The sequence below is a fragment of the Arthrobacter sp. TJ-266 genome (genome assembly GCF_058269115.1).
The window spans coordinates 1-229,561 of sequence record NZ_JBZCNC010000003.1 but is presented as its reverse complement, the minus strand read 5'-3'; the positions used below and the strand labels follow the sequence as shown (position 1 = coordinate 229,561).

Here is a 229,561-nt window from a genome sequence, read left to right as displayed (position 1 = left end):
TCGTGTTCTCGTCGTTCGTGCCGACCAGGCGGTCGCCGGGCTGGATGTAGTGCGTGTAGTTCCGCACGGTGTTGTACTTCGTGTTCGTGTAGATGGGGCACGTCTCGAGGGTGTCCGCGCTGGTGCAGTCGAACGGCATCTGGATGCTGCCCCAGTTGGCTCCGGCTGCACTCTCGCCGCCGGGCGCCATGTTGTCGTAGTCCTCGACGGGCTGCCAGAACACCCACGCGGTGGGCTCGAGCTCGCGGAGATCGTCGGTGATGCGCTTGGCCATGCCGAGGCCGGGCTCCATGCTGGTGAAGCTCTGGCCGTCACCCCAGGAGCCCTCGACCTCGCTCATCCACAGCGGCTTCTCCTCCGCCTTCGCGATGTCCCTCACCGTGGTGCGCTGGTTGGTGCCGTACGTGTGGACGTTGAGCTGGTCCACGAGGGCACGGATGTCCTCGGGGTAGGTGTTCCAGTTGGTGGCGAAGAGGCCGGGGTTGGTCTCGTCCATCGCCGAGATGGTGGCGTCCGAGCTGGAGGTCTCGAGCTTCGTCGCGAGGTCGCGGAGCACCGTCTGCTGGAGCTGCGGACCGATGTGCGCGCCCTCCTGGCGGCCGCCGGTCGGGTTGCCATCAGCTCCGAGGCGCGTGCCCCAGTAGTTGGTGTTCGGCTCGTTGAACGGGTCGAGCGTGTCCACCTCGATGCCGTGCGCCTTCTCGAGCTCCTCGGTCACCCGTACCAGGTAGGCGTTGAAGTCGGAGATGCTCTCGGTGCGCAGCTGGTCCTGGTTGGAGTCGAAGCCACCGGAGACGTAGCCGCTCACGGTCTGGAAGTAGGGAGGCGAATTGCTGAAGGTCTCCCAGTGCGTGACGTCGTTCTTCACCCGGTCGATCCACCAGCGCTGCGTGGCGTCGGCCTGGAGGTTCCAGTCGTTCTCGTCCTCGGGGTCCCACCAGTCCTTGTCGGCACGCGTGGTGCCCTCGGGGGCGTTCCACCAGCCTTCGACGGCACCGCCCGGGCGCAGGTAGTCCGGCACGTCCGGGGCGTTGCCGCCGCCGATGTTGTAGCGGGCGATGTTGAGGTTCAGGCCCTCGGGCCCGAACACCATGTCGGCCAGCTGGTTGCGGATCTCGTCCGGGTAGCCGCCGGTGGCGTTGGCGAACCAGACGAGGCTGGTGCCCCAGCCCTCGAACTCGTCGCCCTGGTAGGAGGGATCCGGTGTAAGGGTCAGGGCGTTCGCGGGGAGCTCCGGGGCGGCCGGGGGAGCGGCCTGTGCCGAGGCCGCTCCTCCGATCAGGGAGGCGGCTGCCAGGACGGCGGCCACTCCTGTAGCGGCGGCTTTCTGGGCGCGCCGGGGTCGATTCATCATTGAATATGTGCTCCTTGATCAGTGGTGCTGGTTCCGTGAGGGGGCGTTACTGAGTGGTGCATTACCAGGTGGTGCGGAGGACCTTCCGGACGGCGACCGAACGAGGAGCCAGTTTGGACTCCTCGCCCGAGAGCGTGGTGCCGTCCACCCCGGTGATGTCCACCGGCGCATCGGTGCGGTTGATGAGGAAGGCGTAGTCGGCGTCGTCGCCGGTGCGCAGGACGTGCTCGACGGCGCCGCGGAGTTCCGCGGGTAGCGCGCTGACCACGCCGGCGCGGGCGGCGAGGTCCGTGAGGACGGTCTCGAGGCCTTGCGCGCCGAGGCGCGCTCCCACGTAGGAGGCACTGCCGGAGCCGACGACGCGGCGTGTCACGGCGGCGTCGCCCGCGTGGTCGTGGGTGGTGTAGCGGGAGAGCACTTCCACGCCGTCGACGCGCGGGTGCACGCGGTCCGCCCAGAGGGTGGCGGTGCTGCCGTTGTCCAAGGAGACGCACTCGCCGTCGAGCAGCGGGCCGAACTCGTCGATCCGCACGCCGAGCAGGTCCGCGAGGGCGCCGGGGTAGCCGCCGAGCCAGATGTGGTCGTTCTCGTCGGTGATGCCGCTGAAGTAGCTCGCCACGAGGTGGCCGCCGCCGTGCACGTAGGCCTCGAGGCGCTCCTTCAGTGCGGCGGGGACGGTGTGGAGGACGGGCGCGACGACGAGCCCGTAGCCGGTGAGGTTCGCGGCGGAGGGGACGACGTCGGCGCGGATCCCGAGGGCGAGGAACGCCGAGTACCAGTCCAGGGCCTCCTGCTTGTAGCGCAGGCGGTCGGTCGGGTGGGAATCCTGCTCGGAGGCCCACCAGGAGTCCCAGTCGAACACGATCGCGGCCGGCGCAGCCGAGCGGCGGGTACCGACGACGTCGGACAGGGCGGCGAGTTCGTGGCCGAGGTCCACGACGCCCCGGAAGATGGGGCTGTCCTCACCGGCGTGGGGCACCATCGCGGAGTGGAACTTCTCGGCGCCGGCCTTGGACTGCCGCCATTGGAAGAAGCAGACGGCGTCCGCGCCGTGAGCCACGTGCGTGAGGGAGTCCCGGCGCAACGCACCGGGCTTCTTCGGGGTGTTGATGGGCTGCCAGTTCACGGCGCTCGTGGAGTGCTCCATGAGGAACCAGGGCTTGCCGCCGGCGATGTTGCCGGTCAGGTTCGCGGAGAAGGAGAGCTCGTCCTGGGCCTGCGGTCCGGGCACGAAGTAGTGGTCGTTCGCGACGAAGTCGAGTTCGGCGGCCCAGTCGGCGTAGTCCATGCCCTTGGTCTCACCCATGACCATGAAGTTGGTGGTGATGGGGATGTCCGGCGTGATGCGCTGCAGGATGTCCCGCTCCTCGCGGAGGTACCCCTTGAGGGCGTCCGAGGAGAAGCGCTTGAAGTCGAGCTGCTGCGTGGGGTTCGGGTGCGAGGCGGCTTGGCGCGGGGGCAGGATCTGCTCGAACCGCGTGTAGCGCTGGGACCAGAAGTCGGTACCCCACGCCTCGTTGAGGTCGTCGATGCTGCCGTAGCGGTCGGTGAGCCACACGCGGAAGGCGCGGGCGGCGTCGTCGGAGTAGTCGTAGATGTTGTGGCAACCGAGCTCGTTGGAGATGTGCCAGGCGCAGACGGCCGGGTGGTCCTTGTACCGCTCGGCCATGGCCGTCACGAGGTTCAGGGCGTGCTCGCGGAACACGGGGCTGGTGGGGCGCCAGTGCTGGCGCGCGCCGGGGGAGAGGATGCTGCCGTCGGCGGTGACGGGGAGGATCTCCGGGTGCTCGGTGGCCAGCCACGGCGGCGGGGAGGCGGTGGCGGTCGCGAGGTCCACGGCGATGCCGTTGGCATGGAGGAGGTCGATGACCTCGTCGAGCCAGGCGAAGTTCCACTGGTCGCGCTCGGGCTGCAGGCGGGCCCACGAGAAGATGGCGAGGGAGACCACGTTGACGCCGGCCTCACGCATGAGGCGCACGTCCTCGTCCCAGGTCTCGCGGGGCCACTGCTCCGGGTTGTAGTCGGCGCCGAAGGCCATGCGCTTGCGGTTCGGTTCGGTGGGCCAGCGGAGCCAGCGGTGAGTGGTGGGGGTAGGCACGGTACGGCTCCTCGAGGCGAGTTCACACAGGTGGTACAGACAGATGATCGAGCCGCTGCCGCCGTCATTCCCCGGTAAGAACGCGGGGAACGACGGCGATGCAGCGAGTGGTGCAGGTACTACTCGGAGACGGTGAAGCCCTGCTCCGAGCCGTACTGGATGCTGGCGTCCTGCCAGGCCTTCAGGCCCTCGGTCAGCGGGGCATCCGAGACGTAGGACTGGCCCACGGTGTCGTTGAAGATGCTGTTCGCGTACACCTGGAAGGGCAGGTAGGACCAGCCCTCGGGGACGTTCGCCGCGGACTCGGCGAAGATCTCGTTGGCCTTCTGGCCGCCGAAGTACTCGAACTCGGTGGCGAGGAACTCCTCGGACTCCAGCTGCGCCGCCGTCGCCGGGAAGGCGCCGCCGTCGATCCTGGTCTGCACGCCGTCGCCCACGTTGGCGTAGTCGAGGAAGGCGTACGCGAGTGCGCCCTGCTCACTGGCCGCGGGGATGGTCAGCGAGCTGCCGCCGTTCTCGGCGCTCGCGGTGCCGCCCTCTTCCCACTGGGGCAGCGGTGCTGCGCGCCACTTGCCGGAGGCCTGGGGCACGCCCGAGGTGAAGTTGCCGGGCATCCAGGCGCCGGTGGCGAGCGTGGCGATGGTGCCGCTGCCGAGGCCCTGGTACCACTCGTCGCTCCAGGAGCTGACGGGTGCCAGGAGGTCCTCGTCGATGAGCGTCTGCCAGGTCTCCGCGAACTTGGTGGAGCCCTCGTCGGAGAAGTTCACGGTGACGTCCGTGCCGTTGACCTTGTAGGGCTGGCCGCCGGCCTGCCAGATGAGGCTGGTGGTGAAGCCGGCGTCGCCCGTGTCATTGGCGATGTAGACGTCCGGGTTCGCGGCCTGCAGCGCACGCGCCGCCTCGACGTACTCGTCCCACGTGGTGGGCACCTCGACGCCGTACTGGTCGAACACCTCGGTGTTGTAGAACAGGGCCATGGGCCCGGAGTCCATCGGGAGGCCGTAGATGCCCTCGTTGGCCTGGACGGAGCTCCACGGGCCGGGGCTGAAGGTCTCCTCGAGGTCGCCGGCACCGTAGCCGGTGAGGTCCTTGACGGAGTCCGCCAGCGCGAACTGCGGCAGCGCGAAGTACTCGATCTGCGCCACGTCGGGAACACCGTCGCCCGCTGCGATGGCGTTCTGCAGCGCTGTGTACTGATCGTTGCCGGTACCGGCGTTGACGAGCTCGATGTTGACGTTCGGGTACTCGGCCTCGAAGTCCTCGACCACGGCTTCCAGGGTGGGCTCCCAGGCCCAGACCAGGAGGTCGCCGCCCTCCTCGAGGGCTGCCTGGACGTCGTCGGCGCTGACCTCTTCGGGGGCCGCACCGGCGTCATTGCCACCGCCGCCACCGCAGGCGGTGAGCGCGAGGGCCGCGGCGAGGGCGAGTGCCGAACCGCGCAGCACTGCCGGGGAGATTCTGCTCTTCATGGGTTTCCTTTTCACTTCATCGTTTCGGAAGGGGTATGGGACGGGGAACTACTCTTTGACCGCGCCTGCACTCAGGCCGGACTGCCAGTAGCGCTGCAGCAGCAGGAAGGCCGCGATCAGCGGAATGATGGTCAGGAGGGAGCCGGTGATCACGAGGTTGAAGATGGCGTCGCCACCGGCTGTGGCTGCCTGGTTGTTCCAGGCATTCAGGCCCACGGTCAGCGGGTACCAGTCGGGGTCGCGCAGCATGATCAGGGGCAGGAAGTAGTTGTTCCAGGTGGCCACCATGGTGAACAGCAGCACCGTGACGATGCCCGGGCCCAGCAGTGGCAGGCAGATCTGGAAGAACGTGCGGAACTCGCCGGCGCCGTCCATGCGGGCGGATTCGAGGAGCTCGGTGGGGATGGCCTCGGTGGCGAACGTCCACATCAGGTACAGGCCGAACGGCGAGATCAGCGACGGGATGATCACCGACCACGGGGTGTTGGTGATGCCCATCTGGCTGAACATGAGGAACGTGGGCACCGCCAGGGCGGTGCCGGGAACGGCCACCGCGCCGATGACGACGGCGAACACCGCCTTCTTGCCCGGGAAGGTGAACTTCGCCAGCGCGTACCCGCCGAGGACGGCGAGGAACGTGGCACCGCCCGCGCCGAGGGCCACGTAGAGCACCGTGTTGATGAACCAGCGGCCGAAGATGCCGTCGTCGTACGTGAGGGTGTCGCTGATGTTGGTGAACAGGGAGAAGTCCCCGCTGAACCAGAGGCCGAAGGAGCTGAACAGGTTCTCCTGCGTCTTCGAGGAGTTGATGACCAGCCACACCAGCGGGATGAGGCTGTAGACCAGCACGATTCCCGTGAGGAGCGTCAGGAGGACGCTGCGCTTGGGCTTGTCCACGCTGTGGCGGTTGCTGCGCATGCGGATGTTCGCGGGCTTGGGCCTCGCGCCCTGGGCACGTGCGGGTTCAACGGCGACGGCCATGTCAGGCCTCCTTCCGCATGCCGCGCAGCTGCACGGCGTAGGCGATGATCATGGTCAGGATCCCCATGACGATCGCGACGGTTGCGGAGTAGTTGTACTGCTGGCCGGAGAAGCTCAGCGAGTAGGCGTAGTAGTTGGGCGTGAAGAACGTGGAGATGGCGTTCGGCGCGAGGCTCTGGAGGATCGCGGGCTCGTTGAACAGCTGGAAGCTCCCGATGATCGAGAAGATGGTCGCCACCACGATCGCCCCGCGGATGGCGGGCAGCTTGATGGCCGTGATGAGTCGGAACTGGTTGGCGCCGTCGATCTCCGCGGCCTCGTACAGCGACTTCGGGATCACGCTGAGGGCCGAGTAAAAGATCAGCATGTTGTAGCCGATGAACTCCCACGTGACGATGTTGCCGATCGAGGCGAGGATCAGCTCCGGGTTCAGCGGATTGGGGATGTTGGTGCCGAGCGCGTCATTGATGTTGCCCACCAGGCCGAAGCGCGTGCCGTACATGAATCCCCACATGAGGCTCGCCACCACGGCGGGCACGGCGTAGGGCAGGAAGATCGAGATGCGGAAGAAGGACTTCCCGTAGAGCCGGCCGCTGTCGATCGCGAGGGCCACGAGCATGGCGATCAGGAGCATCACCGGCACCTGCACCGCGAGGAAGAGCACCACGCGGATCAGGGAGGACCAGAACTTGTCATCCTGCAGCACCTGCGCGTAGTTGGCGAGGCCCACGAAGCCGTTGCCGCCCACCAGCTGGTTGCGGAAGAAGCTGAGGTAGATCGAGTAGGCGATCGGCGCCAGGAACACGAGCGCGAACACCGCCATGAAGGGGCCGATGAAGAGCCAGCCGGACCACGAGCGCTTCTGGGCCCGTGCCTGGGACCGCTTCGCGGGCTTCGGTTGCGTGCCGAGCGTGGCCGGAGGGGGTGACGCCGTCGTCATGAGTGATCCTTCTGGGTCTTCGGCAATGTTTGCGCAAACACCTTGCGGCTCGCGCATCCGATGTTTACGTAAACATCATTGTTACGATGGTCACATGGAGCCCTCCGCGCGTCAACACCTCGTTCGTGAGGAACGCCGGGTCTCCATGACGGACGTGGCCCGGCTGGCCGGCGTCTCGGCCCAGACCGTCTCCCGCGTGACCAACGGCAGTCCCGGGGTCGTGGAGGCCACGCGGCAGCAGGTCATCCGCGCCATGAACGAGCTGGGCTACCGGCCCAACAGTGCGGCGCGTGCGCTGAAGCGGGGGAGCTTCAGGACCATCGGCGTCATCCTGTTCACGCTCTCCACCACCGGGAACGTCCGTACCCTCGAGGCCATCGCGGCCCGGGCCGCCGAGGAGGACTACGCCATCACGCTGATCCCCGTGGCCGCGCCCACCCAGGCCGGCGTGCGCGGGGCGTTCTCGCGGCTGAACGAGCTGGCAGTGGACGCCATCATCGTGATCATGGAGGTCCACCTGCTCGACGCCGCCACGGTGTCCCTGCCGCCGGGCGTCCACGCGGTGGTGGTGGACTCCAACGCGAGTGACGGCTACAGCGTGATCGACACGGACCAGGCCGACGGCGCGCAGAAGGCCGTGGAGCACCTGTTGGACTTGGGCCACGAGACCGTGTGGCACGTCGCAGGTCCGGAGGAGAGCTTCGCGTCGGAGCGGCGGGTGAACGCGTGGCGGTCCACGCTCGCTGCCCGGGGGTGCCCGGAGCCTCGGCTGCTGCGGGGCGACTGGTCGGCGGACTCGGGGTACCTCGCGGGGCTCTCGCTCGCATCCACTGATTGCACGGCGGTGTTCGTCGCGAACGACCAGATGGCGCTGGGAGTGCAGCGGGCGTTCCACGAGAAGGGCATCCGCGTGCCGCAGGACGTCTCGATGGTGGGCTTCGACGACATCCCGGACAGCACCTCCTTCAGCCCGCCCCTCACCACGGTGCACCAGGACTTCGCGGAAGTGGGCCGGCGCTGCGTGGACAAGGTGCTGAAGCAGATGCGGGAGAACTCGACGGAGCCGGGCCTGGACCTCGTGCCGACGCGCCTCGTGGTGCGGGCGAGCACCGCGGCGCGCTGACCTCGCGGCAGCAGGGTCATGCACGCAGCATCAAGTGCTTGGTGCATGGGATGCCCGTCATCTTGGAACCCGACCTCGAGTCGACCCAGCGCAGCATCAGTAACGAGGCAGGGTGGCGCGACCCTTCGAGTCTCTTGCTGTGCGACGGCCTACACATGCTCCCCGAACAACATGCAACCCGCGTGGGCGACACGTAACGCTCGGTCGACTAAGACTGGGATCGCGCCCTCCAGCAGAAGAGATGGACTAGAACTGGGAGGTCGAGTTGATGATGGGCTAATCGATACACACCGAAACAATCCGCCTGGCCCGGATCGAAAAATTCCATTCCTGCTCGTATAGGGTTGTGGCAACGTAGCAACAACCGGGAGAGCACTTGACGAGTCTCAGCATTGGAACCAGCCGCATTGAAGCCCTCGCAGAGAAGGCTCGCGAACGAGGGGCGCTTGGAGGTTTCAACCTCGGTTCAGCCCGCAATGAGTTGACGCAGTTACTATCCGCCATTGGAAATACTGCGGAGTTCTCGACTTATACAAAACACGACATCACGCACGTCGATTCACTCTTGGAAACTGCGGACTGGTTGATTCCGAAGGATACTTGGGCCGTTTTGACCGTGGCGGATGCCCTAATTATCACGCTCTCGATCTACGTTCACGATTTAGGGATGCTTGTCACCAAGGATGAGTTCGATGCTCGCAGCCAAAGTGGTTTTCCGTCCTTCCGTGAAGGGATGCTGGCCGACGAATCAGCGCGCGGCGTAGACTTGAGAGATCGCTTGAGCGCACTCAAGGAGGAAGATCAGGAGCATTTTTTCTACGAGGAGTTTGTGCGAACTCACCACGCCGAGCGCATAGAATCGTGGATAAATAACGCAGGGTATGAACGATTTGGTATTGCAGACGCCGCGGTTGCCCTCGTGCAAAGGATTTTCACCAATCTCGATCCAATTGTCAAAAGCGACATTGCCTTAGTTGCTCGAAGCCATCACCTTGACGACCTCGATGACCGGACGAAGTATCGAGTCGGGCGTTCCTATGGGAACGACCGCCAGGACGAGGCAAATTTGCACTACGCTTCGCTAATTCTTCGGACGGCCGATTTGATTCATATGACTCGTGATCGTACGCCCACTATTCAATACTTGCTTGCGAGCCCCCGTGATCCGATAGGACAGCGTGAATGGCGGAAGCAACGAGCAGTACGTGCCGTAAAGCCAAAGCCTGAAGCTTCTGATCAGTCAACCTCAATAGAGGTGCACGCACGCTTCGATGAGCCTGATGGCTACTTTGCTTTGATGGAGTACCTGGACTATTGCGATCTACAACTCAAAAAAACGCAACAATGGTCTCTGGATGCAAATCTTCACGAAGAAAGGTCCAAAGAATATAAGTTTCCTTGGGCCGATGTTGATCGTGATCAAATCGAAACGATGAACTTTATTCGTAAGCACTTTTCATTCACTTTTGACCAAGCAAAAGTACTTGAACTTCTGACGGGTCATACGCTCTACAATGATGCGAGCGTTGCAATTCGTGAGATCACGCAGAATGCTATCGACGCGGTCCGACTACAGAAGGAGATTGAGCCGGACGGCTCTCCTTCAGGTCCGGATGTCACTGTTGAGTACGACCCTGCTTCACGGCTGTTACGAGTACGTGATACTGGCGTCGGGATGACGCAGGATCGATTACTGAATCATTTCCTTAAGGTGGGCTCTTCAAGCTATCAGTCAGACGAGTTCCGCGAAAAACACCCGAGCTTCGCTTCTATCTCGCGCTTTGGCATAGGCGTGCTTTCCGCATTCATGATCGCCGACGAGATTCGAGTCGCCACAGTAGCGTCCGGGGAACAAGTTGGCAGGGAACTAGTGCTGAAGTCGGTTCATGGCCGGTACTTGATTCGTGACCTAGTGCCTAATTCTGAGGTGGCACGCCGCCTTGAAGGGAGAGGGACTGAAATAGAGCTGACACTCAGGGCAAGTTCAGAGTTCGAAGGTTCCATTTTGAAGTTGCTGCAGAGGTGGATCGTATTACCTCGTTGCCGGGTGGTTTGTCGTCTTCCGGAGCGCGAAGAGATCATCATCGGGTGGGAATCACCACGAGCGGCTCTAGAGGGGATGCTGCCTACGTCTTTGACGGGCACGAAGAAGACGCGCGTCGTGGAAAAAGCCGTCGACGGTGTGAATGTAGCGATTGCTCAAGTGTGGAATTCGTTCTATAAGGAATGGGAGGTCCTGCGTTCCGGTCGGTCGCGACGCTATGATTCATTTACTGAGGCCGAGATCACTCGCACCGCAACCGAGGAATCAGTACCGATCGCTGGGGTTAGTATTCAAGGGATTCGTGTAACGGAAGCACTTCCAGGGTGGTCTGATTCACCTTTAGCCTTTGCGGATGTGAGTGGAGCACAAGCACCTCGTACAAACGTTGCTCGCACAGACCTGGAAGCAGGAGCGCAACTCGATCAAATCATCGAAACGCTGTATGGCTGTTTGGTAGAGACAATTGAGGACCAAATCCCCGAAGTATCCGCTCGTGTTTCTCAACGCTTAGCTCTGAAGGAGGCGAGGCATCTGTTTTCGCAGCTAACCGGCAGCGAGGGAGGGCGTGGTTACACCCGACCTCGCTCTATGCAGAAGGTTCTCTGGCGAGCGCCAGTACACCCCGTTGAACAGGCTTCCATCCTTCAAGCACGCTCTGCCGAACAATTGCAGCGGACCGGCTTCAGCGTACTGGTCGGGCCGGCGGCAGACGATGCGGCGCGATTCATGGATTGGTTGCCTCAACCGAAAGGCATGATGGCATTGCTTCGCGATGGCGGTCTGTTGGCAGATGTCGAGGAAAACCCCCTACCGTTACTAGGCGGGCAAGACGCCTTGTTTGGATTTGACCAACTACTTTGGAACGGATTCGAGCCCATGACCATAAGGTCACTTGAACATGGGCGTAGCGTTCTTCTAGATTTTCGTCCTTCTTCAGGGTCATGGAAAAGTGAGCCCTATAGTCAAGAATTCGCATCTACAGCAAACGACTTGCTGGCAACGATAGAACGTCAGAGGCGTGGTGGAAGAGATCACTACGCAAACAGGTACTGTATCGATGAGGACATACGGATTGCAGACCTTCCTCAGGATGCTGAAATTCTGTTCATCGGTCAACAGCGCTTATTTGGTCCCAGCTCTGTGTTTTCCGCTCTTTACCGCAAGATTGATCAGGCCGAAGGTTCCCAGATCGAAAAAGCGAAAGCGTTCGCCGCTTTGTACCTAATCGCTTCCCAAGTGCAGCCTTCAAAGGTTGGTCGACGGGAGGGGGAATCTGAGGAATTCACTACCGCTGTAGATGCTTGGTTGTCGGCGCCCGATCAGCTAAATGTGACCGAGCAGGGAGCACTTCGCCGGTTACTAACGATTGTCGACGAGTTGCCAGTATGGTCAGCTACAACGGCCTGGCAGCGCCGCGGGGATGGGTGATGCAGTTCAGAGGCGCAGCCCAAAAGGATTGATTGACGATGTCATTAGTCGAGGGCGACGCAGGGTCGTATTCGCTGTAGGTGGCCCGAGGGCAATCGGCTGGTCCGTGCTGCTGAATTTTCCAGGCCCACCAGCGGGCCAATCCTGCACTCGGGCAATGTGGTGGTTGTGCCGACGAAAAATTGCTTGGCGCATGAAGTTCAGCAGTGCTCCCCGTTAAATTCATGCTCTCATTCATTGCAGTGGCTATTGTCCTCACAATCCTGGGTCAACCTTCTGAAGAGCCGGGTATAGGGCGCCAAGTAGGAGTGCGATTAAGTCCAGATTGAACCCGTCCCCATCGCCAACACCGATGGTGGGTCCGCATTTAGGCGGACCTGATTTATCGAGAGTTTCCCGGGCCGCGTGCTCTATCTGGTCAAGATTCTTTTTATCACGGTCCTGGGTCCACAGAAGTAGATCATCCCCGTTTTGCTGGTCGCCTAATGCCGCTGGTGAGGTGTCAGAAGAGGGGCCAAGGTACTGCCGACGAGTGACCCTGAGGGCCCGGCGCCCGCTTGGTCGCGCGCAAGGCTGAGCAGCGGCCCGTCAACGCGGAGATCTCCTCGGCGGTGAGCAGGCCTGCCAGGTCTCCGCCCAGCGTCTCCTTCAGGCCGCCACGGACGCGGTCGATGCCCTCGAGTTCCTCCGCGGTCAGTTCCTCGCCGACCCAGCCCCACAGCACCGTTCGCAGCTTGTGCTCGCTATGGAAGGTCAGGCCGTGGTCCACGCCGTAGCGGTGGCCGTCCTTCATGGCGAGGATGTGGTCGCCCTTGCGGTCCGCGTTGTTGACGATCACGTCGAACACCGCCATCCGGCGGAGTGCTTCGGTGTCCTCGTGAACCAGCGCGACGATCTGGCCGGCGTCGTCCTGCCCCTCGAGCACGTGCTTCCAGCCGGTCTCCGGCACCTCGTCCGCCGGCATGAGGTCCACGGCGTCCTGCTCGGGGTCCGGCTCCTGCCAGAGCTGCACCATGCCCTCGCCCAGCGGTCCGTCGCGGAGCCAGGTCTTCGGCACGATGTTCCAGCCCATCGCCTCGGACACCAGGTAGGCCGCCACCTCGCGGTGCGCCAGGCAGCCGTCGGGGAAGTCCCACAGGGGTTTCTCGCCGCGGATCGGCTTGTACACGACCGTCTGGTCGCCGATGCTGCCGACGAACGTGGCGTTGGACGCCGTCCTGATGCGGCCGGTGAGCGTCAACTCGTCGGTCATCAGGTCGGTGCCGGCCATCAGGCCTCGGGGAGGGTGCAGGTGTGGCCGTCGGCGTCGATCGGCTGGCCGCAGATCACGCAGATGGGACGGCCTGCGCCCACCACCTCGCGGGTGCGCTTCGAGAAGGCGCGGGCGGTGCCCACCGGCATCCGCACCACGAGCATCTCGGCCGCCTCGGCGTCGTCGTCATCCGCTGCGAGCAGGGCGTTGATGTCGTCGGTGTCCACCTCGGTGATGGGATAGGCCTCCACCACGATCTGCGCCGTCGTCGGATCCCAGCCCAGGCTCATGGCGCCGGTGCGGAACTGCTCCTCCACAGGGTCGAGCTGGTCGTTGTCGACGAGCTCGATCGGCGTGCTGCTCGGCACGTGGAAGGGGTTGCCGTCGAGGGCGATGAGCTGGTCGAGGATCTCGTCGATCTTCTCGGCGAGCTGCGCGGACTGCTGCTTCTCGAGGGCGATGCTCACGATCTGCTTCCCCGTACGCACCTGCAGGTAGAAGGTCCGCTCTCCCGGGACGCCGATGGTGCCGATGATTACCCGATCCGGCCAGGCGAACTCGTGAACAGTTGTAGGCATGCTTCTATTTTAGGCTCAAGCGGGCGGAGGCGCTTCATGCCCTGCGCCACCACCCACGGCGGCATCACCGGTGGGTGCGCTCTTCACCAGCCAGGACAGGTCACCGGCGTCCGTGTTGGTCGCGAAGACCGTGGGCCGCGCCCTGCCGTAGTTGATGATCGAGACCGACGCCGGGCCCACGTTGATGCGCTGGAACAGGTCCAGGTGCGTGCCGAGGGCGTCCGCGAGGATCGACTTGATGATGTCGCCGTGGCTCACCGCAGCCCACACGGCGCCCGGCCCGTACTCGGCCTCGAAGAAGGCGTCGCGGCTTCGGATCGCCGCCACGGCGCGCGCCTGCATCGCCGCCATCGACTCGCCACCGGGGAAGGTGACGGCGGACGGCTGCGACTGCACCGTGGACCACAGGGGCTCGGTGGCCAGCTCGGTGAGGGTGCGGTTCTGCCACTGGCCGTAGTCGCACTCGGTGATGCCGTCGTCGACCGGGATCTCAGGCTTGCCCGCCTGGCGGTCGAGGATGAACTGCGAGGTCTGCCGGCACCGCTCCAGCGGGCTGGACACCACACCGACGAGCGGCACGACAGCGAGACGCTCGCCGGTCGCCGTCGCCTGGGCCCGCCCGACGTCGTCGAGGCTGACGCCGGGGGTCCGCCCGGCCAGCAGGCCGGAGGCATTCGCTGTGGTGCGGCCGTGCCGCACGAGGATCACTGTGGCCATGCGCCCAGCCTAGCCACCAGCACGACGGCGCCAGTCACCCGTGGGTGCGGGGGAGGGGCGGCGGGCGCGCGGGGCGACCGCCGTCGTCGTTCGTGTGACGCCGCGGGAACACGCACGCCGATTCATGCGTTAGCATCGATGTATCAAGGGGAGTACTCCCATCAGCGATCGGCTCGTCACTACGGATGCAGTGAAGCATCCCGGGCCATCGGCACCGGATCCATCCGGGCGGAAGAGACCTTGGCGCCAGTATCCGACGCCTACCCCTTGGAGTACCCCTTTGGACGTTTCGCCCATCATTTGGCTTGTCACCATCGCGGTGACCATCGCCTTCTTCGTCTACGAATTCTTCGCGCACGTGCGCACCCCCCACGAACCGACCATCGGTGAATCCGCCCGCTGGTCCGCGTTCTACATCGGCCTGGCCCTGCTCTTCGGCGTGATGATCGGCCAGGTGTGGGGCTGGGACTTCGGCGGTGAGTACTACGCCGGGTACCTGACCGAGAAGGCCCTCTCGGTCGACAACCTGTTCGTGTTCCTGATCGTCATCACGGGCTTCGCGGTTCCGAAGAAGTACCAGCAGAAGGTGCTGATGGTCGGCATCATCATCGCGCTGATCCTCCGTGGCGGGTTCATCGCCATCGGCGCCGGACTGATCTCCAACTTCTCCTGGATCTTCTACATCTTCGGCGCGCTGCTCCTCTTCCTCGCCTACAAGCAGGCCTTCGGCAGCCACGACTCCAACCCGGCTGACGGCAAGTTCATGCAGCTGGTCCGCCGCGTGCTCCCCGTCACGGACGAGTACCACGAGGACAAGCTCACCGTGAAGAAGGGCGGCAAGCGCTTCGTCACGCCGATGCTGCTCACCATCATCGCGATCGGCTTCGTGGACCTGATCTTCGCCGTCGACTCCATCCCCGCAATCTACGGCCTCACCGAGCAGGCGTACATCGTGTTCACGGCCAACGCCTTCGCGCTCATGGGCCTCCGCCAGCTGTACTTCCTCATCGGCGGCCTGCTCGAGCGCCTCGTCTACCTGGCGCAGGGCCTCGCGGTGATCCTCGCGTTCATCGGCGTGAAGCTCGTGTTCCACGCCCTGCACGTCAACGAGCTGCCCTTCATCAACGGCGGCGAACCGCTCCTCTGGGTACCCGAGATCCCCATCTCGGTCTCGCTGCTCTTCATCCTGGCGACCATCACCGTGGCCACCATCGCGAGCCTCATCAAGACCCGGGGCGACGCCGCGAAGAAGGACCGCAGCGAGGTGGAGGGCCAGCCGGTCATCGCAGCGGATCCGGACGGCGAGGGCGCGGACGTCGAGTCCGGGCTCGACGACGACAAGAGCACCGCGACCAGCCGGAAGTAGCCCGCTGCACCACGAACGTCCCGGCCACCTGCTGCAGGTAGCCAGGACGTTCTGCGTGCGTCGGACGGAATTCCTGATACCGGCCCTTGGTTCTGGAGGGGTGCGCCGTCCCCGGCGGCACCCACCACGAGATCCTGGAGTTGATGCGCCATCAAAGCAATCGGAGTCACCGAATTCGGCGGACCGGACGCCCTGACCGTCCACGATCTTCCCGATCCGCACCCGAGCGAGAAGGAGGTCCGTATCCGCGTCAAAGCGGCCGCGGTCAGCCCGACGGACACGAATGTGCGGACGGGCGCCTATGACATGAGCCAGTCCACGCCGCCCTATCTGCCCGGCATGGATGCCGCCGGCGTCATCGACGAAGTAGGGGCCGGCAGTGCGTGGACGGTCGGCGACGAGGTCATGGCCATCGCCCTGCCGCTCGGGGAGCACGGTGGTGCGTACGCCGAGTACCTCGTGGCCTCCGATGACTCTGTTGCGCGCATCCCCGCCAGGACCACCCTCGAGGAGGCATCCACCCTCCCCATGAACGGCCTCACCGCGGTGCAGATCCTCGAGTTCGCCGCTCTGGAGCCCGGTGAGGTCATCGCCGTCACCGGTGGCGCCGGGACACTCGGCAACTACATGATCCAGCTCGCCAAGCAGCAGGGCCTGACGGTCATCGCGGACGCTGCACCGAAGGATCGCGAGCTGGTGCAGAAGCTCGGCGCCGATCACGTGATCGATCGCGGCGAGGGCCTCGCCGGTCGCATCAGGGAGGTCTTCCCGGACGGCGTCGACGCGATCGCTGACACGGCGCTGCTCCACGAGGACGTGGTCCCGGCCCTGCGTGACGGTGGGGTCTTCATCTCTGTCCGCGGCTGGAAGGGTGAGCCGACCCGCGACATCCGCTTCGAGGCTGCGTGGGTGTTCGACGAGTACCACTCGCAGGCCAAGCTCGATTCCCTGCGCCAGGCCGTCGAGGACGGCGTGCTCACCCCGAGCATGGCCGGGACCCTTCCCGCGGAGGGGGCACCCGAGGCGCACCGCCGGCTGGAGGCAGGCGGCCTCCGCGGCCGGTTGGTGCTGACGTTCTAACTGCTCCGCGTGCAGGCGCGTCGGCCTGAGAGTTCCGTGCTTCGTGCGGGAGCGCCCCGCAGGGTGGCTCCCGCACCGGCGCCGGCTCTACAGGGCGCCCGGACGCCCGGACTGACTCAGCAGGGACGCCAGGTCTTCCCGCCGGGTGCGTAGCACCGGGGGCCGTTGTAGCCCGGGAAGGGGTCAGTGGCAGGGGGAGCCGGTGGTGCCGGGGCGGGTGGAATGTACGGCGCGGGAGCGGGCGGAAGATTGGCGATCCTCTCCCGCTCCGCGGCCTCGGCGGCCCGGCGATCGGAATCTGCTCGTGCCGTCGCTTCGGCGGCGATCCGTTGCGCCTCGGCCTGTGCCGCTGCCTCCGCCGCCACGCGCTCGGCCTCGACGCGCGCAGCCTCGGCGGCGCGTGCGGCCTCGGCTTCGGCGGCGGCCCGTGCCGCAGCGTCTGCCTCTGCCCTCTCGCGCTGGGCGGCCGCTTCGGCCTGTCGTAGTGCCTCGGCTTTGCCGGTGGTCGCCGTCAGGGTCTGCTCGCCCTCGGCGATCCTCCGGTCGAGGTCGGCCATCAACGAGGCGCTGCCTGCGGTTCCCACTGCCAGGACCCGCACCGTGTCCTTCCCCGCCTCGATCCCCTCGCGGACGATCTTCGCCGCCGCAAGAGCCGCGACGATTCCGGCTGCAGCGGCCGAGGCGGAGGACTCCGTCTCACCCACCGGTGCCGCCGTCGCCGCGGCCAGGGTCTGCAGGGCGTCGTCGACCTCGGCGGGAAGGGTGCAGCCGGCCGCCGGATCCAGCAGCCCGACGCCCTGCGCCGTGGCTTCGGCGTACGCAGCCTGGACTTCGTCGTAGTATTTCCGGTTCGGCTCGATCAGGACCGGCACGCCGAGCCCAACCCGCGCGAGCTCCGCATTGACCAAAGTCCGGTCCTCGATGAACACCGCGGCGAGGATGCGGTCGTACCTGTCCATACGCTCGACGTCGAAGTCCAGGCCGACCTTCGTGCCGGGCGGCGTCAGGGACTCGAGCTCCTGGGTCGCCTCCGCGCCGAGGCATTCGACGGGCTTGTCCGGGTGCTTGGTCTCAGGAGTGTCGACGTTCAGCAGGCGGACCGTCTGGTCCTGGCCGTCGAACGCGATCACGAGCGTGTCGCCGTCGATCACCCGGACGACGGTCCCCGGCGTATAGGACGTCGAGGTCGCGGCCGTGTCGGGGGACGGGGTGCAGGCGGTCAGCGCGGAGCCGGCGATCGCCGCGGTCAGGAGGGCGGCCGGGAGGGCAGCGCGGAGGCGAGGAGATGTCATGGATCATTTCTGGCAGGACGGAGGGACCGCACGAGCGTATCGCCCGGCACCACGGTTCCCGGGCAGGTTCTGCGCCACTTTGTCGAAGGACTTCCCATCAGCTGGGCTGTGCCCTCGTGTGGGACTTTCTCGAGCAGCGCGCAGCCCGCTGAGACGCAGGGAGGGCCCCGGAACACATGGTTTCGGGGCCCTCCTGTTCAGTTGTGTCGAGTGCGTCAGGCGACGCAGCCGCCGAGCGCGATCTGCCCGTCGATGGCCTTGATCTGGCCCTGGACGGCGCCGAGCTTGTCCTCGAGTACGTTGACCGCCGCCTTCTGGGTGGTGATGGCTGCCTTGTTCGCCTTCTTCTGTGCCTCGAGGTTGCGGAGCACGGTCTGGGCGTCCGTCACCTGCTTGTCGAGGGTGGTGAGCTGGCCCTGGAGGGACGTCAGCTTGGCCTCGGTCGCGCTGATCTCACCGTTGAGCTTGTCCAGCTGCGCGAGGAGCGGTGCCACGCGGCCCTGCAGTGCGAGGACGTCCGCTTCCTTGCCCGCGATACCCGCGTTCAGCGCGGTCAAGGCGCTGACCAGGCGGTCCATCTCGGCATTGAGGGTGACGATCTCCGTCTGCTTGTCCGTCACTGCCTTCGCGGTGCTCTCGGCCGCGGCCTGGAGGGTGGGCAGGCGGTCCTCCAGTGCGGTGAGTTCCGCCGACTTGGTGGCGACGGCGCCCGTGGCTGACGCCAGTCGGGCGTCCGCGTCGGAGAGTTCCGTGCGCAGGCCGCTCAGGGCGTCCTTCTGCGTGGTGATGGCGGCCTCGGCCGCCGCGACACCCTCGGTCAGCTCGGGCAGTTCGGCGACGAGGTCGGCCACCACCTTCTCCTGGGTTGCCACAGCGCTACGGGCGGTGTCAGCAGCCGTGACGAGGGCCGGCAGCTGACCCTGCAGGGCCGTCACGGTTCCCTGCTGGGTGGCGACGGCGGCCTTGGCCTCGGCCAGCGCAGTCTGCAGGGCGGGCAGCTGGGACTTCAGGGAGGCGACATCCGCTTCCTTCGTCACGACCGCGGTGTTCGTGGCGGTGAGCGTGGCCTGCAGGGGAGCGGCCTCGCGCTGCAGGGCGCTGCTCTCGCCCTGCTTCGCCAGGAGCTGCGCGTTCAGGGTGTCCACCTGGGTCTTGAGCCCGGTGAGGTTGCCCTGCAGACCCAGGATCTGAGCGTTGGCGTCAGTGATCGACGTCTCAACGCGGCTGAGCTCAGTCTGCTTGGCGGTGCGCTGGTCCATCAGGGACTTCCTGAGGTCCTGATTGTTTCCCTTGACCTCGCTGATCTTGACCGTAAGGTTCGCGATCTCCGCTTCGATTGTCGACTTCCGCACTTCCAGCGCCGGCAGTTGATTCTGCGCCGTCGTCAGCGCGGCCTGCTTTGCCGTGACCTCAGCGTTCTTTGCCGTGATGTTGTTCTCCAGCACCATGATCTGTGCGGCAACGGTGCTCTGGAATGCCGTGTTCGCGGCGACTGCGTCGGCAGCCTTCGTCGCGGCGGCGCGCAGCGGCACGAGTGCGGCCTCGGCGGCCGTGACAGCGGTGGTCTGCGCGGTGACTGCGTCCGCAGCGCGGGTGGCGGTCGTCTGCCGTGCAGACAGTTCGGTCTGCGCGGCCGTGATGGCGGCGTTCTTCGCCGCGACGGCCGCAGTAGCGGTCGTGGCGTCGACCTCGCGTGCAGTCAGTGTCTCCCCGGCCGCGACGATGTCGCTCCGGAGGGCGTCGAGCTCGCCCTGGGCCGTGGTGCCGGCGGCGACGAGCTCTTCGAGGAGGTCCTCGCCGTCGGTGACGGCCCGCGTGGCAATGGTGACGGCGTCGGCTGCTTCCTGCGCCTTCGTGGTGAGCCCTGCCAGTTCACCCTTCGCCGTCGTGACGGCGTCATTCTGGCGAGTGACATCGCCGGCAGCCTGCGCCGCGGCGGCTTCGAAGCCCACCAGGGCGCCGTTTGCGACACGCACGACCTCGCGCTGATCGTCGACCAGCGTGGTCGCTGCGGCAGCCTGCTTCCGGAGGTCGGCTTCAGTGGCTTCGGCCTCGGCCAGCTGCGCCTGCACCGGCGCGAGGGCTGCGACGACGGCGGTCTGCTGCGACTGGAGGGCGGTCAGCTGACCGTTGGTCGTGGCGATGGTCTGAGTCAGGGAGGCCTGTTCCGCGGTCACGGCTGCTGCGCTGGCCTGGGCTGCGGTGAGCGTCGCGTCGAGGCGCGCCTCCTCGGCTACGAGAGCCGCAAGCGCCTTGTTCGCGTCGGCGATCTGTGTCGTCAGGGTGGTGGCGCTCGCCTGCAGTGCCGTGCGGTCAGCCTGCAGCTTGGTGATGATGTCGGCGTTCTTCTTCGCTGCGGCCTTGAGGAGGTTCTCCTGCACCGTGCCACGGTGCGCCAGCTGGTTCACCACACCGTTGCAGATGCCCGACGTCGGCCCGGTGGTGGCCGATGCCTGCGGGGCGAGGAACAGCGCACCGCCGAGGAGCCCCGGCAGCAGGACTGCGGTGGCGAGGCGGCGGGTGAGGGGGCTGGCGGTGAGACGAGTGCGCACGGTGCTCCTGAGTGAGAGAGGGCAGCTGCGTCGCCGCCTCCCCAAAGGTAGGGAGCCTTCCCGGATCGGGACACAGTGCTGTGTACGCGACTGGCGGATACCACCACTCGCTTCTGCGCTCCCAGTTACCTGCCAGGAATCACCAAGCTGACTTACAGGAAGGAATCGGGGTGCTTCGCGTTGGCGAAGTGAAGCGCCGACCTCGCAGCAGGCCCGATCATGCCGACATCAGTTCTGCACGCGGGCGCTGATTCGAGCAACCGATTCTGCTGACAGATGCCGCCCCTAGGCGCCGTCCCGGTGAGCAGCCGTGGTGCTCCGCTCCGTCAGGGAGGTCGCCAGCTCGACGTGCGGTGACGATGGGCCGCGGCCCTCGGACATGGTCAGGATGGTCTGGACGGCCATGGCACCCATGCCGTCCAGATTCTGGTGGACGGTCGTCAGCGGGGGTGTGGTCCAGGCGGCCTGGGGCGTGTCGTCGAAGCCGGTCACGCTCAGTGCCTGCGGCACATGGATGCCGAGTTCGTGCGCGACGGTGAGCACCCCGACGGCGATCTCGTCGTTCGCGGCCATGATGGCCGTCGGCGGGTGCAGGGAGGTGAGGAGGGCGCGTGCGTTCTCGATGCCGTTCACGACCGCGAAGGGGCCTGAACGGATCAGGGAGGGATCAGGAGCGACGCCGGCGGAATCGAGCGCAGCCTGGTATCCGAGCCGCCGGTCGCGGGCGGCGTCCGACGCCTCGGGGCCACCGATCCAGGCGATGCGCCGATGGCCCAGGCCGATGAGGTGCTCGGCTGCGGTCCGGGCGCCCGTCCAGTTGCTGGACCCGACGCTCACCATGCGGTCATGCCGCGTGTCGACAGGGTCGACCATGATGAACGGCAGGTTCGCGTCGCTCGCCGCCTCGATGAGTCCGTCGGGCGCCGACAGCGTGAGCCCGATTATGCCGACAACGCCCGATGCCCGCTGCGCGGCGACCCAGTCCCGCGCGACCGACCGGTGCATGCGCGAGGTGCGTTCAGGAGCGAGGCGGGTCAGAAGGTCGACCTGTGAGTCGGTGGCTTCCGTCAGGGCGCCCTGCAGAACACCCATGATGTATGGCGAGGCCGGGAGGTCGAACACGACGGCGACGACCCGGCGGGACGGAACCGGCGGCGGAAGCGTCGTCGCACGGTAGTCGAGCTCCGACACGGCAGCGAGGACCCGCTCACGGGTCAGGGGCGAGATGTCGTTTCGGCCGTTGAGGGCCTTGGACACCGTCGCCTTGGAGACACCCACGGCAGTCGCTACGTCGTCCAGAGTGGCGCGTCGCCCCGAAATCTCTGAAGCCATAACACCCTCTCTTCGAAACTGTTTCGACCCGATCCTGACGAGAGACGCACGTCAGGTCGCTTCAAACATGACCATTGACACAGCTGGGGACGAAACTTACGATGAACCAACGATACACACTGCGAAACAGTTTCGCCAACGATTCGGCCCCGCCGTTCGTGACCAAAGGAGGTCCCATGTCCGTCGAGCCCCCGGCAAGCCTATCGGTCGACGGACTCCCTCCCGCTGGTGATGTGCTCCCCCACATCTGGAGCCATTGCGTCGGCGCGGGCCGTGCGAATGAGGCCCTACGCGCCGACTGGCAGCGCCACTTCACCGAAGCCGTGGACGTCCTTGGCGTGCGCTACGTACGGTTCCACGGCGTCTTCCACGACGACATGTTCGTGTACCGCGCCTCGAACGGCGGCGGGTTCGGTCCGCCGTCGCCCCTGGCCGAGCCCACCTACACCTTCGCCTACGTGGACAAGGTGTTCGACGCCATCCTCGACACGGGAGCCCGCCCGTTCGTGGAGCTCGGCTTCATGCCGCGGGAGCTCGCGACCGAGACCGAGACCCTTTTCTGGTGGAAGGCGCACTGCAGCCCCCCGAAGGACATGCATGCCTGGGTAGCGCTCGTCACCGCGACGATCGAGCACTGGATCGGCCGGTACGGCATCGACGAGGTGCGCACCTGGCCGTTCGAGGTCTGGAACGAACCGAACCTCGTGCCGCACTTCTGGACCGGCACACGCACGGAGTACTTCCAACTCTACGAGGCGACCGCGAAGGCCATCAAGGTGATCGACGCGGGGCTGCGGGTCGGCGGGCCGTCGTCATCGGTGTTCGTACCGGATGCCCGCTACGACGGCGAGTACCACGACAGGTCGGTGGAGGCAGCCACGGCGGAGGCCCCCGATCCCGAGCTGCTCACCTGGAAGCCGGTGTGGATCCACGAGTTCATCGCCTACTGCGCCGAGCGGGACGTACCCATCGACTTCCTCTCCACCCACCTGTACCCGACCGATTTCGCGTTCGACACGCAGGGTATCGGCCGGCCCATCAGCCGTGACCGTGACGCGACGTGGAACGACCTCAAGGTGATGCGCCAGGTCATCGCCGCGTCCCCCTACCCCGACGCCGAACTGCACATCACCGAATGGAGCACGTCGCCGTCGAGCCGGGACCGCATGCATGACACCGTCTTCGCCGCCACGTACATCGCGCGCGTCTTCCTCCAGTGCCACGATCTCGCCGACTCCATCTCCTACTGGACGTTCACGGACGTCTTCGAGGAGGGCGGCGGCGGGATTGGCCCCTTCCACGGCGGGTTCGGGTTCGTCAACGAACAGGGCATCCACAAGCCGACCTTCCACGCCATGGCCATGCTCAACCGGCTGGGCCACCGGGTGGCGCTGCAGACCGAGCACGGCGTCATCACCCGCACCGCGGAGGACGCCGTGGCCGCCCTGTTCTTCAACTACCCCGACAGCATGGGCACCAGGTCGGTGGGTGCCGCCGATTCCTACACCCAGACACGCCGGCTCGCCCAGGAGGGGCCCGCGCGGCGGATCCACCACACCGTCACGGGGCTTCACCCGGGCCATGAGTACCGGATGGAGATCCTCGACCAGGACCACGGCGACGTGGTCAGCGCCTGGCACCGCATGGGGGAGCCCCTGAACCTCTCCCGCAAGGATGTCGCCGACCTCACGAGGATCGCCGATGGCCTGGACCGCAGGACGCTCACCGTCGACACGGACGGTGTGCTCACGATCGACGTCGAGCTCCCACCCTGGGCCGTGATGTCGCTCTTCCCAGCAACACCCTGACGCTGCTGCACCCGCATACGACGAAGTATCGAAAGGACACGCACCATGAGATTCACGAGACGTTCCCTACGGGCCGGTGCCATCTCGGCGCTGGCGGCCCTCGCCCTCACCGCCTGCTCCGGAGGAGGGGGAGGAGGTGCAGGAGGCGGCGCCGAGGAAGCCACCGAGGACAACAAGCCCGAACAGCTGACCGTGGCCGCCTGGATGGACTTCCCGCCCGAGCTGCTCGCCTCCTTCGAGGAGGAACACGGCATCGAGGTAGCCGTGGAATCCTTCCCCGACGGCGCCTCGGCGCAGACCGTGCTCCGCAACGGGCTCTCCTCCGACGGCGCAGGCCTGTCGGACGTCCACCTGATCGAGCTGGACTGGTGGAGCGAGATGATGGCCGTCCCGGAGGACTGGGTGGAACTCCCCGAGATCCCCGATCGCTGGGTCGACTGGAAGGTGGAGCAGGGGAGCGTCGACGGCGCCCTCACCGGGTACGGCACGGACATCGGGCCGCTCGGCGTCGCCTTCAACCAGGACATGACCTCCGCGGCGGGCGTGGCCTCGGACCCCGAGGCCTTCGGTGAGTACATCGGAGGTGACTCCGCCTCCTGGGAGTCCTTCCTCGACGCTGGCCGCGAGTACGTCGCCGTCTCCGACAACTACTTCATCGACTCGCTCTCGAGCGCGTTCCAGGCGGCTATCAACCTGCTGCCCTCCGCCTTCGAGGACCCGGAGTCCGGCAACCCCTACAACCTCGCGGACAACACCGAGGTGAAGGACCTCTTCATGACGTTCGCCACCGCCGCCGAGGACGGCGTCTCGGCCGGCATCCCGATCGGCAACGCGGACTGGGGCGCGGGCTTCCAGAACCAGGAGTGGGCCACCGTGGTCACCCCGGCCTGGATGACCGGGATCATCGCGGAGAACGCCGACGGCATCGAGGGGTGGCGCGCATCGAGCACCTTCCCCGAAGGCGGCGGCAACTGGGGCGGCTCCTTCTTCTCGGTCCCGGCAGCGGGAGAGAACACCGCATGGGCGGTCAAGCTCGCCGACCACCTCACCTCACCCGAGGCCGCGGTGCAGTGGTTCGAGACCACCGGGCAGTTCCCCTCGCAGCTCGAGGCCATCGAGAACCCGGACATCGCCGAGACCGAGAACGCCTTCTTCGGCGACCAGCGCCTGGGCCAGATCTACGGAGAGCTCGCGGCGTCCGCTGGTGACTCGGCTGCCGGTGGCTACCGCGGCGAGAACTTCGCAGGCATCCAGACGCTCGTCACGAACGGCATCTCCCTGGTGGAGTCCGGCAGCGCCACACCCGAGGAGGCCTGGGAATCGACCGTCAGCGAGTTCGAGGCCCTCGGCTTCGAGACCGCCGACTAGAGCCCTCTCCTGCGATCCGGTCCGCCCAGGGCCGGATCGCAGGACGGCAGGTCACCACACCGCATCCAGGAAAGGCTCGAGCCATGGCTACAGACACATCGGTTGCAGCGGCGCCACCGCGTCCTGCACGCCGCGTCGGGTGGGGGCAGCGGCTCTCGCGCTGGGACATCAAGGTCTCGCCCTACCTCTACATATCGCCGTTCTTCATCATCTTCGCGATCTTCGGCGCCTTCCCGCTCGCCTTCAACGTGGTGGTCGCGCTGCACGACTGGCACCGCCGCAGCGGCATGGGCGACTTCGTGGGGGTCGACAACTTCACCTGGGTCCTGAGCCAGCCGCTGTTCTGGCGCGCTCTCCAGAACACGTTCTCGATCTTCCTCTGGGGCGGGATCCCTCAGATCGTCCTGGCGCTGCTGATCGCGGCCATCCTCGACCAGAACATCCGGGCGCGAACCTTCTGGCGCATGAGTGTGCTCCTGCCGTTCGTGGTGATGCCGGTGGCCACCGCGATGATCTTCGGGCAGGTCTTCGGGCAGTTCGGTCTCCTCGTCCCGAACCTGCAGGAACTCGGCATCTGGACCGAGTACAGCTCCCCCTTCTTCCAGGATCGGGTGCTCTCCCACATGGCCATCGGCTCCATGGTGGTGTTCCGCTGGACCGGCTACAACGCGCTGATCTTCCTCGCCGCGATGCAGGCCGTGCCGCGTGAGTACTACGAGGCCGCGACCGTGGACGGTGCGGGGCGTCTCCGGCAATTCTTCTCGGTGACCATCCCCAGCATTCGGCCCACTCTCGTCTTCGTGGTCCTCACCATGACCATCGGAGGACTCGAGATCTTTGACGAGGCCCGCATGTTCGACGGCGGCGGCACCGGTGGTGGCGTCGGCGGGTCCGACAGCCAGTGGACCACCGTGGTGCTGTACCTCTACAACCTCGGCTTCGGCCAGTGGCAGGACCGCCTGGGCCAGGCAGCCGCCGTCGGCTGGATCTTCGCCCTGATCATCCTGGTGCTCTCGCTGCTGAACATCGCCCTGACCGGCAGGGTGGCATCGTCGAACGCGAAGGCGAGCCGCCTGCCCAGGTTCATGCGTCCGTCCACCGCACGCCGGGCGCGCACGACCGAGCAGAACCGACCAGTCGAAGGAGACCCACGGTGAACACGGCACTCGTCGAGAACACAGCCGGCCGAGGGGCCGCGCGCTACGCGAGCAAGAGGAAGGCCAGGGGGCGGTCCGAGCCGACGCGGTCGTCGACGCGGAGACCGGGGTGGGTGACCTACGCCCTCCTCACAGTGGCCTTCGTCCTGTCGGCCTTCCCCCTCTATGCGGCGGCGATGTACGGATCGTCGAGCACCACGGACATCGCGAGGTCGGTCGGCACGCTCCCGACGTGGCTGCCGACGCTGACGCTCTTCGAGAACTTCGCGCAGGTCTTCTCGACCGAGCAGTTCAACATCTGGGTAGCCTTCGGCAACTCCCTGCTCGTGTCCGTCTCCGTGAGCGCCTCCACGGTGTTCTTCGCGACCCTCGCAGGGTTCACCTTCTCCAAGCTCCGGTTCCGCGGACGGCGCGCGCTCTACCTCGCCGTGATCGGCACCATGGTGATCCCGGCACAGATCGGCACCATCCCCATGTTCGTCATGATGAACGAGTTCGGCTGGGTGGACTCGCTCCTCGCGCTCACCGTGCCCGGCCTGATCGGCGCCTTCGGCGTCTTCTGGATGACGCAGTACCTCCAGGAAGCCCTGCCCTTCGAGCTGATCGAGGCGGCGAGGGTGGACGGGGCGTCGATGTTCCGGATCTTCTGGTCCATCGCCCTCCCCGCAGCGCGTCCCGGCGCGGCGACGCTGGCCCTCTTCACCTTCATCGGCTCGTGGAACAGCTTCTTCTGGCCGTCGGTCGTCATGCGGTCCCAGTTGACCATGCCCCTCGTGGTGCCCCAGCTGCGGGGTGCCTTTACCTCGGACACGGGACTGGTGATGGCAGGCGTCTTCCTCGTCGCCATCCCGCTCCTTCTCGTGCTGATCCTCGCGGGCAAGCAACTGGTCTCGGGCGTCATGGAGGGTGCGGTCAAGGGCTGAGCGCACACGATGTGGCGGAGGGGCAAGGGTGCTGGGCTCCGACGTCAGGCAGCGGGCGGCGCGGTCGACGAACGGACAATGAGGTGCGTGGCGAGCTCGACGCGCGTCGAATCCGGCTTACCGCCCTCCATCTCCCGCAGCACTGCTCGGACTGCGGTACGCCCCATCTCCCGCAAGGGCTGCGCCACAGTGGTGAGCTCCGGGGAGGACTGCTCGCTGCTCAGGGTGCCGTCGAAACCGACCACGCTGAGGTCCTTCGGGACAGACACGCCCTGCGCGTGGGCCTCCGCAAGGACGCCGAGGGCGATGCTGTCCGATGCGGCGAAGATGGCCGTCGGTGGGTTCTCGAGTCCCAGGAGGTGCAGGAGACTACTCCGGCCTGTGGCGGGAGCGAAGTCGCCGGCGGACACGTATTCCTCAGGAATGGGGATGCCGCGTTCCAGCAGGGCCGCCGTGTAGCCATGCTCACGGTCCTGGCTGCATTCCGCGCTCGGGGGGCCACCGATGAACGCGACCCTCGTATGGCCGAGCTCCAGGAGGTGCTCGGTCGCGGCCTTGCCGCCTGCCCAATTGGTGGCTCCCACGCTCGCCACACCAGGGCCTGGCGGGTTGATGGGATCGATCACGACGACGGCGATGCCTCGCTTCTTGACCTCCCGGATCTCGCGGGGAGACCAGCGGGATGTCACGAGCAGCAACCCGCGGCGGCCCTGCGCCTGCATCTTTTCGGCACGTTCGCCGGCCGGTAGTTGGGTGTGGCCGGTCTTGGACAGGACGACCTCCGCGCCGGTGTCCGCAGCACTCTCGAGGATCCCGTCCATCACTTCTGCGTAGTACGCCGTCGTCACGCTGTCCACCGCGACGTCGATCAGCGTCGTTGCCGGAGGGGCCAGCGCGTGGCGCTGACCCGGCGGCTGGTATTCGGACTCACGCAGTGCTTCGAGGACGCGCTTTCGCGTGGCGGGGGCGACGTCCTCCCTCCCGTTGATGACCTTCGAGACCGTGGGGATGGAGACTCCGGCCAAGGTTGCGACTGATCCGAGCGTTGCCCTCGATTGTGTCCGAATGTCCGACAATGTTTCGAAATCCCTTCTCCCCGCAGATTTCCGAGGCTGGTGTGCTGTGGCTTCTTCCCCTGTGAGGATCAGTGGAGGACCGCGACTATCAGGCATTGACCACACGATGTGATGCAGGTTACCTTGCTCTTATAAGTTTGTTCTTATCGAAAACCTTTCGGTTTTCCTTCCGCAGCGTGGCGGTCAACGGCCGCACCCGCCGCGGAGATGACCTGTCCATGACCGCCAGCCATCTCGCCCCGGCCGAGGCGACGCAACGGAAGAACTGAAGATCATGTGGAACGCACCACGCCTGATCCCCGCCGCTTCTGCCGACACCTTGGCGCCCAGCCTAGCCGCCTGCGGTCGTAGTGGACCGGCCGATCATGCAGTGGGCCCCTCGCGGGTCATCACGGGGCGGACGACCAGGAGCGCGAGCATCCTGTGCTCGTCCGCCGAACCTCGGAACGAGCGGAGCGGCATCCCGTCTCCGCTGATCCTGACGTAGGTTCCGGTGCATCCGCCGACCCGTTGGCCGACCCACTGTGAACTGCGCCAAACAGACCGAAAGGAAGACCCAGCCTCATGACCTCTCCGTCACAACCGGCCTTGCGCATCGGGATGGTGGGCTACGCCTTCATGGGCGCCATGCACTCCCATGCCTGGCGCACCGCTCCGCGCTTCTTCGACCTGCCGCTCCGGCCGGATCTCGCCGTCCTCGCCGGACGCGACGGGACCGCTGTCCGGGCGGCGGCTGACGCCATGGGCTGGCGCGACACAGAGACCGACTGGCGGGCCCTCGTGGAGCGCGACGACGTCGACCTGATCGACATCTGCACCCCCGGTGACACGCACGCGGACATCGCGATCGCCGCCCTCGAGGCGGGGAAGCACGTGCTCTGCGAGAAGCCGCTCGCCAACTCCGTGGAGGAGGCCGAGCGCATGACCGCGGCTGCGCAGGCCGCCGAGGAAAAGGGGGTGTTCGCGATGTGCGGCTTCTCCTACCGCCGCACCCCGGCCATCACCCTGGCGCGGCGCCTCGTGGAGCAGGGGCGCCTGGGGACCATCCGGCACGTGCGCGCCCAGTACCTCCAGGACTGGCTCTCCGACGAGACCTCGCCGATGACGTGGCGGCTCGACCGGGAGAAGTCGGGCTCCGGCGCACTCGGTGACATCGGCGCGCACAGCATCGACGCCGCCCAGTACGTGACCGGGCTGGGGATCACCGGGGTGTCCGGCTCGCTCACCACGTTCGTCCACGAGCGCCCGCTCAGCGGGGAGCGGGCGGGCCTCGGCGGTTCCGGCTCCACGGACGGCGGGATGGGGACGGTGACGGTGGACGACGCCGCGATCTTCAGCGCGCGGTTCGACGGCGGCGCGATCGGCGTCTTCGAGGCCACGCGCTTCGCCCTCGGCCGGAAGAACTCCATGCGCCTGGAGGTCAACGGCACGCTCGGCTCCCTCGCCTTCGACTTCGAGCACATGAACTCGCTCGAGTTCTACGACGGCACGCAGCCGCAGGAGATCGCGGGCTTCAGCACCATCAACGTGACCGAACCGGTGCATCCCTACACCGGGAACTGGTGGCCCGCGGGGCACGGCCTCGGCTACGAGCACGGGTTCACGCACCAGGTGGTGGACCTCGTCCAGGCGATCGCCGACGCGCGGACGCCGTCGCCCTCCTTCGCCGACGCGCTGCAGGTGCAGAGGGTCCTGCGCGCCGTGGAGCAGAGCGACGCGCAGGACGCGGGGTGGCAGCATGTCTGAGCACGCACCCCGGTCCGTCACGCTCTTCACCGAGCTCGCCACCATCGCTCCTCCCGCCGCATCCTTCGACGCGGCCTTCTCCTCCGCAGTCACCACCGACGACTCCCTCAGGAAAGAGACACCATGACCAACAACGAAGCACTCGTCGTCCGGGGCGGGTGGGAAGGACACCAGCCCATCGAGGCGACGGACCGTTTCATCCCGTTCCTCCGCGACCACGGCTACACCGTGCGGATCGAGGAGTCCCCGAAGATCTACGCGGACGCCGACTACATGCGCACGGTGGACCTGATCCTCCAGTGCAACACCATGAACACCATCGAGAAGGACGAGTTCGCGGGCCTCCGCTCGGCCGTCGAGGCCGGGACCGGACTGGCCGGGTGGCACGGCGGGATCGCGGACTCCTACCGCAACGAGTCCGACTACCTCCACCTGATCGGCGGGCAGTTCGCCTGCCACCCGGGCAAGCACCCGGACGAGAGAATCGGCGAGCAGTCCGACAACTACGTGCCGTACCGCGTGACCATGCTGCCCGCCGCCGCGGAGCACCCGATCACGCAGGGCATCGGCGACTTCGATCTCGTGACCGAGCAGTACTGGGTACTCGCGGACGACTACATCGACGTGCTCGCGACCACCACCCAGGCCGTCCGTGAGTGGGATCCGTGGAACCGCCCGGTGACCTCACCTGCGATCTGGACGCGGCAGTGGGGTGAGGGGCGGATCTTCGTCTCGACCCCCGGCCACCGCGTCGAGATCCTCGACGACCCGAACGTACGCACCATCATCGAGAGGGGTTTGCTGTGGGCGAGCCGCTGAACGTCGGCATCATCGGCTGCGGAGCGATCGTGGCCCAGTACCTGAAGACCCTGCCGCACCTGCCATCCGTGACCCTCCGCGCTGTGGCGGATCTCGACGTCGGCCGCGCGCAGTCCGTCGCCGCCTCCCAGGAGGGCGTGCGGGCGCTCACCGTGGACGAGCTGCTGGCCGATCCGGAGGTGGACACGGTCCTGAACCTGACCATCCCGGCGGCCCACGCGGAGATCGCCCTGCGGGCCATCGCGGCGGGGAAGCACGTGTACGGGGAGAAGCCCCTGGCCCTGACCACCGCTGAGGCCCGTGCGGTCCTCGACGCGGCGGAGAAGGCGGGCGTGCGGGTGGGTTGCGCGCCGGACACGGTCCTCGGCACGGGTATCCAGACGGCGCGTCAGGCGATCGACGACGGACTGATCGGACGGCCCATCTCGGCGAGTGCCACCATGGTGACGCCCGGGCACGAGCGGTGGCACCCCAACCCCGACTTCTACTACGTGCCGGGCGGGGGGCCGCTCCTGGACATGGGCCCGTACTACGTCACCGCGCTCGTCACGCTGCTCGGTCCGGTGGCCTCCGTCATCGGCGCCGCCAGCCACACACGCACCGAACGGACGATCGGCAGCGGCCCGCGCGAGGGCGAGCAGATCCCCGTCTCGATCGACTCCCACGTCACGGGAGTGCTGGTGCACGAGTCCGGTGCGCTGTCCACGCTCGTCATGAGCTTCGACGCCGTGCAGACGAGGTCCTCCAACATCGAGATCCACGGCGAGCGGGCGAGCCTCTCCGTCCCCGACCCGAACCACTTCGACGGCGAGGTGTCCATCTGCACCCTCGGCGCTCGCGAGGAGGGCTGGGACACGCTCCCCACCAGCGCCGGCTACATCGACGCGGGCAGGGGATTCGGGCTGGCGGACATGGCGATGACCGCGCCGGGCGAGGAGTACCGGGCCAACGGGCACCTCGCGTTCCACGTGCTCGACGTCATGGAATCGCTGCTGGCCTCCGCTGCGCAGGGCGCCTCGATCACGGTGCGGAGCAGGGCCGCGCGGCCGGCCGCCGTGCCGCTGCGTTCCCTGGTGGAGTCCGTCGCCGGCGTGCAGGGCTAGTCCTCTGCCATCCCAGGGCTCCCGGCCGGCGCGTGCGCGGCCGGGAGTTCCAGGGCGGCGGGGGTGCCGACAGCCGTCCTCGTTCGTGCACGGCGAAGGCCGTGTCTCGATGATCCTGCCCATGGCGCGAACGCGCGGACCTGTCCTGCGAAACGGGTCCTCACCGCGAACGGTCGTGGCCCGTGTTCTTCTCGTCGTCGGTGATCCTGCTAGGAGCTGACATCGATCGAGGGGTGGCCGAGCTTCGTTCTCCGCGTCCTGCGCCCCATGATCATGGCCACCACCCTCACGGCGCCGGCCGATTGCGGCGCCGGTCGGGGATCGGTGACGGGCGTTGTTCCTCCGCAGGGTTGTGCCATCCGGTGCCGCTGCATACCGTGAAAGCTCACCTAAGCTCGAAACCTGACGGCACGACCACAGGAGTGATCATGAGCGAAGAAGTGAACCGTACCTTCCTGACCCTGTTCATCGGATTGATCGTCTCCGGGGCCGCGCTCGTTCTCGCACTTCCGGCGATCTTCGGTCCGCACGAACCGAGCCAGGCCGTGCTCACCATGGTTCTCGGCGGCGTGACCGCGATCTTCGCCGTCGGCGTCGTCCTGATGCGGCCACCGCGGCGCACGCCGGCTGACTGACTGACTGACGCCCAGCAGGCGTAAACGACGAGGGCTCCGCGCTGACAGCGCGGAGCCCTCGTGCGTGCGTGCTTGTAGTCAGCCCTTGACGGCGCCCTGCGTCACGCCTTCCATGACCCACCGCTGCGTGAAGACGAACACGAGGATGGCGGGGGCCATGGCCATGAGGTAGGACGCGAAGGACACGTTGTAGTTGTTGCTGAACTGGGTCTGGAAGATGTTCTGCAGCACGGGCAGCGTCTGGAGCGACGGGTCCGAGATGATCAGGGATGGCATCATGAAGTCGTTCCAGGAGGCGAGGAAGGCGAAGATGCCGACCGTCGCGCTCATGGGGGCCAACAGCGGGAAGATCAGCTGCCAGAAGGTCTGCCAGGTGCTGGCGCCGTCGATCCTCGCGCTCTCCTCCAGTTCCGCCGGGATGGAGCGCAGGAACGCCGTGAACAGCAGGATGCTGAAGCTCAGCTGGAACATGATGTGCAGGATCGTGACGCCGAGCGGGCTGTCGAGGCCGAGGAGACCGGTGAGCTGGATCTGGGGGAGCGCGACGACGGGGAACGGGATGAACATGGCGCCCAGCAGGTAGTAGAAGGACCAGCGGAACAGCTTGCGGTCCCAGTTCCTCGAGATGGCGAAGGAGGCCAGCGCGCCGAGGAGGATGGTGCCCACCACGGTGCCCGCCGTGATGAGGATGGAGACCGTGAAGGCCCGTGGGTAGTCGGTGAGGGTCCACGCGGTGGTGAACCCCTCCACGCTGAACGGTGCGGGCAGGGAGAACGCGTTGCCGTCCACCGCCTGCGACTGGGTCTTGAAGGCCATCGAGACGGTGACGTACAGCGGCACGATCACCGTGATCGCGGACAGGAGCAGCAGGATGGTCAGTGACCAGCTGGAGCGTCCGCTCCGCCCCGAGGGCTCGCGCTTCGACCGGCGTCGACCGCTCTTCTCCTCGAGGGTGACGGCGGCGTCGACATCTCTGGCGATGAGTGTGGGTTGAACGGACATCAGCGGGCGTTCCTTCCACGCGTGAGGCGGAGCTGGATGAGGGAGATGACGACCACGATGATGAAGAACATGGTGGCGTTGGCCATCTGGTAGGCGTAGTCGCCGCCCGTGAATCCGGTGACGATGGTCATCGGGATGCTGCGGGTGGCCGTGCCGGGCCCGCCGTCGGTGAGGCCCACGATCACGTCGTAGGCGTTGAGGAAGTTCTTGAAGCCGAGGATCACGTTGATGACGATGTACCCGGCGACGAGCGGCACCGTGATGCGCAGCAACTGCTGCAGCTTGCCGGCGCCGTCGAGGTCCGCCGCCTCGTACACATCGCCCGGGATGGCGAGCAGCCCGGCGATGTAGATGAGGAGCGTGCCGGGGATGGCCTGCCAGGCGGTCACGATCACGATGCTCACCCAGGCGAGATCCGGATTGGCGAGGATGCTCTCACTCAGCACGTCGATGCCGAGGGCCTGACCCACCGCGGGGAGCGAGTTGGAGAACAGGAAGTTGAAGACGAACGCGATGATGATGCCGGACACCACCATGGGGATCACGAACACCGTCCGAAGCCCCGTCTTCAGCTTGATCCGCGCCGTCAGCCCGACGGCCAGCAGGAACGCGATGACGTTCACGACGATCACCGTGCAGATCGCGAATCCGAGGGTGAACAGGTAGCTCTGCAGGATCGCGGGGTCGGAGAACAAGGCGATGTAGTTGGTGAAGCCGATGAAGTCCCAGTCCCCGAAGCCGATGGAGTTCGTGAGGCTGAAGAAGATACCGACGACGGCGGGCAGGGTGATCGCGAGCGTGAAGATCACGAGGCTCGGGAGGAGGAAGGCGTAGTAGATGCCCTCGACGCCCCGCCGCTTCCTCGCGGGGGCCGCGGGTGCTGCGGTAGCCCCCGCAGCCGGAGTGGCCTGCGGCGGAGGTGCCGCCGTCGTCTTCGTCATGCTCGGCTCCTTGGATCGGACTGCTGCAGGTCGGAATGCTGCTGGGAGGGGAGGTGCGGGTGGCGCGTCACTGGCGGAACGCCAATCGCGCCCAGTCGCCGTCGAGCGTGGTCAGGGTTCCCTCGACGTCGCTGCCGAGTGCGAGGCCCTGCGCGTAGTTGTCGATCGGGATGGTGATCGGGATGGCCTTGGAGGGGCCCTGGTAGAAGTCCGCGGCGTCGTAGTACTCCTTCATGCCGAGGATCCGGGGATCGGTGACCGGGGCGGCATCCACCGTGGTGCCGTAGCCGAGTTGCGCGGCGTTGTACTCGTCCATGACGTCCTGGCGGAAGAGGTAGCTGAGGAAGGCACGTGCGCCCTCCTTGTTCTCCGATGCCTCGGGGATCCAGGCGGCGAGGTCGATGTTCACGCGGACCTCGAGATCCTCGGGGTCGTCCGTCATGGGCAGGGGGAAGGTGCCGAGATTGAGATCGGGATTCGTCTTCGCGATCTCGCCGAACGCCCAGGGCCCCTGCAGGTACATGGCCGCCTGCCCCTGCGCGAAGGCGAGGTTGCCGTCGCCGTACGTACGGGATGCGGCGTCCTGGTTCGTGTAGTTCTCGATCAGATCCTTCATGGAGCCGAGCGGCTCGGCGAAGTCCTTCTCGAAGGAGACCGGGCTCTCGGGGCCCACCTCGGTGCCGAGGGAGTTCATCTCGTCGTAGAAGCCTGCGACGTCGACGTCCCCGCCCACGGTGTAGTCGAACCAGCCCTGCGCCACGGTCCAGGGATCCGCGAAGGTGCCGTAGATCGGTGTGACCCCCGCAGCCTTCAACTGCTCGCAGACGGCGATGAGCTCCTCGTAGGTCTCCGGGACCTCGAGCCCCTGCGCCGCGAAGATGTCCTTGTTGTAGATGACGGAGGCCGCCATCACGGAGTACGGCAGCACGCTGGTGCGCCCGGGGTAGGTGGCGTACTGGTCCACGAGGTCCTGGACCTCGGGGAGGATCCGCTCGGCCTCCGGCATGTCGGAGAGGTCGCTCAGGGCGCCGCGCTCCATGAAGCGCGCCATCTCCATGTTGTAGTTCAGCAGACCGAGATCCGGCGGGTTGCCGCGGAGGAAGCCGGCCTGGAGGTTCGACGACGAGTCGAGCACCACCTCGACGTCGTCCTGGCTCGCGTTGTACTCGCCGATCAGCTCGTTGAAGTAGGGGATGGCCTCCGGCTTGCTGAGGTGGAAGCGGACCGTCTCGGGGCCTCCGGTGCCGGCGCACCCGGCGAGGGCCGAGGTGGTCAGCGCGAGGCCGAGGGATGCGGCCAGCAGGCGGGGTGTGCGGCGGGAGGGTGTGGGCACGTCGTTGTCCTTTGCCGTTCTCTTCGTCGAGGGGAAATACTCTGGCCATTTGATCTAGCGACTAGATCAAGTCTCCTGCGATCATGGTCCAACACGATCACGAGAGGGTCAAGTACTTGTCGATGACGCCCCACCTGACCAGCGCGCCTCCACGGGCGAGCCTCGACGCCCTCCTGGCCTTCGCCTGGGACGCCGGTGTCTTCGTCAGCGCGGACGCCATGGCGGCCACCGGACTGACCCGGACGACGGCGATCGACGGGCTCGACGAGCTCATCTCCCTGGGCCTCCTGCGGGAACTTCCCAATGCGCGAGCCGTGGGGGAGTACAGCAAGGGACGGCCCTCGCGCCGCTTCGAGTTGCGGTCCGACGCCGCCGTGGTGGTCGGGATGGACGCCGGACGCTCCCACCTGACCACCACCGTGGCGGATCTCCGTGGGCGGACGATCGCCACCGAGACGCGCGAGCTCGACGCGACCGACGCGGACCCGACCGCGCGGCGTCGGGCGGTGCTCGACGCCATCGACTCCGCGCTGGATGCGGCCGGACACGCACGGGACGACGTCCTCGCGGTGTGCGTCGGCGTGCCCGCGCCGGTGGACGCCGACGGCAGGTCACCGAGCCACCGTGAGCACTTCTGGCAGCTCATGAACCCGGACCTGCAGGCGATGCTGGAGGAGTGGGTGCGGATCGTCCGCCTCGAGAACGACGCCTCCTTGGCGGCCATCGCCGAGGGAACGGTGGGCGCGGCGCGCGGGTGCCGCAACTACGTGGTGCTCCTCGCCGGGGACCGCTTCGGCGCCGGAGTGGTGCTCGACGGCCGCCTGCTGCGCGGTGCGCACGGCGGAGCCGGCGAGATGGTGGCGCTCGACCACGTGCTCGGGGTGGGGAGCGCCGCGGGCATGGGCCTGAGGCTCACCGAGTGGGTGCGGGACGCCGCGGCCGCCGGGGAGTTCCCGGCGGGTCATCCGCTGGCGGACCTGCCGCCCGACCAGCTCACCGGACGCGCCGCGCTCGACCTGGCGCGGGCGGGTGACGCATGGTCGCAGCGCATCGTGGAGCGCGGCGGGGAACTGCTGGCCCGCATCACCGCGGTGTTCGGCAGCCTCTACGACCCCTCACGCGTGATCGTGGCGGGGGCGGTGGCGGAGAACCTCGATCAGGTGGCCGAGGTGTCACGCCGCCTGTTGCCGGGCGAGGTGGACCTCGCGGTGCCGGAGCTGGTGCTCTCCTCGCTCGGGGCGGGCTCCGTGGCCACCGGGGCCGTGTGCGCGGCGGTCGAGGCGGCGAAGGCCGGCGTGCTGCACCTCGGTGGAGCGGGGCCGAGGCTGCACGGGGTCGACGGCGTTCGCTGATGGCTGATGAGCGCGAGAAGGGCGGGGTGCTGTCGCACTCCCGCCCTTGCCGCGACCTCCAGCCGCTACGGCCGGTACACCTGTAGCACGTCGAGTTCGGCGAAGGACGTGCCTTTCGTGAACCAGACGCTGTTGCTGCCGGCGTTGAGGTAGGCGGTCATCTGCGCCCACTGGTAGCGGCCCCAGTTGACCGTCGCCGGGTACGAGAGGGCGGTTGAGGTGCCGTTGTTCACCCGGACGTTGTGCGTGCTCGATGCCCCGGTGCCGTTGGCGTACCGCACGTTGAACGTGTAGGTGCCCGCTGTTGGCGCGTTGACGGTGAAGGTCACGGAGCTGCCGGGGTTGTTGATGTTGCCGACCTTCGAACCGTTGGAGGTGTCCGGGTCGGGCACCACGATCGCGTCCTGGCGGACGGCGGACTCCGCCTCGTAGGAGGTGGCGTTGAGCGGGATGGAGCCCACGCGGACGTCGTTGTACGTGGTGCGAAGGTTCTCGACGTTCGTGGCCTGGTACAGGGTGCGGCCGTCGGGGCTGACGTCGAAGCCCTGGGCGAATCCTGTGAACGTTCCGCCCTCGGTGTCCGGTCCGTCGTAGGTGACCGCGTAGGGCATGCGCTGCCACGGGCCCTCGCCGAGGTTGTAGTTGACGTAGAAGTTCTGTCCGCCGTCGATGGTCCCGCTCGGATCGAGCGACCACTTGGAGGCGACGATGACCGTGCCCTTCGGCCCGCCGGTCGGCACCCATTTCACGAAGGGTGAGGAACCGATGCCGCGGCCGTCGGCGAGCCGGATCGGTGTCCCGATGCTCGTCTCGGGGGACCAGTTCAGGCCGTCCGGCGAGATCTTGTAGTAGGCCGGCGCGGTGTTCTTGCTCTGACTCGGCCGGTTCACCACTTCGAAGGTCGCCATGTAGCGGCCGTCCTGCATCTTCGTCACGGTGATCATGCCCGGGCGGTCACTGCGATTGGTGGGCGCGGAGACGTTCACGAGCGGACCCCAGGTGAGGCCGCCGTCCAGCGAGCGACGGTAGGAGATGGCTTGCAGGACTCCTCGGGCCTTCTGGCGTTCGTCCGAGAAGTAGGCGACGAGGCCGCCACCGCCGTCGACGGCGAGGGACGGTTCCCACACGGTGGTGGTGGTCGATGTGGGGCTCGGATCGTACGTGGCCGGCCCGCCCTGATCGATGGTGCTGTGGAAGGACCAGGTGACGCCCTTGTCGAGGCTCTTGTAGACCACGAGCCTGCTGCTGGAGCGGTCCTGGGGCATGATCATGCCCGTCAGCAGGACCGTGCCTGCGGGCAGGTTGCCGACCTGCTGCGGAAGCTCGTACAGATACGGCTGCGAGGTGCGGGTCAAATTCGGGAAGTTGGCCGAAGGTCGGATCTCGGACACCTTCGACCACGAGGTGCCGTTGTTGGTGCTCCGGTAGATGGGGTAGACCTGCACCCCGTTGACGAGGACCAGCTGATCGAACGTCACGAGCTGGGTGCCATTGGACGTGCCGCTGTTCTTGAGCGAGACGATCTTCGCGTAGGTGGTGCCGGCGGCCCGGCCCCCTTCGGGGTTGAACGATGAGCCGGCGGGTGGCGAGTAGACGAGGGCCCCGTTGCCGGTGGTGACCGCCTCCGTGGGCGGGGCCGCGGGCACCTGGGTGGCGAGCAGGGCGGTGCCGAGTATCAGGGCCGCTATCGAGCGCAGCAGCCGTTGGCGTCGTGTGTGGGGTCGGGCATGAGTGGGCAGAGCGTCTTGAGGGTGCACGTTTTCTCCGTTGAAGGTGTGACAGAAGAGGGCGCTCGGAAACGAGCGCGAAGACGCTGGAGTGGCAGCAGGACGTGAGACGGGTCGATGAAGTACAACGTTGAACTGCAACGATGTACATACCGTAGGGTCGGCACAGGAGCGGGTCAAGAGCTCCTGTGAAAGCGGCATCGACGGACGCAGGGGAGTCGCCATGACAGGCGGGGCGGATCGCCGGGCCGCCTAGACTCGTGAGCGACCGGCCCGACGTCGAGTCCGGCGTCGGTGCCCGTGCCAGAGAGAGGACTCCCATGACCGTGACGATCCGCGACGTCGCGAAGGTCAGCGGGGTCTCCATCAAGACCGTCTCCAACGTGGTGCACGGTCAGGCCCGCATGCGGCCCGAGACGCGTGCGCGCGTGCTGCAGGTCATCGAGGAGCTCGGCTATCGGCCCAACCTCTCCGCCCGCCAGTTGCGCTCCGGCCGCTCCGGCATGATCGGCCTGATCGTCCCCGATCTCCGCAACGCCTACTTCGCCGAACTCGCCGACTCCGTGATGCGCGCCGCGGCAGCGAAGGGCCTCGCCGTGGTGATCCAGCCCGTGGGCGGCGGCCGCGAACAGGAACTCGCCACGCTGCGCAGCCCCCACAAGCACATGGTGGACGGCATCATCTACAGCGCGCTCAACGTCGGCGAGGGCGACGTCGAGGTTCTGCGCGAGGCGGACACGCCCGTCGTCGTGCTCGGGGACACGCCTTTCGCGGGGAGGGTGGACCGCATCACCATCGCCAACGTGGAGGGCGGCCAGGCCGCCACGGCACACCTCCTCGCCGGCGACCGACGCCGGATCCTCGCCCTCGGCGCGAACGACGGCGACAGCGTGGCCACCGCGGACCTCCGCCTCGAGGGGTACCGGGCTGCGCTCGCGGCCCACGGCGTGGCGTACGACGACGGCCTGGTGCGCTTCGCCGCCACCTGGACGCGCGCCGGGGGAGCGGAGGAGATGGCCGCGTGCCTCACCGACGGCGTCGCGTTCGACGCCGTGTTCGCCCTGAACGACGCCCTGGCACTCGGCGCGATGCGCGTGCTGCAGCAGGCCGGCCGGTCCATCCCCGAGGACGTCGCGATCATCGGCTTCGACGACATCGAGGAGGCCCGCTTCTCCCTGCCGAGCCTCACCTCGGTGAACCCGGGCCGGGACCAGGTGGCCGAGGCCGCCGTGGAGCGGCTGATGCTCCGGATCGACGGGTCCCACGAGGACCTCGCTGCCGAGGAGATCCGCGCGGGGCTGACGCTCGTGGAGCGGGAATCGACGCGCCGGAGAAGCTGACCGCCTCGCCCCCTTGCGTGATCCGAACGCGCGGTGCATGCTTTGGTACAACGTTTACCTACAACGTTTACCGCGCACAGGATCCCGCCGTCGGGCACTGCGCGATCAGCGCCTAACCCACGACGACGTGGGAGAAGAAAGGACCGACATGAAGAAGTCGATCACCCTCCTGGCCGTGCTCTCCCTCGCAACGCTCTCCCTGACCTCGTGCTCGCAGGGCGGGGACCAGGCCGCGAGCGAAGGCCCCACCGAACTGACCTTCTGGCACGGCTACACCGAAGCGGACGGCGACGTGATGAACGCGATCGTCGAGGACTTCAACGCCTCTCAGGAGGACGTCACGATCACTGTGCAGACCAACCCGTGGTCCGTCATCGACGACACCCTGCTGCCTGCGCTCTCCTCGGGCGAGGGCCCCGACATCGTGGCGATGCCCGCCGAGCGCCTCCCGGTCTACGCCGACCGCGGCGCCTTCGTGGCCCTCGACGACTTCTACACGCAGGAGGGCTCGAACACCGATCAGCTCATCCCGGCCACCGTGGACATGGAGACCGTGGACGGCGTGAAGTACGGCGTCCCCACGGGCTTCGTGCCGCTGGCCATGTTCTACAACAAGGCGCTCTTCGCCGAGGCCGGCATCACCGAGCCGCCCACCACGTGGGACGAGTGGCTCGAGGCCGCGAAGACGCTCACCAAGGACACCAACGGTGACGGCGAGCCGGAGCAGTTCGGCGTCGCGATGCCGGACCACGCCACGGTGGCCAACGGCGTGTGGCCCACCCTGTTCTACGGCAACGGGGGAGGGGTGGTGGAGGACGGCCAGGCCGTCATCGACTCCGAGGAGAACGCCGAGACCCTGCGGACGTGGGTGGACGCCATCGCGACCGGCAAGATCTCCCCCACGGGCCTCGACGGGATCGCCGGCGACGGCCTCTTCACGAGCGGCAAGGCCGCCATGTACCTCGGCGGGCCGTGGATGGCAGGGCTCTCCACCGAGAACAACATCGACTACGGCATAGCGCCCGTCCCCGCGGGGCCCGAAGAGCAGGCGGCATCGGCCATCGGCATCTCGATGGGCATCACTGACCAGGGCGACGACGCAACCACCGAGGCGGCGCAGCAGTTCTTCAGCTACTTCCTCCAGAAGGAGCAGGCCACCGCATGGTCCCTCGGCTCCGGCTGGCCGCCCCTGCGCTCGGACATCCCGGTGAGCGACGTCGCCGAGAACGCGGTGGTCGCCGCGCTCACCGAGCAGGCCGCGTTCGGCCGCCCACTACTGCCGGGTGTGGTCAACAGCACCGACGTGCTCACCGCCGTGGACGAGCTGACGCAGCGCGCCGTGGCCGGCGAGGACATCGACGCCCTGCTCAGCGAGGCGCAGACCACCATCCAGGGCGTCCTCGACGCGCAGTAGCGCGCCGACCCGGCACCTGCCCGAAAGGCACCCAGCATGAGCACCACCCTCGACCGGGAGTCCACGGCGCGTCCGCGCTACCGTGCTCCCGCACAGCTCGGCGGACGCCCCGGAGGCGCACGACGACGACGCCGCAGCACCGTCCAGGCGGCGGGGTTCCTCCTCCCCGCCGCCGTGATCCTCGGGGCGTTCACGTTCTGGCCCATGATCTCCGCGCTCCGGCTCTCCTTCACCGACGCCAGCGGCTTCGGTCGCGAACGCTTCGTGGGGCTCGAGAACTACGCGCGGATCTTCACGGACCCGGAGATCCTCAACGCCGTGCTCAACACCGGCCTCTACGCGGTGCTCTTCACGCCGGTGGCCGTGGGGTTCGCCCTCGCGCTGGCCCTGCTGCTGAACGATCCGCGGCTGCCGTTCCGGGGCTTCTTCCGCACGGCCCTGTTCCTGCCGTTCATCGTGAGCCTCGCCGTCGCGGCGCTCGCCTGGACATATTTGATCGACCCGCAGGTGGGGCTGCTCAACCACTGGCTGGCGTCCTCGGGCATCCGCCTCGGCAACGTGCTGCAGGATCCGGTGCTGGCGATGCCCGCCGTCGCGCTCGTGGCGGTGTGGAAGAGCTTCGGCTTCTACATGGTGATCTTCCTGGCCGGGCTGCAGGAGATTCCCGGATCACTGTACGAGGCCGCGCGCATGGACGGCGCGGGGGCGTGGGCGCGGTTCCGCCTCATCACGCTGCCCATGCTCTCCAACACCACGGCCTTCGTGCTGATCTTCGCGCTCATCGCGGCGCTCCAGGCCTTCGACCAGATCTACGTGATGACCGGCGGCGGCCCCTACGGCAACACCGAGACGGTGGTCATGCAGATCTACACGGCGGGCTTCCGGAACCTCGAGCTCGGGTTCGCGTCCGCGCTCTCCTACGTGCTGCTCGCGGCCACGCTGATCCTGAGCCTCGTGCAGTTCATCTTCTTCGGCAAGCGCGAGCAGGAGGGGGAGGGATGAGCGCCGTCGCGCCCCAGCGGGGCACAGCAGGAACGACGACGACACCCGCGCCCGTGCCCGCGTCGCACCCACCGACGACCCCGCCGTCGTCGTCCGCCGCACGCACGCGCCGTGCGCGGAACGCGGCGATCAAGCGGTGGTCCGCCGCAGCGGTGCTGGCGCTCGCGAGCGCGGTGATCCTGCTGCCCATCGCGATCATCGTGCTCACGGCGTTCAAGCCCGCGGCCGAGGTGAACGCCTTTCCGCCCACGCTCTTCCCGAGCCAGTGGACGCTGGAGAACTTCACACGGATCTTCCAGGACCTGCCGTTCACGCGGCTGATCCTCAACAGCTTCGTGTTCGCCGGAGGGGTGACGCTCTGCGCGCTGGTGTTCGACTCGCTGGCCGCCTACGCGCTGGCGCGGATCGACTTCACGGGCCGGAAGCCGCTGCTCATCCTCATCATCGCGAGCCTCATGATCCCGTTCCAGGCCACGCTGATCCCGGTGTACCAACTGGCCAGCGACCTCGGCTGGATCAATAGCTTCGCAGCGCTGATCGTGCCGCGCGCGGCGGACGCCTTCGGCATCTTCTTCCTGCGCCAGTTCTTCCTGGCGCTGCCGAAGGACCTGGACAACGCCGCGCGGATCGACGGCGCCTCCGAGTTCCGCGTCTACCTGAGCGTGGTGCTGCCCAACGCGGTGCCGGCACTCATGACGCTCGGGGTGTTCGTGTTCGTCAACAACTGGAACGACCTCCTGTGGCCGCTGATCTTCACCACGCAGCAGGAGATGGGCACGCTCACGTCCGGGCTCACGCTGTTGACCGGTCCGGGCGGGATAGTTCCCTACGGCGTCATGATGGCGGGCTCGCTGGTTGCGCTCCTGCCGCTCGTCGTCGTCTTCATGTTTGTCCAGCGCCGCTTCATCGAGAGCGTCGCCACCACCGGATTGAAGTGAGGTACACATGCAGTGGTTCGAGGACGGGAAGCTCCACTTCGCCCTGGGCATCGAGGACACCTTCGTGCCGCAGGAGCGGCCGGGGGAGCGTGCACTCGACGAGTACGAGCTGACGCAGCACTACCGCTTCTGGCGCGAGGACTTCGGGCTGGCGAAGAGCGCGGGCGCCGAGTTCCTGCGCTGGGGGATTCCCTGGTACCGGATCAATCCCGAGCCGGGCGTGTGGAAGTGGAGCTGGCTGGACGAGGTGATGGACCACTTCGACCAGCTCGGGCTCACGCCCATCGTGGACCTCATGCACTACGGGACCCCCACGTGGCTGGACAACCAGTTCCTCAACGCGAGCTACCCGGACCTCGTGGCGGACTACTCCGTGCGCGTGGCCGAGCGCTACGCCTCCACGGTGGTGGACTACACCCCCGTCAACGAGCCCATGATCCACACGCTGTTCTCGGGTAAGTTCGGCCACTGGCCGCCCTACCTCACGGGCGACGACGGCCTGGTGGCCCTGGTGCGGAACATGGCGCGCGGCTTCACGCTGGCGCAGCAGGGCATGACGGCGGTGCTCGGCGATCGCGGTGTCTTCACCCATGTGGACGCCGGCTTCCGCTTCGTCAGCGACTCCGCCACCGGCGCGCACGACCGCGAGTTGCGGCACCTCCGCGACCGCGCGCTGATCGTCGAGGACCTCGTGACCGGGCTCGTCAGCCCAGACCACCGCCTCGCCGGCTGGCTCGCGCAGCACGGCATGAGCGACGCCGACCTCGGCTGGCACCTCGACAACCCGGTGCAGCCGGACGTCATGGGCGTCAACTACTATCCGCTGCACTCCACCGAGCTGCTCGAGGTGGGCAAGCCACGCCGCGGGGACATCGCTGACCCCCGTGCGCTCCGCAACGACTGGACCGACGGGCTGGAGGACGTGATCCGCCTCTACGGTTCGCGGTACGGCGCGCCGGTCATGGTCACCGAGACCTGCCTCACCGGATCGGTGGAGGACAGGATCCGCTGGATGGACGCCTCGGTGGGCCTGGTGCGGCGTCTCCACGCCGAGGGGCTCGACGTCGTCGGGTACACCTGGTGGCCCGTGACGGACATGTACGAGTGGACGTACCGCTACGGGCAGGAGCCGCTGGAGCACTATCGGCTGACCATGGGGCTGTGGGATCTGGTGCCGGACGAGATCGGCACGCTCAACCGGGTGGAGAACCCCGTGGCGGACCGGTTCCGGCACCACGCGCTGGCGCCGTCGACGACGTCGTCGCACTCGTCGTCTTCGTCTTCGTCTTCGTTGTCATCCTCGGAGGCGACGGAGGCAGCCGACACGCGTGCAGCCGACCGTGCGGGCCGCCTCGATCCGGGGATGGACCGCGTGCTGGATCCGGCCGCGCTGCGCTGACGGGTCACACGCGGTCGGGTGCCCGGCCGGCCCGCGTGGCCGCGTCCTGTGCTGCATCCCCCGTCCGACGGGCGGTCAGGGGCCGGATGACCGCCATCACCGCGTAGACGCCGATGCCGAGGACGGTGATGGTGGCTCCGGGTGAGAGCGCGTGGAAGTACGTGATCGAGAGCCCAACCACGCAGACGACGGCGCCGAAGGCCATGGCCACGTGCATGGTGCCCCGGAAGGACGCCGTCACGAGCTGCGCGACGGCGACCGGGACGATCATGAGCGCGGACACCAGCAGCACGCCGACCACCCGCATGGACACCGCGACCGTCAGAGCCGCGGTGACCGCCACCAGGAGGTTGAGGGCCCTCGCAGGAATACCGCTCGCCCGCGCGAACTCCTCGTCGTGGCACAGGGCGAAGAGGGCCGGCCGGAGACCGATCCCCACGACGACGATCAGCACGGCGAGCCCGACCGTGAGCCAGACGTCCAGGACGTCGACGGTGGAGATGGATCCGAACAAGTATCCGGTGAGGTTCGCCGCGGTGCCTCCGGCCAGGCCGATCAGCAGGACGCCGCCCGCGATGCCGCCGTAGAACAGGAGGGCGAGGGCGGTGTCCGCGCTCGTCCGCCCGCGCTCGCGGACCGCCTCGATCAGGAGGGCGCCCGCGATCGAGGCAACGACGGCGCCCGGCACGGCGAGGGCATCCGCCTCGAGGCTCCCGGCGGCCGAGGCCGCCAGCCACCCCATCGCGACGCCGGTGAGGGCCACGTGCCCGATCCCGTCGCCCAGGAGGGCCAGCCGCCGCTGGACGAGGTAGGTACCCATCACCGGGGCCGTCGCACCCACGAGTGCGGCGATGATGAGCGCGCGTTGCATGAGTGGGCTGGCGATCATGGCGGAGAGGGTCTCCAGGAGGCTGGGCGTCATGACCGCCATCCCTGCATCAGCGCGGACGCGGAGCGCCGGTGCGCGTCCACGGACGCGCACTCCTCACCGTCACGCACCCGGAATGCGGGGACGTCCCTCCCGCCGCCCGCATCCGGCACCGACGGGGCGCCGTCGAACACCACCGAACCGTGGTCGAGGACCACGGCGCGTTCGAGGAGCGGCGCGAGGACGCCGAGGTCGTGGAGGACCACCACGATCGTGGTGCCCTTCAGCTGCAGGGTGCGCAGCGTGACGGCGAGCGCCTCCTGTGACCGGAGGTCGATACCCGACAGGGGCTCGTCGACGACGAGGAGATCCGGCGCGCGGACGAGCGCGCGTGCCAGGAGGACCCGCTGGTGCTGGCCTCCCGAGAGGGCTCCCACGCTTTCCTGCGCGCGATCGGCGAGACCGACCTCCTCCAGGGCATCGAGGACGAGGTTGCGATGACGGTGGGCCGGGACGAGCCGGCGCTCGGTGAGCAGCCCGGACGCGACCACCTCCGCTGCCGTCACCGCCAGGGGAGCAGCTGCGCCGACCCGCTGCGGCACGTACCCGATGCGCGACCACGGGACCCGTCGCCGGTGCGCGACGTCCGCCCCGTACACGGTGATGCGGCCGGTCTCGAGGGGGATGAGACCCAGCAGGGCCTTGACCAGCGTTGTCTTCCCCGAACCATTGGCGCCGAGGAGGGCGAGGGTCTGTCCGTCCGCGACGTCGAGGTCGATCCCCGCGAGGATCCGGTGTGCCCCGAGGCGGACCCGTGCGCCCTCGACGCGCACAGCAGGCGTGCGGCCGGAGACGTCAGGCACAGCCGAGCGCTTCCCGCAGCGCTCCGAGGTTCCGGCGCATGACCTCGACGTAGTCGCCGCCCGTCGCAGGGTGGGCCTCGAGGGGATCGAGGAGTGCGGTGGTCACCCCGAGATCGCCCGCCAGGGTCTCGGCGACCTTCGGATTGACGAGCGACTCGGTGAAGATGGTGGTGATGTCCTGGCCTTCGATGACCCGGCGGATCTTCGCGATCCGGGCCGGTGCCGGTTCCGCCTCGGGGTCGATCCCCGAGACGCCGGACTGCTCGAGGTCGTAGCGGTTCGCCAGGTAGCCGTACGCCTCGTGGGAGACGACGATCGTGCGGCGCTCGCACGTCGCGAGGCCCGCGGTGAAGTCGCCGTCGAGCGTGGCCAACTCCTCGTTCAGCTGCTCGGCGTTCGCCCGGTAGGCCTCCGCGTTCTTCGGGTCCGCGACGCCGAAGCGCTCCGCCACGAGCGTGGCGACGTCGGCGAGGCGGCCGGGGTCGAGCCAGAAGTGCGGGTCCACCGCGCCGTCGGTGGACGAGATGGCCGCAGCGCCCGCCACGTCGACGGCGTGCTCGGGTGCCGTCTGCTCGACGGCCTCGTCCACCGATGGCTGGAACCCGGAGGCGTAGACGACCGCCGAGGCGTCGGCGAGCTCGGCGACTTTCGCGGGAGACAGTTCGAGGTTGTGAGGCTCCGCGCCGGGCGGCGTGATGGACCCGACCTCCACCAGGTCACCGCCGACCCGCTCCGCCACGAACTCGAGCGGGTAGAAGGAGGCCAGCACGCGGAGGGAGCCGCTCTCGTCCGAGGCGTCGGAGGCCGGCGCACAGGCGGACAGTGCGACGGCGGCGGCCAGGGACAGGACGAGTGCTGGGGGCGCAGCGGCGTGCATGGGCTTTCCTTCGGAAACGATGGGGTGCTGAGGGGGCAGAGCGAGGGAGCCGCGGCGGCGGCAGGAGGGCCGCCGCGGCTCGATGGACGGTGCGGGCCTAGCCCTCCCCGTCCGTGTGCTCCTCGCCCTCCGCGTGCTCGTGGCCCGGCGTCTCGCCCTCACCGGTGACGATCGCGAGTTCGGTCGGCGTCTCCGGCAGGTCGAAGCTGTCCAGCAGCGTGCCCTCCGCGACGTCGATGACGTGCAGCTTCTTGGCCGCGGGCTCCGTGACGTAGGCGAAGCCGTCCGCCCCGACCTTCACCGCAGGCGCGGGGGACTGCCACTCGGCGGGCTCCTCCCACGGTGCAACCACCGGCACCTCGTGGATCACGGCGCCGGTCCCCTCGTCCAGGATCGCGAGATCGCCGTCGTAGGTCAGCACCAGAGCTTCGCCGTCGGCGCCCCGTGCGAGCGAGCGGAACCAGTACGCGGATCCGACGTCGACAGTCGTCATGGTGGCGTCCCGCGTGTCGATCAGCCCGACGCGCGTGGGACGCTCCTGCTCGGCATCCGGGTCGGTCTTGTAGTCGGCGAGCACGATCGGCGACACGTGGCTGCCGAACTGGTTGCCGGACCTCTGGTAGGACTCCTCGACAGGCACTTTGTGGAACGCGCCGTCGCGGTACACCACGGGCCCGTTCTCGCAGCCCAGCGAGACGACGTCCCCGGCCGGGGTGGGCATGGCCGCTGCTTCTCCGTGCACGCCCGGGCAGTCCGTCGTCTCGGCGAGGACCTGGCCCGTGGGCGAGACCACCTGGACCGTGCTGCGGGAATCCTCCGTGCCCTGCGTGAGGACCAGGTCGCCGCCGGTCAGGGGGACGGCCACGCCGTGGTGGGGAGCGTCGGTCGCGTACTCCTCGACCTCGCTCTCGCTCACCTCGCCGTCGGTGAAGGCGGCGGTGTCCATCACGGTGATCGCTCCGCTGCCGTCGGCGAACAGCGCGGTCTTCCCTTCGTGCGCGACGACGTGCCCGGCCTCAGGGGCCTCGATGGACGAACCTGTGAGGCCCGGCGCCTGCTCGTAGTAGTGGTCGTGGTCGCCGTGGCCTTCCACGATCAGACCGGAGTCGAACACGCGGAACTCCTTCCCGGCGCTGACGAGGACGTGCCTGCCGTCACCGGCGTTGTTGAGGCGGAGGAAGCCTTCGGACTCGGTGGTGGCGATGACCTCACCGGTCTCGGTGTCGACGGTCATGAGGCCGCCGTCGTAGGTGAGGACGGCGCGCGGGGCGAGGGCGTCGACCTCGAGACGCTCGGAGGGCTCATCCGTTCCGGTGGACGCGGTGGTGGGAGCGGAACCGTCGGACGAGGGCGCGGCGTCCGGCGTCTGGGAGCCGGCGGTGGAGCACGAGGTCAGGAGGAGGGCGGCGAGAACCGCCGAGGACAGGGTCAGGTGGCGTGGGGACATCATCATGATTGGAGACTAATTGAGAACGCTTCTCATTCTCAAGTTGCAGCGTCCGCTCGCCGACCGTGCGATCCCGGACGGAAGGTGCACTGTGCTCACCCCGCAGGCGTCCGCGCACGGCGCTGATGGAGGCCGGCTACCGAAACCTTGGTTGATCCTGCGCAATAACGACATCCGAAGCAGGATGACCACGAGGTTGTATAGGGGGTGGGTCCCGATCGGTCGTCGTGGAGGACCCAACCACCAGCGGACCGAGGGACAGGAAGGCACGCTCATGACAGCGATCATGCTGGAGAAACCGCAGCTCGAGGTCCCGGCGCTCCCCACCCGCGCTGCGCGCGAGTTCGAGCGGCTCCGGGCCCGTGCGGTCGAGCGGAGCGGGCTGCTGGGTACCGCGAGCGAGGAACGCTTCGACCGCCTGACGCGCGAGGCCTGTGGACGCCTCGGTATGCCGCTCGCAACGCTGACACTCATCGCCGGCGATCGTCAGTTCGTCAAGTCGATGGTGGGCCCGTTCCCCCGTGAGGGCCTCCGGAGTGCAGCCTTCTGCAACGTCACCATCCAGTCCGAGGACGGGCTGGTCATCCCCGACACCCTCGGGCACCCGATCTTCAGCACGAGCACCTACGTGACCGGCGCGCCCCACCTGCGGTTCTACGCCGGCGCCCCGCTGCGCGGCCCGGGCGGCTGGTTCGTGGGTAGTTTGTGCGTCCTGGACACTCGGCCGCACGCGTTCCCGGCGTCGGACCGCGCGGTGCTGCGCCGCCTGGCCGAAGCTGCGGAACTGGAACTCAACCGCGCTGCCTGACGCCGTCGCCCGCACGAGCGCTCGGTGACGAGCTTCACGCCGCCGCCGGCGGGTATCTCCAGCCAACGGTGGTGTACTGGTCGGGAGTCCGTGCAGTTCCCGCCGCGCCGCGTGTGCCGCCGTCCCGACGCCGACGCCGGAACGGAAGACGCGGGGGTCCGCCCGGCACCGACGACTGCGCGCTGACGCGCGGATCGAGGAGGCAACGTGGCTGCTGCTGGACCAGGCTTGGAGTACGACACGATCGTCCTCGGGGCGGGCTGCGCCGGGCTGAGCCTCTGCCACTACCTCCTCGACCTCGGCTACTCGGGGAGCATCCTCGTCCTCGACCGGCGGGCCACCCACGAGGACGACCGCACGTGGTCCTTCTGGGACGTGGAGCCCACCGACTTCTCCCACCTGGCCACCGCGCGCTGGGACCGCTGGAGGATCACTGCCGGTAGCCGGACGAGCGTGGGCGAGGACGCCTCCCGCCCCTACATCAGCCTGCGGGCCGCCGACTTCTACGCGGACTGCCTCACCCGCCTGCACGCCGCACCGCGGGTGGAGATGGGACTCGGCGAAGCCGTGGTGCGGTACGCCGACGTCGGGACCGCCGTGGAGGTGGTCACGGACAAGGCCACGTACACCGCCGGCCGGGTCTTCGACGCGCGGGGGCTCCGTGCGGATTCGCCCGAGTTCGAGCTGCTCCGCACCACGTCCGTGTGGGTGCCCCAGCACTTCCTCGGCCAACGGATCACGGCGTCACGGCCCGTGTTCGACTCCGCGGCCTGCACCCTCATGGACTTCGGCGTGGACCAGGGCCGCGGGACGCACTTCATGTACGTGCTGCCCACCACCGACCGCGAGGCGCTGGTGGAGAACGTCTACTTCTCCTTCGCCCGCGTGGACCCCGCGGCGCACCGCGATGAGATCGCCGAGTACCTCGGCCGGCAGTACGGGCTGCGCGCCGACGAGTTCGAGGTGGTGCACGAGGAGCGGGGCGTCATCCCGATGTCGGACTTCTCCTTCCCGCGCGCGGACCTGGGGCGGATCACGCCCGTCGGGACCCTCGCGGGGGCCACGCGCGCCAGCACGGGTTACGCGTTCCTGCGCATCCAGCGCGAGTGCAGGGAGGTCGCCGCCGCCGTCGTGCTGCACGAGCGGCCTGCGCGCCAGCCAGGACGACGACGGCGGGAACTGCTCGACTCCGTGTTCCTCCGCTTCATGATCAGCCGGCCCCTGGACCTGCCGGCGGTCTACCTCAGGATGTTCGAGCGGGTCCCCTCGGCCCCCCTCATCCGTTTCATGACGGAGCGCAACTCGCTCGCCGACGATCTCCGGCTCATCCTCGCGCTGCCGAAACCGCCGTTCATCAGGATCGTGCTGCAGATGATGGTGCAGGAGGTGGCCGACCGTGTGCGCTCCGCACGCGACCACCACGCCTCCCCGCCTCCACGGACCGTCGACCCGGTGCCCCGAGCAGATGCCGCGACCCCTGCAGACGCTGCGCCCGGAGAGGATGCCGCGCGACCTGCCGACGCCGCCTCCCGCACCGCGCGACGCCTCCGACCCGTTCGCGCCGCGCGACCGGCCCGACCCGCCCGTGCATCCCGCCGTGGATGAAGCCACCCGATCAGGGGTGCAGCGACGCCTCCTGACCCCGGTCAGCCTGGCCCTCGCAGCGATCACCGCTGCCCTCGCCTTTGCCCCGGAGCTCCCACCGTGGGCGCAATACGCCCCCTTCCTCGTGAGCCTCGTGGTCCTCGGACTCCCGCACGGGGCGCTGGACCACCTCGTCCCCGCGAGGATGACCCCCGGGCGGACCGTCGCCGGTTCCGTCACGCGCGTGGGTGTTCTCTACCTGGCCCTCGGCCTGGTGGTCCTCGCGTCGTGGATCCTCTTCCCGCTCGGTGCCTTCCTCTTCTTCATCGGCCTCACCTGGTACCACTGGGGGCAGGGCGATCTCTGGGCCCTGGTGCACCTGACCGGTGCCACGCACCTGCGCACTGTCCTCACCAGGGCGCTCACCGTCGTCGTGCGCGGAGCGCTGCCCATGCTCGTGCCGCTGCTCGCGTTTCCCGGTGTCTACCTCGGGGTCGTGGCAGCGACGGCCTCCCTCTTCGGCGACGGCGTTCCCGTGGCTCCTGCCACGTTGGACGGCATCCGGCTTGCCGTCCTGCTCGGACTGGGTGCCACGGTGCTCCTGCAGTTCACGCTCACGGCCTGGACCGGCACCGGCTTCCGGCCCACGCGCAGCTGGGCTGTCGACGCCGGTGAGGTGCTGCTGCTCGCCGTCTACTTCTCGGTGGTCCCGCCGATCTTCGCCGTGGGGATGTACTTCTGCTTCTGGCACTCCCTCCGGCACATCGTCCGCCTGCAGCTCATCGACCCGCGGGCCGCTGCAGCCCTGCGCGCGGGGGCGGTGGCCCGCTCGCTGAGGATCTTCGCGCGGGACGCCGCACCCACCACGGCCATCGCGCTCCTGGTGCTCGTCGTCGCGTCCCTCGTGTCGGGCTCCACCGGCGACCTCGAGCCGGCCCGCCTGCTCGGCGTGTACCTGGTGCTGCTGTCCGCGCTGACCCTGCCGCACGTGGTCGTGGTGACCTTCATGGACCGGCACGAGCGGCTCTGGAGCCCCTGACCGGGGCCTTGCTGACGGGCGCAGGCGATGCCCCGACTCCTCCGTGCGGAGAAGGGTCAGGTGCCGCAGTACGTGGTGTAGGCGCCGAAGTCGTCCGGCGCACCCGCGGCGTACCGCTCGAAGCCGGGCCGCTCGTCGAAGGGGGACCGGACGGCGTCCACCAGCGCCTCGAACGGACCGAGGTCACCGTTCGTCGCGGCCGTCAGCGCCTCCTCCACGAGATGGTTCCGCGGGATGTACACGGGGTTCACGCGGTCCATCGTGTCGGCGTCCGGGCCGAGGGCCAGCCATCGCTCCGCCCAGGCATCGAACGCGGCGACGTCGAGCACCTTGTCCCGCGCGGGCCGCGTATCGCCGCGCACCACGGACGCGAGGCCGCGGAAGAAGGACGTGTAGTCCACGTGGTTGTCCTGCAGGAGCGCCAACACGTCGGTGGCGAGCGGGGAGAGATCCTCGTCCGGGACGTCGTCGGGCAGTCCGAGCTTGGCCCTCATGCCGGGCAGCCAGGCCGCGCTGTACCGGGGGCGGAAAGTGTCGAGGGCGCCGACGGCGAGGGCGATCGCCTTCTCCTGGTCCTCGTCGAGGAGCGGGAGCAGCGCCTCCGCGAGGCGGGCGAGGTTCCACTCGCCGATCAGCGGCTGGTTGGCGTACGCGTAGCGGCCGTCGCGGTCGATCGAGCTGAACAGTGCCGAGAAGTCGAAGACGTCCATGAACGCGCACGGCCCGTAGTCGATGGTCTCTCCGGAGATGGTCATGTTGTCGGTGTTCATGACGCCGTGCACGAACCCGGCGAGCATCCACCGGGCGATCAGCCCGGCCTGCGCGTCGACGACGGCGTCGAACAGGGCGAGGTACGGGTTCTCGGCGTCCGCCGCGGACGGGTGATGACGGCTGATCGCGTGGTCGGCGAGGCGCCTGAGGAGGTCGCGGTCACCCGACGCGCTCGCGAACTGGAAGCTGCCCACGCGGAGGTGGCTGCTCGCCACGCGCGCCAGGACGGCGCCGGGCAGCATGGTCTCGCGCCGCACGTCGCGGCCGGTGGCGACGACGGCGAGCGAGCGCGTGGTCGGTATGCCGAGGGCGTGCATCGCCTCGCTGATGACGTACTCGCGCAGCAGCGGCCCGACGACGGCGAGGCCGTCGCCCCCGCGAGCGAAGGGCGTACGTCCGGAACCCTTGAGGTGCAGGTCGGTGAGGCGACCATCGACGCCGGTGAGTTCGCCGAGCAGCAGGGCGCGGCCGTCACCGAGGCGCGGGTTGAAGCCGCCGAACTGGTGGCCGGAGTAGGCCTGGGCCACCGGCGTCGCGCCCTCGGGGACGGCCGTGCCCGTCAGGAACCGGAGGCCCTCGGGGGAGCGGAGCTGCGCGGGATCCATGCCGAGGGTCTCCGCGAGCGCGGTGTTCAGGGCGAGCAGCCGGGGCTCCGGGGCGTCGTCGGCCTCCCAGGCGACCGCCATCTCGGGCAGTTCACGGGCGAAGCGGCCCTGGAGGGCCAGGGCGTGGGTCGAGGCGCTCATTCCTCCACGGTACGCCCGGCGTATGCGTGTCCATGGGCGGACATCCTGCCTTGACGGGCGCCCGGGATCCGACGGCGGACCAGCCCGCGCGGCATCGTAGGCTCGAACCATGATGCTCTTCCGCCGTTCCCTGCTGCCCGTGTGCCCCGAGGCGTGCCGCCCTTCCGCGCGCCGCCCCGTCGTCGTACGCCTGCCGTGACCCCACCCGAAGCACATGCCAACGGGGCCGACTGGTGGCGGGACGCCGTCGTCTACCAGGTGTACCCGCGGTCCTTCGCGGACGCGGACGGCGACGGCGTGGGGGACCTCCCCGGCATCACCGCCCGGTTGCCCTACATCGCCGAACTCGGCGTGGATGCCCTGTGGATCACGCCCTTCCAGCCCAGCCCGCACGTGGACCAGGGCTACGACGTCAGCGACTACTGCGGCGTGGACCCTCTCTTCGGCACGCTGTCCGACGTCGAGGAGCTCCTGAAGGCAGCGCACGGTCTGGGGCTGCGGGTCCTGATGGACGTCGCGCCCAACCACTGCTCCTCGGAGCACCCCCGCTTCCGGGAGGCGCTCGCCGCGGCGCCCGGCTCACCCGAGCGCGCGTTCTTCCACTTCGCGGACGGGCCCGACGCCGACACACCCCCGAACAACTGGGTGTCCTCCTTCGGTGACCGGTCCTGGACGCGCGCACACCCGGGATCGGGCACGGACCACCAGTGGTACCTGCACATCTTCTCCTCGGCGCAACCCGACTGGAACTGGCGCAATCCCGCCGTGGGCGACTTCTTCGAGGACGTGCTCCGCTTCTGGTTCGACCTCGGCATCGACGGACTCCGCGTGGACGTGGCGCACGGGCTCTACAAGACGCCCGGGTTGCCGGACGCCGAGGATCCCGCGGCCGTGGCACGCGGCCTCCGCTTCAACCCGCATCTCACGGACCAGGACGAGATCCACGACGTGTGGCGGCGCTGGCGGCGCGTGGCCGACGAGTACGCGCCCGGCCGGGTGCTGGTGGGCGAGGTCAACCTCGACCCGGACCGCGCCGCGCGGCTGGTCCGCCCCGACGAGCTCCACCAGGCGTTCGCCTACCCCTTCGTCAAGCTGCCCTGGGACGCCGCGACCTGGGCCGCGAAGGCGGGCGAGCTGATCGAGGCACACGGCGCGTACGGGACGGCGCCTGCGTGGTGCATCGAGAACCACGACGTGGTCCGCTCGGTCACGCGCTACGGCGGCGGCGACGTGGGAGCCGCGAGGGCACGGGCCGCACTGCTGACGATGCTCGCGTTCCCCGGCGGCGCCTACCTGTACCAGGGCCAGGAACTGGGCCTGCCCGAGGTGGACGTACCGCTCGAGGCGCGCGTGGACCCCATGTGGGCCCGCGGGGGAGTGTCCCGCGACGGCGCGCGCATTCCGCTGCCCTGGACGGCGACGGCGGCGGGTACCTTCGGTTTCTCACCCGCGGGGGCGGCAGCACCCTGGCTGCCCGCGCCGTCGTCCTGGGGTGTGCACTCCGTCGAGGGGCAGCGCACCGAGCCGGGGTCGATGCTGCAGTACGTGACGCGGGCGCTCGCGCTGCGCAGGGAACTCACCTCGGCGGGCACGCTTGCGGCCGACGTCCCCACGCGGTGCAGCGTGGTGGAGGGCGACGCGCTCGTGTGTCAGCGGGGCGACACCTTCGCCGTCCTGATGGCGATGGGGCGCGAGCCCGCGCGGCTTCCGCTGGGCGAGGTCCTGGTGTCCTCGGCGCCGTTGACGCCGGACGGCCTGCTGCCGCCGGACGCCGCAGCATGGGTGCGGCTGACCACCCGCGCCGCCGCCTGACGCCCTACAGCACGAAGCGGAATCCGGGCAAGCGGAGCGCGGGTGTCCGAGCCGCCGCCTACACTCGCCACTAGATGGCGATTCGCCTCACAGGCTGGGACAGCAGTGCACGTCGGGATGCGGCGATGCGCGTGAGACGAGGATCCATGCCGCCTGGTCGGCTCGTCGCGGTCGCGGTGGGGCTCGCCCGGCACTCCGCCCATGGCGGCACGCACCTCCGGACACCGGGAGTGCGTGCTTCCTTCCAGCAGCAGAACAGGACTCTCGATGCGACTTCGCACACACCTCCGCACCGGCGTCACCGCCCTGGTCATCGCAAGCACCCTCGCCGGTGTGACCGCATGCGGCGCCGGTTCCCGTACCGGAGCCGCCGACGCCACCGCCGTCGAATGCGACTACACGATGCCCGAGGGTGAGACGACGGTCAACGTCCTCGCCTACAACTCCTCGGCGATCGATCCCTTCACGAACACGATGGTGAAGAGCTGCACGCGTGAGAACGTCACCCTCAAGCACGATCCCATCGACTTCAGCGGACAGGTCACGAAGACCACCGCGACCCTCTCCGGCGAGACCGGCAGCTACGACATCCTCGAGACCTACGGTTTCGCGGTCCCGGAGATCGCATCGGCCGGCAGCATCGTTCCGCTCGACGACTTCGTGGCCGAGTACGGGGAGAAGTACGAGCTGGACGCACTGAACGAGGGAATGCGCTCCGCGCTGTCCTACGACGGGAAGCTCTACGCGCTCCCCATGCAGGCGCAGATGTACGTCATGGCGTACCGCCAGGACATCTTCGACGAGCTGGGCCTCGCCGCCCCCGAGACCTTCGAGGACATGATCGCGGCGGCTGAGGCCATCCGCGAGCAGGGCGACATCGAGTACCCGATCGCCCTGCCCATGAGCGCCACCGCGGACATCTCCACGATCTACCAGGCCGCCATGAACTCCACCGGGACGGATTTCCTCGACGCCGGGGAGCCCCAGTTCACCTCGGACGGCTCGCGCGAGGCGCTGGAGGGCCTGAAGTCCCTCCTGCCGTACATGGACCCTGAGGTCACCACCTTCGACCAGCCGTCGGTCCAGCAGCAGATGTTCAACGGGAACGCGGCCATGGCCATCATGTTCTCCGGCCGCATGAACGACCTCACGCTGGAGGCGAACTCGCCGAACTTCGACAAGATCGGCTTCGCCGCTCCGCCGTCGCTCGACGCCGACGCGCCGTACCTCTTCAGCCGCCTGTCCGTGGACGGCTGGGCGATCCCCGAGAACACGCAGCTCGACAAGGACATGCTGTTCCAGATGATCGCCTCCTCCGTCAGCGAGGACGCCTCGAACGCGTCCGTCCCGGCCGCCTACCCGGCGCGTGAGGGGATCGTCACCGAGGAGAGCTCGCCGTACGCGGTGGCCGCCAATGACACGATCGCGGCGACCATGCCCGCCCCGAACGATCCCTTCAGCGCACCCGTGACGAACGCGATCCGCCCGGTGCTGGTCCAGATCCTCCTGGGTCAGATCGAGGTGGAGGAGGGCATGCAGGAGATGCAGCGCCTCGCCGAGGAGACCGTCTCGGGAAGCTGACACCTGCAGGGAGCGGGCGCCACTGAGGCGCCCGTTCCTCTCCCTCGTCCGTCCCACGTCGTCCGTCCCACGTCAGGAGCGCCCCGTGCGTCGTCGTGAATTCGCCAGCTTCATCGGCCCCAGCCTGCTCGTCATGGTGGCCCTGCTCGTCCTCCCGCTCATCCGGACCATCCAGTGGAGTTTCCAGGAGGTCAGCTACGGGCAGGCGGGAACTTTCATCGGCCTGTCCAACTACAGCCAGGCCCTCACCGATCCGCGCTTCGGCCGGGCCGTGTTCTTCACCCTGCTGCTCACCGCCATCGTCACCGCGCTCATCCTCTCCGTCGGCTACCTCGTGGCCATCGGCGTGAACGGCCTCGGGAAGCTCCGCCCCTACATCCTCGGCTCGATGCTCGTGGCGTACGTGCTGCCCGGTGTGGTGGGGGCGGTGTCCTTCTCCTGGCTCTTCAACTCGAACTTCGGCGGGGTGCTGAACCTTCTGATCGAGCGGCTGACCGGCCAGGAGTTCCTGTGGTTCACCGACACCTGGCCGAACCGCGTGATGATCATCGCGCACACCGTCTGGCACCTGCTGCCCTTCTCGGTGCTCATGATCCTCGCCGGGCTGCAGGGCGTACCCAAGGAGTTGAGGGAGGCCGCGAGGATCGACGGCGCCAACTCCCTGAAGATGCATCTCTGGGTCATCATCCCGACCATGCGCGGCATCATCGGCTTCGTCTGCCTCATCACGATCATGGACGTGCTCCGCACCTTCGACAGCCTGATCCCGCTCTCACCCCAGGCCGACGCGATCGGCAACGAGTCCGTCATGTACTACGTCTTCGACAACGCGTTCCGGGACGGCTCGCAGCAGCTGGGGCTCGGCAGCGCCGTCAACGTGCTCTCGATCCTCCTCATCCTGATCTGCCTCTTCCCCTTCATCCGGGACCTCCTCAAGGAAGCGAAGGCCAAAGCATGATGCCCAGTACCGCGACCAGTCCTGCGGCGACGCCGGCCCCGAAGGTCCTCGCGCCGCTCCCCGCGCGCCGCCGCCGTCGGGCGAACCCGACCGCCGCCATCCTGCTGATCCTCCTGGCCCTCCTGATGCTGGCGCCCTTCATCTGGACGGCGCTGTCCGTCACCAAGCCCACCGACGTCGCTTTCGCGAACCCTCCGGTGCTCTCCGGCTACACGCCCACCCTCGAGGCGTTCAAGAACCTGTGGGAGACCACCTACTTCGCCGAGTACCTCGTCAACACGGCCGTGGTGGCGCTCATCTCCACCGTCGTCGCCCTCGTGCTCGGGATTCCCGCGGCCTACGCGCTGTCCCGCTTCCCCGGGTACGTCTCGGCGATCCTGCTGCTCCTCGCGCTGGTGTTCCGCTCGCTGCCGAGGTTCTCGGTGGTACTGCCCATGTACGACATCAGCCGGGCACTCGGCATCTACGACACCAACTTCGCCCTGGCCGCCGCGCTCGTGGCGATCAACCAGCCGTTCAGCATCTGGCTGCTGCGCAACTTCTTCGCCGAGATCCCGAAGGAACTCGACGAGGCAGCGATGATCGACGGCTGCACCCGGTGGGGGACGCTGCGCCGGATCATGATCCCGCTGATGCGGCCGGGGATCCTCACCGCAGGTGTGTTCGTGTTCCTCTTCGCGTTCCAGGAGTACCTGACCGCCCTGGTGCTCACGGATACCGCCTCCAAGACGGTGCCGGTCTTCATCACCACGCAGCTCGGCCAGACCCTGCCCATGCTCCAGCAGGCGGGAGCCGCAGCCATGCTGCTGACGCTCCCCGTCATCGCCATCTCCTTCATCGCCCAGAAGTACCTCGTGGCGGGGCTGAGCGACGGCTCGGTCAAGGGCTAGGGGCGTGGCCGCCGAGCAGGACGCCCTTCTGTCCGGGGCCGGCTCGTCGCCCGCGCCGGAGATCATGGTGGCCGCGCCCACCGCGGAGGGGGCGCGCCGGGCCGGTCTCGCCGCGGCGGCCGCGCCGGTGCACGCCATGCTGCGGGGGCTCCACGAGGTGGACCTAGGCGAGACCCCGCCGGCGTGCTCCTTCGACCCCTCCTGGGACGGACCGGCGTGACCGAACTGTGCGACCTCTCCCTGAGTGAGGCATCGGCGCTGATCGCGGCGCGCAGCATCACGCCGCTCGAGCTGACGGAGTCCGCCCTCGCGCGCATCGACTCGGCCGAGGGCCGCATCGGAGCCTTCGTGACCGTCACAGCCGACGCCGCGCGGGCGGCAGCTGCCACGGCGACGGCGGAGATCGCCGGCGGTTCCCTGCGCGGACCGCTGCACGGCATCCCGGTGGCACTCAAGGACCTCATCGACCTCGCGGGCGTGGCCACCACCGCGAGCTCCGCGGTGCGGGAGCATCACGTCCCGACCGCCGACGCCGCGGTGGTCGAAGCGCTGCGTCGCGCCGGCGCCGTCATGGTCGGCAAGACGCACACGCACGAGTTCGCGTACGGCGGTGTCACCCCCACCACACGCAACCCCTGGGACACCACTCGGATGGTCGGGGGCTCCAGCGGAGGGTCAGCGGCCGTGGTCGGCTACGGCGGTGTGGCAGCGGCGCTCGGCACCGACACGGCAGGCTCCATCAGGATCCCGGCCTCGCTCTGCGGGGTCGTGGGGCTCAAGCCCACCTTCGGGCGCGTCTCGCGGGTGGGGGTGGCGTCGCTCGCCTGGTCCCTCGACCACGTGGGTCCGCTGACGCGCACGGTCCGGGACGCGGCGCTCGTCCTCACGGCGATCGCCGGTCACGACCCACGGGATCCGGGGTCCTCGCGGACACCCGTCCCCGACTTCACCGAGGGGCTCGACGACGGCGTCGAGGGCCTCCGCGTCGGCGTGCCCGAGAACTACCTCACGGAGCGGATCGACCCGGAGACCGAGCACGCCGTGCAGGCAGCGGTGCGGCGCCTCGAGGGGCTCGGGGCCGTCGTCGTGCCGGTCCGGGTACCGCACGCCGAGCGGTACGGCGCGGTGATCACGGGCATCATGATGCCCGAGGCGAGCTCCTACCACCGCCGGATGCTGCGCGAGACGCCCGAGCTCTACACCGAGGAGGTGCGGAGCCTGCTCGAGGTGGGCGGCACCATTCTGGCCACCGACTACATCGACTCCCTGCGGTTACGGCAGCTCATGACGGCTGCGTGGAGGGATGCGATGCAGGCGGTGGACGTCGTCGTCGCGCCGACGGTCTTCGCCACTGCGCTCCCCGCCGACGACCCCGTGTACCGGTGGCCGGACGGTCGCGTGGAGACGGCCTCGGTGGGCTACGGGCGGCTGGCGATCCCGGCCAACCTGTTCGGCCTGCCGACCGTCCAGGTGCCCTGCGGGTTCTCGGAGAGCGGCCTGCCGATCGGGCTGCAGATCATGGGCAGGCCCTTCGACGAACGGACCGTGCTGACCGTCGGGCGCAGCGTGGAGCAGTCGAGCGATGCAGCCGGGCGGATCGCGCCGGTCTGACCCCGGCAGGTCGGGGACTCTTCCGGCGGGTGGATGGACGTCGCGGCCGTCGGGTGACGGGGTCGAGAAGCGCGCGGGTCAGGCGGGGGTATTGAGGGAGAGCCAGGCCTCGGCCTCGTCGCCCGTACCCGTGGGCAGGCTGATCCTGTCGAGACGCTTGCGGTAGCTCTCGGTGATCTCGCGCTGCAGCCAGAGCCGTGTCTCGTCGCCGGGTTCGGCATGACCCGCCGCCACGCGGTCCGCGATGCCGATGAGCTCGGCCTGGGATGCAGCGATGGCGGTGACCAGGAGATCGAGGTCCCTGGTGCGGACGGGGCGAGGACCGGTGGAGGGCCGCATGGAGCGGCGGATCCTGGTGAAGATGTTCATGCTGCCCCTGCTCTCCTCGGCCGGATCACGGTGTGCGGCTCTGCGGGTTCTACTGCAACCGTTCTTCGACAGTACCCGGAGCACTCGTGACCCATCTCACTGTGCACGGGCAGCGTTGGCGCAGTTTTCCCCGAGGCGATCGGAGCCGGGACAGCGTTTCCGCACCGACGTTCTTCCGGTCGGCACCGTCAGCCGGGGGATAGCGTGGACCCATGACCAGCGCCGCGGCACAGCAGGATGCCGACCTCCTCGACACCTACTCCGCCGCGTTCTCCGAAGCGGAGGGCTATCTGAACTTCGCCTCGTACGGACCGCCGTCGAGCCGGGTCACCGAGCGGATCGCGCACCTCGCGGCGATCGCCGCAGCCGGTGGCCCGGACGCGATGGGTCTCCTCGCAGCGGAGGAACTCCGTGCGCGGCGTTCGCTCGCCCGGCTTCTCGGCTTCCCCGTGGACCAGGTGGGCCTGACCAGCAGTACGTCGCTGGGGCTCTTCCAGGTGGCCTTCGGACTCACCGGCGGCACGGTGCTCGTCGGTGCGGGCGAGTTCCCGTCCAACCTGTACCCGTGGCTCCGCACCACGGACCTCGGCCGTGCACGCCTCGAGTCCATGGGCACTCCCGGCGAGCCCGTGACGCCCGACGTCGTCGCGCGTGCCCTGACTCCGGACACCGTGGCCGTGAGCGTCAGCGCCGTGGACTTCCGCACCGGCTTCCGCGCGGACCTCGTGGGTATCCGCGACGTCATGGGCCCCGACCGCCTGCTGGTGGTGGACGGCATCCAGGCGCTCGGCGTCGCCGACGTGCCGTGGACGGTCGCGGACGTGGTGCTCGCAGGCGCGCAGAAGTGGGTGCGCGGCAGCTGGGGCGTGGCGGGGATCGCCTTGTCCGAGCAGGGCGTGGAGCGCATCGAGCCCCTGCTCACGGGCTGGACGGGCGTCACCGATGCGAGGACGTACGACGGCGAGGAGCACGCGCCGCTGCCCGGTGCGCCCCGCTTCTCCATCGCGAACCTCTCGCCCTACTCCACCGGCGCGTTCGCCGAGGCGCTCGAGCTCATCGATCTGGTCGGGATCGGGGCGATCGACGGGATCGTCTCGACGCACGCCGCGGCGCTCATCGAGGCGCTCGACGCCGCCGGGGTACCCGTCGTCTCCCCGCGCGAGCGGGGGGACCGCGCCGGGATCGTCGTCGCGCACCTCCCGGGCCGGGCGGCGGAGGCACACTCCGCGCTCGACGCCGCGGACATCACCGCGACCGTGCACGGCGAGGACCGCATCCGCCTGTCGGTCCACGCGACCACGCGCTCCGAGGTCTTCGCGGAGGCGGCACGGGTGCTGGCCGACTTCATCTGAGGCGACGTCGATCGCCCGTCCGGCTAAAGTAGTAAGCCACCTGATGTTCCGGGTGCAGAGGCGGAGTCGAGGGAGACCAGCATGGGTATCAGCAACATGATCAAGAACGCGGCCGGACGCTACATCGGACGCACCGGCACAGGTGCCGGCACCGGTGCTCCGAGGACGGGCGCACCCGGCACCGGAGCGGCAGGTCGTGGCACACCCCTGCCCGCAGGGAAGGCCGGAGGCATCCTCCGGAAGCTGCTCAACCGCCGCTAGGCAGCTGCCGGCCCTGCCCCGATCCCCGGGGTGGGGCCGTCGCTCTGTCCCAGCTCGTCAGGAGCGCTTCCCTGCCCGCGCCATGGTCCTGAGCTCCTCCTGCACCCGCAGCAGCTCGAGGGAGCGCCGGAACACCTGGTCCACGGTCTGCCGGGTGTCCGGGGTGCTTGTCAGGTCTCGGTCCCGGTCCCGGTCCTCGGTGTCGAGCGGGTCGTGGAACAGGTCATCGCCGGTCATGGGGCTCCTTCTCGCGGGAAACGGATGCCGCGACTCTAGTGGCGACGTGTTTCCGGCTCTTTTCCGTCAGTGGTGGTTGAGCGCCACCGTCCTGCAGGTGACGTCAGCCGGTGAACGTGTAGATGCCGCCGGTGAGTGGTGAGCGCGCGGGCGTCGTGACGTAGGTGCCGCGGGTCGCCGGCGCCGAGAGGGAACCGGTGCCGGTGTAGGAGCCCTCGACGGACGGCCGTCCTGCCGCGCCGGACACGTAGCGGCCCCCGAGGGGGCTCCGGAGTGCGGGATCGGCGGGCGACGTGGCGATCGTGGCGCGGTGACGTGCTGTGGGGCGGTCGATGATCGTGGTCATGGTGGATCCTTCGGTCGTGCGCCGCGGACGCGGCGACAGGGTTTCGGGCATGGGGTCGCGGTACGTGCCCCGCTGGGGACACGGTGATGCGGGGTGGTCAGTCGGGGGAGTCCGACGGATCGGTGGGAGTGCTGGTGCGGCACGGGCCGCACAGACCGTTGAAGGTCACCTCGGCGGCGAAGACGGCGAAGCCGGACGTGTCCGACGGCGTGAGGCAGGGGGCTTCCCCGATCACACAATCGACGTCCTTGATGTCCCCGCACCGCGCGCACACGAGGTGGTGGTGGTTGTCACCCACCCGACACTCGAAGAGGGCCGGGGAGCCCGCCGGGTCGAAGCGCCGCACGAGCCCCGCGCCGGTGAAGGCTGCGAGGATCCCGTAGACCGCCTGGCTCGAGGTGCCCTCCAGGACGGACCGCACCCGGTCGGTGACCTGCTCGGCACTCGAATGAGGGTGATCCTGGAGCGACTCGAGAACGGCGAGGCGCGGAGCGGTGACCCTGAGCCCCGAAGCGCGGATGGAGTGCCGCAGGGCATCCGTCCGGGCGGCGTGATCCGTGGTGGTGGTCATGACCCCAGCCTAGGTCTTCTTTTGAGTAGATCAAAAGAAGAAGGGCGTCGGCTTCGTCACAGTCCAGTAAGGCTGCTCCGCGTGTCGATAGTAAGCATGCTTGTTATTGGCGTCCCACAGACCTACTGTGGGGTCCTCCGCCGAGGGCGGCCGACGACGACGACAGGACCTCCACATGCTCACCATGGACGATCTCACTCCTCTGCTCCGCCGCCGCAGCACGGTGGTCACCGGCCAGGGCGAGAAGGTGGGGACCCTGGGGGTGGTGTACCTGGACGACGCCGATGAGCGGCCCACCTGGGTCACGGTGCACACGGGTCTGTTCGGCACGCGCGAATCCTTCGTCCCGCTCGACGGCGCCGTCGTGCAGGGCCGTGACCTCGTGATCCGTCACGAGCGCGACCTCGTGACCCATGCTCCGTCCGTGGATCGCGACGGTCAGTTGAGCCCGGAGGAGGAGGCCGCGCTGTATCAGCACTACGGGATGCGGGCGACGGCTCCGCCGGCTGCGTCGATGCCGGTTGCGTCGATACCGGCTGCGTCCTCGTCAGCGGAGGATCCGACTGCATCGGCGCCAGCGGCGCAGTCCGTTCCGTCCCTGCCTGCCGAGGTGTCGACGCCGTCGTCGCCCGCGGCGGTCACGGTGCCGTCGTCGCCCACGACGGCGCCGGACGTCGAGCGGTCGGATGTTCCGGACGCACCGACGGAGGGTGACGAGATGGCGCCCGACGGGATGCAGCGCGACGCCGGCGGTACGCCGTGGGTGGTGCGGTCGGAGGAGAAGCTCCTCGTCGGCACCGAGCGTTACGAGGCGGGGCGGGCCCGCCTCAGGAAGTACGTGGTCACCGAGGAGGCGAGCGTCACCGTCCCTTTGGTGGCGGAGACGGTGCGGATCGACGTCGAACCGATCACGTCGTCGGCCCCTCCGGAGTCGGGGACGCCGTTCCAGGAGGAATCAGTGGAGCTCACCGCGAGGGAGGAGATCGCCGTCGTCGGGACCGAGACGGTGGCCGTCGAGCGGGTGCGGATGAGGCGGGTCGAGGTGAGCGGGCGGTCGACCGCGCGGGCCGAGGTGCGGAAGGAGCGCGTCGCTGTCACGATCGACGGCGAGGAAGCCGGGGGTGGGATCGAGGCCGGTACTCGCAGCGCAGGCCGCCGTCCCAGGAAGGCGCGTCCATCCGCACAAGGGCCTGCCGCCGCGGGCGCCGGGACTCCTGATGCGTCCTCGATCCCGACGAAGGGAACGAACGCCCTCCTGAAGGGCGGGAAGAAGCGGCGCTGAGTGGTGCTCAGTGGGTGCGGCGGGGCCTCCGGGGCTGAGCCACCACGGCGATCGCGAGGGCCAGGACCACGGCGACGATGCTCAGCACCCCCGCCGCGACATAGCGCGCCGAGGGTTCCATCGAGGCCACTTGCGTGCCCGAGCCCGAATCCTCCGCGACGGGCGGCGCAGCGGGTGTGGTGGTACCCGCGCCCGGAGGCGTCGTCGTGGTGAGGGAGCGCGTCGTTGCCGGCGCCGGCGAGGGCACGGGGTTACGTCGCGTGTCGGGGACGACGCCGGCAGGAGCGCCCCCGGACCCGGATCCGGCACCGCCGGGGGCGACGGCGAACTCCATGGCGGGATCCTCGGTGGGATCCTCCACGGAGCCCTCTGCGGGCGGAGTCGTGATCGGCGCACCCTCGCTCGGCGCGGGCGCGGGCGCCTCGACCGGTTGATCCGGAGTGGGGGCGGGCATCGTCGTCGGTGAGACGGGCGACGGCGCGACGACGGGCGACGGCGCGACGACGGGCGGGAGGGGCGCGGCGGTCGCAGGTGGTGTCCCGGGCTCGGTCACGGGCGGGACCGGCGGTGGGTCACCGGGATCGACCGGCGGGCCGGGCACCTCCGGCCCGCCCACCCCCGGGCCGCCCGGCGGCAGGATGCTCCCGTTGCCGCCTCCGGGTGGGTTGGGATCAGGTGGGCCGGGATCGGGTGCAACCGGGCCGTTGCCCGGCGGCGCGTCGAGGGCGTACGCCTCGCCGGCTCCCGGGGCGAGCAGGAGGGCGGCGCTGAGCGCTAGGGCTGTGGTGACGCTGGGAACACGCATGGCGCAATCTTTTTCGAGGGACGGCTCGGTGACAGGTATAGCAAGCATGCTGATCGTCGCTCCCCATGGTACGCGGGACGGTGGGCGCTGCCCATGCCTTGACGGGACGCCGGGCATGGTTTTCGCGTCCTGGACCCCGCGGTCCGCACGGGCCCGCAGCGGCTGGTTCACTCCGCCGCGAGCGAGGCGACGTCGGCCGGGACGAAGGGGAACCGGACCTCGAACGTGGCACCCCAGCCGTCCCGGTCCACGAGGCGGGCCTCACCCTGGTGGGCCGCGGCGATCGCCGACACGATGGACAGACCGAGGCCCGCGCCGGGCTGCTGCGTGCGGGCGTCCGCGGACCCGCGGGCGAAGCGCGTGAAGATCCGCCCGCGGTCCGACTCCGGCACCGAAGGGCCCGCGTTCGAGACCCACAGCCTCACCGAGTCGTCCTCGAGCCGGGCTCCCACCTCGATCGCATCGCCGTCCTTCGTGAACTTCACGGCGTTGTCCGCGAGCTGCAGCATGGCCTGTGTCAGCCGGTCACGGTCCGCGATCAGCCACGCCGGTGCCGGTTCCGTGCAGCGCCAGTCGCGGTCGGCGAGCGCCTGCATCTTCCGGTGCACCGTGAGTACGAGGTCGGTCAGTTCCAGGGGCTCCGGCACCAGGAAATCGGCGCGCTCGGCGCGGGCCAGGAGGAAGAGGTCGGAGACGATGCGTTCCATGCGATCCGTCTCGTCGATGATCATCAGCACCGTGCGCGAGCGCTCCTCGGGCGTCTCGTCGAGCTCGAGCAGTTCGAGGCTGCCGCGGATGATGGTCAGCGGCGTGCGCAGTTCATGGCTGGTGTCGTCGAGGAACTGCCGCTGCGTGACGAAGGACTGCTCGAGGCGGCCCAGCATGTCGTTGAACGCCAGGGCTATCTGGGAGGCCTCGTCCTCGCCCGTCACCGGGATGCGGCGGCTGAGGTCCGTCTCGGAGATCCGGCGTGCCGTCCGCGCGAGGTGCTTCAGCGGGCGCAGCACCCGCCCGGCGAGCGCCAGCCCCAGCAGCGAGGCCACGAGGGTGGTGCCGAGTTGCACCAGCACCTGCGTCTGCAGGGCGTCGGTGATCTCGCTGCGCTCGTTCGCCGGGAAGTTCGCGACCACGAACAGGGCATCGGCCTCGCCGTCGCCGAGGGGCACCGCCACGTACTGCGCCCGGCCGCCGTCGGTCTCGACGGCACCCTTCGTGGGTTGCTCGAGCGCCAGCCACTCGTCGAAGGTGGTGCCGATCTCGGTGGCGTCCGGCACCTGCGTGGCGCGGCTCGACTCGTAGAGCTCGCCGTCCACGAACGCCAGCAGTGTCTCGCCCTCGTCCGCCACCTCGCGGGAGAAGTAGACGTCGAAGATCGCCTCGACGTCGTTCCCGAAGGGCCGGCCGGAGCGGGGGTCGGTGCCGGCGGCGAGGAGCTGGAACTCCTCCGCCTCGCGGTCGAGGCTCTCGGTGATCTCGTCACCGAGCCGTTCGAAGAGCACCAGGCGCAGCAGGAGCACGGAACCGATGGAGGAGAGCAACAGCAGGACGACGACGACGGCGACGATCCGCACCCGCATGCTCGCGGTCCACGGTGGTGACGCGTCTCTGGCCATGGGCGTCAGAGTACGGGACCGGCGTGAGGGCGCAGGGGGTGCCGGTGGGGGGATCGCGCGGCGCGGGGACCGGCCGGGGTGCGCATCAGACGGAACGCACCCAGTCGAGAGCGAGCTCCTGCCAGCGCGGCCGGAACGCGTACACGCACGCGAGGCGCAGGCGGGTGGACTGCGCGTAGGCGGCGAGCCGGTCGAGGGGCACGGCGAGCTGTTCCGCGACGGCCAGGATGGCCTCCTCGCCGACTCCGCGCGACGACGCCCCGAGGAGTCCCTGCGCCTCCCGGAACTCCAGGTGCACCAGCAGGTTCGCGAGGTCGAGGGCCGGTTCGGCGAGAGCCAGGGTGTCGCAGTCGATCAACCCCACGGCGCTCGGCGAACCCGCCTGCGCGCGCCGCACGAACAGCTGCTTGTCGTGGAGATCGCGATGGGCGAGCCCGGCGCGCTGCGGTGTTCCGCCGAGGAGGGCGGCCCGCGCGCGAGCGGCCGCCGTTTCCAGCAGGGAGGGCTCGACGGGCAGGGCTGCGAACGTCAGGCACCGGGTGACCCACGCGTCCAGGGTGCGCGCCTCGTCCCCCGGCCCGTAGGAGGGGACGGCGGCGGTGCCCTCGGCGACGGCCCGGTCCGACGCCCTGACGAAGGCGGGCCAGCGGTCCGCCCAGGAATCCCATGCCTCCTCGACGGCGCCGCAGTGGTGGGCGGAGCCGGCGGGGTCCGCGGGGTCGGCGGGGCCTGCGGTGTCCTCGCGGGCGTCGGCGACGTCGTCGGCCGCTGCTGCGCGTCCCGCATCGTGCAGGCTGATGCCCTCCACCACCGAGAGCGTAAGGGTGCCGCCGTCGAGCCCGAGCACGGTCGGTACGGCGATGCCCGCGGGGCCGGCGAGACCCGCGGCGATGCGGTGCCGATCCGCGACGTCGGCTGCCTTCCGCTGCGGCAGCACCTTGAGGAAGGCCCCGTTCGCACGGATCACGGCGCGTTTCCGGTAGCGGTGCACCAGCAGTTCGCCGGCGCCGGCGGCCGTCGGCAGGTCGGGCAGCGAGGGGTCCTCGGCGTAGCGGGACACCCGTACCCGGCCGTCGGTGCCGAGCATCCCGGCGCGGAGGTGGCCGGCGGCATCGACGGATTCGAGGGTGAGGCGGCCGTCGTCGTGCGGCCAGGCGCGCCGGACGGTCAGGATGCGGCCGTCGGGGTCCTCGACGGTGAGGGGCAGGTGCATCAGCGGGGCCCGCCGTCGAGGACCTGCTCCACCTGGTCGAGACGCGCCACCATGCCGTCGCGCCAGCCGGGCGAGCAGCTCCGGAACGGCTCGTCGAGGCGGTCGAGCAGGTGTGCCGCCACCCAGGCCGGGAGGTCGCCGCCCCGCAGGTCCCCGCCCGCAGCCGCGTAGCCCTCGAGGAAGGCCCCCCGTGGTGCGTGACCGCCGGTCTGCAGCAGGTCGGCGGCCACGAAGCCGCCCACGTCGAGGCCGGGAGGCGCCGTGGTGGCGCGGTCGAAATCCGCGAGGAGCACGCTCCCGTCTGCGCCCACGAGGACCTGGTCCGCGGAGAAATCACCGTGGGACAGCACGGGGTGGGAGCCGCCGTCGAGCCGGCGGACGAGCGTCGCGAGCAGTGCGTCCAGGCGCTCCGCGTGGGCGGGAAGGAGCCGCCTGTTCCGCTCGACGACGGAGATCAGCTTGCGTGCCGCGTCATGCCGGGCGGTCCCGAGGGGTGCGGCGATCGCGAGGGGCTGCGCGTGCAGCGCGGCGAGCGCCGCGCCGGCCGCCCCGGCGGTGCGTGCGGCATCCGGTCCGCGACCGCCGAGCTCCTGGAGGTCGCCCACCCCGAACCACGGGTAGTAGCGCAGGCCCTCGCGGCGGGGAGCGTCCTGCGGGAAGGCGCGCTGCAGCACGGGAACGCCGCGCGCCACGAGATCCGCGAGGAGCGTGCTCTCGACGGTGCTCCCCGCTGCCTCGGAGCCGTAGGTGCCGGCCTTACAGACCACCGTGCCGAGGGAGGTGCCCAGGCGGAACACCACGCGGCGGTGGGGGTTGTAGTTCAGCACCGCGCCGTCCGCGAACTCGACACGACGGGCGGTGTCGCCGTGGTCCCCGGAGCCGGGCCGGAAGCCCCGCAGTACGTGGTGGAGCTTGAGGTCCACGCCGATGGGTCCGATGACCAGGGTGGACCCTCCGGACACCTCCACGGTCTCGAGGTGGTAGCCGGACGCCGCGGCGCGCTTGAATGTCTTGTCGAGCTTCGCCGCGTGCCCCGCCGCATAAACGGCCAGCCAGCGCGGAGCCGGTTGCGGCGCGTCGCGCGTCTCCGGCATGCTGCGCAGACGCGCGACGGCGGACACCCCGCGTTTGTGCCGCACCCTGTCAGCGGACACGGGACGTCCGAGCAGCTCGGACAGGTGGGCCGGGTCGAAGACGGCGGAGAGGGCCGGCAGCGCCGGGTCCACGACGTCCGTCACGGCGGGCATCAGGCGCCCGCCGCGCTGCGTGCGGGTCCCGAGCGGGCGGGATCAGCGGGCGGCTCGGCAGCACCGCGGGAACGAGCGGGTGCGGCGTCGCCCGGAGAGCCCGAGGACGAGGCGGGCCCGGGGAGCGCGCCCCCGGCGACGCCGTCCGCCTCCGCGGCCCACGCGCCGTACACCGGGTGCACGCGGATCTCCTCCGGCGGCCCCTCGAACCGGACCTCGCCGTCCTCGAGCCACACGATCCAGTCGTGCGTGAGGGCCAGGGCCGGCTCGTGCGTGATGGTGATCGTGGTGCGGTGGCGCGAGAGGACGTCGAGGCCCTTCAGTACCTCGGCCCGCGACTCCTTGTCGAGCCCCGTGGTCACCTCGTCGAGGATCACCATCGGGGCGTCCCGCAGCAGGGCCCGGGCTATCGCGATGCGCTGGCGCTGCCCGCCCGAGAGCGTGCCGCCGCGCTCGCCCACTACGGTCCCGTACCCCTCGGGGAAAGCTGAGACGAAGGCGTGCACGTTGGCCAGGCGGGCCGCGTACTCCACCTCGTCGTCCGTGGCGTCCATGCGCCCGTAACGGATGTTCTCGCGGATGGTGCCCGTGAACAGGACGGCGTCCTGGAGCACCAGGCTCACCTGCGAGCGCAGGGATCCGAGCGTGACGTCGCGGAGATTCCGCCCGTCCAGGTGCACGCTTCCTCCCACCGGGTCCATCATGCGCACCGCGAGGGACACGAGGGTGGACTTGCCCGAGCCGGACGGTCCCACGACGGCGGTGCGCCGGCGCCCCATGAAGGTCAGGTCGACGTTCTTCAACACGGTCTTGTCCGCGGTGTACGCGGCAGTCACACCGCGCAGCTCGAGGTCACCCCACACGCGCCCGAGTGGCTTCGCCCCGGGGGAGTCCTTGATGTCGATACCTTCGTCGAGCAGATCCGCGACGCGCTCGCCGGAGGCGGTTGCCCGCGCAATGCGTCCGGTGTACTTGGCGAGATCGCGGAGGGGCTTCATGGCCGTCTTCAGGTACATGAGGAACAGCACGAGGTCCCCGGGGGTCATGGCGCCCTGCACCACGCGCCAACCGCCGCCGGCGAGGACGACGGCGGTCGCGATACCCACGATCACGTCGGTGCGACGCTCGAGGGCGGCGGCCAGGCGGCGTGCGAGGACGCCGTCCTTCAGGGTCTTCTCGTTGCTGCTGTCGAACTGGCGTGCGAGAGTCTGCTCGAGGCCGTAGGTCTGCACCACGCGGATGGCCCCGAGGCTCTCCTGGGCCGTGTTGGCGAGCGCTCCCTCGCCCTTGCGGGTGCGGCGGGCGGCCACGGTGATCTTGCCGGTGCTGAGGCGTGAGAGCAGGAGGAACGCCGCGGCGGCGGCGATGACGACGACGGCGAGCAGCGGATCGAGCCAGAACATGACGCCGCCCATGGCCAGCAGGGTGATGCAGTTGGCGATCAGCGGCAGGCCGGCGCTGACGGCCACCTCCTGGAGCTTCCCGACGTCCCCCACGAGCCGCTGCACCGTATCGCCGGTGCGCGCCCGGGAGTGGTAGCCGATCGAGAGCGCCTGCACGTGATTGAACACGCGTGCCCGGAGATCGGTGGCCACGCGCGAGCCGGCGAGGGCGAAGGCGACGGTGGCGAGGAAGTTGAAGAGCGCGCGGAAACCGATGATCGCGATCAGCGCCACGCCGCAGACGATCAGCAGACCCGGGGTGGCAGCCGCTGCGCCGCCTGAGAAGTCGGCGCCGAGGCTCCGGGTCACGGCGTCCACCACGAACTTCACGGGCCACGGCTCGAGCACGCGGAACGCGACTTCCAGCAGGAGCGCTGCGACGCCCCCGGCCATGAGGGTGCGGTGCGGCCCGAGGTGCGGCCGGACCATGCGGAGGGTCCGGCGGAGCGGCGAGCCGGGCTGCCCGGACGGGCGTGCGCCGTCGGACGCGCTCGTGGTCTTCGCGGTCGATGCGCCCCGCCTCACGGCGTACCGTCCACGATCGCGCCGAGCGCGGCGTCCCAGCTGTGGTTCTCCGCCATGAGGCGACCGGCACAGGACATGGCCTGCCGGGCGATCGGCGCGGACGCCAGTCCGGTCAGCGCGCCGGCCAGTGCTGTAGGGTCGGAGGGCTCGACGAGGAGCCCCGTGACGCCGTGGTCGATGATGGCCGGGATCTGCCCCACGGCCGACGCCACCACCGGCAGCCCGGCGGCGCAGTACTCGTAGATCTTCAGGGGCGAGAAGTACTGGTCCTCCTCGCGGGCGGTGCCGGGGTACGGGGCGGCGGCGATGGCGCAGCCGGCGAGCATGCCCGGCATGTCCTCGGGAGCCACGGCGCCGGTGAACTCGACGTCCACCCCGAGTGACGCCGCGAGGCTCCGCAGGGATGCGGCCTCGGGGCCGTCGCCCACGATCCGCAGGTCCCAGGACCCGTCGGAGAGCGCTCTCGCGCGGATCAGGTCGCTCACGCCGTGCCACGGTTTCAGGGTGCCGACGAAGACGACGACGGGCGTGCCGTCCGCCTCCGGCGAGGGGACGATCCGCTGCAGGTTGACGCCGTTCGGCACCGTGCGGACGGCCTCGCGTGAGCCCGAGGGGGCGTGGCCGGCCACCCAGGCGCTGACCGGCTCGGACACGCACGCCACCGTCGTCGCCGCCTGCAGCTGGACCTTCAGGGCCTGGAGCGCCGCCTCCTCGTCGTGGAGCACGCGGTGCGTACGCTGCTCGTCGATCAGGGGTGCGTTGACCTCGAGGTAGCCCGGCACGGAGAGCGCCGTGGTGATGCGGGCCAGTGCGTCGCTGAACAGCGAGTAGCGCTCGTAGACCGCGGTGACGCCATCGTGCACGGCCTGGGCGGCCAGTGCCGCCGCGGCCTCCGCCTGCGCCCGCTCGCGCTGGGCGCCGGTGCCCTTCGGGATGGGATGGGTGACCACGCGCACCCCCGCGAGGTCGCCCGGCACGGCGTCGCCGGCGCGCGTGCAGTAGATCGTGACGTCCGCGCCGCGCGCGAGCCAGCTGCGCACGATCTCCTGGACGTGGACCGAGGCGCCCTTCGTGCCGAAGACGGGGATCCCCGGATCCACGCAGACGTAGGCGATGTGCGTCATGACGCCACCTCCAGTCGGGGTGCCACGGCGGCGTGGGGATCCTGCAGGTGGAGCAGGCGCCGCGCCTGCACGGTGGCGTCGAAGTGCTCCTCGATGAGGCGGCGCGCGGCCCGCGCCATCGACGTGAGATCGCTCGCGGCGCAGTGGGCGAGGGCCTCCACGAGATCGGCCGTGCTGCCGGCGCGCGTGAGGATGCCCGTGGCCGGACCGTCCGCGGCGCCGAGGAGCTCCGGGATGCCCGTGACGTCGCTGGCGATGCACGGCACGCCCGTGGCCATCGCCTCGAGGAGCACGGTGGGCAGCCCGTCCATGTTGCCGTCCGCGGCCACCACGCACGGAGCCACGAAGACGTCCGCCCAGCGCAGCAGCTCCACCACCTCGGCCTGCGTCCGTGGTCCGAGGAGGGTGACGTCCTGTTCGAGGCCCAGCGCGTGCACCAGCCCGAGGAGCTCCTCGTACAGGGGCCCGCCGCCGGCGATCCGCACGTCGAGCGCCACGCCGTCGGCCTTCAGCTGCGCGGCCGCCGTGAGCAGCAGCGGGAAGCCCTTCTTCTCCACGAGCCGGCCCACCGCGCAGACGCGGAGCACGTCAGCGCGCCGCGCCGGATCGCGGTAGGGGAAGCGTGCGAGTTCCAGCCCGTTGTAGACGCGGTGCACGGGAAGGTCCGCGCCGCCGGCGAGGCGCTGCAGGAAGCGCTCGTTGAAGTCGCTGACCGTGACCACGTGGTGCGCGCGGCGCATCAGGTCCAGGAGCACGGTGGTGTCCACCTCCTCGTGGAAGATGTCCTTGGCGTGTGCCGTGAAGGAGAACGGGATGTCCGCGAGGTCGCTGGCGATGGCCGTGACGCGCGCGGACATGGTGCCGAAATGCGCGTGGGCGTGCGTGATGCCCTGGCGCACGAACTCGGCGGCCAGGGCAACCCCCTGATGGACTTCCACCGGGTCCATGGGCAGCAGGTCCGGAAGGGCCCGCACGAGACGTTCCGTGAACCCGGGAACGACGGCGTGGCCCTCGCCGAGGAGGCCCCACGCCTCGAGGATCTTGCCCGGCTTGGGGACGTAGGTGACGCCGGCGCGCACCCTCGCGAGCTCCGGGTGGAAGCGCGGGTCCACGGGCGGTCGCAGCGAGAAGAGGCGGAGGTCCTCGCCCTGCGCCTCCCGCGCCAGGATCTCGGTGACGATGAACGTCTCGGAGAAGCGCGGGTACATCTTCAGCACGTACGCCGTGCGGGCGTCGAGCCTCGGGTCACGCTCAGCCTGCAACACGGGCGGACCCCCACTGCTCGCTCGGCACGTCGGTGGCGAGAAGATCGGCCGCGAGAGGTGCCACGGCCGCGAGGCCCGCGAGGTCGACGCCGGAGCGGTCCACCCGGGTGCTCGCCGCGTGCCGGAACCAACCGGCGATCACCTCGGGGGAGAGGCGGTCCGGATGGCACACGTCCACGATCTCGTGGCGGGCGAGGGCCTCGGCGCGGATCAGTTGTTCCAGGCGCGGTTCGATGCGCGGCACCACGAGGGCCGGGGTGCTGGTGGACATGATCTCGCTCACCGAGTTGTAGCCGCCCATCGAGATGATGGCCGCCGCGCCCTCGATCTCGGCGAGGGCGTCGCGCACCTTCGCCACGACCCGCGTACCGGGCCGGGCGGCACGCTCCACGAGGCGGCGGTGCTCCTTCGGCATCTGCGGGCCGGTGATCACCAGGTGCTCGTAGCCCGCGGGCATCTCGGCCTTCGCCGCGGCGAGCACGAGGGCCAGTCCGTCCGAGCCACCGCCGGCCATCGTCAGGAGGTAGGGCTTCGTGACGGGCGTGGAGGGTGCACCCGAGACCCGGCCCGCGGCGAGGTAGCCGGTGTAGCGGATGAGCGGGGCCAGTGCCTTCGGGATCTCCCCGGTCTGCAGGGGGTCGTGGATGGCAGGGTCCCCGTACACCCAGAGCTGGTCGAAGGCGGCTGCGACGGCGCCCAGGTCGCCGAGCTTCTTCCACTCCTGCTTCACCACGTGCGGGCTGTCCAGCACCTCGCGCAGGCCGAGCACCACCTTGCAGGACGGGCGGTCGCGGCGGAGGTTCCCGAGGGCCTGCTGGAGTTCGCCGTCCACCCCGAAGGCGTGCCGGTCCACCACCACCAGATGCGGCCGGAAGTGGGCGAGCACCGCGTCGATCATGTCGGTCCGCAGGCTGATGAGGCTGTCCTGGCCGATCGAGAGGTGGCGGGGCCGGTAGCCGCCGTCGCCCTTGCGGATGCCGGGGAGCACCACCCAGTCCCAGCCGTTCGGGACCTCGAAGCGCGTGGCGGAGGACTCGCCCGTGACGAGGAGGCCCGTGACCTTCCGGCCCGCCGGCTGACCCGCGGAGAGGGCGTGCGCGAGGGCGAGGTTGCGGCGCGTATGCCCGAGTCCCTGGGAATCATGGGAGTAGAGGACCACTCTGAGTTCTGCGGGCTGTGAGCGTGCCATCGGTGTTCGCCTTCTTGCCTGTGGGACGGGGAAATGGTGTTCCCCTATTCAGACAGCGCTCCATGAGCCGAAGGTGAGGGCCGCATGAGAAGGTTCTCATCCGGCGTACCGCACGTCAGGTGAGGTGCCAGCCGGAGAGGTCGAGGTGCCGGTCCGCCCGCTGCCGCGTGGCGCCGATGAGTTCCGCGTTCGGCTCGTCGACGCGCTGCACCCATGCCTCGGCGGCCTCGGGCGTCTTGCCGAACAGCACGTGCCGCGCCACGAGCCGTTTCCGCCGCTCGGCGGGGTCCACGTCCACGAACCACACCTCGTCGAGCAGTGCCGCCGCGTCCCTCCACCCCGGGGCCTCGAGCAGGAGGTAGTTGCCCTCCGTGACGAGCAGGGACGACGACGGCGGCACCGGCAGCGCGCCGGCGAGCGGCTGTTCGAGGTCCCGCTCGAAGGCCGGCACGTACACCGTTTCCGCCGGGCGGGCACGGAGCCGCGCGAGGAGGGCCGCGTAGCCGTGGGCGTCGAAGGTCTCCGGAGCGCCCTTCCGGTCCAGCAGTCCCAGCCCGCGGAGGGCCTGGTCGGCCAGGTGGAAGCCGTCCATCGGGACGATCGCGTGCTCGGCCGGATCGAGGGCCGCGATCGCCGTTGCCACGGTGGACTTACCGGCGCCGGGTGCACCCACGATGCCCAGCATCACGCGTCCACCGTCGACGGCGCGGGGCAGGAGCGCGCGGAGGTCCTCCGCGTCCGTCACCACCACGGATGCCATGCATGATCTCCCGTTCGTCCTGTCCGCCCCTCATCATGCCCCGTCCGTGCGGCGTGCGCGCGGCAGAAAAGGTATCACCGGGAAATTTTCCCCCACGCAGGTCGACGCAGGAATATCCTTCGCCTACGGGGGCGGAGGACCGGCCTCGTGGCGCAGGAGGGTGCAAGCCCTCCGCACGGCGGTGATGCAGGGGCGGCGGTGTAGCGACAGCTGGTGTGCCCTGCCGCTGCCCGGACGGGTAGGGAGCCGCACCAGATGACAAGCGAGACCGACGACATGACGGACGGCCGACCGGGTGCGGACCTGACGGCGGGCGGACTGTCGCTGTTCGAAGCAGTCGTGGTGCACGCCAACGACGTCGTGCTCGTCACCGAGGCCGAGCCGATCGACGCGGAGGACGGTGGGCCTCGGGTCATCTACGTGAATCCGGCGTTCACGAGAATGACGGGGTACGAACCGCACGAGATCGTGGGCCGCACCCCCCGGCTCATGCAGTCCCCGGACACGGACCGCGCCGAGCTCGACCGCCTACGCGCGGCGCTCGAGACCTGGGCTCCCGTGGAGGTGGAACTTCTCAACGTCCGCAAGGACGGCGTCGAGTTCTGGGTCCAGCTCAACATCACCCCGCTGAGGAACGACGACGGCATCTTCACCCACTGGATCGCGATCCAGCGAGACATCACGGTGCGGCGGCACCGCGAGATCGCGCTGCGCTCGATGCTCGACAGCACGTCCGACCTGCTGCTGGTGATCGACGACGCCGGCTGTGTCACCGCGGTCAGTGCGGCCTCCGAGCGCGTCCTCGGCCACGACCCCGAAGCGCTCCGCGGATCGGACTTCACCGCGCTCGTGCACCCGGACGAGCGCGGCGCCGTGCGGGAGCTCCTGCGCGACACCGAGCACCGATGCCTCGGCGCGCGGGCAGCGGTGACGGCGCGCGTGAGTGCGGCCGACGGTACCTGGCGGTGGCTGGAACTCACGGCCGTCGACCTCGAAGGACTCGCCGCCGGGAGCATCGGCGTCGCCTGCGCCGACGTGACGGAGCACCGCCGGGTCCAGGCGGCGCTCGAGGAGGTCAACGGCCGCTTCCGGAGCGCGTTCGACGACGCCCCGATCGGCATGGCCATCACGGATCTGTCCGGCGGCTTCATCCAGGTCAACGCCGCGCTCTCCGATCTCCTCGGGCACCCCGCGGCGGAGTTGCTCACCCTCTGCGTGCAGGACGTGACGCACCCCGACGACACCCAGCACGCGGAGCGCCACCGCCTCGCCCTGACGCACGGCGACCACGACAGGCTGCGTCACGAGACGCGCTTCCTCCACGCCGACGGCTCGGTGGTGGGGATCCTCCACTCCTCGTCCGTGGTCCGGGACGCCGAGGGCCGGCCGACCCTGCTCATCGACCACATCGAGAACATCACCGAACGCCAGGTCCTCGAATCGAGGCTGCAGCACCAGGCGCTCCACGACCCGCTGACGGGGCTGCCCAACAGGGCGCTCTTCATGGACCGGCTGAACCGTGCGCTCAGCGCCGACCGCACGGACGGCGGGCACGTGGCCGTCCTGTTCTGCGACATCGACCGGTTCAAGACCATCAACGACACCTACGGTCATCACATCGGCGACCTGGTGCTCACCACGGTCGCGCAGCGCGTGCAGTCGGTGCTGCGGCCCACGGACACCGTGGGCCGGCTCGGCGGTGACGAGCTCGTGATCCTCTGCGCTTCGGCGGGCCAGGAGCAGGCCGAGCAGACGGCGTCGGACCTCCGGACCGTGCTCGCCGATCCGATCATGATCAACGGGGCCTCCATCGTCGTCACGATCTCCGTGGGCATCGCGCTCTCCTCCCGCGGGCAGGTGGACGGCGAGCAGTTGCTGCGCGACAGCGACGACGCCATGTACGCGGCGAAGAACTCGGGCAAGGACCAGTACTCCGTGTACGACCAGGCCAACGCGCGGAGCAACCGCAGGCGTCTCCTCCTCGCGGCGGACCTCGCGGGCGCCATCGGGGGCGACGAGCTACGCCTGCACTTCCAGCCGCAGATCGACCTGACGACCGGCGCCACGGTGGCGCAGGAGGCCCTCGTCCGGTGGGAGCACCCTGTGCACGGTCTGCTCATGCCCGTCGAGTTCATCCCCCTGGCCGAGGACGCCGGCCTCATGCGGGAGCTCGGCCGGTGGGTGCTGGAGGAGGTCCTCGCCCTGCAGGCCGCCCGTATGGCGCCCCCTGCCCGCAGGGCGGGCGATGCCGCGGAGGCGCCCGTGATCTGGTTCAACGTCTCGGCCACCGAGCTCGACGACGGCGCGTTCGTGGCCGATGTCGAGGAGGCCCTGGGGCGCCACGGCCTCCGCGGGTCCTCGATCGGCATCGAGATCACCGAGAGCGTGCTGATGACCAACCTCTCCCGCGCGCACTCGAACCTCGCCCGGCTGCGTTCCCTCGGGGTCCAGCTCGCCATCGACGACTTCGGGACCGGCTACTCGTCGCTCTCCTACATCGGCCAGTTCCCCGTGGACACCGTGAAGATCGATGCCTCCTTCGTGGCGGGCCTGGATAGTCCGGCACGCCGCCGTGAGTCCTTCGCGGTGGTCACGGCCGTCATCAGCCTCGCCCACTCGCTCGGCCTCACCGTGATCGCCGAGGGGATCGAGTCCGAGACCCAGGCGCTCATCCTCCACGGCCTGGGCTGCGACGAGGGCCAGGGGTACCTGTACGGGAAGCCGCAGCCCTTCGGTTTCTGAGCAGGAACCGCGACACAAGGATCGACGACGTCACGACGTCACGACGGCACGTCGGCACGTCGTCCTTCCGGTCATCCGGTGATGTCCTGGCAGGTGAGGCCGAGGGTGACCTGGTTCTCACCCTGCCCTCCTATGGTCTTTGTCACATCACCTTCGAGCATCCGCCCTTCACCGTCCGCGCCATTGCGCGAAAGCGCGCGGAACGGAGGCGATCGGCCGAGTAGGGCGAGCGGGCACCCGAGTAGTCGCGTGAACGTGCGATGAACACGATCGGCTTTCGTAGGTGTCTGCTACTCGTGTGCAGGCGCGACGGCGCCCGTTAGTTTGATGACGGTCCTCGCTGGCGATACCGGCGCTGGAGCAACACTGCCCTTCCGTCGGAAACCGACTGAAGAGAGCCCACCCCTTCGCGTCAGGGTCGACGCACTCTCTCCGTCACATCTCACGCACGCCGAGGTCCTGCAAAGGCACGATCGGCCAGGGAACCCCATGACCTCGTTCGCCTCGCTCTTCCACGACTCCTTCACGCGCCACCGCGCCATCATCATCGTTCTGGCGCTGATCCTCACGGCGCTCGTCCCCTCCGCCGACTCGATCCTGCCGACCGGCTGGTCCTTCACCCTGCTGGCGCTCGGTGCGGTGCTGCTCATGGTCGGCGTCCTGCTGGCCTCGCGGCCCTGGACGTCGCGTGGAAGCGGGGAGCGCGTAGCTCAGGGCGAAGGCAGGCCCGGGGCCGGGCTCCTGCTCTATCTCTCGCCCGTCATCCTGTTGAACCTCGTGTACCCGATGGTCAGCCCTGCCATGGCGGCGGTGAACGTGGGCGGCGTGCAGCTCACGCTGATCGTGCTCGCCTCGTCGATCACCGTCCCCTGGCTCGCGCAGGCCGCGTGCCTGCCCGCCTACCGGGCCATCGGTGACCTGATGGCGGAGCGCAACATGACGGCGATCACGCGCCGGTTCTGCACCACGTGGCCTGCCATGTTCGTCCAGGCACTCCCTCTCGTGATCGTGTTCGCCGTGCCGTTGTGGCTCGCCACCCAGTGGTCCCTGACGGCGCTGGCCACCTACGCCGCACTGTGCGCACTCCACCTGCTGTTCGTGCAGTCCCTCGTGCTCGCCAATGTCGGCGACCGCAGGGGGTTGTGGGCCCTCGCGTGGCTGGCCTACGCGGTTGCACTCTTCACCGCTCCGACGCTGTGGTGGCTCCCGCCCCTGCTCGGTGCTCTCACGCAGATCGTCGCGATGGGCCGAGGGCTGGCCGCCGTCAGCTTCACCCGACGCCTCGGTGCTCGCGACTTCTCGACCGACCTCGTGCGGGGGCTCCTCCTCGGCGCCGTCCTCTGGGCCGACAAGTTCGTGCTGTTCCTCATCACGGACGGAGACTTCCAGGTGGTGGTCGTGTTCCTGGCGATGCTCCCCGCGGTGATCGCCTACAACTACTACTTCGTGAACCTCGCCCCCCGCGTGGACGCAGCCGTCGCATCGCTGCACCGCACCATCGCGGAGGACCCGCTCACCGTGTTGGCCACGCAGTCGAAGCGGCTCAGCCGCACCGTGGACCGCGCCGTCCTCAGCACCGGCGCCGTCGGCATGGTGCTCACCCTCGTCATCGCACTGCTCCTCGAGGGGCTGGCGCCCGTCAACGTCCTGCTGTCCGTCGCGGTGGGCGTGGCGTCCTGGGCCTTCATGATCCTCACGCTGCTCAGCTACGAGCTCGACTACATCGGCGAGAAGATCGTCCCGCAGCTCCTCGGTGGCGTTCACCTCGCCCTCTGCGTAGCGACCTTCCTGTGGGCCGACGCGGCGCAGAGCGCCGGCGGTGCGGCACTCGCATACTCCGCGCTCGTCGTCGCGGACCTCCTGCTGGTGGGTCTCGCGTGGTCGCTCTACAAACGCCACTGGACGCAACCGGAGTACACCCTGTTCTGGCGTCACGCCACCTCCTGGTAGCCCTGCCCCACCTGCTGCACGCCCTCACACCGCTCGACTCTCTCCGCGAAGGAAGCACCATGTACGGCTTCACATCATCGAAGGCCCGCCGAGCTGCTCTCGCGCAGACGGCCGGGCCCGTTCCGAAGGCACTCGCCGCCGCGCAGGCCCAGTACGAGGACGTCGACGTCGCGATCGTCATGGAGTCGACCTACCCGTACCTGAAGGGCGGCGTCTCGGCGGTGGTGCATGACATCGTGACCCACAATCCGGATCTCACCTACGGGATCATCCACATCACCTGGGACTCGGATGCACCCCACGAGGACCTCTACGGCATGCCGGACAACGTGGTGTGGGTGCGCCCGGTGTACCTGAGCATGCAGGAACACCGCCACGACTTCATGGCGGCCACGGCCAAGGATCTCGGGATGAGCCCCGCCGAACGCGCAGCGCTGGCCGATCGCCTGTTCGACGCCCTGTACGCGCTGTCCGAGCACCGCGAGGTGGAGCCCCTGTGGCAGCTCATCGACGAGGGCTTCAACGAGCGCACCCGTCAGTACCCGCTCTGGGCCCTGCTCGGAACGCGCGAGTTCATGGAGGCCCTCTCGGTCCGGATGCCGCAGCTGGACCTCTCGCTCGCGAACTCGTTCTGGACGCTCCGCAACTTCCTGTCGCTGGCCTTCGCGATCCTCGGGGACACCATGCCGAAGGCCCGGGTCTACCACGCGCACACCACGGGCTATGCAGCCCTCCTCGGAGCGGCGGCGGCGCGCGATCACGACACGTCCTTCCTGCTCACCGAGCACAACCTCTACGTGAGGGACACCGTCAACACCCTGCTCGATCGGAACATGGCGCTCTCCATCACCTCGGAGGACTACCGGACGTTCGACGTCACCGCGGAGCAGCGCGCGTGGATGGCCTGGTGGACCGAGATGGGCCACTTCTGCTACCCGAGCGCCTCCCTCATCACCTACCTCTACCCGACCGCGATCACCGAGGCCGCGCGCCTCGGAACGGACATCGACAAGGCCGTCGTGGTACCGAACGCCATGGTCATCGAGGAGTTCGAGGAGAAGTACCGGGCGCGGTTGGCGGCACGGGAGGTCATCGCCAGGAGCGGTGACGAGCACGTCTGGAAGCTCGTTTACATCGCTCGGCTGGTTCCGATCAAGGGGCTGCTCGACCTGCTGTCGAGCATGGACGAGCTCCGCCGCCATGGATTCCCGAACCTGCACCTGGACGTCCTCGGCCCCACGGAGCACGTGCCGGAGTACTACGAGGCGTGCCTCGCGAAGATCGATAGCCTCGGCCTGCAGGACCACGTGACGATCCACGGCACCGTGAACGTCCGCGACATGCTCGACCAGTTCGATCTCCTCGTGCTCCCGAGCTACAACGAGGGTCAGCCGATCGTGGTGCTCGAGGCCATGGCAGCCGGCATCCCCACCGTCGGCACCGAGGTCGGCGGCATGCGTCAGCTGATCGGGGACGACCTCTACACGACCGACGGACGCACGGTGGGTGCCTGCGGGGAACTCGTCGTGGCGGGCGACGTCCAGCAGATGGCCGACAGGGTGCGCGCCGTCATCGGGAACCGAGCCCTCTACGCCAGGTACGCCGAGAACGCCCGTACGCGCGTGCAGGAGTTCTTCCAGATGCACGAGATCATGTCCTCCTACAACCAGATCTACCGGACCGTCGGCGACATCGCCGACCTCCAGGAAGTCATCGTCAGCGACTTCGAGGACCTGACCCGGGCGACCTCGTGACGGGAGTGGGTGCCTGGATCAGGTACGGGGACCCGCTGCTACCCGGGCAACTCGCCTTCGCCGCCGAGCACTACCGCGCGGCGATCCTCCAGCCCTGGGAGACCGAGGCGGCGATCGAGCTCAAGCGGCTCCGCCCGGACATGACGGTGCTCTGCTACAAGTGCCTCTCCTCGGCGCGCGACTACGAGCCCGGTCCCGTCTTCAGTTCCGGCGTGTCCCACGGCGAGGCCGAGAACGCCGGCGGTCGGGGGAGGGACGGCGCCACCTGGTTCGCGACGCGCCCCGACGGCAGCCGCATCGAGTGGGAGCGGTATCCCGGGCACTGGCAGTTGCAGGTCTGGAACCCGGAGTATCAGCGGCGGTGGGTCGAGAACGTGGTCGAGGAGCTCCGTGATTCTCCGTTCGACGGCGTCATGGCCGACAACGACGTCTTCGAGGACTACTACGGCCTGCGCCCGCCCCTGAACGGTCTCGCCGACATGGCCGCGATGCGCGCTGCTCTCGGTGACCTCGTCCGCTCGGCCGGCACGGCCCTGAATGCCGAGGGGAAGATCCTCGTCCCCAACATCGCCGAGTCGCGCCGCGAGGACGGCCGGTGGGAAGAGCACGCGGCCTTCGGTGGCGGGTTCGAGGAGGTGTGGCTGGGCTGGAGCCCCGTGAACCTCTTCGACCCGGTGACCGCCGAGGCCCAGCTGCACCAGGCGAAAGGCCCTGGACTGTCGATCTTCCGCGTCCCGACCGATGGTGACGACCAGCACCCGAACGTCGCCTACGGACTCTCCGCCTTCTGGATCTTCGGCGAGGGACGAGGCGCGTACGCAGCCACCGCTCACGACGACTACAGCCGAACGCAGCACGCGCCCGAACTCGACTGGCAGCTCGGGGCGCCGCGCACCGCGCCCAAGGGCAGGAACCACGCCTGGTGGCGGGAGTTCGACGGCGGGTTCGCAGCGGTGAACTTCAACGAGGACGGCCGACGGCGCCGCAAGGTGAAGATACCAGCGGGGATGATCGACGCCGCAGGGGCGCCTGCGCCGTCGTCCGTGGTTCTGCCCCCGCACCGGGGCGTGATCTACCGCCGCGCCACCTGACGCCAAGAGGACCTGCGCCTGCGACAGTGACGCATGTGTGAGGTTCTCCTCAGGATTTACCCCATGTGCCTCCCACGGCATCCGGGTGCCGCCCTCGTGGTCCACGCTGTGGGCATGAGACCGATCGCCGCTGGGGCATCCTTCGTTTCGATGGCACTCGCTGCCGTCCTCGCCCTCTTCGCCCTCGCCGTCCCCGCGCAGGCGGCGGACCTGACGTCGAGTACCGGGCAGAAGCTGCCCGCGTACCTGCAGGGCTACCGGCAGGGCCAGCTGCTCTGCCCGGGGGCTGCGCTGACGGGCAAGGTCTCCGTCGCGATCGTGGATCCCATGATGGCGACCACGGACGCCCCGGGGGATTGCACGCTCTCCGACATGAAGGCCGCCAACCCCGGCACCACCTTCCTCGCCTACCTGAACATCGGCGCCATGCGGGACTTCGAGTCCTGGAACGGTGTGTTCCAGAACTCCTGCGCGGACACCGCGACGGCGGCGGGCCGCCAGTTCGCCGTCACCACGACCAACCCGAAGGTGGCGCGCACCGACGACGGCTTCGCCGGGTACCCGGGTTTCTCCTACCTGACCGTCGCCGATCTCTCGCCCGCCTACGCGGACGCGTGCGCGGCCACGGCCCGCACCATGCTCAGCACCGACGCCCAGCGCGGCACCACGAACGCCGCTCCCGCGCGCTTCGACGGCATCTTCCTCGACGACGCCTCGATGTCGCCGTCCCACGGCCAGGACATGGTCGACGTGGGTCAGTGGGGCCCGTGGGCGGACGACGACGCCTACGGCCGCGCGCTGATCGCCGCGGTGCAGCGCTTCGACGCCACGCTCACGCGCACCATGGGCCGGAACGTGCCCGTGGCCGTCAACCTCGGCGTGTACCCGGCGTGGAGCAACCAGGTGAACCTCGCGAAGCAGCTCGCAGCCACGAGGAGCGTGGACTTCGCGCTCCGGGAGCATGTGGTGGCCAGTGGTTCCGGGCGTCCGTTGCCCGCCGTGGACCTCGCGCAGTCCAGGGTGGCGCACCGTGCGATCACCGCGGCAGGGATGCCGGTGATGGAGCACGATTACTCCGTGCCGCTGCGCGAGTTGCCGACGACGTCCTACCGCCAGGGCACGGACATCGGGTACTCGGCGCCCTGCCTCCGCGACACGTACGGCACCAAGTTCACCGTCACCGCGTACGGCAAGATCCGCAGGACCCTCGATCACCGGATGACCCTCGGCCACCTGCTGCAGGCCCGCACCGTGGCGGCGCGCAGCATGACCGCCACGCTCTCCCAGGCCGAGCCCACCTGCCAGGACAACGCGTGGGACGACGGCTCCCACTTCGAGGACGTGACCGCCGCCTCCGTCAACGCGCTCGACACGCAGGTGAAGGCACTGACCGCCGCCGTCACGTCCGGCGCCTACGCCACCGCGGACCCCGTGGACCTCGCAGGCATCACCGCTGTGAAGCTGTCGTCGGGTGCCGTCGTCGCAGTCAACACGACCCTCGTCAACAGGACCGTCACGGTCCACGGCAAGACGCTCACCGTCCCGGCCCGGTCGGCGACGATCGGCTGACTAGGACCCGCGCTCCTCGTCAGGAGCGGCTCCCGCTCGCCGCTCGGTCCCGCAGGTGCGTGGGGAGGGTCGCCCCGGGGGCCAGGCTGCGGATGCGCATCAGCTCGCGGGCGTGCTCGTGCAGCCGGCGGTCCTCCGCGGACACCGGCTCCCATGCCGGCACCGGCACCGCGGTGCCCTCGTCGTCGCGCGCCACCATGACGGTCAGGCACGTGGTGGTCAGGTCCATCTCGCGGGACCTCGGGCTCCCGGACCGGACGTGCACCGCGACGTGCATGCCCTTGGTCCCCGTGTACACGAGGCGGGCCTCCACCTCGACGACGTCCCCGATGCGCAGTGCCTTCAGGAACCGCACCCCGCCGGAGAACACCGCCACGGTGTCGCGGCCGCACCAGCGCGTGGAGCAGACGTAGGCCGCCTCGTCGATCCAGTCCATCACCGTCCCGCCGTGCACCTTGCCGCCCCAGTTGACGTCCGTCGGCGCCGCGAGGAAGCACAGCACCGTCCGCTCGGCCGTCCCGGCATCGGTGTACTCCTGGCGGCGCATCTCCTCCACGATCCGCTTCCGCACGTCCACGCGAGCCACCGCGTGCTCGCTGTCCAGCCGCTCGGCGTCGGTGCCCGGCTCGAACGCGGGGACCGGCACGGGCCTGCCGTCCTCGCCGACCGCCACGAAGATCACGAGGCACTCGCTCCGCCTGCCGCCGTCGTCGCCCGTGACCGACCCGGACGCCACCGAACCGGAGGAGACGCGCGCCCGGATGTGCATGGAGGACGTCCCGGTGTGGATGATCGTGGCCTCCACCTCCACGAGATCGCCGACCATCACGGGGTCCGCGAAGTGGATGTTGCCCACGTAGGCGGTGACGCAGTAGGTCTTGGCCCACCCCACGGCGGCGGCGTAGGCGGCCTTGTCCACCCATTCGAGCACCGTTCCCGCGTCCACCGTGCCGCTGTGGCCGAGATCCGTGGGGGAGGCGAGGAAGCGGAGGGTCACGGTGTTCGGCGCGGGGCTCATGGCGTCCATTGTTCCCGCCTCAGGCCTGGAACCAGGCGAGCAGCAGCGCGTCGAGACGCGCCTGGCGCGCCCGGGCGTCCGCCAGATCGGTGAAGGTGACGGTGCCGCGGTCGGCGGTGATCTTCCGCAGCAGTCCCGAGGGGTCGGCGAAGGTGAAGGAGTCGACGTCGTCGCGCGTCCGCGCGCCCCGGTGGAGGACGAGGTGCACGCCGTCCGTGGCGCGGAGGTTGAACGTCACGCGGTCCTCGCCCTCGTGCACGTAGCTCGGTGCGCTCCACTTCACGTGCTCCTCGATCACGAGCGGCAGCGCCAGGATGGACGTGCGGACGAACATCAGGGCGTCCCGGAGCGGGTGATCCGAGCGCTCGAGGAGGGTGTCGACGGCGGGCGAGGGTTCGTTCATGCCCCAGTATCCCCACGCGGCGCCCGCCACCGGTAGGTGTCAGCCGGCGGGGGCGAAGTCGATCACCGTGACGCCGCCCACCGTGCGGTCGTCCGCCATGGCGAGCATGGCCGCGGGCACCTCCTCGAGCGGGATCCGCCGCTCCACGAGGTCCTGCGGCCGCAACCGCCCCTCCGACACCAGGTCCATGAGCCCCGGGTAGTCCCGGGCCGGCATGCCGTGGCTGCCGAGGATCGAGAGCTCCCTGCCGATCACGGCGCCCATGGGGATCACGGGTTCCGCGGGGAACAGTCCTATCTGGACGTGCCGCCCGCGGGGCCGGAGGGCGAGGATCCCGACGGCGGCGGTCTCCTCCCGACCGAGGGCGTCGACGGACACATGGAAGCCTCCGGCAACCGCCGCGCCGAGTGCGGCCAGGACGTCCGAGCGGGACAGCCCGGCGGAGTCGATCGTGGTGGACGCGCCCACACGCGCGGCGCGCGCCAGGGCGTCGCCGTCGATGTCCACCGCGGTGACTTCCGCGCCCAGCGCCACGCCGATCATCACGGCGCTCAGGCCCACGCCGCCGCATCCCACCACCACGAGGTGTTCGCCGGCCTGCAGCCGGGCGTGGTGCACGAGCCCGCGGTAGGACGTCGCGAAGCGGCACCCGAGCAGGGCGGCGGCTCCGGCGTCGAGGGACGCGGGGACGGGGATCAGGTTGGTGTCGGCGTCGTGCAGCGCCACCTGATCGGCGAACGAGCCCCAGTGCGTGAACCCGGGCTGCGTCTGATTCCGGCACACCTGGCCGTTGCCGGAGAGGCATTCCGGGCAGCGGCCGCACGCGCAGACGAAGGGTGTGGTGACGCGGTCACCGACCGCGAAGCGCTGCACGCCGTCGCCCACGGCCGCCACGGTGCCCACGAGTTCGTGGCCGGGTACGTGCGGGAGGGAGATGCCGTCGTCGTGCCCGAGCCAGCCGTGCACGTCGCTGCGGCAGAGGCCCGTGGCCTCCACGCGGACGACGACGCCGCCCGGCGGGGCCGTGGGCTCCGGCACCTCACGGAGTTCGGCGAGGGCGGAGAACTGGTCGAAGCAGACGGCGCGCATCGCCCCATTCTGCCCCGCAGTGGGAGATGCGATGACCGCCACGTGCGGCCGGACGCCGGTGCCCTCCGGTCCGTGATGGAGCGGGGGTCACCGGCAGTGTTCAGCAGAGATCGCCGTCCCGGCCGAGTGACCTCCCGCGCGGTCAGGCGTCTGAGGACGACTGTCAGCCTGAATACGGAATTTCTTCCTCACGCGCCCGCAGGCTGGTCAGCCCGCGTGCAGCCTGTGGCGTTCCCGACGGTCGGAGACCGTATCCGTGGCGAGGCTCAGGCCCAGCCCGAGTGCCACCAGGGCGACCATGACGACCGGCAGGACCTCGAGGCCCACGCCCTCCAGCAGCAGGCCTCCGAGGAGGGCGCCGCCGCCGATCCCGATGTTGAACGCCGTCGTCTGGAGAGCGGCGGAGAGGTCGCGCAGGCGGAACGAGGCCGTACGCAGCATGCGTGTCTGCAGCAGCGCCGGGATGCCGCCGAAGGCAGCTCCCCAGACGATCACGGCGGCGAGCACCACGGCCCGGTTGCCGGTGGCCAGGGCCAGCACGAGGACGGCGGCCATGACCACGAGAACCACGCCGACGAACGCCTTCCGTGGGAAGCGGTCGGCGGCGTACCCAGCCCCGAAGAGTCCGATGATGCCGGCCCCGCCGTAGAGGAACAGGACGAGTGCCACGGAGCCCGGCTCGAACGTGGAGACCTCGGTCAGCCAGGGTGCGATGTACGTGTAGAACGCGTTCTGCCCGGTCAGGAGGATGAGGATCACGGTGCAGAGCAGCATGACGGCCTTGAAGCTCGGGTCGCGTCGCAGGGGCACGCGCACCTCTCCGGCAGCGCGCTCCACGCGGTGGTTGACGGGCGGCAGGAACTTGATGATCACGACGGCGAGCAGCGCCACCACGACGCCGATGACGGCGAAGGCGGTGCGCCACCCGAGAGTGGTGCCGAGCGCGGTACCGACCGGGACGCCGGCCACGAAGGCGGCCGTGCCACCGCCCGCGGTGATGGCGACCGCCCTGCCGAGCTGGTGCGGCGGTACGAGGTGGGCGGCGTACGCGGCGACCACGGCCCAGAACAGGCCGTGCGCGAGGCCGCCGAGGATGCGCGCGCCCACCAGCACCCCGTAGGACGGCGCCAGGGCCGCGAGGACATTGGCCACGGCGATGACCGCGAGCACGATGACGATGAGCCGCTTGCGCGACACCCGCTGGGTGATGGCGGCCAGGGGAGTGGTGGCGACCACGACGGTGCCGGCGAACACGGTCACGAGATAGCCGGCCGTGGAGATGCTCACGTCGAGGTCGCGTGCCATGGCGGGCAAAAGGCCCGTGGGCAGGAACTCGCTCGTCACGGTGACGAAGATGGCACCGGCGAGGGAGAGCAGGCCCAGATAGGGGAAGGGAGCGGTGGTGGTCAGCTGCGGAGAGGTCACAGGCACGGGGAACCGATCATCGGGTGGGGTGGGCATCGTCCCGGCGGCGCCGTCGAACGCCGGGAGCAGGCTGTCGCCGGGCCGCTCCGGGCCCGACTCCTACGGGCAACACCGTAGCGGGCGCAGGAATTCCGCGCCCGAGTATCGTCGGGGACCGCTGCCCGTCGTGGGCCTGCATATCACGGCCGGGCGGCTACATCTTCGCTGTCCCACCGGTCAGAATTGGGCTCAAGTATTCTGCGGCAAATGTCCGAGTGGTCAGTACACTGAACGAGTAGCCAAGGGGGGCTGCTCGTTCACGGCAAGGCGGGGGCATGAGACCAGCTGTACGAGTGCAGGACTGCGTGAAGGTTCATCTTGCGTCCCGCGACGTCCTGACGATCGCCGGCCTCAAGCAGCTCATGAAGCCCTGTTCCTTCATCACGGTGACCGGGACGAGCGCATCGGAGCAGGGCACGCTCGTCGCCCTCCGCTCCGCCGTCCCCGATGTCCTGGTCATCAGCGCCGCCGGCGAGCGCGAGATCCACGCCCTGGCCCGCGCGGCCCGCTCCGTGGCCGAGAACCTCAAGATCGTCGCGCTGGCGGACGAGAAGCTCGCGCCCCTTCTCGCCGCGGGAATCCAGACCCGCCTCGAGGGCATCCTCGTGCGGGGCGGCGACCATCTGGAGGACATCGGCGCCGTCCTGCGGATCGTCCACCGCGGCGGTCGGGTGACCTCCGAGTACCACGAGGCGGTGCCGGCGTCGGCCGCCCCGCGGGTCAATCCTCGCCTGGCCGCCCGGTTGAACTCCCTGACCGGCCGCGAGACCGTCATCCTGCAGGATCTCGCGAAGGGCCGCACCAACGCGCAGATCGCCCAGCCCCTGCATGTCAGTGTGGCCACCATCAAGGCCGACCTCGCGAACATCATGCACAAGATGGGCGCAGCCGGTCGCGTGGAGCTCGCGGTGCTGGCCGCGCAGTGCGGTCTCGTGGGCGAGGGCAGCATCGCCCGCTCCGCCGGGGAGGGTGACCGCCGCTCACGCCGCCCGGACGACGTCGGTCAGTTCGCCTGACGCGGCCCGCCATCAGCGCTGCTCGCCCACCCGCTCCTCGATGGCGTCAGCGGCGTCGTCCGCCTGATGATCGACGACGAGCCTGAGGCCCGGCCCGGAGTCCCGCTCGTCGAGCTCCTCCCGTAGTTCCTCCTTGCGGGAGGAGGTCTCGGCGTCCACCTCGCCCGCCGTCGCCACCTCGTGCTCCATCTCGCGGTGCACCTTGCTGTTGAGGATCTCGACGTCGTCGGTACGCAGCCTGCGGAGATCCGCGGGGAATGGTTCGTCAGGGGTGATCCGGCTCTTCATGCTGTGTCCTTCCGCGTACCGGGACCCGCCCCGGTGACAGCGAGAATGCTAGGTCGCGACAACCGGGTGCGACAAGCAGGGTACTGAGCGCTTCGAGAACGCGGGCCGTCGCGTTCCGGGCGCCGCCGGCAGGATCAGTCCCGGCGGCGTCACGGCAGGTCTCAGGCGAGCAGGGCGGCAACGACCACGAGCGCCGGGATCGCCAGGACCGACGAGAGCAGCACGGTGTCCCTCGCCAGGGGGATCCCGCGCCCGTAACGGCTGGCGAACATGAACACGTTCTGCGCCGTGGGGAGGGCGGAGACCACCACGGCGCCGAGCAGCATGGCGCCGTCGAGCCCGAAGGCGAAACGGGCCACGAGGTAGGCCGCCACGGGCATCAGGGCGGTCTTCAGGAGAGTCGCGATCACCACCTGCAAGCGGTCCGGGCCCGCCTTGAGCGGGCGGCTCCCGGGCAGGGACATGCCGAACGAGATCAGCACCATGGGGACGGCGGCTGCGCCCACCAGCGACACCGCGTCCCACACGGGGACGGGCGGCTGCACGCCGGTCGCGGCCACCACGACGCCGAGGATCGACGCGATGATCATCGGGTTGCGGAAGGGCTGCGTCAGGACCGCCCGGACGGACGGCTTCCGGCTGGAGCTGAGGTCGAGGACCGTGAGGTAGAACGGCGCGAGCACCAGGAGCTGGACGAGGAGCACGGGCGCGATCAGCGTCGGGTCACCCAGCGCGTACACGGTGATGGGGATGCCGATGTTGTTGGCGTTGACGTAGGAGCTCGCCATGGCGCCGATCGCCGTCTCGGCTGCGGGCCGCCGGAAGAGGAAGCGGCTGATCAGCACGTAGAGCCCCGCGATCGCCAGTGAGGACAACAGGGCCACGGGAACGTAGGCGGAGAACACCGTGCCGAGATCGGCCTCGGCCAGCACGGTGAACAGCAGGGCGGGGTTCGTCACGAAGAACGCCACCTGGTTGAGGGCCTGGCCGGCCTGTGGTCCGCCGATCACGAGGCGGCCGGCGACGTAGCCGACGAGGATCACCGCGCCGACCACCGCGAACCCGCTGAGCAGACCGAGCATCCCATCTCCCTCCGCGCCCCGTTCCTCCCTCGAACCTAGCGGGTACGGGCCTGCGCGCACCTGTCGCGTCCTTCCACGCGGTCCGCCGCGGCGGGCGGCCCTTCCCGGGGGGATCTGCACCCGCGCAAGGGAACATGCGCCCCGGGTCCGCCGCCCGGCGAGCCCGGCAACGGCTCCACCACCGGGTGGAACCCGCTCCCGACCGCGGACCTCCCGTGCCAGACTGGACCCATGCTCGTAGCCTTCAGCGTCGCCCCGTCCGGAACCTCCGAGATCTCACGCGAGAACCCCGAGGGGTCGGTGCACGACGCCGTGGCCGCCGCGGTCGCCGTCGTCCGTGAATCGGGACTGCCGAACCACACCGACGCCATGTTCACCACCATCGAGGGCGAGTGGGACGAGGTCATGGCCGTCGTCAAGAACGCCACCGAGGCCGTGGGCCGCTACGGCAGCCGCGTCTCGCTGGTGCTGAAGGCGGACATCCGCCCCGGCCGCACCGGCGAACTGACCGGCAAGCTGGAGCGGCTCGAGGCGGCGTTGGCCGAGCAGGAGCAGTTCGAGGGTCACTCCTGATCCACCCGGCTACTAGGCTGGAACGGTGACACAGCTTCCCTCGCCGACGCTGCGGTACCTGATCCGGCCTGCCGGCGTAGAGGATGCCGAGGTCTACGCCCGCACCCACGTGGCCGGTCTCCACGAGACGTACGAGCGCATCATGCCGCGCGAGTACCACGAGTACTACGACGCCGAACTGCCCGCGATCATCGAGCGGCGCCGCGCCGCTCTCGAGGAGTCGGAGCGTACCCCCGGGAGCGCGCAGAGCTGGCTGGCGTTCGACGACGACGGCGAGCCGGTGGCCGTCGCCATGTCAGGGCCGGGGCGCGACGACGACCGCCCGGACTTCGAGCTCCACCACATCTACACGCTGCGGTCCACGCACGGCAGCGGGCTGAGCCAGCGGTTGCTCGACACCGCGATCGACACGCGGGGCGCGTACCTCTGGATCCTCGACGGCAATCCGCGCGCCGAGCGCTTCTACGTCCGCAACGGTTTCCGCCCCGACGGCACGTCGATGCTGTGCGGCCCCACCTGGCACTACCGTCCCATGTTCCGCATGGACCGTCCGGATCAGGGGTGACGGCGCGGGGTCAGGGCCCTCGCCCGGAGATCGGTGAGTTCCCGATCGACACGGGGACCTGCGAGCTCGAACCCGATCCGTACAACCCGAACGGCTGGGTGCTGCGCATCAACGGCGTCCCCAGCTCCCACATCGACGTCGCGGACCCGCTCCGGCTCGACTTCGAGTACATGCGCTGGATCGCGTCCCTCGTCGATTCCCGCTTCCCCGCGACGTCCCGCCTGAGGGCGCTGCACCTCGGCGGCGGTGCGTGTTCCCTGGCGCGCCGGTTCGCGGCCTCGCACCCGCAGGCCCGGCAGGTGGTCGTCGAACTCGACGGCCGGCTCGCGGAACTCGTGCGCGAGTGGTTCGACCTCCCGCGGGCACCGCTGCTGAGGATCCGCGTCGGCGAGGCGCGCGCCGTCACGGAGTCGCTGAGCGAGGCGAGCCGCGACCTCCTGATCCGCGACGTCTTCGCCGGGGCCGTGACGCCGCCGCCGCTGACCACGGCCGAGTTCACCCGGGCGGCCAAGCGTGTCCTCGCGCCCGACGGCGTCTACGTGGTCAACTGCGGCGACAGCCCCGACCTGAGGACGGCCAAGCGTGAGGCGGCGACCATCGCCGCGGAGTTCACGCACATGGTGATCATCGCCGACCCCGCCATGCTTAAGGGCAGACGCTTCGGCAACGTCATCATCGCCGGGAGCGATGCCCCGCTCGGCGGTTCCCCCGGCCTCGTCCGTGAGCTGCTCGGCGGCGGCGTGCCGGCCCAGCTCTGGCAGGACGCCCGGGTCAGGGCCTTCGCAGCCGGAGCGCAGGGCCTCGCGGATCGACCCTTCGGCGTGCCACCGGCGGAGTGAACCCCGCACGGTGATCGACGCGAAGTGATCCCCCGCCCGGGGTTCTCCTCCCACTGAACTTGCACGGTGGAACTGGGCGTGCTCGGCATCATCGGTATAGCGGTCCTCGTCTCCGTGGCCGTCCTCTCGCAGCGCGTGAGGGTGGCCGCGCCGTTGCTGCTCGTGGTGGTCGGTGCGGCGGTGGCCGACTTCGCGTTCGCCGTCGTCGTCGCCGGGATCTACACCGGGCACCGCAGTGCCAGCCACCTCGACGCCCGGGCCCGCATCAGTGACAACGTCAACTGGCGGACCGTCCAGTTCCTGCTCGAGAACGGCGTCTTCCTGCTGATCGGGCTCGAGATCCGCGGGCTGCTGCAGAACATCGACGAGTCGCTGCTGACCGTTGGGCAGACGGTCATGATCGGGCTCCTCGCCACCCTGGTGCTGATCGCGCTGCGCTTCCTCTGGGTGTTCCCCCTCGTGCTGCTCATGCGGAGGCTGCCGAGCAGGGCTGCCCGCCGGTCGCTCCAGCTGCGCCGGGGCCTGGGGCGCCTGAAGAAGCTACCCACGCTCGACGCCCGGCAGGAGCGGCGCAAGCGTGCCCTGACCCGGATGTACGAGCGGAGGCAGGCGGACCTCGACCTCGAACGGCGTGAGGGGTTCGGCTGGAAGGGCGCCACGGTGCTCGGCTGGTCGGGGATGCGCGGCGTGGTGACCCTCGCCGCGGCGCAGTCGCTGCCGTCGTCGTTCGCGTACCGCGAGCAGCTCGTCCTGATCGCGTTCACGGTGGCGGTCACCACCCTTCTGGTGCAGGGCAGTACCCTGCCCTGGCTCATCCGGGTGCTGCGCATCGAGGGGATCGACGTCGAGTCGGACCGCGAGGAATCAGCCACCCTGTTCGACGAACTGCGGACCGAGGGGCTGCGGGTCCTCGAGGATCCGGCGCCGATCGTCGGCGAGGGCGTGGAGGTGGACCAGGACGTGCTGGACCGCGTGCGGACGGACACGGGGATGCGCTCCGAGTTCGAGTGGGAGAAGGCCCGCCTGCCGGAGCAGAGGCTCGTGCGCTCCCCGCACCGCCAGTACCGCGACCTCCGGCTCGCCGTCCTCGACGCCGAGCGGCAGGCGCTCCTGGCCGCTCGCTCGCGCGGAACCTACTCGTCGCGTGTCCTCGCGAAGGCCCAGCGCATCCTCGACGTCGAGGAGACGCGGTTGCGTCCGCGGAGCGGGCCGTCCAGCTGAGGACCACCGTGACGGCGAAGCACGGGCTCGAGGACCTCGTCGGAGGAGGAGGCGCTCCCGAAGATCATGCTCACCGAGTCCGCCGTCACGCGTCGAGGCGCCACTGGTCCAGATGTACCTTCTCCCCGCGTTGGGTGCCGAGAGAGCTCCCCACCACCCTGAATCCTGCACGAGCGGCCACCCGTTCGCTCGCGGTGTTGTCGGAGATGGTCTCGAGCATCACGGCGGCGAACCGCTGGGCGAACAGCCATTCGTTCAGGAGCCGCACGGCGAGAGTTGCCGTGCCACGGCCCCGACCGCGCGGGGCCAGGACGTAGAAGACCATCGGCATGGAGACGTCGAGCAGTCCCATTCCCGCGGTGCCGACCGCGACGCCGTCCACCACGACCGCATAGCGGCCGGCCAGGCGTTGCTCGTGGCGTTCGTGCGACCGGATGATCCGGCGTCGCGCGCTTGCCTCGTCGAGGTCGGAGGGGTAATAGGTCCAGCGCGGCACATCGGGTACCCGGCTGAGCTCGTACTCGAGCCGCCAGTCCTCGTCCCGGAGGGTGCGCAGCGTCAGCGGGCCTCGGCGCAACTCATCGGGCAGGGCGACGGGGAACACGGAGCTCCACTCCTCGGGATGGTCGGGCGGTGGTGCCGACAGGCTACGCCACAGCCCGCCCTGCCGCTCGTCACGGCTCACGGCTCACGGTGGGGGAGCACTGCGTTCCCGGCGCACTGACGTCTCCCGCCCCATGATTCCCGATCGCCGGACGCCCCGGATGACGGCCACCGCGAAGGCGATCCGGGCCGTCAGCAGGACCGACCAGATGTACTCCGGCTCGCCCAGTCCCAGCCCTGCCAGGACGAGCAACGCGGGGAGGGTGAACGCGCAGCTCACCAGGAACAGGGCTCTCATGCCGAACGTCGGCGCCTCGATGATCTTCATGGAGGCGAAGAGAAAGCCCGTCACGGGTTCGAGCAGCAGCTGGGCCGCGAGCAGCCCCACGAGGACGAGGCTCACTGATTCCGGGAGGATCCCCGCCACTTCGAGCAGGAGGAGCACGACGGCGCCTGCGGCCAGGAGTGCGGTGACCACGACCAGCATCCGGCGGACCAGCTCGCCTTTCAGCTCACCGGCGGCGACCGAGAGGCGGCCGCCGACCATCCCGAATTGCTTGAGGGGCAGCACCAGTGTCCTCACGAGTGCGGTGGCGGTCAGTACCGCGGCGCCGGCGTCCACGTCCTGCCACGTCGCCACGAGGCCGGCGGTGAGGAAGACCGACATCAGGATCAGTCCGTCCGCCGCTGCTGCTGCCACGGGAGGCACCTGCCTGAGGGTCGCCGACGGGGCCCGGAGGACGGTGGTGAGCGCCTCGCGCCACAGCCCATCGAGTTCCGTGTCCCAGGCACGGCGGACGGCTCGGGATCTCAGGACGAGCACCGTGGCGTCGGACGCGGCGTTGACGAGCGCCACGCAGGTGAGAGCGAGCACCGCGTTCTCAGGGACCATTCTCGTGACCACGATCGCCGAGGTGAGGGCGACACCCGCCGAGATCAGGCTGAGTTGCAGGACCTTCCCGTCGGCGTTCCTGACCTGCAGCAGGCCGGTCTGCCAGGAGGTGAAGACGGTCGCGACGAGGCTGATGATCGAGACGTACCAGTAGACGACGAACTGGACCGGGTCGATCCCGCCGAGCACCGAGGGAAGGACGACGCCGGCGGTCACCGCGACCACCGTAATCAGGCCCGCCCCGGCGAAGGCCACCGCTCCGCGCTCGATGGCTATGGCACGCGCACCGGCTCCGCCCCGGAGCTTCTTGATCGCGAAGACCGTCGTGATGTTCAGCCCGACCAGCGCCACGATCGTGAGCCCGAGGAACTGCGAGGAGAGACCGAGCGTCGCGGCGGCGGCCGGCCCGTAGGTCGCCCCGATCAGGAGCAGCAGCACGGAGGCGCGCGCACCGGGGATGAACGTGGCCAGCGCCGCGATCGAACCGAGCCGCAGGAACTGCTTCATCGTGCACTCCTCGGGGCGCCATCGTGCCTGATTCGCTTCTCCACCCAGGGACGTCGTCCCGGCCGCGAGCCGACCTGCCGTCGTCGCCCATCCCACTCTGCCGCATCGGAACGTGGGCATGTGCTCAGCTGCCCACGGAAGGAACGCCCACCGTGGGAGGGTCCGAGCCCCCCGAAGTCAGAGCCCGCGGAGTCAGAGCCCCCGGAGTGAGAGCCCGCGGACTCAGAGGCCGAGGAGTTCCTCGATGGGCCCGAGTCCGAAGAAGACGACGAACGCCGCGGCAACGGCCCACATCAACGGGTGCACCTCACGGCCACGGCCCTGGATGGCACGGATCAGGACGAAGGCGATGAACCCGGCGCCCAGGCCGTTCGCGATCGAGTAGGTGAACGGCATGAGGATGAAGGTGAGGAACGCCGGGATGGCGATGCCCCAGTCGTCGAAGTCGATGCGGCCCACCTGCGCCACCATCATGAAGCCCACCACCACGAGCGCCGGGGCCACGGCCTCGAAGGGCACGAGGCTGATGAGCGGGGTGAAGAACATCGCGAGCAGGAACAGCACGCCGGTCACCACGTTCGCGAGGCCCGTCCGGGCGCCTTCGCCGATGCCCGCACCGGACTCGACGTAGATCTGGTTGGAGGAGACGGACCCGGCTCCGCCGGCCACGGCTCCGAGCGCGTCGACCACGAGCACGCGGTTCACGCCCGGGATGTTTCCCTTCGCGTCCACGAGCTTCGCCTCGTTGGCCAGGCCCACCATGGTGCCCATCGCGTCGAAGAAGATGCTGAGCAGGATGGTGAAGGTGAGCAGCAGCGCCGCGGTCCCGCCGAGGTGCCCGAAGGCCCCGAACAGGCTCACGTTGCCGATCAGGCTGAGGTCCGGCACGCCCACCCATGCTCCGGAGGGCAGTTCGGGAACCACCAGTGACCATCCGGCGGGGTTCGGTTCCTGCCCGGGTGTGAAGCTCGGCCCCACATCGAACACGGCCTCGAGGACGACGGCGAGAGCGGTGGCGGCGAGCACGCCGATGAGGATGCCGCCGCGCACCTTGCGGACCACCAGCGCGATGGTCAGGATGAGGCCGACGACGAACACCAGCGTGGGCCAGCCGATCAGCACGCCGCCGAAACCGAGACCCACGGGCACCGTGGTGCCGGCGACGTCGGGCACACGCCGCACGAAGCCCGCGTTGACGAGCCCGATCAGCGCGATGAAGAGTCCGATCCCGACCACGATCGCCGTCTTCAGGCTCTCGGGTACCGCGTTGAACACGGCCGTTCGGAACCCGGTCAGCACCAGGACCAGCATGGTGAGGCCAGCCAGCATCACGAGGCCCATGATGTCCGGCCACGTGAGCCCGGGATTCGTGGCGACCGTGATGGCCACGAACGCGTTGACGCCGAGGCCGGTGGCCAGCGCGAACGGGTACTTGGCCCAGGCGCCCATCAGGATGGTCAGCACGCCGGCCACGAGCGCGGTGACGGCGGCTACCCGCTCGAACCCGAGCTCCGCTCCCGAGGAGTCGGCGCCCGCGAGGATGAGCGGGTTCAGCACCACGATGTAGCTCATGGCGAAGAACGTGGCGAGGCCGCCACGGATCTCCCGGGAGAACGTGGACCCCCGCTGCGTGATGTGGAAGTAGCGGTCCAGCACGGAACCGGTGGTGAGCATGGGGATCCTTGGGCGGAAGGGGCGTGGACGGTCGCAGGAATTCTATCCGGCGGCCTGTGACGAACGTGTTTCGCCCCTTCGTCGGCCGGAGGTGCTGCACGGGCTGTCGAAGCCGCCGGTCCAGCGGGCCCTCAGGGTCTCCGCGTAGGCTGGTCGTATGGCTGCCCTCCCGTCCCCGCCCGCACAGCGTCCCGAGCCCGCGGAGGCCGGTCGCCGTCGTCGCCCGGCCCTGGCCCCCCTCGTCACCGCCGCCCTGCTCGCGCTCGCGGTGTTGATCGGCGGGAGCGCCCCGGCCAGCGCGCACGACGAGCTGACGGGCACCACCCCGGCCGAGGGTGCCTCCGTGGCCGTGCTGCCTCCCAGCCTGGAACTGAACTTCTCGAACGTTCCCTCGGGCCTCGGCGCCCAGGTGCAGGTGGTGGACGAGTCGGGTACCGACTGGGCTGATGGGGCCGTGCAGATCGTGGACCGCACCGCCACCCAGGCCCTCCGCGCCGGTGCGCCGGCAGGGGAGTACACGGTGAATTGGCGCGTGGTCAGCTCGGATTCCCACCCGATCGAGGGTTCGTTCGTGTTCACCGCGCAGCAGGGCTCGACGACGGTGCCCGACGCCGCCGGTACCGCGGCTCCCGTGGAGACACAGGAGGACCAGGCGGGCGAGATCCAGACGGCGGGAGTGAGCGATTTCCCGTGGAGCATCGTGCTCATGATCGCCGCGCTGGTGGCGATCGCCGTCGCACTCGCGGTCACCGCGCGGAAGCGGTTGGGCGCCGGTCGGCAGTAGCCCGGAACGCCCTTACAAGGAGCGCGCAACGCCCCTGGCAGGAGCTCGCACAGGGCAGCTCCTGCGCTACAGGGCCGGTTCGGGACGCGATCAGGCGAGTGCGGTGTGGAGCCTCGACGGCCGTCAGGCCCGCAGGATCAGGCGCGCAGCGGGGAGATCGCCGCGAGCGGCGGGGTGAGCCGGTTGAGGGCGGAGGGTCCCTGCGCCACGATGGCGTCGCTGACCAGCTTGGCCTGCCGGACGATCTCCCGCGTGGTGGGTGTGAGCATCTCGCCCACGCCCACGAGGTGGAGCCCGATGGAGCGGAGCGCCGCCTTGAGGTCACGGCCGATCGCGATGCCCATCGATCTCAGGAACTTCCGCAGTTCGTTCTGCGGGTACTTCGTGAGGACCACGTGATCGGCGAGGAGCACGCCGTCGGCCGTCTGGACCGCCCACTTCTTGCGGCCCACCGGGGTGGTGAGGAGTTTCGGGTGTCCGATGATGCTGAGGTGCTCTGCCACGGTGGTCTGGCGGACGTCGAGCTGGTGGGCCGCGGCGTATCCGCGGAGCAGGCGCATGAGCTCCGTGCGTTCCGTGAGGGAGATGGTGTCCGTCATGACGGTGCGCATGGCGCCGGAGTCGGCGCATTCAAGGCTCTCCACGACGATCGAGTCGATCCCGCGGCGGCTGAGCTCACTCGCGACGGCGAGGCCGGAGAGCCCTGAACCGATCACCACGGTGCTCGTGGACTCGGCGGCCTGGGGCATCGCGGACGCTGACCGGGCCGGGTCGAGCGGCAGGGAATTCACCAAAGAACCTCCACGAAGCATTGGTTCCGTACGGCCCGGCGCCTCTTCCGGGCCGTACGGACTCTTGGCTGCGAACGGGTCAGCCAAGAGCACTACGCGCGGGGTTCGTCCCGGAATTCGGGAGACCCCCGCAACGGGTCACTGAAGACTATAGAACTTCGAGGGTGGTGGATAGACCGATCCGGACCTCGTGCGCTACAAAGGGTGGACCCGCTGCGGCACGTGGTGGGAGTGGGGCCGAGGGAGGTCTGCCGTGGGCAGTGAACACGCACGAGGGTCATCGCCGGAGTCCCGGCCGGCGCCGGTTCCGCACGGCGTCGTCGTCGGCGTCGACGGTTCGGACCAGAGCACCTGCGCCCTGCTGTGGGCGGCTCAGGAGGCGGCGCGTCGCCGGGCTCCGCTGTACGTCGTGACCGCCTACACGGTGCCGGTCTTCGCTGCCTCCAGCATGGACGCCGGGTATGCGACGGTGGACGACGACGTGATCCGCGAGAGCGCGCAGACCGTCCTCGCCGAGTCCGTCCAGCACCTCGACGGCATGGACCTCGAGGTCCACACGCGCATCGAGGCCGGTGACGCCGCGGGCGTGCTGCTGGACCTCTCGGAGGACGCGGAACTCATGGTGGTCGGGTCCCGCGGCCGCGGCGGCTTCGTGGGAAGGCTCCTGGGGTCCGTGAGCAGTGCGCTCCCCGCTCATTCCACGTGCCCGACGGCGGTCATCCCCGTGTGCACGGGGGCGCGGCTCGGGCGGCCGGACCTCGGGCAGAAGTCCGCGAAGGCCGGGAGGGGCCGCATTGCGCCTCCCGCCACGGTGGAGGACGTGGTGGTGGTGGGCGTCGACGGTTCCGAGCAGGCGCGGATGGCCTCGCTCGTCGCCGCCGAGGAGGCGCGCGCCCGTGACCGGAGCCTCCGTGTGGTCTGCTCGGTGGCTCCCTTCAACGGTTCGCTGGCCTGGGTGCCGGCACCCGTGGACCGCGAGGCCCTGCATGCCGACCTCGCCGTCCAGCTCGCCGCCGGCCGTGACTGGCTGCAGAGCCACTACCCCGACGTCGAGATCACCGTGGAGCTCAAGGACGGCCCTCCCGCCGAGGTGCTGATCGCCGCGTCCGCGACGTCCGAGCTGCTCGTCCTCGGGACGCGCGGCAGGGGAGGGTTCGCGGGCATGCTCATGGGGTCCACCAGCCAGGGGGTGCTGCATCACGCGCGAGGCCCGGTGCTGGTGGTCCCGGACCGCCCGGACCCGCGCCTGGAGGACCGCAAGCGTTTCGGCCCGATGGTGCGCTGAGCGCTCGGTCAGCCCCACCCGAGTTCGTGGAGGCGCTCGTCGTCGATCCCGAAGTGGTGGGCGATCTCGTGGACCACCGTCACCAGGATCTCCTCCACGAGGTCGTCGCGCGAGTCGCAGAGCCGCATGAGGGGGCCGCGGAAGATGCTGATGCGGTCGGGGAGGGAGCCGGCCTCCCACCAGGAATCGCGTTCGGTCAGCGGGGTGCCCTCGTAGAGTCCGAGGAGTTCGGTGTCCGCGGGTTCGCCGGGCGCCGGTTCGTACTCCTCGACCACGAAGATCGCCACGTTGTCCATGGCCTGGGCGAGATCGTCGGGTATGCGGTCGATCGCGTCGTCGACGGCTTCCTCGAACTCTTCCCGGCTGATCTCGAACGGCACGCCCTGATCGTACCGACCCGCGCCGCACCCGCCGGTCAGGCCGATCAGGCGCGAGGCAGGGTCCGGGAAGCAGATTTTGTGGATCGGGAAGCGAGCCCCTATAGTTTTACAGGTCCACGACGGGGAGAGACCCACCGGAAGAGCACGTGTCCGGGGAGTCGCAGGAACCCCTCCCGTGGGTCCGGGCCCCCATCGTTTAGCGGCCTAGGACACCGCCCTTTCACGGCGGCAGCACGGGTTCGAATCCCGTTGGGGGTACGCAGGTCATCGCCTCTAGGGGCGGTCGGTCGACCGGACAAGTGCTGGTAGGCTGAAAAGCCTGCACACGTGAAAATGCAGTTCGCAAGGCCCTGTAGCGCAGTTGGTTAGCGCGCCGCCCTGTCACGGCGGAGGTCGCGGGTTCAAGTCCCGTCAGGGTCGCTCAGGCGGCCGGAATCCTCGAGGAAACCGGCTCGGCTGGAGACGGTGATCATCACTACGATGGTCGCAAGGCTCTGTAGCTCAGTTGGTAGAGCGTTCGACTGAAAATCGAGAGGTCACCGGATCGACGCCGGTCGGAGCCACGTCGAGAAACCCGCACTTCCCCCAGGGAAGGCGGGTTTTTTCGTGTCCCCGAAAGCCTCTCCCGGCGGGGACCTGGGCGTGCTGCGCCTCCCCGTCGGCTCGCGGCAGCTTCTCCTCGCAATCTGGGAACGTTCCCAGTAGGTTCGTGAACGTCCCTGTTCAACGAAGAAGTTGGAGCACGCGCATGCTGCAGTACCCCTCCCCGTTCCTCCGCCGGCTGGTCGCGTCCCTCGCGGTGACCGCCGTCGTCCTCAGCCCCGCGCTCCCTGCCGCGGGCGCCCCCGCGCCCGGAAGCCCGACCACCATGAGCCCGATCGCGCCCGCCGCGGAGGGTGCCGCATCGGTGAACCTCGATCTCTCCGGTACCTGGAAGTTCGTGGCCGGAGATGCCCCCGAGTACGCGGACCCGGCCTTCGACGACGCCGCCTGGACCTCCCTGCAGGTCCCGCAGACCGACGGCGCCCCCCAGTTCGCCGACTACGACGGCTTCGGCTGGTACCGCCTCACCTTCGACCTCCCGGCCGGTGCGGACGGCCAGAACCTCGTGGCCTCCCTCGGGTTCCTCGACGACGTCGACGAGGCCTTCCTGAACGGTGTGAAGATCGGCGGCTCGGGATCCATGCCGCCGAACGCGCAGAGCCAGTGGTTCGAGCAGCGGCTCTACCCGGTGCCCGCCGACGCGCCCGTCTTCGGCGGCACGAATACGCTCGCCGTCCGGGTCTACGACATGTCCGGCGGAGGTGGCTGGTACCAGGGCCCCGTGGGGATCTTCTCGAAGGACGCCGTGCGCGAGGAGGTCTACGGCATCGCCGGAGCGCCCGCGGACACGGCGACCACCGCCTGGGTCACGGACCTGCTCGAGCAGCAGGCCGATGCGCTCGCCCGCGGCGACGTGGACGCCTACCTCGAGACCCTCGCCGGCGGCTACTTCCACGACGGCCGCGACCTCGAGCGGCGTGAGCGTGAACTGCGCGACTGGGTCGCCGCGTCCGGGACGCTCCGGCTCGACGACGCCGGCGTGGAGGTCATCGCGGCCGAGGACGGGCGCCTGCTCGTCGACACGAACCGCACCATCTCCGGCACGAAGGACGGCGTCCCGTTCGACTTCCAGCCCCGCACGCAGGAGTTCCTGACCATCGACGCCGCCACGCGGACCGAGAGCGGCAACCTCTCGCGGTTCTTCCGGGACGCCGTCGAGTCCGACCTCGAGGGCGCACGGCGCGAGTACGTGACGTACCTGCCGCCGTCCTACCTCGAGGAACCGAACCGCGAGTACCCCGTGGTGTACCTGCTCCACGGCGTGAACGGCGGCAGCCGTGAGTGGGAGCCGCGTGACTTCGGCGCCACCCTCGACGCGCTGTACACCTCCGGCGGGCTCGAGGAGTCGATCGTCATCATGCCCGACGGCGAATCACTCTGGTACGTGGACAACGAGGGCGGCACGCCCTGGCGCAGCATGTTCATCGACGACCTGATCCCGCAGGTCGACGCCGAGTACCGGACCATCGCGGACCGTGAGTTCCGCGGCCTCTCGGGCGTGTCCATGGGCGGCTTCGGCGCGTATTCGATCGGGCTGGCGCATCCGGAGCTCTTCTCGTCCCTCGCCTCCCACATGGGCGCGCTGAACCTCGCGCCGGCCGTGGTCGGCGTGACCTCACCCGGCGGACCCCCGGGGCAGTCGCTCTCCCCGCTCGCCGACGTCGCCGCGAGGACCACGGAGCAGCTCTCGCAGTACGACTTCTTCTACGACGCCTGCGAGGAGGACGACTTCCGCTTCGACAACGCCGTCCGCTCGCTCGACGGCCTGCTGACGGCCAAGGGCGTCCTGTACACCTCGGCGATCTACCCCACCGGACGTCACAACGACGACTGCTGGGTGCCGCGCGTGGCGGACTCCTTCGGCCTGCACTCGCACCACGTGCGTGAGGTCCTCGAGGCCGACACCACCGCTCCGACGGTGGCGCTCTCGCTCGATCAGGCCTCGCGCACCGTGAGCCTCTCGGCCACCGACGCGTCCGGCCTCGCGCGCCTCGAGTACTCCCTCCGCGCGAAGGGCCCGTTCACGGAGTACGTGGAGCCCATCGCCCTCGGCAAGGGAGCCGCGACGGTGTACGTGCGCGCGGTCGACGCCGCTGGTAACGCCAGCGCTGTCACCGAGGAGAAGTTCCTGCCGCCGAAGGCGAAGGGCGGCAAGCGCTGACCACGGGCCCTGCTGGGAGGAAGGTGCACGGGCGCCCTCCTCCCAGCGAACTCCGGGGTGGTTCGCCTACCATCACAGAGGGCCGTCACGGCGCTCCTGCTGTTGCCTCTGGGAACCATCGAGGAGAGTAGTGGGGGTTCCGCGCGTTGTACCCCTGGTGCCGCACCGCGCGCCTGGAGAACCCGCACCATCCGAGAACGCACCACCGCGAACGTACCGAGCACGCAGGGGCACGTGCCGTGCGCTCACCGAGTCGAGAGGGCACCCGTGAGACTGCTGTATCCCGCCATCGGGCTCTGCGTCCTCTCGTTGGCCCTGACCGGATGCAGCACCGGTGGGTCCGCACCCACCGAGACCATGCTCTCCATGCCGGCCAGCCCGTCTCCCCCCACGGAGGGCCCGGCGCCGACCCCGGACCCGCAGGCGGGTGACGCCTCGGGAACCGGCCCCGACGGCGGCGCGCGGCCGGATGCCGTTCCCGCCACGGCGTCACCGCACTGCGTGATCGTGGCCGGCGGGGTGACCACCGCGATGCTGGCGCCCCTCACCCTCCGGTCCGAGAGCGATCCGAAGGAGCTCGTGGCACTCCGGCAGCAGATCCTCGACCTCCGCGGGAAGGTGCCTGCCGACCTGCAGGACGACTTCGAGGTCATGGCGGAGTCCGTCGAGGCACCTCCGCGCGGTTCGGGCACGTTCGACGAGCGGTCCTTCCGGGACGCGATGGTCCCCGTGCAGGACTGGCTCGCGCAGCACTGCGCCCACTCCTGAGGACACCGGTGCGTCGGCCGCCCGAGGCCGCTGCCCGACGTCGATGAGTAGCCCGCCGCAGGACGTCGGTGCGTCGGCCGCAGAAGGCCGCGCCGGTGCGTGCGCAGTGGCTTAGGCTGGGCTCACGCGAAAGGGGACCGTCCGATGATCGATCAACCGAGTGCACCGCCGCCGCTGACCGGCGTCGCGCCTGCCGGGAGGACCGTGATCGGCGATCCGGCGGCGGCGAAGATCGCAGCCATCGCCGCACGAGCCGTTCCCGGTGTGCACACCCTCGGGGCGGGGAGCGGCAGAGCGCTCGGGGCCATCCGTGACGCCGTCGGAGCCTCCGATCTCTCGCACGGCGTGAAGGTGGAGGTGGGCCAGACCCAGCTCGCCGTGGACATCAGCCTGATCGCCGAGTACGGGTACCCGCTGAACGTCCTTGCGGACACCGTCCGCGCGGCGGTGTACGACGCCCTGACCGATCTCGTGGGGCTGGAGGTCATCGAGATCAACGTGGAGGTGCTCGACGTGCACCTGCCGCAGCCCACGACGTCGGACGCGCGCGCCGAATCACCCGCCGACTCACGCGCGGGTTCGAGGTCAGGGGCGCGATCGGACTCCGGGTCGTTCCCCCAGCGATCGGTGGAGCCGAGCGCCCGGCCCACCGGAGCCACCCCCGTCACGATCGTCGAGTGAGGACACCATGACTCCCACCACCCTCGGCATGCTGACCGGGGCGGTCCTCGCCTTCGCCGCGCTGATCTTCGGCTTCTGGGGCTTCCTGCTGACCCTCGTCCTGGTGCTCTGCGGCGCCGTCGTGGGGCGTGTCGTGGAGGGCAAGCTCGACGTCCGCGGCGTACTCGACGCCCTGTCCGGCCGACGCTCGTCGTCGTGACGGCGGAGCCCTCCCTCGCCGACGCGCCGTCGGCACGCCCGCGGACGGCGGCGGGGCACAACCGCATCACGGGCCAGGCCCTCACCAGCACGGCCAGGGCGGTGGCGGGCGAGGTGCTCGGCGTCGAGCCCTCACAGGTGCGGGTCACGCTCTCCGACGACCGCGGTCTGCTCGCCCTCCTGCTCGCGCTGCCCCTGTCCGTGCCTCCGCTGACCCGCGTGCTGGAGGATCCGGCCGTGGTCGGAATCTTCGGCGGCCCCCTCCGGGAGCGCGCCGAAGCCGCTCGTTCGCCCATCCGCGAGCGTGTGCAGCAGCTCACCGGGGCCCACGTGAGCCGCGTGGACATCCGCGTGGTCGGGACCACCGTGACGAGAGGCGCGAGGGTCCGGTGAGCGTCCCGCCCGCCGACCGCGCGACGGCGCCGCACATCGCGCGGCTCGTGCGCCGCGAACTGCACTCCTCACGCGCCGTTGCCTCCGTCGTCACAGCCGCACTGCTTGTGCTCGCCTGCCTCGTCCTTCTGTTCGAGGTGCTCCTCGAGGCAGCGCGGGACGAACCGTTCCTGCTCAACCTCGACGCCGCGGCGGCCTGGCTCGGGGCCCTGCCCGGTGGCGTGCCCCCCTCGCTGCTCGGGGCGGGGTCCGCGCTTCTCCTCGTCCTGGGCGCACTGCTCCTGATGCTGGCCCTGCTGCCCGGCAGACGGGCGCGCTACACCATCCCGGACGGGCGGGCCGCCGTCGTCGTGGATGCCGAGGTGGTGGCGTCCTCCCTGGCGCGCCGCGCCCGGCTCGCCGCCGGCGTCACGCCGGAGCAGGTCCTCGTGACCGTCGCGAGGTCCTCGGTCTCCGTACGGATCAGGCCCACCTCGGGTATCCCGGTGGACGCCGAAGCCGTGCGGCTCGCGGTCGCCGACGATCTCGAGCGCGCGTCCGTCAGCCCGCAGCCACGCATCTCCGTGCAGGTCAGCGAGTCAGGGGTGATCGGCCAGTGAACACCACGCCGCGTCTGCTGAACAGGCTCGTGCTCGCCGTCGTCGGGCTCCTCTGCCTGGCCGCCGGAGCGGCAGGGATAGCCCTGCTCGTGCTCCCCGGTGCCGCCTCGTGGTGGGGAGACGCCGCGCCGCGGGTGGGGGAGACCCTGCAGGGCGTCCGCGCGGACACGACGGCCGCGGGGCAGCCGGACACCTGGTTGTGGATCGCTCTCGCGGCCGGGCTCGTGCTGCTGATCGTGCTCCTCGTCCTCTGGGTCCTCGCGCAGGGCAGGGGCCGCGCCGGAGTGTTCCTGACCGGGGCGGACGGCCCCACGGGGCGCGGCACTGCCGGCAGCAGCGGCTCTGAGGGCACTGAGGGCACTGCCGGCACGGTCACCATTTCCGCCGCCGCGGCGGAGCAGGTCCTCAGGGCAGCGCTGCTGGAGCGGCCGGATCTCGTGGGGGCGTCCGTGAGCACGTGGTTCGTGCGCGGCGTACCGGGGCTCCGCGTGCGGGTGCAGCCGCGCAAGGGCACGCCACCCTACGAGGTGGCGGCGGAGGTCTCGCGGCTGGTGGAGGCGCTGGACGCCGTCATGGGTACATGCGTGCCCGTGCTGATCAGCATCCGGACCGGAAGCCGTGTGCGGTGGTCGAGGGCAGAGCGCGTCGTCTGAGGTGTGAGCCGGGTCACGGTTCCGTATCGATCCCGGGATATCCACAATATCGCTGGATGTAAGCGCTTACTGTTGCGGAACCGAATCAGTGAGGCGGCACACGACCGGTAGGGCGGCAGCGACGCCATGAACCCTCGAACGGTGTACCGCACGACAAAGGAGTCTGTTTCAATGGCGAACATTCGCTCACGGAAGTTTGTGCTGCCGGTTGCGGCACTCAGCGTTTCCCTCCTCGCCCTTGCCGGGTGCGGTTCCGAAGGATCCGACGGCGCCGGCGCAACCGACGCAGACTGCGCCGACTACGAGTCCTACGGGACCTTCGACGGCGCCGAGGTCAGCGTCTACTCCACGATCGTGGACCTCGAGGCGGAGCGCCTCGAGGAGTCCTGGGCCGACTTCAGTGAGTGCACCGGCATCGAGGTCGCCTACGAGGGCTCGAAGGAGTTCGAGACCCAGATCGGTGTCCGTGCCCAGGGCGGCACCGCACCCGACCTCGCGATCTTCCCTCAGCCCGGTCTCCTGGCCGACCAGGCACCGAACCTCAAGCCGGCGCCCCAGGCCGTCTCCGATCTGGTGGACGAGAACTGGTCCGCGGACTGGAAGACCTACGGCACCGTGGACGGCACGTTCTACGCGGCGCCGATGCTCGCGAGCGTCAAGGGCTACGTCTGGTACGTCCCGGCCACCTTCGAGGAGAAGGGCTGGGAGGTCCCCACCACCTGGGACGAGATGCAGGAGCTCACCGAGAAGATCGCCGGCGAGGATGAGGAGATGAAGGCCTGGTGCGCCGGCTTCGAGTCCGGTGAGGCGACCGGCTGGCCCGGGACCGACTGGGTCGAGGACGCAGTGCTCCGTGAGCACGGCCCCGAGGTCTACGACCAGTGGGTCACGCACGAGATCCCGTTCAACGACCCCAGGATCGTCGACTCGTTCGACCGCGTGGGCGAGATCCTGAAGAGCGACGACTACGTCAACGGCGGTTTCGGTGACGTCCGGTCCATCCTCTCCACGGCGTTCGCCGAGGCGGGTCAGCCCGTACTCGACGGCTCCTGCGCCATGCACCATCAGGCCTCCTTCCAGGCCGCCAACTGGCCCGAGGAGACCGTGGTCGCGGAGGACGGCGACGTGTGGGCCTTCATCACGCCGCCGATCGATGCCTCGCAGGGCACCGCGATCACCGGCGGCGGCGAGCTCATCGGAGCCTACGCCGACCGTCCCGAGGTCCAGGCACTCCAGACCTACCTCGCCAGCGCGGAGTTCGCCAACACCCGCGTGGCCCTGGGCGGGGCGATCAGTGCCAACACGGGCCTGGATCCCGAGAACGCGCAGTCGGAACTCGACCGTCAGTCCATCGAGCTGCTGCAGGACCCGAATACGGTGTTCCGCTTCGACGGCTCGGACCTCATGCCCGGCGCCGTCGGTGCCAACTCCTTCTGGAGCGGCATCGTGAACTGGATCAACGGCTCCTCCACGGAGGAAGTCACGCAGACCGTCGAGGACAGCTGGCCCTCCTCCTGATCGGGTAGCGGGACGGGTGGCACGCCGACTCCGGTCGGCGTGCCACCCGTCCGCACCTGCTTCCCCTCGACACCCGCACCCCAGGAGGCCCGGCCGTGGAAGACATTGCAGAAAAAGGTATTCAGGTGGTCATCGGGCTCGCGGTCTTCGCCGCGATCATCGGACTGATCATGCTCGTGGTGGATCGTGCGCCGAAGTCCGGCAGGGAGAAGATCCAGGTGGCGGCGTTCCTCGCGCCGGCACTGATCCTCCTGGCGGTCGGGCTCGTGTTCCCGGCGCTCCAGACGTCCTACCTCTCCCTCACGGATCGCAACGGCGACTTCGTGGGGCTCGACAACTTCGTATGGATGTTCACGCAGGCCGAGGCTCTCGTGACCCTGCGGAACACGGTGATCTGGGTGGTCCTCGTGCCCCTCCTGGCGTCGTCGATCGGTCTCGCGTACGCGGTGTTCATCGACCGCGCGCGCGGCGAGAAGGCCCTGAAGGCCCTCGTGTTCATGCCCATGGCCATCTCGTTCGTGGGAGCCGGCGTGATCTGGCGCTTCGTCTACGCGTACAAGGGCCCGGAGCAGGATCAGATCGGACTGCTCAACCAGGTCCTCGTCTGGTTCGGCCAGGAGCCCAAGCAGTTCCTGCTCGATGCCCCGGAGAACACCCTGTTCCTCATCGCGGTCATGATCTGGATCCAGACGGGCTTCGCCATGGTGGTGCTCTCGGCCGCGATCAAGGGCATCCCGACCGAGATCGTCGAAGCGGCACGGCTCGACGGCGCCAGCGCGTGGCAGCAGTTCCGCAACGTCACCATCCCCACCATCCGTGGCTCGCTGATCGTCGTGGTCACCACCATCACGATCGGCACGCTCAAGGTCTTCGACATCGTCCGGACCATGACCGCCGGTCAGTACGAGACCTCCGTGGTGGCCAACGAGATGTACACCCAGGCGTTCAGGGCGGGTGAGCCCGGTAGGGGCGCTGCGCTGGCGCTGGTCCTGTTCCTCCTGGTGCTGCCCGTGGTCGTGTACAACGCCCGGCTGCTCCGCAAGCAGAAGGAGATCCGATGAGTACGGTGCCCCTCGAGAACAAGGAGCCGCTCCTGCCCGAGGTCGTCGAGGAGACACCGCAGGAACGCCCCACGATGCAGAAGCGCGTGAAGCAGCGCCTCACCTCGCGCCGCGCGACCGCTGCCGCCGTGATCATCGCGATCATCTGGACGGTGCCCACGTTCGGCCTGCTGATCTCCTCCTTCCGCCCGGAGGACAACATCAAGGGCAACGGGTGGTGGAACGTCCTCACCGACCGCCAGTTCACGCTCGAGAACTACGCCGACGTGCTGAGCCCCGGCGGGAGCCAGTCGCCCAACCTGCTCTCCTACTTCGTGAACTCGCTGGCGATCGTCATCCCCGGCACCATCTTCACGCTGGTGCTCGGGGCCATGGCCGCCTACATGTTCGCCTGGGGGAGGTTCCGGGGCAAGGACGGCCTGTTCATCTTCGTCTTCGCCCTGCAGATCGTGCCCCTCCAGATGGCCCTGATCCCCCTGCTGCAGCTGTTCACGCAGGTGCTCACGATCGGCGACTTCCAGCTCCTGCCGTCCGGCACGTACGCGCAGCTCTGGGTGGCGCACACCATCTTCGGCCTGCCGCTGGCCATCTTCCTGCTCCACAACTTCATCGCGGAGATCCCCGGCGAGGTCATCGAGGCGGCTCGGGTGGACGGTGCCGGTCACAGCACCATCTTCTGGCGCATCATCATCCCCCTGGCCACGCCGGCGCTGGCCTCCTTCGGCATCTTCCAGTTCCTGTGGCTCTGGAACGACCTCCTGGTGGCGCTCGTGTTCTCGGGCGGAGGCGCCGACGTCGCGCCCATCACCCAGCGCCTCGCCGAGATCCAGGGCTCACGCGGTGGCGAGTGGCAGCGGCTCACGGCGGGGGCCTTCGTGTCCATCATCGTGCCGCTGGCCGTCTTCTTCGGCCTGCAGCGCTACTTCGTCCGGGGCCTGCTCGCCGGAGGCCTGAAGGGTTGAGGGTATGACCAGCATCGACGACGTCGCGGCATCCCTCGGGGTGTCCACGGCCACGGTGTCCCGGGCCCTGCGCGGGCTGCCGGGCGTGGCCGAGCAGACACGCGAGCGGGTGACCGCGACCGCGAGGAAGCTCGGCTACGTGCCGTCGTCGGCGGCATCCGGGCTCGCCTCCGGCCGCACCATGGCCATGGGCGTGCTGGTCCCCGTCATCGATCGATGGTTCTTCTCGGCCGTGCTCGAGGGAGTGGACCGCCGGTTGCGCGCTGAGGGCTACGACCTCATCCTGTTCAGCCTCGGGGGCGACGGCGTCAACCGCGACCGCGTGTTCCACCGCTCCATCCTGCGCAAGCGCATCGACGCCCTGCTGGTGATGTGCATGCATCTCACCGACGAGGAGCGGGAGGCGGTGCAGCAGCTCGACTACCCCACGATCGTGATCGGCGGGGCGGTCGAGGGCGTGCGCCATGTCGGCATCGACGACGCCCAGGCCGCCCGCGACGCCGTCTCCCATCTCATCGCGCTCGGCCACACGGACATCGCGCACATGCGCGGCGGCGGGTCCTTCGACATCGACTTCGAGGTGCCACGGATCCGCGAGCAGGCGTTCCGGGACGTGATGGGCGAGCACGGTCTCACGGTCCGTGAGGAGCGGCAGGCCTTCGGTGACTTTCGCTTCGGTACCTCCCGCACCGCTGCTCTCGATCTCCTGGCCGACCCCGCCGACCGGCCGACGGCGGTCTTCTGCTCCTCCGACGAGATGGCCTTCGGTGTGCTGACGGCCGCTCGGGAACTCGGGGTGGCAGTACCGTCCGAGCTCTCGGTCATCGGTATCGACGACCACGAGTTCGCGGCACCCCTGGGTCTCACCACCATCCGCCAGGATCCCGGGGAGCAGGGCGCGTACGCGGCGGACCTCCTACTCGGCGAGCTGCTGCGGAGCGCTCCGCCCGACTACCCGCCGTCGCGCCCGCACGCGCTGATCGAGCGGTCGACCACGGGGCCGGTGCCGAAGTAGAGCGGGCCCGGCCCGGCCCCGTCAGGACGGGCTGGCGGCCTCGCCAGGACGCACGAGCAAGCCGGTCAGGACGGGCTGGCGGGCTCGTCAGGAGATGCGAGAGGGCCTGGTCAGGACGCGCGGGCGAGCTGCCGGATCGGGATCCAGCGGGAGGCGAGCCTCCGGTAGGACGCCGCCGCACTCAGCATGTCCGCCTCGGCCAGGCTCTCGATGCCGAGCCGCACGTCCATGGGGGAGTCGTCGGGGAACACGCGATCCGCCACCGGCCCGTAGTCCACCTCCACCACCGCGTCCCGGTGGAACAGCTCGAGCCACTCCACGATGTCCGTCAGCTCGTCGAGCAGGTCCATCTCCGGTGCCCCGATGGCGAGCTGCGCCACCGAGCGCCGGCCGCGATCGATGCAGTCGCCGATCTGCGCGGTGATGCGCACGGTGAGGACGCGGCCGTCGTCCTCGACGACCTCCGTGAGATCGTCCTCGTGGATCAGCGCGAACCAGGCGAAGGGGACGCCCCAGGTGGCCGAACGGGTATGCAGCTTGGCCACGGAGTCGGCGAACGTGTCGGGATCGAGCCGCGCCTGGTGTGCCTCGCGCGCCGTGTCCGGTACCAGCACGTCGATCAGCGGGCCGCGGAGGTTCTGGTCGAGGGACTCCGCGGCGAGGGTCGTCCGGACAGCGAGCTGGTTGGGGCAGTAGTAGGGCGCCGTCGTCCCGCTCGTTCCGGGGAACTGCGTGACCCGGACGAGATCGGGCTCGTGGTGCGGGAACGGGTCCGAGAGCGTGCGGAGCACGCGGCGCAGGGACTGCTCGTGGTCGAGGCGCTCCGTCAGCTCGCGCTTCCGGTCACGCTGCTCGAGGATGGCGAGCTGCTGGGCGTCCGAGAAGGCATCGAGCGGCTCGTAGACCCGCAGGTGGGACACGTAGGGGAAGGGCCCACCTCCGCCCACGGGGCTCACGGGCCGCTGAGTTCCACCACGACCGGCGCGTGGTCCGAAGCGCCCTTGCCCTTGCGCTCCTCGCGGTCTACGAAGGCGTTCGTGGCGCGCTTTGCCAGGGCGGGGGAGCCGAGCACGAAGTCGATGCGCATGCCCTCCTTCTTCGGGAAGCGCAGCTGCTTGTAGTCCCAGTAGGTGTAGAGGCCGGGGCCGGGGGTGTAGGGCCGGGCGAGGTCCGCGAAGCCGGAGTCGAGGAACGCCTGGAAGGCGGCCCGCTCAGCGGGGCTCACGTGCGTGTAGCCGCCGTTGACGAAGAGGTCGATGTCCCACACGTCGTCGTCCTGCGGGGCGATGTTCCAGTCACCCATGAGGGCGATCTGCGCCTCGGGGTCCTCGGTGATCCAGCGCTCGGCATGCCCGCGCAGGGTGTTCAGCCAGTCGATCTTGTAGGGCATGTGGGGGTCGTCGAGGGCCCGGCCGTTCGGGATGTACAGGCTCCACACGCGGACACCGCCGCAGGTAGCGCCGATGGCCCGGGCCTCCTGCACCGCCTCGGTGCCTGGCTTGCCGAAGGTGGGCTGGTCCGGGAAGGTGCGCGTCACGTCGTCGAGCCCTACCCGTGAGGCGATCGCAACGCCGTTCCACTGGCTGAGGCCGAAGTGCGCCACCTCGAAGCCGGCGTTCTCGAACAGGTCCCAGGGGAAGTTCTCGTCCTTGCACTTCGTTTCCTGGATGGCCAGGACGTCGACGTCGGACCGGTTGAGCCAGGCCTCGACGCGGTCGGCTCGGGCTCGGAGGGAGTTGACGTTCCACGTGGCGATCTTCACCCGCCCTACGTTACCAACGGCGCTGTTTACTCCCGCCACCAGGTGTCGAAGACGGTCACGGGTACGGTGCGCTTGTGCCGCGTGATGTAGTAGCGGTGCTCGATCGCCTTCGCGGCGTCGGCCTCCACCTCGCGGCCCTCGAGGTAGTCGTCGATCTGCTCGTAGGTCAGGCCCAGCTCGTGCTCGTCCGCCTGGCCCGGGGAATCGTCGAGCAGGTCGGCAGTGGGGATCTTGTCGTAGAGGGCGGCCGGGGCGCCGAGCTCCTCCAGCAGTGCACGGTTCTGGCGCTTGTTGAGGCCGAACAGGGGCAGGATGTCCGCTCCGCCGTCGCCGAACTTGGTGAAGAACCCGGTGACCGACTCCGCGCCGTGGTCCGTACCGACGACCAGCAGGTTGTGCTGACCCGCCACCGCGTACTGGGCCACCATGCGTGCGCGGGCCTTGGTGTTGCCCTTCGTGAAGTCGGAGATCTCCTCGCCCGTGGTGTCCACGAACTGCTGCTCGAAGCCGTCCACGGCACGCTCGATGTTGAACACCTTCGAGGTACGCGGCTGGATGAAGGCGAGTGCCGCCTGGGCGTCCTCCTCGTCCTTCTGCACGCGGTACGGCAGCCGGAGAGCGATGAAGTCGGCGTCGAGCCCCTCCGAGCGGAGCTCGTCGACGGCGAGCTGGGCGAGCTTGCCCGCAAGGGTGGAATCGAGCCCGCCACTGATGCCCAGGACGAACCCGCGTGTGCCTGTGGACCTGACGTAGTCCTTCAGGAAGCCGACCCGGCGGCGCACCTCGGCCGCGGGGTCGATGGTGGGCTTGACGCCCATGTCCTCGATGATCTGTGCCTGGAGTTCACGCATGGTCCAAGGCTACTCCCGCCGCATTTCTACAAGGTTACGAATTCGACGGAGATCACACCCCGGTCCGGTCCGCCGCGGCGGGTGGGCCGACCCGGGGGTACTGCACCCCCCCGAAGGAGCAGTACCCCCGGGTCTGCGTCCCGGACGAGGAGAGCTCAGCCCTCCTGGCTGAAGGCGGCGTCGAAGGACGTCTCCGACGGCGCGAAGTCGAACGTCTTCAGGAACGCCAGGGCCTCGGGCGCTCCCTGCAGGCGGTCCATGCCGGCGTCCTCCCATTCCACCGAGATGGGCCCGGTGTAGCCGATGGCGGTGAGGGCTCGGAAGCTGTCCTCCCAGGGCACGTCACCGCGGCCGGTCGAGACGAAGTCCCAGCCACGCCGCGGATCGCCCCAGGGCAGGTGCGAGGACATGATGCCGTTCCGGCCACCACCCATGCGCATCTTCGTGTCCTTGCAGTCCACGTGGTAGATCCGGTCCTTGAAGTCGGAGATGAACGCCACCGGGTCGATCTGCTGCCACATGAAGTGGCTCGGGTCCCAGTTGAGCCCGAACGCGGGGCGGTGGCCGATGGCTTCGAGGGTGCGCTGCGTGGACCAGTAGTCGTAGGCGATCTCGGAGGGGTGCACCTCGTGGGCGAAGCGCACACCGCACTCGTCGAAGACGTCGAGGATCGGGTTCCAGCGGTCGGCGAAGTCCTGGTAGCCGGCTTCGATCATGGCCGCCGGGACGGGCGGGAACATGGCCACGTACTGCCAGATCGAGGAGCCGGTGAAGCCGACCACGGTGTCCACACCGAGCTTCTTCGCGAGCCTCGCCGTCAGCTTCATCTCCTCGGCGGCGCGCTGCCGGACGCCCTCGGGGTCGCCGTCACCCCACACCTTCGGGCCCACGATGGCTTGGTGCCGGAAGTCGATCGGGTCGTCGCAGACGGCCTGACCCTTCAGGTGGTTGGAGATGGCCCAGACCTTCAGGCCGTTGCGCTCCAGGATGTCGAGGCGGTCCTGGATGTAGGCGTCGTCGTCCCAGCGCCAGGCGTCCAGATGGTCGCCGGACACGGCGATCTCGAGGCCGTCGTACCCCCACTGGCCCGCGAGTTCCGCGACCTTCTCGAAGGGGAGGTCGGCCCATTGGCCGGTGAACAGGGTGTAGCTGCGGGTCATGCGTTCTCCTTGAGGAACGAGCGGGTGTGCGTGTCGGAACCGACGAGGACGACGGCGCTCTTGGCCGCCGCGCTCTCCTCGACGGCGGCGAGGACGCGCTGGATCTGGAGCCCTGCCTCGAACGAGGGCTGGGGAGGTTCGCCGGAGCGGATGGAGGTGAGGAAGTCGCGGAGCTGGTGCGTGAAGGTGTGTTCCCAGCCGATGATGTGGCCCTGCGGCCACCACGCGTCGAGGTAGGGGTGCTCGGGTTCGGTGACGAGGATGCGGCGGAAGCCCTGCTCGGTGGCCGGCCCCGCGGTGTCCATGAACCACAGCTCGTTGAGGTTCTCGAGGTCGAAGCGGAGGGCGCCGCGCTCCCCGAACACCTCGATCCGCAGACCGTTCTTCACGCCGGTGGCCACGCGCGAGACCTCGACCGAGGCCACCGCGCCGCTCGAGAGACTCGCGGTGACCCAGGCGGCGTCGTCGACGGTCACGGGCTCCTGCCCGTGCGGCCCCGGACGCTCCTCCACGAAGGTGTGCAGGCGGCCTGAGACCTCGGTGATGGCGTCCCCGGTGAGGAACTGCACCTGGTCCAGCGCGTGGGAGGCGATGTCGCCGAGGGCGCCCGAGCCGGCGGTCTCCTTGCGCAGCCGCCACGTCATGGGCGATGACGGGTCGGTGAGCCAGTCCTGCAGGTAGGCGACCCGCAGGTGGCGCACGCGCCCGAGACGGCCGTCCGCGATGAGGGACCGGGCGTGGGCGAGCGCGGGGATGCGCCGGTAGTTGAAGCCCACCATCGACTGCACACCGCGCTCGCGGGCCACGGCGGCGGCGGCGACCATCTCGGTGCTCTCCGCGATGCTGTTCGCGAGCGGCTTCTCGACGAGGACGTGCTTGCCGGCCCGCAGGGCCTCGATCGCGATCTCGGCGTGCAGGTACCCGGGCGTGCAGATGTCCACGATGTCGACGTCGTCCCTCGCGATCACCTCCCGCCAGTCCGTGGCGAAGCCCTCCCAGCCGTAGCGGGCGGCCGCCTCGGCGGTGCGCTCGGCATCACGGCCGACGACGACGCGGCGCGCCACGGGCGCGACATCGAAGTGGCTGCCCACGGCGCGCCAGGCGGCCGAATGGGCCTTGCCCATGAAGGCGTAGCCGATCATCGCGACGCCGAGCGGTGTCGGGGCGGGTCCATCCGGTACCTGACCGGAGAGGGGGGATGTCATGGTGGGCTCCAAAGGGGATGGTGGCGGGCTACTTGACCGAGCCGGCGGACAGGCCTGCGACGAGGTGCCGCTGGACGAACATGAACCCGATGAGCACGGGAAGCGAGACGACCACGGAGGCCGCCATCAGCTGGTTCCAGTACACATCGGTCTGGTTGGCGTAGGCCTGCAGGCCGATCGCGAGGGTCCGGGTGTCGTTGTTCGTCAGGACCGAGGCGAAGAGCACCTCGCCCCACGCCGTGATGAACGAATAGACGGCGACGGCGATGATGCCGGGCTTCGCGACGGGGATGACCACGCGGATGAAGGCTCCCGCGCGGCTGGTGCCGTCGATCATCGCCGCTTCCTCGAGTTCCCGCGGGATCGACGCGAAGTACCCCGCGAGCATCCAGATGGCGAACGGCAGCGTGAAGGTCAGGTAGGTGATGACCAGGCCGGTGTACGAGCCGTTGAGCTGAATGCCCACCGTCCGCTGGATCTGCGTGAAGATCAGGAACAGCGGCAGGAGGAAGAGGATGCCGGGGAACATCTGCGTGGAGAGGATCACGAGGCTGAACGAGCGCTGACCGCGGAAGTTCAGGCGTGCCACCGCGTAGGCGGCCATGATGGCGATGATCACCGAGAACACGGTGGCCAGTGTGGTGACGATCAGGCTGTTCTTGAAGTAGTGCGCCAGCGGGACGGTCTGCCAGATCTCCACGTAGGGCTCGAGCGTGACGGTGGACGGGAACCACGTGAACAGGCCGCGTACGTCGGCGAGCGGCTTGAAGCTCGTGACCACCACCACGTACAGGGGCAATGCCACGAGGATGAACAGGAAGGTCAGGCCGATCCGCCGGAACCAGCGGAACCCGGGTGTCTCAATCAATGTCTTTTCCCTTCGGGAGGACCATGCGCACGTAGACGATCGAGGCGATGAAGAGCAGGACGAGCAGCAGTGTGCTCATCGCGCCTCCCAGGCCGAAGTTCCAGTTGGAGAACGAGTGCTGGTAGATCAGCGGCGAGATGAGGCGGGCGGACTCCGGCGGGGCCGCGCCGAACAGGACGAACGGGACGTTGAACTGGTTGAAGATCCACAGGCTCATGACGAGCAGCAGGACCCCGTTGGCGGGCCGGATCATGGGCAGCGTGATGAGGGTGAACTGCTTCCACAGGGGAGCGCCGTCGATCGCCGCGGCCTCGTAGACGTCCTTCGGGATGTTCTGGAGGGCCGCGAGGAGCATGAGGAAGGCGAAGGGCCACATCTGCCACGCCGTGACGATCACCGTGACCCAGAAGGCGTTGCCGCCGAGCAGCCAGAACGGCCGCTCGGCGAGGAGCCCGAGGTCGTCCACGAGGATCTTGTTGATGGCGCCGTCGCGCTGGCTGAACATGAACGCCCACGCGATGGTGGCCACGTAGCTCGGCAGGGCGTAGGGGATGAGGAAGAAGGTACGGAGGAAGCCGTTGCCGCGGAAGGAGCCGTGCAGCAGGATGGCGGCCATCATGCCGAGTGCCCAGACGATGGCGAGCACGACGACGGTGAACACGAGGGTGCGCCCGAAGCTCGCGAGGAACTCGCCGCCGATCGGGCCGTTCGGATCGAGCCCTGCGACGAAGTTGTCGAGACCCACGAAGGGGGCCCGCAGCCAGTTGCGGATGTTGAGCTGGCTCAGCCCGAGGAAGGCGATGTACACGCCCAGGATCATCGGGACGATGTGGATCAGGAGCTCCATGATCACGGCCGGAGCGATCAGGATGTAGGCGAACGGGGACTTCCGTTTGCGGCGGACCGCGGGGGCCGGGCGCGGGGGGATCTCGGGGCCGCTGCCGGCGGCCGGTGGCTTGTCGACCAGTTGTGACATGGGTGCTCCTCGGACTGCGCGGGTCGGTCGTCCAGCAGGTGCCCGGAGGCCGGGCACCTGCTGGTGACTGGGAGTTACTGGGCGGCTGCCATCTGGCTGTTGGCGTCCTCGAGGGCCTGCCGAATGTCCGCTTCGGTCACGGTTCCGGTGGCGGCCTGCGCGAAGAGGTTCTTCATCGCGGTACCCACGAGGGTCTCCATCTGGCCCTCCTGGCTGATCAGCGGCATGGGCTTGGCGTTGTTCTCGAGGATGCTCTGCTTGAGCGTGATCTCCTCGGACTGGAACGCCTCGTCCTCGTAGGCGGCGGTCAGCACGGGCAGGGCCGTGAAGGCCTTGTTGAGGTAGACCTGCTCCTCGTCGCTCGTGAGGTGTGCCGCGAGCTGCAGTGCACCCTCCTCGTTGTCCGTCTCGGCGAACACGCTCAGGTTGATACCGGCGACGTGGCTCATGGTCGCCTCATCGCCCGTGGCGTCCGGGTTGGTCAGCGGCACCGGGGCGGCGGCGAAGTTCTCGAAGCCACGGGCGTTCAGCGTCTTGGCCGGGGCCTGGTCGAAGAACATGGCGGCGTTGCCGGCCGCGAAGTCCTCAACCATCTGGCTGCCACCGGTGAACTCCGCGTTCGACGGCGAGACCACCTTGTCGGTCGCCATGAGGTCGATCCACTGCTTGACGCCGGCCACCTGCTCGTCGCTCGCGAACGTCGGCTCGCCGTTCTCGTCGAAGAGCGACCCGCCCTGCTGCAGTCCGCGGACGAAGGCCTGGTGGGCGTTGTTGGAGATCGAGCTGCCGGCCAGGGACACGCCCCACTGGTCGATTTCGCCGTCACCGTCGGTGTCGATGGTGAGCTTCTTCGCGGCCTCCACGAATTCGTCCCAGGTCTCCGGGGGAGCCTCGATCCCCGCTGCGGCGAACATCTCGGTGTTGTAGTAGAGCGAGTAGCTGAGCCCGTACAGGGGGATGGAGGTGGGTGTCTCGCCCTCGGCGCCGCCCGTGGACCAGCTGCTCTGGATGAAGCGGTCCTGGCCACCGACGGCCTCCAGCGCCTCACCCTCGAAGGGCAGGAACGCGCCGGTCTCCTGCAGCGTCGTCGCCCAGGTGTTACCGATGTTGAGCACGTCGGGGCCCTCGCCGCTGCTCACGGCGGTGAGGATGCGGTTGTAGAGGTCCGTCCAGGGGATGACCTCGAGTTCCACCTCGATGCCGGTCTCCTCGGTGAACCGGGCCAGGGACTCCTCGAGCACCACGCGGTCGTCCTCGACCGTGGTGCCCTGGTTCGAGGCCCAGTAGGTCAATGTCTCTCCCGAGGAGGCGTCCCCCGATCCGGAACCGCAGGCGGCGAGGCCGGTCATTCCGAGACCGAGGACGGCGAGGGTGGACAGGGCCTTAAGAGATGGTTTCACGGTTGATCTCTCCTTTGAGTAACACCGAGGTGGCAGGTCCGGGGCTCGCGACGAGGCGGGCGGCTGGGCGCGGATGGAGCTGCGTGTGGCGTCCGAACTTAACTGGTTCAGTCACGGTACGACCACTTCTGCCGAGGGTCAATCAAAAGCTGTTGGTGTCTTGACAGAATCCGTGACCGGGGCACCGGATGACGTACTGGGGCGTGTTGCGCGGAGGAAGGCGAGCCCGCTCCGGGCGAGCTCGTCCTGGCTCGGCGCGAGGGGGCGCCAGATCGCGGCAGCCGTGGCGATGCTCGCGTTGTGTGCCGTGAAGCTCTCGATCACCAGGGCGCCGTCGTACCCGACGTCGTCGAGGGCGGGGAAGATCCCCGGCCAGTCGGTCTGGTCGCCGCCCGGCGCCCCGCGGTCGTTCCCGCACACCTGCAGGTGCACCAGGTGCTCACCAGCGGCCCGGATGGCTTCGGCCGACGAGCGCTCCTCGATGTTCAGGTGATAGGTGTCCAGCGCCAGCCCCACGCCCCGACCCAGGAGCGGGCCGAGTGCGTCGAGGGCCTGCTCCACGGTGTTGACGAGCGAGGTCTCGTACCGGTTCAGGGGTTCGATACCGAGCACGACGCCGGCGGCCACCGCTCGGTCGGCGAGGGGCTCGAGGGCGCCGCGCAGGTCCGCGTAGGCCCGGTGGCGCTCGCCGTCGTCCATCCGCCACAGCCGGCCGGTGGAGGAATAGAACGGACCGCACACGCGGGTGGCGCCGATGGCACCCGCGAGGTCGATGCACGCGGCGAGGTACTCCTGGGTGCGGCGGACGACGTCGTCGGGCGCGTCCACGAGGTCCCGCCCGGGCGCCATGGCGCCGACGACGAAGGGCGTCAGACCCGTCCCCTCGAGGGCGTCCACGACGGCGGGAGCCGTCAGGTCACCGATGGTCTCGAGGGGGAGCTCGACGGCGTCGAACCCGAGGTCGGCGATCTTCCGCAGCAGGGGAGGCAGGTCCGCGTCCCTCAGCGGTGACGTCCACACCCACGTGTTGACGCCGATGGCGCGTGCTGACACCGGCCTGCCTCCTTCCTACTGCGTTGTCGCGGAGCGTGCGGATCGCGGACCGGTCAGGGGATCTGGCGCTCCTGCCACACGGTCGGGTAGCCCGCGAGGTCCTCGCCGCCGAACTTGGCGTAGTGCCCGTCCGGCATGCCCTCGTTCGCGGTCAGGAACTCGCCCCGCTCCTCCTCGGTGATGGGCGACTGCGGCAGCACCCACTCCGCGGGGACCTCCTCGCCCGCGAAGATCTTCTCGAGCGCCAGCAGCGGGGTGCGCCACTGGAAGTTCGAGTAGACGGGGGCCAGGGCGTCGATGCCGGTCTCGTCCCACTTGCGCAGGAAGCTCATCTCGTCCTCGCCCGTCATCACCGGGAGGTCCGCCCCGGCGTCCTCGAAAGCCTCGATGGCCGCGACCGCGCCGTCACCGGCGTCCATCCACACGCCCTGGACGTCGCCCGTGGCGAGTTCGTCCGCGATGATCGACTTGATCTCCACGGGGTCGGCCCCGGTGAAGTAGTCGACCGCCTCGATGCCGTTCTCCTCGAAGATGCGCTCGGCCGCGGCCCACCGCTGCTCGAGGACGTCCACGCCGGGCAGGATCCTCAGGGCCACCACCTTGTCGCCCTCCTCGAGCCGCTCGCTCAGGAACTCCGCGGTGTCGATGCCCCAGGCGAAGCCGCCGATCGGGTGGATGAACGTCACCGCGCAGTCCGTCTGGACACCGCGGTCGAAGACGACCACGGGCTTGCCCGTCTCGCAGGCGCGCTCGACGGCGGGGGTCATGGCCGCCGTGGAGTTCGGCGAGATGATGAACGCGTCGCAGTCGCCCTCCGCGATGAAGTAGTCGATGTCCGCGATCTGGGTGTTGTCGTCGTCCTGCGCGTCACGCGTCTCCATCTCGGAGATCACGCCCGACTCCTGCAGGGTCTGCAGCTGCTGGTTCATGGTGATCCAGCCGGTCTGGCGCCAGGGGTTGGAGATCGAGGCGTTCGAGAAGCACGCCTTCTGCGGCCCCTCGGCGGCGAAGGCGGAGGTGTCCGTCATCTCGCCGTCGATGTACTGCAGGTAGGGCTGTGCCGGATCACCCTCGAAGGTGGCCGAGCGCTGCTCGTCCTGCTCGTCGTAGACGGCCTGGTCGAACCACTCCGTGCTGTCCTCCGACGGCTGCTCGGCCGCGGGGGTGGCTTCGCCGGCGGTCTCCTCGGCCGCCGGAGGGTTCTCGATGGACGAATCGGTGGTACACGCGGTCAGGGCGAGCAGCGACGTCGCTGCGATCACCGTGACCTTGCTCAGGATGCTTCCACGCATCATGTTCCTTCCTCGTGTGTGCCCGGTGCGGGCACTGCTGGTGCGATGGGACGGTGGGGATCATGGGTGCGGCTGCCGGCGCCACGGCGCTTGCGCTGCCAGTTCTGCGCCGCCGCCGCGACGGCGAGGACGATGATGGCGCCCTGCACGCTGTCACGCCACGTGGACTCGACGCCGAGGAAGTTCAGGAGGGTGAAGAGCAGCTCCAGCGCGAAGGCGCCGGCCGCTGCGGAGAGCACCAAGCCGCGGCCGCCTCCCAGCACCACACCCCCGAGGACGACGGCGGTGATCGCGGTGAACTCGTACCCCTGCCCCACGGACGGGTGCACGCCGGCGTAGCCCACGAGGATCACGCCCGCGACGGTGGCGGCGAGCGAGGACAGCATGAAGGCACGGGTACGGACCCACCACACGGGTGCTCCGGTGAGGGCCGCGGCGTGCTCGCTGTCACCGACGGCGACGAGCGTACGGCCGTAGGGGCGGCGCATGAGCCAGGCCGCGGCCGTGGCGAGGACCACGAGGATCAGCACCGGGTAGGGGATCACCTCGAGCACGGGGACGTCCTCGACCGCGCCGCGGCCGATCTGCCGGAAGCTGTCCGCCGGGTTACCCGTGGCCGCGCCTCCCGTCCAGAAGAGCACGAGCCCGAGGAGGGCCAGCATGGTGCCGAGCGTCACGATGAAGCTCGGCACCCTCAGGAGGGTGGTGACCAGCCCGTTGACGAGCCCCACGAACGCACCGAACACGAGCATCAGCGCCAGGACCGGCACGGTGCGGGACTCGTCCTCACCCACGAGGTTGCCCGCGATGATCACCTGCGCGGTGACCACGGAGCCCATGGAGAGATCGAACTCGCCGGAGACGATCACGAAGTACTGCCCGATCGCCGCGATGGCTATGGGGGCGACGCGCCCGATGAAGCGGATGAGGGAGCCGGGTTCACCGAAGGACGGGTTCGCGGCGATCACGGCGACGAACAGGACCGCGACGAGCACGAAGATGGCTCCGCTCGGTGTTCTGAGGGCCCGGAGCACGCGCTCCCCACGTGAGCTCCGGTTCTGCTCGAGGACGGCGGTCCGGTCGGCGAGGACGCTCATGCCGTCACCCCGTCGCGAGTGCCCGCGCCGTGGTCGCGCGACCCTCCGTCGTCGGGCCGCGATCTTCCCGCGCTCGGCGGGCGGGCGTCGTCGTCGCCGCGGCCGCCGGGCGAACTCTCGCCGCCGCGTCCGGTCGTGTCCGCGTTGCGGCCGAAGCGCGCCTGCCGATGGACCGTGCGGCGCCGGGCGTAAACCGCGACCGCGACGACGATCACGATGCCGCGCACCACGTCCTTGAGGAACGGGTTGATCTGCAGCACGCTCATGATGTTGTCCAGCATGGCGAAGATCAGCACGCCGCCGAGGGTCCCCACGAGCGAGCCCTTGCCGCCCGCGAGCAGCGTGCCGCCGAGGACGACGGCGGCGATGGACAGGAGGTCGTACCCGCCCTGCGAGCCGATGGTCGGGCTGCCGACGCCGAGGCGCGCGGCGAGCAGGAGCCCGGCGAGGCCAGCCATGACGGAGCAGATCACGTGGGCGGCGATGACGGGTGTCTGGGTCCGGACGCCGCTCATGCGGGCCACCCCGGTGTCACCGCCCACCGCGTACATCGCGTGGCCCAGCCGGGTGGAGGTGAGCATCAGGAGGACCACGCCGGCACACGCGAGCATGATCAGGGTCGAGACGGGTACCGGCCCGATGCCCGTGGCTCCGATGAGCCGGAAGGCGAACGGTGCCTGGCCCGAACTGCCCTGGTACGTGGAGCCGAGGTAGCCGCTGACGATCAGGCCCATGCCGAGCGTCGCGATGAACCCGTGCACCTTCAGCCCGGCCACCACCGCTCCGTTGACCAGCCCGATCAGTGCGCTGATCAGGAGGGCGGTGAGGACCGCGGGCACGATGTTGCCGGGCTGGTTCGCCATGATGCCCGCGCCGATCAGGCTGGAGAGGCTGATCACGTAGGGCACCGAGAGATCGAGGCTGCCGACGAGGATCACGAGGGTCTGCCCGATCGCGATGAAGCCGAGGATGCTCGTGCCCGTCAGGATGTCGGAGATGTTGCCGGTGCTGAAGAAGTTCCGGCCCGTGGTGCCCACGAGCACCGTGCCGACCACGACGGTCAGCAGGGCCACGAGGTAGACGATGTTCGTGGAGGTCAGCCGGGTCACGAGTGCACCCCCCGCGCTCCCGTGGCCAGCTGGAGGACCTGTTCCTCCGAGGCACCCGCGGACAGCTCGCCCGCGATCCGGCCGTCGCGCATGACCAGCACCCGGTCCGACATCCCGAGCACCTCGGGAAGCTCGCTCGACACCATGAGGATGGCCTTGCCTTCCTGCGCCAGCCGGCGCATCAGGGTGTAGACGGCGACCTTCGCGCCGACATCGATCCCGCGGGTCGGTTCGTCCAGGAGCACCACCCGGGGGTCGATGGCGAGCCACTTCGCGAGGACGACCTTCTGCTGGTTGCCGCCCGACAGGTACTGCACCTCCTGGTCGAGGTCGCGGGCCACGACCTCGAGCGACGAGAAGACGGCCGGTGCTCCTCGCCGGGCAGCGGCGGTGCGGCCCGGATGGACCGACCGCACCACGCTCAGCGCGTTGTCGAGGATGGACTGGTTCAGGCTGAGCCCCTGTGCCTTCCGGTCCTCGGTGATCAGTGCCACCCGGTGGCGGATGGCCTGCCTCGGGGAGACAGGCCGGTAGTCGCGGCCCTCGAGCCTCATGCCGCCGCGGGTGAAGGGGGCTGCGCCGAACACCGCCTCGACCAGTTCGGTGCGGCCGGAGCCCTGCAGGCCCGCGACACCGACGATCTCCCCGGCACGGAGGGTGAGGTGCACGTCGTCGAGCTGGTCGTTGCCGGCACCCGTGATCTCCAGCAGGGGAGCGCCGACGAACGTCCCCGGGAGTGCCTCGGGGAAGTAGGCCGAGATGGGCCGGCCGACCATCGCACGGACCAGCGCGGCGTCGTCGAGCTGTGCCGCGGGTACGGACGTGACCACGCGGCCGTCCTTGAGGACGGTGATGGTGTCGCAGAGGTCGAAGATCTCTTTGAGGCGGTGGGAGACGTAGAGGATCGCGGTGCCGCGCTTCCGCAGGCGATCGATGATGCCGTACAGCAGTTCCACCTCGGCGCCGGCGAGCGCCGCCGTGGGCTCGTCCATCGAGATGATCCGGGCGTCGTAGCTCACGGCCTTCGCGATCTCCACGATCTGCTGCTGCGCCACGGAGAGGGAACTGATGGAGGCCGTGGGGCGGATGCTCGTGATCCCGAGGTCCGCGAGCAGGTCGGCGGTGGCTCGGTTCATCGCCGCGCGGTCGACCAGCAGACCCTTGCGGGGTTCGCGCCCGAGGTAGATGTTCTGCGCTACGGTGCGTTCGGGCAGCAGGTTGAACTCCTGGAAGACGGTCGAGAGACCGGCTCGGCGTGCCTGGATCGGGTGGGTGAAGACCACGGGCCGGCCGTCCACCTCCACCGTGCCGGCGTCCCGCGTGTAGACGCCGGCGAGGAGCTTCATGAGTGTCGACTTGCCCGCACCGTTCTCGCCGACGAGTCCGTGGACCTCGCCCGGCAGGAGGTCGAGATGTGCGTCCTGGAGGACCGGCACCCCGAAGAAACTCTTGGAGAGTCCGGTGACCCGCAGGATCGGGGTCGGGCGTTCGCTGATCGAGACTTCGTCGTCCACGCGGCCACTGTGACATGCCTCACGCACTTTTGTCGAGGTTCAGTCAAAAGATGCTGCATGAACGTTACGGCACCGAGGTGGGGCCAGTGGAAGTGCCGGGTGCTTTACTGAAAGGGTGCTCCCCTCTCCATCGATCTCGGCCGTCAACAGTGGGTCCGCGGCCGGCAGCGACACCGTGACCGCGCGTGATGCCGCGGCCGTGCGTGATGCCGCGGCCGTGCGGCGGCCCGCGGTCACCACGGGCTCGGGTGCGAGCGAGATCTTCCAGGTCCTGCGGGACGGGCAGCCCCGCACCCGGGCGGAACTCGCCTCGGTCACCGGCCTCGCGCGGTCCACGATCGCCGCCAGGATCGACGCGCTGATGTCACTCGGCCTCGTGGCTCCCTTCGGCGGAGCCGCCTCCACCGGCGGTCGCCCGCCGTCCCTGTTCGCCCTCAACCCCGGTGCCAAGGTGGTCATCGGCGCGGACCTCGGCGCCACGCACGCGCTCGTGATCCTCGCGGACCTCGCAGGGCAGGAGCTGGGCCGCAAGCAGCAGCGCATCAGCATCGGTGACGGACCCGAGGTGGTGCTGTCGTGGCTGACCGCGGCCATCACCGATCTGCTCGCGGTTGCAGGCCGCTCCACGGACGAGCTCGCGGCCGTGGGCATCGGCCTGCCCGGCCCGGTGGAGCACGACACGGGACGCCCGATCAACCCGCCGATCATGCCGGGCTGGGACCGCTTCGACGTGCCCGGGATGATCCAGCGCGCCTTCTCCGTACCCGTTCTCGTGGACAACGACGTCAACATCATGGCCCTGGGGGAACTGAGCGCGAGCTGGCCCGACGTCGCAGACCTCATGTTCGTGAAGGTCGCCACCGGCATCGGCGCCGGCCTGATCCTCGGCGGAGTTCTGCAGCGCGGTGCGCAGGGTACGGCGGGCGATCTCGGGCACGTCCAGGTGGCGCGTGGCGGCGACACCATCTGCCGGTGCGGGAACGTCGGGTGCCTCGAGGCCATCGCTGGAGGCCCCGCCCTTGCGGCGGCGCTGAGCACTGTGGACGGTCCGCCGCTCACGGGTGGCCAGGACGTCGTCGAGCTGGTGCGGTCGGGTGACACCCGGGCGCTGCAGGCCGTGCGGCAGGCGGGGCGCGATATCGGCGAGGTCCTGGCGGCATGCGTCAACCTCGTGAACCCGTCCGTGATCGTGATCGGCGGTTCGCTCGCGCAGTCCGGCGAGCACCTCCTCGCCGGCATCCGGGAGGTCGTCTACACGCGGTCGCTCCCGCTGGCCACCGAACACCTGCGGATCGTCCCGTCGGTGTCCGGGCAGAACGCGGGCGTGGCGGGAGCGGCCGTCCTCGCGATCTCCCACGCGCTGTCACCCGAGGCCATCGACGCCGCCAGTGCCCGCATGACGGCCTGAGCCGGGCGTCGGCCTCCATTACCTCCGACGTCTGAAGGCCTGAGCCGGGCGTCGGCCGGACGCAGCCCTCGTGAGCCGGCCCGGTACCGGCCGGACGCGAGCACCTTTTGCGTCTGGCGGTGGCTCCTGACCGTGCGTCATTCTCGCCCTCGTCGTCGAACTCGGGGTGTTCGGCTGGGTAATGAGCGTGTCGGCGCGCAACACGCCGGCGGGAGCGGCAGTGTGCCGGGAATAACCCCGGATCGCGCACGGCGAGGTCAGGGCGGCCCGTGCTTGATGCCCGGGCGACACAAGCACGGTGTGTGGCGTGGGCCCGCCGAGGGAGTGCGGCGTGGTGGGCCCACTCAGGGAGTGCGGCCCGCCTTCCGTCGGACTAGCGCAGCACGCGCCCGCGAAGGACGGCCATGATCTCGGCAAGAACGTCGTCGGCGTGGAACATAATGTCCTCGTAGCCATACCGGAGGACGAGGTACCCGCCGATGATCGTCGCGTTGTTGCGACGGCGGTCCCGTCGGCGGGCTCGACGGTCCGAGTGGTACGCGTCGCCATCAACCTCGACCACGAGGACGCCCTCCACCAGGAAGTCGACCCGACCCACGCCGTCGAGCTGGACCTGCTCCCGCACCTGGAGCCCAGCACCCTCGAGCATGATGCGGGCCACCACTTCGAGAGCGGAATCGGCTCCCCCCGTCACCAGAGTCAGGGCTGCACGCGCCGGCCCGTTCCGGTTGCCCGTCAGGCGGTCGAGGAGGAACTGCCTGGTGGTGTCTCCACGCCGAAGCGCACTCTCCACCATCACGGCTGCCTCCACCGCGGGAAGGCAATGCAGGGCGTGAACGAGGACGTCGACACGACCGACCATGGGCCTCGTCGGGTGCGCAGGCACGGTCAGGGGTCTGTGGTGCGACGTGCAGCCCGGAAGGCGGCTGTGCGCGTGGAGGTGATGGACATGCGGCGCGTGGAGGGCCCACAGGTCGTACAAGGAGGCCGCAGAGACGCACGTGAGCTGAGCGTCGTTGACCAGTGCCGCGACGAGGCCGGCCGGGGCATCGGGAAGCGCGAGAACGCCGCGTCGTACGCGGAGGACGACGCCGGTGCGGACCCCGAACGCGATCTCGCTGCGTGTCACGCCGAGGTCGAGGAGCCTGCCGGTCCGGGACACCGACCCCACACTGCGCAGCGCGCCGACGACGTCCATGGTTCATCCCACCAGTCGGACAGGCCCTGCCGTCATCTTGGAGAGCGCTATGTGCACAACGGTGCTCGACGGAGTCGTCGGATCGTGCGGCGCAACTCGGGGACTTCGACGACCTCGAGGGGGTGTCGCGCGGGGCCGCGCCTGTGAACGCGCCGCTCCGGGCTCGAATCACCCCGACGACGGCGCAGGACCCGACGACGGAAGACACCGACGGCGCAGGACCCGACGACGACGGAAGACGGAAGACACCGACGACGACGGAGTCGTCGACGACGACGAAATCGGCCGCGACGACGCCCTGGGCGCCGGCAGCGGCGTCGGCCGGACGCAGCCCTCGCGAGCCCCTCGGTAGACTGGCCGCATGACCGCCGAGACCCCCGCGCAGACCTCCGACCGCTCCCGGCTCCTCGAACTCATCAAGGAACTCGCCGTCGTGCACGAGCGCGTCACGCTGTCCAGCGGCGTCGAGGCGGACTACTACATCGACCTCCGTCGCATCACGCTCCACCACGAGGCATCGGGGCTGGTGGGGCGCGTGATGCTCCGGATGCTCGACGACGCCGGCATCACCTTCGAGGCGGCCGGCGGCCTCACGATGGGCGCCGACCCCGTGGCCACCGCCCTCATGCACGCGGCCGCCGCCGCGGACCGCCCCATCGACGCGTTCGTGGTCCGCAAGACGCAGAAGACCCACGGTATGGCCCGCCAGGTGGAGGGCCCGGACGTGGCCGGACGCCCCGTCGTCGTCCTCGAGGACACCTCGACCACCGGCGGGTCCGCACTCACCGCCGTCGAGGGCGTGCGCCGCGCGGGCGGTGACGTCCAGGCCGTGGCCGTGATCGTGGACCGGAGCACGGGATCGAAGGAGCGCATCGAGTCCGAGGCCGGCGTTCCCTACCTCTTCGCGTTCGGCAAGGACGAGCTGGGCCTCGCCTGACGGGCGTTCCCGACGGATCGGACGGGGCGGAGCGAGGTGGACGACGACGCGCGGGCACTGCTCCGAGCCCGCGCGTTCCGCGAGAGTTCCCGGCGCTCCTTCCTGATCGGAACCGCAGCGGCCGGCGTGCTCACCGCCGACCTCGCCTTCACCCGCTACATCCAGTCCCAGCGCGACCAGACGCGCATCCTCCCGCTGGATGACGACGGCGCCCGCGCGCGCTTCGCGAACGACCGCTGGGTGCTGTTCCCGGGCTACAAGACCAGCTGGGAGGAGGGTCTCTGGATCCTCAACTCGCTGCGCCCCGCGCTGGTGCGGAGGGGCCAGCTCGCGGTGATGGGGTACTCCAACCGGGGCCTCGACATCAACAACGTGGTGGCCACCATGACCCGGTACGTGGAGAACTTCCGGCTCGAGAAGCTCTATTTCTACGGGCACAGCTTCGGTGGGATGGTCGCCGTGGAAGTGGCCGCCCGCCTGCGGGACCGCGGCATCCCCGTGGAGCTGGTGCTGCTCGACTCCTCGCCCTCCAGCCGCTTCGACGTGCAGGACCAGCGCATGTTCGACGGCGTGGTGCTGCTCTACGAGGCCGGTGTCCGCGTGCCCATCAGCGTCCGCGGTACCTACGAGCTCGGTGAGCGGATCGTCCACAAGAACGAGCGCACCTGGAGCCAGATCGTGGACCAGACACTGGAGCAGCTGTCGCCGCTGGCCCCGAGCACGGAACTCATCCAGTCGGAGTCCTCGTACATCTACCACTACGACGCCGCGCGGTTCCGGCTCTCCCTGGGCGACACCCGGGTGGTGTTCGCGGGCAACCCGGGCGACGGCGTCGTCACCTACGAGACCGCGCGCGCCGGGTGGGCGCGGGCGCTGCCCGACAACGTGCGCTCCGTCGACTACGTCACCGAGGGGGCGCTCCCGGCGCACGCGAGCCCGCAGTGGAACCCGGGCATCTACCGGGATGTGGTGGACGCCGTGCAGCGCGCGTATGCACCCGTCGGCCGCAGCGGCGGGTCGAAGCGCGCCTTCTGAGCGAAGAGAACCGGCGAGACGCGACCGGTCAGACCTGGTCGATCAGGTCCGCCACCGAGTTCACGATCTGCGCGGGCCGGAAGGGGTAGGCGTCGATGTCCGCCGGCTGGGTGATCCCGCTGAGCACGAGGACCGTGTGGAGGCCGGCCTCCATGCCCGCGATGATGTCGGTGTCCATGCGGTCGCCGATCATCGCTGTGGTCTCCGAGTGCGCGTCGATCTGGTTCATGGCGGAGCGGAACATCATGGGGTTCGGCTTGCCGACGATGTACGGGCTGCGGCTGGTGGCGGCCGTGATCATGGCGGCGATCGCGCCGGTGGCGGGCAGTGGGCCCTCCTTCGACGGCCCGGTGACGTCGGGGTTCGTGGCGATGAAGCGGGCGCCGTCGAGGATCAGTCGGACAGCTTTCGTGATCGCCTCGAACGAGTAGGTGCGGGTCTCGCCGAGCACCACGTAGTCCGGGTCGGTGTCCGTCAGGACGAACCCGGCCTCGTGCAGCGCCGTCGTCAGCCCCGCCTCGCCGATCACGTACGCCCGGCCGCCCGGTAGCTGGTCACGCATGAACTGCGCGGTGGCGAGGGCCGAGGTCCACAGGTTCTCCTCCGGGACCTCGAGGCCGGAGGCCTTCAGGCGCGCGGCGAGGTCCCGCGGGGTGTAGATGGAGTTGTTCGTCAGGACGAGGAACCGCTTCGAGGTGGCCACCCACCGTTCGATCAGCTCGGCCGCGCCCGGGATGGCGTGGTTCTCGTGCACCAGCACCCCGTCCATGTCGGTGAGCCAGCATTCGATGTGTTCGTTCTCGCGCATCGCGTCCTCTCCTGGGTCCACCGTGGTCCGCCTCCGCCAGTCTCCCACTTCGACGTCGTGCATGCTCGGATGGCGCCGGACCGCCCCCGTACCCTTGAGCAGTGCATGAACCAGGGAGAGTGGACGAACCAGGGCGGGAGCCGGACGCCGCGGCGGGGCCGGGCGCTCAGCATGTGCCCGCAGCGGAGGCGGGTGCCGAGGCTGCAGCGGAGCCGGTGGCCCCGACGGTCGGCGTCGGCCCGTGGGAGGGCGAGTGGCCCGAGGGCGATCACTGGGACCGCGAGCTGCTGGCGCACGGCGACACGCGGAACGTCGTGGACGCCTACCGCTACTGGTCGCATGAGGCGATCGTGGCGCACCTCGACGAGCGCCGCCACGGCTTCCACGTGGCCATCGAGAACTGGCAGCACGACCTCAACATCGGCTCCGTGGTGCGCACGGCCAACGCCTTCATGGCACGGGAGGTCCACATCATCGGTCGACGCCGGTGGAACAAGCGGGGCGCCATGGTCACCGACCGCTACCAGCACGTCCGGTACCACCCCACCGTCGCGGACTTCACCGCATGGGCGGCGGATGAGGGACTGGCCGTGATCGGGATCGACAACTTCCCGTATTCCGTGCCGCTGGAGACCTACGACCTGCCGGAGAGGTGCGTCCTCGTGTTCGGCCAGGAGGGCCCCGGGCTGACACCCGAGGTGCACGAGGCGGCGGAGGCAACCCTCTCGATCGCGCAGTTCGGCTCCACCCGGTCCATCAACGCGTCCGCTGCCGCCGCCATCGCGATGCACGGCTGGGTGCGGCGGCATGTGTTCGGGCAGCACGTCTGAGCGGACCGGCGGCTGCGACGGACCCCTGCGACCGCCCGGGCCGCTCGCTAGGATGAAGCCAGCACTCACCACCACGAAGGAGTACGCAGCATGCCTATCGCAACCCCTGACGTCTACACCGAGATGATCGACCGCGCGAAGGCGGGCGGCTTCGCCTTCCCGGCCGTGAACGTGACCTCCTCGCAGACCCTGAACGCCGCGATGCGCGGCTTCGCCGAGGCCGGCTCCGACGGCATCGTGCAGGTGTCCACGGGCGGTGCCGCGTACTGGTCCGGTGCGAGCGTCAAGGACATGGTGGCGGGCTCGCTGGGCTTCGCGGCCTTCGCGAAGGAGGTGGCGAAGAAGTACGACGTCAACATCGCCCTTCACACCGACCACTGCCCGAAGGACAAGCTCGACGACTTCGTGCTGCCGCTGCTCGCCGCCTCCGAGGAGGCCGTGAAGAACGGCCACGACCCCATCTTCAACTCGCACATGTGGGACGGCTCGGCGGAGACCCTCGAGGAGAACCTGCGGATCGCCCGCGAGATCCTGCCCCGGGCGGCCGCCGCGAAGATCATCCTCGAGGTCGAGATCGGCACCGTGGGCGGCGAGGAGGACGGCGTCGAGAACGCCATCAACGACAAGCTGTACACCACGGTGGACGACGCCCTCGCCACCATCGACGCCCTCGGCGCCGGTGAGCACGGCCGCTACATCACCGCCCTCACGTTCGGTAACGTGCACGGCGTGTACAAGCCCGGTGGCGTGAAGCTGCGCCCCGAGATCCTCAAGGACATCCAGGACCAGGTGGGGCGGAAGCTCGGCAAGGACAAGCCCTTCGACCTCGTGTTCCACGGCGGCTCCGGCTCCTCGGACCAGGAGATCGCCGACGCCGTCTCCTACGGCGTCATCAAGATGAACATCGACACCGACACCCAGTACGCCTTCACGCGCCCCGTCGCGGACCACATGCTCCGTAACTACGACGGCGTGCTGAAGGTGGACGGCGAAGTGGGCAACAAGAAGACCTACGACCCCCGCGTCTGGGGCGCCTCGGCCGAGGCCGGTCTCGCGGCGCGCGTCGTCGAGGCCGCCGCATCGCTCGGTTCCGCAGGGAAGAAGCTCTGATGTCCGACGAATTCCGGAAGAACCTGCTGGGCCCCGAGCCCACGTACCTGCCCGAGGAATCCGCCGTCGTCGACCGCCTCGCCGCGGGCGACGAGGCCGTGGACCTCGCCGCCAAGCACCCGACGTCGTCGCTCGTGTGGGCAGTCCTCGCGGACGAGGCGTACGCCGAGGGACGCACCATCGAGTCCTACGCGTACGCCCGGACCGGGTACCACCGCGGGCTCGATGCGCTGCGCCGCAGCGGCTGGCGTGGTGCCGGACCGATCCCGTACTCGCACGAGCCGAACCGCGGTTTCCTCCGCGCGCTCTACGCGCTGGGCCGGGCTGCGGCATCCATCGGGGAGATCGAGGAGGCCGAGCGGATCGCGGTGTTCCTCAAGGAGTCCGATCCCGAGGCAAGCGCGCAGCTCGCACGCTGATCGGACACCGCTGACGATCGACACGCAGAAGACGGCCTCCCGTTCGCGGAGGTCGTCTTCTCTGCTGTCAGGGCACTCGACACGTGAGTAGCTGCCGAGCGGTACTCGTCTTTGCCAGGGAAGACGAGTAGTGCACTTTCTTGTGTTCCCGCGAAAGCCCGAACCAGAGTGGGGAGTCCACGAGTACGGAGAAGAGGCGGCAGGGCAATGACGACGAAGGTCGATACGGGGCGGCTCTACACGGTCGCCGAGGTGGCGGCGATGATGCGCGTCTCGAAGATGACGGTCTACCGACTGGTGCAGGCGGGTGACATCGACTCCATCCGATTCGGGAGGTCGTATCGCGTGCCACGGCGGGCCGTGCAGAAGTACCTGGAGTCCCTGAACCCGGGAATGGACTACTCCATCTAGCGTGTTGTATCGAGAAGCTCGCTTTTTCGGTTGAATAACGATAGCTTTGTGCTGACTTCCAGTACAAAGGAGCCCTCATGGGAAGATTCACCGTTCTCGCGCTGCGCATCGTGCTGTGCATGATGTTCGTCGGCGCCGCCTTCATCCAGACCGTCGTCGCATCGCTCATGACCATCGATCTCGCCGACGCCGACCCCGACGTCGCCCTGATCCGGACACCCCTCGTGATCCTGACGGTGCTCGCCATCCTCGCGTTGCAGGTGGCCATGGTGTGCGTCTGGGGCCTCCTCACGATGGTCCGGCGCGGAACGGTCTTCTCCGCCGACGCCTTCCGCCTCGTGAACATCGTCATCGGCGCCTTCGCGGCGTCGAGTTTGCTGACATTCGGACTCGGCGTGGCGCTCGCTCCCGGCGAGGCAGTGGCACCCGGGGTGGTGCTCCTGATCGGCGGGGTCGGTGTGTGCATCGCGGCCGTGGCGCTGATCGTGCTGGTGCTGAAGGCCCTGCTCCTCCAGGCCGTCACCACGGACACGGAGGCGCGGAAGCTGCGCACCGAGCTCGACGAGGTCATCTGATGCCCATCGTGGTGCGGATCGACGTCGAACTGGCGCGACGAAAGATGAGCGTGGGCGAGTTCGCCGACCGCGTGGGCCTCACGCCGGCCAATGTCGCCGTCCTCAAGAACGGCCGCGCGAAGGCCGTGCGCTTCAGCACCCTGGAAGCGATGTGCAGGGTGCTCGACTGCCAGCCGGGAGATCTGCTGGAGTGGATCGACGACGACGACGCCTCCTCGGATGCGTCATCGGGTGCTTCCTCCGATGCGGCCGACCGCCCGTGAGAAGCCTCGACCGGTTCTTCCCCGCCGCACCGGGCCCGGGGGAGCCGGGGGACTCCGGGTTGTTCGGTCCAGGATCCACCGCATGGCGCGTGGCATGTGAGCGGGTGATCCTGGCGGGAGGCCCCGCCGCGCTGCTGTTGCAGGTGGCGCATCCCCTCGTGGGAGAGGGGGTCCGTGCCCACAGCGGGTTCTCCACCGACCCGCTGCAGCGACTGCGCGGAACCCTCGACGCCGTCCTGACGGTCACGTTCGGTGACCGGGCGCAGGTGCGGGCGGCCGCAGCCCATGTCGCGCGGAAGCACCGGCCGGTGGAGGGCGTCCTCCCGGAGGCGGCATCCACCGTGCCCGCCGCCACGCCCTACCGCGCCGTCGATCCCGGGCTCTCGCTCTGGGTCTTCGCCACGCTCGTCTGGAGCGCCATCGAGGTGACCCACATCTTCCTCCGGCCCGTCCCACCCGAGGAGCGCACGCGCTACTACCTCGACATGACGCGCATGGCGCACTACTTCAACGTCCCGGATGCGCTGCTGCCCACCGACTACGCGGGCCTGGAGCGCTACGTGAACCAGCAGCTCGAGGAGGTGCTCGACGTCGGCCCGACGGCCCACCTGATCGCGCAGCAGATCCTCGCCCCGGATCCGCCGATCGTCCCGCGCCCCCTTCGGCCCCTGGCCTCGATCCTCTCCGCCGGAGTGCTCCCGCCGCGGCTGAGAGCTGCGTACTCACTGCCCTGGCGCCGCCGGGAGCGGGTGGTGTTCGGTGCGGTCCGGCGGGCGACCCGGCTCGTCGTGCCGCTGCTCCCCGCGCGGATGCGGTACTGGCCCCACTACGCCGTCGCCCTGCGCAGGGTGAGCTGACCGCACCCCGGCACGGCGAGACACCTGGACGCGTGCCGTCGTCGGCGTCTTCTGCGAGCATTCGCGCCGACCAGCGGCGTGTCTCGGCTCGACACGCGGTCTCGCGCTCAGAAACCCCCAACGACGGAGGTCTCCGACGCCACGTGACGAGCAAGCCGCTGACGGCGACCGGCAGGAGCGACGGCGGCGCCGGCAACAACCCGGACCGGGTCAGGCCTCCGGGCGCCGGATGGTGGTCGTGACGGAGCAAAGCATCGGCCGGGGCGGCGCGGAGCTGAAGCCGAACTGCACGGGAGGGCTCACCGGGGCGAGGAGTCCGAGGTCCCTGCCGCGGAAGGACACCGTCGCCCCGGCGATGGCGCGCGCAGAGGTCACGCCGTAGTACTCCGTGCGGCCGTGGCCCGCGGAGCCGGCCGTCGCCACGCCCTTGATCAGCCGCGAGGCCACCGGGTTGATGAGCGTGAGCCACCTCGGATGGGTCGCGAGCCCGGTCGGCACGAGTCCGAGCAGCCTCCCGAGCAGTGTCACGCCGCCCACGCCGGCGCGTACCCGCAGGTCGCCGGCCTCGACGACCAGGCGGTCCGAGGACAGCGAGGACGTCACGGGAGTGATCACGACGTCGTCGAACGTGTAGGTGGCGCTCACGTAGTCTGCGATCTCCCGGGTGGGCGCGATGAGCGTGCGGGTGCCGCCGGCGTCCTCCATCATGACGTCCGTGAACGCGCCGAACGGCGAAGCGTCCCAGCGTCCGATCACCAGACGGATGCCGGAGGTGGTGCCGATACCGGCGATGTGTCCTTCGAAGCGGTCCATGCCCCCATTGTGCACACGCCATGGCCAGGGCCGCGGGCTCCGGCCGGGCCCGCCTCGACGCCCCGCGAGCGCCTCCGCTAAACTCGGAAGGTAAGAGCCCCAGCGACCGCGTCTTCAGCGAGCGGACGGTTGGGGCATTCTGATGAACGGCCTCCTCGACCGCGCTCCACACGGCGGGCGGCCGTACCCGATGGGAGAGGATCCCATGCCAGCCATCGTCATCGTCGGCGCCCAGTGGGGCGACGAGGGTAAGGGCAAGGCCACAGACCTGCTGGGAGGCCGCGTCGACTACGTCGTGAAGCCGAACGGCGGCAACAACGCCGGTCACACCGTGGTCGTCAACGGCGAGAAGTACGAGTTGAAGCTCCTTCCCGCCGGCATCCTGAGCCCCAACGCCGTGCCGATCATCGGCAACGGCTGCGTGATCAACCTCGAGGCACTCTTCGAGGAGATCGACGGGCTCGAGGCACGCGGCGCCGACACCTCGAAGCTCCGCGTCTCGGCGAACGCCCACCTCGTGGCGCCGTACCATCAGGTGCTCGACAAGGTCACCGAGCGCTTCCTCGGCAAGCGGGCCATCGGCACCACCGGCCGCGGGATCGGCCCCGCGTACATGGACAAGGTGGCGCGCCTCGGCCTCCGCGTGCAGGACGTCTTCGACGAGTCGATCCTCCGGCAGAAGGTGGAGGGCTCGCTCAAGCAGAAGAACGAGCTCCTCGTGAAGGTCTACAACCGGCGCGACGTCGAGGTGGACGAGGTGGTGGACTACTTCCTCTCCTTCGCCGAGCGCCTGAAGCCACTGGTCATCGACGCCACCTACGTGCTCAACGAGGCGCTCGACGCCGGCAAGGTGGTGCTCATGGAGGGCGGCCAGGCCACGTTCCTGGACGTGGACCACGGCACCTACCCGTTCGTGACGTCGTCGAACCCCACCGCCGGTGGTGCATCGGTGGGCTCGGGCATCGGCCCCACCCGCATCAGCCGGGCCGTCGGCATCATCAAGGCCTACACCACGCGTGTGGGCGCCGGTCCGTTCCCCACCGAACTCTTCGACGACATGGGCATGTACCTCCAGACCAAGGGCGGCGAGTTCGGTGTGAACACCGGCCGCCCGCGCCGGTGCGGCTGGTACGACGCCGTGCTTGCGCGTCATGCGGCGCGTGTTAACGGCTTCACGGACTACTTCGTGACGAAGCTCGACGTCCTCACGGGCATCGAGAGCATCCCCGTGTGCGTGGCCTACGACGTCGACGGCGTGCGGCACGACGAGATGCCCATGACGCAGACGGAGTTCCACCACGCGAAGCCCATCTTCGAGTACTTCGACGGCTGGACCGAGGACATCACGGGCGCCCGCACCATCGAGGATCTCCCCGAGAACGCGCAGGCGTACGTCCGGGCGCTCGAGAAGATGTCGGGCACCCGTTTCTCGGCCATCGGCGTGGGGCCGGACCGCGACCAGACGATCGTGGTCAACGACCTCATCGGCGACTGACGCTCGGCACGCCGATCCACCGGTACGACGACGAAGGGCGGCCCCCGCGGGAGCCGCCCTTCGTCGTTCAGGAGTGCATCAGCGTCAGAGGTTGACGGTGATCTCACCCTCCTCGCGGAGCCGCTCGATGAGCACCTGCGCCGCGGCGGTGGTCTTCTCGCCCGTGATCTGCTCCTCGATCTGGGGCCTCACCTCGTCGATGGGCGGGATCGGCGTGGCCGTCTGCCCACTGGCCTGCTGCTGTGCCACGGCGGCGTCGTAGGCCTCCTGGACCTCCTGATCGGTGGGCGCGGCGTCCCCCGCCTCCTCCGTGAGCAGCGCGTCGAGCCGCACCTGGTCGGCGAGCTGGCTGTCGAACTCCTCGCCCTCGAGGCCCTGCTCGGCGAACGCCGCGCGCAGCTCCTCCTCGGAGGCGAGCTGGCTCGCCTGCAGCAGCTCGTCGATCGCCGCCGCGCGTCCCTCGGGGGTCGCCTCGATACCGCGGCGCTCGGCCTCCTGGCGGAGGAGCTCCGCGCTGACGAGGTTGTCCGCGACGGACGTCTTCAGCTGGTCCTGGTCGAGCTCCTGCCCGGTGGCCTGGGACTGCGCGGCCGCCTGCGAGAACTGGCCCTCGTAGGTGGTGGTGAAGAGGTCCTTGCCGATCTCCGTGCCGTTGACGACCGCGACGACGTCGGGGACGCCTTCGAGGTCCGGCTCCGGCGCGGGTGCCTGCTCGGGTGCTGCCGATTCTCCCTCCGCGGGAGCCTCGGCGGGAGCGCTGGTCGCGGCGTCCTCCGCCGCGGGCTCCTCGGACGCGCTGCAGCCGCTGAGGAAGAGCATCGATCCGACGAACGCGGTGGCCAGCAGACGCCGTCCCGGAAGTGGTGTCCTGGTGGTCTTCATGTGCCGTCCTTGCCTTGCGTGCATGGTCAGCTTCCCAGACTAACGGGCATCGGTGACAGGCACCGCCGTCCCCGCTGGGTGCATGCTGGGTGTGGCCGCCGCCGGGGGCGTGCTACCAGCCCCAGGTCCCCGTGCCGCCCTTGAACGGACCGACGATCGCGGCCGTGATCCAGCCGCCGTAGAAATCGCCCTCCTGCGCCTGCACGAGCTCGCCGTCCACGGTGCACGCGTCCATCTGCGAGGGGTAGATGGCCGCGCGCGTCGCGAGTTCCTCGTAACCGCGCACCGGCGAGGGGTAGGTCCACGCGCCGCGGGGGCTGCAGGCGTCCCCGGCGACGACGTCGAAGTAGCTCGCCGCTCCCTTGAACTCGCAGTGCGTGGTGCCCTGCACAGGGGTGAGCACGCCCGCGGCGAAGTCCTCGATCGGCAGGTAGTACACCGGGGGGTGGCTCGTCTCGAGCACGCGCACCGCGCGGTTCGTCCGGACGATCAGCTGTCCGCCGAACCTGACCTCGATGGTCGCCGTACTCGGCTCGATGCGGGGCGGCCTCGGGTAGTCCCAGACCGATTCCTGGCCGGGGCCGGGCGTGATGCGCGTCTTCTTCATGGGATTCCTCATGCGGGGAACGCTACTCCGGCCGTCGGACCTGCCCGCGCGGGCTCCCCTCCCGGCGGGCGGGTGCAGGCAGATCCGGGCGGGTTCCACGGCCGGATCTGTACGCTGGTCGGACAGCGCATCGGGGAGGCACCAGGGAGGCATCATGAAGGTCAGCGTGGGGCAGTTCAGCCCGGTGGGCGACGTCGCGGCGAATGTCGCCGTCATGCGGGAGCTCGCGGCGGAGGCCGCGTCCGCGGGGTCGGCGCTCATCGTGTTCCCCGAGGAGTCCATGATGACCATCGGCAAGGTGGACGGCCCGCTGCGCGAGGCGGTCGAGGCCCACTGGACGTCCTTCGTGCAGCAGCTCTCGTTCGTCGCGGCGGAGAACGGCATCGCCGTGGTCGCCGGTGGGTACGAGGCGAGCGGCGAGGAACGGCCCTACAACACGCTGGTCCTCATCGACGCGACCGGCCGGATCGTCGACACGTACCGCAAACTGCACCTCTACGACGCTTTCAGCTACCGGGAGTCCTCGCGCATCAAGCCGGGCGACGGCGGCGTCACGGTGGCCGAACTCGGCGACCTCCGCGTGGGACTCATGACCTGCTACGACATCCGCTTCCCCGAGCAGGCGCGCGCCCTCGCCGACGCCGGGGCGGATCTGATCTGCGTCCCCGCGGCCTGGTTCAAGGGCGAGCACAAGGTCGACCACTGGGAGACGCTCCTGAAGGCGCGCGCCATCGAGAACACCGTGTGGGTCGCAGCCGCGGGCACGTCGAGCGGCCACACCATCGGCCATTCGGCGATCATCGATCCCATGGGCCTGCCGCTCGTCCACCTCGACGACGAGGAACGCGGCGTCGTCACGATCGACGTCACGCGCCGCCGGGTCGACGACGTCCGCGAGTTCCTCCCGGTCCTGCGGAACCGCCGATTCGCACAGAACGCCACCCTTGTCGACCCGCACTGACAGCGCGCTCGCCGCGGAGACCGGCGCGGGGGCGGGGACGACGTCGTCGGTCCCGGCCGTCGCGGAGCGCCCGGAGGGGACGCGCGCGGCCAACATCAGGGACGTGGCGAGGCGAGCGGGTGTCTCGCACCAGACGGTCTCGCGTGTCATCAACGGCCACCCGAGCCTCCGCGCCGAGACGCGCGACCGCGTGCTCGCCGCCATGGACGCGCTGAAATTCCGCCCCAACCGTGCTGCACGGGCTCTGGTGACGAGCCGCTCCACCACCCTCGGTGTGCTGGTCGGCAAGGGCTTCGAGTACGGGCCGGCCGCGAGCCTGCAGGCGATCGACAGTGCTGCGCGCGAGGCGGGCTACGGCGTGGACGTGGCGCACCTCGACACGGTGGACAGCGGCTCCATCCGCGCAGCGCTCGACCGCCTGCTGGCCCACGGAGTGGACGGTCTGATCATCCTCGCGCCGCAGACGCAGACGCTCGGGGAGATCGACCGGCTCGCCATGACGCTGCCCTTCGTCACGGTCCACTCGGCCACGCAGCACGACGACCACCGGCTCTCCGTGGACCAGTTCGGGGGAGCGGTCCTCGCCACGCGGCACCTCCTGGAGCTCGGGCACCGGCGGATCGCCCATGTGGCTGGCCCGGACGGGTGGTTCGAGACGGACGCTCGGGTACGGGGCTACAGGACCGAGCTCGCCGCGTGGGGGCAGGAACCCGAAGCGTTGCTCTCGGGGGACTGGACCGCGGAGTCGGGGTACCGGGCCGGTCTCGCCCTTGCACAGGACCACGGGATCACCGGCGTGTTCTCCTCGAACGACCAGATGGCACTCGGCCTCCTGCACGCCTTCCGCGAGAGCGGGCGGCGTGTGCCGGAGGACGTCAGCCTGGTGGGCTTCGACGACGTCCCCGAGGCCGCGTACTACGCTCCGCCCCTCACGACCGTGCGGCAGGACTTCCCGGAACTCGGCCGGCGCTGCGTGGGGCGCCTGCTCGCGCTCGTCGACGCCGCGGGCAGGGACCCCGCGGGACCCGATGGCGGTCCGGCTGCCGCGGACGGTGATCTCACAGGTCCGGGTTCCGCCGTCGGGACGGTCGCTGCAGGAGGCCGATCGTCCGACGTCGTGCCGGAGCTGGTGGTGCGGGCGTCCACGGCTGCCCTCATCGCCGAGACCCCCTCGTTACCCGTAAGGCATTGACAGGCCGGGCGATCGCCCCCCTACACTTGGCAGAGCGGATGTGAACGGTCACATTCGCAGCCGATCCACCAGAGCATCGCAGTGCGGGCTCGAGAAGAACAACGAGGTCCTTCCCTTTGAGCGACTCCAGCACGGGCCACGCCCGTCCTACGGACACGGCCGCGGGCTCCCGGCCCACCTACGTCATCGGCGTCGACTACGGCACCCTGTCCGGTCGCGCCGTCGTCGTCCGCGTCTCCGACGGCGCCGAACTCGGCGCCTCCACGCTCGAGTACCCGCACGCGGTCATGGACACCACCCTCGCGGCCACCGGTGAGCAGCTGCCGCCGGAGTGGGCCCTGCAGGTCCCGTCGGACTACGTGGACGTGCTCCGCACCGCCGTCCCGGCCGCCGTGCGGGAGGCGGGCATCGACCCGCAGGACGTCATCGGCATCGCCACCGACTTCACCGCCTGCACCATGGTGCCCACCCTCGCCGACGGCACGCCGCTCAACGAGGTGCCGGGCTACGAGGGCCGCCCCCACGCCTACGTGAAGCTGTGGAAGCACCACGCCGCCCAGGGCCAGGCCAACCGCATCAACGAGCTCGCCGCCGAGCGCGGCGAGGCGTGGCTGCCACGCTACGGCGGACTCATCTCGAGCGAGTGGGAGTTCGCCAAGGGGCTCCAGCTGCTCGAGGAGGACCGCGAGCTCTACGACCGCATGGACCACTGGGTCGAGGCCGCCGACTGGATCGTCTGGCAGCTCACGGGGGAGTACGTGCGGAACGCCTGCACCGCCGGGTACAAGGGCATCTACCAGGACGGCGCCTACCCGTCGGACGAGTTCCTCGCCGCGCTCAACCCCGACTTCGCAGGGTTCGCCCGCGACAAGGTGGAGCACACCATCGGCGCTCTCGCCTCGAAGGCGGGCGCGCTGTCCCAGGAGGCCGCCGGCTGGACCGGCCTGCCCGCAGGCATCGCCGTCGCCGTCGGCAACGTGGACGCCCACGTCACCGCGCCGGCCGCGCAGGCCACCGATCCCGGCCAGATGGTCGCCATCATGGGCACCTCGACCTGCCACGTCATGAACTCGGACCGCCTGGCCGAGGTGCCGGGCATGTGCGGCGTCGTCGACGGCGGGATCGTCGAGGGCTTCTACGGCTACGAGGCCGGCCAGTCCGGCGTGGGGGACATCTTCGCGTGGTTCGTCGCGAACCAGGTACCCGGGGAGATCAGGGACGCCGCCACCGCCCAGGGCCTCAGCGTGCACGAGTACCTGACCGAGCAGGCGCAGACCGAGCCCGTGGGAGCCCACGGCCTGGTGGCGCTGGACTGGCACTCCGGCAACCGTTCGGTCCTCGTGGACCACGAGCTCTCCGGCACCATCGTGGGACTCACCCTCGCCACGAAGCCGCACGAGGTCTACCGCGCCCTGCTGGAATCGACGGCGTTCGGCACCCGGAAGATCGTCGAGACCTTCAACGCCTCCGGCGTACCCGTGACCGAGTTCGTCGCCGCCGGCGGGCTCATCCGCAACCCGTTCCTCATGCAGGTCTACGCGGACGTGCTCAACATGCCCCTCTCCGTGATCGGCAGCGCGCAGGGCCCCGCGCTGGGCTCCGCCATCCATGCAGCCGTCGCCGCGGGCGCCTACGAGGACATCCACGCGGCCGCCGCAGCCATGGGCCACCTGAACCGCGCGGCCTACACCCCGGACCCCGAACGGGCCGAGGCGTACGACGCCCTCTACCGCGAGTACACCGAACTGCACGACTACTTCGGGCGCGGCGCCAACGACGTCATGCACCGCCTGAAGGCCCTGCGCCGCTCGGCCCGTACGGCTCCCTCGCGTCAGGAGGTCTCCTCGTGAGTACCTTCACCCCCGAGATCGACGCCGCCATCCAGGCGGTCCGCGAGGACGTCGCAGCCCTGCACGCCGAACTGGTCCGCTACGGGCTCGTGGTGTGGACCGGCGGCAACGTCTCCGGCCGCGTGCCCGGCGCGGACCTCTTCGTCATCAAGCCCTCCGGCGTGAGCTACGACGACCTGACGCCCGGGAACCAGATCCTCTGCGACCTCGACGGCAACGTCATCGCCGGGAGCGCGGGGTCCGAGCGTTCGCCGTCGAGCGACACCGCCGCCCACGCCTACGTGTACCGGCACATGCCGGAGGTGGGCGGCGTCGTGCACACCCACTCGACCTACGCCGTCGCCTGGGCCGCCCGCGGCGAGGCCATCCCCTGCGTGATCACCGCCATGGCGGACGAGTTCGGCGGGGAGATCCCGGTGGGCCCCTTCGCGGTCATCGGTGACGACTCCATCGGCCGGGGGATCGTGGACACCCTCACCGGGCACCGCTCCCGCGGAGTGCTCATGAAGAGTCACGGCCCGTTCACGATCGGCAAGGACGCGAAGGACGCCGTCAAGGCCGCCGTGATGCTCGAGGACGTGGCCCGGACCGTCCACATCTCCCGCCAGCTCGGTGCGCCCGCCGGCATCCAGACCGAGCACATCGACTCACTCTTCGACCGCTACCAGAACGTGTACGGTCAGCCCGCAACCCCAGGAGCCCCCGCATGAGCCCGCTCAGCACCACTCTCGATGCCTACGAAGTCTGGTTCCTGACCGGCAGCCAGGACCTCTACGGCGAGGAGACCCTGCAGCAGGTCGCCGAGCAGTCGCAGGAAATCGTCCGGATGCTGGGCGAGGCCGGCCTCCCCGTGAAGATCGTGTGGAAGCGGACCCTGAAGGACTCCGCGTCGATCCGCCGGATGGCGCTCGAGGTCAACGCGGCGGACAACGCGATCGGCGTCATCGCCTGGATGCACACGTTCAGCCCCGCCAAGATGTGGATCGCGGGTCTCGACGCGCTCCGGAAGCCCTTGCTGCACCTGCACACGCAGATCAACGTCGCCCTGCCGTGGGCCGAGATCGACTTCGACTTCATGAACCTCAACCAGGCCGCCCACGGCGACCGCGAGTTCGGCTACATCCAGTCGCGCCTCGGCGTTCCCCGGAAGACCGTCGTGGGTCACGTCTCCAACCCGGACGTCAGCGCGAAGGTGGGCACCTGGCAGCGCGCCGCTGCCGGTTGGGCCGCCGTGCACGAGCTGAAGGTCGCGCGGTTCGGCGACAACATGCGCAACGTCGCCGTCACCGAGGGTGACAAGACCGAGGCCGAGCTCCGCTTCGGCGTCTCGATCAACACATGGGGCGTCAACGATCTCGTCGCCGCCGTCGAGGCGCAGTCCGAGACCGACGTCGACGACCTCGTGGCCGAGTACGAGGAGACCTACGACGTCGTCCCCGAGCTCCGCCGCGGCGGTGACCGGCACGACTCGCTGCGCTACGGCGCACGCCAGGAACTCGGCCTGCTGTCCTTCCTCGAGGAGGGCGGCTTCGGCGCCTTCACCACGAACTTCGAGGACCTCGGGGCGCTCCGCCAGCTACCCGGTCTCGCCGTCCAGCGGCTCATGGCCAAGGGCTACGGTTTCGGCGCCGAGGGCGACTGGAAGACCGCCGTCCTCGTGCGTGCCGCGAAGGTCATGGGCGTGGGACTGCCCGGCGGCGCCTCGCTGATGGAGGACTACACCTACCACCTCGTGCCGGGGGAGGAGAAGATCCTCGGAGCTCACATGCTCGAGATCTGCCCCACCCTCACCACGTCGAAGCCCTCCCTGGAGGTGCACCCGCTCGGGATCGGCGGCAAGGAGGACCCTGTGCGGCTCGTGTTCGACACCGATTCCGGTGCGGGCGTCGTCGTCGCGATGTCCGACATGCGGGACCGCTTCCGCCTGACCGCCAATGCCGTCGAGATCGTCCCGCCGGACGCTCCGCTCCCCAACCTGCCGGTCGCGCGCGCAGTGTGGAAGCCGGAGCCGAGCCTCGAGACCTCCGCAGCGGCGTGGCTCAGCGCCGGCGCCGCGCACCACACCGTCCTCACCACCGCGGTGGGCCTCGAGGTGTTCGAGGACTTCGCGGACATCGCCGAGGTGGAGCTGCTGCGGATCGACGCCGACACGAAGCTCCGTGACTTCCAGCGCGAACTACGCTGGAACGCCGCCTACTACCGCCTGGCGCAGAAGCTGTAAGACCACTCCCACACAGCCGGCATCGACGCCGGGAACCACTCACAAGAAAGTTCCACCATGAATCGGAAAACCCTGGTCGGCATCGCGGCCACCAGCATCCTGGCCCTCAGCCTCACTGCCTGTGGCAGCCGTGGCGGCGGGGACACCCCCGCCGAGGGCCAGGCGCCCGAGGACATCACCATCGGCGTGGCCATGCCCACGCAGCAGTCCGAGCGCTGGATCGCCGACGGCGAGAACGTCAAGAGCCAGCTCGAGGACCTCGGCTACCAGGTGGACCTCCAGTACGCCAACGACGACATCCCCACGCAGGTCAGCCAGATCGAGAACATGATCAACGGCGGCGTCAGCGCCCTCGTGATCGCCTCGATCGACGGCACCACGCTCACCAGCGTGCTGGACCAGGCCGAGACGCAGGAGATCCCCGTCATCGCCTACGACCGCCTCATCAACGGCTCGGACACCGTGGACTACTACACGACCTTCGACAACGAGGAGGTCGGCGTGCAGCAGGCCACCTCGCTCCTCACCGGCCTCGGCATCCTCGACGCCGAGGGCAACGAGACCGGCGAGACGGGACCGTTCGACGTGGAGCTCTTCGCCGGCAGCCCGGACGACAACAACGCGACGTTCTTCTGGAACGGCGCCATGGAGACCCTGCAGCCGTACCTGGACGCCGGTACCCTCCGCGTGCCCAGCGGCCAGACCGAGTTCGAGCAGGCGGCGATCCTCCGGTGGCTGCCCGACACGGCCCAGGACCGCATGGAGGACCTCATCACCGTCGGTGGCGGCGAGCGTCTCGAGGGTGTCCTGTCCCCGTACGACGGCCTGTCCATCGGCATCATCTCGGCCCTGACCTCCGGCGGGTACTCCGCTGACGAGCTGCCGGTCGTCACCGGCCAGGACGCCGAGGTCGGCTCGGTGCAGTCCATCATCGCGGGTGAGCAGTACTCCACGATCTTCAAGGACGTCCGCGAGCTCGGCAAGCAGGCCGTCACCATGGTGGACGCCCTCATGAAGGGCGAGGAGCCCGAGGTCAACGACACCGAGACGTACGACAACGGCGTCAAGGTGGTCCCCTCCTTCCTGCTCGAGTCCGAGATCGTCACGGTCGACAACTACGAGACGGCCCTCGTCGAGACCGGCTACTACACCGAGGACGACCTGCAGTAGTCGTTCCGCTTCTCCTGACAATGCCTGTGGCTCCGTACCTCCCATGGTCTGGAGCCACAGGCATTGGACCTCGCCCGGCCACTGCCGGGACTTCCACTCAAGTAAGCGAGGCGTGACCATGGCGGACAACATCCTCAGGATGCACCGCATCACCAAGACCTTCCCGGGCGTGAAGGCACTGCAGGACGTCAGTCTCGACGTCGAGCGCGGCGAAGTCCACGCGATCTGCGGAGAGAACGGGGCCGGGAAATCGACCCTCATGAAGGTGCTGTCGGGTGTGTACCCGCACGGCACGTACGACGGCGAGATCGAGTTCGAGGGCACGCAGGCGGAGTTCAAGGACATCCGCGACAGCGAGCGGGCCGGCATCGTCATCATCCACCAGGAGCTCGCGCTCTCGCCGTTCCTGTCCGTCGCGGAGAACATCTTCCTCGGCAACGAGCGTGAGAAGCGCGGGTTCATCAACTGGAACGAGACCAACGTGGAGGCGGCCAAGCTGCTCCGTCGCGTCGGGCTCGACCTGAATCCCGTGGTCCGCGCCGGTGACATCGGCGTGGGCAAGCAGCAGCTCGTGGAGATCGCGAAGGCGCTCTCGAAGAACGTGAAGCTGCTGATCCTCGACGAGCCCACGGCCGCGCTGAACGACGAGGACTCCGCGCACCTCCTCGGACTGGTCAAGGGACTCCGCACCGAGGGCATCACCTGCATCATCATCAGCCACAAGCTCAACGAGATCCGCGAGATCGCGGACTCCGTGACCATCCTCCGGGACGGGCGCACCATCGAGACGCTGAGCCTGCACGACGGCTCGGTCACCGAGGAGCGCATCATCAAGGGCATGGTGGGCCGGGAGATGGGCAGCCGTTACCCCGACCGCACGCCCGTGATCGGCGACGAGGTGCTCCGGGTGGAGAACTGGACGGTGCACCACCCCCAGGAGAGCACGCGCGTGGTCGTGGACTCCGCGAACATCTCGGTGCGGGCCGGGGAGGTGGTCGGCATCGCCGGTCTCATGGGCGCGGGCCGTACCGAGCTGGCCATGAGCATCTTCGGGCGGAGCTACGGCTCGAACATCACCGGGACCCTCTACAAGAACGGCTCGCCGATCACGACGAAGTCCGTGGGCGAAGCGATCAAGCACGGCATCGCCTACGCCACCGAGGACCGCAAGAAGTACGGGCTGAACCTGATCGACGACATCAAGCGGAACGTCTCGGGAGCCGCCCTCGGCAAGCTCGCGAAACGCGGCTGGGTGGACAGCGGGCAGGAAGCCGTCGTGGCCGGGGACTACCGGAGGTCCATGAACATCAAGGCCCCCTCCGTCACCGCCATCACCGGGAAGCTCTCCGGCGGCAACCAGCAGAAGGTGGTGCTGTCCAAATGGATGTTCTCGGACCCCGACGTGCTGATCGTCGACGAACCCACCCGAGGGATCGACGTGGGCGCGAAGTACGAGATCTACACCATCATCAATCGCCTCGTCGGAGAGGGGAAAGCCGTGATCGTCATCTCGTCCGAGCTGCCCGAACTCCTCGGCATCTGCGACCGCATCTACACGCTCGCCGAGGGCCGCATCACAGCTGACGTGCCCATCGCCGACGCGACACCGGAACTCCTCATGCAGTACATGACCAAGGAAAAGGACTGACCCCGATGGCCACCACCGTCAAGGACCCGGCTGTTGCCATGCCGGCCCCTCCCACGAAGAACGGGCTCTCGTTCCTCACGAGCAGGCTCCGGCAGATCGGCATCTTCGTCGCTCTGATCGTCATCGTCACGCTGTTCCAGGTACTGACCGGCGGCGCCCTGCTTCAGCCGGACAACGTCTCGAACATCATCGTGCAGAACAGCTACATCCTGCTGCTGGCCATCGGCATGGTCATGATCATCGTCGCCGGGCACATCGACCTCTCCGTCGGGTCCGTCGCGGCCTTCGTCGGGGCGATGTCCGGCATCATGATCCAGGACTTCGGGTTCCCCTGGTGGGCGGCGTTCGTCGCGTCCCTCGTCATCGGCGGACTCGTGGGTGCCTGGCAGGGCTTCTGGGTGGCGTATGTCGGGATCCCGGCGTTCATCGTCACCCTCGCCGGCATGCTCGTGTTCCGTGGTCTCACGCAGATCGTCCTGGAGAACCAGCGCATCACCGGTTTCCCCGAGGAGTACCGCCAGCTCGGCGGCGGCTTCCTGTTCCCGGGGCTGTTCCCGCCCGAGACGAACTTCCTCGACTGGACAACCGTGGGGCTCGGCCTCATCGCCGTCGTCCTCCTGGTCGTCACCCAGCTCCGCGGACGCGCCACCCGTGCCCGTCTGAAGCTCGAGGACGAGCCGCAGTCCTGGTTCTACACGAAGCTCGGCTTCATCGCGGTGATGATCCTCGGCGTGACCTACCTGCTCGCCGGTTCCCGCAGCGGCACGCCGATCGTGCTCGTGGTGCTGGGCATCCTGATCGTCGCGTACAGCGCCGTGATGAACAACAGCGTCTTCGGGCGCCACATCTACGCGGTCGGCGGCAATCTGCAGGCGGCTCAGCTCTCGGGCATCAACACGAAGCGCATCGACTTCATGCTGTTCGTCAACATGGGCGTGCTCGCGGCGCTCGCCGGCCTCATCTTCACCGGTCGCCTGAACTCCGCCGGCCCCGGCGCGGGCAACCTCTTCGAGCTCGACGCCATCGCGGCGGCGTTCATCGGTGGCGCGGCCGTGACCGGTGGTGTCGGAACGGTGATCGGGGCGATCACCGGCGGCCTCATCATGGGTGTGCTCAACAATGGGATGTCCCTGCTGGGCGTCGGTATCGACGTCCAGCAGTTCATCAAGGGCATGGTGCTGCTGCTCGCCGTCGGCTTCGACGTCTTCAACAAGCGCCGTGCCTCCAACGCCCTGAAGTAGCAGTTCGCAGGGTCCGAAGAAATCTTCGCCGACCACGTAACTTCTCCGGTGCGTGCGGCGATTACCAGTATGTAAGTGCCGCACCGAGACTTATCCCCCAACGGGTCTCGGTGCGGCCTTTCTCTTACCGGAGGCCGTACGGCCCCCGGTGAGGGGCAGCGGTTACGATGGTCACGCCGCCCGCTCGAACAAGGACATGACCGTGGTCACACCGCTGCCTGACGATGCGCTCGCCCGCGCTCAGTCTGGCGAACCGGCGGCGTTCTCCCTGATCTACGAGTCCCTGGGACCTGCGGTCAGCGGGTACTTCACGGGGCGAAGGTCCGAGGATCCCGAGGCACTCACGCAGGAGGTCTTCCTGACGGTGTTCTCGAAGCTCGGCTCCATCACCGGTGGAACGGCTGGTCTGCGCGCTTTCGCCTTCTCGGTCGCCCACGCGAGGTACGTGGACGATGTCCGCAGGAGGACGAGGGCTCCCGTCCTCGTGGGCTACGACGCCGAGGGCGATCATCGCAGCACCGCATCGGCGGAGACGGAAGTGCTCGAACGGCTCGATGCCCGCGACGCCGGGGGCATGCTGGCCGAGCTCAATGCCGAACAACGTGACGTCCTGCTGCTGCGGATCGTCGCGGGGCTGCCGATCGAGCAGGTGGCGACCATCCTGGGACGCTCGGCCGGCTCGGTCAAGCAGTTGCAGCGGCGAGGTCTGCTCAAGCTCAAGGAACTCGTTCACACCAACGAATCGGAAGCGTTATGACGTCTCGGAACAGCTCGCCGTCCGACCAGGTGCTGGAACTCCTGCGCGAGGCGGGCGTCGACGACGATCCCGCCCTCGTCGGGGCCGTCGAGGACATCGTACAGCTGGGCGAGGGGCCGCTCCCGGGCGCCTCGGCCGAGCTCGCGCAGCTGATGGCCAGTGGCGGCAAGGCCTCGCGTGTGCGGCGCAGCAAGGGCCGGGTCACCTTCATCGGCGGTGCCCTTGCGGTGTCGATGGGGGTCGGGATGTCCGGAGTCGCAGCGGATCCCGTGCCCCTCCGCCACGGGTTCGACGACGCCGTCGACACCCTCACGCGCCACAGCCTCCGCGACGACGCAGCCCGGCTGCGTGCCTCGGGAGTCACCGGGCCCGACGCCGAAAGGCCGCCCTCCGGTGCGCCCGCCGTCGCCTCCTCCGGCCAGGCCGCTCCTGGCAGCGGCGCAAACGGTCCGTCAGCGGCTGCCGCCGGTTCGGCGCAGGAGGGATCCGCCGGTGCCCAGCCTGGTGAGGTTCCGCGTACCGCTTCATCCGTTCCGTCCACCTCATCCACCTCATCCACCGCGACGGATGCGACCGGCTCGTCTCCGGTGTCCGGGACCGCGGCGTCATCGGTAGTCGCTCCCGACGCGGGACGTGGCGCAGCTCCCGACGGCGGACGGGACGCACAGGCGGCTTCGGCGCCGGCGCACCCCGGAGCCGGCACGGCGGAGGGCGAGGATCCGGCGGGAGCCGACGAGCCTGCCGACGAGCCGACACGTCCCGTCGACGAGATGTTCACCCTCCTCCTGACGGGTGGGACGTCCGAGGACTGGTTCCTCAGCCCCGGCCAGGATGCCGGACAACCCGACCCCGGCCCGGTGTGGCTACGCGCCCCGGCGACCGACCCCGACATGGTCGCCCTCCCGGCGGACCCCCTCGACGGCGAGTCCCCGTGGTTCGCGCTGTTCTTCGTCGGGGAGGACCTGTGGTGGGAGGCAGCGCCGCAGGACGGGGTGCCGGATGCCGAGCCGAGCGAACCGCTGTTCGGCGAGCCCGACCCCGACGTCGACACCCCGATGCCCGAGCCGACGGCCGACGCGGCGCCGGTGCCGGAGTCGACGGACGGCGTCCCGGTACCCGATGCGCGTGCCGACCCGGTGCCGGCGGCCAATGCGACGGACGGCGTCCCCGTGCCTGGCTTGATGGAAGCCGCCCCGCTGCCGAGTTCGACAGATCCTTCCCCGGTACCTGGCTCGGCGGACGCCGCCCCGATTCCCGACCCGACGGCGGAACCGTCGCAGGAGACAGAGCCCGCGGACGCAGCCCAGCAGGAGCGCGGGATCCCTGCTCCTGCCGGGCCTCCCGCTCCTGCCGAGCCCTAGGCCCGCTCAGTACTCGATGCGCCCCTGCCGATTGTGGAACTCGCCCGTGGGGCCGTCGGGGCCGAGGGTGGCCAGTGCGACGGTCGCGTCGGTGCCCTCGGTGATGGTCTGGTGACCGCTGTGGTGGTTGAAGTCGGTACTCGTGTACCCCGGATCGCTGGCGTTGATGCGCATGGCCGGCAGGTTCTTCGCGTATTGCACCGTGAGTGCGATGACAGCGGCCTTCGACGCCGCGTAGGGGATGGCCGGGACCGCGAACTCGTCGGTGCCCTCGGTACTGAGGTATCTCGCGAACCCGACGCCCGATGCCACGTTGACGATGACCGGGTTCGTCGAGCGGCGCAGCAGCGGCAAAGCCGCCTGGGTGACACGGACGAGCCCGATCACATTGATGTCGAGCACGTTGCGCATGGCGTCCGCCGAGAGGTCGTCGACGCCGTAGGAGGTCCCCAGGATCCCGGCGTTGTTCACGAGGACGTCGAGCTCGGGGAGGGACGAGAACGCTGCGTCGACGCTCGCCTGGTCGTCGACGTCGAGCTGGACGAGGTGGGCACCGAGCTCCTCGGCCTCCCGGCCCGTGGAGAGGTCGCGCATGCCGGCATGGACGGTGTGGCCGGCTGCGATGAGTCGGCGGACGGTTTCGAGTCCGAGGCTGCGGTTGGCCCCGGTGATCAGTGTGGTTGTCATGGCTCCACACTCTCCCGCCGCAGGGCGGACGCCAAGGTACCCTCCGACCGTGGGACCGGCAGTACCACCCGCGGGCGGCGCCCTCCACGGATGATGGGGTCATGAGTGAATTCGCGAGTGTCCTCCGGGCGTGGCGTCAGCGGGTGACCCCGGCCGAGGTCGGACTCCCTGCCGGGGCGGGGCGGCGGAGCCCGGGCCTGCGGCGTGAGGAGCTCGCAGCCCTGGCGAACGTGAGCGTGGACTACGTGGTGCGCCTGGAGCAGGGCCGCGCCACCCACCCGTCCCCGCAGTTGCTGAACGCCCTGGCGATCGCCCTGCGCCTCGACGCCGCCGAGCGCGACCACCTGTACCGCGTGGGCGGGGCCGCCCCGCCGTCGCCGGACATGGTGCCCCGGTACATCACGCCCGGGGTGCACCGCATCATCGACAGGCTCGGCGACGTCCCCATGGCGGTGTTCACGGCCACCCACGACATCGTGCCGTGGAACCCGCTCTGGGCGGCGCTCTGCGGTGACCCGTCCCGCCTCGCGGGCATGGAGCGCAACCTCGTGTGGCGGTACTTCACCTCCGGCCAAGAGGGCGTGGACTTCGACCGGCAGCACGCGGAGGATTTCGCCGCCGACCTCGCCGCGGACGTGCGAGCGGCCACGGGCAGGTACCCGCGCGACCCGCACCTGCAGCGTCTCGTCTCCCGGCTGCGTGCGGCGTCCCCCGACTTCGAGCGTCGATGGTCGGAGGCGAGGGTCGCCGAACACCGGTCCAGCCGGAAGACGATGACGGACACGCCGGTGGGACCGATCACCGTGGATTGCGACGTCCTGTCCGTCCCCGGCGGGGACCTCCGGATCGTCGTCTACACCGTCGCGCCGGGCAGCGAGGACGAAGCACTGCTCGACCTGCTGAGGGTCACCGGGCTCCAGACGCTCTCACCCGAGCCGGTGCCGGACCCCGAGCGGGTGCCGGACGCCGTCAGGAGGTGAGCTGGCGCTTCGAGGAGATGACGCCGGTGTTGAAGCCCGCGAGGTTGAGGCCCCCGTGGAAGCGCGCGTGTTCGATCTTCAGGCACCGGTCCATGACAACGTTCAGCCCCGCGTCCTCGGCGGAGCGGGCAACGTCCTCGTGCCAGGAGCCGAGCTGCAGCCACAGCGTCTTCGCACCGACCGCCAGCGTCTCCTCGAGCACCGACGGCAGATCGTCGTGCTTGCGGAAGACGTCGACGACGTCGGGCACCTCGGGGAGGTCCGCGAGGGACGCGTAGGCGGGCTGCCCGAGGATCTCCTTCGCCACCGGGTTCACGAAGTACAGGCGGTAGGGCGAGGAGGACTGCAGATAGGTGGCGACGAAGTACGACGCCCGGGACGGCTTGTCAGAGGCGCCGACGATCGCCACCGACCGCGCACGGCGAAGGAGTGCCAGGCGCTCGGGAGCCGAGGGCCCCTCCCAGGTACGGATCGACTGCGTGCCGCTCATGCTCCCACTCCCACTGCGCGCGTCACCGATGCGTCATCGTCGTTCTCGCCCGCCGCTTCCTGCGGCAGGTCGTCGAAGGCCTCGTCCGGGGTGTCGACGGCGAGGGTGAGCGCCTGGTCCAGGTCCCACAGGATGTCGTCGAGATCCTCGAGGCCCACGGAGATCCGCACGAGGTCCTCGGGGACGCCTGCCGCGGCGAGCTGCTCGGTGGAGAGCTGCTGGTGCGTCGTCGAGCCCGGGTGGATCACGAGGGTGCGCGCGTCACCCACGTTCGCGAGGTGCGAGGCGATCTGCAGCGACTCGATGAACTTCTGGCCCGCCTTCCGCCCGCCGGTGACGCCGAAGCTGAACACCGAACCCGGGCCCTGTGGCAGGTACTTGCGGGCGCGTTCGTGGTGCGGGTGGGATGGCAGCCCGGCGTAGTTGACGTACTCGACGCGCGGATCCGCCTCCAGCCACCGTGCGACGGCGAGGGCGTTCTCGAGGTGCTCGTCGAGGCGCTGCGCGAGGGTCTCCACGCCCTGCAGGAGCTGGAAGGCAGACATGGGGGAGAGCGATGGCCCGATGTCGCGGAGTTGCTCGGTGCGCAGCTTCGTGAGGAAGCCGTACTCGCCGAAGTTCGCCCACCACTGGATGTTGCCGTAGGAGGGCACGGGTTCGGTCATCATGGGGAACTTGCCGTTGCCCCAGTCGAACCGCCCGCTCTCCACGATCACTCCGCCGAGCGTGGTGCCGTGCCCGCCGATGAACTTGGTGGCGGAGTGGATCACGATGTCCGCGCCGTGCTCGATGGGCCGCACGAGGTACGGCGTACTGAGGGTCGAGTCGACGATGAAGGGCACGCCGGCGTCGTGGGCCACCTTCGCCAGCCCGGCGAGGTCCGCGATCTCGCCAGAGGGGTTCGCGATGACCTCGGCGTAGACGGCCTTGGTGTTCTCGCGGATGGCGGCGGCGTAGTCGGCCGGATCGGTACCGGGAACGAAGGTGGTCTCGATGCCAAACCGGCGCAGCGTGACATCGAGCTGCGTCACCGTCCCGCCGTACAGCTGGGAGGCGGCGACGATGTGGTCGCCCGCCTGACAGAGGGCCGCGAAGGTGATGAACTCCGCACTCATGCCCGACGCCGTCGCCACCGCGCCGATACCGCCCTCGAGGGAGGCGATGCGCTCCTCGAACGCCGCGACCGTCGGGTTGCCGATGCGCGAGTAGATGTTGCCGTACTTCTGCAGCGCGAAGAGGTTGGCGGCGTCATTGGTGTCCTTGAACACGAACGACGTCGTCTGGTAGATCGGGACGGCCCGGGCGCCGTGGGTGGCGTCGGGGGTGCCGCCGGCGTGGAGCGCGCGCGTGCGGAAGCCGAAGGAACGGTCAGCCATCAGAAGCCTGCCTTGCTGGTCTGGAGGGTGGGAGGGAGCTCGACGTCGACGCCGGCCTTGCGGGCGGCGTCCGCCTCGAGTTCGCGGACGATCGGGAGGATGTCCCTGCCGAACGCGGCGACCTCCTCCTGGAAGTGGAGGTAGCACGTGAGGAAGAGGTTCACGCCGATCTTCTTGTACTCGACGATGCGTTCGGCGATCTGCTCGGGCGTGCCGATGAGCTGTGTCCGGAAGCCGTCGTTGTACTGCACGAGGTCCTCGAAGGAGGAGTCGGCCCACATGCCCTTGCCGTCCTTCGTGGAGGCGCCCGCCTCCTGGACGGCGTCGCGGAACCCCTCGACGGCCGGGCGGTGCGCCTTCGCGACGATCTCACGGAGCGTCTCGCGCGCCTCCTTCTCGGAGTCCCGTGCGATCACGAAGCCGTTCAGGCCGAAGCGCGGCCGGCGGCCCGCCTCGAGGGCGGACGCCTGCACCCCGGCGATGTTCTCCTTGAACCCCTCGAGGTCCTTGCCGTTGGAGAAGTACCAGTCGGCCACGCGGCCCGCGGTCGCCTGGGCGGCCGTCGAGTTGCCGCCGAAGAAGATCTCGGGGTGCGGGCGGCCGGGCACGTCCACGGGCGCCGGGCTCAGGGTGAAGTCGTTGATGTCGTAGTACTTCCCCGCCTGGCTGTAGCCCTGTTCCGTCCAGAGGCCGCGGAGCACGCGGATGAACTCCTCGGTGCGTACGTAGCGCTCGTCGTGCTCCAGCCACTCGAGGCCGAAGTTGACGAACTCGTCCTTCAGCCAGCCGGAGACGATGTTCACGGCGGCGCGACCGTTCGAGATGTGGTCGGCCGTGATGATGAACTTCGCGAGGACCCCCGGGTGCCACATGCCGGGGTGGACGGCGGCGATCACCTTCAGCTTCTCCGTCGCCGCGAGGAGGGCGAGGGAGAAGCTCGTGGCCTCGTGCTGTTTGTCCGCGCCGTAGGACGCCGCGTACCGGGTCTGCGAGAGCGCGTACTCGAATCCGGCGTTCTCCGCGATGCGGGCCAGGTCGCGGTTGTACTCGAAGTCCCAGCTGGTGCGCTGCTCGATGGTCGAGACCACCAGGCCACCGCTCACGTTGGGCACCCAGTAGGCGAATTTCAGGGGAGTGGACAGGTCTGCGACGCTCATGGATCCTCCATCGGTCTGGCAGTAGCACCCTACTGTCGCCGCGGTACGCGGAGGCCAGGGTTGCTGCGGCGTCAGTGAGCCAGATCTCTCAGCCGCTCGGGATGGTCACTCCCGAGTCTGACAGCCGCTCCGGAGGGATCCAAACAATGTGTCCTCCCACGAAGGCCTTCGGGGCGGACGTACGCCGGGCGGTGGCAGCCCGGGCAGTGACGGCCGCGCCCCGCCTAGGGTAAGTGGATGGACGGATGGCGGAGGGCAGCGCGGGTTCAGGAGCGGCGCTTCTGGAGCACCCTCGTGATCGTCGGCGCGCTCCTCAGCCTCACGCTGGTCAGTAGCCTCCTCCTGACCGCGCGAGTCTCCGGCGGCAGCATGTCGGCGGGCTTCTACGTGCAGCAGGGTGTGCTGCTCGCGGTCAGTGCGATGGGCACGGCCCTTGCCGTCCGCCGCTGGCGTCGCGTCCGCCGATGAGGGCTTGTGCGGGCCCCGGGCACCTCCTGGCGGAGGCCTGTCAAGAAGGCCGGCGCCAGATGGTACGTCCCGTTACGCAAATGTGACAAACCGACGAGGGTCCGGCTAGGGTCACACCAGCGTCTCCGTCCACGTGAGACGCTTCCGGACGGATTGCCGAGCCCTGCCGCCGACCGGAATACGTCCGCACACACGAAAGGCAGGGACGGGGGAACCATCAGTTCCACCGGGCGCCCAGGTTTCCCTGCAGGCGTCCTCGGGGTTAAGTCGCACACCACCGCCGTATCCAGCGGTGTCCGCGGCCGGGTGACTCCCATCCGAACCCGACAGCTCACCCCGCAGGCATGGGAGAGGTACAGAACCATGTCACGAATCACTTCACCGGCGCGCCACAGGGCCGACGTCGAGGGCAACCTCGCACTGCAGGCACTCGGCCGCATCGCCGGCGCGCACGCAACGACCGTCGGCCGCCCGGTCGCCGTCATCGCGGTCACCTCCGGCCTCGCGTTCGGTGCGATGGGAACGGCCAACGCCGGCACCTACACCGACGCCGCGACGAACTACACCTCGGTGGCCTCCACCGTGGCGGCCCCTGCTGTCGCCGGCTCCACGCACACCGTCGCCGCCGGTGACACCCTGGGTGCCATCTCCGCACGCTACGGAGCGGACCTCACCTCGGTCCTGACCGCGAACGGCCTCTCGCTCGCATCGGTCATCTTCCCCGGTCAGTCGATCACGATCCCCACCGCCGGATCGGCCGTCACCGCGCCGGCCCAGACGGTGTCCGCTCCGGTTGCCGCTGCACCTGCGGCTCCTGCCTACCAGCAGGCCGCCGCTGTTGCACCGGCCGTGTCCACGGCGCCCGGGTCGGGTGTCTACCTGGCCTCGGCAGCGATCACCCCGGTACCCGTGCACGCCTCGTCGGTCGCTGCAGCGCCCTCGGGCAATGCGGCAGCGGCCATCCTCGGATCGGCTCAGGCGCAGCTTCGCGCCGGCGCCGTCCAGGACTGCACCGTGCTGGCCGAGAAGGCACTGCGTGCCGCCGGGATCTCCGTGGGCGACCTCGGCCCGGCTCAGTTCTTCCAGTTCGGCGCCCGGGTGTCCGCCCCGGCTCCCGGGGACCTCGTGATCACCGGCGGTCACGTGGCGGTCTACGCCGGTGGCGGTCAGGTCATCAGCAGCGGCATGAACGGCATCAACGCCACCATGCAGCACCCCCTCTCGGACCTCCCGGGAGCATCCTTCGTGCGGGTCGGCGCCTAAGCGTCCGAACGGACCGTTCGATCCTTGAACGGGAAGCGGCAGGTGCTTGGACGGGGCGCCTGCCGCTTCCTTCGTTAAGAGATCCGGATGAAGGGCTCGACGACGACCACCGCGCGGTTGAGGCACTGAGGCTGCGCTGGGGGAGTCGTCCGGGATGCCGCGCAGGACCAGGTGATGAGCATCCGCCATGTCGGTTCGACCGCCGTACCGCGGCTCCTGGCGAAGCCGGTCATCGACGTCGACCTCACCGTCGTCGACTTGTTCCGCGAGACGCTGTTTCTCGCACCCCTCCAGGGCCTGGGCTTCAGATTGATTTTCCGGGTCGAGATCGCGGGGGACCCCCACCTCCACCTGACCCTGGGCTCGCCGAACACGAATCTCCACGTCTGGGGTCCGTCGGCCGTCGAGCCTCGGAGGCATCTGCTCTTCCTCGACCGGCTCCGGTCCAGCGACGCGGATCGGGAGTACTACGCAGCCGCCAAGCGCGAGGCGATCCTCGACGGCGAGGGGTCCTACAACGACCTCAGGGCAGCTGCCGTGTACGACATCTACGAGAATGCCTTCCTCGCGGACCCCCTCCATCCTCACGATGCTCGTCCGCGCTCGGTCCGATCACCCGGATGAGGAGCGCCTCGCGGCGAGGACGTCCTGGATACCCGGCACGCACCCCTCGTTCTGCAGCGACGTGGTGTCGCCGAGCGCGGACCCCTCGTAGAGCTGCGTGAGCAGGCGCCGCATGATCTTGCCTGAACGCGTCTTCGGCACGTCCTGCACGACGACGACGGCGGCCGGGCGCGCGATCGGCCCGATCACAGCGGCCACGTGAGCCCGGAGGATCCCCACGACGTCGTCCTCAGGGGCTGCCCCCGCCGCCAGCACCACGAACGCGACCACCGCATGCCCGGTCAGCGGATCCGCGACGGGACACGCCCCCGCCTCGACCACGAGCGGATGGGCCACGAGCGCGGACTCGATCTCGATGGTGGAGAGGCGGTGCCCCGAGATGTTGATGACGTCGTCCACGCGCCCGAGGATCCAGGTGTCGCCGTCGTCGTCGTACCGGGCGCCGTCACCGGCGAGGAACCAGCCCTGCGCCGCGAAGGTCCGCCAGTACGCGTCGAGGTAGCGCTGCGGGTTCCCCCAGACCGTGCGTGCCATGGCAGGGCCGTGGCGGTCCACGACGATGAGCCCCTGGACGCCGGGGCGAACCGCCTGCCCGTGCTCGTCCACGATCCGCGTGCCGACCCCGGGCAGGGGACGTGCCGCGCAACCCGCCTTGAACGCGGTGTCCGAGGGGCTGGGGGAGAGCACCGTGGCGCCGGTCTCCGACTGCCACCAGGTGTCGACGACGGGGACTTCGTCCCGCCCCAGGTTCCGGCGGAACCAGCGCCACGCCTCCGGGTTGATCGCCTCGCCCACGGTGCCGAGCACGCGGATGCTCGAGAGGTCGTAGGTGTCGGGGACGCCGTCGGGGAACCACCCCATGAGCGAGCGGACCAGCGTGGGCGCGGTGTAGTAGCTCGTGACGCCGTAGCGCTCGATGATCTCGAGGTGGCGGCCCGGGTGCGGAGTGTTCGGCGTGCCCTCGAAGATGACCTGCGTGGCGCCGTTGGCGAGCGGGCCGTAGAGCTCGTAGGTGTGCGCGGTGACCCAGGCGAGGTCCGCGGTGCACCAGTGCACGTCGGCGTCGCGCCGCGACGGGTCCGGGTGGCCGAACAGGTGCTCGAAGCTCGACGCGGCCTGCGTGAGGTATCCGCCCGTGGTGTGGACGAGCCCCTTCGGCTTCCCGGTGGTCCCCGAGGTGTACATGATGAACAGCGGTGTCTCGGCGTCGAACGCCTCCGGCTCGTGGTGCGCGGACGCGGTGTCCACGACGTCGTGCCACCACACGTCGCGGCCCTCGGTCCAGGCGACGTCGGACCCGGTGCGGCGCACCACCAGCACGTGCTCCACGCTCTCCACGCCCGCGACGGCGGTGTCGGCGTTGTGCTTCACCGGCACCGCGGTGCCTCGCCGGTACTGGCCGTCGGTGGTGACGAGCAGCTTGGCCCCGGTGTCCTCGACGCGGAAGCGGAGCGCCTCGGCGGAGAAGCCACCGAACACGAGCGAGTGGACGGCGCCGATCCGCGCGCAGGCGAGCGTGATCACCACCGTCTCCACGAGGACCGGCAGGTAGATCACCACGCGGTCGCCCCGGCCGATGCCGAGCGCCACCAGCGCGTTCGCGGCGCGGCACACCTCGTCCTGCAGGTTTGCGTAGGTCACGGAGCGGCGGTCATCGGGCTCACCCTCGAAGTGCAGCGCCACGCGGTCACCACGACCGGCCGCGACGTGCCGGTCCACGCAGTTGACCGCGGCGTTCAGTGTGCCGCCCGCGAACCACTCGATGACGGGCACGCTGAGCGTCCCGTCCTCCTGCGGCGTGGCCCGCTCGAACGTGTGGACGGTGTGCCACGGCGTGCTCCAGTCGAGCCGCAGGGCCTGCTCGGCCCAGTACGCGAGGCGCTCGGCCTCGTCCTGCGGGAGGTGATCGACGCCGTCGGCGCGCGCGGGACCGACCTGCGTCGTCGTCCTGGCCTGGCTTACGCCCATCGGCGCACCGCCCAGCGCTCGGCGACGCCGAGCAGGGCGTCCGTGGTCTTGCCGATGATCGCGAGGAGCACGATCGCCAGGATGATGCGGTCCACGCGCCCGTTCTGCTGCGAGTCCACGAGGAGGAACCCGAGACCCATGGAGGACGCGATGAGCTCCGCGGCCACGAGGAACAGCCACGACTGCGCGAGCGCGAGCCGGAGGCCGCTGAAGAGCGCGGGCACGACGGCGGGGAGCTGCACCGTGACCAGCAGGCGGATGCCGTTCAGGCCGAAGGCGCGGGCGGCTTCCACGAGGTTGCGGTCCACGTGCCGGAGCCCGAGGTAGAGGGTGGTGAACACGGGGAAGAAGGCGCCGATGGTGATCAGCGTGACCTTCGAGTCCTCGTTGATGCCGATCCACAGCACCAGCAGAGGCACCCACGCCAGCGACGGCACGGCACGCAGCGCTCCGACGGTGGGGGTCAGCAGCACATCGGCGATCTTCGACAGGCCCAGCAGGGCGCCGGCCAGCACTCCGAGGAGCGATCCGATGAGGAAGCCGAGCACCACGCGCTGCGTCGAGATGAGGATGTGGTTGGCGAGCTGACCGCGCTCGATCAGATCCACGGCCGCCTCGAACACGGCGGTCGGCGAGGGCAGCTGCGAGGCGCGGAAGAACCCCGAGGCGGTGCTGAGGTGCCAGGTGAGGAGGATCAGCGCGGGGACGAGCAGCCCCAGCAGGACGGCCAGCAGGCGGCGCGGGGCTGGCAGAGCCCGCCGCGCCCTGTCACCGGTCACCGGGGACCCGGCGGCCTCCATCCCCTCTCGCGAGACCGGGATCGCCACCTGGTGCGGTATGTCGGCACTCATGAGTCGGCGCCGATCGCAGCCGGGTCGGCGTTCTCCACGAGCGAGGTGTCGAAGAGGGAGGCGAGGGCTTCGTCGATGGCTTCCTGGCTCTGCACGTCACCGGTCTCGACGAACACGGGGCCGATCTTCTCGAGCACGGCGCGCTGCGCATCGCCCGGGGCGGGGTCGACGTCGAGATTGGTGCGGTCGATGATCACGGAGTTCGCCACGGCGGGATCGATCGACGCGACCTCCGCGAGGATGGCCGCCGTCTCCTCGGGATTCTCCTGCGCCCACTCCCGGGCCCGCTCGTACGCGTTCACCACGGTCTGCGCGACGTCCGGCTGCTCCTCGAGGAAGTCCTCGGTGGCGTTCAGGAAGCCGTAGCTGTTGAAGTCGATGTCGCGGAAGAACAGCTCCGCGCCCTCCTGCTCGGCCGCGGCCATGATGGGATCGAGCCCGGCCCAGGCGTCGACGGCGCCGCTGGCGAGCGCTGACCGGCCGTCAGCGTGCTGCAGGTTCTCGATGGTCACCTCGGACTGTTCCACGCCCGCCGCCTCGAGCGCCTGCAGGAGGAAGAAGTAGGGGTCGGTACCGCGCGTCGCGGCGATCGACTTGCCGCGGAGGTCCTCGACGCTCGTGATGCCGGAGTCCGGCAGGGTGACGAGGGCGGCCCACTCGGGCTGCGAGTAGATGTCGATGGCCTTGATGGGCGAGCCGTTGGACCGCGCGAGCAGCGCAGCGGATCCCGCCGTCGAACCGACGTCGATCGCCCCGGCACGCAGGGCCTCGTTGGCCTTGTTGGAGCCCGCGGACTGCACCCAGTTCACCGTGATGCCCTGCTCGGCGAGCTCGTCCTCGAGCCACCCCTGGTCCTTGATCACGAGGCTCAGCGGGTTGTAGGTGGCGAAGTCGATGTTGAGTTCGCCACCCTCGGTCACGCCGCCCTCGGCCCCGGACTGCGTGGTGGAGGCGTTCTCGCCCGCGAGGCAGCCGCTGAGGCTGAGCGAGAGGGCGGTGGCGAGGGCGAGGGTGGGCAGGAGAGCGCGGCGGTTCATGGTGGTCCTTCGATGGAAGCGGAGGGGAAGCGGAGGAGGGTGTCAGTGAGGGGGAGTGCGGGGTGCGGCGGAGACAGTGCAGGGGACCGGCGGCCGGTCCCGACGGAGGCGGTCCCGCGCGACGACGACGACGGCGCCGTCTCGTGCGGCCTGGCCCGCCCGTCGGAGCGGGTGGGAGCGGGTCAGTGCCGGGTCACGCCGAGCATCGCGAGCAGGGAGCTGCGCAGGGTGCCGAGCTCGGCGGAGCTGCGGTCCCTCGGGCGCTCGCCCGGGACGGTCACGAGTTCAGCGATGGTCGAGCCCTCGCGTGTGGCGGCATGGCCATCCCTCGAGTCGGCGGCGGAGCCGGAAGCGCCGACGGCGCCGCCGTTTCCTTCGCCGACACCTTCTCCGCGGCCCAGCACGATGATGCGGTCGGCGAGCTGCAGGGCCTCGTCGACGTCGTGCGTGACGAGCAGCACCGTGGTGGGCTGCGCACGGTGGATGTCGAGGAGCAGGTCCTGCATCTTGATCCGCGTGAGTGCGTCGAGGGCGCCGAACGGTTCGTCGAGGAGCAGCACGCCGGGGTTGCGCGCGAGTGCACGGGCCAGGGAGGTCCGCTGGGCCATGCCGCCGGACACCTCGCGTGGCCGGTGCTTGGCGAAGCTGTCGAGCCCCACCAGCTGCAGCAGTTCGAGGACCTTCGCCTTGCCCGCGCTCGCGCTCGAGGACCGGGGCAGGCCGATGGCCACGTTGGCCTGCAGCGTGTGCCAGGGGAGGAGCCTCGGTTCCTGAAAGGCGACGGCGCAGCGCTCGTCGATGCCGCTCACCGGGGTGCCGTCGATCAGGACCTCGCCGCTGTCCGGGACGTCGAGGCCCGCGGCGGCGCGCAGCAGCGTGGATTTGCCGCAGCCACTGGTGCCGAGGATCGCGAGGATCTCCCCGGGTCTCACGTCCACGGTGACGTCGCGGAGGACCACGCGCCGGTCGCGGCCGGCGCCGAAGCTGCGGCCCAGGCCGGAGAAGCGGACGCCGAGGGCCTGCTTGGACGGCGTGCGAGTGGGGGTGGTGCCGGGTGCCAGAACTGTACTCATGGTGTCTCCATCGCTCCTGGCGGTAGCACCCTACGGTCCGAGCCTTCACCACCGCGTGCGGTGGTTCCCTTGGCTCGTTCCTCGATATCGCCCGGCATCAGGGGGATGCGGGCGACCAGGGTTGCTGCGGCGTCACTGATCCAGGTCTCTCAGCCGCTCGGGATGGTCCCCTCCATGAAACGCCGGGCGGGAGCAGGAGCAAAATGGATGGGTAACAAAGGCTGTAACAAAAGCCGCGACAGCGGGCTGCGCACCAGGAGGAACCATGGCACACCGGAACGATCCCGAGGTCATCAGGAGACTCCTCGCCGAGCACGGCCGGTGGGCCGTGGTGGGGCTCTCGAACAACCCTCGCCGCGCCGCCGTCGGCGTCTCGCGCTTCCTCATGGACCGCCTCGGCATGGAGATCATCCCGGTGAGCCTGAAGGGCGACGACGTCCACGGGAAGCAGGGTTACACGCGGCTCGCGGACGTGCCGGGCACCATCGACGTCGTCGACTGCTTCGTCAATTCCTCCCGCGTGGGCGCGGTGGTGGACCAGGCCATCGCCGTCGGCGCGCGGGCCGTGTGGCTGCAGCTCGGGGTCATCGACGAGGCGGCGGCGCAGCGGGCCGCGGAGGCCGGGCTCGACGTCGTCATGGACACCTGCCCGGTGATGGAGGCCCCGGGGGCCTAGGCGCTACATGCGCTGGTAGCGGGAGCGGATCACCATGAACACGCCGTAGGCCATCAGCCCGAGGGCCACGGCCCCGAGGATCCACACGCCGAACGGCTGGTCCCGCAGGGCCTTGAGTGCGCCGTCGAGCCCCGTGGACCGCTCGGCGGAATCGGTCAGCACGGCGACGAGCACCAGGACGCCCACCACGGCGAGGGCGAAGCCCTTCGCGATGTACCCGACGGCGCCGAGGATCACGACGGCGCGGCCGGCAGAGCCGGCGGGCAGGCCGCTGAGCTTCTTCCGGAAGCGCCGGGTGGCGCCGCTGTACACGAAGTAGCCGCCGATGCCGAGGATGCCCAGGCCGACGGCGATCAGCAGCGCCGTACCCGCGGGGTTGCCCATCAGGCCGGCGCTCAGTGAACTCGACTCGCTGCTGCTGTCACTCGAGCCGCCCAGGGCGTAGCGGCCGAAGGTGCCGCCGATGACCGCGTACACCGCTGCCTGGCCGCCGTTCTTCAGCCGATCGGTCAGCTTGACCCTGCCGCTCAGGTGCCGTGCGCCGAAGAAGATCTCGCTGACCAGGAACAGTGCGAGGGCGATGCTGCCGACACAGCAGAACCACAGCAGGGCGGTGCCGCCGGGGCTGCCCGCGAGTTGCCCGATGGCGCCGCTCTGGTCCGCGCTGCCCGAGCGGCCTGCGGCCAGGCCGAGCGCGATGAGCCCGATCAGGAAGTGCAGGATGCCCGCCGCGATGTACCCGGCGCGCGCCGCGAGCTGGAAACCCCGTGAGTTGACGGCGTCCTCGGCGGCGTCGGACGCGGCGTCCGCAGCATCCCTGCCGCCGGTACGGGGATTCGACTTCGGTGTCATGCTGACATCCTGCCACCGACCACCACCGCCGAGGAGAGACACCCATGGAGCAGTTCACGTACGAGGAGCGCGGCGCGACCGACAGGCCCTTCCCCGAACCCCTCGAGGGCGGCTGGCCCGCGGGTTACACGGTGATGGTGCGGTCCCACGAGATCCCGACGCCGGATCCCTCCGCCGGGTTCACCGCCCTGACCGAGGGGATCCTCGCATGGGAGCTGCACCGCCGTGCGGGGCTCACCATGCACTCGCCGGCCGACCGCGCGGCGCCCGGCGTGCGGGTGATCCAAGGGTTCGGCGTGGGCCCTGCGCGCATCAAGGCGCCGTGCAGCGTCATCTGGTCCCGCGAGGCGCAGCTCGACGGCGCCGGCCGGGCGGTGCCGGGTCAGCGCGGCGGGTTCGGGTACGGCACACTCCCGGGCCACCCGGTGCGCGGCGAGGAGGGCTTCTATGCCGAACTCACCGCGGACAACCGGCTGCTCTTCATCTGCGCGGCCTACAGCGTGCCCGCGAGCCTCGCGTTCCGGGTGGCGGCACCCGTGACCAGGCTGACGCAGCGGTACATGCTCTCGCGCTACGTCGCGGCCGCCCGGGAGCTCGCCGCCCTCTAGACGAGGGAGAGAAGGCCGATCAGCGCGACGAGCGGCGGCACGCCCTGGATGGCCGCGGGTCGCAGCAGCGACGTGTCGCTGAGCGCCAGCACCGCGGCGGCCAGGAGCATGGACCCCGCCGACAGCAGGATGAAGCCCAGCCCGACGGCGGACGCCGTGGCGCCGCCGGTCAGCATCAGCACCACGCCGCAGAGCGCCCCCAGGGCGAGGAACAGGTTGTAGAAGCCCTGGTTCCAGGCGAGGAACGCGGTGGTGTCGGCGTCGTCCTGGCTCGTGACACCGAAGACCCGCCAGGTGCGTTCCGCCTTCCATCGGAAGCTCTCCAGCACGAAGATCAGGACATGGACGAGACCGGCGATCGTCGCGCCGATCCCGGTCAGCAGCGGCAGGTGGAGTGCGTCCATGACGGCGAGACTACTCCCCGCCGCGCCGCACGCAGGGGCCCGGGCGCCCGACTCCGCGGCGAATCATCCCCGTAACGGAGGCGTAACCGGCGGCCGATAGCGTGATGAGCTCACCCGGCTGACAGGAGCGATCATGGACGACGTAACGGCGCAGGCAGCAGCGGAACACCTGTCGAGGGGGTTGGGCAGACGACGCTTCATGGGGGTCGTCGCCGCACTCGGCACCGTATCGGCCACGACGGCCATCTCCGCGCCGTCCGCCCTGGCAGCCCTTCCTGCAGCGCCCCCGGCGGCGCCGGGCAACTCGCCCGACGGACGAGGCGGACGTGGCGACGGCAAGCCGTTCGGCGAGATCCTGCAGCCGGGCCGCGGACGCATCCGCGGCGACGCCTATCTCTCCTCCCTGCCGGACGAGGTGCTCTGGGGCTACGTGCCGACGGTCGATGCCACACCCGTGATGTCCATGCGGTCCGGACGGACCGTCACCATCGACGCCCTCTCACACGAGGGCATCCTGGAGGACCAGGGGCGCGACCCCCTGGAGTACTTCGGCTCCCTCGGCGTCGACCGTTCGTCCGTCCTCCAGGACGCCGTGGACATCGCGGCCGGCTACCGTCGCACACCGCGCCGGTTCGACGTCGACGGCCCGCACATTGTGACCGGTCCCATCGCCGTCGAGGGTGCCGAGCCCGGTGACGTGCTCAAGATCGAGACGCTCGAGGTGCTTCCGCGCGTTCCCTACGGCGTCGTCTCCAGTCGCCACGGGAAGGGCGGGCTCGCCGTGCAGCCCGGGCCCACGCCGCCGGCCGGCATCACGCTCGACGAGGTCATGCCGCCCGTCGCGACCGACAACCGGGCCTCGGGCATCCCGTCCGATTACGGCAATGTCTCGGTGTTCACGCGGATCGAGCGCGGTCAGGGCGTCATGACCAGCGGCGACATGAGCGTGCGGTTCCCGCTGCGACCGTTCATGGGCATGATGGGCGTCGCTTTCGCCGACGCCGACGGGCTCACCGCGCCCGAGGCCAACTCGGTCCCTCCGACGCTGGGCGGCGGCAACATCGACATCCGTCACCTCGGCGCAGGGTCCACCTTCTACCTGCCGGTCCAGGCGCCGGGCGCGCTGTTCTACGTGGGGGACCCGCACATGGGCATGGGCGACGGCGAGGTGGCGCTCACCGCCATGGAGGGTTCGCTGCGCGGTACGTTCCGGCTCACGGTGTGCAAGCCGGGTTCCGGCGACGCACCCGCGGTTGCCTACTCCTACCCGTTCGGCGAGACGCAGGACGCCTGGATCCCGATCGGGCTGTCGGATCCCGACGGCCTCGCGGGCGGCGGCGTGTCCGGGGACCTGAACGTGGCGATGCGCCGGGCCATCATCAACGCGCTCGATTTCCTCGAGGAGGATCGCGGCATGGACCGGGCCGTCGCGTATGCCTACCTCTCGGCGGCAGCGGACTTCGCCATCTCGCAGGTGGTGGACCGGACAGTCGGGGTTCACGGACTGATCGCGAAAGCGCACTTCGCCTAGAGCGCCCGAGGCGCTGCACAGTTCACGCCGGTGCAGCGCCTCGTTCAGGAGTTACGCCGATGCGAAACCGTTACCTATCGGGAGTACTCGTTTTCATTGCGCGCCCTGTACGCGGCACCTAGGTTGAGAACAACAGCGATCGCCCAGGGTTTGCCGGGTTTCCTCCCAGCGCACTCCGGATCATGCGATCAGCGGTCATCACGCCAGCCGACAGTCCCTCACGGGGCCTCTGTCGGCGTGCCGACGCAGGCTGCGCCGTCGGGGATGGCCCGGGGGATTCTACGTGTTTCAGGAGACGCGCACACATGATCGTTGCAAAAAAATGGGCAGCTGCCGGATCGACGGCAACCCTTCTCGCCGGTGGACTGTTCCTCGGCGCCCCGATGGCTTCGGCCGCTCCCGGTGACGCAGCCTGCCTGCAGGCCTCGACGCAGTTCAACGCCGCCCTCGGCGCAGCCGGCATCGACGTCGCCTTCGTGAACCAGTTCGAAGCCGCCTCGGCGGCTCTCGTCACTGCCGGGGTGAACCTGGAGACCGTCGCTGCGTCCCTCAACATCGATGCCCTGATCGTCGCTGCGGATGACACCAACGCCGCCGCCGAGACCGCTCAGGTCAACGTCGAACTCGCCCAGCGCGCCTTCGTCGAGGCCCAGGCTGCCGTTGCAGCTGCTCCCGGCGTCGTCATCGCCGCGGAGGCGGAATTCGACGCGGCCGACATCGCCCTTGCCGCCGCGGTCGCCGCCTCGGATCCTGCCGTCTATCCCACCCCCGAGACGGACCCCGCTGTGATTGCTGCTACCGCTCGGTTGACTGCTGCCGAGGTCGCAGTCGGCGACGCCAACGCTGCACTCACTGCCGCGGACGCCACGCTCGTGACTGCCGAAGCCACGCTCGTGGCGGCGCAGACGGCGGAGACCGCCGCTATCGAGGCTGCAGTCGCCGCCTCCGAAGCTGCCGAAATCGCGCTCAACGACCCGGCGCTGCTGGAGGCGGAGGCCCAGTTCGCCCTCGCCACCGAGCAGGTCACGGTTCTCTCGGCGCAGCTCAGCGATGATGCGGCCGTCGCCGCCCAGCTGCTCGAGCTGTTCAAGGCATTCCTCGCCGCATGTGACGCCAGCACCGTCGGCGTCACCCCGGTCACCCCGGTCGCCGTCGTTCCCGCCGGCAGCGGTACGGTCGTCACGCCGAGCGGTACCAACCGCGGCGTCAACGTCCAGACCGCCGTCGCGGCCGAGGACAACAGCTCGGCTGTCGCCCTCATCGCCGCCCTGCTGGCAGCCGGTGTCGCCGTGACCGCGACGACCGCCGCTCGCATGCGTCGTCTCGAGCGCGCGCAGCGCTAAGCCGAAGCGCCGCAGCCCGCGGCGCTCCAGTTGCACCATCAGTACACTGCTGTCCCGGGTGGGTTGATCCTCGGATCAACCCACCCGGGACAGTGCACCATCTCCTCCAGCTCAGGACACCGCTCTCATGGACCAGCACACGCCTCGCGACGAAGCCAGCGAGCCCGAGTCCGCGCCGCCCGCGGCCGGCCGCACGCGGTTGAATCGGCGCTGGCTCGCGCTGCCGCTGGTCGCCGCCGCTGGTCTCGCGATCGCCGTCTCGGTGCTGCCCCCCGAATCGGCCGGCGCACCGCCGTCCTCCTCGACCACCATCTCTGCCGTCGCCACGCCGCAAGCCACTCCGGACGTCTCCGCTGCACCCTCGGGAGCGCCGTCGTCAGTTCCCGCGCCGGCACCCGCTCCGGCCGCTGCCGCCGGCCCCGCTGCCTCGGAACCCACGGGCCTCTCCTTCCCCGACGCGGGGATCGACATGGCCGTCCTCCCGCTCGCCCTGACGGACGACGACCTGGCCACACAGTCCCTCGTGCCGCCACTCACCATCGACGCCTACTGGCTCACCGCCTACGGCGTACCCGGCGGCGGCTCCACGAACACCACCTACATCGCCGGCCACAGCTGGGACGGCAAGGATGCCCCCTTCAACCGGCTGAGCGACGAGTCCCTCGTGGGTAAGGAGTTCACGCTCACCACCCAGACGGGCGAGATGACATACGTGGTGGACGGCGTGGTCACCCACGACAAGGACACCCTGAAGGACAGCGAGATCTGGAACATCGTGCCCAACCGCGTGGTCCTCATCAGCTGCTACACCGAGGATCCGTGGGGCAAGAACGTGGTCGTCACGGCGATGCCGAAGGCAGCCTGACCGCCCCGAACCTGCAGTACCCGAACGGGCGGAACGCCGCCACCTCGACGAGGTGGCGGCGTTCCGTGTGTGCAGGCTCTTCGGTGTTACTTCCTGCCCTTGCCCGGCTTCACATCCACCGTGGTGCACGAGGCGTCCCACTCCGAGGCCGGGACCACGGACGTGCAGCGGAACAGGGAGGGGTTGATGTTCTGCGGTGAGCGCCAGGCCTTCGTGCCCTGCTCGTAGTCGTAGGCGTAGGCCAGCAGGGTCTCCTCGCTCCACGCCGTCCCGAGGAACACGACGCCGGACGGGCGGCGGTTGGTCTCCGCGTAGCCCGACGGCACGATCACCGAGGGGTAGCCGGCCCGCGCCCCGACGCCGACCGTCGCCGAGTTCGAGACGATGGCGTCGAGGTCGTTGGCCGTGAGCACCGAGTCGATCGCCGCTCGCGATTCGGTCAGCCCCGCGGTGCGAGCCGCCTCGTACTGCGCCAGCTGTGCAGGGTCGGCCAGGTCCACGGCCTCCGAGTCCGTGAGGAGCGTCTGCCCGAACTTCAACGCGGCGGGGGCATTGGCGGTGTTGTAGGCGATGATGTCGCTCAGCGTGTCCATCGGTGCCTCCTCCGGGAGGCGCGAGAGGTACGCATTGAGGTCGCGCTCGAACTCCAGCGTCAGGATGTTCGGGGCGGTCGTGTTCCCCACGGTCACGGGTACGAGCGTGGCACCCTGTGCCCGCAGGGCGTCGAGGGCCGCCGTGTAGACGGGGTCCGTGGTGCTCGCGACATAGCCGAGACGGGTGCCCACGAGGGCGGTGTCGCTGAGGGCTGCGGTGAAGTCGACGTCGTCGCTCGGGTTGGCCGCCGTGGCGGGGTCCTCGGGGTCCACGCCTGTGATCGCGGTCAGGAGGGCCGCGGCGTCGTACACGGTCTTCGTCATGGGGCCGGCGGTGTCCTGGGTCGCCGAGATGGGGATGATGCCCGTGCGGCTCGCGAGGCCGACGGTCGGTTTCACGCCCACCAGGGAGTTCGCTCGGGCGGGGCTGAGGATCGAACCGGAGGTCTCGGTGCCGATCGTCAGGGTCGCCAGCCCGGCGGCCCCCGCGGAACCGGAACCGGCGCTGGAGCCGCTCGGCGTCTGGCTCGCGTCGTAGGGGTTGAGCACCTGCCCGCCGAGCGAGCTGTACCCCGAGGGCATGCCGTTGGTCATGAAGTTGGCGAACTCGGTGAGATTGGTCTTGCCGATGATGATGGCGCCGGCGTTCTTCAGTTCGGTCACGATCGGGGCGTCGGCGGCCGGGTACGAGTCCGCCAGAGCCACCGAGCCGGCCGTGGTGGGCATGCCCGCCACGTCGATGTTGTCCTTCACGAGCACCGGCACGCCGTGGAGCGGCCCGCGGACCGTGCCCTTCTTCCGCTCGGCGTCGAGCGCCTTGGCGTCGGCGAGGGCGGTCGGGTTGATGGAGCGCACGGCGTTGAGGTGCGGCCCGCCGATGCTCAGTGCGTCGATGCGCTCGAGGTAGGCCTGCACCAGCGCCTCGGACGTGAAGCTGCGTGAGGCCAGGCCGGCCTGCACCTCGGGGACGCCGGCGGTGCTGAGGTCGAGGGGAATCGGTTTCGGGGCGGCGACGGCGGGGCCCGGGCCGGCGACGACGGCGGCGGCGAGGATCCCCGCGGCGAGACCGGCGGTGACGCGGCGGGTGCGGGGCCGTGCGGGTGACAGGAGCAATGGCATGGGGGTGTCCTCTGCGGGGGGATGGTGGGCTGGAGCAACAGTTCTGTCATCGAACCAGCGGGACATGTCGATGACAAGGCTCCTGTGTTTCAGGGCCGTTACGGCACGCCCGGACGGGCCGCCGTCAAGAACGTGTAGGGGTTTGCGGGTGGGCCGTGAGGAAAACGTGAGGACGGCCGTTCCGTGCTCGCCGCGGGTATGTAATCGACTCCGTGCCTCCCGCAGGTGCCCGTCGGCAGGAAGCCGGCGGACGGAGAAAACGCAGTCCCCTGGAGTTCCTCGTGCAAGACGTCATCTATGTCGTGGGTGTTGCAGCCCTGTTCGGTCTGGTTGCCCTGATCGCCCGGGCGGTGGAGAAGCTGTGATCGTCTTCGACCTCATCGCCGTCGCACTCGGCATCGCCGCCCTCGGCTACCTCGTGTACGCACTCGTCCGTCCCGAGCGTTTCTGATGACGCTCGCAGCGGCCATCCTCCCGCTCCTGACCGTCGTCGTCGTGCTGGCCCTGATCCACCGGCCCCTCGGCGACTACATGGCCCGCACGTTCACGGCGCCGAAGGACCTCCGCGTGGAGCGCGGCTTCTACCGGGTGCTCGGCGTTGACCCGGCGTCGCACCAGTCCTGGCGCTCCTACCTCAGCGGCGTGCTCGCGTTCTCGGCGGCCGGTGTGTTCCTGGTGTACCTGCTGCAGCGCACCCAGGCGTTCCTGCCCTTCTCGCTGGGCCTGCCCGCCGTCCCCGAGGGCCTCGCCTTCAACACCGCGGTCTCGTTCGTCACCAACACGAACTGGCAGTCCTACTCGCCGGAGGTCACCCTCGGCTACGCCGTGCAGGCGGCCGGGCTCACCGTCCAGAACTTCGTCTCCGCCGCCGTCGGGCTCGCCGTCGCGATCGCCTTCGTGCGCGGGTTCGTGGCACGGAGGAGCGGGACGCTCGGCAACTTCTGGGTGGACCTCACGCGTGCGCTGCTCCGCATCCTCCTCCCGGGCGCGGTGCTCGCGGCCCTCGTGCTGCTCGCGGGCGGTGTCATCCAGAACCTGAACGGGTTCACCTCGGTGACCACGCTGACGGGCGCGGTCCAGACGCTTCCCGGCGGACCGGTCGCCTCGCAGGAGGCCATCAAGATCCTCGGCACCAACGGCGGCGGCTTCTTCAACGCGAACTCCGCGCACCCCTTCGAGAACCCCTCCCCATGGACGAGCGTGCTCCAGGTCATCCTGATGCTCGCCATCCCGTTCAGCCTCCCGCGCACCTTCGGCACTATGGTGGGCCAACGCCGTCAGGGCTACGCGATCCTCGCCGCCATGGGCGTGATCTTCCTCCTTTCACTCACCGCTGCTACCCTCGCCGAGCTCGGCGGCAGCGGCACGGCCCCGCAGGCAGCGGGCGCGGTCATGGAGGGCAAGGAGCAGCGCTTCGGGATCGTGGGCTCCACGCTCTACGCCACGGCCACCACGCTCACCTCCACGGGCGCCGTGAACTCGATGCACGACAGCTACACCGCCGTGGGCGGCATGCTGCCGATGATCAACATGATGCTCGGTGAAGTGGCGCCCGGCGGGGTGGGCTCCGGCCTGTACGGCATGCTGATCCTCGCAGTCGTCACGGTGTTCATCTCCGGACTGCTCGTGGGGCGTACGCCCGAGTACCTCGGCAAGAAGATCGGTGCACGCGAGATCAAGCTCGCCAGCCTCTACATCCTCACCATGCCCACCCTCGTGCTCGCCGGCGCCGCACTCAGCTTCGCCGTCCCGGCCCTCCGCGCGGACATCGACGGCACGTCGATCCTCAACCCCGGGCTGCACGGTCTCTCGGAGGTGCTGTACGCCTTCACCTCCGCCGCCAACAACAACGGCTCGGCCTTCGCGGGCCTGACGGCGAACACCCCGTGGCTCAACACCGCACTCGGCGTCGCGATGCTCCTCGGGCGATTCCTGCCCATGGTCTTCGTCCTCGCACTCGCCGGCGCCTTCGCGGCCCAGGACCAGGTGCCGGCCACGGCGGGAACCCTGCCCACCGACCGAGTGCAGTCCGTCACCCTCCTCGTCGGTGTCACCGTCGTCGTCACCGCCCTCACCTTCTTCCCGGTGCTCGCACTGGGTCCGCTCGCGGAAGGACTCCTCTAGACCATGTCCACCCTCACCGAAACACCCACCGGCAGCAGCGACAGCGCTGCGCCCGAGGGCGGCCGCCCCCGGAAGGCGTCCGCGTTCTCCGCCGCCCAGCTCGCCCAGGCCCTACCCGGCGCCTTCCGCAAGCTCGACCCCCGCCAGATGGTCCGCACCCCCGTCATGTTCATCGTCGAGGTGGGCGCGGTCCTCATCACCGCCATCGCCATCGCCGAGCCGTTCCTCGGCGGACCTCAGGCCTCGGGCGGCAGTGAGGTCCCGGCGTCCTTCACGTGGCTCATCGCGATCTGGCTCTGGCTGACGGTCCTGTTCGCGAACCTTGCCGAGTCGGTCGCCGAGGGGCGCGGCAAGGCGCAGGCCTCCAGCCTCCGCCAGGCACGGACCGGCACGACGGCGCGCGTGCTCCGCGACTACGCAGCGGACACGGACCCCGGTGCCCACGCGGCAACCGTCACCGAGGTGCCGTCGTCGGACCTCGCGCTCGGCGACGTCGTGGTGATCGAGGCCAACGGCCTCGTCCCGGGGGACGGCGAGATCATCTGGGGTATCGCCTCCGTGGACGAGTCAGCGATCACCGGCGAGTCCGCGCCCGTGGTCCGCGAGTCCGGCGGTGATCGCTCGGCCGTCACCGGCGGCACCCGTGTCCTCTCGGACCGGATCGTCGTGCGGATCACGAGCCAGCCCGGCGACACCTTCGTGGACCGCATGATCCGCCTCGTGGAGGGCGCAGAACGCCAGAAGACACCGAACGAGGTGGCGCTGAACATCCTCCTCGCCACGCTCTCCATCGTGTTCACCGTCGTCGTGCTGACCATCAACCCGATCGCCAGTTCCTCGGACGTCACCGTCAGCGTGCCGGTCCTCGTGGCGCTGCTCGTCTGCCTCATCCCCACCACCATCGGCGCCCTGCTCTCGGCCATCGGCATCGCTGGCATGGACCGGCTCGTGCAGCGCAACGTCCTGGCGATGTCCGGACGCGCGGTCGAGGCCGCCGGCGACGTCACCACCCTGCTGCTCGACAAGACCGGCACCATCACCTACGGCAACCGTCGCGCCAGCGAGTTCATCACGGTGGGCGGGGCCGATCGGCGCGAGCTGATCGCGGCCGCCGCGCAGTCCTCGCTCAGCGACCCGACGCCGGAGGGCACCTCGATCGTGGACCTCGCGGTCACCGAGGGCTTCGTCCGAGAGGAGATCGACGGCGAGGTCATCCCGTTCTCGGCGCAGACCAAGATGAGCGGCGTCGACTTCGTGAACGGCTCCAGTGTCCGGAAGGGCGCCGGCAGCGCGGTCCGCGAGTGGGTGACGGCGTCGTCCGGCGTCGTCTCCGCCGAACTCGGCGAGGCCGTCGACCGCATCTCCCAGTTGGGCGGCACGCCGCTCGTCGTCGCCGTGCGCGACGCCTCCGGCAAGGCCCGGGTGCTCGGCGTCGTGTACCTCAAGGACGTCGTGAAGGAGGGGCTCCCCGAGCGCTTCGCGGAGCTCCGCACGATGGGCATCCGCACCGTCATGATCACCGGTGACAACCCGCTGACCGCCAGGGCCATCGCCGAGGAGGCCGGCCTCGACGACTTCCTCGCGGAGGCCACCCCCGAGGACAAGATGCGCCTGATCCGCAAGGAGCAGGAGGGCGGAGCGCTCGTCGCCATGACCGGCGACGGCACCAACGACGCCCCGGCCCTCGCGCTCGCGGACGTCGGCGTTGCCATGAACACCGGCACCTCCGCCGCGAAGGAGGCGGGCAACATGGTGGACCTCGACTCGGACCCCACGAAGCTCATCGAGATCGTCCGGATCGGCAAGCAGCTGCTCATCACCCGCGGTGCTCTCACCACGTTCTCGATCGCCAACGACGTCGCCAAGTACTTCGCGATCATCCCTGCCATGTTCATCGGAGCATTCCCCGGACTCGCGACACTCAACGTGATGCAGCTGCACTCGCCGTCGTCCGCGATCCTCTCGGCGATCATCTTCAACGCCCTGATCATCGTGGCGCTGATCCCGCTCTCGCTGAAGGGCGTGCGGTACCGGGCGGCGTCGGCCTCGAGCACGCTCAACCGGAACCTGCTCGTCTACGGCCTCGGCGGCATCATCGCGCCGTTCATCGGCATCAAGGCCATCGACCTCGTGCTCACCCTCATCCCCGGCTTCTGAGTTCCCTCCCTCCCGAAAAGGTACGTCCATGGCTTCCTCCCGCAGCACCCTCCGCCAGCTCGGCACGGCCGTCCGGGCGCTCGTCGTCCTGACGCTCGTCCTCGGCGTCGGCTACCCGCTCGCCATCACCGGCATCGGGCAGGTGGCGCTCCCCGTCCGCGCGAACGGTCAGCCCCTCACGCTCGACGGCGAGACCGTCGGCTCCGCGATCATCGGTCAGTCCTTCACGGACGCCGAGGGCGCAGCGCTCCCCGAATGGTTCCAGTCCCGCCCGTCCGCGGCCGGCGACGGGTACGACGGCGGTGCCTCCGGCGGCAGCAACCTCGGTCCCGAGAACCCGGACCTCGTGGCCGCCATCGAGGAGCGCCGCGCCGCCGTCGCGGAGCTCGAGGGGGTGGACCCGGCGTCCGTCCCCGCGGACGCGCTCACGGCGTCGGCCTCGGGGCTCGATCCGCACATCAGCCCCGCGTACGCGCAGCTCCAGGTGCCGCGCGTCGCGGCGCAACGCGGCCTCGCCGAGTCCGACGTCGAGGCACTCGTGGAGGAGAACACGCAGGGCCCCGACCTCGGGTACCTCGGCGAGGCGTCCGTCAACGTGGTGGAGTTGAATCTCGCCCTGGCGCGGCTGGACACTTAGGCCATGACGCGAGGGCGGTTGCGGGTTTTCCTGGGAGCGGCCCCCGGAGTGGGCAAGACCTACGCCATGCTCGAGGAGGGCCGGCGGCTCCGCGGTGAGGGGCGTGACGTCGTCGTCGCGATCGTCGAGACGCACGGACGCATCGCCACCGAAGCCATGGCGGACGGCCTCGAGGCGCTCCCGCGACGCTCCGTGGACCACCGCGGCGTGCACCTCACGGACCTCGACCTCGAGGGCGTGCTGGCCCGGCACCCCGAGGTGGCGCTCGTCGACGAACTCGCGCACACCAACGCGCCGGGCACGGAGCACGAGAAGCGGTGGCAGGACGTCGAGGCCATGCTCGATGCCGGGATCGATGTCATGAGCACGGTGAACGTGCAGCACATCGAGTCCCTCAATGACGTCGTGGAGCGCATCACGGGCGTGCCGCACCGGGAGACCATCCCCGACGAGGTGCTGCGGCGTGCCGCGCAGGTGGAGATCGTGGACCTCACCCCCGAGGCGCTGCGCGGCCGGCTCACGGAGGGGTCGGTGTACCCCACGGGACGCATCGACGCCGCTCTCTCCAACTACTTCCGGGTCGGGAACCTCACCGCCCTCCGCGAGCTGACGCTCCTCTGGCTCGCGGACGAGGTGGACAGCGCGCTCCAGCGGTACCGTGCCGAGCAGGGCATCGACGACACGTGGGAGGCCCGCGAGCGCGTCGTCGTCGCCCTCACCGGCGGTCCTGAGGGGCGCACGCTGCTCCGCCGTGGCGCGCGGATCGCGTCCCGTTCCTCGGGAGGTCAACTGCTCGCGGTGCACGTCACCAACCAGGACGGCCTGCGCGACGCCGACCCCGCCGAGCTCGCCGCCCAGCGGGCACTCGTGCTGAAGCTCGGCGGTACCTTCCACGAGGTGGTGGGCGACCAGACGTCGAAGGCCCTCGTGGATTTCGCCAAGGGCGCCAACGCCAGCCAGCTCGTGATCGGTGTGAGCCGGCGTTCGCGGCTCGCGGCGCTGCTGACCGGCCCGGGCATCGGCGCCACCGTCATCCGCGAATCCGGCGACATCGACGTGCACATCGTCAACCACGGGGCGGCCGGACGGCGCTTCGCCCTGCCTCACGCCGGCGGGGCGCTGTCCGCGCGGCGTCGGCTGCTCGGCGCCCTGGTGGCGCTCGCGGGCGGACCGCTGCTGACACTGCTGCTCGTCCTGCTCCGCTCCGAGGAGTCCATCACCGGGGACGTCCTCAGCTACCAGCTCCTCGTGATCGTCGTCGCGCTGATCGGGGGGATCTGGCCCGCCCTCTTCGCGGCCGTGCTGTCCGGGCTGACGCTCGACTTCTTCCTCATCGACCCCGTCCGCACCCTCACCATCGGGGAGCCCGCGCACTTCACGGCTCTCGCGCTCTATATCGTCAACGCCGTCCTCGTGAGCTACGTGGTGGACCAGGCGGCCCGGAGGACCCGGGCGGCGTCCCGCTCCGCCGCGGAGTCGGAGCTCCTCGCCACCGTGGCCGGCGGGGTGATCCGCGGGCAGGACACCCTGCAGGCCCTCGTGGCCCGGGCCCGTGAGGCCTTCGGGCTCGACGTCGCGCGGCTGCGCGCGGTCGACGGCACCGTCCTCTGCGAGGACACCTGCGTGCCGCCGTCGTCCTCGACCAGCGATCCCGTGGCCCTCCCCGTCGGGGAGGTAGCCGTGCTGGAGCTGGAGGGACGCACGCTGGAGGCCGCGGACCGGCGCCTGCTCGCCGTCATCACCGCGCAGCTCGAGGCCGCCCTCGAGTACCGCGAACTCTCCCGCGCGGCCAGCGCCGTGGGGCCGCTCGCGGAGGCGGACCGCGTGCGCACCGCCCTGCTGGCCGCTGTCGGGCACGACCTCCGACGCCCGCTCACGGCGGCGACCACGGCCGTCACGAGCCTCCGCTCCGCCGACATCACCTTCTCGCCCGAGGAGCAGGAGGCTCTGCTCGAGACCGCCGAGCAGAGCCTCGGCACACTCTCCACCCTCGTCACGGACCTGCTCGATGCCAGCCGCATCCAGGCCGGCGTGCTCGGCGTCGTGCTCGAACCCGTGCGGCCCGAGGACGTCATTCAGCCGGCCCTCGAGGAGCTCGACCTCGGGCCCGGTGACGTGGAGCTCGAACTGCCCGCGGAATCGCGCCTCCTCCTCGCGGACGCCGTGCTGCTGCAGCGCGTGGTGGTGAACCTCCTCTCCAACGCCGCCCGCTACACCTCGCCCGGGCAGGCGCCCATATTGTCCGTCAGCGACTTCGGCGGCCGGGCGGAGATCCGCATCATCGACCGCGGGCCGGGCATCCCCGATGATCGCAAGGACCAGGTGCTCCTGCCGTTCCAGCGGCTCGGCGACACCGACAACGACACCGGGCTCGGCCTCGGGATGGCGCTCGCCCGCGGGTTCGTGGAGGGGATGGGTGGCCGGCTGACGCTCGAGGACACTCCGGGCGGCGGCCTGACGTCCGTGGTCTCGCTGCCGCACGCGCCGCCCATGGACGCGCTCGTCGGGGCGGACGACGGCGCGGGAACCGCATGAAGATCCTCATCGCCGACGACGACCCGCAGATCCTCCGAGCGCTCAGCATCACGTTCACGGCATCGGACTACGACGTCGTGACCGCGGGCGACGGCGCCGCGGCCCTCCGCCGCGCGGCCGAGCACCACCCGGACATCGTGGTGCTGGATCTCGGGATGCCGCAGCTCTCCGGCATCGACGTGATCCACGGACTGCGCGGCTACAGCACGGTGCCCATCCTCGTGATCTCGGGCCGGATGGACTCGATCGACAAGGTGCAGGCGCTCGACGCCGGCGCCGACGACTACGTCACGAAACCGTTCCTGACCGACGAGCTGCTGGCACGGGTGCGGGCGCTCACCCGGCGTCGGCTGCCGCTCCGCGAGGAGTCCGGGGCCACGTTCGGGGACGTCCGGGTGGACCTCGTGGCGAAGTCGGTGGTCCGCACGACCGACGGCGCAGACATCCACCTCACCCGCACGGAGTGGCGACTGCTCGAGACACTGATGGTGAACGCCGGGCGGCTCGTGACGCAGGAGATCCTGCTCACCGAGGTCTGGGGGCCGCAGCACATCCGCGACACCGGGTACCTCCGCCTGTACATCCGGCAGCTACGGAAGAAGCTCGAGCGCGATCCCGGGTCCCCGCTCCATCTGCTGACCGAGGCGGGGATGGGCTACCGCTTCGTGCCCTAGCGGGGTGTTTGGGCGGCGCCGTCGTCGTTCGCCTCAGGGGAGGCCGCCTTCATTCCTTCGGTGCAGACCCGGGGCATCTGTTCCGTTGCGGGGGTGCAGTACCCCCGGCTCTGGACAGCCGCCGCGGCGGCACCTCCCGGGGGCCGCCGTCGTCCCTTCGTGCAGACCCGGGGCATCTGCTCCGTTGCGGGGGTGCAGTTACCCCGGCTTGGGACAGCCGCCGCGGCGGCACCTCCCGGGGGCGTCGCCGTCGTGTCTTCGCTGCAGACCCGGGGCATTTGCTCCGTTGCGGGGGTGCAGTACCCCCGGTTGTGGACAGCCGCCGCGGCGGACCTCCTGAAGGAGAGGCAGCCGCGGCGCCCGGATCAGCCGAAGTGCTTCGGCAGCGTTCCCTCGTGGGCCTCGCGGAGCTGCTCGAGCGGCAGGGTGAAGTAGCCCTGCACGTCGAGGGCGTCGATCTCCGTGTCCACCACGCCGATCCGGAGGGTGGGGAAGTTCCGAGCGGTGCACATGTCGTTGAAGCGCACCTCCTCGGAACGGGGGACGGCGACGACGGCGCGCGCCTGGCTCTCGCTGAACAGCGCCGTGAACGCGTCGATGCCGTCGCGCTCGCAGAGCTCGTCGAGACTGATCCGCGCACCGATGCCGAACCGCAGGGCCATCTCGCTGATGCCTGCCGCGAGGCCGCCCTCCGAGAGGTCGTGGGCGCCGTCGATCATGCCGTCCCGTGAGCAGTTCACGAGGATCGCCGCGAGCGTCTTCTCCGCCGCGAGATCGAGCGCCGGGGGCTGCCCGCCGAGGTGACCACGCAGGTTGGCCCACTCCGAGCCGGAGAGCTCGTCCGCCGTCGTTCCCAGCAGGTAGATGGCCTGGCCGTCCTCGCGCCAGCCCGACGGCGTGCGCCGCGCGACGTCGTCGAACACGCCGAGCACGCCGACCACCGGGGTGGGGTGGATGGCCACGCCGCCGGTCTGGTTGTAGAGCGAGACGTTGCCGCCGGTGACGGGCACGCCGAGTTCCCGGCAGGCGTCCGCGAGGCCGCGGACCGTCTCGGCGAACTGCCACATGACCTCGGGGTCCTCGGGGGAGCCGAAGTTCAGGCAGTCGGTGACGGCGAGGGGCTCGGCGCCGGCGGTGGCGACGTTGCGGTACGCCTCCGCGAGGGCCAGCCGGGCGCCCTCGTACGGGTTCAGGTAGGAGTAGCGGCCGTTGGCGTCCGTGGAGATCGCGACGCCGAGCCCGGTCTCCTCGTCGACGCGGATGACGCCGGCGTCGTCGGGCATGGCGAGCGCCGTGTTGCCCTGCACGTAGCGGTCGAACTGGTCCGTGACCCAGCTCTTGGAGCACATGTTCGGGGAACTCATGAGGTCGAGGACGGCCTCGCGGAGGTCCGTCGGCTGCTCGGCCGCGAAGGCATCCGCCTGCACGGCGTCGAGCCATGCCGGGCGGTGGTACGGGCGCTCGTACACGGGTCCCTCGTGGGCCACGGTGCGGGGATCGACGTCGACGATCTTCTCGCCGTCCCACTCGATGATGAGGCGCCCGGTGTCGGTGACCTCGCCGAGCCAGGAGTACTCCACGGCCCAGGTGTCCATGATGGCCTCGAACGCCGCGACGTTCTCCGGCGTCACGACGGCCATCATGCGCTCCTGCGACTCCGACATCAGGATCTCGCCGGGCGTCAGGGACGGATCGCGGAGCAGCACCTTGGTGAGTTCCACGTGCATGCCGCCGTCGCCGTTGGACGCCAGCTCCGACGTGGCGCAGGAGATCCCGGCGGCGCCGAGGTCCTGGATGCCCTCGACCACGGAGGCCTTGAACAGCTCGAGGCAGCACTCGATGAGCACCTTCTCGGCGAACGGATCGCCCACCTGCACCGCGGGGCGCTTCGAGGGCTTCGAGGAGTCGAAGGACTCCGAGGCGAGCACGGAGGCGCCGCCGATGCCGTCGCCACCGGTGCGGGCACCGAAGAGGACCACCTTGTTGCCCGCGCCCGAGGCGTTGGCGAGGCGGATGTCCTCGTGCCGCAGCACGCCGACGGCGAGCGCGTTGACCAGCGGGTTGCCCTGGTACACGGAGTCGAAGACCACCTCGCCGCCGATGTTCGGCAGGCCGAGGGAGTTCCCGTACCCGCCGATCCCGGCGACGATCCCGTGGACGAGGCGCGCCGTGTCGGGGTGGTCGATCGCGCCGAAGCGCAGCGGATCCATGACCGCGACCGGGCGGGCGCCCATCGAGATGATGTCGCGGACGATCCCGCCGACGCCGGTGGCCGCACCCTGGTAGGGCTCCACGAAGGACGGGTGGTTGTGGCTCTCCACCTTGAACGTCACGGCCCAGCCGTCGCCGATGTCGACGACGCCGGCGTTCTCGCCGATGCCCACGAGAAGGTGCTCCTTCATGGCATCGGTGACCTTCTCGCCGAACTGGCGCAGGTGCACCTTCGAGGACTTGTAGGAGCAGTGCTCGCTCCACATCACCGAGTACATGGCGAGCTCGGCCCCGGTGGGGCGCCGCCCGAGGATCTCCTCGACGCGCTGGTACTCGTTCTCCTTCAGTCCCAGTTCCGCCCACGGCAGCGCCTGGCCGGGCGTGGCCTCGGCGTTGGCGACGGTGTCGATGTTGAACTTCCGGGTCGCTTCCGCGGTCATCTCAGCCCACCAGTTTCTTGAGTACGGACGTGAAGATGCCGAGACCGTCGGTGCCCCCGCGGACGTCCACCGGTCCGCGCGCGGAGGAGTCGGGGCCGAAGCCGGCCTCGACGGCGTGCTCGGGGTGCGGCATGAGCCCGACGACGTTGCCCGCCGCGTTCGAGATGCCCGCGATGTCGCGGCGCGAGCCGTTGGGGTTCTCGCCGACGTAGCGGAAGACAACGCGGCCCTCACCCTCGAGCTCGTCGAGCGTGCGGACGTCCGCGACGAACTGCCCGTCCTGGTTCTTGAGCGGAATGACGAGCTCCTCGCCCTGCTCGTACTCCGCGGTCCAGAAGGTGTCGGCGTTCTCGACGCGCAGGCGCTGGTCGCGGCAGATGAAGTGCAGGTGGTTGTTCTTGATCATGGAACCCGGCAGCAGGTGGGCCTCCGTGAGGACCTGGAACCCGTTGCAGATGCCGAGCACGGGCAGGGCGTCGGCTCCGCCGGACGCCGCCTGCGAGATCTGCTCCATCAGCGGCGCGAAGCGGGAGATGGCGCCGGCGCGGAGGTAGTCACCGTAGGAGAAACCGCCGGGGATGATGACGGCGTCGACGTGTCGGAGGTCGTGGTCTCCGTGCCAGAGGTGCACGGCGCTGCCGCCTGCGAGGCGGACGGCGCGGACGGCGTCGCGGTCGTCGAGCGATCCGGGGAAGGTGACGACGCCGACGGTCACGCCGTTCAGGGCGCTGTCCTCGTTGTCCGAGGCCACGGGCTGCGGCCCGCCGATCAGGGGTGTCTCGATCGAGGCGGTCACTGGCCGTCCTCCTCGATGACCTCCACGCGCGTGACGTCCTCGATCACGGGGTTGGAGAGCAGCGTGGTGGCGGCGTGGCGGGCCTGCTCGAGGATCTCCTCCGTCACCTCGCCGTCGACCGTCAGTTCGAAGCGCTTGCCCTGGCGGACGCCGGCGAATCCGGTGAGGCCGATCCGGGGGAGGGCTCCGGCGATCGCCTTACCCTGCGGGTCGAGGATCTCGGGCTTGGGCATGACGTCGACGACGATCCGGGGCATCCGGCAACTCCTGTGAATGAGCGGTGGGTGTGCGGTCGCTCGGGAGTGCCGTCTCACGCCGTGTCTGGTCCAGCTGATGACGTCGGCGCTCCGCGAGCTTGCCCAACAAGTCTACCGGGCGCCGATGCCGGGCCGGGTCGCCCAGGCCTGCGCTGCCGCGTGCTCCTCCGTGCTTCTCCGCGCTACTGCGCCCCGGGTGTTCCGAGGATGTCCGAGACGGAGTTCCAGCGTGCGATCTGGCACCCGTCGGTCAGGGAGAAGGAGGCGGCGATGCGCGTGCCGTTGAGATCGCCGGTGATGCTCGCCGTCTGCGGGCCGCCGTACTGCTGCGTGCAGATGACGTCCTTGTTCGGCCGGGGGGTGAAGAACGGCGCGCCGAGTCGCGCCAGGGTCGCACAAGCGGCGTCTGCGTTCGGATGGTCCGTGGAGGAGCCGACCACCCCGTCGGAGCAGTCGATCGTGTAGACGGTCGGCTGGGCGCCGGCGTCCTGCGTGATCGAGACGGTGAGGTCGGCCTGGAGGTCGGCGGGTAGCGCGGGTGCGCCCGACGACGGAGGCTGGGGTGTCATCGAAGGGGGAGTCGACGGCGCCGCCGCCGCGGACGGCGTGGTCGCGGACGCACCGGGTGCCGGGTCGGCCGGGGGGGTCGTCGAGGATTCGGGCGTGGTCATCGTGCTCTCCTGCGATGTGGGGACGGCGGTGGGGTCAGCGGTGGGATCGGCGGCGGGGCCGCCCGGGGCGCACCCCGCGAGGGCGAGGGACAGTGCGGCGATCAGCAGTGCTGCACGTGGCACCCGCTGGCGTCGCGGTGCGGCGGTCGACGTCGGAACAATGGATCTCACGGGTCCCCCTCGGTTGGAGTCACAGCGTAGCGGCTGGTACGGACTCAACGAACGGTGGCAGGGGGACGTCCCGGAGCCGGCGCCTGTCCCTCCACCGAAGGGCCGCGGACATTGACAGCGATGACGACATTGACAGTGACGACGACTGCGCCGCCGGCCCCGACATCATGTTGCCGTGAGTACCCGCTCCAGTTCGGCGAGCAGCCGCACCCGCAGGGCCTGGGATTCCACCGCGAACGCCCGCTGGTGCCTGACGTACTCCGCCTTGCCGTCGGGCGTCTCGATGCGGATGGGCGCATAGCCCCAGGCGCTGAGGTCGTAGGGCGAGGCCTGCATGTCCATCACGCGGATGCGCCAGGAGAGCTCGAAGCAATCCATCACCAGTTCGCTCGGCAGCAGCGGCGTGAGTTTGTACGCCCACTTGTACAGGTCCATGTTGGCGTGCAGGCAACCCGGCTGTTCGAGGTCGCGCTGGTTCGCGCGGGTGGGCTCGAGTTCGTTGAGCGGCGCGGCCTCCGGCGTGTAGAAGCGGAAGGCGTCGAAATGGGTGCAGCGGATGCGCGCGGACTCGACCACCTGGTCCGTGCCGTCCGCCCCGAGGCGCAGGGCGAGGTACTCGTGGCGCACGCCGTTCGTGGCCGAGCGGTAGGCCATGGCCCATTCGTGCAGGCCGAAGCAGCCGAACTGTGCGGGGCGCGCGGCGGTGCGCGTGAGGATGAGGCGGGCGAAGTCCACGGCCTCGCGCCGCGCCTCCAGGAAGCGGCTCAGGTCCACCGCGACGCCGTCGTCGTGCTCCCGGTAGTACTTCCACCCCGCGCGTCCGACGGCGGCGGGCCCGGTCAGGAGGGTGCCGGCGCCCGGGTGCCAGCGCAGCAGCTGCCCGGGTTTCTGGCTGTAGTACGTGAACAGGAAGTCCTCCACCGGGTGCTTCTCACCCCTGGAGCGACGCCCGAGGTACGGGTCCGCCACGCGCGCCACACGCGCCTGGTGGTGGCGCTCCCGCTCGAGCCACACGGCCTCCGGAAGGCGCGTCAGGAGATCGGACATCGCCCTCCTATCACCTTGCAACGGATTCGTAAACACCCTATGTAAATTCCGGATGACACAGCCCGATCCGTCTGGCCGCTGTGTGTTGCCTCGGGTAAGTTTAGCCTCGCCGCGGCGTCTGTGAGCGTCATCACACAGGTCAAGGGTCCTATCCAGGAGACCGCGGCACAGGGGGACTGGTCTCAGGCCGGCCCGCACTTTCACGAGAGGCACTACCTTCCTATGACACAACGGAGAAAAGTCGGGCAGGGGCGCAGCACCATGCGCGCCGCCACGGCTATCGTTCTGGGTCTGCCGCTACTGGTCACATCCACGGTCACGGCGCCTGCAGTCTTCGCAGCGCCGGTGCCGGTCACCGCGGTCACGCCCCAGAAGGCGCCCGTCAAGCAGCTCGACCCGACGCTCTACCCTGACGGCAAGTACATCGTGGTACTCGCCGACAAGCCGCTCGCCACGTACGAAGGTGGAGTCGAGGGCATCGCCCCGACCAAGCCCGAGAAGGGCAAGAAGCTCGATGTCGCTGCCGAGAACGTCCAGCAGTACTCGCAGCTCCTCGAGACGAAGCAGCAGGAGGTCGCCGCGGAGGAGAGCGTCGACATCAAGCGTACGTACACCGCCGCGATCAACGGCTTCGCCGCCGACCTCAGCACCGAGCAGGCCGTGGAACTCGCCAAGAGCGACGACGTCCTCCTCGTGGCTCCCGACGTCGAGAACGCTCCCGACTACTCCACCATCGACTTCCTGGGTCTGAACGGGAACAAGGGGTCGTGGAAGACCCAGTTCGGCGGAGAGAAGAACGCAGGCGCAGGCACCGTCGTCGGAGTCATCGACACCGGCTACGCCCCGGACAATCCCTTCTTCGCAGGCAGCCCTGTGAAGCCCCTGCGCGGCAACGCACAGCCCAAGGTCGGCGAGCCGTACCTCGACGCCGACGGCAACATCGCCATGCTGAAGACCGATGGCTCCACCTTCGTGGGCGAGTGCCAGGTCGGTGAGGGCTTCGACGGCAGCCTCTGCAACTCGAAGGTGCTCTCGGCCCGCTACTTCGCCGAAGCCTTCCTCGAGACGGTGCCGGAGGCCGAGCAGGCCCCCCAGGAAGTCATCTCCCCCGTGGACATCGACAATCACGGAACGCACACCGCCAGCACCGCCGCGGGTAACGCGGGCGTGACCCAGCGCGTGGACGGCAGGGACTTCGGCGTCTCCGCCGGCGTTGCTCCCGCAGCGAAGATCTCCGTCTACAAGACCTGCTGGGAGGATGACGATCCCAACACGGGCGGCTGCTACTCCTCCGCCTCGATCGACGCCATCAACGCGGCGATCCTCGACGGCGTCGACGTCCTCAACTACTCGATCTCGGGTAGCACCACCACGACGACGGACCCCGTGGCTCTCGCCTTCCTCTCGGCGGCCTCGGCGGGCATCTTCGTCGCGGCGTCCGCCGGTAACTCCGGTCCCACGGCCAGCACCGTCAACCACGGCGCCCCCTGGTTGACCACCGTCGCTGCCAGCACCTTCAACAACGAGCTGCAGGGCACGGCCGAGTTCTCGGACGGCACCAAGTACCGTGGCGCCTCGATCATGCGTGCAGGCGTTCCGGCCAGCCCGGTCGTCCTCGCGGTCAACGTAGCCGCGGCCGGTGCTGCCAGCCCGGCTCTCTGCGGACCGAACACGCTGGACCCCGCGAAGGTCGCCGGCAAGATCGTGGTCTGTGACCGCGGCGTCGTCGACCGCACCGCCAAGAGCGCCGAGGTAGCGCGAGCAGGCGGCGTGGGCATGATCCTCGTGAACCTGGTCAACTCGTCCACGGACACCGATCAGCACGTCATCCCGACCGTGCACGTCAACGCTCCCGAGGCTCTCGAGCTGAAGGCGAAGGTGGCGGCCAACCCCGCGATCACCGTTGCACTCAAGGCCACGGACACCACGGGCAAGCCGCTCCCGCCGACCCCGCAGGTCGCCGGATTCTCCTCGCGCGGTCCGCTGCTCGCCACCGGTTCCGACCTCCTGAAGCCGGACATCACCGCTCCCGGTGTCGCCGTCCTCGCGGGCGTCTCCACCGTCGGCTCGAACGGCGCGCAGTTCGGCTTCCTCTCCGGGACGTCCATGGCCGCCCCGCACGTGGCGGGCCTCGGAGCACTGGTGCTCAGCAAGAACCCCACCTGGTCACCTGCTGCAGTGAAGTCCGCGATGATGACCACCGCGTACCCGCTGAAGAAGGGCGACGGCAGCGTCGAGACCGACGTGCTCGCAGTCGGCGCCGGCCACATCAACCCCGCGACGGTGCTCAGCCCGGGCCTGGTCTACGACCAGACCCCCGATGACTACCTGCGCTTCATCGCAGGGACCGGCTTCCCGGTCGGCATCGACGAGATCAAGCCCGTCGCGGCCAAGGACACCAACGTGCCGTCCTTCGCGCTCGGCAACCTGACCGGCAAGACGGAGGTCACCCGCACGGTGACCGCCGTGACACCGGGTCTGTACCGCGCAACGTCCAACGTGCCGGGTGTGAAGGTCACGGTCACGCCGTCGATCCTCAACTTCAGCGCTGCCGGCGAGACCCGCACGTTCAAGGTCACCTTCGAGAACCAGAGCGCCGCGTTCGGCCAGTTCGCAGCCGGTTCGCTCACCTGGTCCGGCCAGGGCAAGAAGGTCACGTCGCCGGTGGCCGTCCGTCCGCAGGCCGCGAAGGCACCTGCAGACGTCGCCTTCGCGGGCGGAGCCTCCGGCAGCGGAACGTTCGATGTCACGTCGGGTAGCAACCAGCCTGTCCAGATGACACTGGACGGACTCGCCCGAGCCGCCACCACGGAGTTCGAGCTGGTACCCGGTGATCAGACCGTCGTGAACGATGCCTCGAACGCCGTGCAGGAGGTCACTGTCCCGGCGGGGACGAAGACGGCGAAGTTCTCGGTCCTGTCGGGAGATCCGACAGCGGACTTCGACATGTTCCTGCTGACCCCCTCGGGCGCCCTCGCGGCGGTTGCGACAGCGGATGCCAGCGAGACCCTGGTCATCCAGAACCCCGCACCGGGCAACTACCGGATCATCGCGAACCTGTACGCGAGTACGGACAACGCGCCGACCACGGGAAACATCGAGGCGGTGCTCCTCAACGGCAATGAAGGCAACGCGTCGCTGACGCCGAATCCGTTCGCTCTGGCGAACGGCGCCACGGGTGCCGTGACCTTCAACTGGACCGGCCTCACCGCCGGTACCTGGGTGGGTCGCGTGACCTACGCCGGTTCCTCGGCCATCACGTACGTGAAGGTCACCGTGGACGGCGCGGGCAACGTCACGACCGAGCCCACCGTTGACCCGGCAGCAGTAGATCCGGGGGACAAGCTCGTCACGGGACCCCGCGAGGCCACCACGCCGACCGGGAACAAGTAACCCCTGAAGTGATCGCCCCTACCTCCGGGTAGGGCAGCGGGAAGGCCGGTGGATCATCGATCCACCGGCCTTCTTCGTCTGTCCGGGCTTGTCCGGGCCGGTCGGTCTTTCCCCGGTGCCCGGGGCTGCCGGACCGGATCCGTCCGGAATGCCGACGTCGGGGCGATCGGTCGGGCGCGGGAGGTCCCACCCGGTGCGTCGCCGCCCGCCACGCTCGACGGCGTCGCAATCACCCCGGATCCGGCACGCGAGCAGGCCCTGGGATCGCTCGCCGGATGACGGTAGAAGCCAGTTGGAGCGGAACTAGCGGCCCGTACCCGCGTACACCGTCGCAGCGGTGTCGCCGTCGAGCTCGAACGCCGCGTGGACGGCACGCACGGCGTCGTCGAGCAGATCCGCACCGGTGACCACGGAGATGCGGATCTCCGACGTCGAGATCATGTCGATGTTCACGCCGGCGTCGGACAGCGCGCGGAAGAAGCGGTAGGAGACGCCGGGATTGGAGCGCATGCCCGCGCCGATCAGGGAAAGCTTCCCGATCTTCTCGTTGTACTCCACGGCCTCGAAGCCCACACGCGCCTGTGCCGCACCGAGGGCCGCGAGGGCGGCGGCGCCGTCGACGATCGGCAGCGTGAAGGAGATGTCCGTGCGGCCGGAACCGTGCGTCGAGACGTTCTGCACGATCATGTCGATGTTGGTGTTGGCACCCGAGACGATCCCGAAGATCTCGGCGGCCTTGCCCGGGATGTCCGGCACGCCCACCACGGTGACCTTCGCCTCGGAGCGATCGTGCGCTACGCCGGAGATGATGGGCTGTTCCAAGGGTTCTCCCTCTTGAATGGTGATCTGGTCGTCAGGGCTCGGCAGCACCCACGTGCCCTCGTTGTGGCTGAAGGAGGAACGGACGTGGATGGGGACGCCGAAGCGCCGTGCGTACTCGACGCACCGCAGGTGCAGGATCTTCGCCCCCGACGCCGCCATCTCCAGCATCTCCTCGCTCGAGATGGTGTCGATCTTCTGCGCGGACGGCACCACGCGGGGATCCGCCGTGTACACGCCGTCCACGTCGGTGTAGATCTCGCAGACGTCGGCGTCGAGTGCCGCGGCGAGGGCGACGGCGGTGGTGTCCGATCCGCCGCGACCGAGGGTCGTGATGTCGTGGCTCTCACGGCTCATACCCTGGAAACCGGCGACGATCGCGATGTCGCCCTTCTCGATGGCCGTCCGGATGCGATGCGGCGAGACGTCGATGATCCGGGCCTTGCCGTGGATCGCGTCCGTGATCATGCCGGCCTGGCTGCCGGTGAAGGACTGCGCGGAGGCGCCGATCCCGTGGATCGCCATGGCCAGCAGGGCCATCGAGATGCGCTCGCCGGCACTGAGCAGCATGTCCATCTCACGGGCGTTGGACGACGCCGGGCCCACCTGGGCGGCGAGGTCGAGGAGTTCGTCGGTGCTGTCGCCCATGGCGGAGACCACGACCACCACCTCATGGCCCGCGGACTGCGTCTGGACCACGCGACGTGCCACGCGCTTGATGCCCTCGGCGTCGGCGACCGAGGACCCACCGAACTTCTGGACTATGAGGCTCATGCATCCACTCATGGGAGTTGGTCGACGGCGTCTGGACCGCCGTCGCGGCGATGATGGAGGGGCGGCAGCACCGGCGCCCGGTGACGCGGGCCGGGCCCGACGTCGGTGCCAGTGTAGCGGCGGGCCGATTACCCGCCCAAAGTCCGAGTCCGAATGCGTCCGGGGCTCGAGGACAGTGTTCTCGCCGCGGTCCGCGCCCGGACGGGCTGCGTAGCTTACCCTTCGTACATGACCAACGACTTTGGGGGAATCGTTGTCAGGGGGGTTGCGCGGAGCTTCGGCTCGGTGCAGGCCATCCGTGACATCGATTTCGTGGCCCCGCCCGGGGAAGTGACCGCTCTGATCGGTCCCAACGGCTCCGGCAAGACAACTCTGATGCTGATCATGGCGAGCCTGCTGGCCCCTGATCTCGGCTCTGTGCGCGTGGCGGGTTTCGACCCCGCGACCCAGACCGCGGAGGTGCGGCGGAGGGTCGGGTGGATGCCCGACACGCTCGGGGTCTGGGAATCCCTCACCGCCCTCGAAGTACTCAAGACCCTCGGTGCCCTCTACGGCATGAGTGCCGCGGACCGCGCGCAGCGGGCGGACGAGTTGCTCGCCGCGGTGAACCTCAGGGAATTCGGGCACCAACCGGCACGGGTGCTCTCGCGCGGTCAGCAGCAGCGCCTCAGCCTCGCCCGCGCCCTCATCCACGATCCGGAGGTGCTGCTCCTCGACGAGCCGGCGTCGGGCCTGGACCCCGGCTCGCGCGTGGAACTGAGGTCGCTGCTGAGGAAGCTGGCGGCCGAGGGCAAGACGATCGTCGTCTCGAGCCATGTGCTGTCCGAACTGGACGAGATCGCCGACCGCGCCGTGTTCGTGAGCCGCGGGGAATCCGTCAAGAGCCAGACGCTCGACGAGGCCGGCACGCAGATGCGGCGGTACTACGTGCAGGCGGAACCGATGGAGGCGCTCGCCGAGGCGCTGCGGAGCCATGGCGTCCGCTTCGAGGCCCGAGGAGACTCCCGGCGCGAGGAGTTCCTCGTGCAGCTCGGTAGCACCGCGGAGGCCTCCTGGCTGCTGCGCACCCTGGTGATGGGCGACGTCGTCGTCACCGCTTTCGCGCCCTCCGGCGGCGCCCTCGAGGAGACCTACATGAGTCTGGACACCGACCGACTATGACCACCAACATCGACTCCACGACGCCCGTCGAGAACCCGCCGAAACTGCCGCTCGGAGCGGCCGTGAAGACCGTCTTCGCGCTCGAGATGAAACAGCGCCTGCGCGGCAAGGGGTGGTACTGGATGCTCGGCGTCTGGTTCGCCGTGATCGCCTTCATCTTCGTCCTCGGCAGCGCCGTGGTGGGCAACCTCGACAACGAGGGCGGGATCCTGTTCGATCTGCTCGTCGGCTTCGTCCTGTTCTTCGGGCTGCTCGTCTCGCCCGGGCTGTCGGCGAATGCGATCAACGGCGACCGCGCCGGCGGCACCCTGGCGATCCTCCAGGTGACCCTCCTGACACCGGGCCAGCTGCTCGCGGGTAAGTGGCTCGCCTCGTGGGCGGCGTCGCTGGCCTTCCTCGTGCTCAGCACCCCCTTCATCTTCTGGGCCCTGTTCCTCGGCGGGGTCAACGCGCAGGAGGCCGTGGTCTCACTGCTGATGCTGGCCATCGAACTCGCGGTGGTGTGCGCTCTCGGCGTCGGCGTCTCGGCGCTCGCGAACCGGCCCCTGTTCTCGATCGTCACCACGTACATGCTCGTCGCGCTGCTCTCCATCGGCACGCTGATCATCTTCGGCCTGAGCACGCAGCTGGTGATGGAGGAGCGCACCGTCTCGACGTCCTACCAGTCCTATCCGGAGTCCTCCATCGATCCCGCCACAGGCGTCCCGGATCCGGGTGCTGAGCTGGAGTGCGTCACCCAGACCTACACGGCTCCCTTGCCGAACACGCAGTACATCACGTGGATCGTCGCGGCCAACCCGTTCGTCGTGGTCGCGGACGCCGTCCCGTACAGCCGGCCGGAGGCGACGGGCGGTGGCCCACAGGGGTCGATGATGGGTGGTACCTTCTACGCTCCCGGCGTGATGGAGGGGATCAGCCAGCAGGTGCGTGCCGCCCAGGCGGGGCCCGATCTCGAGACCACCTGCGAGGAGTCGAATGCGGGCCCGCAGTTCCTGGAGCGTCAGATGCCGATCTGGCCCCTGGGGCTCGGGGTCCAGGCCGCACTGGCCGTCGTCGTCCTGCTCCTGGCCCGCCGGAAGCTCACCACGCCCGCGAAGCGGTTGGCGCAGGGCACGCGCATCGCCTGACGCAGCGGGTGTCGCCTGACGAGTGGGCGGATCGCCCCGGCTGACGGGCAGGGACACCCTGACGGACGGCGGGACGATCACCTGACGGCCCGACGGCGCGGCCGCTCAGGTCATGACGCGGCGGCCCTCGAAGGCCCGCCCGAGCGTCACCTCGTCGGCGTACTCGAGGTCCCCGCCGACCGGCAGGCCTGAGGCGAGCCGGGTCACCGGGATGCCGATGGTGCGGAGCATGCGCACGAGATAGGTGGCCGTCGCCTCACCCTCGAGGTTGGGATCCGTGGCGATGATGATCTCCTGGATCTTCTCGTCGGAGAGGCGAGCGAGCAGCTCGCGGATGCGCAGCTGGTCCGGGCCCACACCGGCGATCGGATTGATGGCGCCGCCGAGCACGTGGTACCTGCCACGGAAGGAGCGCGTGCGCTCGACGGCGATCACGTCCTTGGACTCCTCGACCACGCAGATCATGCTCGGGTCGCGGCGAGGGTCGCGGCAGATGGCGCAGAGGTCCTGTTCGGCGACGTTGCCGCAGATGGTGCAGAACTTCACCCGTTCCTTGACCGTGGTGATCGCGGTCACGAGGCGCGCCATGTCCTCGGAGTCGGCTTCGAGAATGTGGAAGGCGAGGCGCTGCGCTGACTTCGGCCCTACGCCGGGCAGGCGTCCGAGCTCGTCGATCAGCTCCTGCACTGCACCTTCGTACACGATGGATCCTCTTCTGTCGGGGGACGGCGAAACGCAGCAAGGGCGTGGTCCTGCCTGTTCCATTGTCCGCCCTGCGGCCCCGCAGACCCGTCACCGTTCGCCCTCCGCTCAGAAACGGCTCAGCGGCCGGCCCGTGGAAGTCGGAGTGTCAGGTGCCGTCGACGCTGCGCTCCTCGACGAGCCGTCCGTTGAGGATGCGTTCGATCGCGGTGCGGCCCACGAGACCCGAGTCCTCGAGGGTCTCGTCGTCGGCGCTGGGTTCGTCCTCCACGAAGCGGAGGTCGACGGCGCCGCGCGCCGTCGCGGCCTCCTCGGCGCGCTTGCGTTCGGCCTCGTCGAGCAACTGCTGGTACCGGCTCACGGGCTTACGGCGGGCACCGTCGGGCGAGGGCACCGGTTCGGCGTCAGGTCCGGGATGCGGCGGCGCCGCGTGCGAGCCGGACGCGACCGGGCGGACGGCCGCAGGCGCTGCTCCGCGCCCGGTACCCGAGGACGATGCGGCGTCGTTCGGTGCGGTGTCGCCCTGCGTCCTCGTGATGAAACCGGGGACCATGGGACCGCGTCGTGGCGTGCCTATGGCCGGCTGAGCGGTGCTCGAGGGCGTCTTGTCGACGGCGAGGTCGGGACTCCAGACCACGGACCGTGAGGGTTCCTCGGCCGGGGCCGCTGCTGTCTCGTCAGGCGATTGGCGGGCTGCAGTCGGGGACGTCCGGGCCGGGTGCGAGCCATGGCCCCTGGCGGCAGGGGCACCTGCCGCGCCGGACGACGGCGGTGAGGACGACGAGGGCGGCGGCGACGAGGGTGAGGACGACGAAGGTGGCGACGAGCGCGGTGCACGGGTGCCGGCGCCGGCGGGTGTGGGTCCCGCGCCGGGTGCTGCGGGGCGCTGGTTCGGGTCCTCGGGAACGGAACCCCACTCAGGCCCCGGATCGAAGGCCTCTTCGGGAGGTTCGACGAGGGCCCAGGAGTCGTCCGACATCGAAGGGTCCCACGCACCGACGGCTGCGGGGGAGGAATCGGCGCTCCCCGTCCGGCCCGGACGGGAGACGGTACCGGTCCGGTCGGCGCCACGCGCCTGCCGACGCGCGTCGAGGGGCGCCGCGGACTGCTGGGCGGGGCGAGGGCGATCGGCCTCTGCCCGGGAGTTGTCCGCGGGTGCTGACGACGGCGGTGTTCCGCCAGTCGACGTCGGTTCTGCCTCCGCGGGTCGCGACGAGGTGCTCCCGGTCTGCTCGGCAACGGTCGGCTGCGAGGGTCGCGACGGGGTGCGCTCGGATTGCTGGCCAACCGACGAATGCGCCGGGTGCAACGAGGTGCGCTCGGTCTGCTCGGCAACCGACGAATGCGCCGGGTGCGTCGGGGCTGACTCCGGCGACCTCTGCGTCACGTCCGGAGCGGGAGCTGGAGCCGAGGCAGGAGCAGGTCCGGTTCCCGAGTTCACGGGCGACGCGGTAAGGGGTCCGATTTCCGCCGACGGAGAAGGCGCTGACGGACGAGCAGCAGCCGAGTCGGTGGTGGATCGAGGTGCCGGTGCTGGATCGAGTGATCGCGCGGGTACTGACGAACCACGAGGAACCGCATCAGTCTCCGATGGAGACGCCGGCACCACAGTGGTCTCTCGAGCAGGCGCTGACGTCGCCGCGGACCCGGGCGCCTGCGTCGCGGTCGGCGCGGCCGCAGACGCAGACGATGTCGCAGTGGGCGGCGCATCCGCAGGGGCTTGGCCGGAAATCGGAGGGTTGGATGCGCGTCCGGTCGAGGGCGCTACAGGGCCGACGCCCGGGGTACTGCCCGGGGCCGAGTCACTGCCCGGGACTTTTGGGCCCGACTCACCCGACCCCCCGGCGTCGTGCACGGCCTCGATGGAGCAGGTGAGTCCGAGGACCTTGTGGATGGCCTGCTTGACGTTGTCCATGTGCGGGCCACGCTGGAAGCCGATGGCGTTGCCCTGGTTGGCGAAGGCGAGCACCAGTTGATTGCCCTCGAAGGAGCGCGGCTTCGCCGACACGTTGACGATCAGCCAGGTGGCACGTTTGATGTGCGCGACCTCGTCCATGATCTCGGGCCATGCGCGCCGCACCATCTCGATGGTCCCGCCCGCCGACGGCTGACCCTGAGGCTGACCCTGTGGCTGTGGCTGCGGCTGGCCCTGGGGCTGACCCTGCGGCTGACCCTGCGGCTGCGGCTGGCCCTGGGGCTGGCCCTGCGGCTGGGGTCCTCGCGCGTCCCGCTGCGAACCGGCACCGGTATGCGGGCCGGGAGAGCTCGCATCTGCACGAGGATCCCGACCAGGGGCGCCTGGCTCGTCGGGGCGCTGCGGACCGGCGGAAGGGCCCTGCTGATCGCGCTGGACACCGGGACCCTGCGAGCCCGCATCCTCTCGATCACCCCAGCCGCCGGCGCGTTGTACGCCGCCGCTCGGTGGAGCGTCCGCCTGCGAAGACGTGGGTGCAGCGACGTCTGCTGGTCGGCCCGATGCCGCGGGCTCGGAGCGCTGATCGTCGGCATTCCTGCCCGAGCCGGCCCACGGATCGCCCGGCGTCACCGGTGCCGGCGGAGCTTCCTGTGGCGACGAAGGCGACGAAGCCGACGAAGCCGACGAAGGCGACTGCGTCGACCGTGCTGATGGACCGCCCGGTGCGGGAGCGCTCGGCTCTGCGGCCTGCTGACCTGACGGCTGCTGAGGTGCTGCGCCCTGACCCTCGGGCTGCTGCGGTACCGCCTGCTGACCCGAGGGTTGCTGCGGCGCCTTGGACGTCGGGCCGGCGGTGGGCGCTTCCGGTTCGGCGAACGCCGAGGAGTTCGACACGCCCCAGCTGGCTCCCCAGTCGGAGGATCCTCCGTCGGCAGGTGTGCGGACGGCGGAAGGGACGGCGGGGGAGTGCGCGCCGGGAACGGCCGAGGGAACCGCAGGAGCGTTCGGATCTGCGGCGGGCAGGGCCCAACGCGCCGCGGCTTCCTCCGCCGTGCGGGGGACGTCGAGCCGAGGGCGTGCCGGGGCTGCCGGCGTCTCTGCCGGGACATCCTCGGCTGCCGGAACCTCGCCCGTGCCCGCACCCGTCACGTCATCCGAAGCGGAACCAGGACCAGTCGTCGGGACAGGCGAAGGTGCGCCCGGGGAAGCAGGGTGAACAGGCGCCGGGCCGGACACGGCGGCCGGTGCGGCCGGGGCCGCCGCAGCACTGCCGCCGGCGTACTCGAGCCGCCGCTCGATGCGGTCCACGCGGGCGAGCGTTCCCCGCGCCGTGGCGTCCGCGGCGGGAAGGAGAAGGCGTGCGCAGAGCAGCTCGAGGTGCAGGCGGGGTGAGGTGGCCCCGGTCATCTCGGTCAGGGCGGTGTTCGTGACGTCGGCCGCGCGGGAGAGCTCGCCGGAGCCGAGTTGCGTGGCCTGGATCCGCATGCGGTTGAGCTGGTCGTCCGGCACGCCGCGCAGGATCGATGCCGCACCCTCGGGCACCGCGTTGATGACGATGAGGTCGCGGAACCGCTCGAGCAGGTCCTCGACGAACCGTCGGGGATCGTGGCCGGTCTGGATGACGCGGTCCACCGCGTTGAACACCGTGCCGGCGTCACCGGCGGCGATCGAGTCCACGACGTCGTCGAGCAAGGTGGCGTGGGTGTAGCCGAGGAGGGATACGGCCAGCTCGTAGTCCAGGCCGTTCTCGCCGGCGCCGGCCATGAGCTGGTCCAGGACGGACAGGGAGTCACGCACGGAGCCGCCACCGGCGCGGATGACGAGCGAGAGCACGCCCGGCGCCACGGGAACGTTCTCCTGGCGGCACAGCAGCTCCAGGTACCCCATGAGCGGCTCGGGCGGCACGAGCCGGAAGGGGTAGTGGTGGGTGCGCGAGCGGATGGTGCCGATCACCTTGTCCGGCTCCGTGGTCGCGAAGATGAAGAGGATGTGCTCGGGCGGTTCCTCCACGATCTTCAGCAGGGCGTTGAAGCCCGCCGAGGTGACCATGTGCGCCTCGTCGATGATGAAGATCTTGAAGCGGTCGCGGACGGGGGCGAAGGTGGCGCGCTCGCGGAGGTCGCGGGCGTCGTCCACGCCTCCGTGGCTCGCGGCGTCGATCTCGATGACGTCGAGGCTGCCCGAGCCGTTCCGCGCGAGTTCCACGCAGCTGTCACACACGCCGCACGGTGTGGAGGTGGGACCCTGCGCGCAGTTGAGGCAGCGGGCGAGGATGCGCGCCGACGTCGTCTTGCCGCAGCCGCGCGGGCCGGAGAAGAGGTAGGCGTGGTTGATGCGGTCCTTGTCGATGGCCGCCATCAACGGATCCGTGACGTGCTCCTGGCCGATGACGTCCGCGAAGGTCTCGGGGCGGTAGCGGCGGTAGAGGGCGGTAGTCACGGATGAACCTTATCGGTTGGTGCTGACGGTTCGCATACCCGTGCAGCGGGGGTGGAGGAGAGGTGCAGGGGGTCGACGACCCAGGGTGTCCGGGGCAGCGTCGTCGGCTCGAACGCGGCCAGAGCAGCCTCGAGCGAGCGCGTCGGGAGGTGCAGCGAGTCCAGGATGACGGCGAGCACGTCGGCCGGGGTGCGCCCGAGCAGCGTGAGGTCCTCGAGCGTCACGGCGCCGTCGCGCTTCGCCAGCCGGCGTCCGTCAGCCGTCAGTGCGAGCGGCACGTGCGCATAGGTGGGAACCGGCAGGTTCAGCAGCGACGCCACATAGGCCTGGCGCGGTGTGGAGGACAGCAGATCCTCGCCGCGCACCACCTGGTCGATGCCCTGCGCGGCGTCGTCGACCACCACGGCGAGGTTGTAGGCGTAGGCGCCGTCGTTCCGTCGTAGCACGACGTCGTCGACCGCCCCGGAGACGCGGCCTGCGTAGAGGTCCTGCAAAGTCCATTCCGTCACGGCGGACCGCAGCCGGAGTGCGGGTGGACGTACCGACCGGCGTCGTGCGCGCTCCTCGGGGGACAACCCGCGGCAGGTGGCGGGGTAGAAGCCGGGAGGGGCGTGGGCGGCACTCGCGGCCTCCGCGACGTCGCGCCGGGTGCAGAAGCACTCGTAGACGAGGCCGCGGTCCGCCAGCCTGTCCACGGCCTCCGCGTACAGCGCTGTCCGGTCACTCTGCCGGACCGGCTCGGCATCGGGTACGAGGCCCAGCTCGGCGAGCTCCGCGAGCTGTTCCGCCTCGGCGCCCGCCCGCCCGCGGTCGAGGTCCTCGATGCGGACAAGGAAGCGACGCCCGGAGGACCGAGCGAACAGCCAGGCGACGACGGCGGTGCGGAGGTTGCCCACATGCAGACGGCCCGAGGGGCTCGGGGCGAAGCGACCGGCTCCTGCGCCAGTACCCATGGGAACCTCCTGCCGTGCACTTAAACGTGAAGACCCCCCATGCACCTGCCAGAGCCCGCTTACCCTTGCTACCTTCCGGTCCTGGGGGAGTTCACAGGATGACACCACATGAGGGGCCGGGAAAGAGTCTACACAGCGGCCTGCGGCGCCATCGAATCGGCGAGCGGGCCCGCGATTCGGCGGCAACCGCATGTGTGGGTATTCTGGAACCTGCTCCGAACGAGGAGGATTCGCCTAGCGGCCTATGGCGCACGCCTGGAACGCGTGTTGGGTTCACGCCCTCGGGGGTTCAAATCCCCCATCCTCCGCTCGAGTGATGGACCAGAAGGGCCCCGGTGACCACCGGGGCCCTTCTGCATGACGCGCGGATCTACGCCTGGGACGTGCCGGACACGCGGGCGATGCGCGCCTTCGCCGCCTTCTCGGCCTCACCCTCGGGGCCGAGGCCGAGCCGGATCACGCCGAGAACGAGGCGCACGAGGGTCCGGATGGGCAGCGGGACGGGTCCCAGCGACGGCACCTTCAGCCCCAGCAGCTCGCGGTGCCGCGGCTGGAGCGTGGCCACGGCGCCCGCGAAGAGGATCTGGTACCCGAGCCGCTGCGAGCGGGGGAGCGGAGGACGCCGGATGTAGTTGAGCGCCTCCTGCACCTGCTCGCTGTTCCTCAGCTCGCCGTCGAAGGCGGCCAGTTGCGCACGGAGCTCGGCCTCGGAGCGGGGCGGGTCCTCGAGTCCCATCAGTTCACCGGCCGTGGCCCACTCGGCCACGTACTGGTCCATGCCACCGGGCACGGGACCGCCGTAGGCGCGGTGCGCGGCGACGAAGGCATCCGTGAAGGCGAGGTGGACCCAGCGGATCAGGTCGGGATCGCTGGCTGCGTAGGGCTTCTCGAGACCCCGGCTGTCGATGTAGGTGCCGTGTACGCGCGTGTGCAGCCGTTGAACGAACGCGGAGCCCTGCTGCGCCGCCTCGCGGGAGCCGTAGGTGACCGTGTAGATCCAGCGGATGGTGTTGGCCAACCGGCCGAGCGGCTCCTCGCGGAAGCTCGAGTGGCCGTGCACGCCCGCCATGGCGCCCGGGTGCAGTGCCTGCAGCAGCAGGGCCCGGATCCCGGCCACGGTCGGAGTGATGGAACTGTGGACGGTCCAGACGGCCGAGCCGACAGGGAAGTACCCGGGGTCGTCGCCCTTCGCGAACTCGTACTGCCACTGCGGGATCAGGGGGTCGCCGTCGGTGAAGGTGGAGCGGAGCTGAATCTTCCACGCATCGATGATTCCCATGGAGCAGTCCATCCTGTTGGTGACGTGCGCGCCCCGGCCGTCGGCCGAGAGGCATCCGCGTGCGGCGGCCCGAACGGCCGTTACTTCCTCCAACGTCGCCCCGCGCGCTTTTGCTCCGGACGCCTCCCATCCGCCGGAAGCCGCGGACGCCTCCCATCCGCCGGAAGCCGCGGAACGAAGCAGGAGCGCGTGGTCCACCCGCGTCACCCGTCACCCACCAGGGAGCAGTCATGTCCGCGTCCAGCCTGTACGAGATCGACCTCACCATGAACGACGGCGGCCACCGCTCCTTCGGGGAGTTCCACGGCAAGGCGGTCCTCGTGGTGAACGTGGCCTCCAAGTGCGGCTTCACCCCGCAGTACGCGGGGCTCGAGAAGCTGTACGCCACCTACGCGGAGCAGGGCCTGGTGGTCCTCGGCATGCCGTGCAACCAATTCATGGGCCAGGAACCACTGAACGACGGCGAGATCGCCGAGTTCTGCTCCACGACCTTCGGCGTGACGTTCCCGCTCATGGTCAAGGGCGATGTGCGGGGCAAGGACCAGCACCCCCTCTACGCGCAGCTCACGAAGTTCAAGAACGGCGTACTGCCCGGGCTGGTGAAGTGGAACTTCGAGAAGTTCCTCGTCAACCGCGAGGGGCAGATCGTGGCGCGCTTCGCGCCGACGGTGGAGCCGGACGCCCCCGAGGTCATCGCCGCGATCGAGGCCGCGCTCGCCTAGCCGTTCTGCCCGGGGCCGCCCTGGCCCAGCGATGCGACGCAGCGCGCGAGGAATGCCGCGCCCGCCTCCTCGTGGATGAGTGAACCCTCGGTGAGGACCTCGTACGGGGTGACGGGCACGCCGTCGGCCGGGCGGACGTCCACGTGCGCCACGTCGAAACCCTGCTCGTGCAGGTAGTCGGCCATGGCGTAGTCGGTGCGTGAATCGCCCACCGTGCGCCAGGTCCGCGGAAGCTCCATCAGGGGTGCCACGAGGGTCAGCCCACGCTCGGCGCCGAGGTCCTTGCCCACGCGGACGGATTCGATGTCGGTGGAGATGATGGTCGGGTCCACGCGGAAGTCGATGCTGCCGCTGCTGTCCGGCTCCTCGCGGTCCAGCCGCCGGGCGCCCATGTCGTGGCTGTGCAGGATGTCGAGGGCGTCGTCGTCGAACGCGGCCTGTCCCACGAGGTAGTCCACGTTCGTCGCCTCGAGGGACTGCTCCACGGACACCATCGAGAGCTTCGTCTCGTCGAAGAACATGAGGTGCGCGTACTTCTCCTCCACGAGGTCCCGGACGTCGTCCACGAAGCTCGTGGGCAGGGCGAGGTCGCTGTCCACGAACACCTGCCCGGCGCCGTCGGCCGTGAACGAGAACCAGGTGGCGCCCTTCTCGCACACCGCGTGGAACGTGATCCCCGCGGGGATGCCGGCGGCCAGCATGGGCTGCATGACCTGCTCACGGATGAACGCATCCGACCGGCCGGTGTTGAAGACGATCGGCCACCCGGCTGCGGCGAGAGTCATCAGGTCTGCGAGGATCCCGGCGGGCACCGTGCGGGTCACAGGGCTCGCGACGGGACCGTCGACGTCGAGCAGGAGACCCGTCACGGGCCGCTGATCGTGGTCCAGGGGCAGGGCGGCGTCGGGCAGGTCGATCGGTGCGTCCGTGGGCATTCCCCCATTATGTCCGGCCGCCGCGGGAGGCCCGTGCCTGGAGGCGGTTGACGCCCGGAGTGATCTCGCTCATACTCATGGAAACGTTTCCATGGGAACGATTACACGCAGAGGAACAGGCAAGGGAGCACGGTGCGATCAGTGACGATCCGGGATGTCGCCGAACAGGCGGGCGTCTCCACCGCGACGGCGTCGCGCGTGCTGTCCGGGCACCCGAGCACCTCCTCCGCCGCGCGCACCGCCGTGGAGCGGGCGGCGTCGAACCTCGGGTTCCGCCCCAACGCCCAGGCCCGCTCGCTCCGGATGACCACCACGCAGACCCTCGGGCTCCTGCTCCCGGACATCCGCAACCCGTTCTTCGCGGACCTCGCCCACTCCGTGGAGCAGCGCGCACGCGACTTCGGCTACCTCACCCTCTTCGGCAACGCGAACGAGAGCGCGGAGCAGCAGGAACGCTACCTGGACGTGATGCTCTCGCAGCGCGTCGACGGACTCATCGCCGCCCCGCAGGGTGACCGGGACACGCTCGCCGACCTCCTCGGGAGCGGCCTGCCCACGGTGTTCGTGGACCGCGTCATCGAGGGGGTGGACGTGCCGAGCATCAGCCCCGACAACGTCTCAGGCATCCGCGAGGCCGTGGACCACCTGACGGGTCTCGGCCACCGTCGCATCGGCTACATCGCCGGACCGCAGTCCACCTCCACCGGGCGTGAACGGCTGCAGGCGTACCAGGAGGCCATCCGCGAGGTGCAGGCGGACGACGACGGCGACCTCGTCTACATCGGCGACTTCCAGGCGGCCAGCGGTGCGGCCGGGGCGCATGCGCTGCTGGACCTGCCCGATTCTCCCACCGCGTTCCTCGCGGCCGACAGCCTCATGTCCATCGGCGCGATCGGCGTGTGCAACGAACGGGGGCTCGCCATCGGCTCGGACCTCGCGTTCGTGGGCTACGACGACATCGAGGCCTTCACGCTCCTGAACCCCGCCCTCACGGTGATCGCGCACGACGCCGATGCCATGGGGCGGGGCGCCGTCGAGATGCTCGCGCAGGTCATCGCGGGCGAGCAGGCCGAGTCGCGGGTGCTGCCCAGCCGCCTGATCGTCCGCGGGTCCACGCCTGCGCGTCCTGCTGCAGGTCCCACTACATGTCCCACTACACGTCCCACTGCGTCGTCACCGAAGGGACCAGCCGCATGAGCGCCCCCATCCTCTCCCTCGAGAACGTCACGAAGTCCTTCGGCCCGGTGACGGTGATCGACGGCGTCTCGGTGGACGTGCACCCCGGCAGGGTCCAGGTGCTCCTCGGCGAGAACGGGGCCGGGAAGTCCACGCTCATCAAGATGATGGCGGGCGTCCACCAGCCCGACGGCGGGCGGATCCTCGTCGACGGCCATGAGGTCACGCTGCCGGACACGAAGGCGGCCGAGGCACACGGCATCGCGACCATCCACCAGGAACTGAACCTCGTGGGCTCCATGAGCATCGCCGAGAACATCTCGCTGGGCAGGATGCCGAAGAGGTTCGGTCTCGTGGACCGCCGGAAGATGAAGGAGGACGCCCGGGCGGCGCTGGCGCTGATCGGGCTCGACCTCGATGTCGACCAGCACGTCGGCGAGCTCGGCATAGCCCGTCAGCAGCTCGTGGAGATCGCGAAGGCGCTCAGCCTGAACGCCCGCATGCTGATCCTCGACGAACCCACCGCAGCTCTCACCAAGCGCGAGATCGCGGCCCTTTTCCGCGTCGTCGCGGACCTGCGGGCACGGGACGTCGGCATGGTCTTCATCTCCCACCACCTCGACGAGATCGCCGCGATCGGTGATTCCGTGTCCGTGCTCAGGGACGGCCGCTTCGTCTCGGAGGTGCCCGCGTCCACGCCCGAGGACGAGCTGGTGCGGCTCATGGTGGGCCGCGACATCGCCCAGCAGTTCCCGCGACGCCGCGAGTACCGCGGGGCCGCGGACACCCTGCTCTCGGTACGCGGGCTCTCCACGAAGGGCATGGTCAACGACGTCTCCTTCGACGTGCACGCCGGGGAGGTGGTGGCGCTGGCCGGTCTGGTCGGCGCGGGCCGCACGGAGGTGGTGCGGGCCATCGCCGGCGTGGACCCCTACCTCACCGGCGAGGTCAGCGTGCGCGGCACGGCACTGCCCAGGCTCGACGTCGGTGCTGCCATCCGCGCCGGCGTGGGCCACGTGCCGGAGGACCGCAAGGTGCAGGGCCTCGTGCTCGGCGCGAGCGTCAACGACAACATCGGCTACGCCACCCTCGCGTCCACGGCGAAAGCCGGGGTGGTGGACTTCGCGGGGCAGCGTGCACGTGCGCAGGGCGTGGCGGACACGCTGCGCATCCGCATGCGGGACCTCGACCAGACCGTCGGCAGCCTCTCCGGCGGCAACCAGCAGAAGGCGGTCTTCGCCCGATGGATCCTCGCGGAGTCCTCCGTGCTCCTGCTGGACGAACCCACCCGCGGCGTCGACGTGGGCGCCAAGGTGGAGATCTACGAGCTCATCAACGCGATCACCGCGGCCGGAGGCGCCGTGGTCATGGTGTCCAGCGAACTTCCCGAGGTACTCGGGATGGCCGATCGCATCCTCGTGATGAGCGGCGGGCGCATCTCCGGCGAACTCGACGCCACCACCGCCACCCAGGACGCCGTCATGTCCCTCGCCGTCCGTGACGTGCAGAGGGACCTCGAAGACCAGCAGATGAAGGACGAAGCATGAGCACGTCGACAACGCCCACCACAGCTGCGCGGAAGCCCGCCGCGGGCAGCGCCCGCGCGAAGAAGTTCCTCGCCGAGAACGGGGCGCTGGTGGGCCTCGTGGTCCTCGGGCTCGCGCTGTTCATCGCCACCCCGGACTTCCTCACGGGACCCAACCTGCTGAACATCGGCATCCAGGCCTCCGTGATCGCGGTGCTCGCCTTCGGCCTGACCTTCGTGATCGTAGCCGGCGGGATCGATCTCTCGGTCGGCTCGGTGGCAGCACTGAGCGCCATGGGATCCGCCTACATGTTCAGCACCGCCGCACTGCCCGGGTGGCTCGCCCTGCTGGGCGGGCTGCTCTTCGGCACGCTGGCCGGAGCTGTGAGCGGGTTCGCCGTCGCCTTCGGACGCCTGCCCTCCTTCATCGCCACGCTGGCGATGCTGAGCGTGGCCCGCGGGCTCACCCTCGTGCTCTCCGACGGTCGGCCCATCGCCACCGCCCCCGCCGTCTCCTTCCTCGGCGGCAACGTGGGCCCGGTGCCCATGCCGATCGTGGTGCTCGTGATCGCGGGGATCGTGGCCGCACTGATCCTCAACTACACCGTCATGGGCCGGTACATGTACGCCGTGGGCGGCAACACCGAGGCCGCACGCCTCTCTGGCATCCCCGTCCGGCGCGTCCTGGTCACCGTCTTCGCGCTGTCCGGCCTGTTCGCGGCGCTCGCCGGCCTGCTGCTCTCCGGCCGGCTCGACTCCGCCCAGCCACAGGCCGCCGCGGGCTACGAGCTCGACGCGATCGCCGCCGTCGTCATCGGTGGTGCCTCGCTCGCCGGGGGCGTGGGACGCATCAGCGGAACGCTCATCGGTGCGCTGGTCCTCGTGGTCATCCGCAACGGCCTGAACCTCCTCAACGTCTCCTCCTTCTGGCAGCAGGTGGTGATCGGCGTGGTCATCGCGCTCGCCGTCGGCATCGACTCCCTCCGCCGGAAGACCGGCAACCACTGAGACAGCTCCACCCGCACCACCCGTTCCACCCGCTCCACACGAACCTTCCCCACCCACACAAGGATCCGATGATGAACTCCTCCACACCCCTGAAGGCCGCGGCCGTCACCATGTCGCTCGCCCTGCTGCTCGGCACCACCGCCTGCAACCGGGGTGGTGACGCCGCTGCGGACGAGCAGACCGTCACGCTGTCCGTCTCCACGCTCAACAACCCGTTCTTCGTCGAACTGCGCGATGGCGCGCAGGAGGCGGCCGACGCCGCGGGCGTGACGCTCGACGTCGTGGACGCGCAGAACGACTCCGCGACCCAGACCAACCAGCTCGCCACCGCGGCGACCAGCGGTACCGACGGCGTGATCATCAACCCCGTGGACTCCGACGCCGCCGCCGCGTCCGTGGCTCCACTGGTCTCCGCGGACACGCCGATCGTCGCCGTCGACCGCGCGGTCAACGGCGCCGAGGTGGGCTCGCTCGTCTCCAGCGACAACGTGGCCGGTGGACGCCAGGCCGCCGACGAGCTCGCGAAGGCGATGGGGGAGCAGGGCACCGTGATCGTGCTCCAGGGTGTCGCCGGCACCTCGGCCAGCCGGGACCGCGGAGCGGGCTTCGCGGAAGGACTCGCGGCATACCCGGACATCAAGGTCGTGGCTCAGCAGACCGCCAACTTCGACCGGGCGGAGGCCCTGAACGTGGCGACGAACCTGCTCCAGGCCAACCCGGGCGTCACGGGTATCTTCGCCGAGAACGACGAGATGGCGCTCGGCGCCATCCAGGCGCTCGGCTCGCGCGCCGGCACCGAGGTGCAGGTGGTCGGGTTCGACGGCACCGCGGACGGCCTCGCCGCGATCGAGGCAGGCACCATGACCGCCACGATCGCCCAGCAGCCCGCCGAGCTCGGCAAGCGCTCGCTCGAGGTGCTGGTGCAGCTGCTGAACGACGAGACGGTCGAATCCTCCATCCCCGTGCCCGTCACCACGGTCACGGCCGAGAACGTCGCGGACTTCGCCTAGATGACGCACGAGTCGCCGGGCGTCGTCGTCGTCGGGTCCATCAACGCGGACCTCGTGGTCACCCTCGCACGGCACCCCGCACCCGGGGAGACCGTCCTGGGGGACACGATGACGGTGCTGCCCGGCGGCAAGGGCGCCAACCAGGCCGTGGCCGCCGCGCTGCTCGGTGCCGACGTGGCGATGATCGGCGCGGTGGGCTCCGATGCCTATGCGGACACCGCGCTCTCGACGCTCACGGAGGTGGGCGTGGACCTCCGCGCGGTCCACAGGGCCGAGGGCCTGACGGGCGTGGCGGTCGTGACGGTGTCCCACGACGGCGAGAACGCCATCGTGGTGCTCCCGGGCGCCAACGCGCTGATGACGCCCGACCTCGTGCGCGCCTCCCACGAGGTGATCGCCGGAGCCGCCGTCGTCGTCGTGCAGGGCGAGCTGCCCGCGGACGCCCTCGAGGCGGCCGTGCGGGTGGCCACCGGCCGCGTGATCGTCAACCTCGCACCCGTGATCGCCGTCGACACCGCCGTGCTCCTCCGCGCCGATCCGCTCGTGGTCAACGAGCACGAGGGCGCGCTGGTACTCGGACAGCTCGGCACGGACCCGTCCGGGTTGGACCACGAGGGCGTGGTCGGCGCCCTCCTGGCACACGGGTTCGCCTCCGTGGTCATGACCCTCGGGGCGGACGGTGCGCTCGTGTCCGACGGCGGGACGGTGCGCTCCGTCCCTGCCCCGCGGGTCACCGCGGTGGACACCACGGGCGCCGGGGACGCGTTCGTCGGCGCCCTCGCTGCGCAGCTCCGTGGCGGTGCCACGCTCGACGACGCCGTCCGGTTCGCCGTCCGCGTGGGTTCCTTCGCCGTGGGCCGCGCGGGCGCGCAGCCCTCCTACCCGGGGCCCGACGACGACCTCCCGGCGCTGCCGGACCTGCCGCCCGGTGTGGAGCAGGCCCGAAGCGCGGCGCAGCCCGACCAACCTCCAGCAGGGAAGACCACGTGAAGAAGGCAGGCATCATCAACGCCTCACTCAGCGGAGCACTGGCAGCACTCGGTCACGGGCATCTGGTGGTGATCGCGGACTGCGGCCTGCCGCTCCCGCCGTCGGCCGCCGTCGTGGATCTCGCGCTCGTACGCGGTGTCCCCACCTTCACCGAGGTGCTCGACGCCGTGCTCGCGGAGGTGGTGGTGGAGGGCAGCATGTGTGCGCGCGAGGCCGCGGGCTCGGTGGTCACGGAGTGGCTCGGCGCGCGCGAGCTCACGCCCCGCGAGATCTCCCACGAGGACCTCAAGGGGCTGCTGCCGGCGGCCAGGCTCATCATCCGCACGGGCGAGGCGACGCCGTACGCCAACGTGATCCTGCAGTGTGGCGTGGACTTCTGACGGCGTACCCGCACGCCTTCGAGCGCTCCACCAGCACGTCACGGGGTAACCATTGGGCCACGAATGGCCGCTGCAGGGCCCCCGCGTTCCATTGGCTGCACCGATTACCTAGTCTGTAGCAGTGATCTTCAAAGCAGTCAGTGACGGCCGGCCGTACCCGGACCACGGACACGTGACCCCCAAGGACTGGGCGGACGTTCCTCCACGGCAGGTTCGGCTCGACGAGTTGGTGACCACGAAGACCACCCTCGATCTGGAAGCGTTGCTGGCCGAGGATTCCACCTTCTTCGGCGACCTCTTCCCGCACGTGGTGCAGTGGAACGAGGTCATGTACCTCGAGGACGGCCTGCACCGCGCCGTCCGCACTGCACTGCACCAGCGGGCCATCCTCCACGCGCGGGTTCTCGTGCTCCATGACTGAGGAGCGCTCGTCGCGCCAGCAGAGACTCCAGGCCAAGCGCGATCCCACTGAGTGGCACGGCCACCGGATCGTCACCGAGACGGATCTCGGCGCCGTGTTCGAGGAGAACGACGCCGCCCGCCGGCGCCTGGCGTCCCGTCGCAGGATACGGCACGGGGTGGTTCTCTTCGTGCTGGTGGTGCTCCTCGCAGCGGCGGTGTACGTGGCCGTGGGGATCACACGCGGTAACATCAGGGTGGGTGACCCCGTGGCGGCACCCACGCCCACCTCGACCTGCCCCGCCGGCCCCTTCGACTACCAGGACCCCAGCGCGATCACCGTGAACGTCTTCAACGGCACCACGATCGACGGCCTCGCCGGTACCGCCGCGGCCCAGCTGCGCGAACGCGCCTTCGCCGTCCGCGACATCGGGAACCGTGAACTGCGCGCCACGTCGGTCACCGCGATCATCATCTCCGGCGAGGGTGGCCAGGCCAACGCCTTCACGGTGCAGCGGACCATCCCGGACTCCGTCTACGTGGCGGACCAGCGCGAGGACAGGACCGTCGACGTGGTCCTCGGGTCCTCCTACGCGGGCATCATCCCGCCCGAGGGTGTGGACATCACGCCGGCGGGGCTGAGCTGCGCGCCCGAGGAGGGGGCCACGACGGCGCCCGCCCCCGCACCGACCTCTCCGTAGCGCCTGCCCCGGCATCCGCGGCCCCGTAGCGCCCGCCCCGGCATCCACGGCCCCGTTGCGCCTGGATCCGTTGGGTGGCCGGATCCCAGGAGCCGAGCCCCTTCCCGTCCGGGACGCCGCGGCGGGTGCTCATTGCCGGGGGTAATGCACCCCTGCAAAGGAGCAGTTGCCCCGGGTTCGTCGGGTCCCGGGCTTCCGGCTCCGGGCTTCCGGCTCCAGCCGTGCGACATCCGACGGCGACGACCCCGGCGTCATGCGCATCGGCGGGAAGTCAGACGGCGTCGCGTTCCGATAGCGCGGTGCGGCGCGAGCGCAGCGCCCGGCGCCGGACGGCCAACGGGTAGGCCACCCACAGGAGGGCGACGACGGCGAGCAGGGCCGCCGCGACGATGACGCCCGCCGCGCGGCCCACCACGATGTCGAAGACGAGGCCCGCGGTACCGGCGAGGACCAGCCCCACGAGCACAATGGTGATCCGGATGAGCCACGAGGTGTGGCGCACGAGGGTGTCCTTGACCCGCAGGCCGAAGAGGACGCGGTGGAGGTTGACGGCCGAGAGCACCATGGCGGTGATGAGCGCGGACACGCAGACCAGGCACAGGTACACCGTGAGCTGCAGGCTGTCGAGGTCACTGAAGCGGCTCTGGAACGGCAGCGTCAGGAGGAAGCCCGTCAGGATCTGGATGCCGGTCTGCATGACGCGCAGCTCCTGCAGCATCTCCTGCCAGTTCCGGTCCAGCCGCTGGTTGCGGCTCTCGCCGCGACCGTCGTCGTCCGCCGGATCCGTCGGGGGAACGGGCTCCATGGGGTCCGCCGGGTCGTGGGGGGAGCCGACGGCCCGGCCGCTAGGCTCGGCCACCGCCCTGCCAGACGGCGTCGAACGGTGCGTTGGAGGCCATGCGGTTGCGGATGCCCTCGGTGACGAATTGCTTCGCGGTGCGGGCGGCCTCCAGCGGGCTCGCGCCCTTCGCGAGTTCCGCGGCGACGGCCGCTGCGAGCGTGCACCCGGCGCCGCTGACGGCGACCTCGCCGACCTTCGGGGCCGAGAGGACCTCGAGCGTGTCGCCGTCGTAGTAGACATCCAGGGCGTCGGGGCCCTCCAGGCGCACGCCACCCTTGGCGAGGACCACGGCGCCGCTCTGCTCATGGATGATCCGGGCGGCCTCCTTGAGGTCCTCGAGGGAATTGATGGTGATGCCCGAGAGGGATTCCGCCTCGAAGTGGTTGGGCGTCACGAAGGTGGCCAGCGGAAGGATGTTCGCCTTCAGGGCCTGATCGGTGTCGAGGGCCGCGCCGGGCTCCTGCCCCTTGCAGATGAGCACGGGATCGAGGACCACGTTGTCCCACTCCTGGCTCTTCAGGGCCGTGGCCACAGTGTCGATGGTGGCGGGGGTCCCGAGCATGCCCAGCTTGACGGTGGTCAGCGGGTAGCAGGCCTGCACGGCCTCGAGCTGGTCGGCGATGACCTGCTGGTCCACGGGCACGAAGCGGTGCTGCCACTGGTTCTTCGGGTCGAAGGAGACGATGCAGGTCAGCGCCACGATCCCGTAGACGCCGAGTTCCTGGAAGGTCTTGAGGTCGGCCTGCGCGCCGGCGCCGCCCGTCGCCTCGGATCCGGCGATGGTCAGGGCGAGGGACGGGGTGGCTGCGGGGGTCTGGGTCTCGGGCATCCTCCTAGTCTGCCCGACGCGGCTCCGGCGCTGCTACCCGGTTCGCCGCGGGCTGCCGGTCACCGAGGATGTCGGCGAGCGCGGGGACGAGCGTCGGGTGCCCGAAGGTGAATCCGGCGTCAAGCAGTTTCCGCGGCGCCACCCAGCGGCTCTTGAGCACGAGCTCGGCCTCCGTGCGGATGATCCGCCCGCCGAGGTCCAGCAGCCATGCCGGCGTGGGAAGGCCCGCGGGGATGCCCAGCTGTCGGCGGACGGCGGCCATGAGCTCTGCGTTCGTCACGACGTCCGGGGCGGCGATGTTGACCGGTCCGTCGAGGGACGGGGTGTCCGCGATGAAGACGATGCCCCGGTAGAGGTCGTCGAGGTGCACCCAGCTGAACTTCTGATCACCGTGCCCCATGCGGCCGCCGAGGCCCACACGCGCGAGGTTCGTCAGGGGAGTCATGACGCTGCCCGGGCCGAGGACGATCGAGATGCGCAGGGCGACCTTCCGGACGCCGGACACGTCCGCGTCGGCGAGGGCCTGCTCCCACGCGCGCGCCACCGAGACGGAGAAGCCGGTGCCGAGCTCGCCGTCGTCCTCGGTCTGCGGGCGGTCCATCGCATGACGGTAGATGGTGCCGGTGCTCGAGTTGATCCAGCACGACGGCGGTGCGCCGCCGCCGGCGCGGCACAGAGCGAGCGCGCGGCCGAGCTCCTCCGTGGTGTCCACGCGTGAGGAGAAGATGGCGTCCGCGTTCCGCTTGTTGTAGCGGCAGTTCACGCTGCGGCCGGCGAGGTTGACGAGAAGATCGGCGCCGTCGAGCGCGTTCGCGATGGCCCGGGTGTCACCCCAGACCACGGGGCCCGTGCGGCCGATCCGCCGCACCTCCACCCCCGCGTCCGTGAACCGCCGGGTCAGGTAGGAGCCGATGAAGCCCGAGGAACCTGCGATGACGACTGTCCTGACACTCATGGCGTCTCCTTCTGGCGAGCGGCGTGCTGCTGGGGTGGTTCGTGGATGTGCACCAGGGGCCAGGCGCTCGCGCGGGCCAGGGCGCCCGCGCCGCCGACGACGAGCGCCACGGGGAGGCTGTCCGCGAGGGCGGTGGACGGCGACAGCGCGGCGCTGATCACGAAGGCGACGACGGCGAACACCCCGAAGAACACCGCGACGTGCACCGCCTGGCTGCGGACGGGCCGGAGCAGGAGCCCGAGGCCGATGCCGAGCGGTAGCCCGGTGAACAGCCCGATCCCGAGGCCGTACATGAACGCGACGACGAGGAACGGTCCCGCGCCGGGCCCCGACGGCAACGCCAGGCCGACGGCGAGTGTCGCGACCCCGACGACGTAGCCGACCGCCACCGCACCCGGTCCGAAGGTGACGCGGTGCCGCGGAGGCGGCGGTCCGATGTCGTCGGGCGAGAACTCCGTTCCCGGCCCCGGACCGCCCTTCACTGCCGCGTCCCGTGGAGCAGCTGCACGATGTCCTCGACGATCTTCCGCACCACGGGCAGGCGCGAGAGGATCACGAGCTTCGAGATGAGGGGCGCTGCCTGGTCGATGAGGCGGCGCGTGCGCAGCTGGCCGGGTGAGGAGTCGTAGACCCAGAACAGCGTGATGGCCATGTAGGCGTACCAGAGGAGTTCGGGGAGGTCGTCGCGGATGGCGAGGGGCGGTTGGGGCCGGGACTGGGCGACGGCGATGCGGAACAGTGAGATGGCACGGGCCCGCGCCACGGCCGATTCGCTGCCGAAGGGGCTCATGGTGGCCGAGGGTTTGATGGCGATGCTGATGAAGTTCGAGCCGAACTCGTGGTACGGCGCCATGACGTCGATCCCGGTGTTCAGCACCGTCTTCAGGAGCTCGCCGAGGTTCTGGCCGTTCCGCATCAGAGGTAGAGCGAGGGCGCGGTGTTCCTCCTGCAACGTCCGGTACAGCTCGTGGACGAGATCGTCCTTCGAGGAGAAGTAGTAGTACGCGCTGCCCGTCGAGACGCCGGCGGCAGTGGCGATGGCCCGCATGGTCGTCTTCTCGTAGCCGACCTCACGGAAGAGCCGGAGGGCGGTGGAGACCAGCAGCTCGCGGGTGGCTTCGCTCTTGGCCGTCGGGGTGGGCATCGGGGTCCTTTCGAACGTGTTCAATTTAGAGTTTAGCCGTTATTTGAACACGTTCAAACCTAGCCCCGATGGGGTCCGCCGCGGCGGGCGGTCAGACCCGGGGGTACTTCACCCGTGCAAAGGAGCAAATGCCCCGGGTCCGGGGTGCAGCGGCCGACGACGTCCGACAGCAGGCGCCGGCGCCCTGCCGCGCGCTGGTCTAGGATGCGTCGGACTCGATGCGGCGCTGCGCGGAGGCGAGCACGGCACGAAGACGTGCTTCGAGTTCCGCCTCCCGGAAGAGGTCCGACCATTCGATCCGGATGATCGTCCACCCAACCTCCGTGAGTATCCGTTCCCGGCGACGCTCCTGGAACAGCACCTCGGCGGTCGGCACGTCCCCGAAGTACTTCGACTTCCCGTCGAATTCGAGACCGACCATGAGGTCGCGCCAGGCGAAGTCGAGGCGGTAGACGCCGGCGCGGGTCCGTACCTCGACCTGTACGTCGACGGGTGGCAGGCGGAAGCGGTGCAGGCGGATCCGCATCAGGGACTCGCCCGGCGACTCGGACCGGGCGTCCGCCGCGAGGAGCACCGGCCGGGCGCGCACGACGCCGCCGGCCGGTCCCAGGCGCTCGAGGGACGCGAGTGCGTCCGGCCGTGAAGCGCCCTGTCGGAGGCACTGGTCCGCGATGATCAGGGCCCGATCGCTCGGCAGGGTCCGCGCGCAATCGACCATGGTCCTCGTCATGGACGTGACGGGAAGCCCGCGGAGGAGGGTCACGTCGTCGTCGTCGAGTTGCGCGCTGTGGTTGACGACGTCGGCCCCGTGGCTCGCGTTGGACGTGCGGGTGTGCTGCGTGACGTGCACGCTCGGCTCGGGCCGCCACAGTGTGAGCGAATGGAGCACGGCCGCGGTCTCGTGGCTGTACACGTGGCCGACGGTCGGGCGTCCGACCAGGGAATGGTGGTGGGCGCGCGCTTGCAGCTCGAGTCGTCCGACGGGGTCGAGTTCTGCCCAGTGAGCCGCCGACACGTAGCAGTTCTTGCGCAGGCGCCTCAGCTCCCCGCGTGCGATCGCCTGGTGGACGCGCTTGCGGCTGAGGCCGCCGTCGAGAAGCTCCTGGTACCGCCAGAGGATCTGCTGGGCCGACGCGCGGTCGTGGGACTCCGTCATCGCTCCACCGTCACAGTCGCGGACGGCCGCAGCACGCGAAGGGGCCTCGATGTGGATAAAGCGGCTCAGCCGGAGCGTCGACCCGGGGCATCTGCTCCGTCGGCAGGGTGCAGTTCCCCCGGGAAGAGGCACCCGCCGCGGCGGTCCGGACGGGAAGGAGGGGGCGGCTGGGCGGCGGGGCGGCGTCGTGAGGGAAAACGGAACGACGGCGGCGACGGTGCTACGCGTAGTAGCGGCCCAGCACCTCGGCCTTGAGGTCGTAGAATGAGCCGTCCTCGATGGCGGCCCGGGCGTCGTCGACCATGCGCACCACGAATCGCTCGTTGTGGATGGAGATCAGGGTGGCCGAGTTCATCTCCTTGGCCTTGTAGAGGTGGTGGATGTACGCACGCGTGTAGTGCGTGCAGGTGTAGCAGTCGCAGCCCTCCACCAGCGGCGTGAAGTCCCGTTTGAAGCGCGAGTTCGAGAGGTTCCACCGTCCGTCGGGGGTGTAGAACGCCGAGTTGCGGGCCACGCGGGTGGGGGAGACGCAGTCGAAGGTGTCGGCGCCGTTCTCGATGCCTGTGAAGAGATCGTCCGGCTCGGAGATGCCGAGCAGGTGGCGTGGCTTGGCCTCGGGGAGCTCCTCGCTGCACCAGCCGAGGATGGTGCCCAGGTTCTCCTTCTCCAACGCTCCGCCGATGCCGAACCCGTCGAAGTTCATGGCCCCGAGATCGGCCGACGCCTTCCGCCGCAGGTCCTCGTACTGCGCTCCCTGGATGACGCCGAAGAGCGCCTGGTAGGGGCGGTGGCTCCGCTCGGCGGTGAGCCGCTCGTGCTCCGCGATGCACCGCAGCGCCCACAGCCGGGTCCGCTCCAGCGACTCCTCCTGGTAGCCCCGCGAGTTCATCAGCGTGGTCAGCTCGTCGAACGCGAACATGATGTCGGCGCCCAGCTGGTGCTGCACCTGCATCGAGATCTCCGGTGTGAAGCGGTGCCGGTCACCGTTGAGGTGGCTCTTGAACCAGACGCCGTCGTCGTCGATCTGCGCCAGGCGCTCCTTGCCGACGGCCACGCGATCATCCGCACCCGCCGACTCGGCGTCCACCGGCACGTCCATGGTGATGACCTTCTTGAAGCCCGAGCCGAGGCTCATGACCTGGAACCCGCCGGAATCGGTGAAGGTGGGGCCGGGCCAGTTCATGAACGCGCCCAGCCCGCCCGCCTCGTCGAGGATGTCGGCGCCGGGCTGCAGGTAGAGGTGGTAGGCGTTCGCGAGGAGGGCCTGCCCGCCGAGCCCGGCCATCGCCTCGGGCAGGACGGCCTTGACCGTCGCCTTCGTGCCCACCGGGATGAACGCGGGCGTCCGGATCTCGCCGTGCGGCGTCGTGATGGTCCCGGTGCGCCCGTGCCGCCGTCCCCCGCCCGCCGTCGGCGTCGTCTCCTCGAGGCGGGAACGGACGTCGAACGAGAACGCGGACTGCTGGGACTGTGGATGCACCAACCCATTTTGCCAGCACGACGACGACGCCCCGGACGCGCCCGGACGCGCGGGCCGCGACAGGCTCAGCGCCCCGCGAGCTCCTCGTTCAGCGCCGCGACGGCGGCGAGCTCGGACGCGATGCGGCGGTCGAGGACCTCACGGCTGAGCGTCTCGGATCCGCCGTGTGCGCGGAGGTACAGCAGCACGCCGATGCGGAGTACGCGCCAGTCGCGCTCGACGTCGGGCTTGCCCACCGAGGACGCCCGCAGGATCTCGGGGTCGTACACGTTCGGCTCGTTGAGCTGACGCTGCCGGTAGACGGCCGCGGTCTTGGCGCGCAGCGGATCGGTCTCGGCGTCGTCGGCCACGCGCAGTGCGGCGGAGTAGCGGGCGGAGCGGGCGTCGTCCTCGCGCGTGAGGTACGCGGCGATGGCGAGCCCGCCCTCGATCCACTTCCAGCGCCCGAAGTTGCCGTCGAAGGGCTGCTCGGCCAGCAGATCGGCGATGGTCAGCGCCGCTGGGATGTCCGCCTCGTCGACGAACAGCGTGAGCGCGAGCTGGTGGAGGTCCTGCAGGTTGCTGCCGGCCTTGAGGTTGATGCCGCGGGTGAGGCGACCTGCCAGCTCCTGGACGTCGGGATTCTCCGCGTGCGCCTCGGCGATCTGCACGACCAGCTCCTCGGGTGACCCGCGATCCGCGGCGACCGCGGGTGCCGGGAGGGCCGGGGGGACGTCCGGCGCGGGGGTCGGAGGGAAGGCGACGCCGGTCGGCACGGTATCGGTCGGCACGGTATCGGCCTGCACGGGATCGGGAAGCGAAGCATCGGTTGGTGCCGGACGGGGCGCGGCATCAGGCACGGGATCGGACGCGGGATCGGACGCCGACGGCCCGGCCACCCGGACCGTGGACCCGATCGCGATGGACACGATGCGGCCGCCTGCGACCGTCGCCACGAGGAGTGCGGGTGTCCCGAAGTCGTCCTGCTCCACCGCGACCGCCGTGACCTCCGCGACGTCGTCGGACCCGGGGAGTACCAGTGCGTCGCCGACTCCCAGGGCGTCCGCGGACACCGCGTGGAACCCCGCCGTGTTCACCATCATGTGCGTTGTGCCAACCTCTGCGATAACCCGTCGATGTACTCAGGCGCCCCAGCGCACCGCTATCACGATACGGTAACGCGCGGCACCCGTCAGGACGGGCTAGCGGCCCCAGCCGGCGTGCGCGAGGGCCTGGCGGAGGAGGTCCGCGCGGCCGCCGGAGAACTCGGCCTGGATGGACGGGCTCAGGGCCTCGGACGGGGTGAGCCAGGAGAGCTCGAGGGCGTCCTGCCGCGGGCTGCACTCGCCCGTGACGGGGATGAGGTAGGCGAGGGCGACGGCGTGCTGGCGGTCGTCGGTCAGCCCGGTCTCGGAGGGTGACGGGAAGTACTCGGCGATGGTGAAGGGCAGCGGCGAGGGTGAGAGCTGCGGCAGCGCGAAGGGGCCGAGATCCTTCTCGAGGTGGCGCAGGAGCGCCGCGCGGATGGTCTCGCGGTACATGACCCTGCCGGAGACGAACGTGCGCATCATCTCGCCCTGCTCGTTGGCCTGGAGCAGCAGACCCACCTCGTTGACGTACCCGAGGGCGTCGCACCGTACCGGGATGGCCTCGACGTACACCATGGGCAGGCGGCGGCGGGCCTCGTAGAGATCATCCTCGGAGAGCCAGCCGGGATTGGGGTCAGGGGTGCGAACGGTCATACTCCAGTTCTACTGCAGGAGCGCGCTCGCGGACAGTCGGCGCGCTGTGCCCGGCCTCACAGCGGGCCCGACGGCGCCACGGACCTTCTACTCGTGCTTCGTGTATCCGTAGAAGTCCTGCTGGCACTCGTTGATCCAGACCTCCGCGCCCCAGGGTGCGGGTACGCGGAGCGACCGTCCGTAGCCCTCGTCCACGACGACGGGCCGCAGCCCGCCGGAGGTCAGTCCCGCTGCGAGTTCGCGGACGTCGCCGTCGTACTCGAACGCGAGCTCGATGCCGGTGCGGGCCGCCGCGTGCGCGGCCACGAGCCCACCGTTCTTCGCCCGGAAATCGTGCCACGTGCCGGCGTCGGAACTGATGCGCGGTGTCGCTCCGACACCCCTCAGGGTCCGGACGGCCGGCGCGGTGTCGGGGGAGTACCAGAGCGCCAGGACGGAGAGCGGGGAGGGCGGCGCTCCCGTCTCCCGCGGCCCCTCGTCCGCGAGGAAGGAGATGCCGTCCGGGGCGGTGACGCGGGCGGCCAGGCCGTGGCCCTCCTCGGTGAGTACCACGGCCGTGCCGGCCTCGGCGGTGCGCCGCGCGAATTCCCGGACGTCCCCGACGTCGAACGCGAGCAGTGTGGTGCCGTCCGCGGGGCCATCCGCAGCGCAGGCGTGCAGCGCCACGCGGCCGCTGCCGGCGTCGAACACCGCGTAGGCGGGCGTGGGTGAGGGGTCGGCCGCAGGGGTGAGGCCGAGGGCCCGGAGGAACGCCGCCGCGCGGGTGGGGTCGGTCGTGTGGACGAGGGGTCGGACGCGGAGCATCAGTTCTCCTGGAGGTAGCTGCGGAGTGCCCGTTCCACGAAGGCGGACAGGCTGAGGGACTCGTCGATGCTGCGGTGCTTGACCTCGCGCACGAGGTCCGCGGGGAGATAGACGTTGAACTGCACCTTCGGTTCCGGGCTCATTCCTAGAATGCTAGCAATCTAGTAGCGGAACACGCAAGGCGCACCTACGGTGGGGACCATGACGGCCGAACGCCCCGAACTGCTGCTCCCGGATGCCGCTGCACGGCGCGCATGGCTCGAGGAGCACCATGAGAGCTCGCCGGGCGTGCGGCTCGTCCTGCACAGGAAGGGCGGTGCGACGACGCCGGCTACCTCGTCCGCTTCACGCAGCGCGGCGCCCGCAGCATCTGATCCGTCCGCAATCGCGACGGCCGAGGAGCCGCCGGACCTGATGACGGCGATCACGACCGACTCCGCAGCGTCGGCGATGATCAGCACACTCACCTCACAGAAAAGGTATGCCTGATCTTCCGCCTCTCCCGGCTGAGGGCCGACGCTGCGAAGACGCGGACCATCGCGGGATCCGTGTGATGCTGTCCCGCGGTGAGGCCTTCCACCCGAAATAGGCGCGTGGGAGAAACGCAACCAGCTGTTGATCCTTGCGGATATGTTGCTTGTTCCTTGCGTCTGAGGCAACGCCATCGCGAGGTTTCGTGGTTATTCTCAAAAAGCTGAGGGCGGCCCTCCGACACACCTGATCAGAGTCGGCCGTCCTGAAGCGGGACTGCGTGGATGACGACGCGATCCCACCGGAACGCCTGGATGTACTGCTGGGTAGCAGGGGCGGCGCCGGTACAACTCAATCACTCGCATGTACCGCTTGGGCCGGAAGCCCGCCGCGGTGGTCTCAAGGGGAATGCTTTGTCGCATCAGCGCGCACGTCGGCGGTCTCACCGGCACTCAGGTTCTTGGTCCCTTCTGCAGCGCGTCCTCGCGATGTGCCTCGCGGTGGTCCTCGGGGCGGGCTCGGTGATCGCGCTGTCGGTCGCCACTGCTCCGAGCGCCTCGGCGGCCAGGCTCGCGAACGTCGTGGATGCGGGAACCGGCTACTCGCAGACGTTCACGCAGCCCAACACGGAGAACGTCACCGGCACCTGGGCGCTCGCGGGTAACACCGTCAAGGCAGCCACCGGTGGAACCACCTCAACCCTTCCGGTACGCGGATCGACCGACGCGACTTTCTCGCCCTCTCTGCCGGCCGGGACTGTCGTGACCCAGCTCGACACGTCCGGCGTGGGTTGCGTGGCGGGAGGGAACACCAACGTCTTCTGCCCGCAGAACGGCAGCATCACCATCACCTTCAGCAAGCCGGTGAACAATCCGGTGCTGCACGTCGTGGGCCTCGGAGCGAACACCACGTCGAACGGTGCCGTCACGAGTACCTACTCGGTGTACGGCAACGTCACCTCCGTTCCTGCGGGCGCCACACTCAGCCAGCCGCAGCCCGGTTCGACGTCGAGCCTCGCGGTGGTGAACGGCAACCGCTTCCAGACGGGCGTCAACCAGCCGAGCACGGCCTGCAACGCCGCCGTTCCGGCTGCCTGCGGCAGCATGATCATCAACGGCATCGGCCTCACCCAGGTGACCATCGCCACAGGTCTCAAGGTCTTCGGTGGGTCGGCCACGCTCACTGCAACCAACGTCGATCAGTGGAACGCCTCCGTGACCCTGCAGGACGTCCCCACCCCCACGGCCGTCGCGGACACCAACACGGTGAAGCGCAACACCCCGATCACCACCACGGTGCTCGGCAACGACGTCCCGGCGACGGGCAAGGCGCTCGTCCCCGGTTCCGTGATCCTCTCCGCACCGAGCATCCCCGGCGCCACGGTCAGCGCCGACGGAAAGACCCTCACCGTCCCGAACCAGGGCGTCTACACCGCGACTACCAACGGCCAGGTCGTCTTCACGCCCGCGGCCGCGTTCATCGGTACGGCGAGCCCTATCACCTACCGTGTCTCCGACGTCGACAACTCCACGGCGTCCTCGACACTGACCATCACCGTCACGGCCGATCCGCCCGTCCCGGTGGCGGACGCACCGACCACCACGCAGGGCGTGGCTGTGACCTTCGATCCGACGGTCAACGACAACGGTGTCGACTCCCCGATCAACAAGCCCTCGGTCCGCCTGCTGGACCCCGCGACCGGCCAGTTCGTCACCTCCCTCTCCGTCACGGGCGAGGGCACCTACACCGTGGCCGCCACGGGCGACGTCACCTTCACACCCGTGGCTGCCTTCGCAGGCACCGCCCGGCCCGTCACCTATCGCGTGGCCAACCAGTCAGGCGTCACCGCGACCTCCACCATCACCCCGACCGTCACGGGCGTAGCCCCCCGCGCCGCCGCCGACACCGCAACCACCGGCCAGAACAACCCGGTGACCCTGAGCCCGGCCGGCAACGACCGCCCGGGGATCGACGGCGGCACGCCGATCGACCCGGCCTCCGTGCGCCTCGTCGGCGCCAACGGTGCCCTCGTCACCGACCTCACCATCCCCGCGGGCCGGTTCATCGTGGACACCTCGACGGGCGTGGTCACCTTCACGCCGGCCCGTGGCTTCACGGGAACGACGCCCGCCGTCACCTATCAGGTGGCGGACACCCGCGGCCTGACCGCGCGGAGCACCATCACCGTCACCGTCAGTGCCGTCACCCCGACCGCGAGCGGTGACACCGCCGAGACCCGCCAGGGCACCGCCGTCACTCTGGACGTCGTGGCAAATGATCTCCCCGGCAACGCGAACACCGCCCTCGACCCGCGCACCGTGGTCCTCTCCGTGCCCGCGAACACCCCCGGCGCGGTGCTCTCCGCGGACCGGAAGACTCTCAGCGTGCCCAACCAGGGCACCTACACGGTCAACGCGACCACGGGAGCGGTGACGTTCACGCCCGTCGCCGCCTTCTCCGGTCCCGCGACGGCGGTGCCCTACACCGTGTCCGACGTCGACGGGCGCACCGCGACCGCGAACGTCACCGTCACCGTCACCGGCGTCCCGCCGCGCACCTCCCCGGACACCGTGGTCACCCCGCAGAACACCCCCGTCACCGTGAACCCGGCTGCGAACGACGCCCCGGGCATCGACGGCGGTACCCCCGTCAACGCCTCCTCGCTCCGCCTCCTCGCCGCCGACGGCACGGCCGTGACCACGCTGACGCTCGCGGGCCAGGGCACGTTCACCGTCAACACGGCCACGGGCGCGGTCACGTTCACGCCCGCCGCCGGGTTCTCCGGGCGCGTCCCGGACGTCTCCTACCGCATCGCGGACACGGCGGGCCTCACCTCCACCGGCCTCCTGACCGTCTCGGTCACGGCCGTGCGTCCCACCGCCAACGACGACCGCGGCAGTACCACGCAGGCCGCCCCCGTCACGGTGCCGCTCCTCGTGAACGACGCCGCGGGCAACGCGGCCACGCCGCTCCGTCCCGCCACCGTGCGGCTCTCCGCCGTCGGCGCGAACGTGCCGTCCGCGGACGGCCGCACCCTGACCGTCGCCGGCCAGGGCACCTACACCGTGGATCCGACCACCGGCGCCGTGCGCTTCGTCCCGGTCGCCTCGTTCACCGGCGCCACGACGGCCGTCCCCTACACGGTCGCGGACGCCGACGGCGCCACCGCCACCGCGAACCTCGTCATCGACGTCGCGCCGGTCGCCCCGCGTGCGGCGAACGACGCCGTCGGGACCGACCAGAACACCCCCGTGACCTTCGCGCCCATCGCCAATGACCGCCCCGGCGTCGACGGCGGCAGCGCCCTCGTGCCCGGTTCCCTCCGCCTGATCGACGGCGCCGGCCAGCCCGTGACGGATCTGCAGCTGACCGACGGCCGATACGTCGTCAACACCGCCACCGGCGCCGTCACCTTCACCCCGCGCGCCGGTTTCTCCGGCACCATGCCGCAGGTCACCTACGCCATCAGCGACGCCGCGGGCCAGACCTCCCGCGCCACGATCGACGTGCAGGTCGCCGCCGCCACACCGGTGGCCAATCCGGACGCGCAGACGACGACGCAGGGCGCCACCACCACGCTCGACGTGCTCGCCAACGACCGCGCGGGCAATGCCAACACGCCCCTCGTTCCCGGGACGGTGCGCCTCGTCGCGCCCGCCGGGGCCACGCTCAGCGAGGAGGGCCGCCGGCTCACCGTGCCCGGCCAGGGCACGTACCTCGTCAACGCCGAGAACGGACTCGTCACCTTCCTCCCGCTCGCCTCCTTCACGGGCGACGCCACCCCCGTGACCTACCGCGTGGCCGATGCCAGCGGCACCGTCGCCGAGTCGCAGCTCAGGGTCAACGTCACCGCCGTGGCCCCGCGCGCCGCGGACGACGCCCGGACCACGGCGCAGAACACGCCCGTGACCCTGGACCCCGCCGAGAACGACCGCCCCGGAGTGGACGGCGGCACCGCCGTGGTCCCGGACACCCTCCGGTTCATCGGCACCAACGGCCAGCTCGTCGAGAGCCTCACCCTCACCGAGGGCCGCTTCGCGGTGGACACCGCGACCGGTCGCGTCACCTTCACCCCGGCGCCGCGCTTCTCCGGCGTGGTGCCGCAGGTGCGTTACTCGATCGCCGACGGCAACAACCAGCGCTCCACCGCCGCGATCAACATCACCGTGACCGCCGCCGTGCCGGTCGCCGCCGATGACGTCGCCACGACACCGCAGGGCTCCCCGGTACCCCTCGAGGTGCTCGCGAACGACCGCGCAGGCAATCCGGCGCTGCCGCTCGTCCCCGACACCGTGGTCCTCTCCACCGTCCAGGGCGGCACGCTCTCGGCCGACCGCAAGCGCCTCGAGGTCGCCGGCCAGGGCGTGTACACCGTGAACGTCCAGGGCGTGGTGACCTTCACGCCGGTCACCGCCTTCGTGGGTAGCGCGCGCTCCGTGCCGTACACCGTCTCCGACAGTGCGGGCCAGACGTCGACGGCGCAGCTCACCGTCACCGTGACCGCCGTGGGCCCCCGCATGGTGGCCGATGCCGCCGTCACCGAGCAGAACACGCCGGTCACCTTCGCGCCCGGCGCCGACGACCTCCCCGGGGTCGACGGCGGCAGTGCGCCGATCCTCTCCACCGTCCGCCTCGTGGGTGCAGGTGGCGCGTCCGTGGAGACGCTGACCGTGAACGCCGGCGTCTTCACGGTGAACACCGCCAACGGCAACGTGACCTTCACTCCGGCGGCAGGTTTCACGGGCCTCGTACCGCAGATCCAGTACCGGATCACGGACGGCAACCAGCAGACCGGCACCGGGACCATCGACGTGCAGGTGACACCCGTCAGCCCTGTCGCGAACGACGACTCGGCGACCACTCCGCAGGCGCAGGCCGTGCCCGTGGACGTCGTCGCGAACGACCGCGCCGGCAACGCGCGGACGCCGCTCACCGCCGGCTCCGTGGTGCTCTCGGCGGTCAACGGGGAGCAGCCCACCGAGAACGGCAAGCGCCTCGCCGTGCCGGGCCAGGGTGTCTACAGCGTCGCGGCGAACGAGGTCATCACGTTCTCGCCCGTGGCCGCCTTCACCGGCGCCGCGACGCCCGTGACCTACACGATCAGCGACGCCGACGGCCGGACGGACAGCGCCGAGCTCAGCATCACCGTGATCGCCGCCCCGCCACGCGCTGTCGCCGACGCGACCACCACTCCGCAGAACACGCCCGTGAGCCTCGACCCCGCCGCCAACGACCTCCCCGGCGTCGACGGCGGCAGCGCCCCCGTGGCCGCGAGCATCCGCCTCCTGACCGCGCAGAACCTGCCGGTGACCGAGCTGACCCTGCCGGGCGCCGGCGTCTTCCGCGTCGCCGCGACCGGCACCGTGACGTTCACCCCCGAGGCGGGCTTCAGCGGCTCCGTCCCGCAGGTGCGCTACCGCATCAGCGACGGCATCGGGCAGTCCTCGACGAGCGTCATCGACGTCGAGGTCGTCGCAGCCCGGCCCGTCGCGAACCCGGATGCCGGGACCACGCGTCAGGGGACCGCGATCCCCGTGGACCTTGCGGCAAACGACCGCTCGGGCAACGCCGCGCTCCCGCTGGACCCCGCTTCGGTGGTCTTCACGGCGGTGGCCGGTGGCGTCCTCTCGGACGACGGCAGGACCCTGACCGTCGCAGGCGAGGGCATCTACACGCTCGACGACGGCGTGGCGACCTTCATCCCCGAGGCCGCCTTCGTGGGAGCTGCCCGCGCAGTGCCCTACTCCATCAGTGACGCGGCCGGACAGACGGCCTCCTCGCAGCTCCGCATCACCGTGACCCCCGTGGGGCCGCGCACCGTGGCGGACGCCGCGGTCACCGAGCGCAACACCCCTGTCACGTTCCAGCCCGGAGAGGACGACCTCCCCGGCGTGGACGGCGGCAGCGCACCCGTCCTCACCTCGCTGCGTCTCCTCGAGGGCGACACCCCCGTCACCACGCTCACCCTGACCCAGGGCGTGTTCACCGTGAACACGGCCGACGGCTCCGTCACCTTCCGGCCCGCCCGAGGCTTCACCGGCGAGGTGCCGCAGGTGCGGTACGTGATCGCCGACGGCAACGGTGCCACCGGGATCGGCACGATCGACGTGGTGGTCGGTGTCGCCGTCCCCACCGCGGGCGACGACGCCGCGCAGACGCGTCAGGGCACGCCGGTTCCGGTTCCCGTTCTCGCGAACGACCGCCCCGGCAACGACGCGACGCCGCTTGTCGCCGGCAGCGTGATCTTCACGGGAGTCGGCGGCGGCATCGTGTCCGATGCCGGCAAGACACTGACGGTCACCGGACAGGGCGTCTACACGGTGGACGCCGACGGCGTGGTCACCTTCACGCCGGTCGCCGCCTTCGTGGGCCCCGCCACCGCGGTCGAGTACCGCGTCTCGGATGCAGACGGCCAGACGGCCACGGCACTGATCCGCGTGACCGTCACCGCCGTGGGTCCGCGCATGGTGGCCGACGCCGCCGTGACCGAGCAGAACACCGATGTCACCTTCTTCCCGGGCGAGGACGACCTCCCCGGTGTCGACGGCGGTTCCGCCCCCGACCTCACCACCCTCCGTCTGCTGGACGGCGACACCCCCGTGGACACCCTGTCCCTCCCGCAGGGCACCTTCACGGTGAACACCGCCACGGGCGCCGTGACCTTCGACCCCGCCCCGGGCTTCTCCGGGCCCGTGCCGGAGATCCGCTACCGGATCACCGACGGCAACGGCCAGACCGGTGTCAGCACCATCGACGTCCTCGTCACCGCCATCACCCCGGTGGCCAACGACGATGCAGCGACCACTCGCCAGGCGCAGCCGGTCATCATTCCGGTGGTAGCGAACGATCGCGCCGGGAACGACGCGACCCCGCTCGTTCCCGAAAGCGTCGTCTTCACCGGCGAGGGCGGCGGAACTGTCTCGAATGAGGGCAAAACCCTCACGGTCGCTGGCCAGGGCACCTATTCCGTGGACGGCGACGGTGTGGTGACCTTCACGCCGCTCGCGCCCTTCACCGGCGCGGCGACCCCGGTGCAGTACGCCATCGAGGACGCCGACCGTCAGCGCGTCACCGCCGTGATCCGCGTGACCGTCACCGCCGTGGGCCCCCGCATGGTGGCCGACGCCGCGGTGACGGAGCAGAACACGAACGTCACCTTCTTCCCGGGCGAGGACGATCTGCCCGGCGTCGACGGCGGCTCCGCCCCCGACCTCACCACGCTGCGGCTGCTCGACGGCGACACGCCGGTCGAGACACTGACCCTCGACGAGGGCACCTTCACGGTGAACACCACCACGGGCGCCGTGACCTTCGACCCGGCCCCGGGCTTCGCCGGAGCGGTACCCGAGGTGCGCTACCGGATCCTGGACGGTAACGGCCAGACCGGCATCAGCACGATCGACGTCACCGTGCGGCCCGCCATCGCGCAGGCCAACGACGACCGCCGGGCCACCCCGCAGAACACGCCGATCACCGTCGACGTCCTCGAGAACGACGTCCCTGGTAACGCGAACACGCCGTTCGACGTGACCTCCGTGCGTCTGCAGACCTCCGGCGGGATCGTGCCCTCGGCTGACGGCCTGAGCCTCACCTTCGCGGGTGAGGGCACGTTCAGCGTGGACGCGACCACCGGACGGATCACCTTCACGCCGCTGGCCGCGTTCACGGGAGCCACTCGCGCGGTCACGTACACGGTCTCGGACGTCGATGGCAGCTCCGACACGGCCACCCTCGTGGTGGACGTCGCCGCCGTGGCGCCCCGCGCCGCAGCGGACGCTCAGACCACCGAACAGAACACCGACATCACGTTCCCGGTGGTGACCAACGACCGCCCCGGAGTCACCGGAGGCGCCGCCGTCGTCCCGAACTCGGTCCGGTTCGTCGGCGCGGACGACACCCTCAGCGACACGCTCGAGATCGCTGGTCAGGGCGTGTTCACGGTCGGAGGGAACGGCGACGTGACCTTCGCCCCCGCGGACGGATTCACCGGCGCCGTGGACCAGATCCAGTACTCGGTCGCCGATACCAACGGTCTGCGCTCGCGCGCGACGATCGACATCACCGTCCAGATCGTGGTCCCGACGGCCAATGCCGACCTGGCACGGACGCCGCAGAGCCGGCCCGTGCTGATCGACATCCTCGACAACGATCTGCCGGGTAACGAGAACACGCCCCTCGATCCGGGCACTGTGATCCTCAGCGGATTCGGCATCGCCGGTGCCGAGGTCGGGGACGGCGGCCGTACCCTGGTGGTCCCGAACGAGGGCACGTACACCTACTCACCCGACGGCCCCTCGGCCGGTCTGACGTTCACGCCCGTCCCGGCCTTCACGGGACCCGCCCGCGCCATCAGGTACGAGGTCGCGGACGTCGACGGCACCACGAGTTCGACGACGGTGAACGTCACGGTGGATGCCGCAGCTCCGCGCGCCCTCGCCGACGGCTACTCCACCGGCCAGAACCAGCCGATCACGGTGTCGCCCGCAGCGAACGATCTCCCCGGGGTCACGGGCGGCAGCGCCGTCATCCCGAACACTCTCCGGCTGGTGGGTCCCGGCAACACCTTCGTCACCACCCTCGACGTCGAGGGTGGCAGGTACACGGTCGACACGGTGACCGGCGACGTGACCTTCACTCCGGACGTCACCTTCTCGGGCGGCGTGCCGACGGTCACCTACCGGATCACCGACGGCAACGGCCTGAGCAGCACGGCCACGATCGACATCGCCGTGGGGATCAGTGCGCCGCGGGCGAACAACGACGCCGCGCGTGCCCTGCAGGGTGAGCCCGCCGTCGTGAACGTCCTCGCCAACGACCGGCCGGGAAATGCGGGCACGCCGTTCGACCCGACCTCCGTGGTGTTCCTCGAGGTCGAGGGTGGCGAGCTGTCCGCGGATGGTAAGAGCCTGACCATCGAGGGCCAGGGGACGTTCGAGGTGGCTCCCGACGGCGCGGTGACCTTCACCCCGGAAGCCGCCTTCGTCAACGATGCCACCGTGATCCGCTATTCGGTGAGGGACATCGGCGGCAATGTCGCCGAGGCCACCATCTCCTTCGGCATCACACCGGTGGGCCCCCGTACGGCGTCCGATGCCGCGTCGACCGGTCAGAACACGCCCGTCGAGATCGAGGTGCTCGCCAACGACACCCCGGGTGTCGACGGCGGCAGCGCCATCGACGTCGCCACGGTCGAGTTCATCGGTGCCGCGGCCGACGGATCCTTCACCACCCCGGGCGGGACCTTCCGGGTGGACGCGCGGGGCGTGGTCACCTTCACCCCCGCCCCCGGCGTCAGCGGCACCACGAGCGCCGAGTACCGTGTGACCGACGCCGCGGGTGCCACGGGGCAGGCCGTCGTCACGGTCCGCGTGGTCGCGGTGCGGCCGGTCGCGAACAACGACGCCGACACGACCGACCAGGGCGAGCCCGTTCCCGTGATCGTGCTCGACAACGATCGCGCCGGGAACGCGGCCACCCCGCTCGTCCCCTCCAGCGTGCAGCTCGAGGCTGTCCCCGGCGCCGTGCTGTCCGTCGACGGCAAGGAACTGACCGTGCCGGACCAGGGCACGTACCGTGTGGGCGACGACGGCGTCATCACCTTCACCCCCCTCGCCGCCTTCACGGGCGGGGCCACTCCCGTCCCCTACGTGGTGTTCGACGCCGATCAGCAGCCCGGCCGCGCCACCCTCTCGGTGACGGTGGTCGCAGTGCCTCCCCGCGCCGTCGCCGACGCGGCCTCCACGCCGCAGAACACCCCTGTGACGCTGGACCCCGCAGCCAACGACCTCCCGGGCGTCGAGGGCGGCAGTGCGCCGGTCGCGGCGTCCGTGCGACTGCTCGACGGCGACCAGGCTGTCACGAGGCTCGCGGTCGACGGCGGTGTCTTCACCGTCGACACGGCGACGGGCACCGTGACGTTCACGCCCGACATCGCTTTCAGCGGGACGGTGCAGCCGGTGACCTACCGGGTGACGGACGGCAACGACCAGAGCTCGACGGCGACGCTCACCGTCGTCGTCCGAGGAGCCACTCCCGTGGCGAACCCCGACGTCGTCACCACGCGACAGGACCAGGACGCGATCATCCCGGTGGTCGCGAACGACCGGCCCGGCAACGCGAACCTGGCACTCGTCCCGGGGAGCGTCGTCTTCACCGGCGGCGGTACCGTCACCGACGCAGGCAAGACCCTCACCGTCGACGGTCAGGGTGTCTACACCGTGGATGCCGACGGTGTGGTGACCTTCAATCCGGAGCCCGGTTTCGTGAACGCGGCCACGCCGGTGGAGTACTCCATCACGGACATCGCAGGCCAGGTGGCCACGACGGAGATCCGTGTGACGGTCTCCCCGGTGGGTCCGCGCATGGTCGCGGACGCCGCGGTGACGCAGCAGAAC

At 69.6% G+C, this 229,561-nt stretch carries 201 protein-coding genes, 4 tRNA genes, 1 other RNA gene and 2 riboswitches (1 of these 208 cut by a window edge); of the genes, 109 read left to right on the top strand and 97 right to left on the bottom strand.

Annotated elements, in window-relative coordinates; translation table 11 throughout:
• The 5 genes from AC4D12_RS09685 to AC4D12_RS09665 form a co-directional block, all read right to left on the bottom strand.
• Nucleotides 1–1,354: the 5' portion of an Ig-like domain-containing protein gene (locus AC4D12_RS09685; protein WP_490949717.1), read on the bottom strand. The gene continues 1,832 nt to the left of window position 1, outside the view; only the first 1,354 of its 3,186 coding nucleotides appear in the window; its start codon is at nt 1,352–1,354; its stop codon lies off the left edge, out of view.
• Nucleotides 1,355–1,415: 61 nt separating this feature from the next.
• Entirely contained in the window at nt 1,416–3,452 is a 2,037-nt protein-coding gene (locus AC4D12_RS09680; protein ID WP_490949716.1) for a beta-galactosidase, read from the bottom strand.
• 119 nt (nt 3,453–3,571) lie between these two features.
• Nucleotides 3,572–4,921, bottom strand: coding sequence for an ABC transporter substrate-binding protein (locus tag AC4D12_RS09675; RefSeq protein WP_490949715.1), 1,350 nt, complete (start codon nt 4,919–4,921; stop codon nt 3,572–3,574).
• A 48-nt stretch (nt 4,922–4,969) separates the two neighbouring features.
• Nucleotides 4,970–5,839, bottom strand: a complete 870-nt coding sequence (locus tag AC4D12_RS09670; protein ID WP_490950119.1) for a carbohydrate ABC transporter permease — start codon at nt 5,837–5,839, stop codon at nt 4,970–4,972.
• A 64-nt stretch (nt 5,840–5,903) separates the two neighbouring features.
• Nucleotides 5,904–6,842, bottom strand: coding sequence for a carbohydrate ABC transporter permease (locus AC4D12_RS09665; protein WP_490949714.1), 939 nt, complete (start codon nt 6,840–6,842; stop codon nt 5,904–5,906).
• Between the two features lie 94 nt (nt 6,843–6,936).
• Here AC4D12_RS09665 and AC4D12_RS09660 point away from each other — a divergent pair, with 94 nt between their 5' ends.
• Entirely contained in the window at nt 6,937–7,965 is a 1,029-nt protein-coding gene (locus AC4D12_RS09660; protein ID WP_490949713.1) for a LacI family DNA-binding transcriptional regulator, read from the top strand.
• A 376-nt stretch (nt 7,966–8,341) separates the two neighbouring features.
• Nucleotides 8,342–11,437 (top strand): HD domain-containing protein, encoded by a 3,096-nt coding sequence (locus AC4D12_RS09655; protein ID WP_490949712.1) that lies wholly within the window; start codon nt 8,342–8,344, stop codon nt 11,435–11,437.
• A gap of 502 nt (nt 11,438–11,939) precedes the next feature.
• Here the strand turns inward: AC4D12_RS09655 and AC4D12_RS09650 are convergent.
• The 3 genes from AC4D12_RS09650 to AC4D12_RS09640 are packed head-to-tail and all read right to left on the bottom strand — an operon-like array spanning nt 11,940 to nt 13,984.
• Nucleotides 11,940–12,707, bottom strand: a complete 768-nt coding sequence (locus tag AC4D12_RS09650; protein WP_490949711.1) for an SCO1664 family protein — start codon at nt 12,705–12,707, stop codon at nt 11,940–11,942.
• Entirely contained in the window at nt 12,707–13,267 is a 561-nt protein-coding gene (locus AC4D12_RS09645; protein WP_490949710.1) for a DUF3090 domain-containing protein, read from the bottom strand. Before AC4D12_RS09645 ends, AC4D12_RS09650 begins: the two co-directional genes overlap by 1 nt.
• A gap of 15 nt (nt 13,268–13,282) precedes the next feature.
• Entirely contained in the window at nt 13,283–13,984 is a 702-nt protein-coding gene (locus tag AC4D12_RS09640; protein ID WP_490949709.1) for an MSMEG_4193 family putative phosphomutase, read from the bottom strand.
• A 280-nt stretch (nt 13,985–14,264) separates the two neighbouring features.
• On the opposite strand from AC4D12_RS09640, the gene AC4D12_RS09635 reads away from it, so the two are divergent.
• Together AC4D12_RS09635 and AC4D12_RS09630 are read left to right on the top strand one after the other, a co-directional pair.
• The gene (locus AC4D12_RS09635; protein ID WP_490949708.1) at nt 14,265–15,350 is read left to right on the top strand and encodes a TerC family protein; all 1,086 of its coding nucleotides are present in this window, start codon (nt 14,265–14,267) and stop codon (nt 15,348–15,350) included.
• A 150-nt stretch (nt 15,351–15,500) separates the two neighbouring features.
• Nucleotides 15,501–16,430 carry a quinone oxidoreductase family protein gene (locus AC4D12_RS09630; RefSeq protein WP_490950118.1) on the top strand — a complete coding sequence of 310 codons (930 nt, stop codon included), beginning with the start codon at nt 15,501–15,503 and terminating at the stop codon, nt 16,428–16,430.
• A gap of 116 nt (nt 16,431–16,546) precedes the next feature.
• Here AC4D12_RS09630 and AC4D12_RS09625 read toward each other — a convergent pair whose 3' ends face one another.
• The 3 genes from AC4D12_RS09625 to AC4D12_RS09615 form a co-directional block, all read right to left on the bottom strand.
• Entirely contained in the window at nt 16,547–17,722 is a 1,176-nt protein-coding gene (locus tag AC4D12_RS09625; RefSeq protein ID WP_490949707.1) for a thermonuclease family protein, read from the bottom strand.
• A gap of 215 nt (nt 17,723–17,937) precedes the next feature.
• Nucleotides 17,938–20,274: a coiled-coil domain-containing protein gene (locus tag AC4D12_RS09620; protein ID WP_490949706.1), complete on the bottom strand. Its 2,337-nt coding sequence runs from the start codon at nt 20,272–20,274 to the stop codon at nt 17,938–17,940.
• 285 nt (nt 20,275–20,559) lie between these two features.
• Complete coding sequence (locus AC4D12_RS09615; RefSeq protein WP_490949705.1) at nt 20,560–21,606, bottom strand: LacI family DNA-binding transcriptional regulator; 1,047 nt, start codon at nt 21,604–21,606, stop codon at nt 20,560–20,562.
• A 176-nt stretch (nt 21,607–21,782) separates the two neighbouring features.
• Here AC4D12_RS09615 and AC4D12_RS09610 point away from each other — a divergent pair, with 176 nt between their 5' ends.
• From AC4D12_RS09610 to AC4D12_RS09595, 4 genes are all read left to right on the top strand, one after another.
• Complete coding sequence (locus AC4D12_RS09610; RefSeq protein WP_490949704.1) at nt 21,783–23,414, top strand: GH39 family glycosyl hydrolase; 1,632 nt, start codon at nt 21,783–21,785, stop codon at nt 23,412–23,414.
• Nucleotides 23,415–23,459: 45 nt separating this feature from the next.
• Nucleotides 23,460–24,782, top strand: coding sequence for an extracellular solute-binding protein (locus AC4D12_RS09605; protein ID WP_490949703.1), 1,323 nt, complete (start codon nt 23,460–23,462; stop codon nt 24,780–24,782).
• An 83-nt stretch (nt 24,783–24,865) separates the two neighbouring features.
• The gene (locus tag AC4D12_RS09600; protein ID WP_490949702.1) at nt 24,866–25,939 is read left to right on the top strand and encodes a carbohydrate ABC transporter permease; all 1,074 of its coding nucleotides are present in this window, start codon (nt 24,866–24,868) and stop codon (nt 25,937–25,939) included.
• Nucleotides 25,936–26,862 carry a carbohydrate ABC transporter permease gene (locus AC4D12_RS09595; protein WP_490949701.1) on the top strand — a complete coding sequence of 309 codons (927 nt, stop codon included), beginning with the start codon at nt 25,936–25,938 and terminating at the stop codon, nt 26,860–26,862. Before AC4D12_RS09600 ends, AC4D12_RS09595 begins: the two co-directional genes overlap by 4 nt.
• Nucleotides 26,863–26,906: 44 nt before the next feature.
• Here the strand turns inward: AC4D12_RS09595 and AC4D12_RS09590 are convergent, their stop codons facing one another.
• The gene (locus AC4D12_RS09590; RefSeq protein ID WP_490949700.1) at nt 26,907–27,938 is read right to left on the bottom strand and encodes a LacI family DNA-binding transcriptional regulator; all 1,032 of its coding nucleotides are present in this window, start codon (nt 27,936–27,938) and stop codon (nt 26,907–26,909) included.
• A 71-nt stretch (nt 27,939–28,009) separates the two neighbouring features.
• Here AC4D12_RS09590 and AC4D12_RS09585 point away from each other — a divergent pair, with 71 nt between their 5' ends.
• The 6 genes from AC4D12_RS09585 to AC4D12_RS09560 all read left to right on the top strand — a co-directional run bounded on the left by AC4D12_RS09585 (nt 28,010) and on the right by AC4D12_RS09560 (nt 32,241).
• Entirely contained in the window at nt 28,010–28,207 is a 198-nt protein-coding gene (locus AC4D12_RS09585; protein ID WP_490949699.1) for a hypothetical protein, read from the top strand.
• Nucleotides 28,208–28,502: 295 nt separating this feature from the next.
• A complete protein-coding gene (locus AC4D12_RS09580) occupies nt 28,503–29,684 on the top strand; it encodes a Gfo/Idh/MocA family protein (RefSeq protein WP_490949698.1) in 1,182 nt (393 codons plus the stop codon).
• Complete coding sequence (locus tag AC4D12_RS09575) at nt 29,677–29,811, top strand: hypothetical protein (RefSeq protein WP_490949697.1); 135 nt, start codon at nt 29,677–29,679, stop codon at nt 29,809–29,811. The genes AC4D12_RS09580 and AC4D12_RS09575 overlap by 8 nt, the downstream gene beginning before the upstream one ends.
• Nucleotides 29,808–30,503, top strand: a complete 696-nt coding sequence (locus AC4D12_RS09570; RefSeq protein WP_490949696.1) for a ThuA domain-containing protein — start codon at nt 29,808–29,810, stop codon at nt 30,501–30,503. Before AC4D12_RS09575 ends, AC4D12_RS09570 begins: the two co-directional genes overlap by 4 nt.
• Nucleotides 30,488–31,606 carry a Gfo/Idh/MocA family protein gene (locus AC4D12_RS09565; RefSeq protein WP_490949695.1) on the top strand — a complete coding sequence of 373 codons (1,119 nt, stop codon included), beginning with the start codon at nt 30,488–30,490 and terminating at the stop codon, nt 31,604–31,606. The genes AC4D12_RS09570 and AC4D12_RS09565 overlap by 16 nt, the downstream gene beginning before the upstream one ends.
• Nucleotides 31,607–32,034: 428 nt before the next feature.
• Nucleotides 32,035–32,241 (top strand): hypothetical protein, encoded by a 207-nt coding sequence (locus AC4D12_RS09560; RefSeq protein ID WP_490949694.1) that lies wholly within the window; start codon nt 32,035–32,037, stop codon nt 32,239–32,241.
• Between the two features lie 78 nt (nt 32,242–32,319).
• Here the strand turns inward: AC4D12_RS09560 and AC4D12_RS09555 are convergent, their stop codons facing one another.
• From AC4D12_RS09555 to AC4D12_RS09545, 3 genes are all read right to left on the bottom strand, one after another.
• Entirely contained in the window at nt 32,320–33,243 is a 924-nt protein-coding gene (locus tag AC4D12_RS09555; protein WP_490949693.1) for a carbohydrate ABC transporter permease, read from the bottom strand.
• Nucleotides 33,243–34,184 (bottom strand): carbohydrate ABC transporter permease, encoded by a 942-nt coding sequence (locus AC4D12_RS09550; protein ID WP_490949692.1) that lies wholly within the window; start codon nt 34,182–34,184, stop codon nt 33,243–33,245. Before AC4D12_RS09550 ends, AC4D12_RS09555 begins: the two co-directional genes overlap by 1 nt.
• Before the next feature lie 67 nt (nt 34,185–34,251).
• The gene (locus tag AC4D12_RS09545) at nt 34,252–35,517 is read right to left on the bottom strand and encodes an ABC transporter substrate-binding protein (protein ID WP_490949691.1); all 1,266 of its coding nucleotides are present in this window, start codon (nt 35,515–35,517) and stop codon (nt 34,252–34,254) included.
• 122 nt (nt 35,518–35,639) lie between these two features.
• Here AC4D12_RS09545 and AC4D12_RS09540 point away from each other — a divergent pair, with 122 nt between their 5' ends.
• Complete coding sequence (locus tag AC4D12_RS09540) at nt 35,640–36,869, top strand: ROK family protein (protein ID WP_490949690.1); 1,230 nt, start codon at nt 35,640–35,642, stop codon at nt 36,867–36,869.
• A gap of 65 nt (nt 36,870–36,934) precedes the next feature.
• Here the strand turns inward: AC4D12_RS09540 and AC4D12_RS09535 are convergent, their stop codons facing one another.
• Nucleotides 36,935–38,626 carry an exo-alpha-sialidase gene (locus tag AC4D12_RS09535; RefSeq protein ID WP_490949689.1) on the bottom strand — a complete coding sequence of 564 codons (1,692 nt, stop codon included), beginning with the start codon at nt 38,624–38,626 and terminating at the stop codon, nt 36,935–36,937.
• A 290-nt stretch (nt 38,627–38,916) separates the two neighbouring features.
• On the opposite strand from AC4D12_RS09535, the gene AC4D12_RS09530 reads away from it, so the two are divergent.
• The 5 genes from AC4D12_RS09530 (at nt 38,917) to AC4D12_RS09510 (ending at nt 44,689) form a co-directional block, all read left to right on the top strand.
• Nucleotides 38,917–39,936: a LacI family DNA-binding transcriptional regulator gene (locus AC4D12_RS09530; protein WP_490949688.1), complete on the top strand. Its 1,020-nt coding sequence runs from the start codon at nt 38,917–38,919 to the stop codon at nt 39,934–39,936.
• 148 nt (nt 39,937–40,084) lie between these two features.
• Nucleotides 40,085–41,350, top strand: coding sequence for an ABC transporter substrate-binding protein (locus AC4D12_RS09525; RefSeq protein ID WP_490949687.1), 1,266 nt, complete (start codon nt 40,085–40,087; stop codon nt 41,348–41,350).
• 36 nt (nt 41,351–41,386) lie between these two features.
• On the top strand, nt 41,387–42,352 hold the full coding sequence (locus tag AC4D12_RS09520; RefSeq protein ID WP_490949686.1) for a carbohydrate ABC transporter permease: 966 nt from the start codon (nt 41,387–41,389) through the stop codon (nt 42,350–42,352).
• Nucleotides 42,349–43,290: a carbohydrate ABC transporter permease gene (locus tag AC4D12_RS09515; RefSeq protein ID WP_490949685.1), complete on the top strand. Its 942-nt coding sequence runs from the start codon at nt 42,349–42,351 to the stop codon at nt 43,288–43,290. The genes AC4D12_RS09520 and AC4D12_RS09515 overlap by 4 nt, the downstream gene beginning before the upstream one ends.
• 7 nt (nt 43,291–43,297) lie before the next feature.
• Entirely contained in the window at nt 43,298–44,689 is a 1,392-nt protein-coding gene (locus AC4D12_RS09510) for a family 1 glycosylhydrolase (RefSeq protein ID WP_490949684.1), read from the top strand.
• A 4-nt stretch (nt 44,690–44,693) separates the two neighbouring features.
• Here AC4D12_RS09510 and AC4D12_RS09505 read toward each other — a convergent pair whose 3' ends face one another.
• The 4 genes from AC4D12_RS09505 to AC4D12_RS09490 form a co-directional block, all read right to left on the bottom strand.
• Nucleotides 44,694–45,611: a metal ABC transporter permease gene (locus tag AC4D12_RS09505; protein ID WP_490949683.1), complete on the bottom strand. Its 918-nt coding sequence runs from the start codon at nt 45,609–45,611 to the stop codon at nt 44,694–44,696.
• The gene (locus AC4D12_RS09500) at nt 45,608–46,420 is read right to left on the bottom strand and encodes a metal ABC transporter ATP-binding protein (protein WP_490949682.1); all 813 of its coding nucleotides are present in this window, start codon (nt 46,418–46,420) and stop codon (nt 45,608–45,610) included. Before AC4D12_RS09500 ends, AC4D12_RS09505 begins: the two co-directional genes overlap by 4 nt.
• Entirely contained in the window at nt 46,413–47,297 is an 885-nt protein-coding gene (locus AC4D12_RS09495) for a metal ABC transporter substrate-binding protein (RefSeq protein ID WP_490949681.1), read from the bottom strand. Before AC4D12_RS09495 ends, AC4D12_RS09500 begins: the two co-directional genes overlap by 8 nt.
• 97 nt (nt 47,298–47,394) lie before the next feature.
• Nucleotides 47,395–48,750: a hypothetical protein gene (locus tag AC4D12_RS09490; protein ID WP_490949680.1), complete on the bottom strand. Its 1,356-nt coding sequence runs from the start codon at nt 48,748–48,750 to the stop codon at nt 47,395–47,397.
• 268 nt (nt 48,751–49,018) lie between these two features.
• Between AC4D12_RS09490 and AC4D12_RS09485 the strand changes: the two genes are divergently transcribed.
• From AC4D12_RS09485 to AC4D12_RS09475, 3 genes are all read left to right on the top strand, one after another.
• Complete coding sequence (locus tag AC4D12_RS09485) at nt 49,019–49,552, top strand: GAF domain-containing protein (protein WP_490949679.1); 534 nt, start codon at nt 49,019–49,021, stop codon at nt 49,550–49,552.
• 207 nt (nt 49,553–49,759) lie between these two features.
• Entirely contained in the window at nt 49,760–51,157 is a 1,398-nt protein-coding gene (locus AC4D12_RS09480; RefSeq protein ID WP_490949678.1) for a lycopene cyclase family protein, read from the top strand.
• A complete protein-coding gene (locus AC4D12_RS09475; protein ID WP_490949677.1) occupies nt 51,150–52,175 on the top strand; it encodes a Brp/Blh family beta-carotene 15,15'-dioxygenase in 1,026 nt (341 codons plus the stop codon). Before AC4D12_RS09480 ends, AC4D12_RS09475 begins: the two co-directional genes overlap by 8 nt.
• 56 nt (nt 52,176–52,231) lie before the next feature.
• Here AC4D12_RS09475 and AC4D12_RS09470 read toward each other — a convergent pair whose 3' ends face one another.
• Entirely contained in the window at nt 52,232–53,692 is a 1,461-nt protein-coding gene (locus tag AC4D12_RS09470; protein WP_490949676.1) for a protein adenylyltransferase SelO, read from the bottom strand.
• A gap of 195 nt (nt 53,693–53,887) precedes the next feature.
• Here AC4D12_RS09470 and AC4D12_RS09465 point away from each other — a divergent pair, with 195 nt between their 5' ends.
• From AC4D12_RS09465 to AC4D12_RS09440, 6 genes are all read left to right on the top strand, one after another.
• Nucleotides 53,888–55,504, top strand: a complete 1,617-nt coding sequence (locus AC4D12_RS09465; RefSeq protein ID WP_490949675.1) for an alpha-amylase family glycosyl hydrolase — start codon at nt 53,888–53,890, stop codon at nt 55,502–55,504.
• A gap of 267 nt (nt 55,505–55,771) precedes the next feature.
• Complete coding sequence (locus AC4D12_RS09460; protein WP_490949674.1) at nt 55,772–57,085, top strand: ABC transporter substrate-binding protein; 1,314 nt, start codon at nt 55,772–55,774, stop codon at nt 57,083–57,085.
• A gap of 85 nt (nt 57,086–57,170) precedes the next feature.
• Nucleotides 57,171–58,043, top strand: a complete 873-nt coding sequence (locus AC4D12_RS09455) for a carbohydrate ABC transporter permease (RefSeq protein ID WP_490949673.1) — start codon at nt 57,171–57,173, stop codon at nt 58,041–58,043.
• On the top strand, nt 58,040–58,933 hold the full coding sequence (locus AC4D12_RS09450; protein WP_490949672.1) for a carbohydrate ABC transporter permease: 894 nt from the start codon (nt 58,040–58,042) through the stop codon (nt 58,931–58,933). Before AC4D12_RS09455 ends, AC4D12_RS09450 begins: the two co-directional genes overlap by 4 nt.
• Before the next feature lie 4 nt (nt 58,934–58,937).
• Nucleotides 58,938–59,153: a hypothetical protein gene (locus tag AC4D12_RS09445; RefSeq protein WP_490949671.1), complete on the top strand. Its 216-nt coding sequence runs from the start codon at nt 58,938–58,940 to the stop codon at nt 59,151–59,153.
• Nucleotides 59,150–60,544, top strand: a complete 1,395-nt coding sequence (locus AC4D12_RS09440; RefSeq protein ID WP_490949670.1) for an amidase — start codon at nt 59,150–59,152, stop codon at nt 60,542–60,544. Before AC4D12_RS09445 ends, AC4D12_RS09440 begins: the two co-directional genes overlap by 4 nt.
• Nucleotides 60,545–60,622: 78 nt before the next feature.
• On the opposite strand, the gene AC4D12_RS09435 is transcribed toward AC4D12_RS09440, so the two are convergent.
• Nucleotides 60,623–60,913: a hypothetical protein gene (locus AC4D12_RS09435; protein ID WP_490949669.1), complete on the bottom strand. Its 291-nt coding sequence runs from the start codon at nt 60,911–60,913 to the stop codon at nt 60,623–60,625.
• Between the two features lie 212 nt (nt 60,914–61,125).
• Between AC4D12_RS09435 and AC4D12_RS09430 the strand changes: the two genes are divergently transcribed.
• Nucleotides 61,126–62,265 carry an aminotransferase class V-fold PLP-dependent enzyme gene (locus AC4D12_RS09430; RefSeq protein WP_490949668.1) on the top strand — a complete coding sequence of 380 codons (1,140 nt, stop codon included), beginning with the start codon at nt 61,126–61,128 and terminating at the stop codon, nt 62,263–62,265.
• 81 nt (nt 62,266–62,346) lie between these two features.
• Nucleotides 62,347–62,526: a hypothetical protein gene (locus tag AC4D12_RS09425; RefSeq protein ID WP_490949667.1), complete on the top strand. Its 180-nt coding sequence runs from the start codon at nt 62,347–62,349 to the stop codon at nt 62,524–62,526.
• A 57-nt stretch (nt 62,527–62,583) separates the two neighbouring features.
• Here AC4D12_RS09425 and AC4D12_RS09420 read toward each other — a convergent pair whose 3' ends face one another.
• The 3 genes from AC4D12_RS09420 to AC4D12_RS09410 form a co-directional block, all read right to left on the bottom strand.
• Entirely contained in the window at nt 62,584–62,763 is a 180-nt protein-coding gene (locus AC4D12_RS09420) for a hypothetical protein (RefSeq protein WP_490949666.1), read from the bottom strand.
• A gap of 103 nt (nt 62,764–62,866) precedes the next feature.
• Complete coding sequence (locus tag AC4D12_RS09415) at nt 62,867–63,109, bottom strand: hypothetical protein (RefSeq protein WP_490949665.1); 243 nt, start codon at nt 63,107–63,109, stop codon at nt 62,867–62,869.
• Between the two features lie 97 nt (nt 63,110–63,206).
• Nucleotides 63,207–63,680, bottom strand: a complete 474-nt coding sequence (locus AC4D12_RS09410) for a Fur family transcriptional regulator (protein ID WP_490949664.1) — start codon at nt 63,678–63,680, stop codon at nt 63,207–63,209.
• Nucleotides 63,681–63,855: 175 nt separating this feature from the next.
• Between AC4D12_RS09410 and AC4D12_RS09405 the strand changes: the two genes are divergently transcribed.
• Nucleotides 63,856–64,962 (top strand): PRC and DUF2382 domain-containing protein, encoded by a 1,107-nt coding sequence (locus AC4D12_RS09405; RefSeq protein WP_490949663.1) that lies wholly within the window; start codon nt 63,856–63,858, stop codon nt 64,960–64,962.
• A gap of 7 nt (nt 64,963–64,969) precedes the next feature.
• On the opposite strand, the gene AC4D12_RS09400 is transcribed toward AC4D12_RS09405, so the two are convergent.
• The 9 genes from AC4D12_RS09400 to AC4D12_RS09360 form a co-directional block, all read right to left on the bottom strand.
• A complete protein-coding gene (locus AC4D12_RS09400; RefSeq protein ID WP_490949662.1) occupies nt 64,970–65,767 on the bottom strand; it encodes a hypothetical protein in 798 nt (265 codons plus the stop codon).
• A gap of 167 nt (nt 65,768–65,934) precedes the next feature.
• Entirely contained in the window at nt 65,935–67,380 is a 1,446-nt protein-coding gene (locus AC4D12_RS09395) for a sensor histidine kinase (RefSeq protein ID WP_490949661.1), read from the bottom strand.
• 85 nt (nt 67,381–67,465) lie between these two features.
• On the bottom strand, nt 67,466–68,593 hold the full coding sequence (locus tag AC4D12_RS09390) for a phosphotransferase (protein ID WP_490949660.1): 1,128 nt from the start codon (nt 68,591–68,593) through the stop codon (nt 67,466–67,468).
• Nucleotides 68,593–69,840, bottom strand: coding sequence for a phosphotransferase family protein (locus AC4D12_RS09385; RefSeq protein ID WP_490949659.1), 1,248 nt, complete (start codon nt 69,838–69,840; stop codon nt 68,593–68,595). Before AC4D12_RS09385 ends, AC4D12_RS09390 begins: the two co-directional genes overlap by 1 nt.
• On the bottom strand, nt 69,840–71,807 hold the full coding sequence (locus AC4D12_RS09380) for an ABC transporter ATP-binding protein (RefSeq protein WP_490949658.1): 1,968 nt from the start codon (nt 71,805–71,807) through the stop codon (nt 69,840–69,842). Before AC4D12_RS09380 ends, AC4D12_RS09385 begins: the two co-directional genes overlap by 1 nt.
• The gene (locus AC4D12_RS09375; protein ID WP_490949657.1) at nt 71,804–72,931 is read right to left on the bottom strand and encodes a glycosyltransferase family 4 protein; all 1,128 of its coding nucleotides are present in this window, start codon (nt 72,929–72,931) and stop codon (nt 71,804–71,806) included. The genes AC4D12_RS09380 and AC4D12_RS09375 overlap by 4 nt, the downstream gene beginning before the upstream one ends.
• Nucleotides 72,928–74,196 (bottom strand): glycosyltransferase, encoded by a 1,269-nt coding sequence (locus AC4D12_RS09370; RefSeq protein WP_490949656.1) that lies wholly within the window; start codon nt 74,194–74,196, stop codon nt 72,928–72,930. Before AC4D12_RS09370 ends, AC4D12_RS09375 begins: the two co-directional genes overlap by 4 nt.
• Nucleotides 74,183–75,385 carry a glycosyltransferase family protein gene (locus AC4D12_RS09365; RefSeq protein WP_490949655.1) on the bottom strand — a complete coding sequence of 401 codons (1,203 nt, stop codon included), beginning with the start codon at nt 75,383–75,385 and terminating at the stop codon, nt 74,183–74,185. Before AC4D12_RS09365 ends, AC4D12_RS09370 begins: the two co-directional genes overlap by 14 nt.
• A 115-nt stretch (nt 75,386–75,500) precedes the next feature.
• Nucleotides 75,501–76,145, bottom strand: coding sequence for a nucleoside/nucleotide kinase family protein (locus AC4D12_RS09360; RefSeq protein WP_490949654.1), 645 nt, complete (start codon nt 76,143–76,145; stop codon nt 75,501–75,503).
• A 255-nt stretch (nt 76,146–76,400) separates the two neighbouring features.
• On the opposite strand from AC4D12_RS09360, the gene AC4D12_RS09355 reads away from it, so the two are divergent.
• The 5 genes from AC4D12_RS09355 to AC4D12_RS09335 all read left to right on the top strand — a co-directional run bounded on the left by AC4D12_RS09355 (nt 76,401) and on the right by AC4D12_RS09335 (nt 85,251).
• Complete coding sequence (locus AC4D12_RS09355; RefSeq protein ID WP_490949653.1) at nt 76,401–78,887, top strand: sensor domain-containing protein; 2,487 nt, start codon at nt 76,401–76,403, stop codon at nt 78,885–78,887.
• A 489-nt stretch (nt 78,888–79,376) separates the two neighbouring features.
• Nucleotides 79,377–80,837, top strand: coding sequence for a hypothetical protein (locus AC4D12_RS09350; protein WP_490949652.1), 1,461 nt, complete (start codon nt 79,377–79,379; stop codon nt 80,835–80,837).
• A 59-nt stretch (nt 80,838–80,896) separates the two neighbouring features.
• Nucleotides 80,897–82,591: a GT4 family glycosyltransferase PelF gene (gene pelF / locus AC4D12_RS09345; protein ID WP_490949651.1), complete on the top strand. Its 1,695-nt coding sequence runs from the start codon at nt 80,897–80,899 to the stop codon at nt 82,589–82,591.
• Entirely contained in the window at nt 82,588–83,682 is a 1,095-nt protein-coding gene (locus AC4D12_RS09340) for a putative glycoside hydrolase (RefSeq protein WP_490949650.1), read from the top strand. The genes pelF and AC4D12_RS09340 overlap by 4 nt, the downstream gene beginning before the upstream one ends.
• A 150-nt stretch (nt 83,683–83,832) precedes the next feature.
• Nucleotides 83,833–85,251 (top strand): hypothetical protein, encoded by a 1,419-nt coding sequence (locus tag AC4D12_RS09335; protein ID WP_490949649.1) that lies wholly within the window; start codon nt 83,833–83,835, stop codon nt 85,249–85,251.
• Nucleotides 85,252–85,270: 19 nt separating this feature from the next.
• Here the strand turns inward: AC4D12_RS09335 and AC4D12_RS09330 are convergent, their stop codons facing one another.
• The 4 genes from AC4D12_RS09330 to AC4D12_RS09315 form a co-directional block, all read right to left on the bottom strand.
• Nucleotides 85,271–86,269, bottom strand: a complete 999-nt coding sequence (locus tag AC4D12_RS09330) for an acyl-CoA thioesterase (RefSeq protein ID WP_490949648.1) — start codon at nt 86,267–86,269, stop codon at nt 85,271–85,273.
• Nucleotides 86,270–86,288: 19 nt separating this feature from the next.
• Complete coding sequence (locus tag AC4D12_RS09325; RefSeq protein WP_490949647.1) at nt 86,289–86,672, bottom strand: DUF1801 domain-containing protein; 384 nt, start codon at nt 86,670–86,672, stop codon at nt 86,289–86,291.
• A 39-nt stretch (nt 86,673–86,711) separates the two neighbouring features.
• On the bottom strand, nt 86,712–87,761 hold the full coding sequence (locus AC4D12_RS09320; protein WP_490949646.1) for an alcohol dehydrogenase catalytic domain-containing protein: 1,050 nt from the start codon (nt 87,759–87,761) through the stop codon (nt 86,712–86,714).
• A gap of 207 nt (nt 87,762–87,968) precedes the next feature.
• The gene (locus AC4D12_RS09315) at nt 87,969–89,186 is read right to left on the bottom strand and encodes an MFS transporter (protein ID WP_490949645.1); all 1,218 of its coding nucleotides are present in this window, start codon (nt 89,184–89,186) and stop codon (nt 87,969–87,971) included.
• 344 nt (nt 89,187–89,530) lie between these two features.
• Here AC4D12_RS09315 and AC4D12_RS09310 point away from each other — a divergent pair, with 344 nt between their 5' ends.
• Nucleotides 89,531–90,241 (top strand): helix-turn-helix transcriptional regulator, encoded by a 711-nt coding sequence (locus AC4D12_RS09310; protein ID WP_490949644.1) that lies wholly within the window; start codon nt 89,531–89,533, stop codon nt 90,239–90,241.
• Between the two features lie 12 nt (nt 90,242–90,253).
• On the opposite strand, the gene AC4D12_RS09305 is transcribed toward AC4D12_RS09310, so the two are convergent.
• On the bottom strand, nt 90,254–90,529 hold the full coding sequence (locus AC4D12_RS09305) for a hypothetical protein (protein WP_490949643.1): 276 nt from the start codon (nt 90,527–90,529) through the stop codon (nt 90,254–90,256).
• Between the two features lie 161 nt (nt 90,530–90,690).
• Entirely contained in the window at nt 90,691–91,611 is a 921-nt protein-coding gene (locus tag AC4D12_RS09300; protein ID WP_490949642.1) for an AEC family transporter, read from the bottom strand.
• Nucleotides 91,612–91,842: 231 nt separating this feature from the next.
• Here AC4D12_RS09300 and AC4D12_RS09295 point away from each other — a divergent pair, with 231 nt between their 5' ends.
• From AC4D12_RS09295 to AC4D12_RS09280, 4 genes are all read left to right on the top strand, one after another.
• A complete protein-coding gene (locus AC4D12_RS09295) occupies nt 91,843–92,184 on the top strand; it encodes a thiamine-binding protein (protein ID WP_490949641.1) in 342 nt (113 codons plus the stop codon).
• A gap of 25 nt (nt 92,185–92,209) precedes the next feature.
• On the top strand, nt 92,210–92,749 hold the full coding sequence (locus tag AC4D12_RS09290) for a GNAT family N-acetyltransferase (RefSeq protein WP_490949640.1): 540 nt from the start codon (nt 92,210–92,212) through the stop codon (nt 92,747–92,749).
• Nucleotides 92,746–93,588, top strand: a complete 843-nt coding sequence (locus AC4D12_RS09285) for a spermidine synthase (protein ID WP_490949639.1) — start codon at nt 92,746–92,748, stop codon at nt 93,586–93,588. Before AC4D12_RS09290 ends, AC4D12_RS09285 begins: the two co-directional genes overlap by 4 nt.
• A gap of 78 nt (nt 93,589–93,666) precedes the next feature.
• On the top strand, nt 93,667–94,809 hold the full coding sequence (locus tag AC4D12_RS09280; RefSeq protein WP_490949638.1) for a cation:proton antiporter domain-containing protein: 1,143 nt from the start codon (nt 93,667–93,669) through the stop codon (nt 94,807–94,809).
• Between the two features lie 85 nt (nt 94,810–94,894).
• On the opposite strand, the gene AC4D12_RS09275 is transcribed toward AC4D12_RS09280, so the two are convergent.
• From AC4D12_RS09275 to AC4D12_RS09265, 3 genes are all read right to left on the bottom strand, one after another.
• Nucleotides 94,895–95,413 carry a GNAT family N-acetyltransferase gene (locus AC4D12_RS09275; RefSeq protein ID WP_490949637.1) on the bottom strand — a complete coding sequence of 173 codons (519 nt, stop codon included), beginning with the start codon at nt 95,411–95,413 and terminating at the stop codon, nt 94,895–94,897.
• A gap of 84 nt (nt 95,414–95,497) precedes the next feature.
• Nucleotides 95,498–96,811, bottom strand: coding sequence for a hypothetical protein (locus tag AC4D12_RS09270; RefSeq protein WP_490949636.1), 1,314 nt, complete (start codon nt 96,809–96,811; stop codon nt 95,498–95,500).
• 222 nt (nt 96,812–97,033) lie between these two features.
• Complete coding sequence (locus tag AC4D12_RS09265; protein WP_490949635.1) at nt 97,034–98,485, bottom strand: NCS2 family permease; 1,452 nt, start codon at nt 98,483–98,485, stop codon at nt 97,034–97,036.
• 157 nt (nt 98,486–98,642) lie between these two features.
• Here AC4D12_RS09265 and AC4D12_RS09260 point away from each other — a divergent pair, with 157 nt between their 5' ends.
• A complete protein-coding gene (locus tag AC4D12_RS09260) occupies nt 98,643–99,269 on the top strand; it encodes a copper resistance CopC family protein (RefSeq protein WP_490949634.1) in 627 nt (208 codons plus the stop codon).
• Nucleotides 99,270–99,406: 137 nt separating this feature from the next.
• On the opposite strand, the gene AC4D12_RS09255 is transcribed toward AC4D12_RS09260, so the two are convergent.
• On the bottom strand, nt 99,407–100,060 hold the full coding sequence (locus tag AC4D12_RS09255; RefSeq protein WP_490949633.1) for an FAD-dependent monooxygenase: 654 nt from the start codon (nt 100,058–100,060) through the stop codon (nt 99,407–99,409).
• Nucleotides 100,061–100,313: 253 nt separating this feature from the next.
• On the opposite strand from AC4D12_RS09255, the gene AC4D12_RS09250 reads away from it, so the two are divergent.
• Complete coding sequence (locus AC4D12_RS09250) at nt 100,314–101,345, top strand: universal stress protein (RefSeq protein WP_490949632.1); 1,032 nt, start codon at nt 100,314–100,316, stop codon at nt 101,343–101,345.
• A gap of 8 nt (nt 101,346–101,353) precedes the next feature.
• Here AC4D12_RS09250 and AC4D12_RS09245 read toward each other — a convergent pair whose 3' ends face one another.
• A complete protein-coding gene (locus AC4D12_RS09245) occupies nt 101,354–101,725 on the bottom strand; it encodes a metallopeptidase family protein (protein WP_490949631.1) in 372 nt (123 codons plus the stop codon).
• A gap of 185 nt (nt 101,726–101,910) precedes the next feature.
• On the opposite strand from AC4D12_RS09245, the gene AC4D12_RS09240 reads away from it, so the two are divergent.
• From AC4D12_RS09240 to AC4D12_RS09175, 14 genes are all read left to right on the top strand, one after another.
• Nucleotides 101,911–101,983: transfer RNA gene (locus AC4D12_RS09240), tRNA-Glu, on the top strand.
• Nucleotides 101,984–102,071: 88 nt separating this feature from the next.
• Nucleotides 102,072–102,145: transfer RNA gene (locus tag AC4D12_RS09235), tRNA-Asp, on the top strand.
• A 70-nt stretch (nt 102,146–102,215) separates the two neighbouring features.
• A tRNA-Phe gene (locus tag AC4D12_RS09230) sits at nt 102,216–102,288 on the top strand.
• A gap of 185 nt (nt 102,289–102,473) precedes the next feature.
• Complete coding sequence (locus AC4D12_RS09225) at nt 102,474–104,489, top strand: alpha/beta hydrolase (protein WP_490949630.1); 2,016 nt, start codon at nt 102,474–102,476, stop codon at nt 104,487–104,489.
• 267 nt (nt 104,490–104,756) lie between these two features.
• A complete protein-coding gene (locus AC4D12_RS09220) occupies nt 104,757–105,257 on the top strand; it encodes a hypothetical protein (protein WP_490949629.1) in 501 nt (166 codons plus the stop codon).
• 144 nt (nt 105,258–105,401) lie between these two features.
• Nucleotides 105,402–105,938: an Asp23/Gls24 family envelope stress response protein gene (locus AC4D12_RS09215; RefSeq protein ID WP_490949628.1), complete on the top strand. Its 537-nt coding sequence runs from the start codon at nt 105,402–105,404 to the stop codon at nt 105,936–105,938.
• A gap of 7 nt (nt 105,939–105,945) precedes the next feature.
• The gene (locus tag AC4D12_RS09210) at nt 105,946–106,137 is read left to right on the top strand and encodes a DUF2273 domain-containing protein (protein ID WP_490949627.1); all 192 of its coding nucleotides are present in this window, start codon (nt 105,946–105,948) and stop codon (nt 106,135–106,137) included.
• On the top strand, nt 106,134–106,529 hold the full coding sequence (locus AC4D12_RS09205) for a hypothetical protein (RefSeq protein WP_490949626.1): 396 nt from the start codon (nt 106,134–106,136) through the stop codon (nt 106,527–106,529). The genes AC4D12_RS09210 and AC4D12_RS09205 overlap by 4 nt, the downstream gene beginning before the upstream one ends.
• Nucleotides 106,526–107,128: a DUF6286 domain-containing protein gene (locus AC4D12_RS09200; RefSeq protein WP_490949625.1), complete on the top strand. Its 603-nt coding sequence runs from the start codon at nt 106,526–106,528 to the stop codon at nt 107,126–107,128. The genes AC4D12_RS09205 and AC4D12_RS09200 overlap by 4 nt, the downstream gene beginning before the upstream one ends.
• A complete protein-coding gene (locus AC4D12_RS09195; protein ID WP_490949624.1) occupies nt 107,125–107,781 on the top strand; it encodes a hypothetical protein in 657 nt (218 codons plus the stop codon). Before AC4D12_RS09200 ends, AC4D12_RS09195 begins: the two co-directional genes overlap by 4 nt.
• A 171-nt stretch (nt 107,782–107,952) precedes the next feature.
• The gene (locus AC4D12_RS09190) at nt 107,953–109,299 is read left to right on the top strand and encodes an ABC transporter substrate-binding protein (protein ID WP_490949623.1); all 1,347 of its coding nucleotides are present in this window, start codon (nt 107,953–107,955) and stop codon (nt 109,297–109,299) included.
• A gap of 95 nt (nt 109,300–109,394) precedes the next feature.
• A complete protein-coding gene (locus AC4D12_RS09185) occupies nt 109,395–110,360 on the top strand; it encodes a carbohydrate ABC transporter permease (protein WP_490949622.1) in 966 nt (321 codons plus the stop codon).
• Nucleotides 110,361–110,434: 74 nt separating this feature from the next.
• Entirely contained in the window at nt 110,435–111,322 is an 888-nt protein-coding gene (locus AC4D12_RS09180) for a carbohydrate ABC transporter permease (RefSeq protein WP_490950117.1), read from the top strand.
• Between the two features lie 4 nt (nt 111,323–111,326).
• On the top strand, nt 111,327–112,337 hold the full coding sequence (locus AC4D12_RS09175; protein ID WP_490949621.1) for a LacI family DNA-binding transcriptional regulator: 1,011 nt from the start codon (nt 111,327–111,329) through the stop codon (nt 112,335–112,337).
• 110 nt (nt 112,338–112,447) lie between these two features.
• Here AC4D12_RS09175 and AC4D12_RS09170 read toward each other — a convergent pair whose 3' ends face one another.
• The 13 genes from AC4D12_RS09170 to AC4D12_RS09110 all read right to left on the bottom strand — a co-directional run bounded on the left by AC4D12_RS09170 (nt 112,448) and on the right by AC4D12_RS09110 (nt 126,624).
• A complete protein-coding gene (locus tag AC4D12_RS09170; RefSeq protein WP_490949620.1) occupies nt 112,448–113,293 on the bottom strand; it encodes a DUF8083 family protein in 846 nt (281 codons plus the stop codon).
• Complete coding sequence (locus AC4D12_RS09165; RefSeq protein ID WP_490949619.1) at nt 113,290–114,099, bottom strand: exodeoxyribonuclease III; 810 nt, start codon at nt 114,097–114,099, stop codon at nt 113,290–113,292. The genes AC4D12_RS09170 and AC4D12_RS09165 overlap by 4 nt, the downstream gene beginning before the upstream one ends.
• 26 nt (nt 114,100–114,125) lie before the next feature.
• Entirely contained in the window at nt 114,126–114,950 is an 825-nt protein-coding gene (nadE, locus tag AC4D12_RS09160; RefSeq protein ID WP_490949618.1) for an NAD(+) synthase, read from the bottom strand.
• Between the two features lie 155 nt (nt 114,951–115,105).
• Nucleotides 115,106–116,110, bottom strand: a complete 1,005-nt coding sequence (locus AC4D12_RS09155) for a sugar phosphate isomerase/epimerase family protein (RefSeq protein ID WP_490949617.1) — start codon at nt 116,108–116,110, stop codon at nt 115,106–115,108.
• The gene (locus tag AC4D12_RS09150) at nt 116,107–117,315 is read right to left on the bottom strand and encodes a Gfo/Idh/MocA family protein (RefSeq protein ID WP_490949616.1); all 1,209 of its coding nucleotides are present in this window, start codon (nt 117,313–117,315) and stop codon (nt 116,107–116,109) included. Before AC4D12_RS09150 ends, AC4D12_RS09155 begins: the two co-directional genes overlap by 4 nt.
• Before the next feature lie 28 nt (nt 117,316–117,343).
• Nucleotides 117,344–118,183 (bottom strand): carbohydrate ABC transporter permease, encoded by an 840-nt coding sequence (locus AC4D12_RS09145; protein ID WP_490949615.1) that lies wholly within the window; start codon nt 118,181–118,183, stop codon nt 117,344–117,346.
• Complete coding sequence (locus AC4D12_RS09140) at nt 118,176–119,159, bottom strand: carbohydrate ABC transporter permease (RefSeq protein ID WP_490949614.1); 984 nt, start codon at nt 119,157–119,159, stop codon at nt 118,176–118,178. Before AC4D12_RS09140 ends, AC4D12_RS09145 begins: the two co-directional genes overlap by 8 nt.
• A 74-nt stretch (nt 119,160–119,233) precedes the next feature.
• Nucleotides 119,234–120,559, bottom strand: a complete 1,326-nt coding sequence (locus tag AC4D12_RS09135) for an extracellular solute-binding protein (RefSeq protein WP_490949613.1) — start codon at nt 120,557–120,559, stop codon at nt 119,234–119,236.
• Nucleotides 120,560–120,697: 138 nt separating this feature from the next.
• On the bottom strand, nt 120,698–121,612 hold the full coding sequence (locus tag AC4D12_RS09130; RefSeq protein ID WP_490949612.1) for a sugar phosphate isomerase/epimerase family protein: 915 nt from the start codon (nt 121,610–121,612) through the stop codon (nt 120,698–120,700).
• A 53-nt stretch (nt 121,613–121,665) separates the two neighbouring features.
• Nucleotides 121,666–122,904, bottom strand: coding sequence for a substrate-binding domain-containing protein (locus tag AC4D12_RS09125; RefSeq protein WP_490950116.1), 1,239 nt, complete (start codon nt 122,902–122,904; stop codon nt 121,666–121,668).
• On the bottom strand, nt 122,904–124,001 hold the full coding sequence (locus AC4D12_RS09120; RefSeq protein ID WP_490949611.1) for an ABC transporter permease: 1,098 nt from the start codon (nt 123,999–124,001) through the stop codon (nt 122,904–122,906). Before AC4D12_RS09120 ends, AC4D12_RS09125 begins: the two co-directional genes overlap by 1 nt.
• The gene (locus tag AC4D12_RS09115; RefSeq protein WP_490949610.1) at nt 123,998–125,110 is read right to left on the bottom strand and encodes an ABC transporter permease; all 1,113 of its coding nucleotides are present in this window, start codon (nt 125,108–125,110) and stop codon (nt 123,998–124,000) included. The genes AC4D12_RS09120 and AC4D12_RS09115 overlap by 4 nt, the downstream gene beginning before the upstream one ends.
• Nucleotides 125,107–126,624, bottom strand: coding sequence for a sugar ABC transporter ATP-binding protein (locus AC4D12_RS09110; RefSeq protein ID WP_490949609.1), 1,518 nt, complete (start codon nt 126,622–126,624; stop codon nt 125,107–125,109). The genes AC4D12_RS09115 and AC4D12_RS09110 overlap by 4 nt, the downstream gene beginning before the upstream one ends.
• Before the next feature lie 217 nt (nt 126,625–126,841).
• Here AC4D12_RS09110 and AC4D12_RS09105 point away from each other — a divergent pair, with 217 nt between their 5' ends.
• Entirely contained in the window at nt 126,842–128,032 is a 1,191-nt protein-coding gene (locus tag AC4D12_RS09105; RefSeq protein WP_490950115.1) for an ROK family transcriptional regulator, read from the top strand.
• Nucleotides 128,033–128,405: 373 nt separating this feature from the next.
• Here the strand turns inward: AC4D12_RS09105 and AC4D12_RS09100 are convergent, their stop codons facing one another.
• On the bottom strand, nt 128,406–129,230 hold the full coding sequence (locus AC4D12_RS09100; protein ID WP_490949608.1) for a DUF559 domain-containing protein: 825 nt from the start codon (nt 129,228–129,230) through the stop codon (nt 128,406–128,408).
• Nucleotides 129,231–129,591: 361 nt separating this feature from the next.
• On the opposite strand from AC4D12_RS09100, the gene pyrE reads away from it, so the two are divergent.
• On the top strand, nt 129,592–130,167 hold the full coding sequence (pyrE, locus tag AC4D12_RS09095; RefSeq protein ID WP_490949607.1) for an orotate phosphoribosyltransferase: 576 nt from the start codon (nt 129,592–129,594) through the stop codon (nt 130,165–130,167).
• 36 nt (nt 130,168–130,203) lie between these two features.
• Complete coding sequence (locus AC4D12_RS09090; RefSeq protein WP_490949606.1) at nt 130,204–131,202, top strand: alpha/beta fold hydrolase; 999 nt, start codon at nt 130,204–130,206, stop codon at nt 131,200–131,202.
• A gap of 28 nt (nt 131,203–131,230) precedes the next feature.
• On the opposite strand, the gene AC4D12_RS09085 is transcribed toward AC4D12_RS09090, so the two are convergent.
• Nucleotides 131,231–132,010, bottom strand: a complete 780-nt coding sequence (locus AC4D12_RS09085; RefSeq protein WP_490949605.1) for an HAD-IIA family hydrolase — start codon at nt 132,008–132,010, stop codon at nt 131,231–131,233.
• A 173-nt stretch (nt 132,011–132,183) separates the two neighbouring features.
• Between AC4D12_RS09085 and AC4D12_RS09080 the strand changes: the two genes are divergently transcribed.
• The 7 genes from AC4D12_RS09080 (at nt 132,184) to AC4D12_RS09050 (ending at nt 136,475) form a co-directional block, all read left to right on the top strand.
• Nucleotides 132,184–132,840, top strand: a complete 657-nt coding sequence (locus AC4D12_RS09080) for a TrmH family RNA methyltransferase (protein ID WP_490950114.1) — start codon at nt 132,184–132,186, stop codon at nt 132,838–132,840.
• Between the two features lie 90 nt (nt 132,841–132,930).
• On the top strand, nt 132,931–133,950 hold the full coding sequence (gene fbaA / locus AC4D12_RS09075) for a class II fructose-bisphosphate aldolase (RefSeq protein ID WP_490949604.1): 1,020 nt from the start codon (nt 132,931–132,933) through the stop codon (nt 133,948–133,950).
• Nucleotides 133,950–134,369 carry a DUF3151 domain-containing protein gene (locus AC4D12_RS09070; protein WP_490949603.1) on the top strand — a complete coding sequence of 140 codons (420 nt, stop codon included), beginning with the start codon at nt 133,950–133,952 and terminating at the stop codon, nt 134,367–134,369. Before fbaA ends, AC4D12_RS09070 begins: the two co-directional genes overlap by 1 nt.
• 207 nt (nt 134,370–134,576) lie before the next feature.
• Nucleotides 134,577–134,780, top strand: a complete 204-nt coding sequence (locus AC4D12_RS09065; protein WP_490949602.1) for a helix-turn-helix domain-containing protein — start codon at nt 134,577–134,579, stop codon at nt 134,778–134,780.
• A gap of 77 nt (nt 134,781–134,857) precedes the next feature.
• Nucleotides 134,858–135,355 (top strand): DUF2975 domain-containing protein, encoded by a 498-nt coding sequence (locus AC4D12_RS09060; protein WP_490949601.1) that lies wholly within the window; start codon nt 134,858–134,860, stop codon nt 135,353–135,355.
• Nucleotides 135,355–135,618, top strand: a complete 264-nt coding sequence (locus tag AC4D12_RS09055; protein ID WP_490949600.1) for a helix-turn-helix domain-containing protein — start codon at nt 135,355–135,357, stop codon at nt 135,616–135,618. Before AC4D12_RS09060 ends, AC4D12_RS09055 begins: the two co-directional genes overlap by 1 nt.
• An 89-nt stretch (nt 135,619–135,707) precedes the next feature.
• Entirely contained in the window at nt 135,708–136,475 is a 768-nt protein-coding gene (locus AC4D12_RS09050) for an oxygenase MpaB family protein (RefSeq protein WP_490949599.1), read from the top strand.
• 210 nt (nt 136,476–136,685) lie between these two features.
• On the opposite strand, the gene AC4D12_RS09045 is transcribed toward AC4D12_RS09050, so the two are convergent.
• On the bottom strand, nt 136,686–137,288 hold the full coding sequence (locus tag AC4D12_RS09045) for a hypothetical protein (protein WP_490949598.1): 603 nt from the start codon (nt 137,286–137,288) through the stop codon (nt 136,686–136,688).
• A gap of 205 nt (nt 137,289–137,493) precedes the next feature.
• Here AC4D12_RS09045 and AC4D12_RS09040 point away from each other — a divergent pair, with 205 nt between their 5' ends.
• The gene (locus AC4D12_RS09040) at nt 137,494–138,783 is read left to right on the top strand and encodes an adenylosuccinate synthase (RefSeq protein ID WP_490949597.1); all 1,290 of its coding nucleotides are present in this window, start codon (nt 137,494–137,496) and stop codon (nt 138,781–138,783) included.
• A gap of 84 nt (nt 138,784–138,867) precedes the next feature.
• Here AC4D12_RS09040 and AC4D12_RS09035 read toward each other — a convergent pair whose 3' ends face one another.
• Nucleotides 138,868–139,665, bottom strand: coding sequence for a SurA N-terminal domain-containing protein (locus tag AC4D12_RS09035; protein WP_490949596.1), 798 nt, complete (start codon nt 139,663–139,665; stop codon nt 138,868–138,870).
• Between the two features lie 112 nt (nt 139,666–139,777).
• Nucleotides 139,778–140,284 (bottom strand): DUF427 domain-containing protein, encoded by a 507-nt coding sequence (locus tag AC4D12_RS09030; protein WP_490949595.1) that lies wholly within the window; start codon nt 140,282–140,284, stop codon nt 139,778–139,780.
• A 142-nt stretch (nt 140,285–140,426) separates the two neighbouring features.
• Here AC4D12_RS09030 and AC4D12_RS09025 point away from each other — a divergent pair, with 142 nt between their 5' ends.
• From AC4D12_RS09025 to AC4D12_RS08980, 10 genes are all read left to right on the top strand, one after another.
• Nucleotides 140,427–141,233: a carbon-nitrogen hydrolase family protein gene (locus tag AC4D12_RS09025; RefSeq protein ID WP_490949594.1), complete on the top strand. Its 807-nt coding sequence runs from the start codon at nt 140,427–140,429 to the stop codon at nt 141,231–141,233.
• Nucleotides 141,217–142,425 (top strand): LacI family DNA-binding transcriptional regulator, encoded by a 1,209-nt coding sequence (locus AC4D12_RS09020; protein ID WP_490949593.1) that lies wholly within the window; start codon nt 141,217–141,219, stop codon nt 142,423–142,425. The genes AC4D12_RS09025 and AC4D12_RS09020 overlap by 17 nt, the downstream gene beginning before the upstream one ends.
• A 185-nt stretch (nt 142,426–142,610) precedes the next feature.
• On the top strand, nt 142,611–144,275 hold the full coding sequence (araB, locus tag AC4D12_RS09015) for a ribulokinase (RefSeq protein WP_490950113.1): 1,665 nt from the start codon (nt 142,611–142,613) through the stop codon (nt 144,273–144,275).
• A complete protein-coding gene (locus tag AC4D12_RS09010) occupies nt 144,272–144,985 on the top strand; it encodes an L-ribulose-5-phosphate 4-epimerase (protein WP_490949592.1) in 714 nt (237 codons plus the stop codon). Before araB ends, AC4D12_RS09010 begins: the two co-directional genes overlap by 4 nt.
• Complete coding sequence (gene araA, locus AC4D12_RS09005) at nt 144,982–146,496, top strand: L-arabinose isomerase (protein WP_490949591.1); 1,515 nt, start codon at nt 144,982–144,984, stop codon at nt 146,494–146,496. The genes AC4D12_RS09010 and araA overlap by 4 nt, the downstream gene beginning before the upstream one ends.
• Before the next feature lie 57 nt (nt 146,497–146,553).
• Nucleotides 146,554–147,666 (top strand): multiple monosaccharide ABC transporter substrate-binding protein, encoded by a 1,113-nt coding sequence (chvE, locus tag AC4D12_RS09000; protein WP_490949590.1) that lies wholly within the window; start codon nt 146,554–146,556, stop codon nt 147,664–147,666.
• 118 nt (nt 147,667–147,784) lie between these two features.
• Nucleotides 147,785–149,314: a multiple monosaccharide ABC transporter ATP-binding protein gene (gene mmsA, locus AC4D12_RS08995; protein WP_490949589.1), complete on the top strand. Its 1,530-nt coding sequence runs from the start codon at nt 147,785–147,787 to the stop codon at nt 149,312–149,314.
• Nucleotides 149,315–149,352: 38 nt separating this feature from the next.
• The gene (mmsB, locus tag AC4D12_RS08990) at nt 149,353–150,555 is read left to right on the top strand and encodes a multiple monosaccharide ABC transporter permease (protein WP_490950112.1); all 1,203 of its coding nucleotides are present in this window, start codon (nt 149,353–149,355) and stop codon (nt 150,553–150,555) included.
• Between the two features lie 196 nt (nt 150,556–150,751).
• Nucleotides 150,752–151,312: an RNA polymerase sigma factor gene (locus AC4D12_RS08985; RefSeq protein ID WP_490949588.1), complete on the top strand. Its 561-nt coding sequence runs from the start codon at nt 150,752–150,754 to the stop codon at nt 151,310–151,312.
• Entirely contained in the window at nt 151,309–152,673 is a 1,365-nt protein-coding gene (locus AC4D12_RS08980; protein WP_490949587.1) for a hypothetical protein, read from the top strand. The genes AC4D12_RS08985 and AC4D12_RS08980 overlap by 4 nt, the downstream gene beginning before the upstream one ends.
• Nucleotides 152,674–152,679: 6 nt before the next feature.
• On the opposite strand, the gene AC4D12_RS08975 is transcribed toward AC4D12_RS08980, so the two are convergent.
• The gene (locus AC4D12_RS08975) at nt 152,680–153,360 is read right to left on the bottom strand and encodes an SDR family NAD(P)-dependent oxidoreductase (RefSeq protein ID WP_490949586.1); all 681 of its coding nucleotides are present in this window, start codon (nt 153,358–153,360) and stop codon (nt 152,680–152,682) included.
• 101 nt (nt 153,361–153,461) lie between these two features.
• Between AC4D12_RS08975 and AC4D12_RS08970 the strand changes: the two genes are divergently transcribed.
• Nucleotides 153,462–154,340 carry a helix-turn-helix transcriptional regulator gene (locus tag AC4D12_RS08970; RefSeq protein ID WP_490949585.1) on the top strand — a complete coding sequence of 293 codons (879 nt, stop codon included), beginning with the start codon at nt 153,462–153,464 and terminating at the stop codon, nt 154,338–154,340.
• On the opposite strand, the gene AC4D12_RS08965 is transcribed toward AC4D12_RS08970, so the two are convergent.
• Genes AC4D12_RS08965 through sfnG form a run of 3 tightly spaced genes read right to left on the bottom strand, consistent with a single transcriptional unit; the run spans nt 154,330 to nt 157,363 of the window.
• Nucleotides 154,330–154,830: a CoA-binding protein gene (locus tag AC4D12_RS08965; protein WP_490949584.1), complete on the bottom strand. Its 501-nt coding sequence runs from the start codon at nt 154,828–154,830 to the stop codon at nt 154,330–154,332. The genes AC4D12_RS08970 and AC4D12_RS08965 overlap by 11 nt on opposite strands.
• Nucleotides 154,827–156,206: an O-acetylhomoserine aminocarboxypropyltransferase/cysteine synthase family protein gene (locus AC4D12_RS08960; protein ID WP_490949583.1), complete on the bottom strand. Its 1,380-nt coding sequence runs from the start codon at nt 156,204–156,206 to the stop codon at nt 154,827–154,829. The genes AC4D12_RS08965 and AC4D12_RS08960 overlap by 4 nt, the downstream gene beginning before the upstream one ends.
• Complete coding sequence (sfnG, locus tag AC4D12_RS08955) at nt 156,206–157,363, bottom strand: dimethylsulfone monooxygenase SfnG (RefSeq protein WP_490949582.1); 1,158 nt, start codon at nt 157,361–157,363, stop codon at nt 156,206–156,208. The genes AC4D12_RS08960 and sfnG overlap by 1 nt, the downstream gene beginning before the upstream one ends.
• A gap of 4 nt (nt 157,364–157,367) precedes the next feature.
• A riboswitch (SAM riboswitch) is annotated at nt 157,368–157,471 on the bottom strand.
• 129 nt (nt 157,472–157,600) lie between these two features.
• On the opposite strand from sfnG, the gene AC4D12_RS08950 reads away from it, so the two are divergent.
• The 3 genes from AC4D12_RS08950 to AC4D12_RS08940 all read left to right on the top strand — a co-directional run bounded on the left by AC4D12_RS08950 (nt 157,601) and on the right by AC4D12_RS08940 (nt 159,718).
• Nucleotides 157,601–157,831 carry a hypothetical protein gene (locus AC4D12_RS08950; RefSeq protein WP_490949581.1) on the top strand — a complete coding sequence of 77 codons (231 nt, stop codon included), beginning with the start codon at nt 157,601–157,603 and terminating at the stop codon, nt 157,829–157,831.
• Nucleotides 157,832–158,003: 172 nt separating this feature from the next.
• Nucleotides 158,004–158,189: riboswitch (cyclic di-AMP (ydaO/yuaA leader) on the top strand.
• 5 nt (nt 158,190–158,194) lie between these two features.
• Entirely contained in the window at nt 158,195–159,094 is a 900-nt protein-coding gene (locus tag AC4D12_RS08945) for a LysM peptidoglycan-binding domain-containing protein (protein ID WP_490949580.1), read from the top strand.
• A gap of 171 nt (nt 159,095–159,265) precedes the next feature.
• The gene (locus AC4D12_RS08940; RefSeq protein ID WP_490949579.1) at nt 159,266–159,718 is read left to right on the top strand and encodes a GrpB family protein; all 453 of its coding nucleotides are present in this window, start codon (nt 159,266–159,268) and stop codon (nt 159,716–159,718) included.
• On the opposite strand, the gene acs is transcribed toward AC4D12_RS08940, so the two are convergent.
• From acs to AC4D12_RS08920, 4 genes are all read right to left on the bottom strand, one after another.
• Nucleotides 159,707–161,686: an acetate--CoA ligase gene (acs, locus tag AC4D12_RS08935; RefSeq protein WP_490949578.1), complete on the bottom strand. Its 1,980-nt coding sequence runs from the start codon at nt 161,684–161,686 to the stop codon at nt 159,707–159,709. The genes AC4D12_RS08940 and acs overlap by 12 nt on opposite strands.
• Nucleotides 161,677–162,537, bottom strand: a complete 861-nt coding sequence (locus AC4D12_RS08930) for an ABC transporter permease (protein WP_490949577.1) — start codon at nt 162,535–162,537, stop codon at nt 161,677–161,679. The genes acs and AC4D12_RS08930 overlap by 10 nt, the downstream gene beginning before the upstream one ends.
• Nucleotides 162,534–163,574 carry an aliphatic sulfonate ABC transporter substrate-binding protein gene (locus tag AC4D12_RS08925; RefSeq protein WP_490949576.1) on the bottom strand — a complete coding sequence of 347 codons (1,041 nt, stop codon included), beginning with the start codon at nt 163,572–163,574 and terminating at the stop codon, nt 162,534–162,536. Before AC4D12_RS08925 ends, AC4D12_RS08930 begins: the two co-directional genes overlap by 4 nt.
• Nucleotides 163,575–163,756: 182 nt before the next feature.
• A complete protein-coding gene (locus AC4D12_RS08920; protein ID WP_490949575.1) occupies nt 163,757–164,647 on the bottom strand; it encodes an ABC transporter ATP-binding protein in 891 nt (296 codons plus the stop codon).
• 265 nt (nt 164,648–164,912) lie between these two features.
• Between AC4D12_RS08920 and AC4D12_RS08915 the strand changes: the two genes are divergently transcribed.
• Complete coding sequence (locus AC4D12_RS08915; RefSeq protein ID WP_490949574.1) at nt 164,913–165,323, top strand: CoA-binding protein; 411 nt, start codon at nt 164,913–164,915, stop codon at nt 165,321–165,323.
• A 3-nt stretch (nt 165,324–165,326) separates the two neighbouring features.
• Here AC4D12_RS08915 and AC4D12_RS08910 read toward each other — a convergent pair whose 3' ends face one another.
• Entirely contained in the window at nt 165,327–166,175 is an 849-nt protein-coding gene (locus AC4D12_RS08910; RefSeq protein ID WP_490949573.1) for a DUF1206 domain-containing protein, read from the bottom strand.
• A 44-nt stretch (nt 166,176–166,219) separates the two neighbouring features.
• On the opposite strand from AC4D12_RS08910, the gene AC4D12_RS08905 reads away from it, so the two are divergent.
• A complete protein-coding gene (locus AC4D12_RS08905; RefSeq protein ID WP_490949572.1) occupies nt 166,220–166,783 on the top strand; it encodes a DUF1990 domain-containing protein in 564 nt (187 codons plus the stop codon).
• Here the strand turns inward: AC4D12_RS08905 and AC4D12_RS08900 are convergent.
• Nucleotides 166,780–167,187: a DUF1304 domain-containing protein gene (locus AC4D12_RS08900; RefSeq protein ID WP_490949571.1), complete on the bottom strand. Its 408-nt coding sequence runs from the start codon at nt 167,185–167,187 to the stop codon at nt 166,780–166,782. The genes AC4D12_RS08905 and AC4D12_RS08900 overlap by 4 nt on opposite strands.
• Nucleotides 167,188–167,320: 133 nt before the next feature.
• On the opposite strand from AC4D12_RS08900, the gene AC4D12_RS08895 reads away from it, so the two are divergent.
• From AC4D12_RS08895 to AC4D12_RS08885, 3 genes are all read left to right on the top strand, one after another.
• On the top strand, nt 167,321–168,718 hold the full coding sequence (locus AC4D12_RS08895) for an acetamidase/formamidase family protein (protein ID WP_490949570.1): 1,398 nt from the start codon (nt 167,321–167,323) through the stop codon (nt 168,716–168,718).
• Between the two features lie 305 nt (nt 168,719–169,023).
• Entirely contained in the window at nt 169,024–170,061 is a 1,038-nt protein-coding gene (locus AC4D12_RS08890) for a hypothetical protein (RefSeq protein ID WP_490949569.1), read from the top strand.
• A gap of 127 nt (nt 170,062–170,188) precedes the next feature.
• Nucleotides 170,189–170,926: a class F sortase gene (locus tag AC4D12_RS08885; protein ID WP_490949568.1), complete on the top strand. Its 738-nt coding sequence runs from the start codon at nt 170,189–170,191 to the stop codon at nt 170,924–170,926.
• Nucleotides 170,927–171,012: 86 nt separating this feature from the next.
• On the opposite strand, the gene AC4D12_RS08880 is transcribed toward AC4D12_RS08885, so the two are convergent.
• Nucleotides 171,013–172,638 carry an amidase family protein gene (locus AC4D12_RS08880; RefSeq protein ID WP_490949567.1) on the bottom strand — a complete coding sequence of 542 codons (1,626 nt, stop codon included), beginning with the start codon at nt 172,636–172,638 and terminating at the stop codon, nt 171,013–171,015.
• Between the two features lie 361 nt (nt 172,639–172,999).
• Here AC4D12_RS08880 and kdpF point away from each other — a divergent pair, with 361 nt between their 5' ends.
• Genes kdpF through AC4D12_RS08850 form a run of 6 tightly spaced genes read left to right on the top strand, consistent with a single transcriptional unit; the run spans nt 173,000 to nt 180,765 of the window.
• The gene (gene kdpF / locus AC4D12_RS08875) at nt 173,000–173,089 is read left to right on the top strand and encodes a K(+)-transporting ATPase subunit F (RefSeq protein ID WP_490949566.1); all 90 of its coding nucleotides are present in this window, start codon (nt 173,000–173,002) and stop codon (nt 173,087–173,089) included.
• Nucleotides 173,089–174,762 carry a potassium-transporting ATPase subunit KdpA gene (gene kdpA, locus AC4D12_RS08870; protein WP_490949565.1) on the top strand — a complete coding sequence of 558 codons (1,674 nt, stop codon included), beginning with the start codon at nt 173,089–173,091 and terminating at the stop codon, nt 174,760–174,762. The genes kdpF and kdpA overlap by 1 nt, the downstream gene beginning before the upstream one ends.
• Nucleotides 174,763–174,765: 3 nt before the next feature.
• Nucleotides 174,766–176,919 (top strand): potassium-transporting ATPase subunit KdpB, encoded by a 2,154-nt coding sequence (gene kdpB, locus AC4D12_RS08865; protein ID WP_490949564.1) that lies wholly within the window; start codon nt 174,766–174,768, stop codon nt 176,917–176,919.
• Between the two features lie 28 nt (nt 176,920–176,947).
• Nucleotides 176,948–177,556, top strand: coding sequence for a potassium-transporting ATPase subunit KdpC (kdpC, locus tag AC4D12_RS08860; protein ID WP_490949563.1), 609 nt, complete (start codon nt 176,948–176,950; stop codon nt 177,554–177,556).
• A 3-nt stretch (nt 177,557–177,559) separates the two neighbouring features.
• Entirely contained in the window at nt 177,560–180,091 is a 2,532-nt protein-coding gene (locus AC4D12_RS08855; protein ID WP_490949562.1) for a DUF4118 domain-containing protein, read from the top strand.
• On the top strand, nt 180,088–180,765 hold the full coding sequence (locus AC4D12_RS08850; RefSeq protein WP_490949561.1) for a response regulator: 678 nt from the start codon (nt 180,088–180,090) through the stop codon (nt 180,763–180,765). Before AC4D12_RS08855 ends, AC4D12_RS08850 begins: the two co-directional genes overlap by 4 nt.
• Nucleotides 180,766–181,130: 365 nt before the next feature.
• Here AC4D12_RS08850 and purL read toward each other — a convergent pair whose 3' ends face one another.
• The 5 genes from purL to AC4D12_RS08825 all read right to left on the bottom strand — a co-directional run bounded on the left by purL (nt 181,131) and on the right by AC4D12_RS08825 (nt 186,358).
• Complete coding sequence (gene purL, locus AC4D12_RS08845) at nt 181,131–183,416, bottom strand: phosphoribosylformylglycinamidine synthase subunit PurL (protein ID WP_490949560.1); 2,286 nt, start codon at nt 183,414–183,416, stop codon at nt 181,131–181,133.
• Nucleotide 183,417: 1 nt separating this feature from the next.
• Nucleotides 183,418–184,212 carry a phosphoribosylformylglycinamidine synthase subunit PurQ gene (gene purQ, locus AC4D12_RS08840; RefSeq protein ID WP_490949559.1) on the bottom strand — a complete coding sequence of 265 codons (795 nt, stop codon included), beginning with the start codon at nt 184,210–184,212 and terminating at the stop codon, nt 183,418–183,420.
• Nucleotides 184,209–184,469 carry a phosphoribosylformylglycinamidine synthase subunit PurS gene (gene purS / locus AC4D12_RS08835; protein WP_490949558.1) on the bottom strand — a complete coding sequence of 87 codons (261 nt, stop codon included), beginning with the start codon at nt 184,467–184,469 and terminating at the stop codon, nt 184,209–184,211. The genes purQ and purS overlap by 4 nt, the downstream gene beginning before the upstream one ends.
• Nucleotides 184,470–184,651: 182 nt before the next feature.
• Entirely contained in the window at nt 184,652–185,311 is a 660-nt protein-coding gene (locus AC4D12_RS08830) for an SSI family serine proteinase inhibitor (RefSeq protein ID WP_490949557.1), read from the bottom strand.
• A 165-nt stretch (nt 185,312–185,476) separates the two neighbouring features.
• Nucleotides 185,477–186,358, bottom strand: coding sequence for a 3-methyladenine DNA glycosylase (locus tag AC4D12_RS08825; RefSeq protein ID WP_490949556.1), 882 nt, complete (start codon nt 186,356–186,358; stop codon nt 185,477–185,479).
• A 261-nt stretch (nt 186,359–186,619) separates the two neighbouring features.
• On the opposite strand from AC4D12_RS08825, the gene AC4D12_RS08820 reads away from it, so the two are divergent.
• Nucleotides 186,620–189,751, top strand: a complete 3,132-nt coding sequence (locus AC4D12_RS08820) for a S8 family peptidase (protein WP_490949555.1) — start codon at nt 186,620–186,622, stop codon at nt 189,749–189,751.
• 303 nt (nt 189,752–190,054) lie between these two features.
• On the opposite strand, the gene AC4D12_RS08815 is transcribed toward AC4D12_RS08820, so the two are convergent.
• Nucleotides 190,055–191,344, bottom strand: coding sequence for an aspartate kinase (locus AC4D12_RS08815; protein ID WP_490949554.1), 1,290 nt, complete (start codon nt 191,342–191,344; stop codon nt 190,055–190,057).
• Nucleotides 191,345–191,572: 228 nt separating this feature from the next.
• On the opposite strand from AC4D12_RS08815, the gene AC4D12_RS08810 reads away from it, so the two are divergent.
• Nucleotides 191,573–192,505, top strand: a complete 933-nt coding sequence (locus AC4D12_RS08810) for an ABC transporter ATP-binding protein (protein WP_490949553.1) — start codon at nt 191,573–191,575, stop codon at nt 192,503–192,505.
• The gene (locus tag AC4D12_RS08805) at nt 192,502–193,632 is read left to right on the top strand and encodes an ABC transporter permease (RefSeq protein WP_490949552.1); all 1,131 of its coding nucleotides are present in this window, start codon (nt 192,502–192,504) and stop codon (nt 193,630–193,632) included. The genes AC4D12_RS08810 and AC4D12_RS08805 overlap by 4 nt, the downstream gene beginning before the upstream one ends.
• A gap of 105 nt (nt 193,633–193,737) precedes the next feature.
• On the opposite strand, the gene recR is transcribed toward AC4D12_RS08805, so the two are convergent.
• The 4 genes from recR to ffs form a co-directional block, all read right to left on the bottom strand.
• Nucleotides 193,738–194,334 (bottom strand): recombination mediator RecR, encoded by a 597-nt coding sequence (gene recR, locus AC4D12_RS08800; protein ID WP_490949551.1) that lies wholly within the window; start codon nt 194,332–194,334, stop codon nt 193,738–193,740.
• A gap of 148 nt (nt 194,335–194,482) precedes the next feature.
• Nucleotides 194,483–198,688 carry a DNA polymerase III subunit gamma and tau gene (locus AC4D12_RS08795; protein ID WP_490949550.1) on the bottom strand — a complete coding sequence of 1,402 codons (4,206 nt, stop codon included), beginning with the start codon at nt 198,686–198,688 and terminating at the stop codon, nt 194,483–194,485.
• A complete protein-coding gene (gene gluQRS / locus AC4D12_RS08790) occupies nt 198,685–199,641 on the bottom strand; it encodes a tRNA glutamyl-Q(34) synthetase GluQRS (RefSeq protein WP_490949549.1) in 957 nt (318 codons plus the stop codon). The genes AC4D12_RS08795 and gluQRS overlap by 4 nt, the downstream gene beginning before the upstream one ends.
• Before the next feature lie 25 nt (nt 199,642–199,666).
• Nucleotides 199,667–199,762: signal recognition particle sRNA small type (gene ffs, locus AC4D12_RS08785), an RNA gene on the bottom strand.
• Nucleotides 199,763–199,864: 102 nt separating this feature from the next.
• Here ffs and AC4D12_RS08780 point away from each other — a divergent pair.
• A tRNA-Ser gene (locus AC4D12_RS08780) sits at nt 199,865–199,949 on the top strand.
• A 62-nt stretch (nt 199,950–200,011) separates the two neighbouring features.
• Here the strand turns inward: AC4D12_RS08780 and AC4D12_RS08775 are convergent.
• Nucleotides 200,012–200,920, bottom strand: a complete 909-nt coding sequence (locus AC4D12_RS08775; protein WP_490949548.1) for an oxygenase MpaB family protein — start codon at nt 200,918–200,920, stop codon at nt 200,012–200,014.
• A 230-nt stretch (nt 200,921–201,150) separates the two neighbouring features.
• Between AC4D12_RS08775 and AC4D12_RS08770 the strand changes: the two genes are divergently transcribed.
• The gene (locus AC4D12_RS08770) at nt 201,151–201,642 is read left to right on the top strand and encodes a glutathione peroxidase (RefSeq protein ID WP_490949547.1); all 492 of its coding nucleotides are present in this window, start codon (nt 201,151–201,153) and stop codon (nt 201,640–201,642) included.
• Here AC4D12_RS08770 and AC4D12_RS08765 read toward each other — a convergent pair.
• On the bottom strand, nt 201,639–202,577 hold the full coding sequence (locus AC4D12_RS08765) for a Cof-type HAD-IIB family hydrolase (RefSeq protein ID WP_490949546.1): 939 nt from the start codon (nt 202,575–202,577) through the stop codon (nt 201,639–201,641). The two genes, AC4D12_RS08770 and AC4D12_RS08765, sit on opposite strands and share 4 nt — an antisense overlap.
• A 141-nt stretch (nt 202,578–202,718) precedes the next feature.
• Here AC4D12_RS08765 and AC4D12_RS08760 point away from each other — a divergent pair, with 141 nt between their 5' ends.
• The 8 genes from AC4D12_RS08760 to AC4D12_RS08725 all read left to right on the top strand — a co-directional run bounded on the left by AC4D12_RS08760 (nt 202,719) and on the right by AC4D12_RS08725 (nt 209,766).
• A complete protein-coding gene (locus AC4D12_RS08760) occupies nt 202,719–203,774 on the top strand; it encodes a LacI family DNA-binding transcriptional regulator (RefSeq protein WP_490949545.1) in 1,056 nt (351 codons plus the stop codon).
• On the top strand, nt 203,771–205,300 hold the full coding sequence (locus AC4D12_RS08755) for a sugar ABC transporter ATP-binding protein (RefSeq protein ID WP_490949544.1): 1,530 nt from the start codon (nt 203,771–203,773) through the stop codon (nt 205,298–205,300). The genes AC4D12_RS08760 and AC4D12_RS08755 overlap by 4 nt, the downstream gene beginning before the upstream one ends.
• Nucleotides 205,297–206,286 carry an ABC transporter permease gene (locus AC4D12_RS08750; protein WP_490949543.1) on the top strand — a complete coding sequence of 330 codons (990 nt, stop codon included), beginning with the start codon at nt 205,297–205,299 and terminating at the stop codon, nt 206,284–206,286. Before AC4D12_RS08755 ends, AC4D12_RS08750 begins: the two co-directional genes overlap by 4 nt.
• Nucleotides 206,287–206,357: 71 nt before the next feature.
• Nucleotides 206,358–207,296, top strand: coding sequence for a substrate-binding domain-containing protein (locus AC4D12_RS08745; RefSeq protein WP_490949542.1), 939 nt, complete (start codon nt 206,358–206,360; stop codon nt 207,294–207,296).
• Nucleotides 207,297–208,286, top strand: coding sequence for a ribokinase (locus AC4D12_RS08740; protein ID WP_490949541.1), 990 nt, complete (start codon nt 207,297–207,299; stop codon nt 208,284–208,286).
• Nucleotides 208,283–208,666 carry a D-ribose pyranase gene (gene rbsD / locus AC4D12_RS08735; RefSeq protein WP_490949540.1) on the top strand — a complete coding sequence of 128 codons (384 nt, stop codon included), beginning with the start codon at nt 208,283–208,285 and terminating at the stop codon, nt 208,664–208,666. Before AC4D12_RS08740 ends, rbsD begins: the two co-directional genes overlap by 4 nt.
• Nucleotides 208,667–208,787: 121 nt before the next feature.
• A complete protein-coding gene (locus AC4D12_RS08730) occupies nt 208,788–209,087 on the top strand; it encodes a type II toxin-antitoxin system VapB family antitoxin (protein WP_490949539.1) in 300 nt (99 codons plus the stop codon).
• Nucleotides 209,080–209,766: a LytR C-terminal domain-containing protein gene (locus AC4D12_RS08725; RefSeq protein WP_490949538.1), complete on the top strand. Its 687-nt coding sequence runs from the start codon at nt 209,080–209,082 to the stop codon at nt 209,764–209,766. Before AC4D12_RS08730 ends, AC4D12_RS08725 begins: the two co-directional genes overlap by 8 nt.
• Nucleotides 209,767–210,037: 271 nt before the next feature.
• Here AC4D12_RS08725 and AC4D12_RS08720 read toward each other — a convergent pair whose 3' ends face one another.
• From AC4D12_RS08720 to AC4D12_RS08670, 11 genes are all read right to left on the bottom strand, one after another.
• Nucleotides 210,038–210,625 (bottom strand): DUF6328 family protein, encoded by a 588-nt coding sequence (locus tag AC4D12_RS08720; protein WP_490949537.1) that lies wholly within the window; start codon nt 210,623–210,625, stop codon nt 210,038–210,040.
• Complete coding sequence (gene thiD, locus AC4D12_RS08715; protein ID WP_490949536.1) at nt 210,612–211,436, bottom strand: bifunctional hydroxymethylpyrimidine kinase/phosphomethylpyrimidine kinase; 825 nt, start codon at nt 211,434–211,436, stop codon at nt 210,612–210,614. The genes AC4D12_RS08720 and thiD overlap by 14 nt, the downstream gene beginning before the upstream one ends.
• A 4-nt stretch (nt 211,437–211,440) precedes the next feature.
• Complete coding sequence (locus AC4D12_RS08710) at nt 211,441–212,391, bottom strand: TIGR01777 family oxidoreductase (RefSeq protein ID WP_490949535.1); 951 nt, start codon at nt 212,389–212,391, stop codon at nt 211,441–211,443.
• A complete protein-coding gene (locus AC4D12_RS08705) occupies nt 212,388–212,873 on the bottom strand; it encodes a hypothetical protein (protein WP_490949534.1) in 486 nt (161 codons plus the stop codon). Before AC4D12_RS08705 ends, AC4D12_RS08710 begins: the two co-directional genes overlap by 4 nt.
• Nucleotides 212,870–213,535 (bottom strand): TetR/AcrR family transcriptional regulator, encoded by a 666-nt coding sequence (locus tag AC4D12_RS08700; RefSeq protein ID WP_490949533.1) that lies wholly within the window; start codon nt 213,533–213,535, stop codon nt 212,870–212,872. The genes AC4D12_RS08705 and AC4D12_RS08700 overlap by 4 nt, the downstream gene beginning before the upstream one ends.
• Nucleotides 213,536–213,734: 199 nt before the next feature.
• Entirely contained in the window at nt 213,735–214,691 is a 957-nt protein-coding gene (locus AC4D12_RS08695; protein WP_490949532.1) for a type IV toxin-antitoxin system AbiEi family antitoxin domain-containing protein, read from the bottom strand.
• A 220-nt stretch (nt 214,692–214,911) separates the two neighbouring features.
• Complete coding sequence (gene tgt, locus AC4D12_RS08690) at nt 214,912–216,171, bottom strand: tRNA guanosine(34) transglycosylase Tgt (RefSeq protein ID WP_490949531.1); 1,260 nt, start codon at nt 216,169–216,171, stop codon at nt 214,912–214,914.
• Nucleotides 216,172–216,236: 65 nt separating this feature from the next.
• The gene (locus AC4D12_RS08685) at nt 216,237–217,253 is read right to left on the bottom strand and encodes a DUF6707 family protein (RefSeq protein WP_490949530.1); all 1,017 of its coding nucleotides are present in this window, start codon (nt 217,251–217,253) and stop codon (nt 216,237–216,239) included.
• Between the two features lie 99 nt (nt 217,254–217,352).
• Complete coding sequence (locus tag AC4D12_RS08680; RefSeq protein WP_490949529.1) at nt 217,353–217,892, bottom strand: NUDIX hydrolase family protein; 540 nt, start codon at nt 217,890–217,892, stop codon at nt 217,353–217,355.
• 87 nt (nt 217,893–217,979) lie between these two features.
• Complete coding sequence (locus AC4D12_RS08675; RefSeq protein WP_490949528.1) at nt 217,980–218,696, bottom strand: VOC family protein; 717 nt, start codon at nt 218,694–218,696, stop codon at nt 217,980–217,982.
• A complete protein-coding gene (locus AC4D12_RS08670; protein ID WP_490949527.1) occupies nt 218,696–218,839 on the bottom strand; it encodes a ribbon-helix-helix domain-containing protein in 144 nt (47 codons plus the stop codon). The genes AC4D12_RS08675 and AC4D12_RS08670 overlap by 1 nt, the downstream gene beginning before the upstream one ends.
• A gap of 58 nt (nt 218,840–218,897) precedes the next feature.
• Between AC4D12_RS08670 and AC4D12_RS08665 the strand changes: the two genes are divergently transcribed.
• Entirely contained in the window at nt 218,898–219,185 is a 288-nt protein-coding gene (locus tag AC4D12_RS08665) for a hypothetical protein (RefSeq protein WP_490949526.1), read from the top strand.
• 470 nt (nt 219,186–219,655) lie between these two features.
• Nucleotides 219,656–229,561: beta strand repeat-containing protein (locus AC4D12_RS08660; RefSeq protein WP_490949525.1), on the top strand; the 9,906-nt coding region annotated here is incomplete at its 3' end.

Excerpts from the sequence above, each read along its gene's own strand:
- AC4D12_RS09470 (WP_490949676.1), bottom strand. The coding sequence starts at position 53,692 with ATGAGCGCCTCGACCCACGCCCTGGCCCTCCAGGGCCGCTTCGCCCGT.
- AC4D12_RS08950 (WP_490949581.1), top strand. The coding sequence starts at position 157,601 with ATGGACGGATGGCGGAGGGCAGCGCGGGTTCAGGAGCGGCGCTTCTGG.
- AC4D12_RS09550 (WP_490949692.1), bottom strand. The coding sequence starts at position 34,184 with ATGACGAAGACGACGGCGGCACCTCCGCCGCAGGCCACTCCGGCTGCG.
- mmsB (WP_490950112.1), top strand. The coding sequence starts at position 149,353 with ATGCCGGCCCCTCCCACGAAGAACGGGCTCTCGTTCCTCACGAGCAGG.
- AC4D12_RS09605 (WP_490949703.1), top strand. The coding sequence starts at position 23,460 with ATGAGATTCACGAGACGTTCCCTACGGGCCGGTGCCATCTCGGCGCTG.
- AC4D12_RS09425 (WP_490949667.1), top strand. The coding sequence starts at position 62,347 with ATGGGTATCAGCAACATGATCAAGAACGCGGCCGGACGCTACATCGGA.
- AC4D12_RS09615 (WP_490949705.1), bottom strand. The coding sequence starts at position 21,606 with ATGGCTTCAGAGATTTCGGGGCGACGCGCCACTCTGGACGACGTAGCG.
- AC4D12_RS09025 (WP_490949594.1), top strand. The coding sequence starts at position 140,427 with ATGAAGGTCAGCGTGGGGCAGTTCAGCCCGGTGGGCGACGTCGCGGCG.
- AC4D12_RS08850 (WP_490949561.1), top strand. The coding sequence starts at position 180,088 with ATGAAGATCCTCATCGCCGACGACGACCCGCAGATCCTCCGAGCGCTC.
- AC4D12_RS08890 (WP_490949569.1), top strand. The coding sequence starts at position 169,024 with ATGATCGTTGCAAAAAAATGGGCAGCTGCCGGATCGACGGCAACCCTT.
- AC4D12_RS09295 (WP_490949641.1), top strand. The coding sequence starts at position 91,843 with ATGCTCGTAGCCTTCAGCGTCGCCCCGTCCGGAACCTCCGAGATCTCA.
- AC4D12_RS08915 (WP_490949574.1), top strand. The coding sequence starts at position 164,913 with ATGGCACACCGGAACGATCCCGAGGTCATCAGGAGACTCCTCGCCGAG.
- AC4D12_RS08740 (WP_490949541.1), top strand. The coding sequence starts at position 207,297 with ATGACGCACGAGTCGCCGGGCGTCGTCGTCGTCGGGTCCATCAACGCG.
- AC4D12_RS09365 (WP_490949655.1), bottom strand. The coding sequence starts at position 75,385 with ATGGCACGCTCACAGCCCGCAGAACTCAGAGTGGTCCTCTACTCCCAT.
- AC4D12_RS09625 (WP_490949707.1), bottom strand. The coding sequence starts at position 17,722 with ATGACATCTCCTCGCCTCCGCGCTGCCCTCCCGGCCGCCCTCCTGACC.
- purS (WP_490949558.1), bottom strand. The coding sequence starts at position 184,469 with ATGCCCCGGATCGTCGTCGACGTCATGCCCAAGCCCGAGATCCTCGAC.
- AC4D12_RS09125 (WP_490950116.1), bottom strand. The coding sequence starts at position 122,904 with ATGCGTGGAAGCATCCTGAGCAAGGTCACGGTGATCGCAGCGACGTCG.
- AC4D12_RS09420 (WP_490949666.1), bottom strand. The coding sequence starts at position 62,763 with ATGACCGGCGATGACCTGTTCCACGACCCGCTCGACACCGAGGACCGG.
- AC4D12_RS09670 (WP_490950119.1), bottom strand. The coding sequence starts at position 5,839 with ATGCGCAGCAACCGCCACAGCGTGGACAAGCCCAAGCGCAGCGTCCTC.
- AC4D12_RS09210 (WP_490949627.1), top strand. The coding sequence starts at position 105,946 with ATGACTCCCACCACCCTCGGCATGCTGACCGGGGCGGTCCTCGCCTTC.
- AC4D12_RS08895 (WP_490949570.1), top strand. The coding sequence starts at position 167,321 with ATGGACGACGTAACGGCGCAGGCAGCAGCGGAACACCTGTCGAGGGGG.
- AC4D12_RS08710 (WP_490949535.1), bottom strand. The coding sequence starts at position 212,391 with ATGAGTGTCAGGACAGTCGTCATCGCAGGTTCCTCGGGCTTCATCGGC.
- AC4D12_RS08765 (WP_490949546.1), bottom strand. The coding sequence starts at position 202,577 with ATGCCCACGGACGCACCGATCGACCTGCCCGACGCCGCCCTGCCCCTG.
- AC4D12_RS09385 (WP_490949659.1), bottom strand. The coding sequence starts at position 69,840 with ATGCCCGCCGTGACGGACGTCGTGGACCCGGCGCTGCCGGCCCTCTCC.
- AC4D12_RS09190 (WP_490949623.1), top strand. The coding sequence starts at position 107,953 with ATGGCGAACATTCGCTCACGGAAGTTTGTGCTGCCGGTTGCGGCACTC.
- AC4D12_RS09665 (WP_490949714.1), bottom strand. The coding sequence starts at position 6,842 with ATGACGACGGCGTCACCCCCTCCGGCCACGCTCGGCACGCAACCGAAG.
- AC4D12_RS09400 (WP_490949662.1), bottom strand. The coding sequence starts at position 65,767 with ATGCGTGTTCCCAGCGTCACCACAGCCCTAGCGCTCAGCGCCGCCCTC.
- AC4D12_RS09140 (WP_490949614.1), bottom strand. The coding sequence starts at position 119,159 with ATGTCACAACTGGTCGACAAGCCACCGGCCGCCGGCAGCGGCCCCGAG.
- AC4D12_RS09645 (WP_490949710.1), bottom strand. The coding sequence starts at position 13,267 with ATGCCTACAACTGTTCACGAGTTCGCCTGGCCGGATCGGGTAATCATC.
- AC4D12_RS08755 (WP_490949544.1), top strand. The coding sequence starts at position 203,771 with ATGAGCGCCCCCATCCTCTCCCTCGAGAACGTCACGAAGTCCTTCGGC.
- AC4D12_RS09350 (WP_490949652.1), top strand. The coding sequence starts at position 79,377 with ATGACCTCGTTCGCCTCGCTCTTCCACGACTCCTTCACGCGCCACCGC.
- pyrE (WP_490949607.1), top strand. The coding sequence starts at position 129,592 with ATGACCGCCGAGACCCCCGCGCAGACCTCCGACCGCTCCCGGCTCCTC.
- AC4D12_RS09390 (WP_490949660.1), bottom strand. The coding sequence starts at position 68,593 with ATGCACCTGCCCCTCACCGTCGAGGACCCCGACGGCCGCATCCTGACC.
- AC4D12_RS08775 (WP_490949548.1), bottom strand. The coding sequence starts at position 200,920 with ATGGGAATCATCGATGCGTGGAAGATTCAGCTCCGCTCCACCTTCACC.
- AC4D12_RS09555 (WP_490949693.1), bottom strand. The coding sequence starts at position 33,243 with ATGTCCGTTCAACCCACACTCATCGCCAGAGATGTCGACGCCGCCGTC.
- AC4D12_RS08680 (WP_490949529.1), bottom strand. The coding sequence starts at position 217,892 with ATGACCGTTCGCACCCCTGACCCCAATCCCGGCTGGCTCTCCGAGGAT.
- AC4D12_RS08905 (WP_490949572.1), top strand. The coding sequence starts at position 166,220 with ATGGAGCAGTTCACGTACGAGGAGCGCGGCGCGACCGACAGGCCCTTC.
- AC4D12_RS08700 (WP_490949533.1), bottom strand. The coding sequence starts at position 213,535 with ATGCCCACCCCGACGGCCAAGAGCGAAGCCACCCGCGAGCTGCTGGTC.
- mmsA (WP_490949589.1), top strand. The coding sequence starts at position 147,785 with ATGGCGGACAACATCCTCAGGATGCACCGCATCACCAAGACCTTCCCG.
- AC4D12_RS09430 (WP_490949668.1), top strand. The coding sequence starts at position 61,126 with ATGACCAGCGCCGCGGCACAGCAGGATGCCGACCTCCTCGACACCTAC.
- AC4D12_RS09180 (WP_490950117.1), top strand. The coding sequence starts at position 110,435 with ATGCAGAAGCGCGTGAAGCAGCGCCTCACCTCGCGCCGCGCGACCGCT.
- AC4D12_RS08970 (WP_490949585.1), top strand. The coding sequence starts at position 153,462 with ATGAGTGAATTCGCGAGTGTCCTCCGGGCGTGGCGTCAGCGGGTGACC.
- AC4D12_RS08925 (WP_490949576.1), bottom strand. The coding sequence starts at position 163,574 with ATGAACCGCCGCGCTCTCCTGCCCACCCTCGCCCTCGCCACCGCCCTC.
- purL (WP_490949560.1), bottom strand. The coding sequence starts at position 183,416 with ATGACCGCGGAAGCGACCCGGAAGTTCAACATCGACACCGTCGCCAAC.
- AC4D12_RS09610 (WP_490949704.1), top strand. The coding sequence starts at position 21,783 with ATGTCCGTCGAGCCCCCGGCAAGCCTATCGGTCGACGGACTCCCTCCC.
- kdpC (WP_490949563.1), top strand. The coding sequence starts at position 176,948 with ATGGCTTCCTCCCGCAGCACCCTCCGCCAGCTCGGCACGGCCGTCCGG.
- AC4D12_RS08975 (WP_490949586.1), bottom strand. The coding sequence starts at position 153,360 with ATGACAACCACACTGATCACCGGGGCCAACCGCAGCCTCGGACTCGAA.
- AC4D12_RS08820 (WP_490949555.1), top strand. The coding sequence starts at position 186,620 with ATGCGCGCCGCCACGGCTATCGTTCTGGGTCTGCCGCTACTGGTCACA.
- AC4D12_RS09515 (WP_490949685.1), top strand. The coding sequence starts at position 42,349 with ATGAGCGCCGTCGCGCCCCAGCGGGGCACAGCAGGAACGACGACGACA.
- AC4D12_RS09325 (WP_490949647.1), bottom strand. The coding sequence starts at position 86,672 with ATGAACGAACCCTCGCCCGCCGTCGACACCCTCCTCGAGCGCTCGGAT.
- AC4D12_RS09520 (WP_490949686.1), top strand. The coding sequence starts at position 41,387 with ATGAGCACCACCCTCGACCGGGAGTCCACGGCGCGTCCGCGCTACCGT.
- AC4D12_RS09660 (WP_490949713.1), top strand. The coding sequence starts at position 6,937 with ATGGAGCCCTCCGCGCGTCAACACCTCGTTCGTGAGGAACGCCGGGTC.
- AC4D12_RS09045 (WP_490949598.1), bottom strand. The coding sequence starts at position 137,288 with ATGGACCGCTTCGAAGGACACATCGCCGGTATCGGCACCACCTCCGGC.
- AC4D12_RS09300 (WP_490949642.1), bottom strand. The coding sequence starts at position 91,611 with ATGCTCGGTCTGCTCAGCGGGTTCGCGGTGGTCGGCGCGGTGATCCTC.
- chvE (WP_490949590.1), top strand. The coding sequence starts at position 146,554 with ATGAATCGGAAAACCCTGGTCGGCATCGCGGCCACCAGCATCCTGGCC.
- AC4D12_RS09395 (WP_490949661.1), bottom strand. The coding sequence starts at position 67,380 with ATGGCCAGAGACGCGTCACCACCGTGGACCGCGAGCATGCGGGTGCGG.
- AC4D12_RS09505 (WP_490949683.1), bottom strand. The coding sequence starts at position 45,611 with ATGACGCCCAGCCTCCTGGAGACCCTCTCCGCCATGATCGCCAGCCCA.
- AC4D12_RS09450 (WP_490949672.1), top strand. The coding sequence starts at position 58,040 with ATGATGCCCAGTACCGCGACCAGTCCTGCGGCGACGCCGGCCCCGAAG.
- AC4D12_RS09485 (WP_490949679.1), top strand. The coding sequence starts at position 49,019 with ATGACAGCGATCATGCTGGAGAAACCGCAGCTCGAGGTCCCGGCGCTC.
- AC4D12_RS09435 (WP_490949669.1), bottom strand. The coding sequence starts at position 60,913 with ATGAACATCTTCACCAGGATCCGCCGCTCCATGCGGCCCTCCACCGGT.
- AC4D12_RS08670 (WP_490949527.1), bottom strand. The coding sequence starts at position 218,839 with ATGAGCCCGGAACCGAAGGTGCAGTTCAACGTCTATCTCCCCGCGGAC.
- AC4D12_RS09070 (WP_490949603.1), top strand. The coding sequence starts at position 133,950 with ATGTCCGACGAATTCCGGAAGAACCTGCTGGGCCCCGAGCCCACGTAC.
- AC4D12_RS08685 (WP_490949530.1), bottom strand. The coding sequence starts at position 217,253 with ATGATGGTGAACACGGCGGGGTTCCACGCGGTGTCCGCGGACGCCCTG.
- AC4D12_RS08880 (WP_490949567.1), bottom strand. The coding sequence starts at position 172,638 with ATGCCATTGCTCCTGTCACCCGCACGGCCCCGCACCCGCCGCGTCACC.
- AC4D12_RS08745 (WP_490949542.1), top strand. The coding sequence starts at position 206,358 with ATGAACTCCTCCACACCCCTGAAGGCCGCGGCCGTCACCATGTCGCTC.
- kdpA (WP_490949565.1), top strand. The coding sequence starts at position 173,089 with ATGACGCTCGCAGCGGCCATCCTCCCGCTCCTGACCGTCGTCGTCGTG.
- AC4D12_RS09495 (WP_490949681.1), bottom strand. The coding sequence starts at position 47,297 with ATGCACGCCGCTGCGCCCCCAGCACTCGTCCTGTCCCTGGCCGCCGCC.
- AC4D12_RS09360 (WP_490949654.1), bottom strand. The coding sequence starts at position 76,145 with ATGGCATCCGTGGTGGTGACGGACGCGGAGGACCTCCGCGCGCTCCTG.
- AC4D12_RS08695 (WP_490949532.1), bottom strand. The coding sequence starts at position 214,691 with ATGACGGAGTCCCACGACCGCGCGTCGGCCCAGCAGATCCTCTGGCGG.
- AC4D12_RS09040 (WP_490949597.1), top strand. The coding sequence starts at position 137,494 with ATGCCAGCCATCGTCATCGTCGGCGCCCAGTGGGGCGACGAGGGTAAG.
- acs (WP_490949578.1), bottom strand. The coding sequence starts at position 161,686 with ATGGGCGTAAGCCAGGCCAGGACGACGACGCAGGTCGGTCCCGCGCGC.
- AC4D12_RS09415 (WP_490949665.1), bottom strand. The coding sequence starts at position 63,109 with ATGACCACGATCATCGACCGCCCCACAGCACGTCACCGCGCCACGATC.
- AC4D12_RS09575 (WP_490949697.1), top strand. The coding sequence starts at position 29,677 with ATGTCTGAGCACGCACCCCGGTCCGTCACGCTCTTCACCGAGCTCGCC.
- AC4D12_RS08665 (WP_490949526.1), top strand. The coding sequence starts at position 218,898 with ATGACGGCCGAACGCCCCGAACTGCTGCTCCCGGATGCCGCTGCACGG.
- AC4D12_RS08985 (WP_490949588.1), top strand. The coding sequence starts at position 150,752 with ATGACCGTGGTCACACCGCTGCCTGACGATGCGCTCGCCCGCGCTCAG.
- AC4D12_RS09035 (WP_490949596.1), bottom strand. The coding sequence starts at position 139,665 with ATGAAGACCACCAGGACACCACTTCCGGGACGGCGTCTGCTGGCCACC.
- AC4D12_RS09510 (WP_490949684.1), top strand. The coding sequence starts at position 43,298 with ATGCAGTGGTTCGAGGACGGGAAGCTCCACTTCGCCCTGGGCATCGAG.
- nadE (WP_490949618.1), bottom strand. The coding sequence starts at position 114,950 with ATGCGTGAACTCCAGGCACAGATCATCGAGGACATGGGCGTCAAGCCC.
- AC4D12_RS09155 (WP_490949617.1), bottom strand. The coding sequence starts at position 116,110 with ATGACCCGCAGCTACACCCTGTTCACCGGCCAATGGGCCGACCTCCCC.
- AC4D12_RS08750 (WP_490949543.1), top strand. The coding sequence starts at position 205,297 with ATGAGCACGTCGACAACGCCCACCACAGCTGCGCGGAAGCCCGCCGCG.
- AC4D12_RS09270 (WP_490949636.1), bottom strand. The coding sequence starts at position 96,811 with ATGAAGCAGTTCCTGCGGCTCGGTTCGATCGCGGCGCTGGCCACGTTC.
- AC4D12_RS09335 (WP_490949649.1), top strand. The coding sequence starts at position 83,833 with ATGGCACTCGCTGCCGTCCTCGCCCTCTTCGCCCTCGCCGTCCCCGCG.
- araA (WP_490949591.1), top strand. The coding sequence starts at position 144,982 with ATGAGCCCGCTCAGCACCACTCTCGATGCCTACGAAGTCTGGTTCCTG.
- AC4D12_RS09175 (WP_490949621.1), top strand. The coding sequence starts at position 111,327 with ATGACCAGCATCGACGACGTCGCGGCATCCCTCGGGGTGTCCACGGCC.
- AC4D12_RS08945 (WP_490949580.1), top strand. The coding sequence starts at position 158,195 with ATGTCACGAATCACTTCACCGGCGCGCCACAGGGCCGACGTCGAGGGC.
- AC4D12_RS08675 (WP_490949528.1), bottom strand. The coding sequence starts at position 218,696 with ATGCTCCGCGTCCGACCCCTCGTCCACACGACCGACCCCACCCGCGCG.
- AC4D12_RS09650 (WP_490949711.1), bottom strand. The coding sequence starts at position 12,707 with ATGGCCGGCACCGACCTGATGACCGACGAGTTGACGCTCACCGGCCGC.
- thiD (WP_490949536.1), bottom strand. The coding sequence starts at position 211,436 with ATGCCCGAGACCCAGACCCCCGCAGCCACCCCGTCCCTCGCCCTGACC.
- AC4D12_RS09540 (WP_490949690.1), top strand. The coding sequence starts at position 35,640 with ATGACGCCCCACCTGACCAGCGCGCCTCCACGGGCGAGCCTCGACGCC.
- AC4D12_RS09320 (WP_490949646.1), bottom strand. The coding sequence starts at position 87,761 with ATGCGCGCCGTCTGCTTCGACCAGTTCTCCGCCCTCGCCGAACTCCGT.
- pelF (WP_490949651.1), top strand. The coding sequence starts at position 80,897 with ATGTACGGCTTCACATCATCGAAGGCCCGCCGAGCTGCTCTCGCGCAG.
- AC4D12_RS09675 (WP_490949715.1), bottom strand. The coding sequence starts at position 4,921 with ATGAAGAGCAGAATCTCCCCGGCAGTGCTGCGCGGTTCGGCACTCGCC.
- AC4D12_RS09305 (WP_490949643.1), bottom strand. The coding sequence starts at position 90,529 with ATGAAGAGCCGGATCACCCCTGACGAACCATTCCCCGCGGATCTCCGC.
- AC4D12_RS08825 (WP_490949556.1), bottom strand. The coding sequence starts at position 186,358 with ATGTCCGATCTCCTGACGCGCCTTCCGGAGGCCGTGTGGCTCGAGCGG.
- AC4D12_RS08725 (WP_490949538.1), top strand. The coding sequence starts at position 209,080 with ATGACTGAGGAGCGCTCGTCGCGCCAGCAGAGACTCCAGGCCAAGCGC.
- AC4D12_RS09525 (WP_490949687.1), top strand. The coding sequence starts at position 40,085 with ATGAAGAAGTCGATCACCCTCCTGGCCGTGCTCTCCCTCGCAACGCTC.
- AC4D12_RS09600 (WP_490949702.1), top strand. The coding sequence starts at position 24,866 with ATGGCTACAGACACATCGGTTGCAGCGGCGCCACCGCGTCCTGCACGC.
- AC4D12_RS09055 (WP_490949600.1), top strand. The coding sequence starts at position 135,355 with ATGCCCATCGTGGTGCGGATCGACGTCGAACTGGCGCGACGAAAGATG.
- AC4D12_RS08910 (WP_490949573.1), bottom strand. The coding sequence starts at position 166,175 with ATGACACCGAAGTCGAATCCCCGTACCGGCGGCAGGGATGCTGCGGAC.
- AC4D12_RS09580 (WP_490949698.1), top strand. The coding sequence starts at position 28,503 with ATGACCTCTCCGTCACAACCGGCCTTGCGCATCGGGATGGTGGGCTAC.
- AC4D12_RS08930 (WP_490949577.1), bottom strand. The coding sequence starts at position 162,537 with ATGAGTGCCGACATACCGCACCAGGTGGCGATCCCGGTCTCGCGAGAG.
- AC4D12_RS08805 (WP_490949552.1), top strand. The coding sequence starts at position 192,502 with ATGACCACCAACATCGACTCCACGACGCCCGTCGAGAACCCGCCGAAA.
- AC4D12_RS09530 (WP_490949688.1), top strand. The coding sequence starts at position 38,917 with ATGACCGTGACGATCCGCGACGTCGCGAAGGTCAGCGGGGTCTCCATC.
- AC4D12_RS08960 (WP_490949583.1), bottom strand. The coding sequence starts at position 156,206 with ATGGCTGACCGTTCCTTCGGCTTCCGCACGCGCGCGCTCCACGCCGGC.
- AC4D12_RS08855 (WP_490949562.1), top strand. The coding sequence starts at position 177,560 with ATGACGCGAGGGCGGTTGCGGGTTTTCCTGGGAGCGGCCCCCGGAGTG.
- AC4D12_RS08815 (WP_490949554.1), bottom strand. The coding sequence starts at position 191,344 with ATGAGCCTCATAGTCCAGAAGTTCGGTGGGTCCTCGGTCGCCGACGCC.
- AC4D12_RS09640 (WP_490949709.1), bottom strand. The coding sequence starts at position 13,984 with ATGGCCACAGTGATCCTCGTGCGGCACGGCCGCACCACAGCGAATGCC.
- AC4D12_RS09355 (WP_490949653.1), top strand. The coding sequence starts at position 76,401 with ATGACAAGCGAGACCGACGACATGACGGACGGCCGACCGGGTGCGGAC.
- AC4D12_RS09405 (WP_490949663.1), top strand. The coding sequence starts at position 63,856 with ATGCTCACCATGGACGATCTCACTCCTCTGCTCCGCCGCCGCAGCACG.
- AC4D12_RS09490 (WP_490949680.1), bottom strand. The coding sequence starts at position 48,750 with ATGATGATGTCCCCACGCCACCTGACCCTGTCCTCGGCGGTTCTCGCC.
- AC4D12_RS08965 (WP_490949584.1), bottom strand. The coding sequence starts at position 154,830 with ATGAGCGGCACGCAGTCGATCCGTACCTGGGAGGGGCCCTCGGCTCCC.
- AC4D12_RS09460 (WP_490949674.1), top strand. The coding sequence starts at position 55,772 with ATGCGACTTCGCACACACCTCCGCACCGGCGTCACCGCCCTGGTCATC.
- AC4D12_RS09375 (WP_490949657.1), bottom strand. The coding sequence starts at position 72,931 with ATGACGCACATCGCCTACGTCTGCGTGGATCCGGGGATCCCCGTCTTC.
- AC4D12_RS09570 (WP_490949696.1), top strand. The coding sequence starts at position 29,808 with ATGACCAACAACGAAGCACTCGTCGTCCGGGGCGGGTGGGAAGGACAC.
- gluQRS (WP_490949549.1), bottom strand. The coding sequence starts at position 199,641 with ATGGGTACTGGCGCAGGAGCCGGTCGCTTCGCCCCGAGCCCCTCGGGC.
- AC4D12_RS09100 (WP_490949608.1), bottom strand. The coding sequence starts at position 129,230 with ATGGACGTCGTCGGCGCGCTGCGCAGTGTGGGGTCGGTGTCCCGGACC.
- AC4D12_RS09560 (WP_490949694.1), top strand. The coding sequence starts at position 32,035 with ATGAGCGAAGAAGTGAACCGTACCTTCCTGACCCTGTTCATCGGATTG.
- AC4D12_RS08920 (WP_490949575.1), bottom strand. The coding sequence starts at position 164,647 with ATGAGTACAGTTCTGGCACCCGGCACCACCCCCACTCGCACGCCGTCC.
- AC4D12_RS09030 (WP_490949595.1), bottom strand. The coding sequence starts at position 140,284 with ATGAGGAATCCCATGAAGAAGACGCGCATCACGCCCGGCCCCGGCCAG.
- AC4D12_RS08885 (WP_490949568.1), top strand. The coding sequence starts at position 170,189 with ATGGACCAGCACACGCCTCGCGACGAAGCCAGCGAGCCCGAGTCCGCG.
- AC4D12_RS08810 (WP_490949553.1), top strand. The coding sequence starts at position 191,573 with ATGACCAACGACTTTGGGGGAATCGTTGTCAGGGGGGTTGCGCGGAGC.
- AC4D12_RS08980 (WP_490949587.1), top strand. The coding sequence starts at position 151,309 with ATGACGTCTCGGAACAGCTCGCCGTCCGACCAGGTGCTGGAACTCCTG.
- AC4D12_RS09225 (WP_490949630.1), top strand. The coding sequence starts at position 102,474 with ATGCTGCAGTACCCCTCCCCGTTCCTCCGCCGGCTGGTCGCGTCCCTC.
- AC4D12_RS09060 (WP_490949601.1), top strand. The coding sequence starts at position 134,858 with ATGGGAAGATTCACCGTTCTCGCGCTGCGCATCGTGCTGTGCATGATG.
- AC4D12_RS08900 (WP_490949571.1), bottom strand. The coding sequence starts at position 167,187 with ATGGACGCACTCCACCTGCCGCTGCTGACCGGGATCGGCGCGACGATC.
- AC4D12_RS09215 (WP_490949628.1), top strand. The coding sequence starts at position 105,402 with ATGATCGATCAACCGAGTGCACCGCCGCCGCTGACCGGCGTCGCGCCT.
- fbaA (WP_490949604.1), top strand. The coding sequence starts at position 132,931 with ATGCCTATCGCAACCCCTGACGTCTACACCGAGATGATCGACCGCGCG.
- sfnG (WP_490949582.1), bottom strand. The coding sequence starts at position 157,363 with ATGAGCGTCGCAGACCTGTCCACTCCCCTGAAATTCGCCTACTGGGTG.
- AC4D12_RS09085 (WP_490949605.1), bottom strand. The coding sequence starts at position 132,010 with ATGCGCGAGAACGAACACATCGAATGCTGGCTCACCGACATGGACGGG.
- kdpB (WP_490949564.1), top strand. The coding sequence starts at position 174,766 with ATGTCCACCCTCACCGAAACACCCACCGGCAGCAGCGACAGCGCTGCG.
- AC4D12_RS09260 (WP_490949634.1), top strand. The coding sequence starts at position 98,643 with ATGGCTGCCCTCCCGTCCCCGCCCGCACAGCGTCCCGAGCCCGCGGAG.
- AC4D12_RS09120 (WP_490949611.1), bottom strand. The coding sequence starts at position 124,001 with ATGAGCGTCCTCGCCGACCGGACCGCCGTCCTCGAGCAGAACCGGAGC.
- AC4D12_RS09265 (WP_490949635.1), bottom strand. The coding sequence starts at position 98,485 with ATGCTCACCACCGGTTCCGTGCTGGACCGCTACTTCCACATCACGCAG.
- AC4D12_RS09410 (WP_490949664.1), bottom strand. The coding sequence starts at position 63,680 with ATGACCACCACCACGGATCACGCCGCCCGGACGGATGCCCTGCGGCAC.
- AC4D12_RS09150 (WP_490949616.1), bottom strand. The coding sequence starts at position 117,315 with ATGACATCCCCCCTCTCCGGTCAGGTACCGGATGGACCCGCCCCGACA.
- AC4D12_RS08770 (WP_490949547.1), top strand. The coding sequence starts at position 201,151 with ATGTCCGCGTCCAGCCTGTACGAGATCGACCTCACCATGAACGACGGC.
- AC4D12_RS09330 (WP_490949648.1), bottom strand. The coding sequence starts at position 86,269 with ATGAGCCCCGCGCCGAACACCGTGACCCTCCGCTTCCTCGCCTCCCCC.
- AC4D12_RS09065 (WP_490949602.1), top strand. The coding sequence starts at position 134,577 with ATGACGACGAAGGTCGATACGGGGCGGCTCTACACGGTCGCCGAGGTG.